The organism is Pantoea sp. BL1, assembly GCF_000963985.1.
GTDB classification, from domain to species: Bacteria; Pseudomonadota; Gammaproteobacteria; order Enterobacterales; family Enterobacteriaceae; genus Pantoea; species Pantoea rwandensis_B.
The window spans coordinates 1-169491 of record NZ_JZRH01000012.1 but is presented as its reverse complement, the minus strand read 5'-3'; the positions used below and the strand labels follow the sequence as shown (position 1 = coordinate 169491).

General features: G+C 52.1%; 167 protein-coding genes and 2 pseudogenes. 86 read left to right on the top strand and 83 right to left on the bottom strand.

What is annotated here, in order from left to right; translation table 11 throughout:
- Positions 1-39 precede the first annotated feature (39 nt).
- Positions 40-1383 (bottom strand): MFS transporter, encoded by a 1344-nt coding sequence (locus VH86_RS08310; RefSeq protein WP_045832551.1) that lies wholly within the window; start codon positions 1381-1383, stop codon positions 40-42.
- A gap of 574 nt (positions 1384-1957) precedes the next feature.
- On the opposite strand from VH86_RS08310, the gene VH86_RS08305 reads away from it, so the two are divergent.
- The 7 genes from VH86_RS08305 to VH86_RS08275 all read left to right on the top strand — a co-directional run bounded on the left by VH86_RS08305 (position 1958) and on the right by VH86_RS08275 (position 13920).
- Complete coding sequence (locus VH86_RS08305; RefSeq protein WP_045832550.1) at positions 1958-7507, top strand: autotransporter outer membrane beta-barrel domain-containing protein; 5550 nt, start codon at positions 1958-1960, stop codon at positions 7505-7507.
- A gap of 321 nt (positions 7508-7828) precedes the next feature.
- Positions 7829-9274: a sugar porter family MFS transporter gene (locus VH86_RS08300; protein ID WP_045832549.1), complete on the top strand. Its 1446-nt coding sequence runs from the start codon at positions 7829-7831 to the stop codon at positions 9272-9274.
- Between the two features lie 145 nt (positions 9275-9419).
- Positions 9420-10241 carry a TIM barrel protein gene (locus VH86_RS08295; protein WP_045832548.1) on the top strand — a complete coding sequence of 274 codons (822 nt, stop codon included), beginning with the start codon at positions 9420-9422 and terminating at the stop codon, positions 10239-10241.
- A 33-nt stretch (positions 10242-10274) separates the two neighbouring features.
- On the top strand, positions 10275-11285 hold the full coding sequence (locus VH86_RS08290; protein WP_045832547.1) for a Gfo/Idh/MocA family protein: 1011 nt from the start codon (positions 10275-10277) through the stop codon (positions 11283-11285).
- 292 nt (positions 11286-11577) lie between these two features.
- The gene (locus VH86_RS08285; RefSeq protein ID WP_045815529.1) at positions 11578-11772 is read left to right on the top strand and encodes a hypothetical protein; all 195 of its coding nucleotides are present in this window, start codon (positions 11578-11580) and stop codon (positions 11770-11772) included.
- A 9-nt stretch (positions 11773-11781) separates the two neighbouring features.
- Entirely contained in the window at positions 11782-12552 is a 771-nt protein-coding gene (locus VH86_RS08280) for a hypothetical protein (RefSeq protein WP_045832546.1), read from the top strand.
- A 129-nt stretch (positions 12553-12681) separates the two neighbouring features.
- Positions 12682-13920 (top strand): aromatic amino acid transporter, encoded by a 1239-nt coding sequence (locus VH86_RS08275; RefSeq protein WP_045832545.1) that lies wholly within the window; start codon positions 12682-12684, stop codon positions 13918-13920.
- A 97-nt stretch (positions 13921-14017) separates the two neighbouring features.
- Here VH86_RS08275 and VH86_RS25020 read toward each other — a convergent pair.
- The 3 genes and pseudogenes from VH86_RS25020 to VH86_RS08260 all read right to left on the bottom strand — a co-directional run.
- Positions 14018-14209, bottom strand: a pseudogene (locus tag VH86_RS25020) (creatininase family protein); the annotation flags it as partial.
- 286 nt (positions 14210-14495) lie between these two features.
- Positions 14496-15419 (bottom strand): substrate-binding domain-containing protein, encoded by a 924-nt coding sequence (locus VH86_RS08265; RefSeq protein ID WP_045832543.1) that lies wholly within the window; start codon positions 15417-15419, stop codon positions 14496-14498.
- A gap of 625 nt (positions 15420-16044) precedes the next feature.
- Positions 16045-17037, bottom strand: coding sequence for a sugar phosphate isomerase/epimerase (locus VH86_RS08260; RefSeq protein WP_045832542.1), 993 nt, complete (start codon positions 17035-17037; stop codon positions 16045-16047).
- Between the two features lie 293 nt (positions 17038-17330).
- On the opposite strand from VH86_RS08260, the gene VH86_RS08255 reads away from it, so the two are divergent.
- Positions 17331-18725: a Xaa-Pro peptidase family protein gene (locus VH86_RS08255; RefSeq protein ID WP_045832541.1), complete on the top strand. Its 1395-nt coding sequence runs from the start codon at positions 17331-17333 to the stop codon at positions 18723-18725.
- A gap of 17 nt (positions 18726-18742) precedes the next feature.
- On the opposite strand, the gene VH86_RS08250 is transcribed toward VH86_RS08255, so the two are convergent.
- Positions 18743-20227: a GGDEF domain-containing protein gene (locus tag VH86_RS08250; RefSeq protein WP_045832540.1), complete on the bottom strand. Its 1485-nt coding sequence runs from the start codon at positions 20225-20227 to the stop codon at positions 18743-18745.
- Between the two features lie 361 nt (positions 20228-20588).
- Here VH86_RS08250 and VH86_RS08245 point away from each other — a divergent pair.
- Positions 20589-20837: pseudogene (locus VH86_RS08245) on the top strand (helix-turn-helix domain-containing protein); the annotation flags it as partial.
- Positions 20838-20891: 54 nt separating this feature from the next.
- Here VH86_RS08245 and VH86_RS08240 read toward each other — a convergent pair.
- Together VH86_RS08240 and vapB are read right to left on the bottom strand one after the other, a co-directional pair.
- Complete coding sequence (locus VH86_RS08240; protein WP_045832538.1) at positions 20892-21308, bottom strand: type II toxin-antitoxin system VapC family toxin; 417 nt, start codon at positions 21306-21308, stop codon at positions 20892-20894.
- The gene (gene vapB / locus VH86_RS08235; RefSeq protein ID WP_045832537.1) at positions 21305-21535 is read right to left on the bottom strand and encodes a type II toxin-antitoxin system VapB family antitoxin; all 231 of its coding nucleotides are present in this window, start codon (positions 21533-21535) and stop codon (positions 21305-21307) included. The genes VH86_RS08240 and vapB overlap by 4 nt, the downstream gene beginning before the upstream one ends.
- Before the next feature lie 306 nt (positions 21536-21841).
- Between vapB and VH86_RS08230 the strand changes: the two genes are divergently transcribed.
- Positions 21842-22285, top strand: a complete 444-nt coding sequence (locus VH86_RS08230) for a DUF4174 domain-containing protein (RefSeq protein WP_045832536.1) — start codon at positions 21842-21844, stop codon at positions 22283-22285.
- Between the two features lie 14 nt (positions 22286-22299).
- On the opposite strand, the gene VH86_RS08225 is transcribed toward VH86_RS08230, so the two are convergent.
- Positions 22300-22872 carry a flavin reductase family protein gene (locus VH86_RS08225; protein ID WP_034830113.1) on the bottom strand — a complete coding sequence of 191 codons (573 nt, stop codon included), beginning with the start codon at positions 22870-22872 and terminating at the stop codon, positions 22300-22302.
- A 259-nt stretch (positions 22873-23131) separates the two neighbouring features.
- On the opposite strand from VH86_RS08225, the gene VH86_RS08220 reads away from it, so the two are divergent.
- From VH86_RS08220 to VH86_RS08175, 10 genes are all read left to right on the top strand, one after another.
- Positions 23132-24046 (top strand): LysR family transcriptional regulator, encoded by a 915-nt coding sequence (locus VH86_RS08220; protein ID WP_045832564.1) that lies wholly within the window; start codon positions 23132-23134, stop codon positions 24044-24046.
- 121 nt (positions 24047-24167) lie between these two features.
- Entirely contained in the window at positions 24168-25595 is a 1428-nt protein-coding gene (locus VH86_RS08215) for a M20 family metallopeptidase (RefSeq protein WP_045832535.1), read from the top strand.
- A gap of 17 nt (positions 25596-25612) precedes the next feature.
- Positions 25613-27205 carry an ABC transporter substrate-binding protein gene (locus VH86_RS08210; protein WP_045832534.1) on the top strand — a complete coding sequence of 531 codons (1593 nt, stop codon included), beginning with the start codon at positions 25613-25615 and terminating at the stop codon, positions 27203-27205.
- Positions 27206-27217: 12 nt separating this feature from the next.
- Positions 27218-28288 carry an ABC transporter permease gene (locus tag VH86_RS08205; RefSeq protein WP_156150572.1) on the top strand — a complete coding sequence of 357 codons (1071 nt, stop codon included), beginning with the start codon at positions 27218-27220 and terminating at the stop codon, positions 28286-28288.
- Positions 28285-29220: an ABC transporter permease gene (locus VH86_RS08200; protein ID WP_045832533.1), complete on the top strand. Its 936-nt coding sequence runs from the start codon at positions 28285-28287 to the stop codon at positions 29218-29220. The genes VH86_RS08205 and VH86_RS08200 overlap by 4 nt, the downstream gene beginning before the upstream one ends.
- Positions 29213-30076, top strand: a complete 864-nt coding sequence (locus VH86_RS08195; protein ID WP_045832532.1) for an ABC transporter ATP-binding protein — start codon at positions 29213-29215, stop codon at positions 30074-30076. The genes VH86_RS08200 and VH86_RS08195 overlap by 8 nt, the downstream gene beginning before the upstream one ends.
- Positions 30073-30837: an ABC transporter ATP-binding protein gene (locus VH86_RS08190; RefSeq protein ID WP_045832531.1), complete on the top strand. Its 765-nt coding sequence runs from the start codon at positions 30073-30075 to the stop codon at positions 30835-30837. Before VH86_RS08195 ends, VH86_RS08190 begins: the two co-directional genes overlap by 4 nt.
- A 78-nt stretch (positions 30838-30915) precedes the next feature.
- Positions 30916-32202, top strand: coding sequence for an MmgE/PrpD family protein (locus VH86_RS08185; protein WP_045832530.1), 1287 nt, complete (start codon positions 30916-30918; stop codon positions 32200-32202).
- A 219-nt stretch (positions 32203-32421) separates the two neighbouring features.
- Positions 32422-32856, top strand: a complete 435-nt coding sequence (locus tag VH86_RS08180) for a hypothetical protein (RefSeq protein WP_045832529.1) — start codon at positions 32422-32424, stop codon at positions 32854-32856.
- A gap of 5 nt (positions 32857-32861) precedes the next feature.
- A complete protein-coding gene (locus VH86_RS08175; protein WP_045832528.1) occupies positions 32862-33410 on the top strand; it encodes an RNA polymerase sigma factor in 549 nt (182 codons plus the stop codon).
- Between the two features lie 70 nt (positions 33411-33480).
- Here the strand turns inward: VH86_RS08175 and VH86_RS08170 are convergent, their stop codons facing one another.
- A complete protein-coding gene (locus VH86_RS08170) occupies positions 33481-34683 on the bottom strand; it encodes an MBL fold metallo-hydrolase (RefSeq protein ID WP_231647165.1) in 1203 nt (400 codons plus the stop codon).
- Here VH86_RS08170 and VH86_RS08165 point away from each other — a divergent pair.
- Complete coding sequence (locus VH86_RS08165; protein WP_045832561.1) at positions 34658-34990, top strand: gamma-glutamylcyclotransferase family protein; 333 nt, start codon at positions 34658-34660, stop codon at positions 34988-34990. The genes VH86_RS08170 and VH86_RS08165 overlap by 26 nt on opposite strands.
- 89 nt (positions 34991-35079) lie before the next feature.
- Here VH86_RS08165 and VH86_RS08160 read toward each other — a convergent pair whose 3' ends face one another.
- Positions 35080-36120: a DUF2157 domain-containing protein gene (locus VH86_RS08160; protein ID WP_045832527.1), complete on the bottom strand. Its 1041-nt coding sequence runs from the start codon at positions 36118-36120 to the stop codon at positions 35080-35082.
- A gap of 87 nt (positions 36121-36207) precedes the next feature.
- Here VH86_RS08160 and VH86_RS08155 point away from each other — a divergent pair, with 87 nt between their 5' ends.
- On the top strand, positions 36208-36996 hold the full coding sequence (locus tag VH86_RS08155) for an MBL fold metallo-hydrolase (RefSeq protein ID WP_045832526.1): 789 nt from the start codon (positions 36208-36210) through the stop codon (positions 36994-36996).
- A 3-nt stretch (positions 36997-36999) separates the two neighbouring features.
- Here VH86_RS08155 and VH86_RS08150 read toward each other — a convergent pair whose 3' ends face one another.
- Positions 37000-37896, bottom strand: coding sequence for an ABC transporter six-transmembrane domain-containing protein (locus VH86_RS08150; protein WP_045832525.1), 897 nt, complete (start codon positions 37894-37896; stop codon positions 37000-37002).
- Positions 37897-37985: 89 nt separating this feature from the next.
- On the opposite strand from VH86_RS08150, the gene VH86_RS08145 reads away from it, so the two are divergent.
- Entirely contained in the window at positions 37986-38558 is a 573-nt protein-coding gene (locus VH86_RS08145) for a TetR/AcrR family transcriptional regulator (RefSeq protein WP_045832524.1), read from the top strand.
- 18 nt (positions 38559-38576) lie between these two features.
- On the opposite strand, the gene VH86_RS08140 is transcribed toward VH86_RS08145, so the two are convergent.
- On the bottom strand, positions 38577-38783 hold the full coding sequence (locus tag VH86_RS08140) for a hypothetical protein (protein ID WP_156150571.1): 207 nt from the start codon (positions 38781-38783) through the stop codon (positions 38577-38579).
- Positions 38784-39186: 403 nt separating this feature from the next.
- Between VH86_RS08140 and VH86_RS08135 the strand changes: the two genes are divergently transcribed.
- Positions 39187-39987, top strand: a complete 801-nt coding sequence (locus tag VH86_RS08135; RefSeq protein WP_045832522.1) for a MetQ/NlpA family ABC transporter substrate-binding protein — start codon at positions 39187-39189, stop codon at positions 39985-39987.
- Between the two features lie 115 nt (positions 39988-40102).
- Here the strand turns inward: VH86_RS08135 and VH86_RS08130 are convergent, their stop codons facing one another.
- Positions 40103-41212, bottom strand: a complete 1110-nt coding sequence (locus VH86_RS08130; protein ID WP_045832521.1) for an SDR family oxidoreductase — start codon at positions 41210-41212, stop codon at positions 40103-40105.
- A gap of 351 nt (positions 41213-41563) precedes the next feature.
- On the opposite strand from VH86_RS08130, the gene kup reads away from it, so the two are divergent.
- Together kup and VH86_RS08120 are read left to right on the top strand one after the other, a co-directional pair.
- Positions 41564-43432 carry a low affinity potassium transporter Kup gene (gene kup, locus VH86_RS08125; protein WP_045815558.1) on the top strand — a complete coding sequence of 623 codons (1869 nt, stop codon included), beginning with the start codon at positions 41564-41566 and terminating at the stop codon, positions 43430-43432.
- A 279-nt stretch (positions 43433-43711) separates the two neighbouring features.
- The gene (locus VH86_RS08120) at positions 43712-44017 is read left to right on the top strand and encodes a DUF1471 domain-containing protein (protein WP_045815559.1); all 306 of its coding nucleotides are present in this window, start codon (positions 43712-43714) and stop codon (positions 44015-44017) included.
- Positions 44018-44043: 26 nt separating this feature from the next.
- Here VH86_RS08120 and VH86_RS08115 read toward each other — a convergent pair whose 3' ends face one another.
- The 7 genes from VH86_RS08115 to VH86_RS08085 all read right to left on the bottom strand — a co-directional run bounded on the left by VH86_RS08115 (position 44044) and on the right by VH86_RS08085 (position 51039).
- A complete protein-coding gene (locus VH86_RS08115; protein ID WP_045832520.1) occupies positions 44044-45003 on the bottom strand; it encodes a LysR family transcriptional regulator in 960 nt (319 codons plus the stop codon).
- Positions 45004-45033: 30 nt separating this feature from the next.
- Positions 45034-45948 carry an alpha/beta fold hydrolase gene (locus tag VH86_RS08110; protein WP_045832519.1) on the bottom strand — a complete coding sequence of 305 codons (915 nt, stop codon included), beginning with the start codon at positions 45946-45948 and terminating at the stop codon, positions 45034-45036.
- The gene (gene leuD, locus VH86_RS08105; protein WP_045815562.1) at positions 45941-46570 is read right to left on the bottom strand and encodes a 3-isopropylmalate dehydratase small subunit; all 630 of its coding nucleotides are present in this window, start codon (positions 46568-46570) and stop codon (positions 45941-45943) included. The genes VH86_RS08110 and leuD overlap by 8 nt, the downstream gene beginning before the upstream one ends.
- A gap of 1 nt (position 46571) precedes the next feature.
- Positions 46572-47993 carry a 3-isopropylmalate dehydratase large subunit gene (gene leuC / locus VH86_RS08100; protein ID WP_045832518.1) on the bottom strand — a complete coding sequence of 474 codons (1422 nt, stop codon included), beginning with the start codon at positions 47991-47993 and terminating at the stop codon, positions 46572-46574.
- 137 nt (positions 47994-48130) lie between these two features.
- Positions 48131-49435, bottom strand: a complete 1305-nt coding sequence (locus VH86_RS08095; RefSeq protein WP_045832517.1) for an FAD-binding oxidoreductase — start codon at positions 49433-49435, stop codon at positions 48131-48133.
- 16 nt (positions 49436-49451) lie between these two features.
- A complete protein-coding gene (locus VH86_RS08090) occupies positions 49452-49874 on the bottom strand; it encodes a RidA family protein (protein WP_045832516.1) in 423 nt (140 codons plus the stop codon).
- Positions 49875-49899: 25 nt separating this feature from the next.
- Positions 49900-51039, bottom strand: coding sequence for a tyramine oxidase subunit B (locus VH86_RS08085; protein WP_045832515.1), 1140 nt, complete (start codon positions 51037-51039; stop codon positions 49900-49902).
- Between the two features lie 230 nt (positions 51040-51269).
- Between VH86_RS08085 and VH86_RS08080 the strand changes: the two genes are divergently transcribed.
- The 5 genes from VH86_RS08080 (at position 51270) to VH86_RS08060 (ending at position 56713) form a co-directional block, all read left to right on the top strand.
- Positions 51270-52100: a helix-turn-helix domain-containing protein gene (locus VH86_RS08080; protein WP_045832514.1), complete on the top strand. Its 831-nt coding sequence runs from the start codon at positions 51270-51272 to the stop codon at positions 52098-52100.
- Positions 52101-52249: 149 nt separating this feature from the next.
- Entirely contained in the window at positions 52250-53641 is a 1392-nt protein-coding gene (locus tag VH86_RS08075; protein ID WP_045832513.1) for an APC family permease, read from the top strand.
- A gap of 303 nt (positions 53642-53944) precedes the next feature.
- Complete coding sequence (gene mqo / locus VH86_RS08070) at positions 53945-55591, top strand: malate dehydrogenase (quinone) (protein WP_045815569.1); 1647 nt, start codon at positions 53945-53947, stop codon at positions 55589-55591.
- A gap of 130 nt (positions 55592-55721) precedes the next feature.
- The gene (locus tag VH86_RS08065) at positions 55722-55985 is read left to right on the top strand and encodes a hypothetical protein (protein ID WP_045832512.1); all 264 of its coding nucleotides are present in this window, start codon (positions 55722-55724) and stop codon (positions 55983-55985) included.
- The gene (locus VH86_RS08060; RefSeq protein ID WP_045832511.1) at positions 55982-56713 is read left to right on the top strand and encodes a Fic family protein; all 732 of its coding nucleotides are present in this window, start codon (positions 55982-55984) and stop codon (positions 56711-56713) included. The genes VH86_RS08065 and VH86_RS08060 overlap by 4 nt, the downstream gene beginning before the upstream one ends.
- Before the next feature lie 11 nt (positions 56714-56724).
- Here the strand turns inward: VH86_RS08060 and VH86_RS08055 are convergent, their stop codons facing one another.
- The gene (locus tag VH86_RS08055) at positions 56725-57615 is read right to left on the bottom strand and encodes a LysR family transcriptional regulator (protein ID WP_045832510.1); all 891 of its coding nucleotides are present in this window, start codon (positions 57613-57615) and stop codon (positions 56725-56727) included.
- A 103-nt stretch (positions 57616-57718) separates the two neighbouring features.
- On the opposite strand from VH86_RS08055, the gene VH86_RS08050 reads away from it, so the two are divergent.
- The 4 genes from VH86_RS08050 to VH86_RS08035 all read left to right on the top strand — a co-directional run bounded on the left by VH86_RS08050 (position 57719) and on the right by VH86_RS08035 (position 62111).
- Positions 57719-59137, top strand: a complete 1419-nt coding sequence (locus tag VH86_RS08050; protein ID WP_045832509.1) for a coniferyl aldehyde dehydrogenase — start codon at positions 57719-57721, stop codon at positions 59135-59137.
- 13 nt (positions 59138-59150) lie between these two features.
- On the top strand, positions 59151-59840 hold the full coding sequence (locus VH86_RS08045; RefSeq protein WP_045832508.1) for a type 1 glutamine amidotransferase domain-containing protein: 690 nt from the start codon (positions 59151-59153) through the stop codon (positions 59838-59840).
- A gap of 208 nt (positions 59841-60048) precedes the next feature.
- Positions 60049-61263, top strand: a complete 1215-nt coding sequence (locus tag VH86_RS08040; RefSeq protein ID WP_045832507.1) for a multidrug effflux MFS transporter — start codon at positions 60049-60051, stop codon at positions 61261-61263.
- Between the two features lie 128 nt (positions 61264-61391).
- Entirely contained in the window at positions 61392-62111 is a 720-nt protein-coding gene (locus tag VH86_RS08035) for a dienelactone hydrolase family protein (protein WP_045832506.1), read from the top strand.
- Positions 62112-62156: 45 nt separating this feature from the next.
- Here VH86_RS08035 and VH86_RS08030 read toward each other — a convergent pair whose 3' ends face one another.
- The 5 genes from VH86_RS08030 to VH86_RS08010 all read right to left on the bottom strand — a co-directional run bounded on the left by VH86_RS08030 (position 62157) and on the right by VH86_RS08010 (position 67517).
- On the bottom strand, positions 62157-63296 hold the full coding sequence (locus VH86_RS08030) for an alpha-hydroxy acid oxidase (protein ID WP_045832505.1): 1140 nt from the start codon (positions 63294-63296) through the stop codon (positions 62157-62159).
- Between the two features lie 77 nt (positions 63297-63373).
- Positions 63374-64624, bottom strand: coding sequence for an NAD(P)/FAD-dependent oxidoreductase (locus VH86_RS08025; RefSeq protein WP_045832504.1), 1251 nt, complete (start codon positions 64622-64624; stop codon positions 63374-63376).
- Between the two features lie 122 nt (positions 64625-64746).
- A complete protein-coding gene (locus VH86_RS08020; protein WP_045815577.1) occupies positions 64747-65565 on the bottom strand; it encodes an ABC transporter permease in 819 nt (272 codons plus the stop codon).
- Between the two features lies 1 nt (position 65566).
- Positions 65567-66421 (bottom strand): ABC transporter permease, encoded by an 855-nt coding sequence (locus VH86_RS08015; RefSeq protein WP_045832503.1) that lies wholly within the window; start codon positions 66419-66421, stop codon positions 65567-65569.
- 64 nt (positions 66422-66485) lie between these two features.
- A complete protein-coding gene (locus VH86_RS08010) occupies positions 66486-67517 on the bottom strand; it encodes a polyamine ABC transporter substrate-binding protein (RefSeq protein ID WP_045832502.1) in 1032 nt (343 codons plus the stop codon).
- Between the two features lie 344 nt (positions 67518-67861).
- Here VH86_RS08010 and VH86_RS08005 point away from each other — a divergent pair, with 344 nt between their 5' ends.
- Positions 67862-68824 (top strand): LysR family transcriptional regulator, encoded by a 963-nt coding sequence (locus VH86_RS08005; protein WP_045832501.1) that lies wholly within the window; start codon positions 67862-67864, stop codon positions 68822-68824.
- 6 nt (positions 68825-68830) lie between these two features.
- Here the strand turns inward: VH86_RS08005 and VH86_RS08000 are convergent, their stop codons facing one another.
- From VH86_RS08000 to VH86_RS07955, 10 genes are all read right to left on the bottom strand, one after another.
- Positions 68831-69760 carry a glyoxylate/hydroxypyruvate reductase A gene (locus tag VH86_RS08000; RefSeq protein ID WP_045832500.1) on the bottom strand — a complete coding sequence of 310 codons (930 nt, stop codon included), beginning with the start codon at positions 69758-69760 and terminating at the stop codon, positions 68831-68833.
- Entirely contained in the window at positions 69757-70206 is a 450-nt protein-coding gene (locus tag VH86_RS07995) for a type II 3-dehydroquinate dehydratase (protein WP_045815582.1), read from the bottom strand. The genes VH86_RS08000 and VH86_RS07995 overlap by 4 nt, the downstream gene beginning before the upstream one ends.
- 12 nt (positions 70207-70218) lie before the next feature.
- The gene (locus VH86_RS07990; RefSeq protein WP_045832499.1) at positions 70219-70833 is read right to left on the bottom strand and encodes a glutathione S-transferase N-terminal domain-containing protein; all 615 of its coding nucleotides are present in this window, start codon (positions 70831-70833) and stop codon (positions 70219-70221) included.
- Entirely contained in the window at positions 70830-71825 is a 996-nt protein-coding gene (locus VH86_RS07985; protein ID WP_045832498.1) for an NAD(P)H-quinone oxidoreductase, read from the bottom strand. Before VH86_RS07985 ends, VH86_RS07990 begins: the two co-directional genes overlap by 4 nt.
- A gap of 3 nt (positions 71826-71828) precedes the next feature.
- A complete protein-coding gene (locus tag VH86_RS07980) occupies positions 71829-72977 on the bottom strand; it encodes an ABC transporter ATP-binding protein (RefSeq protein ID WP_045832497.1) in 1149 nt (382 codons plus the stop codon).
- Between the two features lie 229 nt (positions 72978-73206).
- Positions 73207-74358, bottom strand: a complete 1152-nt coding sequence (gene argE, locus VH86_RS07975) for an acetylornithine deacetylase (RefSeq protein ID WP_156150570.1) — start codon at positions 74356-74358, stop codon at positions 73207-73209.
- Between the two features lie 14 nt (positions 74359-74372).
- Complete coding sequence (locus VH86_RS07970; protein ID WP_045832495.1) at positions 74373-75047, bottom strand: DUF1028 domain-containing protein; 675 nt, start codon at positions 75045-75047, stop codon at positions 74373-74375.
- Between the two features lie 2 nt (positions 75048-75049).
- Complete coding sequence (locus VH86_RS07965) at positions 75050-75484, bottom strand: RidA family protein (protein ID WP_045815588.1); 435 nt, start codon at positions 75482-75484, stop codon at positions 75050-75052.
- A 144-nt stretch (positions 75485-75628) separates the two neighbouring features.
- Positions 75629-76687, bottom strand: a complete 1059-nt coding sequence (locus tag VH86_RS07960) for a nitronate monooxygenase family protein (protein WP_045832560.1) — start codon at positions 76685-76687, stop codon at positions 75629-75631.
- 223 nt (positions 76688-76910) lie between these two features.
- Complete coding sequence (locus tag VH86_RS07955) at positions 76911-77744, bottom strand: AraC family transcriptional regulator (protein ID WP_045832494.1); 834 nt, start codon at positions 77742-77744, stop codon at positions 76911-76913.
- A gap of 104 nt (positions 77745-77848) precedes the next feature.
- Between VH86_RS07955 and VH86_RS07950 the strand changes: the two genes are divergently transcribed.
- Entirely contained in the window at positions 77849-78589 is a 741-nt protein-coding gene (locus tag VH86_RS07950) for an AzlC family ABC transporter permease (protein ID WP_045832493.1), read from the top strand.
- A 1-nt stretch (position 78590) separates the two neighbouring features.
- Positions 78591-78914, top strand: a complete 324-nt coding sequence (locus tag VH86_RS07945) for an AzlD domain-containing protein (RefSeq protein WP_045832492.1) — start codon at positions 78591-78593, stop codon at positions 78912-78914.
- A gap of 40 nt (positions 78915-78954) precedes the next feature.
- Here VH86_RS07945 and VH86_RS07940 read toward each other — a convergent pair whose 3' ends face one another.
- The 4 genes from VH86_RS07940 to VH86_RS07925 all read right to left on the bottom strand — a co-directional run bounded on the left by VH86_RS07940 (position 78955) and on the right by VH86_RS07925 (position 84623).
- The gene (locus VH86_RS07940; RefSeq protein WP_045832491.1) at positions 78955-80013 is read right to left on the bottom strand and encodes an acyltransferase; all 1059 of its coding nucleotides are present in this window, start codon (positions 80011-80013) and stop codon (positions 78955-78957) included.
- A gap of 335 nt (positions 80014-80348) precedes the next feature.
- Positions 80349-81356: an ABC transporter substrate-binding protein gene (locus VH86_RS07935; protein WP_045832490.1), complete on the bottom strand. Its 1008-nt coding sequence runs from the start codon at positions 81354-81356 to the stop codon at positions 80349-80351.
- An 11-nt stretch (positions 81357-81367) separates the two neighbouring features.
- Positions 81368-83482, bottom strand: coding sequence for a TonB-dependent siderophore receptor (locus VH86_RS07930; RefSeq protein ID WP_045832489.1), 2115 nt, complete (start codon positions 83480-83482; stop codon positions 81368-81370).
- Positions 83483-83591: 109 nt separating this feature from the next.
- Positions 83592-84623 (bottom strand): LacI family DNA-binding transcriptional regulator, encoded by a 1032-nt coding sequence (locus VH86_RS07925; RefSeq protein WP_045832488.1) that lies wholly within the window; start codon positions 84621-84623, stop codon positions 83592-83594.
- 254 nt (positions 84624-84877) lie between these two features.
- Between VH86_RS07925 and ascF the strand changes: the two genes are divergently transcribed.
- From ascF to VH86_RS07900, 5 genes are all read left to right on the top strand, one after another.
- Positions 84878-86317 (top strand): PTS cellobiose/arbutin/salicin transporter subunit IIBC, encoded by a 1440-nt coding sequence (ascF, locus tag VH86_RS07920; protein ID WP_045832487.1) that lies wholly within the window; start codon positions 84878-84880, stop codon positions 86315-86317.
- Between the two features lie 16 nt (positions 86318-86333).
- The gene (locus tag VH86_RS07915) at positions 86334-87767 is read left to right on the top strand and encodes a 6-phospho-beta-glucosidase (protein WP_045832486.1); all 1434 of its coding nucleotides are present in this window, start codon (positions 86334-86336) and stop codon (positions 87765-87767) included.
- A gap of 195 nt (positions 87768-87962) precedes the next feature.
- Positions 87963-88547: a YfiR family protein gene (locus VH86_RS07910; RefSeq protein WP_082082835.1), complete on the top strand. Its 585-nt coding sequence runs from the start codon at positions 87963-87965 to the stop codon at positions 88545-88547.
- Position 88548: 1 nt separating this feature from the next.
- Entirely contained in the window at positions 88549-89763 is a 1215-nt protein-coding gene (locus VH86_RS07905) for a diguanylate cyclase domain-containing protein (RefSeq protein ID WP_045832485.1), read from the top strand.
- Positions 89760-90233 carry an OmpA family protein gene (locus VH86_RS07900; protein ID WP_045815598.1) on the top strand — a complete coding sequence of 158 codons (474 nt, stop codon included), beginning with the start codon at positions 89760-89762 and terminating at the stop codon, positions 90231-90233. The genes VH86_RS07905 and VH86_RS07900 overlap by 4 nt, the downstream gene beginning before the upstream one ends.
- On the opposite strand, the gene uvsE is transcribed toward VH86_RS07900, so the two are convergent.
- Both uvsE and VH86_RS07890 read right to left on the bottom strand, forming a co-directional pair.
- The gene (gene uvsE, locus VH86_RS07895; protein ID WP_045832484.1) at positions 90220-91194 is read right to left on the bottom strand and encodes a UV DNA damage repair endonuclease UvsE; all 975 of its coding nucleotides are present in this window, start codon (positions 91192-91194) and stop codon (positions 90220-90222) included. The two genes, VH86_RS07900 and uvsE, sit on opposite strands and share 14 nt — an antisense overlap.
- Positions 91195-91281: 87 nt before the next feature.
- Positions 91282-93312, bottom strand: a complete 2031-nt coding sequence (locus VH86_RS07890) for a choline transporter (protein ID WP_045832483.1) — start codon at positions 93310-93312, stop codon at positions 91282-91284.
- 253 nt (positions 93313-93565) lie between these two features.
- Between VH86_RS07890 and betI the strand changes: the two genes are divergently transcribed.
- From betI to betA, 3 genes are read left to right on the top strand one after another with little or no spacing between them, the layout of a single operon-like run.
- Positions 93566-94162, top strand: a complete 597-nt coding sequence (betI, locus tag VH86_RS07885; RefSeq protein WP_034824050.1) for a transcriptional regulator BetI — start codon at positions 93566-93568, stop codon at positions 94160-94162.
- 13 nt (positions 94163-94175) lie between these two features.
- Positions 94176-95648 carry a betaine-aldehyde dehydrogenase gene (gene betB / locus VH86_RS07880; protein WP_045832482.1) on the top strand — a complete coding sequence of 491 codons (1473 nt, stop codon included), beginning with the start codon at positions 94176-94178 and terminating at the stop codon, positions 95646-95648.
- A gap of 26 nt (positions 95649-95674) precedes the next feature.
- Positions 95675-97354 (top strand): choline dehydrogenase, encoded by a 1680-nt coding sequence (betA, locus tag VH86_RS07875; protein ID WP_045832481.1) that lies wholly within the window; start codon positions 95675-95677, stop codon positions 97352-97354.
- Positions 97355-97397: 43 nt separating this feature from the next.
- On the opposite strand, the gene VH86_RS07870 is transcribed toward betA, so the two are convergent.
- Both VH86_RS07870 and VH86_RS07865 read right to left on the bottom strand, forming a co-directional pair.
- The gene (locus VH86_RS07870) at positions 97398-97679 is read right to left on the bottom strand and encodes a hypothetical protein (protein ID WP_052696567.1); all 282 of its coding nucleotides are present in this window, start codon (positions 97677-97679) and stop codon (positions 97398-97400) included.
- Positions 97680-97877: 198 nt separating this feature from the next.
- A complete protein-coding gene (locus tag VH86_RS07865) occupies positions 97878-98777 on the bottom strand; it encodes a LysR family transcriptional regulator (RefSeq protein WP_045832480.1) in 900 nt (299 codons plus the stop codon).
- Between the two features lie 98 nt (positions 98778-98875).
- Here VH86_RS07865 and VH86_RS07860 point away from each other — a divergent pair, with 98 nt between their 5' ends.
- Positions 98876-100207, top strand: coding sequence for an aspartate aminotransferase family protein (locus VH86_RS07860; RefSeq protein WP_045832479.1), 1332 nt, complete (start codon positions 98876-98878; stop codon positions 100205-100207).
- A gap of 99 nt (positions 100208-100306) precedes the next feature.
- Positions 100307-101209: an alpha/beta hydrolase gene (locus VH86_RS07855; protein WP_045832478.1), complete on the top strand. Its 903-nt coding sequence runs from the start codon at positions 100307-100309 to the stop codon at positions 101207-101209.
- On the opposite strand, the gene VH86_RS07850 is transcribed toward VH86_RS07855, so the two are convergent.
- The 3 genes from VH86_RS07850 to VH86_RS07840 are packed head-to-tail and all read right to left on the bottom strand — an operon-like array spanning position 101198 to position 104649.
- Positions 101198-101905, bottom strand: coding sequence for a cysteine hydrolase family protein (locus tag VH86_RS07850; RefSeq protein WP_045832477.1), 708 nt, complete (start codon positions 101903-101905; stop codon positions 101198-101200). The genes VH86_RS07855 and VH86_RS07850 overlap by 12 nt on opposite strands.
- Positions 101898-103208, bottom strand: a complete 1311-nt coding sequence (locus tag VH86_RS07845; protein WP_045815607.1) for a cytosine permease — start codon at positions 103206-103208, stop codon at positions 101898-101900. The genes VH86_RS07850 and VH86_RS07845 overlap by 8 nt, the downstream gene beginning before the upstream one ends.
- Positions 103201-104649, bottom strand: coding sequence for an amidase (locus VH86_RS07840; protein WP_045832476.1), 1449 nt, complete (start codon positions 104647-104649; stop codon positions 103201-103203). Before VH86_RS07840 ends, VH86_RS07845 begins: the two co-directional genes overlap by 8 nt.
- A 438-nt stretch (positions 104650-105087) precedes the next feature.
- On the opposite strand from VH86_RS07840, the gene VH86_RS07835 reads away from it, so the two are divergent.
- Both VH86_RS07835 and VH86_RS25705 read left to right on the top strand, forming a co-directional pair.
- Positions 105088-105924, top strand: coding sequence for an undecaprenyl-diphosphate phosphatase (locus tag VH86_RS07835; RefSeq protein ID WP_045832475.1), 837 nt, complete (start codon positions 105088-105090; stop codon positions 105922-105924).
- A gap of 104 nt (positions 105925-106028) precedes the next feature.
- Positions 106029-106187, top strand: coding sequence for a hypothetical protein (locus tag VH86_RS25705; RefSeq protein WP_156150569.1), 159 nt, complete (start codon positions 106029-106031; stop codon positions 106185-106187).
- On the opposite strand, the gene VH86_RS07830 is transcribed toward VH86_RS25705, so the two are convergent.
- Entirely contained in the window at positions 106180-106764 is a 585-nt protein-coding gene (locus VH86_RS07830; protein ID WP_052696566.1) for an SDR family NAD(P)-dependent oxidoreductase, read from the bottom strand. The genes VH86_RS25705 and VH86_RS07830 overlap by 8 nt on opposite strands.
- 99 nt (positions 106765-106863) lie before the next feature.
- Entirely contained in the window at positions 106864-107502 is a 639-nt protein-coding gene (gene leuE, locus VH86_RS07825) for a leucine efflux protein LeuE (RefSeq protein WP_045832556.1), read from the bottom strand.
- Positions 107503-107721: 219 nt separating this feature from the next.
- Here leuE and VH86_RS07820 point away from each other — a divergent pair, with 219 nt between their 5' ends.
- Together VH86_RS07820 and modA are read left to right on the top strand one after the other, a co-directional pair.
- Entirely contained in the window at positions 107722-108792 is a 1071-nt protein-coding gene (locus VH86_RS07820) for an ABC transporter substrate-binding protein (RefSeq protein ID WP_045832474.1), read from the top strand.
- Positions 108761-109474: a molybdate ABC transporter substrate-binding protein gene (gene modA / locus VH86_RS07815; RefSeq protein WP_045832473.1), complete on the top strand. Its 714-nt coding sequence runs from the start codon at positions 108761-108763 to the stop codon at positions 109472-109474. Before VH86_RS07820 ends, modA begins: the two co-directional genes overlap by 32 nt.
- A 17-nt stretch (positions 109475-109491) precedes the next feature.
- Here modA and VH86_RS07810 read toward each other — a convergent pair whose 3' ends face one another.
- Together VH86_RS07810 and VH86_RS07805 are read right to left on the bottom strand one after the other, a co-directional pair.
- Positions 109492-110829: a DUF4105 domain-containing protein gene (locus tag VH86_RS07810; RefSeq protein ID WP_045832472.1), complete on the bottom strand. Its 1338-nt coding sequence runs from the start codon at positions 110827-110829 to the stop codon at positions 109492-109494.
- A gap of 316 nt (positions 110830-111145) precedes the next feature.
- Complete coding sequence (locus VH86_RS07805) at positions 111146-112033, bottom strand: LysR substrate-binding domain-containing protein (protein WP_045832471.1); 888 nt, start codon at positions 112031-112033, stop codon at positions 111146-111148.
- A 91-nt stretch (positions 112034-112124) separates the two neighbouring features.
- On the opposite strand from VH86_RS07805, the gene VH86_RS07800 reads away from it, so the two are divergent.
- The gene (locus VH86_RS07800) at positions 112125-113099 is read left to right on the top strand and encodes an AEC family transporter (RefSeq protein WP_045815615.1); all 975 of its coding nucleotides are present in this window, start codon (positions 112125-112127) and stop codon (positions 113097-113099) included.
- 4 nt (positions 113100-113103) lie between these two features.
- On the opposite strand, the gene VH86_RS07795 is transcribed toward VH86_RS07800, so the two are convergent.
- Both VH86_RS07795 and VH86_RS07790 read right to left on the bottom strand, forming a co-directional pair.
- Positions 113104-114255, bottom strand: coding sequence for a dienelactone hydrolase family protein (locus VH86_RS07795; RefSeq protein ID WP_045832470.1), 1152 nt, complete (start codon positions 114253-114255; stop codon positions 113104-113106).
- A 108-nt stretch (positions 114256-114363) separates the two neighbouring features.
- Complete coding sequence (locus VH86_RS07790; RefSeq protein ID WP_045832469.1) at positions 114364-115242, bottom strand: LysR substrate-binding domain-containing protein; 879 nt, start codon at positions 115240-115242, stop codon at positions 114364-114366.
- Between the two features lie 120 nt (positions 115243-115362).
- On the opposite strand from VH86_RS07790, the gene VH86_RS07785 reads away from it, so the two are divergent.
- Positions 115363-116214, top strand: a complete 852-nt coding sequence (locus VH86_RS07785; protein WP_045832468.1) for a Vmh family MBL fold metallo-hydrolase — start codon at positions 115363-115365, stop codon at positions 116212-116214.
- 47 nt (positions 116215-116261) lie between these two features.
- Here VH86_RS07785 and VH86_RS07780 read toward each other — a convergent pair whose 3' ends face one another.
- Positions 116262-117581, bottom strand: a complete 1320-nt coding sequence (locus tag VH86_RS07780) for an FAD-binding oxidoreductase (RefSeq protein WP_045832467.1) — start codon at positions 117579-117581, stop codon at positions 116262-116264.
- A 483-nt stretch (positions 117582-118064) separates the two neighbouring features.
- Between VH86_RS07780 and VH86_RS07770 the strand changes: the two genes are divergently transcribed.
- Complete coding sequence (locus VH86_RS07770; protein WP_045832465.1) at positions 118065-118685, top strand: TetR/AcrR family transcriptional regulator; 621 nt, start codon at positions 118065-118067, stop codon at positions 118683-118685.
- Here VH86_RS07770 and VH86_RS07765 read toward each other — a convergent pair.
- Positions 118673-118894 carry a hypothetical protein gene (locus VH86_RS07765; protein ID WP_045832464.1) on the bottom strand — a complete coding sequence of 74 codons (222 nt, stop codon included), beginning with the start codon at positions 118892-118894 and terminating at the stop codon, positions 118673-118675. The genes VH86_RS07770 and VH86_RS07765 overlap by 13 nt on opposite strands.
- Positions 118895-119066: 172 nt before the next feature.
- Here VH86_RS07765 and VH86_RS07760 point away from each other — a divergent pair, with 172 nt between their 5' ends.
- Entirely contained in the window at positions 119067-119738 is a 672-nt protein-coding gene (locus VH86_RS07760) for a DUF3313 domain-containing protein (RefSeq protein ID WP_045832463.1), read from the top strand.
- Between the two features lie 65 nt (positions 119739-119803).
- On the opposite strand, the gene yajD is transcribed toward VH86_RS07760, so the two are convergent.
- Complete coding sequence (gene yajD / locus VH86_RS07755; protein ID WP_034824111.1) at positions 119804-120151, bottom strand: HNH nuclease YajD; 348 nt, start codon at positions 120149-120151, stop codon at positions 119804-119806.
- Between the two features lie 379 nt (positions 120152-120530).
- Between yajD and VH86_RS07750 the strand changes: the two genes are divergently transcribed.
- From VH86_RS07750 to VH86_RS07735, 4 genes are all read left to right on the top strand, one after another.
- On the top strand, positions 120531-120956 hold the full coding sequence (locus VH86_RS07750; RefSeq protein ID WP_045815625.1) for an N-acetyltransferase: 426 nt from the start codon (positions 120531-120533) through the stop codon (positions 120954-120956).
- A 64-nt stretch (positions 120957-121020) separates the two neighbouring features.
- The gene (locus tag VH86_RS07745; protein WP_045832462.1) at positions 121021-121290 is read left to right on the top strand and encodes a hypothetical protein; all 270 of its coding nucleotides are present in this window, start codon (positions 121021-121023) and stop codon (positions 121288-121290) included.
- 59 nt (positions 121291-121349) lie between these two features.
- Positions 121350-121700: a DUF1304 domain-containing protein gene (locus tag VH86_RS07740; protein WP_045832461.1), complete on the top strand. Its 351-nt coding sequence runs from the start codon at positions 121350-121352 to the stop codon at positions 121698-121700.
- Between the two features lie 94 nt (positions 121701-121794).
- Positions 121795-122334, top strand: coding sequence for a DUF2058 domain-containing protein (locus VH86_RS07735; RefSeq protein WP_045832460.1), 540 nt, complete (start codon positions 121795-121797; stop codon positions 122332-122334).
- Positions 122335-122349: 15 nt separating this feature from the next.
- Here VH86_RS07735 and VH86_RS07730 read toward each other — a convergent pair whose 3' ends face one another.
- A complete protein-coding gene (locus tag VH86_RS07730) occupies positions 122350-123048 on the bottom strand; it encodes an RluA family pseudouridine synthase (RefSeq protein WP_045815629.1) in 699 nt (232 codons plus the stop codon).
- 202 nt (positions 123049-123250) lie between these two features.
- On the opposite strand from VH86_RS07730, the gene VH86_RS07725 reads away from it, so the two are divergent.
- Together VH86_RS07725 and VH86_RS07720 are read left to right on the top strand one after the other, a co-directional pair.
- Positions 123251-123733: a cold-shock protein gene (locus tag VH86_RS07725; RefSeq protein WP_045832459.1), complete on the top strand. Its 483-nt coding sequence runs from the start codon at positions 123251-123253 to the stop codon at positions 123731-123733.
- 13 nt (positions 123734-123746) lie between these two features.
- A complete protein-coding gene (locus VH86_RS07720) occupies positions 123747-123992 on the top strand; it encodes a DUF2543 family protein (protein WP_045815631.1) in 246 nt (81 codons plus the stop codon).
- A gap of 80 nt (positions 123993-124072) precedes the next feature.
- On the opposite strand, the gene VH86_RS07715 is transcribed toward VH86_RS07720, so the two are convergent.
- The 3 genes from VH86_RS07715 to VH86_RS07705 all read right to left on the bottom strand — a co-directional run bounded on the left by VH86_RS07715 (position 124073) and on the right by VH86_RS07705 (position 127403).
- Positions 124073-124774: a GntR family transcriptional regulator gene (locus tag VH86_RS07715; RefSeq protein ID WP_045815684.1), complete on the bottom strand. Its 702-nt coding sequence runs from the start codon at positions 124772-124774 to the stop codon at positions 124073-124075.
- Between the two features lie 223 nt (positions 124775-124997).
- Complete coding sequence (locus tag VH86_RS07710; RefSeq protein WP_045832458.1) at positions 124998-126494, bottom strand: aldehyde dehydrogenase; 1497 nt, start codon at positions 126492-126494, stop codon at positions 124998-125000.
- A 9-nt stretch (positions 126495-126503) separates the two neighbouring features.
- Positions 126504-127403, bottom strand: coding sequence for a dihydrodipicolinate synthase family protein (locus tag VH86_RS07705; protein WP_045832555.1), 900 nt, complete (start codon positions 127401-127403; stop codon positions 126504-126506).
- A 383-nt stretch (positions 127404-127786) separates the two neighbouring features.
- On the opposite strand from VH86_RS07705, the gene yddG reads away from it, so the two are divergent.
- The gene (yddG, locus tag VH86_RS07700) at positions 127787-128701 is read left to right on the top strand and encodes an aromatic amino acid DMT transporter YddG (protein WP_045832457.1); all 915 of its coding nucleotides are present in this window, start codon (positions 127787-127789) and stop codon (positions 128699-128701) included.
- Positions 128702-128994: 293 nt separating this feature from the next.
- Positions 128995-130371, top strand: coding sequence for an MFS transporter (locus tag VH86_RS07695; RefSeq protein WP_045832456.1), 1377 nt, complete (start codon positions 128995-128997; stop codon positions 130369-130371).
- Between the two features lie 23 nt (positions 130372-130394).
- On the opposite strand, the gene VH86_RS07690 is transcribed toward VH86_RS07695, so the two are convergent.
- A complete protein-coding gene (locus VH86_RS07690; RefSeq protein WP_045832455.1) occupies positions 130395-131423 on the bottom strand; it encodes a GlxA family transcriptional regulator in 1029 nt (342 codons plus the stop codon).
- A complete protein-coding gene (locus tag VH86_RS07685) occupies positions 131401-131889 on the bottom strand; it encodes a MarR family winged helix-turn-helix transcriptional regulator (RefSeq protein WP_045832454.1) in 489 nt (162 codons plus the stop codon). Before VH86_RS07685 ends, VH86_RS07690 begins: the two co-directional genes overlap by 23 nt.
- Positions 131890-131975: 86 nt before the next feature.
- On the opposite strand from VH86_RS07685, the gene VH86_RS07680 reads away from it, so the two are divergent.
- Positions 131976-132548, top strand: coding sequence for a non-oxidative hydroxyarylic acid decarboxylases subunit B (locus VH86_RS07680; protein WP_045832453.1), 573 nt, complete (start codon positions 131976-131978; stop codon positions 132546-132548).
- 10 nt (positions 132549-132558) lie between these two features.
- On the top strand, positions 132559-134019 hold the full coding sequence (locus VH86_RS07675; RefSeq protein ID WP_045832452.1) for a UbiD family decarboxylase: 1461 nt from the start codon (positions 132559-132561) through the stop codon (positions 134017-134019).
- 169 nt (positions 134020-134188) lie between these two features.
- Here VH86_RS07675 and VH86_RS07670 read toward each other — a convergent pair whose 3' ends face one another.
- On the bottom strand, positions 134189-135142 hold the full coding sequence (locus tag VH86_RS07670; protein WP_045832451.1) for a GlxA family transcriptional regulator: 954 nt from the start codon (positions 135140-135142) through the stop codon (positions 134189-134191).
- Between the two features lie 114 nt (positions 135143-135256).
- Here VH86_RS07670 and VH86_RS07665 point away from each other — a divergent pair, with 114 nt between their 5' ends.
- Positions 135257-135898: an HD domain-containing protein gene (locus VH86_RS07665; protein ID WP_045832450.1), complete on the top strand. Its 642-nt coding sequence runs from the start codon at positions 135257-135259 to the stop codon at positions 135896-135898.
- A 368-nt stretch (positions 135899-136266) separates the two neighbouring features.
- On the opposite strand, the gene VH86_RS07660 is transcribed toward VH86_RS07665, so the two are convergent.
- Positions 136267-136809, bottom strand: coding sequence for a DUF924 family protein (locus VH86_RS07660; RefSeq protein ID WP_045832449.1), 543 nt, complete (start codon positions 136807-136809; stop codon positions 136267-136269).
- A 116-nt stretch (positions 136810-136925) separates the two neighbouring features.
- Between VH86_RS07660 and VH86_RS07655 the strand changes: the two genes are divergently transcribed.
- Positions 136926-137387, top strand: a complete 462-nt coding sequence (locus VH86_RS07655; RefSeq protein ID WP_045832448.1) for a YlaC family protein — start codon at positions 136926-136928, stop codon at positions 137385-137387.
- Between the two features lie 39 nt (positions 137388-137426).
- On the opposite strand, the gene VH86_RS07650 is transcribed toward VH86_RS07655, so the two are convergent.
- The 3 genes from VH86_RS07650 to VH86_RS07640 all read right to left on the bottom strand — a co-directional run bounded on the left by VH86_RS07650 (position 137427) and on the right by VH86_RS07640 (position 140940).
- Positions 137427-138623 (bottom strand): cupin domain-containing protein, encoded by a 1197-nt coding sequence (locus tag VH86_RS07650; protein WP_045832554.1) that lies wholly within the window; start codon positions 138621-138623, stop codon positions 137427-137429.
- A gap of 461 nt (positions 138624-139084) precedes the next feature.
- Entirely contained in the window at positions 139085-140281 is a 1197-nt protein-coding gene (locus tag VH86_RS07645; RefSeq protein WP_045832447.1) for an FAD-dependent oxidoreductase, read from the bottom strand.
- A 152-nt stretch (positions 140282-140433) separates the two neighbouring features.
- On the bottom strand, positions 140434-140940 hold the full coding sequence (locus tag VH86_RS07640) for a GNAT family N-acetyltransferase (protein ID WP_045832553.1): 507 nt from the start codon (positions 140938-140940) through the stop codon (positions 140434-140436).
- Positions 140941-140995: 55 nt separating this feature from the next.
- Between VH86_RS07640 and VH86_RS07635 the strand changes: the two genes are divergently transcribed.
- Positions 140996-141577 carry an XRE family transcriptional regulator gene (locus VH86_RS07635; protein ID WP_045832446.1) on the top strand — a complete coding sequence of 194 codons (582 nt, stop codon included), beginning with the start codon at positions 140996-140998 and terminating at the stop codon, positions 141575-141577.
- A gap of 3 nt (positions 141578-141580) precedes the next feature.
- Here VH86_RS07635 and VH86_RS07630 read toward each other — a convergent pair whose 3' ends face one another.
- Positions 141581-142516 carry an AraC family transcriptional regulator gene (locus VH86_RS07630; protein WP_082082832.1) on the bottom strand — a complete coding sequence of 312 codons (936 nt, stop codon included), beginning with the start codon at positions 142514-142516 and terminating at the stop codon, positions 141581-141583.
- A gap of 107 nt (positions 142517-142623) precedes the next feature.
- Here VH86_RS07630 and VH86_RS07625 point away from each other — a divergent pair, with 107 nt between their 5' ends.
- Positions 142624-143460 carry an oxidoreductase gene (locus VH86_RS07625; RefSeq protein WP_045832445.1) on the top strand — a complete coding sequence of 279 codons (837 nt, stop codon included), beginning with the start codon at positions 142624-142626 and terminating at the stop codon, positions 143458-143460.
- Between the two features lie 92 nt (positions 143461-143552).
- Here VH86_RS07625 and VH86_RS07620 read toward each other — a convergent pair whose 3' ends face one another.
- The gene (locus VH86_RS07620) at positions 143553-143879 is read right to left on the bottom strand and encodes a DNA-binding transcriptional regulator (protein WP_045815646.1); all 327 of its coding nucleotides are present in this window, start codon (positions 143877-143879) and stop codon (positions 143553-143555) included.
- Positions 143872-144255: a type II toxin-antitoxin system RelE/ParE family toxin gene (locus tag VH86_RS07615; protein ID WP_045832444.1), complete on the bottom strand. Its 384-nt coding sequence runs from the start codon at positions 144253-144255 to the stop codon at positions 143872-143874. Before VH86_RS07615 ends, VH86_RS07620 begins: the two co-directional genes overlap by 8 nt.
- A 280-nt stretch (positions 144256-144535) precedes the next feature.
- Between VH86_RS07615 and ycgZ the strand changes: the two genes are divergently transcribed.
- Both ycgZ and VH86_RS07605 read left to right on the top strand, forming a co-directional pair.
- A complete protein-coding gene (ycgZ, locus tag VH86_RS07610) occupies positions 144536-144781 on the top strand; it encodes a regulatory protein YcgZ (protein ID WP_045815648.1) in 246 nt (81 codons plus the stop codon).
- A 125-nt stretch (positions 144782-144906) separates the two neighbouring features.
- Positions 144907-145197 (top strand): hypothetical protein, encoded by a 291-nt coding sequence (locus VH86_RS07605; protein ID WP_045815649.1) that lies wholly within the window; start codon positions 144907-144909, stop codon positions 145195-145197.
- 92 nt (positions 145198-145289) lie between these two features.
- Here the strand turns inward: VH86_RS07605 and VH86_RS07600 are convergent, their stop codons facing one another.
- A complete protein-coding gene (locus VH86_RS07600; protein WP_045815650.1) occupies positions 145290-145580 on the bottom strand; it encodes a chorismate mutase in 291 nt (96 codons plus the stop codon).
- 292 nt (positions 145581-145872) lie between these two features.
- Between VH86_RS07600 and VH86_RS07595 the strand changes: the two genes are divergently transcribed.
- A complete protein-coding gene (locus VH86_RS07595) occupies positions 145873-146409 on the top strand; it encodes a cysteine hydrolase family protein (protein WP_045832443.1) in 537 nt (178 codons plus the stop codon).
- A 33-nt stretch (positions 146410-146442) separates the two neighbouring features.
- Here VH86_RS07595 and VH86_RS07590 read toward each other — a convergent pair whose 3' ends face one another.
- The 3 genes from VH86_RS07590 to VH86_RS07580 all read right to left on the bottom strand — a co-directional run bounded on the left by VH86_RS07590 (position 146443) and on the right by VH86_RS07580 (position 148618).
- The gene (locus tag VH86_RS07590; RefSeq protein WP_045832442.1) at positions 146443-147870 is read right to left on the bottom strand and encodes a trehalose-6-phosphate synthase; all 1428 of its coding nucleotides are present in this window, start codon (positions 147868-147870) and stop codon (positions 146443-146445) included.
- A gap of 112 nt (positions 147871-147982) precedes the next feature.
- Positions 147983-148333: a DUF3147 family protein gene (locus VH86_RS07585; RefSeq protein ID WP_045832441.1), complete on the bottom strand. Its 351-nt coding sequence runs from the start codon at positions 148331-148333 to the stop codon at positions 147983-147985.
- Between the two features lie 9 nt (positions 148334-148342).
- Complete coding sequence (locus VH86_RS07580) at positions 148343-148618, bottom strand: metal/formaldehyde-sensitive transcriptional repressor (RefSeq protein WP_039332333.1); 276 nt, start codon at positions 148616-148618, stop codon at positions 148343-148345.
- 115 nt (positions 148619-148733) lie between these two features.
- Here VH86_RS07580 and VH86_RS07575 point away from each other — a divergent pair, with 115 nt between their 5' ends.
- Together VH86_RS07575 and VH86_RS07570 are read left to right on the top strand one after the other, a co-directional pair.
- On the top strand, positions 148734-149579 hold the full coding sequence (locus VH86_RS07575; protein ID WP_045832440.1) for a nickel/cobalt efflux protein RcnA: 846 nt from the start codon (positions 148734-148736) through the stop codon (positions 149577-149579).
- A gap of 12 nt (positions 149580-149591) precedes the next feature.
- Positions 149592-149768 carry a DUF1289 domain-containing protein gene (locus VH86_RS07570; protein WP_034829866.1) on the top strand — a complete coding sequence of 59 codons (177 nt, stop codon included), beginning with the start codon at positions 149592-149594 and terminating at the stop codon, positions 149766-149768.
- Here VH86_RS07570 and VH86_RS07565 read toward each other — a convergent pair whose 3' ends face one another.
- Positions 149769-150641 carry a LysR substrate-binding domain-containing protein gene (locus VH86_RS07565; protein WP_045832439.1) on the bottom strand — a complete coding sequence of 291 codons (873 nt, stop codon included), beginning with the start codon at positions 150639-150641 and terminating at the stop codon, positions 149769-149771.
- A 178-nt stretch (positions 150642-150819) separates the two neighbouring features.
- On the opposite strand from VH86_RS07565, the gene VH86_RS07560 reads away from it, so the two are divergent.
- The gene (locus VH86_RS07560; protein WP_045832438.1) at positions 150820-152361 is read left to right on the top strand and encodes an MFS transporter; all 1542 of its coding nucleotides are present in this window, start codon (positions 150820-150822) and stop codon (positions 152359-152361) included.
- A gap of 57 nt (positions 152362-152418) precedes the next feature.
- A complete protein-coding gene (locus tag VH86_RS07555; protein ID WP_045832437.1) occupies positions 152419-152961 on the top strand; it encodes a YbhB/YbcL family Raf kinase inhibitor-like protein in 543 nt (180 codons plus the stop codon).
- Between the two features lie 35 nt (positions 152962-152996).
- Here the strand turns inward: VH86_RS07555 and VH86_RS07550 are convergent, their stop codons facing one another.
- Together VH86_RS07550 and VH86_RS07545 are read right to left on the bottom strand one after the other, a co-directional pair.
- Positions 152997-153860, bottom strand: a complete 864-nt coding sequence (locus tag VH86_RS07550; RefSeq protein WP_045815657.1) for a substrate-binding domain-containing protein — start codon at positions 153858-153860, stop codon at positions 152997-152999.
- A gap of 118 nt (positions 153861-153978) precedes the next feature.
- Positions 153979-154620: a LysE family translocator gene (locus VH86_RS07545; protein ID WP_045815658.1), complete on the bottom strand. Its 642-nt coding sequence runs from the start codon at positions 154618-154620 to the stop codon at positions 153979-153981.
- A gap of 232 nt (positions 154621-154852) precedes the next feature.
- Here VH86_RS07545 and VH86_RS07540 point away from each other — a divergent pair, with 232 nt between their 5' ends.
- The gene (locus VH86_RS07540) at positions 154853-155242 is read left to right on the top strand and encodes a VOC family protein (RefSeq protein WP_231647159.1); all 390 of its coding nucleotides are present in this window, start codon (positions 154853-154855) and stop codon (positions 155240-155242) included.
- 56 nt (positions 155243-155298) lie between these two features.
- Here the strand turns inward: VH86_RS07540 and VH86_RS07535 are convergent, their stop codons facing one another.
- Positions 155299-155652 (bottom strand): DUF1428 domain-containing protein, encoded by a 354-nt coding sequence (locus tag VH86_RS07535; RefSeq protein ID WP_034829871.1) that lies wholly within the window; start codon positions 155650-155652, stop codon positions 155299-155301.
- Between the two features lie 178 nt (positions 155653-155830).
- On the opposite strand from VH86_RS07535, the gene VH86_RS07530 reads away from it, so the two are divergent.
- From VH86_RS07530 to VH86_RS07515, 4 genes are all read left to right on the top strand, one after another.
- Entirely contained in the window at positions 155831-156514 is a 684-nt protein-coding gene (locus VH86_RS07530) for a hypothetical protein (RefSeq protein WP_045832435.1), read from the top strand.
- A gap of 100 nt (positions 156515-156614) precedes the next feature.
- Complete coding sequence (gene blc / locus VH86_RS07525; RefSeq protein WP_045815661.1) at positions 156615-157142, top strand: outer membrane lipoprotein Blc; 528 nt, start codon at positions 156615-156617, stop codon at positions 157140-157142.
- A 443-nt stretch (positions 157143-157585) separates the two neighbouring features.
- Complete coding sequence (locus tag VH86_RS07520) at positions 157586-158134, top strand: hypothetical protein (protein WP_045832434.1); 549 nt, start codon at positions 157586-157588, stop codon at positions 158132-158134.
- Positions 158135-158549: 415 nt separating this feature from the next.
- The gene (locus VH86_RS07515; protein WP_045832433.1) at positions 158550-160265 is read left to right on the top strand and encodes an ABC-F family ATP-binding cassette domain-containing protein; all 1716 of its coding nucleotides are present in this window, start codon (positions 158550-158552) and stop codon (positions 160263-160265) included.
- 75 nt (positions 160266-160340) lie between these two features.
- On the opposite strand, the gene VH86_RS07510 is transcribed toward VH86_RS07515, so the two are convergent.
- Genes VH86_RS07510 through VH86_RS07495 form a run of 4 tightly spaced genes read right to left on the bottom strand, consistent with a single transcriptional unit; the run spans position 160341 to position 162820 of the window.
- Entirely contained in the window at positions 160341-161144 is an 804-nt protein-coding gene (locus tag VH86_RS07510) for an anti-sigma factor (RefSeq protein WP_045832432.1), read from the bottom strand.
- Positions 161141-161674, bottom strand: a complete 534-nt coding sequence (locus VH86_RS07505) for a sigma-70 family RNA polymerase sigma factor (protein ID WP_034829876.1) — start codon at positions 161672-161674, stop codon at positions 161141-161143. Before VH86_RS07505 ends, VH86_RS07510 begins: the two co-directional genes overlap by 4 nt.
- A 9-nt stretch (positions 161675-161683) precedes the next feature.
- Positions 161684-162220: a tetratricopeptide repeat protein gene (locus VH86_RS07500; protein ID WP_045815691.1), complete on the bottom strand. Its 537-nt coding sequence runs from the start codon at positions 162218-162220 to the stop codon at positions 161684-161686.
- Positions 162221-162223: 3 nt separating this feature from the next.
- Positions 162224-162820 (bottom strand): cytochrome b, encoded by a 597-nt coding sequence (locus tag VH86_RS07495; protein WP_045832431.1) that lies wholly within the window; start codon positions 162818-162820, stop codon positions 162224-162226.
- A 172-nt stretch (positions 162821-162992) separates the two neighbouring features.
- On the opposite strand from VH86_RS07495, the gene VH86_RS07490 reads away from it, so the two are divergent.
- Positions 162993-164168 carry an efflux RND transporter periplasmic adaptor subunit gene (locus VH86_RS07490; protein ID WP_045832430.1) on the top strand — a complete coding sequence of 392 codons (1176 nt, stop codon included), beginning with the start codon at positions 162993-162995 and terminating at the stop codon, positions 164166-164168.
- Positions 164165-166099 carry a MacB family efflux pump subunit gene (locus VH86_RS07485; protein ID WP_045832429.1) on the top strand — a complete coding sequence of 645 codons (1935 nt, stop codon included), beginning with the start codon at positions 164165-164167 and terminating at the stop codon, positions 166097-166099. The genes VH86_RS07490 and VH86_RS07485 overlap by 4 nt, the downstream gene beginning before the upstream one ends.
- A 77-nt stretch (positions 166100-166176) precedes the next feature.
- On the opposite strand, the gene VH86_RS07480 is transcribed toward VH86_RS07485, so the two are convergent.
- Positions 166177-167004, bottom strand: a complete 828-nt coding sequence (locus VH86_RS07480; protein WP_045832428.1) for a MurR/RpiR family transcriptional regulator — start codon at positions 167002-167004, stop codon at positions 166177-166179.
- Positions 167005-167178: 174 nt separating this feature from the next.
- Between VH86_RS07480 and VH86_RS07475 the strand changes: the two genes are divergently transcribed.
- Together VH86_RS07475 and VH86_RS07470 are read left to right on the top strand one after the other, a co-directional pair.
- Positions 167179-168735 carry a PTS transporter subunit EIIC gene (locus VH86_RS07475; RefSeq protein WP_045832427.1) on the top strand — a complete coding sequence of 519 codons (1557 nt, stop codon included), beginning with the start codon at positions 167179-167181 and terminating at the stop codon, positions 168733-168735.
- On the top strand, positions 168732-169421 hold the full coding sequence (locus tag VH86_RS07470) for an N-acetylmannosamine-6-phosphate 2-epimerase (protein WP_045832426.1): 690 nt from the start codon (positions 168732-168734) through the stop codon (positions 169419-169421). The genes VH86_RS07475 and VH86_RS07470 overlap by 4 nt, the downstream gene beginning before the upstream one ends.
- Positions 169422-169491 lie beyond the last annotated feature (70 nt).

Sequence of the window (169491 nt, the reverse complement as noted above, 5' to 3'; positions counted from 1 at the left end):
ACTTTCGGGGTTCACTTCACTTCGCGCGCCCATCAATAATTAATGTTGTTCCCAGGTGTGATATTCGCCACCACGTCGGCCTGGAGCCGTTTCAGGCAATCGCAGCAAGCCTACAACGGAAATCACCCCCAGTACCGCAACATACAGCGCCAGACCATACCAGTGCCCATCGGTGGCCTGCAGGATTTTCACCGCAACTAAGCCAAGCACGCCACTGCCAATTAACGATCCCACCTGCCAAATCACTGCAATGCCGCTGCAGCGAATATGCGTCGGGAACAGTTCCGGGAACCAGGACGCCTGTGGGGCGTAGCACATACTGTGGCCCAGCGTCAGCGCGACAATCATCGCAATTTGCGTGAGCCAGTAGCTGTTTTGGGACAGGGCATAAAAGAAGGGCACAATGGAAATAACAATGAGCAGTGCACCCATCATGTATACCGGTTTGCGTCCGATCTTATCGGATAACGCCCCCATCAGCGGAATGGCAAATATCTCCAGAATCACAGCCACAATCATGCTGTTCATCAGTATGCCGGCGTCGAGATTGTTAGCTTTGCCCCAGGCCAGGATAATCACCGTGAAGAGGGCAAAGGCGCAGGCTTCGATTAATTTAGCCGCCACACCATTGATGACTAATTTCGGATTACCGCGAATCACTTCTTTTAACGGACGCGATTCGGCGGCCTTGGTTTCGCGGATGGCGGCGAACACTGGCGATTCGTCGATGCGTAAACGAATAAACAACCCCACGATGACCAGCAGTGCACTCAGTAAGAAAGGTACGCGCCAGCCCCAATCCATCATTTGTTCCGCGCTCAGGGAGGCATTAAGAATGGCGAACAGTGCCAGCGGCAGCAGGAACCCAACCGGAGCACCTATTTGCACCCAGCTGGCAAAAAAACCACGACGTGATGCTTGCGAATATTCTGCGGTCATCAGGACCGCGCCAGCTTGTTCGCCGCCCACGCCAAAACCTTGCAACAGGCGAATGGCTATCAATAACACCGGTGCCCAGATGCCGATCTTTTCATAGGTTGGCAGCAGGCCAATACAAAAAGTACCGAGACCGACTATCAGGATGGTTGCCACCAGCGCTTTTTTACGTCCCACTTTGTCGCCAATATGGCCAAACACAATGCCGCCAATCGGCCGAGCGAGGAAGCCAACGGCATAAGTCGCAAATGCGGCGAGGGTGCTAATTAAGGGATCGTGGCTGGGGAAGAACAGGTGGCCAAAAAACAGTACTGCAGCCGTGCCATAGGCAAAGAAATCATAATATTCCGCGGCGGTGCCAATCGCCGAAGCACTGGCGACACGACGAATGAGTGAGGTGTGATTTCCCTGTGCCGTTTGGGTCTGAGTAAAAGTGGAAGATGCCATAGCCAAAATCCTGCAGGTTTATAATGTTAGACTACCATACAAGGATGTCTGTTGGTTTATTGCGCGAACGATCACAAATTTACGATGGCGCGACATCTCCGGTTCACTTCAATTCGCTTCTTCGGAAAACAACCACCAGGCAGGCTTGAACAATATATTTTTTCTGATTGCCTCGCTGCGCTTATTCATCTTTATGAGATGAAAATTCAAAATAGAATGGATCTACTTCATTGATGGTGACGTTTTATCTACATCTCAAATTATAAATAATTAAATGAATGTTTTTTAATAATAGCAGTAAATGTTGGATCTTAATTCAAATCTAATGCATTGATATAAAAGAAGAGATGTGCATTAATCAAATCCATGCTATCTGCTGATTTTAAAGGGTTAATTCTTAATTTCACTTAATCCCCTCCGTTCTCCTTAACTCCAGCTAGACGTTTCCTTTACGAAATGCTGAGATAACTCTACATAATGCGTTTTCCATTCCTGCTCTCTCGCTTATTAAACAACCGTCATGCCTGGCGCTGTTTTGCCGCGTGAAAATATTATTTTCTCTCTGGAGGAAAGGATGTCATTTAAATTAAAACCGCTGGTTATCAGTTTGCTGGCTGCACAAGGCATTATGATTCCTGCGATGCAAACGAATGCTGCCGTTATTCAACCTTTTGAGCCTGCGAAAAATGACAACAAAGTGGGGGTATTTTGCGTGTGCAACGGCAGCACACAATCGCTAACGGGGTTGCCGCAATTTACGCCGGGTAAAAGTGGCGAATTGCAGGTATCCATTGGCGAGTTACAGGATCAAGGCCGGTTGGTGACAGACAACAACTTATTAGGTAAAGAGAGGTTGAGTCTGGGGGCGCAGGATTTCACGATCTCAGTGCCTAATGAGGATCACCGCTCTTACAGCAATTTTCAGACTTACAACACAGCCGCGTTGAGCAATCTCGCCCCGGTCGATAGCAGCACCCTGGTCACCGATTTCGAAGAGGTAAAGAATCAGCAGTACATTGATTCGCGTGTTGCCTCAGTGAGTAATGGCACTATCAACGTGCAATTAGGCACGGATGGAGCCAGCACGGTGGCAAATGGTTGGGAGATGGCGGCTAAACAGAGCCGCTTATTCACTGCCAGCAATAAAGGCAACATGAACTGGGATTCGGATAACCGTATCACATTCACCGCGACGCAGATTCCTGCCGTGTCGCGCTGGGGCCTGAATGTGGACAATCTGGTGGCATATAACGGCGCATTCAGTGTGACCAGCCTGTATGGCGACACTACCGACTTCAACGTGACGTCATTGAGCGACCTGCAAAACTACAACGACTGGCTGATTGAGCAACTGCAAAATGGCCAGATCAGTTCCTCTGACTACAATAACGAATTTAATAAAGCGGTCACGCTCAGCAGCAGGCAAGTGGTGTGGGGAGTGAATACCCCGGATGAAGATGAAGCCTTCCTGCCGATAGGTGAACGCGTGGTGCTCAGTGCTGATGGTGCTAATGCATACGCCACCATTGAGGCAGGAAAAACCCTTGAGGTGGCGAATGCCAACGGCGGAGCGATGCGCGCGGACAAGGGTGCCACCGCAACCATTAACGGCAAGTTAGCCAGTACCGGTAGCGGAATCACCGATAATGATGCACTGGTATTAACCCATGGCAGCAGCGGCATCAACAACGGTGTCATTAATAGCGGTTTCTTTAATAACGCCGAGGGAAGTGGCATTGATAACAGCACGCTTGGCGTCAATGGGTTAGCTGTTAACGCCAGCGGTAGTCGCTTTATTAACAACGGCAATATCAATAGCGCGGGATCAGCCATCCAGTTAGATAACAGCGAAGGGGTGAATAACGGCACTATCAATCTTGTCGGCGACAACGGCAGTGCCACTGCGGTGACACTGAGCGGCGCTGCGAGCACCTTCACCAACAATGGCACCATCTACCTTGGTCGTACGCCGCAAAACCATCCGGGTGACGCAACGTCTGACATTATGCTGGAGAGCGCCAACGGTATCCTTCAGTTGGGTAGCAACAGCGCAGTTAACAACGGCCACATCATCATGGGTTCGGGTGTACAAAGCGGCGCGGCGATGAGCGTGACTGGCGGCGCGGATGCCGTCACCCGTAATAATGGCGTCATAGATGTCAATGGTCGCGGCACTGGGCTGGAGGTGATGGACTCTGGCAGCGGCGGTCAGGTGGGCAATGCCGGAGTGATTAACCTGAATGGCGATAACGGTACTGGCCTGTTGGTGACGGCGAATGACGGTGGTTTTGCGCACGGCTGGTCTGATGGCCCAATCAATATTGCTGGCAATGCAAATGTCACGGAAGGAACACGTAACACCGCAGTATGGGTGAACGGTATCGATAGCGGCGTCGCGTCGGCGGAGATCAGCGGACCGATCACCTTAAACGGAGCTGGCGCGATTGGGATACGCGCGGAAGGCAATGCCACGGTGAATGTATCGCAGACGGCTCTACCCACGGGTAATAGCGGTGCCGATCAAATCACCTTTCTCGCTATGGGGCCGAACGCAAAAATCTTACTGCCCGAGAATGGCCACTACGGCGTAACGGGAGATAACGCATCCATCTTTCGTGTGCAGGATGGCGCGAGCTTTGATGGCAGTGGCATGACGTTAACTTCAAATGGCAACCTTTCCACCGCCGTCCTTGGCAGTGGCGATAACACCACGGTTAGCACCGGCAATGCCATCTTTAATCTCGGCGAAAATGGCATCGGTTTGCGTATTGAGGGCGCGGCGCAGGGCACCATTGACGCTGCAACCACCGTCAATATGAATGGCATACATAGCATCGTGGCGCAGGTACAAGGCAATCGTACCGACCTCAACGGCAATATTACCAACTCCACAACGCTGCCTTTCACCAACACGCTGCTGACTAACAATGCCAATATCTATGGCTCGCAGGATCGGCAGATTGGTTTTATTGCCAGTAGCTCCGGGCAGCTGATCAATAACGGTGATATCACACTGGAAGGCAGCAACACGGTGGGGATTGGCTCGCTCGGCGGGAATGCCACCAACAATGGCACGGTGTCGATCACTAATGGCAGTAGCGGGCTTTACACAGAGGGTTACACCTATTCGGTTGGCGCTCGTGCGACCAACAACGGCACGATCAATGTCTCCGCCGGCAATGCCAGCGCGGAACAGCCTTCCGTGGGTGGCGTGGGTTTTGGGGACGCCGCTTACTTCTACCAAAATGGCACCATCAATTTGTACGGTGAACATGCGGTAGGCGCGCAGGCGGGCAATGGCGGTACGGTAGTGATTGGTGAGGGCAGTCAAATTGCATTCCATGCTGCCAATCAAATCGGTTATCAGGCGCTTGAAGGCTTTAGCAGCATCAGTAACAGCACCAATCTGACGACGGATGCTGAGAACATCTCGTTATTGAGTGCAGGCGACGGCGGCTATATCAGTAACCAGGGCACCCTCATCGTCAACGGCAACAACAGCCGCGCGGTTGCACTGACGGATGGCGGCCTGCTGATCAACAGCGGTTCGATTTCCGCGTATAAGGGCGTGGCGTTGGACGCCTCGTCAGGGGCTTCGACATATCGTCAAAGCAGCGGACAACTCTATTCCGAAGGGACCGCTGCCATTCGTGTTGGCAATGGCGGTTCGCTTAACATTATTGGTGATGGGCAAGGCGATCAGTACAACAACTACAGCAGCAACATCTGGTCCAGTGGCGACGCAGACACGGTGTTGATTGATAACGGTGCCGCAGGATTTAGCGCCGATCATGTGGAATTGAGTGGTGCCCGCAATCTTATTAATAACCGTGCAGAAACCAGCAATATTGCCCTGAACTATGTGCGACTGGACGTCAATGGCGGTAATGGCATCCGCTCGGCAACTTCGTTCGGTTATGACGACCATGTTTATCTCAATGTCAGCAGTAACAGCCAGACCAACGCGCCCGGCATCGGCTATCTGTTTGCCAATGAAGATGGTTCTGTCACCCACAACGATTTAACCCTGGGTCCCAATTACTACATTTTCCTTTCGGGTGCCAATACTACCGGCGTTCAAGCCAACACCACCGGCAAAGTGATCAACGAAGGTTTCATCGGCGTATATGACTTGAGTGGTGGCTCGGCGATTGTCACTAACACCGCCAGCGAGGTGATTAACCGGGGCAATATCGTCTCAAACAGTAAAGTCTCGCCTGTGATTGATCTGCGCGGCGGGCAAACGCTCTTTATCAACCAGGGGCAAATCAGCGCAACTTTCCCGGATATTGAGGTGGTGGCAGGCGGCGCGACGAACGACCGCATTGCACTGATATCGGGTAGCGTGGTGGGGGATGTGAATACGGGTGCGGGTAATGACATCGTGCAAGTGTCCGGCGGTACGCTTGATGGTAGCGTGACCATGGGGAGCGGTAATAACCAGGCGCTGGTGGAGAAAGTTGATCTGGCAAATACCCGGCATATCACGACACAGAATGGCGCGGGCAGCACACTCTATTTTAATGACATCAATGCGCGTGGCGGGTCATTTAGCGCCGATGATTTGAGCAAAGGCACCAACCTTGGCGGAGGCTGGAGCACCATCAACTTTAATAACACCCAATGGACGTTGACCGATAACCTGAAACTGGCGCACAGCACCATTAATATCGGTGAAGGTTCAACGTTGTATGCGGGCAATGGCGTCAATCCCCTGCTGAGTGGCGCAACTGATGGTTCGCTGGTGGTGAATAATGCCGGTACGCTCGATCTTACCAATGGTAATGGCGTGCCCGGCAACACGCTGACCATTGATGGCGACCTCAATTCGCCTGGTGGTCATGTGAAGCTGAACACTCAGATTGACAGCGGTACAAGTGACAGTGTGCACGTAAATGGCAACACCAGCGGCACCACTTTGCTGGATGTTAACTCGATGGCGAACCATCTGGCGGTGATTACGCCTGATAACGGCATTGCACTGGCGCAGGTGACAGGCAGTGCCAGTGCGAGCAGTTTCGCGCTGGCAAAGGGTTATGTGGCAGCGGGGCCTTATCAGTATGGCCTTTACAATAGCCCAAACGGGACCGGGCAGGATTTTCGTCTCGCCAGCAACTTTGTCAGTGATGCAGATGGTCATGCACTACGTCCACAACTGACGCCACAAATGCCGTCTTATATCTCTGCGCCTGTCGGACTGGCCTACTACAACATGGCGGTCATAGACGACCTGCATAAGCGGTTGGGAGAATTGCGCCAGGATCTTGATAGCAGCACGGGCAACGGCGGCGAGATGTTTATCCGTTATCTTGGTTCAAATCTCACCTACAAGACGGATCGCAGCCTGAGCCAGAACGGCTACGACTTCGACCTTGATTACAGTGCGGCGCAACTGGGCGGCAATTTGATTCATCTGCAGGGAGCCAGCGACAGTTTGCGAGCCGGCGTGGCCTACACGCGAGGTAATGCCCGTATTCGTCCCGATGCAGCGGATGGTTACAGCTCGACCAGCTTCGACAGCGATACCCTGTCGCTCTACGGCACCTGGCTGCGTGACAGTGGCTTCTATGTGGATGGGGCGCTGTCATTCGACTGGCACCGTGGTGATACTGATATTGCACGGCAAAAAGAGGTGGGCAAACTGAAGGGTAACGGCTGGGGCGCGTCACTGGAAACGGGCTACCCGTGGCAGTTGGGCAATGGAATTCGTCTGGAACCGCAGGCGCAATTAGTTTACTTGCAGCTCAACATGGATGATCTGGTGGATCGTGATAACACCCGCGTCAGCTGGGGCAATTACGATCAAACCATTGGCCGCGTGGGCGCGCGTTTGGAACGCACCTGGCAAGATACCGCTGGGCAGCAATACACGCCTTATCTGCGGACCAGCTACACACGCGGCTGGGGCGGGGCGGCCACCACGCGAGCGGGTATTAACGGCAGCGCGGATAACGTCAGTTTCGACAGCGGAAAGTTCGGTCAGATGTGGGACGTCGGCATGGGTGGCACGGCCACGCTAAAAGGGAATCTCTCATTGTATGCCGAGGCAGACTATCGTCAGGAGCTTGACGGTAACGGTACTCAAGGCTGGCGCTATAACGGTGGTGTACGCTGGCAATTCTGATTGCGTTTACCTTACGCCAATATTCCCTGGCGTAAGGTTTTTCTTATTTCACCGCTCTGACCTTTAAGGCATTAGCGCCACTATTATTCAATATTACTCTCCCTCCTCAGTTCAGGGTTATTTGAAACCTTCTTTTCCTCGCACCTTTAATTAAGTCGCGCTTTTGATGTTTAACCATCAAAATAAAATATCCAGAATGCTTGATATCACATTTCGGAAAATCAATTTCAAATAAAAATTAACATGAAACAAAAATACCGATAGCGTCATTTCTGTTTTGTTCTGCTGTATTTCCAAATGCGTTTTTTACCAGGAGAGGTTATGGAAAAAGAACTGTATATCTCGACAAATACCGCGTCAGGCCCCAATAGCGTGACGCGAACTGAGCCTTTTGTGAAGATTATTGCGCTGGTGGCAACCCTCGGCGGATTATTATTTGGCTACGATACTGGGGTGGTATCGGGTGCGCTGTTATTTATGCGCAGCGACCTGCAATTAACGCCATTCACCACGGGTCTGGTGACCAGCTCGTTACTGTTTGGAGCCGCATTCGGCGCTTTGCTGGCCGGGCATTTCGCCGATGCTATGGGCCGACGCAAAATCATCATCACTCTGGCGTTTATTTTTGCCCTTGGCGCAGTCGGTTCAGCATTTGCGCCGGATGTGGTGTCAATGATTATGTCACGACTTTTCCTCGGCATTGCCGTGGGCGGTGCTGCGGCGACCGTGCCGGTGTATATCGCTGAAATCGCGCCAGCCAATAAACGCGGCCAACTGGTGACCTTACAGGAGTTGATGATTGTATCGGGTCAACTGCTGGCGTATGTCTCGAATGCGACCTTCAATGAAATCTGGGGTGGTGAGCATACCTGGCGCTGGATGCTGGCACTCTCGACTGTTCCCGCCGTGCTGTTGTGGTTGGGTATGATTTTCATGCCAGAAAGCCCGCGCTGGCTTGTGATGCGAGGCAATGTCCGCGAAGCCAGGCAGGTGTTGGATAAGACCCGTGCAGCAGAGGATGTTGAGTGGGAGTTAGAAGAGATTGAAGAGACCATTGAAGAAAACCGGCAGAAAGGTAAAGGTCGGCTGCGCGATCTGCGCACGCCCTGGCTACGTAAGGTGTTTCTGTTAGGTATTGGTATCGCTGCCATCCAGCAGCTGACCGGCGTTAACACCATTATGTACTACGCGCCGACCATGCTGACTGCGACAGGGCTGAGCAATGATGCTGCGCTGTTTGCCACCATAGCGAATGGTGTCATTTCTGTGGTGATGACCCTGGTCGGGATCTGGATGATAGGTAAAATCGGCCGCCGTCCGCTGGTGCTGGTGGGGCAGATGGGCTGCACCGCTTGCCTGTTCTTTATTGCCGCCGTGTGCTTCTTTATGCCGGAGTATCTTGCAGGCGGAGAGGTCAATCTGTTGCGCGCCTATCTGGTATTGACTGGCATGCTGATGTTCCTGTGTTTCCAGCAAGGCGCGCTCTCCCCGGTGACCTGGCTGCTGCTTTCGGAGATCTTCCCCGCACGCATGCGGGGTATCTGCATGGGCGGCGCGGTATTCGCACTGTGGATGGCCAACTTTGCTATCTCAATGGCATTTCCAATATTGCTGGCTGCCTTTGGTCTTGCAGGCGCTTTCCTCACCTTCGCGATCATCGGTATTGGTGGATCGATGTTTGTGCTGCGCACCATTCCGGAAACGCGAGGGCGCAGTCTGGAACAGGTCGAACATTACTTCTTCGCGCTGTATGACGGCAAGCCTTAGAGATGGATGCGCGAGCTTGATGTAAATCACTCAAGGATGACGCAGTACAAATCCAGAAGATAAATTACTATCAAAACACGCTAAACACCGCAGCAAAACAGAATAACCAAAACACAATACGCTGATAATCATTTCAGGAAATAACATGACCCAGAAAATAAGCCGCGACCGTTTTTGTATTAATCGAAAAATTGCGCCGAACTTAACTGTTACTCAGTTTTTCACCTTGGTGAAAGATTTGGGGATAAATAAGGTCGAGATTCGTAATGATATGAAGAGTGGCAGTGTGACGGATGGTTTAGGGGGCGCGAAAGTTCGTGAATTGGCAAATCAACATGCGCTGACCATCGTAACAATCAATGCGGTCTATCCGTTTAACCAGTTATCCGCTGAGATATTGGAAAAAACACGGGGTTTATTAAAGGACGCACGTGAAACCGGGGCGAAAGCGCTGGTGTTGTGCCCACTCAATGACGGAACGGTGGTCTCCAGTGAACAAACGGTTGCCGCTTTAAAAACGCTCGCGCCGCTGTTCGCCGAATACGGCATTGAAGGGCTGGTGGAACCGTTGGGCTTCCCGCAGAGTTCGCTGCGTTCGGCGGCACTGGCACAACAGTTGATCAAACAGGCGGATGTGCCATTCAAGATCGTGCTCGATACCTTCCATCATCATTTGTATGAAGGCGCAGAACAGGACTTCGCCGGTGGCGTTGACGTTAACCGCATCGGATTGGTTCACCTGTCTGGCGTGACGGATACACGTCCAACTGCAGAATTGACTGATGAAGAACGCATCATGCTCAGCGCTGAGGACCTGTTGCAATCGAAACGACAAGTCCAGCGCCTGGAAGAGAGAGGTTACACCGGTACTTACGCGTTTGAACCCTTCTCGTCAGTGATGGAAGCGTGGAGCGAAGCGGATATCGCGCGTGAGATTCGTACCAGCATTGATTCTCTGAACCATTAATTTTACTCGTATAGAAGAACGAAGGAACAAACCATGACGCTGAATATTGGTGTAATTGGCACTGGCGCAATCGGGCGCGAACACATTCGTCGTTGCAGCCAGGTGCTGCAAAACGCTCGCGTGGTTGCACTGAATGACATCAACCGTGCTAACTGCGAGCAGATCCTGGCCGATCTCGCACTCAAAGCCGAGATCTATGACAATGCACATGACCTGATTAATGCTCCCGATGTACAGGCGATTCTGGTGACATCATGGGGCCCAACGCATGAAGAATTTGTGCTGGCAGCGATTAAAGCCGGGAAAGCGGTATTTTGTGAAAAGCCGCTGGCGGTAACGGCGCAGGGTTGTATGAACATTGTGGAGGCGGAGATCGCGAGTGGTAAAAAGCGCGTGCAGGTTGGCTTCATGCGCCCGTACGATAGCGGCTATCGTGCATTGAAAAGCGTTATTGATAGCGGAGACATTGGCGAACCCTTAATGTTGCACTGCGCACACCGTAACCCGGAAGTGGGTGATAACTACACCACGGACATGGCGATCACTGACACCCTGATCCATGAACTGGATGTTCTGCGTTGGTTGTTGAAAGACGATTACGTCAGTGCACAGGTGATTTATCCGCGTAAAACGCGTAAAGCCTCATCGCATCTCATAGACCCGCAGATAGTGCTGCTGGAAACGGCGAAGGGCGTACGCATTGACGTCGAAATTTTCGTCAACTGTGCCTATGGCTATGATATCCAGTGTGAAGTGGTGGGTGAGACCGGGATTGCGAGCTTGCCTGAGCCGATGTCCGTTCAGACACGAAGTGCGGCTAAACTCTCAACAGGCATTCTGACCGACTGGAAAAAACGCTTCATCGATGCCTACGATGTGGAATTGCAGGATTTCATTAACAGCGTGTTGTCTGACAACATGACGGGCCCGTCTGCATGGGATGGTTATGCTGCGGCGGTTGCCGCCGATGCCTGTGTTGCCGCGCAGAACAACGGTGAAATTGTGCCGATTATCATGCCACCACGCCCTGCGTTTTATCAATGACGGAAACACGGGCGCACCCTGGTGCGCCCGTGAATGAGTGTTTACGCCATCACGTGAGCTTGATTTATCGTTGGCGATTCACCGCTAAGTGCTGTATAAATACTCAGTTCATTGAAAGCGGGTGGGTATGTTTTGCATCCAGAGAGGGTTCCTCTTTCAGAGGTAGATTGAATGTTGCCCACTTTTAAATGTCAAAATTTCAGGAAAGGTTGAGTTTCTACGTTAAAGAGGCATCATGTTTAAGCGGTTGATGCCCGTTGACGGTTTAAACTTCGCGAAGTCAGGAGATCATATGCCAAAGATTCTGGAGCTTTTTCTCAGCATGCCAGGACGATTGATGCAATCAATCAACCAGCAGGATATTGAGCAGTCTAATGACAGTAAAATTATCACTGATGCTAATGGTAATGCGTTGTTAAACATGAATAATCCGCAGGTCCGCGATTCCATGCAGGCCCGTATGAAGGAATTGGCCGCAAAACGTTAAGGATTAACGATGGGTCCGCTGGTGATTATGGTGGTATTGGTCTGTGGCTTTTGGTTTACAGAAAATCATTATCAATCCCGCATACGCCATGCCAGAACCGATGGCTGGACATCGTATTTTTATGTTGCCATGCATGGCTGCAAGTTTGTCATTCAGGGATTTTGCCTGATTCTATTTATTTACCTGTTCCTGGTCGTTGTCAGCCTCATCTTTTCAATTCCCCATCTGTTTGTGTCCACCTATGGCATCAAAGACTACTATTCGTGGTTAACGAATAATACGGCACTCTCCTATCCACTCTTTTTCCTTCTCTCTATGTGTGCAGGGTGTTTTATTGCCTGGAGGGCGGGTGATGCCGCACAAAAATCCTTGCGTGACGAACGCGTCCGTCAGGCCGCGTATCGTGAGATGGCTGCTATGGATGCGATTGAATCTCTGCTGGTTCAGGCTATCGATGAGGATATGTTGATATTCGTGACGCTTAAATCACGTAAAGTTTACATTGGTTATGTCGCCGCACCTCGTATAGAGCACAGTCTCACCCAGCATCTGTCTATCATCCCTTATATCAGTGGTTACCGGGATAAAGATACGTTGTATTATCACGAGCAACACCGTTACTACGAACTTTACCTGAAGAAGGGCATCACCGCGGACTCTAAAGGGTTGAACCTGCAACATTTTAGACATGTAATACCGATGGATGAGGTTGAGACCCTCTCATTGTTTGATACCAGCACCTACCAATGTTTTGATGAATTCATCAACAAAAGGTCTTAGCACCTTACTCACGAGTGACGCTGTCACCCTACGCTGACACTCAGCGCGTCACGATCTGATCCCGTTGCCTCTCCCTCTTGACACTTTCCGTGTAGTATCGCCGCCTTTGATATTTCAGGGATTCTGATAATGACGGACTCAACCTTGAGCCAGCGCCAACCCTCCGTTTGGTGGGGGGCGATGATTATTTGCGGTACGGTGGTGGGCGCGGGCATGTTCACCTTGCCGATTATGATGGCCGGTGCGTGGTTTAGCTGGGCGCTGCTGCTGTTGCTGGTGACGTGGGGCGCGATGTTGCTATCAGGTTTGCTATTTATGCGCACCAGCCTGCACTATCCACAGGGTTCGGGTTATGACACCTTAACGAAGGATCTGCTGGGTCGTGGTTGGGCAACGCTTAACGGTCTCAGTATTCTCTTTGTGCTGGGCATCCTGACTTATGCCTATATCTCCGCCAGCGGTCCGGTTTATCAGCACTCGCTCAACCTGGCAGGGCTGCCGCTCTCCACCGCCGGCGCAAAAATCGCACTCACGCTCGCCGTGGCCGCCGTAGTGTGGCTGGGTACGACAGGTGTGAGTCGCTTAATGACGTTCTGCGTGATGGCGAAAATCCTGCTGCTGATCCTGCTCTTTGGTGGTTTGCTGACGCAGGTCAGCGTGCCTTCGTTATTCAGCGTCGCGCCAGCGGGAGAGCACTATTGGCCTTATGCACTGGGCGTATTACCGTTTTGCCTGGCGTCTTTTGGTTATCACGGCAATATCACTGGGCTGGTGAGTTATTACGATGGTAACAAACGGTCAATCACGCAAGCGCTGGTGCTGGGTACCTTAATGTCGCTCGCTCTTTACCTGTTCTGGTTGACCAGCACCATGGGTAATCTGCCGAGGGCCGCATTCCCCGTAATCGTACAGCAGGGCGGTGATATCGCCGCGCTGATGGCGGCGTTGAGCGACCACCTCCATGTCAGTGCACTGGCATTGATGATGTCCGTCTTTTCGCATTTTGCCGTTATCGCCTCTTTTCTTGGCGTGACGGCGGGGCTGTTTGACTTCATTGCCGATCGTCTAGGCTGGGGCAACGCTCCGCTGGCACGTCTGAAAACAGCCGGTCTGACCTTTCTGCCCCCGTTGATTGCATCACTGCTCTGGCCGCATGGTTTTGTCGCCGCAATTGGCTTCGCGGGATTGTTTGCTACCCTTTGGGCCGTCATTATCCCGGCGATGCTGGCCAGGAAGGCACAACAGTGTTTTGCCGGGATGTCGCGATCCACGCTCTCGATCGTGCTGGTCATGATTTTCGGTGTACTGAATATCGGTGCCTGGTTACTTAGTTGGTTAGGATGGCTGCCCACTTTCGGCAACGCCTGATTTAACACCATTAAAATGCCATTGAACGCCAGCCTCGTGGCATATCATTGCCGGTTCGTGCGGCCAGTGATTGGGCTGCACGTTGTGAACGCGCCAGGTTGTCGGGCATGAGTTCAACGGCGCGTTGAATAATGCCCGCATTAATGGCGGCATCCACGCGTACCGGCAGATGCGGACCATGCTGCTCAACGGCCCCAATCGGTAAGACAGCCACCATGTTTGCCATATCGAGTTCACTAAATTCCCGAGTGGAAAGATCCCACCACCAGGGCGAAGACGTTTTTACCATGTTAACCTCCATTTTTTAGCTCAACATAGCGAGATGCTACTGCAATGGAAGCAACAAAATTCGTACTGAGCGTTGCCTTTTAAGCATTGGTGGTTGAAGGTGCTCTGCAAAACCTGACTGAATGCATTACAGGATCTTGCTTTATGAAAATTAACGGCTGTCGCCTTAAATAGAACGTACTCTCTTTAGGCAAGTCCTGTTCAAGCTTCAAGACAGAGCTGACTTTTTCTGAAATGGTACCTTCAATATCCGTTATCTGCGGCGGCCCGGTGGGCCGCCTTAGACATCATTTTTGATTCTTGTCAGTGTACGCCTGGTAATTTTCACGCGTTACGGTCTGATAGGGCACCCAGTTATAGGCTTCGGTTTTGTTGCCGGCCAGCATATCGCTTGCCACATTGACTGCGCCAATAGCCTGACCCTTTGCATCCTGGAAAATAGTCACCGCCATTTTGCCATTCTTGATGAACTGCAAACCATCCGGTGTGCCATCAATGCCAGCCACTAACACATCGCTCTTCTTCAACTGATCCAGTGCCATAATCGCACCAATTGCCATCTCGTCATTATTAGCAACAATGGCGTTTATGGTGTTGCCATCCTGCAACCAGGAGAGGGTTTTATCGACGGCTTCATTGCGCTGCCAGTTGGCAGTCTGCTTCTGAATAACTTTAAGCCCCGGATGAGCACTGACATAGTCCTCAACGGCTTTAGTGCGCTGGCGCGCTTCTTCTGTGGAGAGAGCCCCCATCAGGATGGCGATATTACCTTGATTGTTCATGCGTTTTGCCAGCGCTTCAATCTCCATTTTCCCGCTTAACGCAGAGTCGGAGCCAACGTAAGCCATCTTACCGCTCAGGGCCACTTCAGGTTTACGGTTGACGAATATCAGCGGGATGTTGGCTTTCTTCGCTGCTGCAATCACAGGCATAACACCCTGCGTGTCCACCGGGTTCACGATAATCGCGTCAGCACCCTGATTAATAAAATCATCAACCTGCTGGATTTGTAGTGAAACATCTCCTTTCGCATCGGCAAACTGGCTATTTAGTCCTTTTTCTTTCAACTGTGTTTCCATTTGACTGCGAAGGATTGAAACAAAATTAAGGTCCAGATTAGCCAGAGCAACGCCCACCATATACGTTTTGGCTTGCACAGCAAACACACTCAGTAAACCCCAGGCAATTATTATTGCTTTGATTATATTCATATTTATATCTCTGTAGGGAGGATAGGACTTATATGCACCCGGGTGCAAATTAATGCAAATCAACACATAGTGCTGGGCATTTGTTCGCTGTGTCCCTGGGTGCTTCTCATTACTTTCAGATGAGGTGAGAAATTAGTCAACGCGGTAAAAATCGATTCCTTCATCCGGATCACAAAATGAGGGCAAAGGTCCTCGATAAGAGATCAGAAATGCTACCGGGTGCAAACTTATCTGCCATTGACTGCTTTGCTTATTCCATTTTAAGTTACAACATACAGTAAGGTTTTAATAAAAGCGCGTCAGTAAGCCACGGAGTCGTTTATCGCTGACCAGCGGTTCACTGAGCGCAATATGAAGAATGTAACGCCAGACAAAACACCAAATGGTGGTCAATTCTCGACAAAGATGTTGTAAATCATGATCTTGAGATAAAACATAAACACCAGGTTATCGCTTACGGCTTGGTGTCTCACTAAGAGGATACCCAACTCAACCACTTTACGTTGTTCCAGTCGCAACGCTTCAAGTTTTTCGCAGGTTTACAGATAAGTAGTGTTTATTGATTTTGAGGGTGAAGCGCAGAAGCGAAGAAGTTGGCCGGCACATTATTGCCGGGCACGGTAAGTTAGCCTTCAATACTGCTTAACAGCGCATTTTGAATGATTCTCTGGGCTTTGAGTGGATTTTGTTCACTTTGCGCCGCTTGTAATGCGGCAATATCCAACTTATCGAGAGCACGATAAATATGCTTAAGGAAACGAATCGACAGATTGGCGGCTTCAACATGGTCCTCACGGAAGGGGAACTGATCCAGCTGCCACACGCCATCCCAATTATTGATTTTGAGTACATAGAAGAACTCAAAAATTTCCGTCATGTGTACTGTGCCGACGACGAGATCGTCATCCCAGCCACGTAAGTTATCGTTGACGTCCATCCCAAACAGTCTGCCACGATCGATAATCAGCTGGGCTGAGTCCGCTGGTGATTCGCCGGCAAATAGCGCATGACCAAAGTCCAACAGTACTCCGACGTTAGCGAGTCCAATATCTTCAATGCCCAGCAAGGTGCGAGCAGCAGAATCCCAGGTCATTTTTACACGTGGTTCACGCGGTTTGTATTCGATGGCGAATTTGACATCAGGATTGGCACTGGCCAGTTCGCGCATGCCATCAACCGCCAGTTTCCAAAGATTTTTATGATCAACCTGGAAGGGGTAATCCCATCCATCTTGTCCCGGCCAGATTTTCACATAATTCGCCCCTAACTCACGGACTACTGTGGCGGCTTCATGCATCAGATCGAAGGCCTGCTGGCGCAGTGCGGGATCGGGGTTGGTAAAGGCACCGCGCGAAAAGCGGCGTAGATAGATTTCAGGCGTCACGCCAATCGCTTTAAGTCCGGCCTGGTCTAGTGCTTCTTTTACCTGCGCAACGGTAACACCTTCCGTAAAGGGATAGGGCACATCTACATACGATAAGTCTTCTACACTGCCAGCCAGTTTGATCTGGTCTAAGGTACTCAGCGCCGGACCATATCCGTCGACGGCATAACGATCAATGTAGTTAGCAAAATGCCATAAACCGGCACCAAATTTCGGGTAGGTGTAACCACTCATAAGACATTCTCCTTTGATTAGGGTAATCCGAAGCGTTCTGATGCTATGCTGAATATATATTCACATATGGTTATATATTCCATTCTGCGCCTTGTGCTTCTTGCTTAACCAGCATTGAGTGAAGAAATTGAGGGTGGCTTCACACAAAATTTGTTTGCCTGCAAGTGAGCAGCCAACCCGGCATGACATTATCAGCACACAATTAAAACCAGCAGGTGCTACCTTGCTTAAACAGGTGGCAACCCGCTTCCCATAATTTCAACATTCAATACGTTAACCTGAGGTCATTCATCATGATGTCTCCGTCAATTCAGCTTGGCCCAACGAAAGCACCGACAAAATTTACCCAGGTTGAACCCGTTTTCCTTTCAGACGAAACCATGCTGGAACGAAAAAACAAGGTTTTGCAGGGGATGGCCAATAGCGGTTTTGATGCCCTGGTGATTTATGCTGATAAGGAACATGGCGGGAATTTCGAATACTTAACAGGGTTCATCCCACGTTTCGAAGAGGGGCTGTTAATCGTTGATGCCAGTGGAGAATGTACCGTTATCCTCGGGAATGAGAATCTCAAACTGGCTCGCTTTTCACGCGTACCTGTCACGTTGCTTCACTGCCCGTTGTTTTCACTGCCTAACCAGCCAATGGATCATGAAACACCGCTTGAAAAGCTTCTGGCATCTGCCGGCTTGAGTGACAAAAGTAAAGTAGGCCTGGTGGGATGGAAGATGTTTACCCCAGCCGCAGGCAATGGCTCCGCCTATTTTGATTTGCCGTGGTTTATTGTTGATGCGGTGCAACGCACGCTGAAAAAAGAGGCTGAGCTGTTAAATGCAGCGCACTTATTTATTAGCGGCGCTGGCGGTGCAAGAGTGACCAACAACGCCAATGAAATCGCGCATTATGAGTATGGGGCCAATCTGGCATCTAACTGTATTCTTAATGCGATGGACGCGGTGGAAGTGGGTGTGCGGGAAATTGATTTGGGCGCGCTTCTGGCTGCGGAAGGCCAATACAATACGGTGGTCTCCATCGCTGCCACCGGCGTCCGTTTCGAGCATGCTAACCTTTATCCAACATACAAAAAGCTGCAGCAGGGCGATCCTTTGTCGCTGACCACAGGATTTAAGGGAGGCTTGTCCAGCAGAGCTGCTTTCGTTATCGCCAGTCCTGCAGAATTGCCTGACGCTCAGAAAGATTGGCTAGACCGAATCGCTAAACCCTACTTCTCTGCACAGGTAGCCTGGCTAGAAAATATCCGCGTGGGGATGTCTGGCGGTGAGCTTTATAACGTGATCGAAGATGCATTGCCCAAAGCCCGATATGGCTGGCATCTCAATCCCGGCCATCTGGTTGCTGATGAAGAGTGGATGTCATCGCCGGTGTACCCAAATTCCGGCGAACTGTTGAAAAGTGGCATGATATTGCAGATCGATATCATTCCCTCGGTACCGGGCTATAACGGTGTCAGCGCAGAAGAGTGTGTTGCGTTGGCCGATTCATCACTTCAGGCCAGGATCGCAGAAGCGTATCCGCAACTTTGGCAGCGAATTACGCGTCGACGTGATTACCTGCGCGATGAAATCGGTATTAAACTCAATGCCGATGTATTGCCGCTATCCAATGCTGTTGGCTATTTAAGACCGTTTTTGCTCGCTAAACACCTGTCTCTCAGCGTGAAGAAATAGAGCTTACTGTTAGCGCATCAGGGCTTAATTTGATTACGCCCGCTGCGTTTTGCCAGATAAAGGGCCTTGTCGGCGTCCTGTTTCAGCTGATCCGCTTCCCCCGTTTTACCTGTTGACGTCAGCGTGCTGTAGCCGGCGCTGATGGTCACCACGCCAGCGGGGATCTCTGAACTTTCATGCGCAATACCCGTTTCTGCAACACATCTGACCGCACGCTCCGCCACTTTTTTTGCATCAAATGCTGAGGTATTAGGCAGGATAATCGCAAACTCTTCACCACCGTAACGTGCGACGATATCGCCCTGATAATGCACGCTATCCTTTAACGCCAGGCCGACATCCTGCAAACACTCATCACCCGCAACGTGCCCGTAGGTATCGTTATAGCGTTTGAAATAATCGATATCGATCATCACCAGCGAGAGCGGCTCAACATGCTTTTCTGAACGAAGCAGGGCCTGCTCCAGCAGAGCATCGAACTGACGGCGATTCGCCAGACCGGTCAAACCATCGACCAGCGCTAAGGATTGCAGCGTATGGTTAATGGTGGTCAGTTCATCTCGAACATGGGTGAGCTCAATCTGATTGCGCACGTTGGTGCCCACCTGTCGCAATACAAAGACGCCCATGCCGGTGATGGTTAAGAGCAGCACAATGTTGAGCAAAACATTCGTTAGGTTGGCCGCCATCCACTCCATACGAAGCCGGTCGCGGTCATAGCCAGCCGTCACGATCAGTGGATATCGCTCCAGTCGAGCGTAGCCGAACACGCGTTCGACACCGTCGAGAGTAGACCGCCAGGTTGCACTGCCGCTTGAAGCGGATTTCAATTCGGTTTTAAACAGCGGGCTGGCGGATAGGGTTCGGCCAATATAAGAGTCAGGGAAAGGGCGAATATACAGAGCCGTAGCATCCGCCAGGATCAATCCTAACGCATCTTTATCGCCAAGCGTGTAGTAGCTGTAGTACTGCCGGAAATAATCTACTTTGACCGTCGCAAGGGCAACGCCAGCAAAATTCCCCGCATTATCATTGAGGCGTACCGAAACAGGGATCACCAGATCACCGGTAGAGCGACTGCGAATGACATGGCTGATATGGATATCCAGACTGGGATGTGTCCGGTGCCAGACGAAATAATCGCGGTCCGCGTTACTGGCGTTGGTCGGCGTGAAGTTGCCAGATGAAGCCACCCAATGTCCCTCGGTATCGTAAACAAACAGTCCATGAAGTTGAGGGAGCTTGCTTTGCTGGTCTTTAATTTGATGCAGAAACTGCGGCGTTGCCGCAAAGCTGTTGCCGTTTTGACGTAACTGGCGCACAGCATCCGCGAGGGTGATATCGACTTGTAAAAAGGCATCTTCAGCTTGTTTCGCTAATGAGAGCGAGAGATTGCGGGCATCCTCTTCTTTCTCTGTCAGGTGTTGCTGCCAGGAGTGCCAAAGAGACCAGGCATTAATAGCCACCACCAGTAAACTGATGGAAAGCAGAAATACGGCCATACTTCTTCCAAGAGAAGTCTTTAGCAGATGAGGGGTGCTATCTGAGAGGACACTTTTACGCATTGATACTCTTTGAGAATGCTGAAAAGGTGGGCAGAGTGAATAGGGATATTACAGGATTCATGTAACTGTCATAAGCTTAGTAAAGAAAATTTTATGCATTTGTGGAATAAATCTGATGAGCAAGAATTGGCGCCGTAGAACTGAGTATCTAAAACCCCAGTAGGGTATGGAGTGCGCATTAATCTATCGTATTTAACATAATCATGATTATGCGCACTTTTATTGAGGGTCCAATTAGATAAGGAGATGCGGCGCGTTTGCCACCTTTTCTGGGAGGTTTCTGCTAATGCTGGTGACCATGTCGAACAAAGAACTTCACCGTCTTTCCGTCATTCAGGCTGTTATTGAAAAACGTCTGCGTCGCCGCGACGCTGCCTCTCAGCTGGATCTCACCGAACGTCAGGTTCAGCGGCTGATGAACCGCTACCGCGAGTCTGGTGCAGCCGGTCTTACCGACGCACGGCGTGGAAAGCCCGGCACGCATCGCATCGAAGAGGCTCTGCGCCACCGCATACTGACGCTGCTACGTGAAAATTACGTGGGTTTTGTCCACAAATTACCGTAGAAATGCTTCAGGTACGTTCCGAGATTGATAAGCGGCTTACTTCACCCAGTCTTCCAGCACCAAACCCGGTACCCGCGCAAATTCCCTGGTATTATTTGTTACCAGTATAACGCCGGCCGCAATGGCATGACCGGCAATAGCCGTGTCATTTGGGCCTATCGGTGTTCCGGCTGCGCTTAGGGTGGCCTTAATTACAGCGGTGGCGTCTACCGCCGCCCGATCCCAGGGCACAATTGCATCAAGTCGGGCGCAGAATTCGTCAACCAGTTGACCATGACGCGGCGAGGCTTTCTTTCCAATCGCGCCAAAACGCATTTCTGCGTAAGTAATAGCCGAAACTACGATGCGATGGTTGCGCAGCACCGCTTGTTCAAGCCGTCTGATCACGTCCTCCGGTTGCTCGCGCATAATAAACGAACAGATACAAGTATCCAGCATGTAGGTTTTGTTCACAGATCAAATCTTCCCTCATCACTGACAACATCCCCGCGATCCATCATAAAATCCGGGTCCGCTTTCTCAAGCTGCATAAATGAGCCCCAGGTCGGCCGTACGGGACGCAGTATGATGCTGTCACCTTCCCGGACAATCTCCAACTCATTTACCCCTTCAAAATCCATATCGCGTGGCAAACGAATGGCGCGGTTATTGCCATTTTTAAATACAGAAACAGTTCGCATGATTAATCCTCCCGAACGGACTTCCGACACGGTGTCGTCACCGGCATTATGTTTTGAGCTTCATCACTCAGCATATGTTTAGTATATGCTCAGCTTTCACATATGTATATGCCCTGTTCTCTTCATCAGAAAAACAACAGAATGTGACATTCGAAGCCGTAAGTTCGGGGTGACATTAGCGAAACGAAAGACATTTCTTGTTTTCATTTTTCATCTGTGGGTAAAGAAACGTGAAGTAACCTACGCAGGCACTGGGTTCCGCTAACCTTGGTAGTACGCGATCTTTAACCTGTCGGGGAAACCATCATGTCGAAGACGAATTTACTGCTGAAAACGCCACTGCTGCTGTTCACCATTTGTTCAATAATGAGTCTTAACACCGTTCGTGCGGCTGAAGAGCCCCTGTTCCAGCCTCTATCGCCGAAGGTCTCAGACCTCACTCAATATCGCTGGCACAATCGCCCGTTGGTAATTTTTGCCCCATCAAAAACCGATCCTGCTTATGTCACGCAGATGGCGATGCTGGAGAAGCAGAAAGCGGAATTGGCCGATCGCGATATCATTGTGTTCAGTGATACCTCACCAACAGCCAATGGCACTCTGCGTAAACAGCTCAATCCGAAAGGATTTGAAGTGGTGCTGGTTGGAAAAGATGGTGGAATGAAACTACGTGAAACAACACCTCTGAATACTGAGGTGTTGCTCTCAACTATCGATAAAATGCCCATGCGTCAGGCCAAACTCAATTAATGAATGAGACGGGTTTACTCGACATCTAGTAGTGAGCCCGTTTTATAAAAACGTTTCCCGGCGATGTAATGCAAACTGCGCATCTCGTCTGGTGCGTCCTCGAATAACCAGCGCCCTTCTTTAAACACCCGGCTATCCGCCCAGGCACCCTTGATTTCACCGATGAACAAATCGTGGTCGATCTGATTTTGTTCGATAGGTATCAACTCGCAGTACAACCAGGCCGCACAGCCAGCCACTAAAGGGAGATGACTTTCAGGTAACTGGAAGAACTCGACGCCAGCTGTGGCCAGCTTATCTGACTGCTCAGCACGGGAATGCGTACCGAGATAATGAACCATCTGCGCCTGGCTGACGGTTGGGACATGTATAACAAATTTCAGGCTTTGCTCAATCAATTTACGCGTGAAGGTGGATTTATCCAGCACAACCGTCAATTTTGCCGGTTTGAACTCTAATCCACAGACCCAGGATGCGGACATCACATTGTCAATCCCATCATGGCGGGAGGAAACCAGTGTGGTTGGGCCATGGTTGATCAGGCGATAGGCTTTTTCCAGCTCAACAGATTCAATATGGGCATTCATAGATTCATTTCATCGCTTAAATTTCAAAGGCCTTTATTGTCGCCTGGTCAATTCGACTTTGCCAATCTCCAGCCATCACTTGTGCAAATCCTCTGCACCCCACGAGTGCAGTCATTGCTCCATCTTAAGCGTTTAATACGGCGTCATGGCTGTGTCAGCGTCTGTACCGCAGTCATTAAGCCTGGCGCGTTTCTTGCGTGTAACAAAAGGTTTCCCACCGCTGACGTTGCTTTCCCATTCATCCAAAGAGGTCTTTGCTATGGAATTGAAATGGTTTGAAGATTTTCTCAGTGTTGCACGCTGTTATAGCTTTACCCGCGCCGCCGACGAACGACATATCACGCAATCTGCGCTCAGTCGGCGCATTCGCCAACTCGAAGAGTGGCTGGGTGTGCCGTTATTCGATCGTAAAACCTATCCGGTAACGCTCACGCCAGAGGGACAAACCTTCCTCGCGACCGCCAGCGAAACGGTATTTTCCATGTCGCATCTGCGCAATGATCTGCACCAGCGCTACAGTTCGCGCACTGCGGTATTACGTTTTGCGATGCTAAACACCCTTTCACTGACGTTCTTTCCTGACTGGATCCAGCGATTAAATCTGCAACCCAATCTCAGCTTTATCCGCCTGTGCAATCAAAAACCGACTTTCGCTGAGCACATCTCCACCTTACACAGCGGTGAAACCGATTTTCTACTGACTTACGCGCATGATGCGGTGTCGCTGATACATCAGCTGGCGGCGTATCCCATGGTGCAACTGGGCCGTGAGCGTGCCATTGCCGTATGTCGCCCGGATAGCAGCGGCAAACCACTCTATCCGGTGCGCGCGGATAGCGGTCCGATTCCGTGGTTGAGTTATGGACAACATACCTTTTTTGCTCATGCGCTGGCGCAAATGCTCAGTAAACGCCCGCTTCCTCTTGAAGCGGTATATGAAAATGGTATGTCGGTGAATCTCAAAGCCATGGTCCTGGCCGGTGGCGGCGTGGCGTGGTTGCCTCTCAGTCTAGTGCATGAAGAGCTGGCCAGCGGCAGTTTAGTGCGCGCCGATGACAGCAGCTGGGATATGTCGCTGGCGATTCGGCTCTATCGTCAACCGGTTCTGCAAAATTCTCAGGCTGAAAAACTGTGGCTGCGTGCGTGTGCCAGCGAGACAGCTAATGCGGCCTGACACAAAACTATGCCGTTTTGGAATGGGGAGTGTGAATTGCTCATTGGCCTTACGCTGATGATTTACTCCATGCTGGGTCTTCAGAGAGACGAAAACCTGACCAACCAAGCTGGGGACTATCATGGAAAACAAAGCGTTAGTCTGGAAGTGGGTAGAAGAATATCAAGGGGTATTTTGTGAACTTAGCGATCGCGTCTGGGGCATGCCGGAAATTTGCTATACCGAGTATCGTTCGGTGGCTGAACACACTGCGATGCTAAAACAGCAAGGATTCCGCGTCACAGAAGACGTGGCCGACATCCCCACTGCGGTGATGGGTGAAGCCGGTGAAGGCGGTCCCATCATCGCTTTCCTCGGAGAATATGATGCCTTACCAGGATTGAGTCAGGAAGCGGGCGTGGCACGTTATTCTCCGCTGCCGGGTAACGGACATGGTCACGGCTGCGGGCATAACTTGCTAGGATCGGCTGCCATGCTGGCGGCTACTGCGTTGAAATCCTGGCTTGAAGAGACCGGCACACCGGGCCGCGTTCGCTATTATGGCTGTCCGGCAGAAGAAGGCGGTGCAGCCAAATCCTTTATGGCGCGTGCTGGCGCATTCGATGGCGTTGATGTCGCCATCACCTGGCATCCAAGTGCGCATCATGAAGTGGCAAAACCTCTTTCTCTTGCTAATACCCGTATGGATTTCGCTTTCCGTGGCCGCTCATCCCACGCTGCGGCTTCTCCACATCTTGGGCGTAGTGCGCTGGATGCCGCCGAATTGATGAACGTTGGCGTACAGTTCCTGCGCGAACACGTGCCGCAAGATTCTCGCATCCATTACGCCTTCCTCGATGCCGGTGGTGTGGCTCCCAATGTGGTACAGGCAAAATCTACCGTGCGATACGCTATTCGCTCGCGCGATGTCCATGCGATGTTTGAACTGAATGAGCGGGTCAAGCGCGTGGCACAGGGTGCCGCCATCATGACCGATACCGAAGTGGATATCAGCATCATGAGCGCGGTATCCAACCTGCTTGGCAATCGTCCGTTAGAAGAAGCGATGCAGCGGAATCTGGAAGCGCTTGGTCCGGTGCCATTTGATCAAGCCGACCTCGCCTTTGCAGCTGAAATTCAGGCCACGCTAACAGCGGAAGAAATTGATAACTGCTACCGCAAAACCGGTGTGAAACCCGCCGATCCTAAACCCCTCAGCGATTACATCATTCCGCTCGATACCCACGGAGAGGTCATGATTGGCTCCACCGATGTCGGCGATGTCAGTTGGGTTATCCCGACCGTGCAGGCGCACGTACCCACCATGGCCATTGGAACCCCTGGTCACTCATGGCAACTGACCGCGCAAGGCAAAATGCCAGCCGCACACAAAGCGTTGGGTCATGTCGCTAAAGTCATGGCCGCGACGGCGGTCGACGTGCTGACCGACAAAATACTGATGGCGCAGATGAAGAAAGCCCATTTCGAGCAGGTCAGTGAAAAACCCTATCACTGCCCTATTCCAGCTGAGGTGAAACCACCGATTCAGCCTCGCCCGGAAACTCTGTAACGCCTCAGGAGAGATAGATGAAAAACAAGATGTTAACTGCCGCATTGACGCTGGCAGCGACCTGCTGCGCTTCAGCACAGGCCGCAACACCCGCCGATTCTTTAGTGATGGCGTGGAACATTGATGCCATCAGCACCTGGGATCCGGCGCAGATTGGTGAAGTGGTCACCAGTGAAATCTATTCAAACACCTGTGACACGCTGGTTGATTTTCGTGTCAGTGATGAAACGCAGCTCGATCCTGCATTGGCCAAAAGTTGGGATGTCTCTGCCGATCGCAAGACCATCACCTTTCATCTGCAGGACAACCTGAAATTTGCGGATGGCTCAGCCGCAACGGCCAGCGACCTGGCGTGGTCGATGCAGCGCGTAGTGAAACTGGGCTACGGCAATGCGGCTGCTATCAAGGAATATGGCTTTGATAAAGATAATGTCGACTCACGCATTAGCGCGCCTGATGACAAAACGCTGGTGATGCGTTTCGATAAAGCTTACCCCACCAATCTGGTGCTCCAGGCGATTGCCGCCAATAACGTCTCTTCCCTGCTTAACCGCAAAGAAGTTGAAAAACAGGCAGTGGATGGCGATCTGGGACATAAATACCTTTCCACTCATACCGCCTGTGTTGGGCCTTATCAACTGGTGCGCTGGAATGCCGGTGAAGGTGTGGTGCTACAGGCCACCCCGAACTACTGGGGAAAAGCGCCGGTACTGAAGCGCATTCTGATTCGTCATGTGGCTGAAACCGGCACTCAGCGTCTGCTGGTGACGCAGGGCGATGTGGATATCGCTCGCGATCTCTCAGCTGACGATCTGAAAACGCTCGATCAGGGCGGCAAAGTGAAAGTGGAAAAAGTCCTGAAGCCACAGCTGTTTTTCTGGACCTTCAATAATGAAGACCCCATTTTCAAGAACGAAAAAGTACGTCTCGCCATGCGATATCTGATCGATTACGACGGGTTAGCGAAGAGCGTGATGCCTTATCTCGGCGTGCCGCGCGCCAGTTTCGTTCAACAAGGGGCGTTTGGTGCGCTGGATGCCAAACAGGGGCAGCCTTTCCACCTCGACCTGGATAAAGCCAAACAGTTGCTGACGGAAGCCGGTTATCCCAATGGTTTTAGCACCGCGGTATTGTTTGGCACCCTGCCGCATTCGGCGCCAATCGCGCAAAGCGTACAGCAGAATGCCGCCAAAATCGGCGTGAAACTCAATCTGGAACGCATGGCTAACGCCCAGTTGTTCAGTCGGGTACGCGGCCGTGAATTCCAGAGTGCCATGATGGCGTGGCAAACCTCTGTGCCCGATGCCTACGGTAATGCCTCGCGTCTGGTTTATAACCCTGACAATCGTAAAGAAGCACGTGCCACGCAATATCCAAGCTGGCGTGCCGCTTATTACGATCCGCAGATGAATCAGAAAGTGGAAACCGCGCTGTTAGAACCGGATGACACCAAACGCGCTGCACTGTATGGCGATCTGCAGAAAGAGCAGATGCAAAAAGGGCCTATGGCGATCATGTTCCAGATGTACAACACCGCAGGAATAAGCCCCACGGTGAAAAACTGGACCTGGAACGGTTTTCGCGTTTGGTACGGTGCCGCAAGTAAATAACGGAGGTGGCAGATGTCACAGGTCATGATGCCCGTTGCACACAACACCGCTTCCGCTGGCTGGCGTCTGATAAGACGCCTTGCTCGTGGGCTCATCTCGATTGTTTGCACGCTACTGGGGTTGGCGGCCCTGACCTTCTTTATTGGTCGCTTACTGCCTATCGACCCAGTGGTCGCGATCATCGGGGATAACGCCAGTCAGGAAGCCTACGACAAGATGTTTCATCAGTTGGGGCTGGATCAACCGTTGTGGCACCAATTTGCCGACTACGTCTGGCAACTGCTGCACCTCGATTTTGGTATCGCTCTGACCACCAGCCATCCGGTGGCGCAGGATATCGCGCGCGTCTTCCCTGCTACGCTGGAACTGGCAACCGTGGCGGCCATTATTGGCGTTGGTTTCGGTATTCCCGCTGGCGTGCTGGCGGCAATGTACCGCAACACCTGGTTCGATCATCTGATCCGCTTCGTGGGGCTACTCAGCTATTCCACCCCGCACTTCTGGCTTGGGCTGATGGGATTGCTGCTGTTTTACGCCACGCTCGGCTGGATTGGCGGACCAGGACGCATCGATTTTATCTACGAGTTCGATTTACATCCGGTGACGGGATTCTGGCTGATCGACAGCGCGCTGAGCGGAAACTGGGAAATGTTCCGCAACGTGTTTGGTCACATCATTTTGCCCGCATCGATTCTTGGCCTAAGCGCGCTGGCTTACATCAGCCGTATGACGCGTAGCTTCATGCTGGAACAACTGTCGCAGGAGTACATCATTACCGCTCGCGTGAAAGGTTTGTCGTGGGCGCGATGTGTTTGGGTGCATGCATTCCGTAATATCGCTGTGCCCACGCTGACGGTAGTGGCCCTTTCCTGGGCCTGGCTGCTGGAAGGCGCAGTACTCACCGAAACCGTATTTGCCTGGCCCGGCTTTGGCCGCTACCTGACCAACGCACTGCTGGCGGGCGATATGAATGCGGTCGTCGGCTGCACATTGCTAATCGGCGCCATTTTTGTCGCAATCAATCTGCTATGCGATCTGCTTTATCGTCTTTTCGATCCGCGTACGCGTCAGGAGGAAGCATGACCGATTCCGTCAACAAATCGATGCGCGTTAATCCTTCGCGTAACTTACGCTCCTGGCTGCGCGATCCTGCGCCACAGTCACCGTTTCAGGCGCACATGCAGCTGTTATGGATTCAGTGGCGACGCTTCTGCGCTAACCACTCGGCACTCTTTGGTCTGCTGGTACTGTTGATGATTGCTGGCGCGGCGGTGTTCGCGCCCTGGTTAGCCACTCACGATATCTATGCCCAAAACCTCGCCTTCCGCCTGCAACCGTTTTCTGCTGAGCACTGGCTGGGCACCGACGAATTGGGTCGAGATATTTACAGCCGTCTGCTGTATGGCGCGCGAATCACGCTGTATATCGCGGGCTTAACCGCGTTGATTATCACACCCATTGGCTTACTGGTCGGGACCAGCGCGGGTTATCTCGGCGGTTGGGTCGATACGGTGCTCATGCGTCTGGTAGACATCTTCCTGGCCTTCCCCAGTTTGATTCTGGCGCTGGCGTTTGTCGCGGCATTGGGGCCAGGCATCGAGAATGCGATCATCGCGATTTCTCTCTCCGCCTGGCCGCCGATTGCCCGCCTTGCACGCGCCGAAACTCTGGCAATCCGTAAGATGGATTACATCGCAGCGGTGCGCTTACAAGGGGCATCCGCCTGGCACATCATCGTGCGACATATCATCCCCATGTGCCTGCCTTCTGTCGTCGTGCGCGTCACCCTTAACATGGCGGCGATTATCCTTACCGCCGCTGGACTGGGTTTCCTGGGGCTTGGCGCGCAAGCTCCCAGTCCGGAATGGGGCGCAATGCTGGCTTCCGGCCGCGAGTTCATGCTGAACAATGGCTGGATCGCTGCCATCCCGGGATTAGCAATATTGTTCACCAGTCTCGCCTTTAACCTGCTGGGTGATGGCCTGCGCGACGTAATGGATATCCGCCATGAATAATCTGCTACAGGTGAAAAACCTTAATATCGTGTTTCGCAGCGCGCACGGGGAGCACCGCGCGGTACGTGACGTCTCTTTCCATGTCGGACGTGAGAAAGTCGCGATTGTCGGTGAATCCGGTTCGGGAAAATCACAGACCTGCCGTGCGTTACTACAGCTAAAGCCCAAAATCGGTCACGTCACCGCCGATCAGATGCAGTTCGGTGATATCGATCTGCTCAACAGCAGTGAAAAGCAGATGCGCCAGATTCGCGGAAATCGTATTTCGATGATCCTACAGGATCCTCGCTTCTCGCTTAATCCGCTGATGCGCATTGGCGATCAGGTGGCGGAAGCCTTCAGACTGCATCGCCGGGTCAGCAAAAATGAAGCCAATGCGCGCGCATTAGCGATGCTGGAATCGGTGCATATTCGCGAAGTGGCAAAAGTCGCGCGACTCTATCCGCATGAGATTTCTGGCGGTATGGGCCAGCGCGTGATGATCGCTATGATGCTAATCCCTGAGCCGGATTTGATCATTGCCGACGAACCGACCTCCGCACTGGACGTGACGGTGCGCCAGCAGGTGCTGAGCATCCTCAATGAACAGCTGGCACGCCGTCAGACCGGCCTGCTGTTTATCAGTCACGACCTTAATCTGGTCTCTCGTTTCTGCGATCGCGTACTGGTGATGTACGCCGGGCGCATCGTCGAAGAGATTCGTGCCGATCGTCTGGAACAGGCACAGCATCCTTACACGCAGGCATTACTTGCCAGTCAGCCACGTCTGCATCATCCCCTTGATACGCTGCGTGTGCCGACCCGAGATGCCAGTTGGCTCACCGGCCCCTGTTTTCGTGATGGAGTCGCATTATGAATCCCATTCCAACCGCACAACGCAGCATCGAAATGGTAGATGTCAGTATTGCATTCGGTCAGGGAGCACATCGGCGGCAGGTGGTTGATAACGTAAGCCTGACGCTGGCACAAGGAGAGTGTTATGGCCTGATTGGTGAATCGGGGTGTGGAAAATCCACTATTTTGCGCGCGCTGGCTGGTCTGAATCACGATTATCAGGGCCATATCCTGTTCAATAATCGTGAACAGCAACCGCAGCGTGATAAAGCCTTTTATCGCCAGGTGCAAATGGTGTTTCAGGACCCTTACGCCTCGCTCCATCCGCGAAAAATGGTGTGGGCCAGTCTGCGTGAACCGCTGAAGATGCATGCCATGGATCACCATGAAGCACGCATCAGCGATGTGCTGCACGCAGTCGGACTGTCCGATGCCTTCCGTTATCGTTATCCCCATCAACTTTCTGGTGGTCAACGTCAGCGTGTGGCCATCGCGCGGGCCCTCATCCTGGAACCTTCCGTGCTGTTACTGGATGAGCCGACCTCAGCACTGGACGTTTCAGTCCAGGCGGAAATCCTCAATTTACTCAGCAGCATGCAACGGCAGCGCAGCCTCACTTATTTAATGGTGACGCATGATTTGGCGGTCGTGACACACCTGTGCCGTCGCATCGGCATCATGCATCACGGCAAATTGCTGGAGGAACTCAGTGCGGACAGCGTGCGTCAGGGTGGAGCACGGGAAATCTATACCCGCGAGTTTCTGGCGGCGAGTGAGGCGTGAACCTGTGCTCAACTTAAAACCATGAGGCTTTGCCATGTTACGCACGCTATTTACCGCATTGGATAGGGAGACATCATCATGACGCTCATTGAATCTCTGGCACAGTGGTGTGCCAATCCACCGCCCTTTTCTCTTCGTGCTCGTGAACTGGCGATTGACGCCATCACCGATACGTTGGGTTGCATGGTGGCTGGCCGTAGCGACTTTTCTACCCAGGCGGTGCAGCAGGCATGGCCACAGTTGCCCCGCAGTCAGGCGCTTGATGCGCTATTCAACGCCACGGCCGCTCACGCTATCGACTTTGACGACAACTTTGCACCGGGTATGAGTCACGCCTCGGCCGTTCTGGTGCCGGCACTGCTGGCCGTGGCGCAAAACAGCGACGGCACATCTTTGATACGCGCTTATTTAATTGGTCTGCAGGCACAAGCCTTTATTGGCGAAGCTATCGGCTACCAGCATTACACTGCCGGCTGGCATGGCACTTCCACCGTTGGCTGCATTGGCAGCGCAGCCGGCGTTGCTGCCCTGCTCGGCCTGGATGCAGCAGGGATTGCCCGTACGCTGAGTATCGCAGTGAGTCTGGCCAGTGGCGTAAAAGGCCAGTTTGGTACGCCACTGAAACCTTTTCATGCCGGGATGGCGGCGCGCAATGCCGTTGAAGCCGCTACGCTGGCGCAAACCGGCATGCAAGGTCGTCTCGACATCATTGAGTGCGCTCAGGGTTTTGCGGAACTCTATGCCGGTCAGTTAAGCCAACCTTCGCTGCCCGGCGCTGAGCAGCATGTCATTGAGCAAATCGGTGTGATGCCGAAAAAATATCCGTGCTGCGGCTCAACCCACCGCATTCTCGATGCGATTGCCGATATCCAGCAAAAGCGTGTGTTGAAGATTGACGACATCGAAAGCGTGCACTGCCAGGTGGGGATCGCGAACTGGCGCAATCTTGCCTACCACCAGCCGCAGGATGAAATGCAAGCGCGCTTCTCGATGCAATATTGCGTTGCCATGATGCTCAGGAATGGCACGTTGAGCGTGCAGGACTTTACCGCCGCCAGCGTAAAACAACAGGCAGATGCACAACAGTTGGCGATGATTACCCTCGCGCCATGGACAGCGGAACAGGAGGCTGAAGACAGAAATCTGCCGCATATCCTCACCTTGCGTTTCAGGGATGGTCAGGAAATTGTCCACGCCAGATTGCGGGCACGAGGTGCGCTAGACGAACCATTCAGCACCGATGATCGGCAGACAAAGTTCTTAGATTGTTGTGCAGCGCTACCCCAGGCAGAATCGCTTTATCAGCGCCTAAGGGAATTAGCGCAGCAAGCTGATTTAACGTTTATACGTCAGTTGATGATTTAACCCTGACACTATGGGCAGCAGCCATCGCTGGATGGCTCCGTTTCATCGCAGGAGAAAACGATTTCGTGCAGCGGTGAATCGGATCTGCAGAGCGGCACCGAATCACCGCTAAATTTATAAGCTCGGAAAATATTTTCACTTTTTTGGCAATATTCACATCGCTCATTCGTCTACCTCAGTACGAGCCAATATCGGCTACTGTAATGAGGAATAACAACGATGAGAGATTTTGATATGCGCAGACAACATCACCGTGGTCACTCTTTTGGTGGTCATCGCATGATGAAACCGCTGTTGCTCGGCGTGGTGATTATCGCGGCACTTGGGCTGCTGGTGATGTCGCTGTGGAATGCCGTGCTGCCTGCCATCATCGGCGTGAAGGCGATTGGGTTCTGGCAGGCGCTTGGGCTGCTGATATTGTGCCGCATTCTGTTTGGTGGCTTAGGTTTCCGCCCCGGCATGTTCGGTATGGCGCGTCGTCGTATGCACGAACGCTGGATGCAGATGACCCCAGAGCAGCGCGAAGAGTTTATGCAACATCGCCGTGAACGTTCGCACCGTGGACGTCGCGATCGCTGTGACTGGCATGGCCGCCGCGATGATTCGCGCTCACCCTCCGACGAGGCTCCCGCTAAATCGCCAGACGCAGAGTAAACGCCATGGCGCAGGATTCTCTGCTGATGTCCGCGTTGAACGCCTGTCGGGCAAAATTGAGCGCATTTATCCGCGGCCGCACTTCGGTACGTGAAGATGCCGACGATATACTGCAGGAAGTGACCTACAAGCTCATGCAGGTCGAGCAACCGGTGGAAAATGTCGCGGCCTGGTTATTCCGTGCGGCACGCAATGAAATGACCGACCGGGCGCGAAAGAAGCGTGAACTGCCGCTAGCCGATCTGTTGAACGGCGATGAGGAGGCGGATTTTCCCGAAGATGAGCTAGCTGAAACGCTATTTGGCGTGCCGGAAACGCCGGAAGATGAGTATCTCAAAGCGCTGTTATGGGAAGAGCTGGAGGAAGCCTTAGCGGAACTGCCCCCTGCTCAGCGCGAGGTGTTCGAAAAAACGGAGTTGCTGGGTTACAGCTACAACGAGCTGTCTGAAGAGAGCGGCATCAGTGTCCAGGCACTGTTATCACGCAAACACAAAGCGGTGCTTTCCCTGCGTACACGATTGCGCAATCTTTATGATGAACTCACCGCTGAGTAATCATGTTTATTTCGGATGTTGAACGAGCATGGCTGCTATTTTCCAGCAAATAGCAGCCAGCCCGCTCAGATTACCACCAAACGGCCTCTTCCTGCGGCGCCAGGATATTCACCGCTTGCCCAATCACTGGCAGTGACAATTTAATTTTTTGATCACGCGCCAGTGCGGCTATTTGCCTGAAGGGATCATCCCAGTGATGGAAAGCCAGATCGAAGGCTGCGTTATGAATGGGCATTAACCATTTGCCCTTTAAATCCTGAAACGCCCGGATGGTATCCGTTGGCAACATATGAATATCCGCCCAGCGACTGTCGTAGGCTCCATTTTCCAGGCAAGCAACATCAAAAGGACCGTATTTGTTGCCGATCTCTTTGAAACCGGTGAAATAACCGGAATCCCCGCCAAAGAATAGACGAAACTCATCCGTAATAATGCTCCAGGAGCACCACAAACGTTTATTGCCATCAAATAAGCCCCGCCCAGAAAAATGCTGCGACGGCGTAGCGACAAAATGAATTTCACCCACATCGGTAGATTGCCACCAATCCAATTGCGTAATCTTTTCTTCAGCAACGCCCCACTTGGCCAGTAAATCGCCGACGCCCAGCGGTGCGAGGAAATAGCGCACATGATCTTTCAACTGCATGATCGTCTGGTAATCCAGATGGTCATAATGATCATGGGATAAAATAATGCCCTCAATAGGCGGTAAATCGCTCAGCTCGATGGGTGCAGCCTGAAAACGCTTTGGTCCGAGCCACTGAAAGGGAGACGCCCGCAAGTTAAATACCGGGTCAGTAAGCCAATATTTGCCGTTCAATTTAAGCAGCAGCGATGAATGCCCCAGACGAAACACACTGTTATCAGCTGCCGCAGCAAGTGTCTCGGCCGTGATCGGCTGCACAGGTAATGGCTGCTGCGGTACGGTCTCTTTCGGTTTATTGAACGCCAAATCCCAGAACATCTTTAAATATTCACCGAACTTCAAGGGCTGACGTGGCGCAACATTGGTGAAACGCTTGCCATCAAACTGCGCGGATTGCGGATAGCCCTTGATGGCAGCGCGGGAAATGCTTGAACAATTCAACATTGATCTTTTACCTGGCCGTGTTGGGTGCTTCAGAATAGCGGTTTTTAGTGAATCATATATGGCATAACTGGCGGTCTGGTTTTGAATATTCTCCTTGAGATGACATTTGCACTCTCGAAGGTTAAAGTTTCTCTTTTGATTGATTTTGCGAGGGAAAATGAAACCTTTATTTGTGTATGGCACCTTACAACCTGGTCACTCCAATGCCCATATTCTCGAAGATATCGGTGGTGAGTGGCTGGCCGGTACAGTGAAGGGCATCTTTTACGAACGTGGTTGGGGGGCTGCAGCAGATTTTCCCGGCATCGTATTGGACAACAACGCCGGTCGTGTCACAGGTTCACTGTTCTTCTCTGATAACCTCACGTCACATTGGCCAATGCTGGACGCGTTCGAGGACGGTTATGATCGAGTGGATGTCGAAGTCACCACCCTCGAAGGCGAGAAAGTCACGGCGTGGATTTATCAGTTGCAGCCACAGCAGCGTTGATCTGCCCTCTTCTTTTCCAACCTAACTCCACAAATTATGGCGGTGACCCTTTTAAGGAAGAAATAACCTATTCAGCATTGGTTATCTGATTATTCACTCAGCTCACGCTCTCCGAGATGCCAGATTTTCTCTGCATAACGGCCTATCAGTGCGAGTGAGGCTGCGAGCACCAGGAAGAAAACAACCTTGTGTAAACCATCCCAGAAATATTCGAAATAACGGGTATACAAATTAATCGCCAGAAATGTGATGCCGAAACGGCGCAGCATGCTGTCATCGGTTTTTAATCCAATACCGATACAAACTCCCGATGCCAATGCGAACAACAGTGCCCAAGGCAGCAGCGCCAAGCGGCTGGTGTCGTACCAATTGTCGATATCATAATTGCCAAAAATCGACATAATCCATAAAGCGATAAACAGACAGGTCAGACCCATGACTTTGCTGACGGTAAACAAATGACGTTTAATCAACATAGGTTGCAACAAGAAGCACAACAGCAGTAAACCCGCACCAAAGAAAATAAAACGAATCGGGTAATTCATGCCTAACCAATACGCGCCCCAGCCAGACATATAACCGGTTTCGGCGCCGAACGCGTTAGCGAGCGAGAGCAGAAAGAAAAGCCACACCAAACCTGAACGCCCAAAATAACCGATCATGCCATACAGCACCGATCCTGCAAGAAACAGCGGTGCAATATTGCCACTGCCGTTATCCAGCATTTCGCCAATTTGCCAAAGTGCAATGGCGGAGCTGAGCACGCCAAGAAACAATATGGCTTCAGTACTGTAATGCCACTGTTTTTCCTGCTGTTGAAGAGTGAATCCCCAACCAAAAAACACGATGGCTAAGAAAAGGGGAAGTCCGATACGTGCTACTGAGGAATAGGCAAACCATGCGAGGATTTGGGCCAGTAAATCGCTGTCAGAGAAGAGACTGCCGAAGGCAATAACGATACAGGCTAATGCGGTCCAAAACGCATATTGGCTCAGTCTGCGCCAATCGAACACCACACGCGTTAAGGTTCCGGCTAAACGCTGATGATCCTCATCAGTGATCGCCCTTTCCTGCTGCCATTGTGCCAGCGCCTGACGAATAATCTTTTCCTGCTTACGTGTGACGCGCATATCTCTTCCCTGCTGTGGTGGTTGCCGCACATTAGCACGTATCACGCCAGGCTAAAATTAATACAAACCGCATGATGGAGTATTGAGATGATTAAACTTTGCACCGCTTGTAGCACCTCCTACGAAGATGATGCAAGCATCAGGCATTGTAAGATTTGCGAAGACGATCGCCAATTTGTGCCGGTGAGTGGGCAGCATTGGCTGGCACTCTCTGATTTGTGCGCTACCCACCAAAATAAATGGCAGCAACATCAGCCAGGATTATTCAGCTTACAAACCGTACCTGCTTTTGCCATCAATCAGCGTGCATTTTTATTACAAACCGCGCATGGCAATATTCTGTGGGATTGTATTGCCAACTTAGACTCTGCAACAGAAACCTTGATTCAGGCTTTAGGCGGTATTGACGCTATCGCGATTTCACATCCTCACTATTACAGTACGATGCAGGATTGGGCAGCAACGTTTAATGCACCGGTATATTTGCATGCGGATGATCGGCAATGGATTATGCGTCAAAGCCCGTATATTCAGTGCTGGCAAGGCGACGAACTGGATATCATACCGGAGGTTAAACTGTTGCGGCTGGGTGGGCATTTCGCAGGCGGGTCGGTACTTCACTGGGCAGAGCGTGGTGGCATATTGCTGAGTGGCGATATTGTGCAGGTGGCACCAGGCGCCAATACGGTTTCCTTTATGTGGAGTTATCCCAATATGTTACCGCTCTCAGCCTCTACCCTGAGCACACTGGTTCACCGCCTCGATAAGGTGAGTTTCTCACAAATCTATGGCGCTTTTGCCGGACGAGAAATTACCCAGGATGCTCAGCAGATTGTCAGGCAGGCAGCGGCGCGTTATCTCGACTGCCTGCGATGAAGTTTATTTCGCTAATCCGGTATTGACGCGTTTGCCAATCTCTTTGAGCTGTGAATACTTTTCAAGCAATGCCGGGCCATCATCAAGACTCATGGCAAACATCCATAAATAGGTCATCACGGAATAAATGTGCCCTGCGCTCATTCCGCCTTTTAGCGCCATCACCGTAATCGTAATGCCAAACAGCAGTGCTGAGGCAACACCAATCGACAAGTAACTCATCGCTTCACGGTCGGACAGACGGATGCGCACCCGTGCCAGGAAATGATAATGCCGATGCAGTTTCTGTTCTCCAGCACTGTTAACAAAGCCCACTTCCCGTTCAAGCCGGTCGTTCATACGCGCAATTAACGCTTCGTTGGTGCGCGTGTAATGCGGCAGAAAGCTAGCGAACAGCACCAAAATTGTCAGGCAAACTAAGCCCGCCCAGGGTTCGATGGTCAACAACATCACCACTGCACCACACATGGATGCGGTAGAGGTGATCAGCATAGGCAGGTGTGTTTCGAAAAAATCAACGAATTGTCGTGACAGTGTCACCCTGGCAGCAATGGCAGAATGACTATGCGCCTCTTCGCGCTGCGCAAGGATCACAGGCACTGCAAGACCTGCGTAGATCCGCGCAAAAGTGCGCGTATCCATGGTGCGACGTGCGGCACCAATCATCCACATCACCAATACCAACCCGGCATAGAAAAGACCATGTAGTGCATGGCCGTGCATGATGGCGTTAATCGCGAACCCCGCCAGTAGTGGATAAAGCAGATAAACCACATTTTCAGCGATGACCAGCATGAGCGTCAGAAGTAGTTTTTTCTTGTTTCGTTTTGCCAACACTTTCAGGGTATTGAGGGCGCTGTGTGACGCCACGTTTTCGAGGTTTTCAGGTATGATTTGCATAAGATTAGGTTCAAATTGAGCTTTTGAGCGATTGCTCAAAAGTGGTAAAATTGTATTTGAGCGATCGCTCAAAGTCAACGGTGGTGGTGATGAAAGAGACAACAGCAGAGTTGCGTGAAAAGATCCTGGACACAGCGGTCGCACTGTTTATTGAAAAGGGATTGGAGAATGTGAAAACGCGCGAGTTAACTACGCAACTCGGCCTGTCACGCAGCCACATCTATCACTATTTTCCCGACTGGGCGACATTGTGCCTGGAAGCCTGTGGCCGATTTGCGCAGCGTGATTTGCAGTTATTTACCCGGGATATTGAACAACTGCCCTTCACTGAACGCCTGGAAGCGTTTATCAGTAGCTATTTACCGCAGGAACCGGATGCGGTGTGGCAGCTGTATAGTTCTCTTTGGCGTAAAGCGACAACTGAAGCGGCGTACGCGCAATTGGCCACGCAATTGACACAACATTGGCAAGCATTGATGGCGGGAATCGTAGAGGATGGCATCCGTGCAGGTGCATTTCGTGAAGCAAATGCCCACCAGGTGGCACGTCAACTCAGCGCGATGTTAAATGGCTATGCGGATTTACTGATTGTGGTGCAACAGACTGAAGCGCGGGAACAGGCGATAAACGATTTACGTGCCTTTATTAAACTCGCGCTTTGATTTGTCGAAAAATCTGTTTCAGGAAGTGGTTAATGAATTATCAGTGGTGGCGACAAAATAGGCATCGCGTTTTTCAATCGTGACACCGCGATCGCGCCAATAGGCTGCCATGTTGAAAAACGCATCGCTGGTGAGATTGAAGCCAATAACAACTGAAGAGTGCTTACCGCTACTGAGAAACTTGTTCAACTGCTCCATATTCAACGCTTTAACAGACTCCATCATCTTCTCCCGATCTATAACAAGATAATCTGCTTCAACAGATTATCTTGTAAGTATCAGGACGCACAATGCAGTTATATTAATATTACGTTCTGCGAAAACTCTAATGACATTCGACGTTTTCCACCCCGCCAAGCCGCAAAAATTCTGATAAATGAGATCGATCTCAAGTAGAGAACAAGCCTCAGTTCGCAACTACGAGCCTGAAATCTTCTGTTTTTCTAAATTATTTCCTGTTGGATATATCAGCAAAGCACAATGTCAGTCACGGGGATTAATGACTAAAAAGTATGATCGAGCGATTTTTTGAGCTGCATGAAATTCAAGCGAACGCGCTTCCAACGGATGTACAGACGTCCAGACGTATATTATAGTCCTTCCCCTACGTTTCTAAGGGACCTGTGTCATGAAAAAAATTGTGCTTTCCACCCTGCTCGCTGCCGCCGTTTCCCTGCTCAGCGCATGCGATAACCAAAAAGATAATGCCATCAAAGTTGCGATTAATACCGGACCTGATGAGGCGATCTGGCAGACCGTGAAGCAGGTTGCGCATGATAAGTATCATCTGGATGTCGATGTCGTTGCATTTAACGATTACGTGCAGCCAAACGAGGCGCTGCGCAATAAGGATGTTGATGTCAACGCCTTCCAGAGCCTGCCTTACCTGGAAATGCAGTCAAAAGAGCGCGGCTATAAATTTGCTGTCGTCACCAACACCTTCGTGTTCCCGATTGCAGGATACTCGCGCAAGATTAAAACTCTGGCCGAGTTGCCTGAAGGCGCCACTGTCACTATTTCTAACGAAGCGACCACGCTGGGCCGCAGTCTGCTATTGCTACAAGCACAAGGTCTGATCAAAGTGAAGCCGGAAGCGGGTCTGCTGCCGACGACACTGGATATCACAGACAATCCTAAGAAGCTGAAAATCGTTGAAGTCGATACCCCGCAGTTGGCACGTACGCTAGACGATCCGCAGGTTTATATTTCGATCATCAATAACAATTTTGCTGCGCTGGTGAATCTTTCTGCCTCGCGTGACGGCATGTTTATGGAAGGCAAAGCCTCGCCATACGTGAATGCCATCGTGGCGCGTGAAGACAATAAAGACAGCGCCAACGTGCAGAAATTGAAAGAGGCCTTCCAGTCACAGCAAGTGCTGGATAAAGCTAACGAGATTTATAAAGGCGATATTATTAAAGGCTGGTAATAGCCTATTATAGGGGCGTCCTACAGGACACCCCTATAAAGGCTCGGCTTGAAAGGTTTAGCAACAGATAGCTCAACTGACAATCATCATGTCATATCAGCATTTCGCGTTGAGGTTATTTAAAATCCACTTCCATTAATTCCGCAATGGTTGCATCTTTCGTCGAAGTGACGCAGCGATGCAGATAATCAGTGAATTTTGACGATGGCGGCATGCCCAACTCCAGCAATTTATCATTGCTGAAAACCACATTGAGCTTTGAAAAGTGGCCATAGAGATTCATCGCTCTCAGCACAATACGCTCGTTGCAGGGGCCAAACAGAGACGAGAAGCTTTTCTTACTTTCAGCTAACTCACGGTAGTTGACCTTTTGATACGTCTCTGCGACCGGAATTTGACCTGAGGCCTTTGCCATCGCTTTATCAATTTCGGCGAAGGTCACACTGCTATTGAGGCCAGCAGAAATATGAATAATACTTTTATCGACGTTCTCGGCGGTCAGCAATAATTCCAATGCATCTGCGCAGTAATCCACTGGCACCACATCAATGCGGTCCTCGAGTTCACACATGAACTTACCCAGCGTGAGGGCCATGCGGAACACCCAGAAAATACTCGGCGATGGGGTGCAGCCGTGATCGGAATGGCCAACCACGATAGAAGGCCGAGCAATGACCAGTGGCAGATTCGGCAGCGATTCGGTCATCATTTTTTCCACCGTGGCTTTACTCCAGGTGTATTCCACAATGTGCTGATCGCGCAGCGTATTCAATTCGCTTTCGGTCACCAGGGTATTGGCTTCTGGGGCGCAGGACATGGCGGTTCCTACGTGAATGAATCGCTTCAAACCACTCACCTGGCTCATACGGCTGGCAAACTGGAACGTCCCTTCTACGTTCACTTTCCAAATATAAGGGTTGGTACCAAATGAGGCGACGGCGGCGCAGTTCATCACATGTGTCACCGCATCCAGTCGCGGATCGTCCGTGAATCGTTCCGGCTCAGCCAAATCCCCGATTAAAATATTTTCTGTAGTTAACGTATTCAGCAAACTGGCATCCACACCGAACTTGGACAAATTACCTTGAAGCCGGGTCAATCCTTCGGACGGTGAATCACCGCGCACCAACAGGAGCAAACGGTTATTTTCTCTTTTCTTTAATAAATTCACGGTAACCGCGCCGCCCAGGAAGCCAGTCGCGCCAGTAACAAGAATCGTATTCATAGTGTCGATCTACAGGTCAGTTTTGATCAAAAGGATTGCGTCGAATGTAGAACAGGCAAGATAAATGGCGGATAAATGCGTTTGGGTGGTGGTGGGAAAAATACGTTCCGGTTAGTCACCGTTTAACTGTGGTGAATTTATGATCGCCAGTCGTCAGTTTGCTTCTGGTTTATCGACTATTCTGAGATCAAAAAGTAAACCGAGATATAAAAATGTCGTAAAAATTTCACTGCCTGGCGTAAAAATGCAGTGCATAAAATCGCCACCTGCTATTCACCTGGCAGGGAAAAAGGTATGTTCGCCGTCATACACAGCCATCGCTGCTCCACGCTGAAAAGAAACAGGAAATCTATGAGTCAGACCGAGAAACAATCTCTGCCTGCTGGCATGCTGGCCGCCGCAGGGATCGTGTTTGGTGATATCGGTACCAGCCCTCTGTATACCTTGAAAGAGTGTCTTTCAATCTTGCCCGATGGATCTCTATCCACCGTCGCCGTCATGGGCTTCTTATCGCTGATTTTTTGGGCGCTCACGCTCATCGTGACATTGAAATACGTCTGTTTTGTCATGCGGGCCGACCACGACGGCGAAGGCGGCATTTTGACGCTGATGTCATTGGCTCGCCGCAATGTCAGCCCGAAAATCGGCCATATTATTGTGTTAGCGGGGCTCACCGGTGGGGCATTCTTTTACGGTGACGGGATTATTACACCAGCGATATCCGTGTTATCCGCGATTGAAGGGATGGAAGTTGTTTCACCGCACCTGGACAAGTTTGTCGTTCCCCTGGCGGTCGTGATTCTGACGCTGCTTTTTATGATCCAAAAACATGGCACGGAGAAAGTCAGTAAAGTGTTTGGCCCCGTCATGTTTATCTGGTTTGTTTCGATTGGCTTATTAGGGATTCGCGGGATCGCACTCAATCCCACTGTGCTCCACGCTCTTAGCCCTTCCTACGCACTGACGTTTTTATTGACGCATAAGGCGCTTTCCTTTGCCGCGCTCGGCATGGTGGTGCTGGCAGTGACCGGTGCCGAAGCACTGTATGCTGACATGGGGCACCTCGGTAAAGCGCCCATTCGTATGGCCTGGCTGGTGATAGCGATGCCCGCGTTGGTGCTCAACTATTTTGGACAGGGCGCGCTGGTTATCGCCGACGCCAAAGCCATCAATAACCCTTTCTTTAACCTTGCACCTGGCTGGGGGCAGATCCCGCTCATCGTACTCTCAACGCTCGCCACCGTTATCGCGGCACAGTCTGTGATTTCTGGTGTTTATACCCTGACGCATCAGGCGATTCGCCAGGGTTTTCTCCCCCCGATGCGTATTGTGTTTACCTCACATACCGAATCCGGGCAGATCTATATTCCGGTGGTTAACTGGCTGCTTTTTGTTGCAGTCACCGTGATCGTGCTGGCGTTCCGCCAATCCTCAGCCCTCTCCTCGGCGTACGGTATTGTAGTGACGGGCACCATGGTGATCACCGCTTGTCTGGCTGGCGTGGTGGCGCTGCGTAACTGGAAATGGCCGCTACCGCTGGCATTGGTATTTCTCATCTGTATGCTGACCATTGATATCCCCCTGTTCGCCGCCAACTTGATGAAGTTGTTATCCGGTGGATGGGTACCTGTGGTCATGGCGCTGACCATGATGGGATTAATGCTGATCTGGAGCACCGAGCGTAATCGGTTAATTAAAAAGTTGAATAACGACCCCGAAAGCCTTCAGGCTCTGGTGAAGTCGCTGGAAACTAATCCGCCGAGTCGCGTGCCGGGAACGGCGATTTTCCTCGCTCGTAAAGAGTTTGAGATCCCACAAGCCCTGCTGCATAACCTCAAACATAACCGCGTGCTGCACAAACGCGTGGTGTTGCTGAATATTCGTACCACCGATACTCCGCGCGTGCACAACCAACAACGCATTACCATTACGCAGTTGTCACCGTCATTCTGGCAAGTTACGGCGGCGTATGGGTGGCGTGAGGTTCCTTCAATGGCTGAAGTGTTGCATTTATGTGGGTTAGAAGGCTTTGGTTGTACCGTCAATGAAGCCTCGTTCTTTACCTCACACGACACACTGGTGATGAAAAAGCGCAAAGGGTTGGCGCGAGTTAAAGGTGGCATCTTCCACTTCTGCCAACGTAATGCGTTACGGGCACATGAACAATTCAACATTCCACCGAATCGAGTGATCGAGTTAGGTGGACAACGCGAGTTTTAACAAAATGGGGCGCATAGTGCGCCCCAACTGATTAAATAGTCCGCCCTAAATGTAAGCAGATGAAAAAATATTCCCTAAAGTTTATCAGAGTTGTGGCCGAACTTTTCTTAACAACTAATTAGCAATTAAAGCTAAAACGCATAACCTCAAAAGGTGTTTATTAAGCCTACCGGCGCCGATGACCTGCCGTGCGCAACTGCCGGGTTTAATAAATCAATCATCAACAATAAAACGTGTCGCTTCGAAATCGGCTCAGTTGTTATTTTGAGGAGTAAGACCATGAAAGAACTTATTAACGACGTGATTTCTATTTTCACACCGCAAAATGTTAAACCAGTATTAGTCCGTGCTGACCTCACTCATCGCGAACTCTCATCCATTCACCCAGTCGGCTTCACTTCAGTGAGCTGGGCCACGTCGATGGAAGAGTTGACTGACGCGATAGTGAAAAAGACGCTAGCCGCTGGCGCTGTTGGTTATCACATTACGGATGTTGAATCCCATGAACCGGGCCATGATGGCCAGCATGTGATGGCAGCGACTGCCACGCTGTACCACATTAACAGCAAAGTGGCGTACGGCTGATGTTAACCTACGCATCCAAGCCTAAATTAAGCCTGCCACTCCCGTGACAGGCTTTTTTCTGCAAAGTATTGCACCAGGAAATCAATAAAGACTTTTATGCGCGACGATTCTGACGTCCGTTGCGTATACACCGCCCAGATATTCGCTTCCTGATACCACTGCGGTAATACATGCACTAATTCCTCCCGCGCCAGATAAGGTTCGACATCCCATGCAGAGCGCAGAGCAATACCGTGCGACTTCAAGGCCCAATTAAGAATAACCTTGCCACTGTTCGATGAATAATGACTATTCAGACGACACAATATCTTTTGTTCCCCGTCAGTCAGCGGCCAATTGCCAAAGGTACTGTGCTTTTCATTAATGATAAGACAGCTGTGATGAATTAAATCATCCAATGAATTGAGTGGCACTGATTGGGATAAATAGTCAGGAGATGCGCAGAGGATTCGCCGATTGGCGGCCAGTTTGCGTGCAATATAGGCGTGATTGAGGTCGTCACCAACCTGAATATCCACGTCGGTCCCCGACTGCATTAAATCAATTTCCCGGTCGCTGAGGATCAGCTTGATATTCAATGACGGGTGCTGAGAGATAAAGGCGGAGATGGCGTCAGAGAGATAATCCTGCCCAAAACCCATCGAACAGCCTACTGTCATATCGCCGGTCAGTTCCCCACGCCACTGCCGGAAATTGCTGAGGAAGGCATCCATTTCCTGAAGCACCTGCTGTGCCCCCTCCAACGCCTTCTCACCTTCGGGTGTCAGGCGCATCACCCGGTTGGTTCTGAAAAACAGTCGGGTATCCAGCTGCTTCTCCAAAATAGCAATGCGTTTACTGATATAGGAAGGAGACTGGCCAAGTTCCACTGCGGCGCGCCCAAAACCGTCGTGGCGCGCCACACTGATGAAAACATAGAGATCTTCGATAGCAGGCCAGCCCTGCAAGGGTTTCTGGACGTTTTTTCCGGCAAGCTCTTGCTTCATGGCATCACACTGTTAACGGGCATCGGAGGGTTATAGCACAGAATCGAGGAAGCCTTGTAGCTGCGCCAGAAACACCTCTGGGATCTCTTCCTGCGGGGAGTGCCCACAAGGCAGTGCGGCACCCTGCACGTCAACGGCTTTATCCTGCCAGGTCGAAACGACATCGTATAATTGACCCACTGTGCCCTTCTCGCCCCAAAGCAACTGCAATGGGCAAGCAATACGTTTCTCGCTGTCTTGCGCATCATGTTCTAAATCGATGGTCGCAGCAGCGCGATAGTCTTCACACACCGCATGAATCATCTCAGGTTGCTGATAACAGCGCAGATAATCGTTAAACACCGCTTCTGATGTGGCACCCGGTGTTTTCAACTGACCGTCGATATGTTTTCTCAGGAAAAATGCCGGATTGTGGCCGATCATGGTCTCCGGCAGCGGATAAGGTTGGATCAAAAAGAACCACCAGAAATAGCGTGTGGCAAAGGCTTTATCCGTTTTCGCATACATTGTCGCAGTGGGTGCAATATCGACAAAAGTACAACACGTGACCTTTTCAGGATGGTCGAGCGCCAGTCGGTGCCCGACCCGAGCGCCACGATCGTGCCCCACGAAAGCCACATGATCCAGTCCCAACGCATCGATCAGCAGGCTGATGTCATCCGCCATGCTGCGTTTCGCGTAGGTAAGATGCTGCTCATCGCTGGCCGGCTTGTCACTGTCGCCGTATCCGCGCAAATCCGGCAGTATGACCTGGTATTTTTTCGCCAACTGCGGTGCAACTTTACGCCATGCCAGATGGTTCTGTGGATGTCCATGCAACATCAGTAACGGTGAGCCTTCGCCGCCTGTGGCGACACGCAGTGTCACACCATTGGCGAGTTTTACATCCTTTAAAGCAAAACCGTCGATAAACGATGATGCGCCTCGATCCGTCATTTCACTCATCTTGTTGTCCTTTTACCCGCTGCAGCCACGGACGTTGGGCAAAATGCTGTTTTTCGAACTGCGCAATGTCAGGTTCGTACTGCAATGTCCAGTCAACTGCACTGCCTCCACCCAACAACATCTCGCGTTTTAACGCGCTGACCTCAAAGTGCAGTGTTTGATTATTGAAGCAGAGGGTCTGATGTTCCAGCGATATCGTGATTTCATTATGTGCGGCATCGAGAGTCGCTTCGCTCAGTTGTTGATACGCTTCTTCGCTCAGTGTCAGTGTCAGCACACCATTACGTTGGCAGTTGTCGTCGAAAATACCCGCAAAGCTCGTGCCAATAAGGGCACGAATCCCCAGTTGATTCAGTCCCCACACGGCGTGTTCACGGCTGGAGCCACAGCCAAAGTTGGCGCCTACCAGTAGAAATGCAGCCTGCTCCCAACCGGGTTGATTCAGGATGAAATCAGGATTTGGTGAGCCGTCAGCCAGGAAGCGCAGGTCGAAGAATACCCCCCGATCAAGCCCCTGGCGATCAATGCCCTTGAGGAATTGCTTGGGCATGATGACATCTGTGTCGATATTGGCGGCGGGTAAAGGTGCGATTTTGCCGGTGATACTGTGAAATGCTTCCATTTTAACCCTCTACTGTCATCAAACTGCGAACATCGACCAGATGACCGGCTAATGCAGCCGCGGCCACCATCGCTGGGCTCATCAAATGCGTGCGAGCACCCGCCCCTTGTCGGCCGGGAAAGTTGCGATTGGTGCCAGAGGCACAGCGGTCGCCGGGTGCCAGGACATCTTCATTCATTGCAAGGCACATTGAGCACCCTGACTGCCGCCACTCAAATCCGGCATCGATGAAGATGCGGGCTAACCCTTCAGCTTCCGCTTGCTGACGGACTTGAGTCGAACCCGGCACAATGATTCCGCGCACGTGGCGGGCAATTTTACGTTCACCAATCACCGCAGCGGCAGCACGGAGGTCTTCAATTCGGCCATTGGTGCAGGAGCCAATAAATGCATGGGTAATGGCGATACTTTCCAGCGGCGTGCCGGGCTCCAGATCCATATATTTCAGCGCAGTTTTCAGCGCCTGCTGTTTGATTAAATCTTTTTCCAGTGCGGGATCCGGTACTCGCCCGCTGATTGCACTGGTTTGGTCCGGGCTAATGCCCCAAGTGACTTTCGGTTCGAGATTGCTGCAATCCAGGGTCAACGCGCGGTCAAATTTCGCCTCTTCATCGCTTCGCAGCGTAAGCCACTCACTTTTTGCTTGCTGCCACAGATCGCCAGTTGGCATTTGTGGTTTGCCCTCAATATAGGCAAACACCTTTTCATCCGGCGCGATAATCGCTCCGCGTGCACCTGCTTCAACGGCCATATTGCACAGGGTCATGCGACCTTCCATGCTCAGTGCATCAATGGTTGCTCCGCAGAATTCGATGGCATACCCGGTCGCACCGGAGGCACCAATACGTTCAATCAGCGCCAGAATGATGTCCTTGGCGGAACAACCATAAGGCAGCTCGCCTTCGACCTTCACTTGCATGGTTTTTAATCGGCGATAAATCAGGGTTTGTGTCGCCAGCAAGTGTTCAATTTCGGACGTCCCGATACCGAAACCCAGTGCGCCAAATGCACCGTAGGTGGTGGTGTGGCTGTCACCGGCAGCAATCACCATGCCGGGCATCACCAATCCTTGTTCATGTGCGACCACATGTTCAATTCCCTGGCGTGGGTCCATCACATCAAGCAGTTCGATACCAAAATGGGCGGCGTTCTGACGGAAATAGTCGACTTGCAACTGGCCACCGGCATCGGTCATGGCTTCATCACGTTCCGGTCTGGTCGGATTCACATGATCCACGTTGAGCAAGATGGTGGCAGGATGGCGTACAGGGCGTTGATGTTCACGCAGGCCACTGAAAGCCTGCGGGCTGGTGTATTCATTCAGGATAGACCGATCAATATAGAGCAACACATGCCCTTCATCGTCTAACTTACGTACGACATGCTGATCGATCAGTTTTTCATACAGTGTTTTGTTAGCCATGCGATTGCCCACATAAAGTATTAACAAGTCATTAGAGACATTAGGGTAATACAGATGGGGGCGAGTTAATGAACACGATACGTGATGTAATGATTTATGGAATGTAACTTACGGGCGACTAACCAGCCGCTCCTGAGTTAATGAGAAGAAATCAGACGTTCAAAGCGATAAGGCGCGGGATCGATAAGCGGTGGATGCCCAATCACCAAATCGGCCGCTAACTGCCCTGCAGCCGGTGATGTCCCAAAACCGTGGCCTGAAAAACCAGTGGCCAGCGTCAATCCTGGCATTGACGCCACAGGACCAATTACCGGGTTCGAATCTGGCGTCACATCAATGACGCCCGCCCATGACTCAGCCATGACGACTTGCTCAAACACCGGCCAGGCGGCAATGAGATTTCGCATCGCTTCCCCGTTCAATGCCGGATTAGCTAGCGGATCCAGTGTACGGACTTTCTCAAAAGGTGTGCGTCGATCGTTGCGCCAGCGACGTGCCATCGCCAGATCCTTGAGGAAATATTTGCCCAGTGAAATTCGCAAGTTCTCGCGGGCATGGCGTAATTGAGGCATATAGCGCGTCCCAATTAATAAATGGTCAAGCGTCAAGGGAGCATCCAGCGCACCGCGTTGCGTGATGATGAAACCGCCATCCTGATGCTGACGGAATGAAAAATCTGGCGCCCCCACCGCGATGTTGGCGGGTCCTTGCAGCGGTTTGGTACGCATGACCGAGCAAATCAGTGGCAAGGTTGGCAAATTAATGCCGAGATTGCCGAGGAAGCGACGTGACCAGGCACCGGCAGCGAGTAACACCTGATCACAACGAATCTCACCGCGCTCCGTTACCACGCCACTGACCTTGCCATTGCTGGTGGCTAAACCACGCACAGCACAGTGCTCAATGATAATCGCGCCCTTTGCCATGGCTGCTTTAGCAATGGCGCTGGCTGCGAGCGTGGGTTCTGCACGTCCATCAGAGGCGGTAAAAATACCTCCCGCCCATTTTTCCGCGCCACCGGGCACGCGCATCGCAATCTCGCGATTGCTGAGCAGTCGGGTGTCCAGTCCAGCGGCGTTCACGCCCTTTAGCCAGTTTTCATGCATTGCCATCTGCTTTTCATTGCGAGCAATAAACATGATGCCTGCCTGACGGTAGCCCACATCGCTTCCCACACGCGTGGCCATCTGCGCCCATAAACGGTCAGCGGCCTGGGCCAGAGGGATATCCTCCAGCGCACGGCTGGTTTTACGGATCCAGCCCAGATTGCGTGATGACTGCTCACCCGCGATACGCCCTTTTTCCAGCACCACCACCGGAATGTTGCGCTCCGCGAGCGTCAGCGCGGCCGTTAACCCTACAATGCCACCGCCAATGATCACCACAGTGCTGGTATCCGGCATTATTGGTGAGGTGACCACGGGCGTAATAACAGGTGCCATAGCGTATCTCCCGCCCTTACAGGGCCACGGTAATTTCTTGCACCTCGGCTTTACCTGCGCCGCGGTATGCTGTGACTTCCAGTTCGACTTTGTAGACGGTCGAACCCAGCGGAGGACAGGTCACGGTTGACGCCGGGTTAATACCGCGGAACTTTTCGCCAATGATCGCCATCACGGTGGGAACATCATCCGGGTTCTGAATAAAGACGCGCGAACACACCACATCCTGTAATGAGGCATCAATTGCCGCTAAGGCCGCTTCGATATTGGCAAATACCTGCAATGTTTGCTCGCGCAGGTCTTCAGGAATTTGTTTGGTCTGCGGGTTACGACCGGTGGTATTGGAAACATAAATCCAGTTATCCACGGCCACGATGCGCGAATAGCTCGCTTGCTCTTCAAATTTCGAACCGGTTGTGACTTTAATAATGTTGGTCATGACGTTTTCTCCGTTAATCAGTGGATTAGCTTAAAACCGGTGATTCCCACAGGTTGAGTTTGACGCCAATGCCTTTTTCCAGTGCATTGCGATACAGCACCGTGCCCCAGGCCACATCTTCTACCGGCATGCCACCAACAGACATGATGATGATCTCGCTATCGTTTTGGCGGCCAGGCGCCTCGCCGGCGACAATTTTGCCAATATCCTCCAGTTGCTCCGCCTGCAGTTGCCCTTCAGCGACCATATCCATAAAGCGCACACCGATAATCGGCACGCAGCGATGCGCAGGCTTGGGAACTTCATCAAACCAGGCATGATAGAGTCCGGTGTTATCCAGCACTTTGCGCACATCCGGCTGCTCCATGCCTTCATCGATATTGCACAGCGCAGGCATGGCGAGGAACGCGCCAGCTTTCACCCATTCACGTTTCACCAGCGGATAAGTGGCGGGATCACCGACTTCACCTGAGCTGCAATAGGTGACAATGTCACTGCCGCGAACTACCGCTTCCAGCGAATCGACAACCTCTACCTGCTTAATTTGTGGATAGGTCTCCTGCACCCAGGTGATGAAGTTATCGAGGCTGCGCTGGCCGCGCCCTTTCACTTTGATGGTGTCGATGTGTGGGCAAACAGCAATAAATGCCGCTACCGCGGTTTTTCCCATCACGCCCGGTCCGAGCAAACCGATGACTCGGGAATCCTTACGTGCCAGGTGACGTGCACCGACGCCTGGCACCGCGCCTGTACGGTATGCCGACAGCAAATTGGCTGACATATGCGCCAGCGGCGCGCCGGTATCGGCATCATTGAGGGTAAACATCAGAATTGAGCGCGGCAGACCTTTCTCGCGGTTGGCGATGTTAGATCCATACCACTTCACGCCAGCCGTGCCGAAATTGCCGCCAAGATAAGCGGGCATCGCCATCATGCGGCGGTCGGCTGTGGGTTTCGGCATCGCCGGAAAGGGTGAGTTTTCCGGGAATGTCACCATCGCGCCGTGTGAGTCATTGTTGGAACCGGCCATACGATAATCACCGTGATATAACAGTCCAAACATCTCTTCCATGGTATCGACACAGGCGGCCATATCGGTCACACCGGCACGAATCATGTCTTGCTCCGACAGGTATATAAAATCAATCCGGGTTGAATCACTCATAAGTCGCCTCTTCAATCAGTCTTTTGGTCTATTTCCCTCCGTGGCGAGCATTGCCATCATTAGCGATTTCACGGGCTAAACCGTCTTAGGTGTCGATGGTCTTCGCTGCGTGAAATAGAAATAGCGCGTCAGTTGTCGAGCTGTATTGAATATTTGCGACATGGCGGCATTCTTGCGTGGCACAGCCCTTGCATCACTCAGAGGGTATTTAGCCCGCAGCGGAGCTCGCCATGACACAATTGCCTTTCTATCGCCACAGTGGATTTCAACCCGAGCAGCCGTGGTTTGTGCTGAACGCCGCGCAGCATTATTCGCTGATTGCTTCAGACAATCCGGCTATTTCCCATTTCTACAGTTTTGAAGTGGCGCAGAATGCCTGCATGACGTTGGCGATACCGGATGGTTGCGTGGATATCGTGTTTGATTGCGATGCACAGCGTCCTGCTGCTCGTGTCTGTGGCACCACGCTGGAAGCGCGCGGTGCAGATATGCAACATAATCATCACTATTTTGGTGTGCGTTTTGCGTCGGGCATCATCCCTGACTTCCTGGATGTGATGGCAGAAGAGATTCCCGATCGCGAGTTCAATTTCCTTGATGTGGTACCGGATGCACGGCTGGCCTTTGAGCAGATCGTCCAGACACGCGATTTTTCGCGGCAGATTGCTTTGTTCAACGCCTTTTTCACACCACGCTTGGTGCGCAAAGCATCTGCCGTAACATCATTGATTATCCAGACGATGCGTCAGCAGAAAGGCAATATTCGCATTGACCAACTGGAAGCACTGACCGGTTACACCTGCCGCACTATTCAGCGTCAGTTTCGCCAGGATACGGGGATGTCTCCCAAGGCTTTCAGTCGCATTTTGCGTTGCCAGTCGGCGCTGGGCAGCATTCACTTGCAGCAGGAAGTGTCCTTTAGCGATCTGGCCTTTGATCTTGGATTCAGCGATCAGTCGCACTTCCTGCGCGAATTTAAAAAGTTTGTCAGCACTACGCCCTGTGATTATCAGCGGCGTATTTCGCATGATGCTTATTTCCATCGTTTGCGTTTCCACTGAGCACTAAAAGGGTGCAGCGTTGCACTGTGAGGCTGTCCGATTTTTTCTATCCGCCACAAGCTCAGCTGAGAAATGATGCCGCTATGTTACCTGCCTCAGGCGGCACAGACTGCCTGAGAACTTTATCTTAGTGGTTGAGGGCTTTGGCGATGAATACGGATTCCGGCTTACGCAAAAATACGTTGGGTTTGTTTTCTTTGGTCTTTTTTGTCGTCGCGGCAGCCTCGCCGCTGACAGGTGTGGTGGGCGGCTTGCCGGTGGCGATTATTTCCGGCAACGGCGGTGGCATTCCGGTGTTTTATATTCTCTCGTGTATTATTTTGATGTTATTTGCCGTGGGCTTTATTGCCATGAGCCGTCATGTGAATAATGCGGGGGCCTTTTATACCTATATCTCTAAAGGGATGGGCGAAAGCACGGGCGCTTCCGCATCAGTATTAGCGTTGATGGCTTATATCTCCATCCAGATTGCCATCGTGGCGATGCTGGGATTCTTTACGCAACTGTTTATTGAAGAACACTTTTCAGCCCATATTCCCTGGTGGGCATTGAGCATGCTATTTGTGCTGGTGTGTTGGGTATTGAGCATTAAACGTGTCGAAGTGGGTGGAAAGTTACTTGGACTATTAATGCTGGCGGAAGTGGCCATTGTGTTGCTCACCGACGTAATGCTGCTGATCAAAAAAGTGGGGCCATATAATTTCCAATCTTTTGAACCCTCAGTATTTATGCAGGGCAACCTGGGTATCGCGTTTATTTTCACCATCGCGGCCTTTATCGGTTTTGAATCCACCGCCATTTATGCGGAAGAGTGCCGTGACCCACATAAAACCGTGCCGCGTGCCACGGTATGTGCCTTGTTACTGATCACGGCATTTTTCTGTTTTACCAGTTGGTCACTGGTGCAGGCATACGGTTTTGATCAAATTGTCGCAATTGCCAGCAAAGAACCGGGTAATTTCGTGTTTAACATTACACGGCAATATGTTGGAGAGTGGGCCGTAGAAACCATGTCGGTACTGCTTATCACCAGCTTATTTGCGGCAGCGCTAGCGTTTCATAACAATATTTCACGTTATTTGTTCAGTATTAGCCGCGATGGTTTGATCTGGAAAGAGTTATGTAAAACCCATCCCACCAACGGCACGCCGCACAACGCCAGCCACGTTCACAGTGTGATCATGCTGATGCTACTGGCAGGTATGGGCAGCGCGGGTCTGGACCCGATGGTGCACATCTTTGCCATTGGTTCTGCCGTCGCCACACTGTGTATTCTCATTTTACAACTCGGCGTCTCCGCTGCCGTGGTGCTGTTCTTTCGTCGGATAGACCATGATGAAAATCAATTCACTGTGTTCTGGGCACCGTTGCTATCAATGGTGTGCATGAGCGTGACGATTATTTTGGTCGTCAACAATCTGCAATCCTTAAGCGGTAGTGATTCCAGCGTGGTGAAGATGATTCCGTGGTTCATTGCTGGCTGCGCAGTGCTGGGATACGGGATGTCGCTAAAACGCGGGGTTAAAGTTCGCGCGCAGTAGTTGGCGTGGTGCGCAGAAATGCGCACCTACTTAGGAAATCATTATTTAACCCACTGTCATCGTGTTTTATTTGACCTAAGTCGCGATGCTCGTTATAAAGAATAACCGCGCAGTAGCAACGGATATATCCCCCTACCTTTCGCATTGATTGCTTAAATTCCCACCTCAATGGTTTTATGTAAGTTAAGTAATTAACACCAATACTTTATTAACTAAAAACAAGTTAATCTTTTCGTAACAATCTTTTAATTTGCAAACCGAAAATTTAACGTTCACCTGCAAAGTACAAAGATCAGGATCAGAATGACTCACTCTAAAAAAATCGTGTCTGCCCTTTCACTGGCAGCGCTGCTTGTTTCTTCAGTGGTCCACGCTGAAAACGCACCAGAAAAAACCGATGTTCTGTTGATTGGCGGCGGCGTCATGAGCGCCTCACTGGGAACCTGGCTACAGGAACTGCAACCAGGCTGGAAGCAGCTGATGGTTGAGCGTCTGGATGGCGTAGCGCTGGAATCCTCTAACGGCTGGAACAACGCAGGCACGGGCCACTCGGCTAACATGGAGCTGAACTACACGCCAGAGCGTGCAGACGGTTCAATTGACGTGAGCAAGGCGCTGGAAATCAACGAAGCCTTCATGATTTCCCGCCAGTTCTGGACCTCTCAGGTTCAGCGTGGTGTGATGCATGATCCGCGTTCATTTATCAACTCTACGCCGCATATGAGCTTTGTTTGGGGCGATCAAAACGTTGAGTATCTGACCAAACGTTACGATGCACTGCAAAAAACCACCCTGTTCCAGGGCATGAAGTTCTCAACCGATCACAAGCAGATTGAGCAGTGGGCTCCGCTGGTGATGGAAGGTCGCGATCCTAATCAGAAAGTGGCGGCTACCTGGACGCCAGTGGGTACTGACGTTAACTACGGTGAAATCACCCGCCAGTTGATTGGCAGCCTGAAGAAAGATCAGAATTTCAAATTAGAAACCTCTTCAGAAGTCACCGATTTCAAACGCAACAGCGATAACTCATGGCACGTCACCATCAAAGATGTGAAGAGCGGCGAGAACCGTTCGGTTGACGCGAAATACGTGTTTATCGGTGCAGGCGGCGCAGCCATCAAACTGCTACAGAAAACCGGTATTCCTGAGGCGGATAACTATGGCGGCTTCCCGGTAGGGGGTTCGTTCCTGATGACCGAGAATCCAGAAGTGACCAGCCGTCACCTGGAAAAAGTGTACGGCCAGGCTTCAGTCGGTGCGCCACCGATGTCTGTTCCACATATCGATGCCCGTAATCTGGACGGTAAACGCGTGGTGCTGTTCGGACCGTTCGCGACCTTCTCTACCAAGTATCTGAAAAACGGCTCATTGTTCGATCTGTTAAGTGCCACGACCACCAGCAATATCATGCCGATGACTCACGTTGGTATTGATAACTTTGACCTGGTGAAATACCTGATTGGTCAGGTGATGCTGAACGACGACGATCGTTTTGCCGCGCTGAAAGAGTACTATCCGAACGCACGCAAAGAAGACTGGAAACTGATTCAGGCGGGTCAACGCGTACAGATCATCAAGAAAGATGCGGATAAAGGCGGCGTGCTGAAGCTGGGTACCGAAATCGTGACCGATCAGCAGAAAACCGTTGCTGCCCTGTTGGGTGCATCACCAGGTGCTTCAACTGCTGCGCCAATCACCCTGGACGTGATGAAGAAGTTGTTCCCGGAGCAGTTCGCTTCTCCTGAATGGCAAGAAAAGATCCGCGGTATCATTCCAAGCTTCGGTCAGAAACTGAACGGCAATACCGCACTGACTCAGCAGGTCTGGGACAACACCGCAGCCACGTTGCAGTTGACCAAACCACCGGTCATCAACATGGGTGACCAGTCAGTTGCCCCTACGCAGGCTAAGCCGCGCGCAGAATCCGCTAAGCAGGATATGGCGCTGTAATTTTCCCTCGCACTAATGAAGAAAGCCGGACAATGTCCGGCTTTTTTATGCCTCGGAGAAGGTCAAATAGCAGAGCAGACACTCAACCTTCCGCGTGCTAAAATTGGTTATCATTGAATGAGGCAAAGACATGACTAAATCTGCATCATTAAGTGTTGCTCATCAGGTACGTGAACTGGCTAAAGTTCACCACGTAACGGCTGACCGTGACGGTATGAGTCGCATGGCTGTTGCCATTACTCGCCTCGCCGACGACATCGTAGAACTGGATGCCATCGAACAACTTCTGGTTAATCTCAAGAAAAAAGGCATTTTAACCAAGGCAGAAACGCTTGAGATGCAAGGCGACTATCTGCGTGAGAAAAGACAAATCAAACAGAATTTTTCTGTATGATTTTTGATCCTTTTGGTGATTTTGAAACAGCGGGTTATTTACAGAATGCCTTGCGTTTAAAAGATCCCGATGAGGTTAAAGCCTCTGAGCATTTCTCATTCGAACTCAGTCTGGAAGATGCGCTAATTTTTCTCTCAGCACAAAAACACTTAAATTATTTTTCCGTGCTTAAAGTTCACGAAATTCTGTTCGGCGATTTCTACCACTGGGCGGGAAAAGACCGAAACGAGTTAGTCCCTCACCTATCGATATTCAAAGGCGCGCGTGAAGACGAACACTTTACCGTGTTTGAATATCCACATCTTATTCAGCTTGCTGTGGAGTATGCGTTAAAGCTTGCCAGCGACAGGGATAAATTTCGTAAAAAGCCAGGAGAAGTGATGGGACAGTTGGCTTTTGCTCACCCTTTCCTGGATGGTAACGGTCGCACTATTTTGCTTATTTTCATGGAATTAAGCTTCCGTGCAGGTTTTTCTGTCGACTGGTCTAAAACAAATAAAGATGATTACCTTCGCACATTGAGCAGAGAGATTCGTGAACCTGGAAAAGGACATCTGGACCGTTATCTTCAACCGTTCATTATTGAGATTCATAGCAGAGACGAATGGCCATTAACCATCGGTAGTATTAAAGGTTTGGATGGGCTGGATAAAGGACAAATGAATTATAGCGACATTAACGATCCGCTAGTTACCAAACACTATAAAAGCTATCAATCACAACATTGAGATAATAAAACTTAATGGCTGTTATTCATCCCCCAAACCAGTGCCTGCCTTGCGTGGGCAATCCGCGGTTGACGCAGTGCGCTGGGGAGCCAGATAAGGTGATAGCGAATCTCCGTGTCTCCTACTGGCGCATCCAGCACCACTAAGTCTCCTTGCGCGATTTGCGTCTGACATAAAAATGCCGGCATCACTGACCAGCCAAATCCCCCGCAGAGTAAACTTCGCAAGCCACGTAAATCCTGCCCAACCACCGCAGGTAACAGCGTCTGGTATTTAATGCGGTTCTTATCCAGCCAGTGATCAATCAGTGACAGTTTTAAATCATAAGCCAGCAGCGGTTCTTTAATTAAATCCGAGGAAAAATCTGCGCTGTTATTTAAGCGAGCCGCCACGGCCGGTGCAGCCACTGCGACTACGCGGTCCTGAAAAATCACTTCACCCTTTAAACGTGGATCGGTCACCGGATGCGCCGTAATGCCGAGATCACAATGCCCCTCAATCACCATCTGTGCGACTAACGGGCCATCACCGCTGTGCATATGCACGCGAATACCGCTTTCAAGCAGAGGCAGCAATTCAGCCGATAATTTCTCCGCCATAAAATCTGCATGTCCAATGATCTGCAAGGTCCCACTCACATCCATCGATCGGGCTCGTGCCGATGACAGAGCGGACTCTGCGGTATCCAGTGAATTGCCAATATCAGCCGCCAAATCGTCGGCAGCAGCCGTTGGCATCACACCATGGGCCTGACGTTCAAACAGCGGCCGACCCACTGCGACTTCCAGACCACTAATGTGTTGCGAAACCGCTGGCTGCGTAAGATTCAATGCGCGCGCCGCGCCGGAAATCGACCGCTGTCGATACACTTCCATAAACGTTCGTAAGCGAACCAGTGACATAGTGACCCATAAAATATTTTATACCCCTACCAAAATAGCCTTGTTAGCCGTCAAACACCAGCGCGAGTAAGCTGCCTGCATCTTGAAAAGCACGGGAAAAATCATGTCACTTCAACAAGAATTACTGCATGTACTGCAAACCATGAAACAGGCTCACCTGCAAACAGCACCGGCAAACGCCGCACTTCGCCGCGACCGCTTAATGCGCAGCGTGGCGTTAATTCGCGACAATCATGCCGCACTCACTGCGGCTATCAGCGCCGATTTCGGTCATCGCAGTGCCTATCAAACCCAGGCGGCCGACCTGATGACTACCATCAACATGCTGCAGCACTCCGCTGAGCATCTGGCGCAGTGGATGCAGCCGGAGATCGCCGAAGTCCCGGTTGCGGGTATGCAGGCGCGCATCGAACCGCAACCCTTAGGCGTAGTCGGCATTATCAGCCCGTGGAATTTCCCCATTAACCTGGCATTTGGCCCACTGGCCGGTGTGTTTGCTGCAGGCAACACGGCGATGTTGAAACCCTCGGAGCTGACACCTCACACCTCCGCATTATTAGCGGAATTAGTACCGCGTTATTTCGCCGCTGATGAGCTCAGCGTGGTTCTGGGTGACGCCAGCGTGGGACAAGCCTTTAGCGCCCTGCCATTCGACCATCTGGTGTTCACCGGCAGCACCGCCGTCGGCAAGCATGTGATGCGTGCAGCGGCGGAAAATCTGGTGCCCGTCACGCTGGAGCTGGGTGGAAAATCGCCGGTGGTGATCGATGCGGATGCGGATGTGGCGATAGCCGCCGCCAGAACCCTGACCATTAAAACCTTTAACGCCGGACAAATTTGTATCTCACCGGATTACCTGTTGCTTCCGCATGGGGCTGAAGCAGCATTCATCACCGCGTCGCGGCAGTTCATGCAGCAGGCTTTCCCAGCGTTGCAGAACAACGAGGATTACACCGCGATTATCAGCGATCGTCATTACCAACGGCTGGTCGATCTGATCGAAGATGCGCGTAGCAAAGGGGCGCGCATTGTCAGCCTGGCCCCTGTCGGCGAGCCCGACTTTGATGCGCAAAGCCGCAAAATCGCGCCGCATTTGATCCTCGATGTCACCGAGGAGATGGCGGTCATGCAGGAAGAGATTTTTGGCCCGTTGCTGCCCATTAAAAGCTACAGCGGAGAGGTGAAGGAAGCGATTCGCTATATCAATGCACATCCGCGACCACTGGCCGCCTACTACTTTGGCCACAACGAACAGCGCCAACAGTTAATGGCGCAGCACACGACATCTGGCGCACTGGTGATAAATGATGTCATGACCCATGCTTCTCTCGACAGCCTGCCATTTGGCGGCGTGGGCGCTTCCGGGATTGGCGCGTATCACGGGATTCATGGATTCCGTCGCTTTAGCCATGCTAAGCCGATTGTGATCCAGGATGAGGCCGGCACCACGAATTTACGGCTGCGCGCCCCCTATCAGGACAACAGCGCAGCATTGACCGCATTACTGAATAACCAACATTAATCGAGGACAGAATATGAAAATTTTGATGGTTTTGACATCCCATGACGAACTGGGCAACACCGGCAAAAAGACCGGCTTCTGGCTGGAAGAGTTCGCCGCGCCCTACTTCGTGTTTAAAGATGCGGGCGCCGAAGTGGTGTTGGCTTCCCCGGCGGGCGGACAACCGCCGCTGGATCCAAAAAGTGATTTACCCGAATTCCAGACCGCAATGACCGCACGTTTCAAATCTGATGCCGCGGCACAACAGGCACTCGCCAATACCGTGAAGCTGGCAGGCATCGATCAGCAAGAATTTGATACCGTCTTTTATCCTGGCGGCCACGGCCCTCTGTGGGATCTCGCGGAGTCAGCAGACTCCATTCAGCTGATTGAATCCTTTGATCGTGCAGGTAAGCCGATAGGTTTTGTCTGCCATGCGCCTGGCGCGTTGCGTCATGTGAAAGCCGCCAGCGGTGCCCCGCTCATTCAGGGTAAGCAGGTCACCGGCTTTACGAATAGCGAAGAAGCAGCCGTTGAGTTGACCGATGTGGTGCCTTTCCTGATTGAGGATGAGTTCATCAAACTGGGTGCGCATTATCAAAAGGGCGCTGACTGGGCACCGTTTGTCGTAGAAGACGGTCATCTGATCACCGGGCAAAATCCGGCCAGCTCAGAAGATGTGGCGAAAGCGCTGCTGCTGCAACTGGCATCGCAGCAGCCTTAATCGCATTGAAGCACATCACTGCTCGGGCAGTGATGTGCTTTTGTCTTGTTAGCCATTCCATTAATGAAATTTTCTCATAGGTGTTAGTAGACTGACGCACCTAATCAATCCCGCTCGCCTTTGTTAAGCTAGGCTCCAACCCGTTTCCAATACTGTGTTCGAGCCCTGGCACTGCACAGCACCTTCCTTTCTCTCATAAAAAGACATTATGGATATCAAAACTGCAACGCATCCTCCGGATATGAAAACCGGTATCGCCTTTATAATTATTCTCAGTGCGCTGATGGCATTTACTTCGCTCTCTACCGATATCTATCTTCCGGCCATGCCTGCGATGTCAGCCGCGCTACACGGTGATTCGGAACTGACGGTCACTGGATTTCTGATTGGCTTTGCCATCGCGCAGTTAATCTGGGGCCCGATTAGCGATCAACTCGGACGCAAAACACCGCTATACATCGGCATGATTATCTTTGCTATCGGTTCAGCGGGATGCGCACTCTCTACCGATATGTCTCAAATCGTCTTCTGGCGCGTCATTCAGGCGGCTGGCGCCTGCACCGGCCCAATGCTGGCACGTGCAATGATTCGCGATCTGTTTACCCGTACACGTGCCGCGCAGATGCTATCAACGTTGATCATTGTCATGGCTATCGCCCCAATCGCGGGCCCCTTAATGGGTGGGCAAATCATTCGATACTCGCAATGGCCGGTGATTTTCTGGTTTCTGGCGGTGGTCGGCGCATTGATGTTCATTTCACTGCTCTGGCTTCCTGAAACACTGCCCGCGGAAAAACGGGTAAAGGCGTCACCTCGGCAAATAGTGCGTAATTATCGCACGCTGCTGCAGAATAAAACCTTTATGCGCTTTACCCTGTGTGTCACTTTTTATTACGTTGCCGCTTACGCCTTTATTGTCGGATCGCCTGCGGTGTATATCAGCTATTTCGGTATCGATCCGCAACATTATGGCTGGCTGTTCGCCATTAATATCCTGGGTCTGGTGACGGTCAGCACCCTCAATAAACGTTTAGTACAAAAGGTCAGACTGGAGACGCTGCTGAAATCCGCCTCTTTTATCGCCGCACTGATGACATTCGTGATGTGTTTTGTACTGGAAACGCATCCAGCAGCGTTGGCGGGATTGGTTATCTGTATTTTAATCTTCTTCTCGATGAACGGGATTATTGCAGCCTCAGCCACCGCGGCCGCGCTGGATGCCGTGCCGAATGCCACCGGTTCAGCATCGGCGCTGATAGGTTCTCTGCAATACGGCAGTGGCATTGTTTCCTCACTGCTGCTGGCAGGGCTTAACAATGGCACGCCCTGGATTATGGTGAGCATTATGACGGTATTCACCCTGCTCAGTTTTCTTAGCACGCTTGGCGGAGGAAAAGCCCAGCCTAAAATGGCAGAAATTTAACGCTGAAGTGAAATGTTAAATATGACATTAAACATTTGGTGCGGTGAGTCCAGCATGCAATTGCTTAATCTAAAATAGTCGGTAACGTCGGGGCTTCATCTGCTAATAAAAATAAGCGAGCTTAATTAATGAGCAATATCCAGTCTTCATTCCTTTCTTACACCGTGGACAACGATACATTTGAAGGTTACTTAGTTTATCAGGCTGATAATAACCTCGCTCAACCAGGCATTGTGATTGCGCCCAACTGGATGGGTGCCACCACGGATGCTGCTGAACAAGCCAAAGCCATTGCTGCCCACGGCTATGTGGTGCTGGTGGCTGACCTGTACGGTCAGGGTCAACGCCCCACTAACGGCGAAGAAGCGGGTGCGATGATGATGGCAGTGAAAGACACCCCAGCCGAAGTGGCGCGCATGCAGGCCGCTCTCAGCGCATTGCGCACGCAAACGACGGCTCCCGTAAATGCGGATAAGGTGGCGGCTATCGGTTTCTGCTTCGGCGGCCACTGTGCGCTGGAGTTGGCACGTAGCGGCGCGGATATCAAAGCGGCCGCCTCTTTCCACGGCACGCTGGATACCCAAGGCGCTTATGACCACCAGGTTATTCAGGCTTCACTGCTGGTACTGGACGGCGCGGCCGATCCCCTGGTGCCGCGTGAGCAGTTAGCTGCCTTCGCCAATGAGATGAACAGCAAGGGCGTTGACTGGCAGTTGGTGAGCTTTGCGGGTGCGGTGCACTCATTTACCGATCCGAAAGCCGACAATGCTGGCGTGTCGCAGTATCACCCGGAAGTGACGCAGCGTGCCTTCAAACGCCTGTATCAATTGCTGGATGAAGTGTTTTAATGACGCGGCGGGAGGCTGACTAGCCTCCCGCTATTTCCCCGTCTTTCAGCGCACGCGTAAAATCCCGCTATCAATGTCCGCTACAGCGGTTTTGCCGCAAAACGCCATCGACAGATCAAACTCGTTACGGATGATGCTGAGCGCTGTGGTCACCCCTTCTTCACCCATCGCCCCCAAACCGTACAGCATACTGCGTCCGATATAGGTGCCCCTGGCTCCCAACGCTACTGCCTTTAACACATCCTGGCCGGAGCGAATGCCGCCATCAAAATGCACTTCAATCCGATCGCCGACCGCCGCCACAATTTCCGGCAGCAATGTAATTGACGAAGACACGCCGTCCAGTTGACGCCCGCCATGGTTGGAAACAATCAACGCATCGGCCCCCGCTTCAACAGCCCGTTGCGCATCAGCCACATCCATGATGCCCTTCACAATTAGCTTGCCGCCCCAATGTCGCTTTATCCATTCGATATCTTGCCAGGAGAGCCGTGGGTCATACTGTTGTGCCGTCCACTCAACCATTGAGTCAATATTGTCCACACCGCTCACATGCCCGATGATATTGCCAAAATTACGATGCTTCGTATTCAGCATCTGCCAGCACCAGCGCGGTTTACTGGCAATATTCAGCATATTGCGCAGCGTCATTTTCGGCGGCGTGGAGAGGCCATTCTTGATGTCTTTATGGCGCTGGCCAAAGACCTGTAAATCCATGGTGACGACCAACGCGTTGCAGTTGGCCGCTTTAGCGCGATCGATCAGGTTTGCCACGAACTGCCGGTCACGCAATACATATAGCTGGAACCAAAATGGGTGTCCCTCTGTGGCCTGTGACACGGCTTCCAGCGAACAGATACTCATAGAAGAGAGCGTCAAAGGAATCCCGAATTTTTTCGCTGCGCGTGCCGCATGAATTTCGCCATCGGGATGGATCATGCCGGTCAGCCCGGTGGGGGCGATCGCCACCGGCATAGCGACCTCTTGCCCGATCATTCGGCTCATAGTACTGCGTTCAGCAATATCCACCGCGACACGTTGACGAAATTCGATGCGACGTAAATCAGATTCGTTGGCACGATAGCTATATTCCGTCCAGGAACCTGCATCGACATAGTCATAAAACATCTTCGGCACACGTTTTTTCGCCAGCTGCCGTAATTCTTCAATACAGGTAATCGTCATTTTCCACCTGATAAAAAAGCGGCCAAATAAAACAACATTTAGCCGCCTGCGATCACGCAAATACACACACAGATAACTTACGACTTCTCGTAGTCCGTATAGGCATTCTGTAGCACGATATGATCGGCAATATATTTTGCATCATGCCACACGCCGTAAATAAAGGATGAGGCGCGATTCACCAGATTTGGCAAGCCAAGGAAGTAAATGCCACGCTCTGCAGAAATACCACGTTTATGGAAAGGCACACCTTTCTCATCAAATGCGTCGGCCTGCAACCAGCTAAAATCAAATTTAAATCCTGTCGCCCAGATAATAGAGGTGATACCGGCCTCAGCCAGGTTTAATTGCGTCAAAGGATTTATCAGGCAGTCTGGATCGGACAATAACTCCCAGGCCTGTGGCTCCAGCGGTAAATCCAAACCGTTACGCTCAATATAAGCATCGGCATCACGCAGCACGTCGAAATAAGCTTTATCACCTTCAGCAATATTTTCAGCCAGACCACCCGCAAAGCTCAATACCCCGTTATTCCATTGCTGCGTAATCCCGACCAGGGTAATGCCCATATGTGCAAGACGACGGAAATCAACGGTTTTACCGCCTTCATAGCCGCTCACGGCAAAGGCAACATGCTCTTTTTTCGGTTTGATTTTCACTTCATCCCACAAGCCCAATGCGCCCAGCCACCAGCAATAATCGCGGTCACGATAAGAGCGCGGTGGCCGATAGTGCTCGCCGACCGACAGATAGACTTTACGGCCTGTTTTACCCAGCTCTTCAGCAATTTGTGAGCCTGATGCGCCGGCACCCACCACCAGCACCCCGCCTTCTGGCAGCTGTTGCGGGTTCTTATAGGATGAGGAGTGAATCTGATGCAGATGGGTACTTTCCGGTACGATCTGCGGGAATGAAGGCTTCTGGAAGGGCCCGGTTGCCGCCACCACATTATCCGCTTCAAATTCCCCCATCGAGGTCAGCACTTTAAAACCGCTGCGTCCCGTCAGACGTTCAACCTGATGCACTTCAACGCCCGTGTGAACCGGCGCATTCAGCATTTTAGCATAATCTTCGAAATATTGAGCCATGCGTTCTTTAGGCGGAAACGCTTCCTGAGAAATATTTTCGAATTTCATTGAGGGAAAGCGATCGTGCCAGGCGGGGCCATTAGCAACCAGTGAATCCCAGCGTTCTGAACGCCAGCGCTCTGCAATACGATGACGTTCAAATACAATATGCGGGACACCCATCAATGAAAGATGTTCACTCATAGCAATGCCCGCCTGACCAGCACCGACAATTACGGTATTAATTTTTTTTACTGACATGTGAAATCCCTAAATAGATTTGAACGCGATGGTTATTTATCATCGTAATCATTGTTCGTGTTAATGCTAAGCAAGCTTTTTTAATTCAGCGCTTCGGCAAAACCTAAGCGCATGGTGAATAGTTAATGACGGGCTTCAACGTTTAATATCTTTCCGAGCCCCAGGAACTTATTCGCGATGATCAGCATGGCAGCCGTTACCGCAATATAAATCACTGACAACGCAGCGAGCGTTGGGTCGGCAAATTCACGCACATAGTTGTACATGGCGACCGGCAAAGTCTGTGTGGCCTGGGTGGTAATAAATAGCGATGCAGTAAATTCATTAAAGGAGAGAATTGCAGCAAACATCCAGCCACCAAACAGGCCGGGTAAAATTAACGGCACCGTAATGGTCCACACGACCCGCAGCGGTGAGGCGCCGAGACTGGCTGCTGCCATCTCAATACGCTGTTCGAGGTTTTTCAGCGAAACGTAGACGCTGCGTAATACAAACGGCAACACCAGCACGATGTGGCAGAAAATGACCAGTGGGTATCCACGCCCGATCCCCAGCTGTGACACCAACATCAGCAGCCCTAAACCAATGGTGAAATGCGGGATGAACAGTGGCGATAACAGAATACCTTCCAGCACTCGCTTACACGGGAAGGCGTAGCGCTCAATGGCAATCGCTAGCGTCGCACCAATGATCACAGCCAGCGAGGATGCCCAGGCGGTGACAATCAGCCCGGAATAGAAACCGTGACGAAAATCATCGTAATTCACCGCACGCTCAAACCAGCGCAGCGACCAGCCTTTCGGTGGGAAGAACAATACCGCAGTGCTGCTGAATGAGGAGATAAACACCACGATGGTGGGCAGCATGACAAAAATCAGGATGGCGGCAACCAGCAAACGTCCGGCCAGCGTCACCAGTTTATCGTTCATCGAACGGGTCATATTAATGTTCTCCCATGACGTGCAGGAAGCGGGTCAACCGTTTCAATGCCATCAGTAGCAGGATGGTCAGAATCAAACCGGCAATACTGAGTGCAGCGGCAAACGGGAAGTTCATTGACGAGAAACCAAGCTGATAAACCATGGTTGCCACGGTGCTGACTCGTCCGCCGCCAATCAGCTGAGGCGTGGCGAAGGCGCTGAAGGTCCAGGCAAATGCCGTGGTCAGGCTGGCAACGATGCCCGGGATCGATAAGGGAATCGTCACCGTCAACAAAGTACGAACGGGGCCGGCACCAAGACTGGTCGCGGCTTTTTCATAGTCAGGATTGATATGTGACAGTGCCGTGGCCAGCATCAGCACCATAATCGGCATGGTGACGTGCACCAGCGCCACCACCACGCCGCTCTGGGTAAACATAAACTGAATCGGTTTTGAAATGACGCCAGTGGCCAGCAGCAGACTGTTCAGGAAGCCACTGTTTCCCAACACGATAATCCACGAGTAGGTCCGCACCACTTCACCAAGGAACAACGGCGTAATCGCAATGATCAAAATCGTCGATTTGATCCAGGTGGTGCGCGTGCGCACCAGCGCATAGGCCAGCGGATAACTCATCAACAAGCCAAAGATGGCAGTTTTGGCACTTAACATCACCGTGTTAATAAAAGCATCGGCGTAAATGCTTTTCAGCAGTCCGTTAAAGTTTGCCAGGGTAAATCCGCCCACGTCGAGCGAACCGGGAATATAAGCCCGCACGCTAAACTGCATCACCGCGAACATGGCGACAACCAGTCCGAGTGCTGTCAGTGTGGCGGGGATAATGAACCAGGGTAAAAATGTCGGTTTTCTCGTCATAGACGTTGCTGCCTGAATAAAGTGTTGCTTGTGGGCGACCCGGAGGCCGCCCGTGATGAACGAATCAATGAGACATGATGTTTTCAGAGAACCACTGGCGCCATTCGGCCGTTTTCTCGGCACGCAGTTGTGGATCGGTGTTGATGGTGGCATTCCACTGCGCAGGTGTGGTCAACATGCCAGGCAGTTTCGCCAGTTCCGGATCGATATGCGCGTTGGTCACCGTTGGGCTACCGCGATAGATCTTCGCCACCTGCTCCTGAATTTCCGGTTTCAAGGCAATATTCATAAACTTGTAAGCCAGATCGGCGTGTTTAGTCCCTTTGTTGATGCCGACGGTATCCACACCCAAAATGGCACCCTCTTTCGGGATCGCCAGTTTGATGTTCACCCCTTCGGCCATCATGCTGTAGGCGTTCATGGACAGCATGACCTGCACAGGCGTTTCGCCGGTGGAGATCAACTGCTGGCTGTTGGCGTCATCGGTATAGAAGGATTTGATGTTCGGGATCAGTGCCTTCATCTTCGCTTCGCCCTGCTGCCAATGTGCGGCATCAGCACCTGAGAGCTTGGCGGAAACGGCAATGATATGGCTTGGATCCCAATCTGGCAGGGCCAGCGTGCCTTTCAGCTCGGGTTTCCACAGGTCATTCCAGCTCGTAAAGGTTTCACCTTTCGGTACCAGATCCGGGCGATAGCCAATGGTATACACGTAGCCCCACACGCCGAGGTGATACGGGCTGACCTTCGCCTGCTCAACCAGATTGACCGCGTTAGGAATTTTGCTCATATCGAGCTTTTCAAACAGGCCGCTATTGGCATACAGGTAGCCGACGTGCGCAGTGGTGAAGGTCACATCTGTCTCCGGTTTGCCACCCGCCAGTTTGGCTTTGTTGAGACGGTCAATCGTACCGCCGGTCACAAACTGCACCTCAACGCCGGTTTCTTTGGTGAATTCTTTGGCGATGGTTTCATCAATCAGGTCTTTAAAGCTGCCGCCCCAGGTGCTGACAATCAGCTTGTCGGCGGCCATTGCATTACCTGCAGTTAATACACTCGTCGTCAGCAATGTTAAGGCACAAATCTTACGCAACATATTCTCGTCCCCAATGAATGAAATGGCTGTAACAGCAAGGTGAAACGCGATGCACCAAAACAGTGCTATCGGACTCTTCTGGTGTTGCTGGGATAATGCCGTGGCGATGTGATTCGGTAAAACAGCCTTTTCCTCGCCCTTGCATCAGGATTTCTGAGGCTAAAAACGACGCTGCTTTACAACGGATTTTCTTAACCAGTGATGAGGCAGAAGCGAATGGGCGTGATGGTACGGTCAGGCGATCATGCTGTTAACCGGCCTCTGGCATGATTAATGCAGGGTAATCGGCACTATTAGAATGACTGGCGCGACACGATCGCGTCGGCGATCCCAGGAGAATCTGCATGCTCAGTCGCATCACCCAGCGCCAGCTGGAATATTTTGTCGCATCCGGTGAGGCCGGAAGCATTATTGGTGCCTCGGAACGTATTCACGTTTCATCACCGTCGATTTCCGCAGCCATTACACATATCGAATCTGAACTGGGGGTGCAGCTGTTTGTGCGTCACCATGCGCAGGGCGTCTCCCTGACGGCGATTGGTCATCAGGTGTTAAAAGAAGCCAAGCTGATTCTGGATCAGATGAACAACCTCTATACCATCGCCTCTGAGTCACTCAACAACGTACGCGGCCCGCTTCGCGTGGGCTGTCTGGATACGCTGGCACCGATGCTGACGCCGGAACTGGTGTTTGGCTTTGGTCGCGCCTTTCCTGGCGTACGTATCACCCTGGTCGAAGGCAACCACGAGCAATTGCTGAAGCAATTACGCTCGGCAGATATCGACATCGCCCTCACTTATGATTTAGTGCCCGCCAATGACGTGGCGTTTAAATCCCTGGCGCAGTTGCCGCCGTATGTGATGGTGGGCGAACATCATCCATTGGCGACACAATCGGCGGTGACCATTCAGGATCTGGCGACGATGCCAATGGTGCTGCTGGATATGCCCTGGAGCCGCGAATATTTTCTTGGCCTGTTCAGTGAAGCGGGCGTGGCGCCGAATGTGGTCATGCGTTCGAGCAACATGGAAGTGGTGCGCGCCATGGTGGCCAACGGCGTGGGTTTTGGCATTGCCAACGTGCGCCCGAAGGCGCACCTCTCACAGGATGGTAAACGGCTGATCCGGGTGCGCCTTGCGGGGGTAAACAAGCCGATGCAGCTCGGCTACGCCACGATGGCCAACACCCAGCAATCGATGGTGGTGAACGCCTTTGCCGAACGCTGCCATATGTTCATTTCCGATCAGTACATTCCTGGCATGGCAGCACCGAGCTATTTCGACCCACAAGTGGTGCGCGTCGCCTGAAGACGCTTAGTATCCGCGCTCCGGGAACACCTGATTGGAGACCGCTTCCCCGCGCGCGGCCCGCTGGATATTTTCAGCAACCTGTAACGCTGCGCTGGCGGGGATGGCGACCGAGGCCAGATGAGGGGTAATTAACACATTCTCCATGCGCCACAGCGGATCTTCTGGCGGCAACGGTTCGCGGTCAAACACATCCAGCGTGGCTTCGGCGATATCTCCCGATTGCAGCGCGCAGGTCAGCGCAGCCTGATCAACAATCGCGCCGCGTGACACATTAATAAAGGCCGCCCCCTTTGGCAGCTGCGCCAGCCGTTGTTGGCTCAGCAAACCGGTAGTACTCGGCGTTAATGGCAACATCACGACCAAAATGTCGCTTTGACTGAGGAAATCATCCAGCGATGCCAACCCGCTGCTGCATTCAATACCGGCAATGGTTTTTTGCGAGCGTGACCAGCCGCGTACAGTAAACCCCTGTCGTGCTAATTCCTGCGCCGCAAAGGCTCCTAACTCTCCCAAACCCATCACGCCAACCCGCACGCTTGATGGCACCCGAGGGTGGAGATAGTGCCAGCGCTGCTCACGCTGCGCCCGTTCAAATGCCGGAATATCGCGTGCATAGCGCAACACCGCAAACAGCACATAGCCGGCCATCATCCTGGCCATATCAGGATCGGACAGGCGGATAATCGGAATATCCGGCAGATCATCGCGCCCCACCAGCGAATCGACACCGGCACCGAGATTCACCAACAGCTTAAGATTACCGTACGGGGCAAAGAAACCGTGTGGCGGTTTCCACGCCAGCGCGAAGTGCACGTCATTAGCGTCCTGAACCTCCTCGGCACGGCAAATTGTCACACCGGGCAGATGCGGTGCCAGTAATGCTGACCACTCGGAAAAACTGTCAAATTCGCTGTAAAACACCAAGGTTGTCATGCCACATCCGCCTTGATAAGCGTGACGACCGCATCAATCGCCAGTTCATAGCCCAGCACGCCGAGCCCCGCGATCACACCGGTTGCCGCTTTCGACACCATGGAGTGATGGCGGAACGGCTCGCGCTTCCAGATGTTACTCATGTGAGCCTCGATGATCGGGCCATCGAACATCAGCAGCGCATCCAGAATCGGCACGGAGCTGTAGGTCAAACCGGCTGCATTGATGATCAGCCCTGCGGCATTTTGTCGCGCTTCCTGAATCCAGTCGACCAGCACACCCTCATGGTTGCTCTGACGAAAGTGCAATACCACGCCATGTGACGCCGCGCGGCGCTGGCAGCGTTCACCGATGCTGACAAAACTCTCGCTTCCATAAGTGCCATTCTTATCCAGGCCGTACAAATTGGCGTTGGGTCCATTCAGAAAATAGATTTGCTGTGACATGAAAACTCCTGGTTAAACGTGCGGACGCGTTGCGAGCATCGCCGGATGAGCATCAAAATGCGCGAACCAGGCGGCAGTCAGCGGATAGCTATCACGCCAGTTAAGCGTCGCGAAACGGAAATCGAGATAGCCCAATGCACAGCCAATCGCGATCAGACCAATATCATCAGGCTGCTGGCTGAATTGCGAAACTTGTCGTTCGATTTCGCCCAGTGCAGCGGAGACTTTTTTCAACTGCGCGTCGGCCCAGTTCTGCCACTGTTTCTCTTCCGGGCGCGCGCTAAATTCATAGCGGGCCAATAAGGCGGCATCGATTAAGCCATCGCCCAATGACTGTCTTGTCAGACTTTGCCAGCGTGCATCCCCGGTTGCGGGGAACAGCGTGCCTTGTGACAGCGCGTTCAGATATTCACAAATGACGCGGCTGTCATACAGACACAGCCCATGATGGGTTCGCAAGGCCGGTACTTTCGCCAGAGGATTAAACGCGGCGATCCGTTCATCCCGTTCGACAGGATGTGCCGCCGAATCCAGCCACGCGATCGCGTCGGCCAGACCCAATACCTGCGCACAGACCATAACTTTACGCACATACGCCGAGGTGCTGGCGTAAAAGAGTTGCATCATGACGCCACCTGCAGCAGAACTTTGCCAATGTTGGCGTTAGCTTCAAGAATGCGATGGGCGTCGGCGGCCTGCGCCAGCGGGAGCGTCGTATGAATGATCGGCACAATTTTTTCGCTCGCCAGCAAAGGCAGCAGATGCTTGCTGATACGTTGCGCCAGCCGCGCTTTTTCAGCGGCACTTTTAGGACGCAAGGTGGATGACGTCAGGCTTAACCCTTTGCGCATGACCATTTGCAAGTCGATCTCAACTTTCGCCCCTTGCATAAACGACAAGCTCACGTGGCGTCCGCCGGGGGCCAGTACGCTGAGGTTGCGCGCCACGTAATCGCCGCCCACGTTATCCAGCACCACATCCACACCGCGGCCCTGGGTTTCATCCTCAATGACGGAAACAAAATCTTCGCCATGTCGGTCAATGGCACGGCAGACGCCAAGCTGTTGCAGTGCTGCGATTTTGTCGGCACCGCCTGCAGTCGCGAACACCTGAGCACCGCATGCCTGGGCGCATTGGACCGCAAAGGTGCCCACTCCGCTGGCTGCGCCATGGATCAATACCGTTTCACCCGGTTGCAGACGGCCCAGCTCAAACAAGTTATGCCAGACGGTAAATGCGGCTTCCGGCACACCTGCTGCCTGACCCAGCGGCAGGGTATGCGGGACGTTCAGGCAGAGTTCGGCACGCGCGACACAATAGTCGGCATAGCCGCCGCCACTCAGTAACGCCATAACGGCGCTCCCGACAGCCGGGTATTCGACACCCGCGCCGAGGGCGACCACGGTGCCTGAGACTTCCAGCCCGAGAATGTCAGTGGTGCCTGGCGGTAACGGCATACCGTTACGTTGCATAATATCCGGGCGATTAACGCCGGCGCAGGTGACGCGAATTAATACTTCTCCAGCAGCCGGTTGCGGCACAGGACGGCTGACACAGGCCAACACGTCAGGGCCGCCGGGCTGGCGTGCTATCACAGCGTTCATCATTTCAGGTAACATCGATTATCCTTGCTTCGCCGCGCTAAACGCACAAACACCTTCATCATCAACGCTCACGCCCACCACACTGCCCACCGGCCAGCGTGTCAGGGAATCGAGTCCCGATTGGCGCGCAAATAACGCCGCGCTGCCCAATGCCGGCGCATCAAGATGCACATCCACATGGTCGCCCTGGAAGACATGGGTAATCACCGTGGCACTGAACAGGGAGTGCGGGCTTAGCGGGGCCAGTTGCAGGTTTTCTGGGCGCATGTAGACATCAAGGCGTTCCCCCACATGGGCATTCACACGCTCAGCCGGAAGACGCAGTTTATTGCCGCCCAGCTCTATAACGGCGGTGCTATCGCGGCCAGCGTAGTGGCCTGGCAGGATATTCACATCGCCGACAAATCCCGCGACAAAAGGGTCCTGCGGACGGCGATAGATGTCATCCGGGGTACCAATCTGGCGAACGTGTCCAGCAGACATCACGACGACTCGGTCACTCATGCTCAGCGCTTCGCCCTGATCGTGGGTGACAAATACCGTGGTGACGCCGAGTTTGCGCTGAATCGCTTTTAACTCGACCTGCATCGATAGACGCAGATTTTTATCCAGCGCGGAGAACGGCTCATCCAGCAGCAGCACTTTCGGGCGAATCACCAGCGCGCGCGCCAGCGCGACACGCTGTTGCTGCCCACCAGAGAGTTCACGCGGCTTGCGCTGACCGTAGCCCGCCAGTTTAACCAGCGCTAATGCCTGTTCTACGCGTTCAGCGATTTCCGCTTTGGGCACACCGCGCATGCGCAAACCATAACCGACATTCTTATCGACAGTCATGTGCGGGAACAGTGCGTAGTTCTGGAAAACAATACCGATTTCACGCTGATAAGGTGGGATCTCGGTGACCAGATCGCCATCAATAAAAATCTCACCGCCATCTGCTTCGGCGAAGCCTGCCATCAGGTTCAGCAGCGTGGTTTTGCCGCAGCCTGATGGGCCGAGCAGCGTGATAAATTCACCTTCTTCGATGGTTAATGAAATTTTGTGTAGCGCAATGGCATCGCCAAAGCGTTTGAGTACGCCATCCAGTTGCACGGCAACGTTGGCTTTATTCGCGACAGGATGCAGCACGTCGGGCTGCGGGAACGAGGTGACTTCTGCACTGACCATGGACTCTCCAGAAACGGGCTAACTTTGCTTGCCACCAGCATACGGTGAATGCGCGCATCATGCGGTTAGTGCTTCCTGAAGCTGGTGTTTGGAAAAGTTAAAGCAGGGAAAGTATGCGCGCGCGGCTTTGGCGCCGCGCCCTTCAGTCGGGTGTGCGAATAACAAGAATCTGGACGAATTGACTGAAGGGGCGACTTAAAAGGGAATCGTGATGAGTGACAACGTCACTCTAAAGACACATCCATTCCGCTAACCGCCGCAACATGGCATCGCAAGCGCTCAGCTGTTCAAGGCTGATAAATTCATCGGGTTTATGCCCTTGCGCCATACTGCCAGGACCGCAGATCACACTCGGGATACCAGCCTGATGGAATAAGCCGCCCTCGGTGCCAAAAGCCACCGTGCTAAAGCGATCGGAGCCGGTCAGGTGCGCAACCAAACGCGCGGCGGGACTGTGCGCGTCAGTATATAAACCGGGATAACCACTAATAGGAGTGAAACGAACTGAAGTGTCGCGATTCACTGCCTGCATGCGAGGCAACAGGTCGTGCTGCGCGTAATGTTCCAGTTCATCTGCCACCTGCTGCGCATCATCTTTGGGTAAGGTGCGGACTTCAAAATCAAAACAACACTCTGCCGGCACAATATTCAGCGCCCGTCCCCCCTGAATCACGCCGGTTTGCACCGTGGTGTAAGGCGGGTTAAATCGCGCATCCTGATTTTCCGGGGCGGCCAGCCGCTCACCGATCTCGGTTAGACGATGAATCAATTTTGCCGCGTACTCGATAGCATTCACGCCTTGCGGTGCATATGCAGAGTGGCACGCCGCGCCCTGCACTTCACATCGCATGCCCAGTTTGCCTTTGTGGCCTAAAACCGGTTGTAGCTCGGTGGGTTCGCCGATCAGGCAAATATCCGGCTTTTCCGGGCGCTGCGCTAAAGCCTCCAGTAAGGTTCGGACGCCGAGACAACCCACTTCTTCGTCATAAGAGATCGCCAGATGCAGCGGCTGAGTAAGAGGTTGTGCCAGAAAATGCGGCACGGCCGCCAGCATGCAGGCGATAAAGCCCTTCATATCCGCGGTGCCGCGCCCGTAAAGCTTGCCGTCACGCTCGGTCAGCGTAAAAGGCGGAACGCTCCATGTTTGCCCATCCACGGGTACCACATCGCTGTGCCCTGAGAGCATTACACCGCCCTTGCCAGCAGGACCGAGCCTGGCATAAAGATTGGCTTTACTGCGCTCAGCGTTATGAATCAGCTCGCAGTTCACACCCAGATCGGTCAGATAGCGCCAGACAAAATCGATCAGCGCCAGATTGGACTCCCGGCTGGTGGTATCAAATGCCACCAGCTGAGCCAGTAACGTACGGCTGGTCACCATAGAAGCTCCTTGCATCACTCGTCGCCCGGCACGCCATAGCTGGGGGCTTTTGTCGGATCCAACGCGCGGATCACGTAATCCTGCATTTGTGGCTGATAGGCCTGCCACAATGTGCTGAGTTCATCGATGGGATCGGCCTCCGTCCAGTCAATGCGCAGGTCAACGATCGGCCAGACAGGTTCAGCCACAATCGACAGTGCTGCCGAATGCACCGGCCCGGCTTCGCCTCCCGCCGTCATACCGGCCTGCATGGCACACAGAAGGCGATCGGCAAGGTGCCCCTCGCTGCGCTCAAAGGCGTTAACCATCGCGACGATCACCTCGGGATTGGCCAGTAAATTCCCTGCCGCCACGCAATCCACGCCACTCAGCATATGGTTTATGCCTAGGGTTTTATCTCCGCTAAAGCAGGCACTTTGCCCATCAGCCGCCAGCACGGTGATCTGGCGGTATTGATGATAATCATCCGACGCCAACCCGGCGGCTAACGCAGCCTGAGGAGACTGTCCCTGCTGCAGCTGATCCAGAATGCGTGGGCCCAGCGCCGGCAAGGTGATGTTTTGCGTGGAAACGGCGCCAACTTGCGTGCGCAGCCAAGGGCAGCGCGCGCCGACGGCAATACTGGATGAACTAATGGCGATACCCATCTGACCGGTCTCGGCACAGCGCCCAACAATCGATAACGTCATAATCAGGCTCCTGCTTGTGGCTGCCAGTCGTCCGGGATCACGGCGATCACATCAATTTCCATCAGCCACTGCGGCTGACCCAGCCCTGAAATCACCAGCCCGGTTGAGATCGGATACACGCCCTTCAGCCATTTACCCACGACCTGATAAACCGGCTCGCGGTAACGTGGGTCAATAATATAGGTGGTGGTTTTGACGATGTGTGACAGGTCGCTGCCCGCCTCTTCCAGCAGTTGCTTCACGTTTTTCATCGCCTGATCGGCCTGTGCCGCCGGATCGCCAAGCCCAATCAGATTGCCCTCGAAGTCAGTACCGATTTGCCCGCGTACGTAAACGGTATTGCCGGCACGCACAGCTTGGCAAAGATCGTTGTCGAGGTTTTGATTAGGATACGTTTCTTTGGTGTTGAATTTGCGGATGCGTGTATGTGTGCTCATGTCTGCCTGCGAAGATGTGTGGATGTCACGCAAGGTATACCGCGCGGCGCGCGGCAGACAAAACAGCATTAACCGAGGTGTTGGTTTTGAAAATCCTAATCCGGTGAATCAGATGCTATCTGCCACGAAAGGCAGATAGACTTTTTATTCGCCCTGGCACGCATTCATCAACCATGACACCAGTTCCCCTGCAGGCATTTCTCGCGCCAGCGCCGCTCCCTGCCCAGCCCACTGCGCGCCATAGCCGTGGTGCTGTTTCGCCGCAGCGGCAGCAGCCAGCGCTTTGCCTAGCGAATAGGTCAACGGATAATCCGGCACATCACTGGCCGCGAAGTCACGGCTGAAATCGCAGAAATCATTGCGTAAACAGCGCGCCTGACGACCAGAAATCGCAGCGGTAAGTTCGGTGCCGGTTGCACTGGCCTGTTTCATTGCCGCGCGATAAGCCGCGTTCGCTGCTGATTCCGGGCATAACACGAAGGCAGTGCCCAACTGCACACCGGTTGCGCCCAGTTGCAACATGGCAGCGATACCCGAGCCATCCATGATGCCCCCCGCTGCGATGAGTGGATGCGCAGTGTGCTGGCGGATTGCCTGCACCAGCGTGAACGTCGACATTTGATGGTCGAAAGCCTGAGGATCAAAATGCCCGCGATGCCCGCCCGCCTCAATCCCCTGTGCCACGATGAAATCAATCCCGCTGCGCGCGACAGTCAAGGCTTCCGCCACACTGGTCGCCGTGGCCAGTAAGACGATCCCTCGCGCCTTGAGTCGCTGAATGACTGCCGCTGAAGGGAGACCAAAATGAAAGCTCACCGCTGCCGGTGCCGACTGCTCAATGACGCTGAGCATCGCGTCATTATTCAGGAAGGTTTGATAGATCTCGGTGAGCGCCTCAGGTATCGCGGCGTCATAGCGCGCAAACAACGGCGCAAAGCGATCTATCCACGCCTGCTCACGCGCAACATTCCGTTCTGCGGGTGCATGGCAAAACAGATTAACGTTGATAGGGCCATGGGTAAGCGCCTGCGTTTGCGCGATCATCACTGCTGCCTGCTCAGGAGTGGATGCCCCCACGCCGATTGAACCGAGCGCACCGGCATTGGAGACGGCAGCAGCCATTTCAGGCGTGGAGACGCCCGCCATCGGCGCCTGAATAAGCGGGTATTGCAACTGAAGCGCCTGACACAGAGCGTTCATCATATTGTTATTCATCGTTACTCCTTTAATGATTCAGCCTTAAGCAGCACCAAGACGGGGCATTTGCTAAACATGATTTATCTGATTGCGCAGTCAAACGCAGGCAATCAACAAAAGCCGCGAACGGCAGGAGCGTAGAGCGGTTCAGCAAGACGAAACCGACCGACAGCGGCGTCGCCTGTTCATTGGGTTTATGGCGGGAAATCATGGCAATGTCCTTAATCCATTACTGCGATGCCGCTGCAAATGCACCTGGCGTGATACCAAAATGGGCGCGGAACTTCTTGATGAAGTGGCTTTGGTCAAAGAAGCCCACTTCACTGGCGGTGTGCGCGGCATCGAAGCCTTGTGACAACAGTCGTTTTGCCCGCATCAGGCGAATCTGTGTGAGGTATTGATGTACCGATAAGCCGGTCAACTTCTGGAAGGTGCGCATAAAATGGTATTCGCTTAACCCGGCAACGCTAGCGATTTCACTGACCGCCAGCGGCTGATGGTAATCACTGTGCAGGAAATCGATCGCCTGCCGAATGTCGGCCCGTAACGCGTGCCGCTCGCCGCCCTTGAGCGTGCGTTCGCCGTGTTGACGGATCAGCGTGCTCAGCACCTGAAACAACGCACACTCTTTTTCCACAGCGTCCGGACTTTCTTGCATCACGGCGGAAGCTTGCAGCATCTGCTGCGCCAGCAGCGGATCATAACGCATCCCTTCCGCTCCAAAATTGAGTTCGCCTTTGCCCGCGATCTGTGACTCCGCAATCTCATTGACCAGAGCGGCTGAAGGATAGAATGCGCAGTAATCCCAGCCTTCCTCACGCTGCACCGCTTCTCCGGTGTGCACTTCTCCCGGCAGAATCACCATCACCGTGCCAGCGGCGGCAATGCCCTGTTGACGGCAAATGCGGGTACGTTGTGCCCCTCGGGCAAATGCCGCAATCACAAATTCATCGTGAAAATGTGGCGGATAACTGTGCTCGTAACAGCGCGCACGCAGGATTTCCATACCGCCGTGCATCGCACGGTCACGCCACAATTTGATGTCATCACGTTTTTCCTGCATCACAAATCCTTCGCTGATGTACTCCGGGAGCAGGATTTTACTATAGCCTTGAACTGAGTGGCTTAAAATGGGTGCATCTGTTGAGAAGGTTTTGGAAAATTGTTATGTCGTCGAAGAGTCAGACCCTGCCGAAACACAGCGATCCGCTGAGTTTTCGCGCGGGTTTTATCGCCTGTTTACCTACCGTGCCAGGTTATCTGAGTATCGGTTTTGCTGCGGGTGCCATTGGTACGCTGGCCGGTTTTTCCGTATTGCAAACCGCGCTGCTGGCCACGCTGCTTTACACCGGCTCGGCGCAGTTCTTATTTTATTCGCTGTGGGCCGCGGGGGCAGAAATGACCTCGGTGGTGTTGAGCGTCATGCTGGTTAACCTGCGTTATTTGTTGATGAGTTCGGCGATTAGCGTGTTTTTCCGGGGCCAAAGCAGTTGGCAAAAAGTCGTCAGCGGCCTGCTGCTCACCGATGAAACCTTCGGCGTCGCAGTACAGCACGGCAGTCAACACGGCAAAATCGCCTTCGCCTGGATGTTCGGTCTCAACCTGCCCGCCTGGCTGAACTGGATTATTGCCTGCGTGATTGGCGCTTATGCCGCTTCTGCCGTCCCCGAATCACTGATGGCTGGGTTGAGTTTCAGTCTGGTTTCGATGTTCATTGGACTAATTTTAATGACGTGGTTCGCCAGTCGCCGTAAATGGCTGGAGACGCTGGCGATTGTGGTCGCAGTGCTGATGACCTTTTTCTCTGCGGGACATCTCGATCTCAGCGTGGTCGTCATCATCGCCGCCTCGATTGCCGCAAGTTTAGCCACGCTGCTGTTACGTATGCAGCACAAGGATGGAAACTGATATGGAACGGAATGTCCTGATGACCATTGTGGTGGCCGCGCTGATTACGGCCGTGATGCGTGTCGGCCCGATTCTGCTGCTTTCCCGCTTCCGACTCGCTCCGCTGGCGCAACAGTGGCTGAGTTTTATTCCGGCGGGCATCATGGCGGCCATTGTCACGGCCGAATTAATCGAAAAACCGGCATTAACGCCTTCTGGCTTGAGTTTATCATTACTGGCGGCGCTAATTGCGGCGATCACCGGCATTGTCACGCGCGGTTTGTTTGCCACCGTCCTGGCAGGCATGGTGGCGTATACTGCGCTGCGTTATGGGTTTGGTTTATAACGTGAAACAATGGGTGCGGAATGCATTCCGCACCGTGATATCAACCCGCCTCTGGCGCAGGTGTCTGTTTTCCCATCAACATATTTCTCAACGCCGGTTCGAGATATTTGGTGATAAACCAGGCCAAATAATAGAGTCCTGCGGCGACCACAATCGGCATCAGCAGCATGACTGTTTCACTTCTGATATGCACATTCATTTTAATCAGTATGGCAATCATGAGGTTTTCATGTATCAGATAGTAAGCGTAACTGGCAAAACCTATTGCAGTGAAAAATCGAACGGATAACAAACGTTCCAGTTGTTTTGAATAAAAACTGGCAATAAAGAAAAGCATGACCAGCAATAAGGGAATGACCGTGAGGGCACCCGCATTTTTAACGTAGTAGCTGAAGTTAATGAGCATCGCGACAACCACAACCGCATAATGAAAGCCTTTGTCACAGCCATGCATTCTTTCATACACCAGACAACCGATCATAAACCACGCGTAGTGGATAAAACCAAATTTAGCGATAACATCGATAAAAATGGGATGGCCTAACGATTTTAATACCGACGAAGCAGATAACAGCAGCATGGGTACCAGCAAGCCCGGCAAGCAATATTTTCGTCCCAGAGTAAAATAGATGGCGCCAATGATCAGATAGAATACGGCTTCCACGTACAGCGACCAAAATGAGCCAGCCATCGATTTAAATTCAATACCGGTTATTTGTGTCAGCGTTTCAGGATTGGTGAAGATCAGCCCAGGCAGCAGATTCCTGACATACGGCGTCATCACTGACCACTCAGGGAAAAGCCCACCCACAGCATAAAGTAACAAACTGGCAATCAACATGGCCGGAAACAGGCGTAGCCAGCGTTTTTTTAGGAAGCTGATATAGCTGTCTGACTTATCCAGCGTCATAAAAATGACAAAGCCCGATATCATGAAAAATAACTCTACACCAAGCCAGCCGAATGAAAATAAAGGAATATGTTGTGTAAGTTTGGTATAGGGCAAGAGTTCTGGCCAGCGTGCATAGGCGTGGTAACCAATGACCATCAAGATGGCTAAACCGCGCATTCCGTCAAGATGCTTGATGCGTGCGTGCATAATTCCCTCAGGAAAGATGTCCGGATGTGTAAACTCAACTTAGCACTGACAGTTCTTTACTCACAATAAGACTTAGTCTGATTAAAATTTCACTTAATACACGATCTGTTAATGTATATATTACCAAGCATCACTTTACACTGGACTGCCTAATCCAGTTAGGATCCATCCAAAACCGGCTATTTATCAGCGCATATCATCGTGGCTCTACTTAATTAACCCTTATATTGGACAAATAACAAACCAGCTATAACCAGAGCGATAACGGGTTTGTTCATCGGTTTTCAATAATGGCGTTAATGAATTGAATATGACACCTTTTAGAGAATTGCGATTTATTCCGGTGGCAGCGCCTGTAAAATTCGCTGCGCATCATCCGCCGTCAACGAATAGTCATAAAATTGACGATAAAACGCCTGCGTAGCGCTCACCAAATCAAGCTGTGGGAACAACGCTGGATGCAACTGTTTGGCGGCCCATTGAATCTGGAGCGCGACCTCGGTGCCGTAACGATCCCACGGGAACACCCCTGCCGGGTTCTGCCACACACGATGTTGTTGAACGGCTTTTACGCTGCCAAACAATGTCTTAAACTCTGAATCCGCCAGCGATCCGGCGCCCGCACCAATGATGATGACGTCAGGATTCCAGCGAATCACTTCTTCAGGCGAAATGGGCTTCATATTACCGTTAATACCCGCAGCGACATTATGACCACCCGCAAGTTGAATCCAGGTATCAATCAGCGTATTGCGCCCATCGACTTTTAGTGGATGCAGCGACTGGATATGCAACACCCGTGGACGCTGTGCCTCACTTAAATCCGCCGTTATCCCGCTGATGTCAGCAATGTGCTGATCAAGGTAGCGGTTATAAGCTTCTGCTCGTTTCGCCGCCTCTGGCGTGCCCACCACCTGCGCTGTCGTGATCAGTGAACGCTTCATGGACGCGAAATCATCGAAATTCAATGCCAGTACCGGAATACCCGCAAGTCGATACGATTCTGCGTCAGGATCATTCGCTGGAACAAAGATGGCATCAACGTGACGCACCACCAGCGCTTCACTGGCGAAAGATTTTCCCTTCGCCTGCAATGCCTGATGAAGAGACGGCTGAACTTTAAACATCCACGGTCGGTCAGCAGGATGATTCACCGTGGCCACGATGCGATCCCCCGCCCCCAGGGTCATTAATAACGAGTGATGCGCAAACCAGGCGTCAGCAATATGCATCGCCGGTTTGCTGATTTCGACATGATTGCCAGTGTCATCAATCACCGTTTGGGCTGAAGCCAATGTACTCACCATCAACATCGGTAATAACCGACGCCACATATTGCTCATCGTTCTCTCCTTTAGAAGTTAAGTTGCATGGAGACCTGCACCATTCGCGGCGCGCCGAGGGAAGCGCTGGCATAGCCTACCCCGCTGTATCCGTTCAAACCACCGGGCACAATATTGGTCCAGTAATGACGGTTGGTCAGGTTAGTGACATCAAGTCGGAAAGTCGTGGCGGTATCGAACAGATGCGTTTTGTAAGCTGCACCGGCATCCAGCGTGGTATAGCTGCCGACCCAACCGTCATTCTGATTGTCAGTGGTGCGGCGCCCCACGTAGTGCATGCCGCCGTGAATGTCGGTACCGCTGAACATCGGCAAATCGTAAGCGGCAAACAGGCTGGCGGTGTAACGCGGCAAGCCGACAATCTGCTTGTCATCGGTTTGCGTGCTGGCGGTGTCCAGCAGACGCGGATCTAACCACGTCATGCCACCAAACAGATGCAAACGTTCGGAGAGATCACCATCCGCCATCAGTTCCAGCCCACGGTTCCGCTGTTCGCCATCAATAGCGTAATCGCCGCTGCTGTTGGTATAGGCAAACGGGCGTTTAATCTGGAACAGCGCGGCGGTTAGCAGCAGTTTATTCACCGCCAGCTTACTGCCCACTTCCACCTGGCGGCTGCGATACGGTGCCAGAATGGCACCGGCATTATTGGCTGTGGCCGGCGCAATATCCCCTTGTTGCAGGCTGTCAGCGTAGGTGACATACAACGTCAGGGGATCCACAGGCTTATACATCAGGCTGGCAGCGCCGCTGAATCCGCTGTTGGCTGAATCGCTGCTGCGGCTGCCGGTTTTACTGTAGTTAGACGAACTGAGCAGGCTCTCACTGCCCGCCAATAACAGGCTCCATTGCGGGGAGAACTGCAGATTATCACTGAGCAGAAATGCATGCTGGGTCGCTGTGGCGGAATGGTAGCGGTCGGTAAAATCAGGGTAATTCGGTTCGTCAAATGCCTGAGGATTATCCAGCGAAGCGCTGCCCAAAGTCGAAGTCGCACCGTTGCGCGGATTATCGTTTTTCCAGACAAAACCGCGCACACCGGTAGAGATTTGATGATGAATCCAGCCGGTGTCCACTTCCCCATTCAAATTGGCCATGTAACTGTTAATCGTAAAGCGGCTGGCAGTGGCAGACGAAGTGGTTGTGGTGTAATTGCCATGACTGTCGGTGAAGGTGTTGGTCACCGCCGTGGATTCGCGATCGGCAATCTGGCGTAAAACGCCGATTTCCCCCTGCCAGTTTCCGTTAAAATCATGTTTGATATGCAGGCCAGCGGTCAGCGTGTGGTTGTCATCACCCGCATAAGATTGCCCCAGGTGCGCCGTTTTCGGATCGGGTGCAGAGGGGAATGACAAACCCTTGCCAAGCGCAAATTTACCCGGCAGCCCTTTGTCGTAAAAGTGGTAATAGCTAAAGTTGGTTTCCAGTACCGTTTGGTCAGTCAAATTGGCATCGAGCGCCAGACTGAACAGCTGACGGCGAACTTTGCTGCCTTTCACATAGCCATCGCCCTCGTCATCGAGGACATTAAGGCGATAACGCAGGCGATCATGACTATCCAGCGGCCCGCTGAAATCGCCGGCCAACTGATGGGTTAATCCGGTGCCTGCGCCGACGGTAATGGCGTGCTGCGGTGCGTCACTGGCGCGTTTGCTAACGAAATTGAATAAGCCCGCAGGGTTGGCCGGACCGTATAGAGACCCAGCAAGACCATTCAATATCTCAATGTGATCAAACTGCTCGGCGGCGTAGTCGGTGGTCGACACCACATTCAGCCCATCGATCATGCTGTTCTGCACCACACTTCCCTGCATGCCTCGCGTTTGTGGGCGCGCGCCCTCTCCCTGCACCGAGGGCAGATAGCGATACAGATCACTCACACTTTTCAACTGCTGGCGCTTCATCAAATCAGGTGACACGGTTTGCACCGACCAGGGCGTATTGCGCACTTCCTGTTGACCAAGATTGCCCAGGGTGGCTTTTTTATCGGTTTCCGCAGAGGGTTGATTTGCAGAAGCAGTAACAGCAAGTGTCGGTTGCTCGGATGTGGCATACAGCGGAACGGAGGACAATAACATGGCACTGGTGAAACCTGTTTTCACCAGGGTGATACGCTTGATAAACATGACATTTCCAGGATGACTGACAAAAAGGGGGAACGCGTAAGACTATCGCTATATTTTCGATTATATATCGATAAAATTCGTCAACCTATTGTTTATCAGCGTTATATTACTAATCCGTCACTGTTTTTTGGGCGAAAGGCCCGGGGCCGATGGATTCTCGCATCACCACTTCACCAGAAAAGCGCTGGCGATTGCGCATTTCGCCCCCGTCGAGCATGGAGACCAGTCGTGAGAGCGTTTCCTGAATCATATCCGTTACCGGCATTTTCACGCTGGAGAGCGACGGAACGGTAAACGGGGCCAGTGGAATATCATCAAATCCCAGCACGGATACCTGTGCCGGAACCGCAATGTTGTTTGAGGCCAGCGCTTTTAACGCCCCTACGGCCATATCGTCATTACTGGCCACCAACGCGCTAAAGCGGCTGCCCTGTTTCAACAACGTGTCCACCGCCGCCACGCCATTTTGCGCCTGCCACTTCCCTTCAATAATTAACGCTTGCTGCACAGGAATCTGATGTTTTGCCAGCGCCGAGTGGTAACCCGCCAGGCGCTCCCGTCCGGTGGGTGAATCGAGCGAACCGGTGATAAAGGCAATGTCACGATGACCCCGTTTGATTAACGCTTCCACAGCGTCGGCACTGCTGCGCTGTTGGTCGGCGTAAATGCAGTAACTGTCGTGTTGCCGCAGACGGCGATTGATCACCAAAATCGGATGCGGGTGCTGATCAATGATGGCGTCCATTTCATCGGGAGTGAGAAAGCGCGGATAGATGATGACGCCGTCACAGCGCAAATCGAGCAGAAATTGAATCGCAGCACGCTCCTCTTCCGCACTGTGTTTGCCATCCACCAATAGCAGTTGTCGCCCCTGCTGCTCCATCAGTCGGGCGGAATGCTGCATGAGCTCAGTAAAATAGCTGCCGGAATAGAGGGTGTTGGTGATCACCAGGCCAATAGTCTGGCTCGACTTCGTTGCCAGGTTCCGCGCCAGTAAATTGGGGCGAAAGCCGGTTTCCGCGATGGCCTGAAACACCTTCTCGCGCTTCTCTTCACTGACATACCCATTGCCAGAGAGCACACGTGACACCGTGGCTTTTGAAACACCTGCGACCTTTGCCACCTCAACTATGGTTGCCATTTTTCACTCTGATTTACGCTTGTATCGCTGAAGTGTACCTAAGTCGCGAATTATGCGGAGATTTTTTTCACGGTATCGAGCGCATGTCTCTCACCACATAATCGATCAACATCACACTTTCAAATATCTAAATTTAAAATTCTTGCCTGTCAGTGATTTCATATTCATGATTTTGTGAAACCGGTTTCTCATGACTCGCTAATGATAAGCGGGCGATCGTACCCCTACTCAAAAAAATCAGAGACCTACAACTCATGGCTAAAAATTATGCTGACGTTTCACGCGCCATCGTGGCTTCGCTCGGCGGCTTAACCAATATTGAAGCTGTCACGCACTGCATGACGCGCCTGCGCTTCGTTTTGCGGGACACTGCCCTGATCGATAACGCTACGCTGAAAACGATTCCGGGCGTGATGGGCGTGGTGCATACCGACACCCAATGCCAGGTGATCATTGGCAATAACGTTAATCTCGCGTATCAGGAAGTGCTTAAACTCGGCACACCCAATAGCGACAACAGCGCCCCGCTAAAACGAAAAATCACCCTGCGCACGATTGGCGCAGGCATTCTCGATGCGCTGGTGGGCACCATGTCGCCACTGATCCCCGCGATCATCGGGGGATCGATGGTGAAACTGCTGGCAATGGTGCTGGAGATGAGCGGTGTACTGGAGAAAGGTTCGTCTACGCTGGTGATACTGAATGTCATCGGTGACGGCGCCTTTTTCTTCCTGCCGGTAATGGTGGCGGCCTCGGCAGCCCTGAAATTTAAAACCAATATGTCATTGGCCATTGCGATTGCGGGCGTGCTGGTTCATCCCAACTTCATTGATTTAATGGCCAAAGCGGCGCAAGGCCAGGCCGTTGAGTTTGCCTACATCCCGGTGACGGCGGTGAAATACACCTACACCGTCATCCCGGCGTTGGTGATGACGTGGATCCTGTCGCATATCGAATATTGGGTCGATCGCTTTACCCCTGCGGTCACCAAAAATTTCCTCAAACCGATGCTGATTGTGTTGATTGCCGCACCGATTGCCATTGTGCTGATTGGTCCACTCGGCATCTGGATTGGTAGCGGCATTTCAGCTCTGGTTTACACCATTCATGGCTATCTGGGCTGGTTGTCTGTGGCGATCATGGGTGCGCTGTGGCCGCTGCTGGTGATGACGGGCATGCACCGCGTCTTCACCCCCACCATCATTCAGACCATTGCGGAAACCGGCAAAGAAGGCATGGTGATGCCCTCAGAAATCGGTGCCAATCTGTCACTTGGCGGTTCATCGCTGGCGGTAGCCTTTAAAACTAAAAATCCGGAACTGCGTCAGACCGCTTTTGCTGCCGCTGCCTCGGCGATTGTGGCCGGAATTTCCGAACCTGCTTTGTATGGTGTGGCGGTGCGGCTTAAGCGACCGCTGATTGCCAGCCTGATCAGCGGATTTATCTGTGGCGCGGTCGCCGGTATCGGCGGGCTGGCCAGTCACTCCATGGCCTCACCCGGCTTGTTTACCAGCGTACAGTTTTTTGATCCGGCCAACCCGATGAGCATTGTGTGGGTGGGTGGCGTCATGGTGTTGTCGGTGGTGCTTTCATTTATTCTGACGCTGATTCTTGGCTTTGAAGATATTCCGGTGAGTGAAACAGCGCAGCCTAAACCGGTTGCGGATCCTGCTAAAGCCGTCAATGTGAATTGATTAACTGAGGTTTTTTATGTCTGAAGTGACATTTCCTGAGGGATTTTTATGGGGCGGCGCGTTAGCCGCCAATCAGTCAGAGGGGAGCTATCTGGCGGGCGGTAAAGGGTTAACCACGGTGGACATGATTCCTCATGGCGAACACCGCATGCCAGTCAAACTGGGGCTGGAACCGCGTTTTACCCTGCGTGACGATGAATATTATCCTAGCCACGATGCCATCGATTTTTATCGTCGCTACAAAGAAGATATCGCGTTAATGGCGGAAATGGGCTTTACCGTGTTTCGTACGTCGATTGCCTGGAGCCGTATCTACCCGAAAGGCGATGAATTAACGCCAAATCCTGAGGGTATCGCTTTTTACCGTAGCCTGTTCGAAGAGTGCCAAAAGTACGGTATCACCCCGCTGGTGACGTTATGCCACTTTGACGTGCCGATGCATTTGGTCACCGAGTACGGTTCATGGCGCAATCGTAAGATGATTGAATTCTTCGCCCGCTATGCCCGTACCTGCTTTGACGCTTTCAACGGACTGGTGAAATACTGGCTGACGTTTAACGAGATCAACATTCTGCTGCACAGCCCATTCTCTGGCGCGGGTTTGGTATTCGGACCAGAGGATAATCCAGAGCAGGTGAAATACCAGGCGGCGCATCATGAGCTGGTCGCCAGTGCGCTGGTCACGAAAATTGCCCACGAGATTAACCCTGAAAACCAGGTGGGCTGCATGCTGGCAGGCGGCAATTTCTATCCATGGTCATGCAATCCTGAAGATGTCTGGGCGGCGCTGGAGAAAGATCGCGAGAATCTGTTCTTTATCGATGTGCAGGCACGCGGTGCTTACCCCTCTTACGCCGCTCGCGTATTTCGTGAGAAAGGCATTGAGATCCAGTGGCAGGATGGTGATGCAGAACTCCTGCGACATACGGTGGATTTTGTTTCCTTCAGCTATTACGCCTCACGCTGTACCTCGGCCGATATGAACGAGAAAAACAGCAGTGCGGCCAATGTGGTGAAATCGCTAACTAACCCGCATATCTCCCGGAGTGCCTGGGGCTGGGGTATAGATCCCTTAGGCCTGCGCATCACCATGAACATGATGTACGACCGCTACCAAAAGCCGCTATTTTTGGTGGAAAACGGACTGGGTGCGCGCGACGAAATCGATGCCAACGGCGAGATTCATGACGATTACCGCATTAGTTATCTAAAGCAGCATATCCAGGCAATGGGCGAAGCGATTGCCGATGGCATTCCGGTCATTGGCTACACCACCTGGGGATGCATTGATCTGGTCGCGGCCTCAACAGGCGAGATGAGTAAACGCTACGGCTTTGTTTACGTCGATCGTGATGATCAGGGTAAAGGCTCACTGGCGCGCACCCGCAAAAAATCCTTCTGGTGGTATAAAAAAGTGATTGCCAGCAATGGCCGCGATTTAAGCGAATAATCTTTGCGATTCACTGCCGGGCGATGTCACTTCGCCCGGCATGTTTATTAAAATACTGCACTGAATTTTCTATTAATTATTGGATCTGATTATCCTGCCAGCGTTAAAAGTCCGCGTTTTCCGCCATTGAACACCTGTACTCTTTTATATATCCCGATGGTACTATTTGCGCGTTGAACCCAGCGGAATGGCGGCATGTTACGTATTGAACCTCGTCTTCACCCTCGTGAACTCTTATTTCTGCTTTTGGCTCAGCTTAAAGCCGCACTGACCTGCATTATCACACTGACACTGTTGATATTGCCGCTCTCATTTCCCGCAGCGGCGGCGCAAAACCCCGCGACCAAAGATGACAAAGCCAATCGTATTGTCAGCGGCATTATCAGCTTCACCCGCTGGCCCGCGCTGCACGATGCTCCACAGTTATGTGTGTTCAGTTCAGCGCGCCACGTCAATTTCCCTGCCAGCACCACAGCGACATCGTTGCCATTCAGTGTGGTTTATCTTAACAACGACAGCGAGTTAGCCAGCAATCGCTGTGATGCCCTCTATTTCGGTGATCAGTCACCGCAGCAGCAGACCGAACTGCTCAGCCTGGAGAAAGGCCACGCTGTTCTCTCTTTGGCTGAAAATAATACCGATTGCGCCATCGGAGCCGCTTTCTGTCTTATTTTTAATACCGATCATCCGATGTTTGCCGTAAACCTGGATTCACTGGCGCGCAGTGGCGTGCGCGTGAGCCCGGATGTGTTATTGCTGTCGCGCAAAGGAAGCCAATAAGATGAAATTTGAAAAAATTAAAAATGAAAAATCATCTATCCGCATCAGGCTGCGCAAGATTAGCATCATTAACTCTGCGGTTATTTTGTTGCTGTGCTGGCTACTGCTGACATCCACTTCGTTACTGTTCATCAAACGTTATGAAAAACGAAATCTTGAACTGATTGCCGCGACATTGAGTAATAGCCTGACCGCCGCCACGGTATTTGAAGACAGCTATGACGCGCATAAAAAAATTGCCATGTTAGGCAATGAAGGCATGTTTGCCTCGGCGAAACTGGTAACGGACGATCAAACCGTGTTGGTTAACTGGCAAGATCAACAGCAGCAGGATGGCTGGTATGAGAACTTCCTGCGCGAATGGATCTATGCCCGACCGCTGAGTGTGAATATCAATCACGCGGAGAATGTCGTCGGGACGTTGACGCTGGCGGGCACGGTCAAAGGCGCGGCGGATTTTATTCGCTACTCAGTGATGATTTTATCCAGCGGTATGCTCTGCGTGCTGATCGTTGCCTTTATGCTGAGCGCTTTTCTGCATCGGGGCATTTTGCAGACGCTGCGCAATATCACCAGCTCGATTCATTACGTCATCAGTTCGGGTGATTTTTCGTTACGTATTCCCGAAAACACGACCAAAGAGTTTCAGCTGTTTTCGGACGATCTCAACTCATTGCTCGCAGAGATGCAGTCATTACAGGCTTCGCTGCTGCGGGATAACCGTTCGTTAGCGGCGAAAGCGTTGGAAGATCCACTGACTGGACTGGCTAACCGCGCCGCCTTTGTGACCCAACTCACCCGATTACTCGACGGCCAATTTGCGCAAGAGCGCTTTGTTCTGCTGTTTCTGGATGGCGATCGCTTTAAGAGCATCAACGATAACTGGGGACATGCGGCAGGCGATGAGGTGCTGAAAGCCATTGGTTCACGCCTTATGGCGCTGGCCTACAAGCAGGATATGGTTGCGCGACTCGGCGGTGATGAGTTTGCGATGTTAATCACCAGCCGCGCGACTGAGAAACAGCTGCTGCAGCTGACAGAGGAGATCAGGGAAGCCATTGCACAGAAGATTATGATCGCGGAAGGCACGCCGATTACCACCTCGGTCACCATTGGCTATGCCTGGTCGCAGCATGGCGATACGGTGCAATCGATTCTGGAACGTGCGGATATGCACATGTACAAAAACAAAGGGATAAGTAAGGTACGCGTATGAGAATTAAACTTTTTCTGCTGATGTGTATTTTGGTTTGCGCGGGATGTCAGTCAAAAGGTCGTTTCACCGCCGCACAGATTGCCGCCATGCAAAGTGCGGGATTTACCGAAAACATGGAAGGCTGGGGATTGGGTTTATCGGACAAAATCCTGTTTGGCGTGAACGAGTCCGAGCTGACTGCTGCCAGTAAAACCAACATCGCCACTATGGCGAAGAATCTCTCAGCCACCGGAATTCAACATGTCCGCATTGACGGTCATACGGATAATTACGGCAAGGCAGATTATAACCAGCAGTTGTCACTGAAACGTGCTGATGCTGTGGCTACACAATGGGCGTTGGGGGCTGAAGTACCGCGAACCAACATCACTACCCGAGGTCTGGGCATGAGCGCCCCCATTGCCAGCAATAACAGTGCACAAGGCCGCGCCCAGAATCGCCGCGTAGCGATTGTGATTACCTCGCCTTAATCGCCCCCTGGTCGAGCGCATAACGGTATAAGCGCTCGACCGCCAGATTTTTCATTTTGACTTCACACATAATGTCGAAATCCTTAAATGACAGCGCCCAGTCATTTAAATCCTGATTAAAGTAGTAGTCAGAGTGGGCACGCAGTTTGGTTTTCGCCACCGTTAAATCGCGTTGATCCGGAAAGCCCTGTTCTGCGATTAATCCCTCCTGCGCAATCGAATAATGTAATACCGGCCGCACACCGCGCCAGGAATCAATAATCAGCGGAATACGCGCATCATCCGCCTTAATAAATTGATTCTCTTTCACCCAATGATGGTGAATATCCAATACAACCGGACAAAGATCGCGCGCCTGTAATACATCATCCAGCGAACAAGAAATTTCATCATTTTCAACCGTCAGCATATTGCGCGCTTCGGGTGAAAGACGCTGAAAAGCAGCACGGAATCCTTCGATGCCTTTTTTGCCGTTCATATGGATATTGATTTTGAAATCCTGAAACTGGCGCCCATAGCCCATGAATAGCGCACACAGCGCATGATACTCCACATCCTCAATCGCCCGATCCACTACCCCTTCGTTATCCGAAGCGAGTACGGAATATTGTCCGGGATGGAATGAGAGACGAATGTTGTGCGCACGCGCCATCTCACCACACTTCACGAACAGCGGTTGTAAGTCGGGCATTAATTCGGTGTAGATAGCGGTGGCTTCAGGCACGGTGTACAACGGCAACAAATCACTGCCAATTCGCATCATGCGCATCGCATCCGGCAGTTTTGCTAGCTGCTGCAACGTAAGGATTTGGTTTTCAAGGTTGTTGGTTGCCAATTGCGCCAGTAAACGCGCTTGTTCGGCACGATCAAGACTCAGGAAACGCGTACGCGTGGTGATTTTAAACGGAAACGGCTGCTTAGCCTGTGCATCAAAGTATTTACACGCGAAACCCAATTTCATCTCATTCCCCTTTTAGAGCAGCCTGAAAGTGTAGCCTGCCATGAGGAAAGTGCACGGACAGCGGCACGTCTGCCGCTGTCCGTGGGTTTACACGCTTGGGAAAGTGATGTTGCTGCCAGGTGCTTCACGATGCAGATGGATAAAGTTCAGGTGGCGTTCGTACTGATCGAGAATATCGATAATCACCTGCTCTTTGTTGTAATCCATCAGATCGTTGCCCTGGCTGCCTTCCAGCAGGAATGTCTCCAGACGGTAATAGGTCGATTTACCGCTGCGCGCCCGGTAGGTAAAGCCTGGGACCGAATACTGCTGCGGCCAGATCTGATACACGAAGTCCTGCTCTTCACCCAGCAGCACGCGCAAATCCAGATAACCTAACGGATGGCCCTCTTCCGGCTCCACGCGGTCCAGTGAAACCCGACCGCCGCGCAACTCCAGTTCTTTCGCCACATCCTGCATTGCCGGGAACAAGACGTTCTCCATCATTTGCTGGGTGTAGCGTGTGCCCGGATAGTTCATCAGACGCGACAGACGTTTCTTCCAGCTCAGGCGATCGTTGCTGGCCGGAATGTACGGTGCCGTTTCACGACTGGCGCTGGCGCGGCGATGATCTTCCACTTTGAGCGACTTATACAAACCGGCCATCACAAAGAAGATCACAAAGCTGAACGGCAGTCCCATGATTACCGTAGCGTTCTGCAGCGCAGAGATGCCGTTGGTCATCAGCATACCCATGGTCAGAACACCAATCGCCACGGACCAGAAGATACGCAGCCAGTTGGGTGCATCACTGTTGATGTCTTTCAGCTTCGAGGTAAAGTTACCCAGCACCAGTGAACCGGAATCCGCTGAGGTGACGTAGAACAGCATGCCAGTGATGGTGGCAACCGAGGCGCTGAATTTAAAGGCCGGATACTGCGCCAGCAGGCTGTAGAAACCGCGCTCCGCATGCGCCATCACTTCCTGTGCAAAGCCAGCATCACCGTGGATGATTTCATACAGCGCTGCGTTACCAAATACCGATAGCCACAACAGCGTGAAGGTAAAGGGGATAATCAACGTGCCGAGCACGAACTCACGGATGGTGCGACCGCGTGAAATACGCGCCAGGAACAAGCCGACAAACGGTGACCAGGCGACCCACCATGCCCAGAAGAAGAGCGTCCAGCTGTTCATCCACTCTCTTGGCTGATCAAAGGCAAAGGTGTTCAGCGTCATGCCCATAAAGCGGTTGATGTAATCACCGACATTGAGCACCAGCGCATTCAGCAGGAAGTCGGTTTTGCCCATAAACAGCACAAACAGAATCAGCCCCAATGCCAGCGCAACGTTGAGTTCCGACAGAATACGGATGCCTTTATCCACGCCGGAGGTCACGGAAATGGTGGCGATAATCACCGACAGCACAATCAACGCCGCCTGCGCGGTAAAGCCTTCCGGGATATCGAACAGCACGTTCAGGCCATAATTGAGCTGCACCACGCCAATCCCTAAGGTGGTGGCAATGCCGAAGATGGTTCCTACCACCGCCGCAATATCCACGGTATGGCCGATCGGCCCATTGATACGTTTGCCAAAGATTGGATACAGCGCAGAACGGATGGTGAGCGGCAAATTGTAGCGGTAGCTAAAGTAACCCAGCGCGATCCCCATCAGCGCATACATTGACCAGCCAGTTACGCCGTAGTGGAACAACGTCCACACCATGGCTTGCCGGGCGGCTTCCATGGTTTGTCCGGCACCCTCAGGCGGTTGCATGTATTGCGTGACCGGTTCAGCCACCGAGAAGAACATCAGATCAATACCGATGCCGGCAGCAAAAAGCATCGCTGACCAGCTTAATAAGCTGAATTCTGGTTTGGATTGCTCTGGCCCGAGCTTGATGGCGCCGTAACGTGAGCAGGCCATGTAGATAACGAACACGATATACAGCGTCGCGGCCAGCATGTAGTACCAGCCAAACGTAGCGGTAACCCAGTTAACTGCTGTCTGAATCAAACTCGCAGCCAGCTCGCTGTAAAAAATGGTGACAAGTGAAAATGTCAGAATCAGTCCGGCTGAGGTGTAAAACACCACAGGATTGATTCTGTCTCTTTCACTGGCAGGTGGATTAATCATCGATGACCTCTGGTTAATTTCCTGTAATGACTCAATGGATTAGCGTGACCTGTCTGCCAGGCCTTGTTGTTATCAGTACCCCTGTTATCCCTCCAAGCAGTGCTTTCTTCTGAAGATGAGCCGCATAGCCCGGTTCACCGCTGCGCTTTTGTAACAATCGAAGCACAGTATCCTAACAAAATTCTTTTTTATATTGAACGTTCAATCAAAAAAAGTTTAAATAGTCCTCTGACATTGTGGTGGAGCTGGAGTCATGCCAAAGGTGGGAATGCAGCCGATTCGTCGTCGGCAACTGATTGATGCAACCCTCGATACGATTAACGAGGTAGGAATTAACGACGCAACCATTGCGCAGATTGCGCGCCGTGCGGGGGTTTCGACCGGCATCATCAGCCACTACTTCAAAGACAAGAACGGTTTGCTGGAAGCCACCATGCGCGATATCACACGTCAGTTACGTGATGCCGTGGCTGCCCGCCTGAAACCGTTGGCGGGCGCGAAGACGGAAGCACGCTTACTGGCGATTGTCGAAGGTAACTTCGATGACACGCAGGTGCACAGCGCGGCGATGAAAGCCTGGCTGGATTTCTGGGCCAGCAGCATGCATCAGCCACAGTTGGGTCGTCTGGAACGGGTCAGCAGCCGTCGCCTATTTTCGACCCTCGCCGCCGAGTTTCATCGTGAATTGCCGCGTGAACAGGCACGACTGGCGGCTCACGGATTGGCATCGCTGATCGATGGCCTTTGGCTGCGAGCTGCGTTAAGCGGCCTGCCCTTCAATATCGATGTCGCGAAAACGCTCACCACCCAATTTATCCGTCAGCAACTTGCTGGCGCACTGAATCACTGAGGAAGGAGAAATCATGTCCCGATTCACCGAACAGCAGCTGTATATCGATGGTCAGTTCGTTGCAGCGAGCGCAGGTAATACATTCCAGACCATCAACCCGGCCAATGGCGAAGTGCTGGCCGAGGTACATGAGGCGGAACAGGCCGATGTTGATCGTGCTGTTGCTGCCGCGCAAAAAGGCCAGAAAGTCTGGGCCGCGATGACCGCCATGGAGCGCTCACGCATTCTGCGCCGTGCCGTCGATATTCTGCGTGAGCGCAACGACGAGTTAGCCGCGCTGGAAACCCTCGACACCGGTAAACCGCTGAGCGAAACCCAATATGTTGACATCGTGACCGGTGCCGACGTGCTGGAGTATTACGCCGGTCTGATCCCGACGCTCGAAGGCCAACAGATCCCGCTGCGCGACACGGCGTTTGTTTATACCCGTCGTGAACCGCTCGGCGTGGTCGCTGGTATTGGTGCGTGGAACTACCCGATTCAGATCGCTTTATGGAAATCGGCCCCTGCGCTGGCAGCGGGTAACGCGATGATCTTTAAGCCGAGTGAAGTGACGCCACTGACTGCCCTGAAGCTGGCAGAAATTTACACCGAAGCGGGCGTGCCGGCCGGCGTATTCAATGTGCTGAACGGCCGTGGCGCGGTCACTGGCCAACTGCTGACTGACCATCCGGGCATCGATAAAGTCTCCTTTACCGGCGGCGTGGCCAGCGGCAAAAAAGTGATGGCGAATGCCGCAGGCTCCACCCTGAAAGAAGTCACCATGGAATTGGGCGGCAAGTCACCACTGATCATTTTTGATGATGCGGATCTCGATCTGGCCGCTGACATCGCCATGATGGCCAACTTCTACAGCTCGGGTCAGGTATGCACCAACGGCACACGCGTGTTTATCCCGGCTAAATTCCAGACGACCTTTGAAGCGAAGATTGCTGAACGTGTGGCGCGTATCAAGGCAGGCGATCTGAACGATCCTGCTACCAACTTTGGCCCGCTGGTGAGCTTCCCCCACCGCGATAACGTGATGCGCTTTATCGAAACCGGTATCAAAGAAGGGGCGCGTCTGCTGTGCGGCGGCAAACGCCTGAGCGGCGCCGATTTCGACAATGGTGCCTGGGTTGAACCCACGGTGTTCACCGATTGCCGCGATGAGATGACCATCGTGCGTGAAGAGATCTTCGGGCCGGTAATGTCGATTCTCACCTACGAGAGCGAAGACGAAGTGGTGCGCCGCGCCAATGCCACCGATTTCGGTCTGGCTGCGGGCGTGGTCACGCAAGACCTGAACCGTGCGCACCGTGTGATCCATCAGATCGAAGCGGGTATCTGCTGGATCAACACCTGGGGTGAATCTGCCGCCGAAATGCCGGTGGGTGGCTACAAGCACTCCGGTATTGGCCGTGAGAATGGCCTGATGACCTTGCAAAATTACACCCAGGTGAAGTCGGTGCAGGTCGAGTTATCCCGTTTTCAGTCCGTATTTTAATTCAGCTTTAACCTGAGGAGCGACTAATGGAATTTGATTACATCATTATCGGAGCCGGATCCGCAGGGAACGTTTTGGCAACAAGACTGACCGAAGACAGCAGTGTGAATGTGCTGCTTTTAGAAGCGGGTGGCCCTGACTACCGCTTCGATTTCCGTACACAGATGCCAGCCGCGCTGGCTTATCCGTTGCAGGGCAAACGCTATAACTGGGCGTATGAAACCGAGCCAGAACCGCATATGAATAATCGCCGCATGGAGTGCGGACGCGGTAAAGGGCTGGGCGGATCATCACTGATTAATGGCATGTGCTATATCCGTGGTAACGCCATGGACCTCGATAACTGGGCGCAGCAGCCTGGCCTGGAAAGCTGGAGTTACCTGAACTGCCTGCCCTACTATCGCAAATCAGAAACCCGCGATATCGGTGCCAACGATTATCACGGCGGCGAAGGTCCGGTGAGCATCACCACCTGTAAGCCTGGTAATAATCCGCTGTTTGCCGCGATGATTGAAGCCGGTGTTGAAGCAGGCTATCCGCGCACGGAAGATTTGAACGGCTATCAGCAGGAAGGCTTTGGTCCGATGGATCGCTTCGTCACGCCAAAAGGCCGTCGATCCAGCACCGCGCGTGGCTATCTCGATACCGCCAAAGTGCGTCCGAACCTGAAGATCATCACCCATGCCACCACCGATCGCATCTTGTTTGAAGGCAAGCGCGCAGTGGGCGTGCAATACCTGCAAGGCTCAAGCAATACTTCACATCAGGTGCATGCGCGCCGTGAAGTGTTACTGTGCGCCGGTGCCATTGCCTCGCCGCAGATTCTGCAGCGTTCCGGTGTAGGCGCTGCGGCGCTGCTGAATAAATTCGATATTCCAGTGGTGCATGATTTACCCGGCGTCGGCGAAAACCTGCAGGATCACCTCGAAATGTATCTGCAGTATGAGTGTAAAGAACCCGTTTCACTTTACCCCGCACTGAAATGGTGGAACCAGCCGAAAATCGGTGCAGAGTGGCTGTTCAACGGCACTGGCGTCGGTGCCAGCAACCATTTCGAAGGCGGTGGTTTTATCCGCAGCCGCGAGGAGTTTACCTGGCCGAACATTCAGTATCACTTCCTGCCGGTGGCGATTAATTACAACGGTTCCAACGCCGTTGAAGCACACGGTTTCCAGTGTCACGTGGGGTCAATGCGTTCACCGAGTCGTGGGCATGTACAGATTAAATCGCGCGACCCGCGTCGTGATCCGGCTATTTTGTTCAACTACATGGCACACGAGCAGGACTGGCAGGAATTTCGTGATGCAATTCGTATTACGCGCCAGATCATCAATCAGCCCGCGCTGGATAAGTATCGCGGCGCAGAAATCAGCCCGGGCCTCGATTGCCAGACCGATGAACAGCTGGATGAATTTGTGCGTAACCATGCGGAAACCGCCTATCACCCTTGCGGCACCTGTAAAATGGGCAGCGATGATATGGCGGTGGTTGATGGCGAAGGCCGTGTGCATGGATTGCAGGCGTTACGCGTGGTAGATGCGTCAATTATGCCGCTGATCATCACCGGCAATCTGAATGCCACCACCATTATGATCGGTGAAAAGATCGCGGATAACATTCGTGGTCGTCAGCCGTTGCCGCGTAGCGAAGCAGATTACTTCGTCGCCGGAGATTTACCGGTGCGTGGAGAACCGAAACGGGCCTAAGCGCCTCTCAGGGTGACGCTCGCGTCACCCTGCTCTTTTCTCGCTAGCTTTGCAGATAGGCCATAATCAGCCGCTGTAATTCGACCTTGATGTCATCTGCGCCCAGTTGATCACGTCTGGCGGCATCATGCACCCCCCCCTCAACCGCAGAAGCCAAAACAATAGCGACCACCGATACACGATCTGAATCCGTATTCATTGTTTTGACGACGAACTGTCGATAAAACTCCGCGTACTGCTGCTCAAACTCTTCGTGAGCGTTGCGTTCAGAGAGCGGCACTTCATCCAGCAGCACACGATGTAAGCTGGGATTGATTAAGTGCACCAAAAATATCAGGCTTAAGGGACATTGCTCCAATTATGTCGGTATCAAGTCCAGCATTTGGCGGCTAGTTCATCCAGACGATCCCTTTTCATTCCTGTTTAACCGATGACGCTAGAGAGCCAGAATTTAGCGTATTAATGTAAATATAAAAGTATGTTGTAACTAGTAACGTGTTCGTTTTACGCCTTGTGGTAAAACTCATTCCCACTCAATTACCTGCAAAAATCGTTCAAGAATGGCATTCTGGCTGCGCCCTTTGCGCGTCACCACAGCGATCTTACTGGTGAAGTGGAAACGTTCCGGTGCGATTGCGCGCATGATCTTTTTCTCCACCCACTGTGCAGCATAGTGGTCGGGCAGAAAACCGATAAAGCGCCCGGTAAGAATCAAAAAGGCTATGCCTTCGCGGTCGGTTGCTGTGGCATTGCAATTGAGTTTCTGATGCATGGCAATGGCTTCTGCCGTCATGCGAAAAGCAGGCGCAATCGCATCGCACCCTTTTAGTTGCGCATCGTCAGGTTCGTGGGAAAACAACGCATGGGTGTCGCTACAGTAAAGCTGCGATCGCTCATCATACAACGGCATGTAATCCAGGCCAGATATCGGCGAAGTCACCGGCAGTGCACCGACGTGCAATCGGCCATCCATCAACCCTCTTTCAATTTCTGCAGCCGTCATCATGCTGATATTCAGTCTAATGTCGGGACCTATCTCATGCAGTTTTTCCAGCGCATGGGTGATTTTCATGCGCGGCTGGGTCACCAGATTATTGATAATCCCGATATTTAAATCCCCGCGCAGCTGCTTGTGCATCTGGTTGACCTGTAAGCGAAACTGCTCGATAGCCGCCATCATGCTGTCGCTATGACGCAGGATCTCACGCCCTTCTTCGGTCAAGGCAAAACCAGCGCGCCCGCGCTGACACAATCGCATGCCAAGCCGCTTTTCCAGATCGCCCATATGCAAGCTAATGGCCGATCGCGTCATGCCCAACAAACTTTCTGCTGCAGAGAAGCTGCCGCTCTCATTCACGGTTTTGAACAGGCGCAATAATTTGAGATCAAAGTCGGTGACCTGCGCGAGCGATTTGCTTTTCATATAGGTAAGTAAATCAATAACTGAAGATGAATTAATAGGGATTTAACTTAACTAACCGTTAAATGCAAACTCTTCATACACCTGTCTGGAGAAACATCATGTCTGATGCTGTCAACACTACCGATCTCAATCTGCAAGCGCACTGGATGCCGTTTACTGCCAACCGTAATTTCCAGCGCGATCCTCGTATCATTGTCGGCGCACAGGGCCGCTGGCTGACTGATGATAAAGGACGGCAGATTTTTGATAGCCTTTCCGGTTTATGGACCTGTGGCGCGGGCCACTGCCGCAGTGAAATCCAGCAGGCGGTGGCGAAACAACTGGGCACCCTCGATTATTCACCCGGCTTCCAGTACGGCCATCCGCTGTCATTTCAGCTGGCAGACCAGATTGCCCAACATATGCCGGGAGAACTGAACCATGTGTTTTTTACCGGATCGGGGTCGGAATCAGCAGACACGGCGGTGAAAATGGCGCGCGCTTACTGGCGCATAAAAGGCCAGCCGGCGAAAACCAAATTTATCGGACGCGCGCGAGGTTACCACGGCGTGAATATCGCCGGAACCAGCCTGGGCGGCATTGGTGGCAACCGCAAGATGTTCGGTCAGTTCATGGACGTTGACCATATTCCGCACACGCTACAAACCGATCTGCCCTTCACTGCTGGTCAGGCCGAAACCGGCGGCGTGGCATTGGCCAATGAGATGTTGAAACTGATTGAGCTGCATGATGCGTCCAACATCGCCGCCTTGATTGTTGAACCTCTTTCTGGCTCTGCGGGCGCCATTATTCCGCCGCTAGGCTATCTGCAACGCCTGCGCGAAATCTGCACGCAGCACGATATCTTGCTGATTTTTGACGAGGTAATCACGGGTTTTGGCCGTATGGGCCGCTGGAGCGGTGCTGAATACTTTGGCGTCACGCCTGATATCCTCAATTTCGCCAAACAAATCACTAATGGCGCGGTTCCGCTGGGTGGTGTGGTCGCCAGCAGCGAAATTTACAGCACCTTTATGGCGCAAAAGTTGCCAGAACACGCGGTGGAATTCGCCCACGGCTACACCTATTCTGCCCATCCGGTGGCTTGCGCAGCGGGCCTGGCAACGCTGGCGTTACTGGAAAATGACGCGCTGATTACGCAATCCGCCGAGCTGGCACCACACTTTGCTCACGCCCTACATGCGCTGCGTGATTGCCCAAACGTCATCGATATCCGCAACTGCGGTCTGGTGGGTGCCATCCAGCTTGCGCCACGCGACGGCGATGCCACACTTCGGCCGTTTGAAGCGGGTATGGCGATGTGGAAGGCCGGTTTTTATGTGCGCTTCGGTGCCGATACGCTGCAGTTTGGCCCGATGTTCAATACACAACCCGCCGAGTTAGATCGTTTGTTTGACGCTGTGGGTGAGACGTTGCAGCAGATCGCATAAGGAAAATGAGGTGATTGGTCATACTTAACAACATCTTCTTCATACTCTCTGCCGATTCTTCTGATTCAATACCTTTTTTGCATTCAGTCTGGATCGGCCATGCTTCGTCGCCACTTTCTTACCGGTTTACTGCTCTCCCCGTTTGCTGCGCACAGCGGCTTTAGCCTGGCCGCTTCTGCGCCAAAACCCGCGCAGGTCTTGCCCTTGTGGCCAAAACAACCGCCGGGTGGCGGTGGACCTTTAGGGGCGATGACGTTTAGTGCCAAAGGCGCACAGCGCAATATTGCCATGCCGACGCTCACCGTCTTCAAGCCGGTTCAGCCAAAGGGACGCGCCGTACTGATTGCGGCTGGCGGCGGCTATACGCGTATCGAAATGGGCAAAGAAGCCTGGCCCGCTGCAGCGTGGCTGGCGGATCAAGGCTACACAGCGTATGTGCTGAGTTATCGCCTGCCACAGGAAGGTTGGAAAGATGGCGCGTTGGTGTCACTTCAGGATGCACAGCGCGCACTGCGTATCGTGCGTCACCGTGAGAATAATGTCAGCGTATTAGGTTTTTCGGCTGGCGGGCATCTGCTGGGAATGGCGGCGAACCGCGCGGATTTTCATGCTTATCAGGCCAGTGATGCGTTGGACAATCTCCCCGCGACGGCCGATCGTGCCGCGCTGATCTATCCGATTATCACGTTAGAGCCACCTTACACGCACACCTCCACGCATAAAGTGTTGGTGGGGAAAGACGCATCACTCAGCGCGGATACCGCCTGGTCGGTGCAATCCTACGTTAATCCGCAATCACCGCCGTTTTTCCTGGTTCAGGCCGAAGACGATCCTGTTTCCGATCCGCACAATACTTTGATCATGGCTGCCGCGTGTAAGCAACAGCACGTGCCGGTTAAGATGCATCGCTATCCCAGCGGGGGGCATGGTTTTGGATTGGGTAAGCCCGGCACACAAACGACTGAGTGGCCGGGACATTATCTGCAATGGTTAAACGCTTAACGCGGCGGAAGGTTGTGCCAGGCCAGTCAGCAAGGTCTCCGAACTGGCCACCGCGCCAAAAATGCCGCCCTGCATATGAATCATACTCAGTGCCGCTTCGTGATGTTTAAGCTCAGTCGCGGCGCAGCAATCAGACAGCACCAGACATTCGAAGCCACGATCGTTGGCTTCGCGCAGCGTGGTATGCACGCAGACATCAGTGGTGATGCCCGAGATAAGCAGATTACGTATACCCCGACTACGCAGGATCAATTCAAGGTCGGTGGCATAAAAAGAGCCTTTGCCGGGCTTATCAATGATGGTTTCACCCGCCAGTGGCGCCAGCTCCGGGATAATTTCCCAACCCGGCTCACCGCGCACCAGAATGCGGCCACAGGGACCGGGGGCACCGATTTCCGCCTGCATCCGCTTTGAACGCCAGCGTTTATTGGCCGGCAAATCACTCAAGTCGGGACGATGGCCTTCACGCGTATGGATGATCGGGAAGCCCAACTCCCGCATGCGTGCCAGTACGCGCTGCAAAGGCGCTATCGGAGCGCGGGTCAGTGCGATGTCATACCCCATGCTATCGACATAACCGCCCTTGCCACAGAAATCGGTCTGCATATCGATGACGATCAGTGCGGTATCCGCAGGCGTACACCGCCCATCAAAAGGCCAGGGATAAGGTGTTGAATCAATAGTGAACTCAGGCATTTTTCTGCTCCATCAGGCTGGCGGTGTTTTCGCGCTTCAGTTTGACTATCAGGGTGTAACTGGCTGCTGCCGTCACCAGACCAATCACCGCTTCACCAAACTGCGGGAAGGCAATGTGGGCAAGCACCGCACACAAGCTACCAATCGCCCAGGCCGCGAAAGCGCTGCCGCGCAGGCGACGCGTTTTGCGCTGCTCACTGATTTTGGCCATGAAGATTAAATCGACGATCATTACCGCGCCGAAGGGTGGCACCACAATGCCCAGCAAACTCAGCCATTCGAGGAAGTAGGACCACACGCCCGCCAGCGCCAGCGCCCCGCCGATGGCGCCGAGGATCAACGTCCAGACTCGCATCTTGCTGCTGAACAGATGGCTAAAACCAACGGCACCGTTATACAAACAATGCGTGCAAACAGAGCCGAGGTTAATGAAAACAAACAAGAAAGCGATGATGGAGAGTAACGTGCCGTGGTTCATCAGCATTGGCAGGAAATTACCGCCATTATTGACCGGATCAACCGCCGCGCCCACCGCCACAATCACTACACCGAACAGATAAGAGATCACATTAGCCATAGGAAAAGCGGAAAACGCCGCGATCACCGCTGATTTGCCGTCCTTCGACCAGCGGGTGAAATCCGCGGTCATGGTGCCCGAATCGGCGAATCCCGCCACCACCATCGTCACCGCCGTTCCCATGCTCATGGCGCCGACTGCGCCAGTACTGCCTTTGAACTGAGTGATGGTGCTGAAATCGTGATCCTGCCCAATCAACCACAGTGCGACCAAACCGAGCACCACAAACAGCGGTGCAGCAATCATTCCCAGGATCGACAACGCCCGTACGCCGAGGAAGGTGACGCCGGTATACAACACCATGGCGATGGCGGTCACCGCGAGTGCGTTCCAGCCAAAGGTTTGGTTAATCACTGTACCGGTTAATCCCGTTTGAAACGCATACCAGCCAATCACGACAGTCGAGAGAAAACCGGAAACGAGGATATAGCCTTTGGTGCCAAAGGTACGCTTTGCCTGCAGGGCGAAGTTCATCCCGGTGTTACCTGCAAACCAGCTCAGTGCGCCAACATAAGCGAACAGCACCAGATTGCCGAGCAGGATGGCAATCAGCGCGGGCCAGAAACCCAAATGCCAGGTGATAATGCCGCCAAACAACGCGTTGGTGAGGATCATCGGGAAACCGAACCAGACAGCTGATACCGACCGCGTCGAGTGGCGGTGACTTAAAGGAACCGGCTCGTGTTCAAATTCCTGCTCCAGCGCAGGGGAGGATTTGTTACTCATGGGCAACTCCGATTAAGTCAGGATAAAGGTGATTCCACGGTTGGATGCGCTCAAAAGCGGCACTTGCCGCCAGCACCAGGCCATCGTCCAGATGACGACCCACGATTTGCAGTCCAATCGGCAAGCCACTGGCGGTGAAACCCGCAGGGATTGAGGCCGCCGGTTGGCCAGTGAAATTGAAGGGATAACAGAACGACAACCAGTGATCGCTGCGCACCATGCGGCCATCGATGATTTCTGGTCCCTGCATGTTGAGCGGGAACGGCGGTACTGCCAGCGTTGGCGTCAATAGCAAGTCGTAACGCTGCATAAATCGCCACAGCTGATTGCAGATCTTCTTACGAGCGGTATTGGCGTCGGTAAAGTGTTCAGCGCGCCATTCGCGTTGCAGCATGGCGCTCAGATGAGGCGACATGCGTGAACCCAAATCGTTTTGCATCTTTCGCATGCCGGTAAGATCGCTTTCAAAGGCCACCAGCGCAGCAAAAGTGGCACCCTCATCGGCAATGCCGGGATCCACCTCTTCTAATTCAGCCCCCAGTTCACTCGCAAAATGGCGCACCGCCCTAGTGACAACGTCACGAACTTCCTTATCGACGGCGATATAGCCAAAATCGGCACTGAAGGCAATGCGCAGTCCGTTTAAGGGTTTATTCAGGGTGAGCATCCAGTCAACGTCACTACAGGGAATGGAGTGACGATCGCGCATATCCGGCCCTGCCATCACTGACATCATGAGTGCGCTGTCACGCACAGTGCGCGTCATCGGTCCAATATGCTCCAGTGATTCCCAGCTCGAGACGCCGGGAAAGCGTTCATCGCGGCAGCCGGGCCATAACGGCACCCGCCCCATCGAGGCCTTGAATCCATAAACGCCGCAGTGCGCCGCTGGAATACGCACCGATCCTCCGCCGTCACTGCCCAATGCAATCGGGCAAAGGCGAGCGGCGAGCGCCGCGCCGGATCCGGCACTGGAACCGCCGGGCGTTTTGCTCAAATCCCAGGGATTGCGCGGTGAAGGAAACAGCGGATTGTGCCCAACGCCGCTATAACCAAACTCGGGCGCAGTGGTTTTCCCCAGCAGCACCGCATCAGCAGCCAATAGGCGCTCGACGGTGATATCGTCATCTTCAGGAATGAAATCAGCATAGGCTGCTGAACCGGAGGTTGTTTTCACACCCGCCGTGCAAATGAGATCCTTAACCGCCAATGGGACACCCGCAAAAGCACCCAGTGCTTCACCGCGTGCACGCTTCGCATCCACCGCTGATGCCTGCTGTAACGCCAACTCGGGTGACGCCGTACAAAAAGCCTGAATCAATGGCTCGCGTTTTTCCATGCGATCCAACGCGGCTTGCGTCAATTCACGGGCAGACACCTCGCCATTGCGGATCAGCGCTGCCAGAGCAGTAGCATCCTCATCCAGTAAAGCCTCAAACATGATTCATCTCCCGATTTGGTCACTTAACGGGATTAATGCAGTTTGCGTGCCAGAAGATGCCAACAATTGGCGATGAGAAGATAACGCCTGATGGGATACGGACTTGGATACAAGATCGAATACTTATGTTTCGTTGTCATGCATTCGGTTCGACAGAAAGCACAAAAATAGCGCAGCGATGCGCCATTTTGGTCAGCACCGATGCTGGCTATTTTCAGCGTCGTTTAACGTGCCCGGCTGGGTAAAACATCATCGAAAAATGCAGCGCCACGTCATACAGTTGTCACCTGCGTATTATTCGATTTTCAATTCAGTAAACATTTCATAAACGACAACGCGAATAGGATAATACTTATCACGGCTAAAATGAGAAATGTGTCAGGGTGTGCGAGGTTAAGTCACGTCTCAATTTCCACTATTTTATCTGAGGGCGAACGGGTGAATTATTTCGATGTATCCATTCTGGCCGTAATTCAGGGGCTGGCAGAATTACTGCCGGTTTCCAGCTCTGCACACGTCATTATGACGGAGAAACTCCTGGGGCTGGACCCTGCGGCCCCCGATATGACACTGCTGCTGGTGATGCTGCATACCGGCACGATGTTCGCGGTGATTGTTTACTTCTGGAATAACTGGCGGGAGACCTATTTCAGTTCAGGCCGTACATTTAAGAAGAATGTATTTTTAATTATTCTCGCCACCGCAGTGACCGGCGTAGTGGGTTTGACGCTAATGAAGCTGATTAAATATTTCTTCGCCGCGAATGCCGATACGTTTGAAATAGAATCTTTGTTCAGTAACAGCAAAATAATTGCCAGTGGTCTCGCTGCCGCAGGCTTATTAATTATCCTCTCTTCACGCCTGAAAGAAAAAGATCGCGGCGAACTTTCACCTTTAAGCGCCGCAGGTATTGGTTTCGTTCAGGGGTTGTGTCTGCCCTTTCGTGGTTTTTCTCGTTCTGGCGCCACCATTTCTACCGGTCTTTCCCTGGGCGTGGCCCGGCAACGTGCGGAAGAATTTAGCTTTGCGTTAGCCGTGGTGCTGACACCGGCTGTGATCGTCAAAGAGGGTCTTCGTGCTTTCAGTTCAGGATCTGCTGGCACGGTCGCCGTGAGCAGCGGCGTGCTTTTGCCCAGCCTGGTGGGCATGCTACTCAGTTTTGTCGCCGGACTTCTGGCGCTACGCTGGCTTTCCCGCTGGCTGGAGCATGATCGCTGGCATCTGTTTGGCGGTTATTGTCTGTGCGCTGCGGCACTGATTGGTTGGTTAGGCTGACTCGCGGATTGAGCTTCTCTGAACTTTAGCAGTGAAATCATTGGCATGCTGCCTTCAAGTTATCTATACAGGCACACAATCTCGAATGACAGACAGAGATAAAGATGAAGCTCAATCCAGAACAACTGCGCGCAAAAGCCAAACGCATATTGCTCAGTTTTGCTTTCGACTGTATTGATGGTGGCGCAGAGGGGAAATTGACCGCACACTGGCCTGGTGACTGCAATACCGACCTGCAGCCAGAGGTGTTGCAGGCTAAATAGACGCCAGATATCCCCCATCGATATACAGAATCTGCCCGGTAATATATCGGGCAGCATCTGAGCTGAGAAAAACCACACTGCCGACCAGATCATCGAGTTCGCCAAAACGATCCAGTGGGATTTTTTTCTGCATTGCATCGCGCCATGCGTCATCCTGATAAAAAACCTGCGTCATTTCCGTTGCGAAATAGCCGGGACCGATGTTATTCACGCGAATGTTATGCGCAGCCCATTCTGCGCTCAACGTGCGCGTCATCCCCGCCAGGCCTGACTTTGAACTGGCATACGCTGCGGCGCCGGGTACGCCCACACAGGTCGCGCCGCCGGATGCAGCGGAAACCATGTTTTTCGCCACTGCCTGAGCACAAAAAAATGCGCCCTTGAGGTTAGTCCCGACAATGGTATCCCACAACGCTTCATCCACTTCGAGCGAGGGCCGAATCTGTTCGGTGCCGGCATTGTTGATCAGAATGTCCACTCGCCCCGCAGCGGCAACCGCCTGTTGAATGCTCGCAGCCTGCGTGACATCCAGAATCAGGCCATGGGCCTCAACGCCAGCGTCGCTTAACTGCCCCACCGCCGCTTGTAGAAAAGCCAGGAATGATTTAAATGCTACCCGAAAAGGGAAACAGCAGGTTTTCCTGCTGTTTCCTGAAGAGGAGCGGTGGGAATAAAATTAACTTTGTGCACTCATTAAGCGCACAGCAAAACCAAAGAACAGCATGCCCGTCAGCATATTTCCGAGCTTGACCAGACGCGTGCGATTCTTCAGGAAGCGAACCATCACACTGCCTGCCATCAGCAAAATCAGGTAATAGCTCAGGCTGATCACTTGAATCATTGAACCCAGCACCGCAAAGGCGGGCGCAGTATGCGTGACAGCCGGATCAATAAATTGAATGAAAAAAGAGACATAGAACAGTATGGCTTTCGGATTTGTCACGCCCAGCAACAGCGCACGCAGGAAATAGTTCTCGACTTTGACGGCATCAGCGGGCTGATGACCTTCACGTTTGCGCAATGCACCCAGAATAATCTTTACACCCAGATAGAGCAGGAACATTGCGCCTAAATACTTCACCACCATAAAAATGTGCGGACTGGTGCGAATCAGCGTGGCGACACCGGCCCAGGCAAGGAAGATCAGAATCAGATCACCCATCATCACCCCTGCTATCGCCTTAGACGCCGCTTTAGCACCGCGGCTCATCCCGGTACGCAGCACGTATAAACTGTTCGGGCCGGGCAGCAGAATAATCACCAGCGCCCCCGCCAGAAACGTCCAGACATTAATAATTCCTACATCGTGCAACATAACAACCACTACTCCAACGCCATGCAGGTTGATTCGCCCGATGGCTTTTGTTTTGATTTGACAGGTGAAAATTGACAGCGGATCACGCTGCAATTGGGCCGATATAGTAGCAGATGACGCTGTGCCATGTCCTCCGACGACTGCGTGCCGCATAATCAGTCATAGGCGTCTGCAAATTAGCGCTATATAATCCTGTGTATTACGCTGCAGGAATAACTCATGAACACAACGCTTAACCGCCTGATTCTGGCGGGCTTACTCACCTTTACCTCTTTGAACACCTTCGCCAGCCGGGTGGTGACCGATCAGATTGGCCGTCAGGTGACAATCCCTGATCAGGTTGATCGCGTGGTGGTACTTCAGCACCAAACGCTGAATCTGCTGGTGCAACTCAATGCGACCGATAAGATCGTCGGCATCCTCGCGAACTGGAAGCAACAGTTAGGTGATGGCTACGCGCAACTGGTGCCAGAACTGAAGCAGAAAGCCATGCTGGGCGATCTGACCCACGTCGATTTAGAAAAATTGGTGGCGCTGCATCCGCAGGTGGTGTTTGTCACCAACTACGCGCCAAAAGAGATGATTGACCAGATTTCGGCGCTGGGCATTCCGGTATTGGCGATTTCTTTACGCCATGACGATGCGGGACAACAAGGCAAGATTAACCCCAGCATGCAGAATGAGGATCAGGCCTACGATCTGGGTATCACAGAAGGCATTACATTGATTGGCGAGGTGGTGAATAAGCAGCAACAAGCCAAAGAGCTGATTGCGGCGGCGTTTGCTGGACGCAAACAGGTGAGCGATCGTCTGCAAGGGTTAACTGAGCAACAGCGTGTTCGCGCTTATATGGCCAATCCGGATCTCACCACTTATGGTTCTGGCAAATATACCGGATTGATGATGTCGCACGCGGGCGCCTACAACGTTGCGGCATCGACCATGCAAGGTTTCAAGCAAGTGAGTATGGAACAAGTTGTGGCGTGGAACCCTCAGGTGATTTTTGTCCAGGATCGGTATCCGCAGGTGGTGGATGAAATTCAACAGGACCCACGCTGGCGCACCATTGACGCGGTGAAGCATCATCGGGTTTGGTTGATGCCAGAATATGCCAAAGCCTGGGGCTATCCGATGCCAGAAGCCATCGGCTTAGGCGAACTTTGGATGGCGAAGAAACTCTACCCGGAAAAATTCCGCGATATTGATATGCAACAGCAGGCTGATCGCTGGTATCAGCATTTCTATCGGACCGCCTATCATGACAACACTGCACATTCTGGCAGCAGGTAGTTTGCGGGGTGTCTGGCCCGATCTGATGGCAGCCTTTCATCAACAGACCGGCTTGACGACCGACACCCAATTTGGACCAGCTGGCCTGCTTCGGCAGAGGATTGAGCAAGGTGAACGCTGCGATCTATTTGCCTCCGCCAATCTTCACCATCCGGCCACCCTTTTACAGCGCGGCCTGGCAACCGACACCGATAAGTTTACCGCAAACAGCTTATGTTTGACCGCCAGGCGTGACGTTGTCACTAAAAACGACACCTGGCTGTCACTTTTACAACGTGACGATCTGCGGCTGGCGACATCAACGCCGTTAAGCGACCCTTCCGGTGATTACACCTGGCAGCTATTTGGCAAGATCGAACAGGCTTATCCGGGCTGGGGGGAACGTTTGAAGCAGCGCGCGCGTCAGCTGGTGGGTGGCATCGATAGTCTGGCTGTCCCTACGGGCGAACTGGCAGCACAATGGTTAATCGACCAACAGCACGCAGATCTCTTCATTGGCTACGCCAGCTATGCCCCTCGCTTAATTCATCATTCACATTTGCAGGTATTTCTCATCCCTAAACCGTTCAACATTCAGGCGGAATATGCCTGGGCAACACTCACACACTCAGCCGCCCCCCTCGCCACCTTTCTCAGTAGCGCAGCGGCCAAAACCATTCTGCGACAACATGGTTTTATCTGAGTGCTGCGTTCAAACAGTTAGCGTAACAAACTGCGCACGACCATTCGTGCGCCCAGCAGTTCGACTCTCAAACGGTTAAGGATTTTGCGATATCGGCTGGTTTGCTCATTGGCTGCCAGCACCCGGCGCAGCAAAATGCAGTAGTCCATCACCAGTCCTGGCGTCCAGGTCATACCCTCAGCCCGGCTGCGTACCAGACTCAACAACCAAAAATCGGGATTGAGGAGAACCCAAAGACCTTTTAAACCCTGTTCACCTAACAAGCCTTCAGTGGCAACGTCCAGTGCCTGTATTACGCTGGTCGAACAGTTGCGTGATGTGAGGTTATAACGGGTATCCGTTGCATTCGCTCGCCAGTAATTGCGCAATGCTGCCTGATTGTAGTGAGTGAGAACCAGACGTTTATCCGGACGACACCACCTTTTGATCTCACTGTCCAGTGATGGCAGCAAGCAGCCCTCAACGTCAAACTCCTCTTTTGCGCATAACGTTTGCAGGAAACCGCGCAAGCTGCGCGAGACGTCATCAACCGGGTAAAGACTGATATAGAGTTCTTCACCCATCTCTAAAGACGTATGACCGGTAGACACTTCACCGCGATGGTCTATCGCCGCTACCCAACGGTCAAACCATGGACGGCGTCCGGCGACATCGCCCGAACCCAGCGGCGTCCAGATGTAGACATTGAGCGGCACACTGGCATGCGCAGCATGCAGCGGCGGATGTACATAATTCAATCCATGCGGCGCACGCAGCCCTTTGCGGGTAAAGAGAGGCAGTGCGGTGACACTGGTGTTCTCTGGCAGCGCATGAATTTGCGCTCCCATAAACAATAGATTGATGCCCCATCCTGCCAGCAAAAGTGCAAAACACAGTGGCACAATCACATGCGGTGCCAGCGGCCAATGTGTGGCAATCAGGACACTGAACAGGATTTCCGCGCATCCCAGTCCGAACTTTCGCGTCCAGCGTCGGCAGCGCATCAGGCTGCATGAGATAACACGAAAACCGCCATCCAAAAGAAAAATCAACGCATAGCCCAGTGATAAACAGAAGCTACTGTCATGCGGTGCAATGAATACCAGGACGCCAAACAGCATCAACCCAGCAGATTTCATCAGGAGTGGCCAGGCAATACCGGCGGGTGAATAGATTGCCCCCATCGCTTCGGCTAACCCTTCTACCGCTAGCAATACCCCTAAAATATGCAAAGGTAACGATAAACTTCCATGTTGCAACAAATCCATGACGATCCCGGCGCTGGCACTCGTGCACAGCAGGCCAAGCCCGGCGAGATAAGGCCAACCCGCTCTTAATGCCGGTCCACCCATCAACAGAAATAATAGTCGCAGCAAAGCTACTCTCCAGCGGATAACACACAGCTCAGTACGCTCTGTAGACGCGGGCAAGTAACAGGAGTTCTGTCAGGCCTCGGCAATTCTGACTTCGTTTACTGATGGTTGTGACTGTGAGGGCACTTTACGTGGTGAAGATTAAAATTGGCTTAATGATAAAGTAAATATCGGCTCATTTTTTGAACAACCTGATGCCGTATTTGTGGCGATTTCAGGCTGAAACCACCACTGGTTTCTGGAAGTTTAAATTTCTAATTATTTGATTTAATTGTTGATAGTGGCTGTATCACAGAACATCATGCGGCTGGCGTCGATTTCACAACGGTGCATGTCGCTGAATGAGCAGTTTTATAAAACTGTTGAGGCAGGGATTGCGGTTATCACTGCTCCAGGCAACGGCGAGATTGACCTGTGGCGCATCCGCCAGCGGTTTGAAGACGATGCCATCCATTTTGAGTTGCTGGACAGACGAAGGCACCAATGCCACATAACTGGCGTCATTGACCAGGCTAAGCATGGTGTGTTGCAGACGAACTTGCAGACTGACCATAGGTTCAAAACCATGAGCCCGGCAATAATCCATGATCACTGCGGTTAACCGGCTCCCCGCGCTGGCGGAAGTCATCACAAAAGGATCCTCCCGCAGATCTTCGATCTGCAATTTCCGACTTCTCGCTTTAGGATGTGTGCGCGACATGGCCACACATAAAGGCTCGGTCAACACGGTTAATGTCTGCATGCCCACGCGTGCACTTCCTTCCACCAGTACCGCTAAATCGACTTCACCAGCCAGCACTTTATCCGGCAGGTCTTCAGTGACGGCCTCTTCCAACTCCAGAGCAATATTGGGGAAGTGATGGCGGATCAATCGCACATATTCCGGGATCACGCTATGTGCAGAGTACATAGTGAAACCCACGCGCAATAAACCCGATTTGCCCGCTGCGGTGTCACGCGCCCGTTGTTGCGCCTGCTGGAGTGATTCGAGGATCTTACGTGCATCCTGGTAGAAGCTCTCACCGGCGGGCGTCAGCATGAGCTGGCGCGTATTGCGTTCCACCAGCTGTGTACCCACCGCTTTTTCCAGTGCAGCGATATGGCGACTTAAGGACGGCTGTGACAGATGCAGACGTTCCGCGGCACGGTGGAAATTTTTCACTTCTGCCAGCGCGATAAAATACCGCAGCGGCTTCATATCAAGCATGATTCATTTTCCGTATCAATCCCGGCCAAATTTGCTATTGGATCTGCATCACTAAAGGCACTAGAGTCCTTCAGCTTACTGGGAGGACACAATGATAGCTACGTTTCTGATTCTTTTGCCGGTTTTCGGCTTGATTGTGGCAGGATACGCTTGCCGCATGCTGGGTGTATTAGGACCGACCTCGGCGACGGAACTGAATAAATTTGTGGTATGGCTGGCGCTGCCCGCGCTGCTGTTTGACATCATGGCACACACGCCATGGCATACCATTTATCAACCGGGATTCTTCTGGGCGTTTGCCCTTTCCTGCGCCGCGTCATTTGTTATCGTGTTTGCCTGCCAAAAATTCAAAGGCAAATCCACTGCCGATGCCAGCGTCGATGGCGTTGCCGCCGCCTATCCCAACACCGGCTATCTGGGTTTCCCGTTGTTGTTACTGATTTTTGGTAAAAGCAGCCTGATCCCGACCACCACGGCCACCATTGTGGTGGCGTGTATCCTGTTCGCAATTGCCATCGCGATGATCGAGATTGGTTTGCAGAGTGAACGTGAATTTCATCGCCTGGCGATCAAAGTACTGCGCGCCATTCTGAAAAATCCCCTGATCATCTCGCCGCTGTTGGGCGCAGCTTGTTCCAGCTTGAATTTGACCATGCCAGGCAGCGTTGAAACTTTCCTGAAATTGCTCGGCGGCGCGGCCAGTCCTTGCGCGCTAGTGTGTTTAGGGGTGTTTCTTGCCAGCCGACAAAAAGCCAGGGTGAGCGAATTGCCCACTGCGGCCAAAATGAGCCTCACCACGGTGGGCCTGGTAGTCGTTGCCAAGTTAGTGATGCAGCCACTGCTGACATGGATTTTAGCCGTTTGGCTGTTCCATCTGCCGCAGGATCTGACCAACATGGCGATACTGCTGGCAGCACTGCCCACCGGCACCGGCCCCTTTATGCTGGCAGAATATTACCGACGCGATGCACAAATCACTTCAGGCGCAATCCTGATCTCCACGGTGCTGTCGATTGTCACATTGGTGGCGATCATGCACTTTATGCAGGTGACGCCGATCGCATAGTGTTTCATTTCGCCGCTGAGCGCTGATCTCCAGCGGCGTAGACTGTGCAAGCCGCCTCTCCTTTCTCACGGTACTGCTCACAATACGCCAGCGCTTCATGGTTCGCATCCTGCTGGGTGCGAGCCCAGTGGGCGCTTCCCCACACACCTTCACCATTGCTGGCGAACGCTTTTTCATAGCCGCGATCTGACAGGTAGTGTTTGAACGCCTGTTGACCTGAAGTGGTCAATCCTGCAGGTGCAGCCAGCACGACTTTGGAAATCGACACCACTTCATGGTTCGGCAAACGTTGCTGGCTCAGAAACGACGAGACGCTGCGCCACCAGAATTCCTCGGGTGCAGATATCAGTAAATCATGTCCATCGTCACCGAAGGCAGGCAGAGTGACCAGCTTCCCCTTTGCGTCTGCGTGACGGTAAGCCTTAAACATTTCCTTGCCAAGCTGGGGTGAAAACGACTGATCATTGGCGGAGTAAAGCCAGAGCGTTGGGATGTGTGCGGTTTGACCATAAGATTTTAGCGCCGCCAGCAGTGAGGTTTTATCACAAATCTGACCTTCACCCATGGCTCCTCGTCCACCTGAAAAAGCGATAATAGCCTGTACGCCGGGCGGATTCAGGGCACTGGCGGCGAGCACGCTAAATCCACCGGATGACTGACCGACAAGCACCGCTTGATGTTGTGCTGCCCATGGCTGTTCACGAATCGCCACCAATGCCGCGAGGATATCGTCTCGTGCCATTTTCCCTGCCAGAGCATGTTGCGGCTGGGCGCAGCTGTTGCCTTGATAATCGTTGTGGCCGGTCGATTGACCATAGCCCTGACGCATCACCACCACCGCGGCATAACCGTGTCGGGCAAAGGTGATGGCGGCTGCTGAGAATCGATTTGGTGTAAGCTGTTGGCGATCGCTTTGCTCGGTGCCATCGGTGCCGTGGGTGATGAGCGCGATGGGAAACACACCGGGTGTATCGGGTCTTGTGACATACGCGTCCAACACAGCACGTTGCCCGTCAGGCAAGGTTATCGTTAAGGCGAGGGGCTCACGCAGCAATCCCTTAGGCTGCGCAGCGACGATTGTCTGTGTGGCTGCGCTGAAGTGGCTGCCCCCTATCAAACTCAGGATGAGAACAACATAAGTAGCCCAGTGCCGCATCAGTTAATACTCCCTTATTAACGTTAGATGATGTTTACAGGAGGATACTATCACCTAATCTGGAGTTAAAAACTGTACAAAGCCTTACTTGAGATCCAACCCCATATCTTATGAAACCAGCTGTTGCTGCACCGCATCAAGAAACAGTCGCAGTGCGGCGGGTTGGCGCTCGCGCGACATATACAACCCATAAATACCCAGGGTTTTCGGCGTATAGTCTGGCAGCACGCACTGCAACTGACCGTTGGCTATTCCGATACGCGCTTCCATTTCTGGCACCATGGCCAGGCCGCATCCGGCGATGGCAGCATCACACAATACTGATGAGATACCGGCACTGAAGTTGCCGCTCACAGCAGTCGTCAGCGCATCGCCATTGGCATCGTTGAACTGCCAGCTCTGCCCGGCAAAGCGACTGTAGTGCAGGCAGTTATGCTGACCCAAATCCTGCGGCGTTTCAGGGATACCATGCTTGCGCAAATATTCAGGTGCCGCGCACACCACGGAAACACACTCGCCAAGACGGCGGGCAATCGCGCCCGGTTCTGGATTGTCCGTAATCCTGACCGCCACATCAATGCGCTCACCCACCAGGCTGACCGGCTGGTTGTTGATTTCTAACTCAATGCGCAACAGTGGATAGCGAGCCAAAAATGCCGGGATCATCGGCCCCAGAATATGGGTCGCGGTCGAATGCGCACAGGCTACGCGCAATGTCCCTTGTGGTTCCCTCGGCTCACCCTGTCCGGTGATCTCATCAGCCAGGCGTGCCAGCATGCGAGTTTTCTCCAGCACTTTTTCCCCCGCTGGGGTGATGGTCAGGCGACGTGATGAACGGTGCAGCAAACGTGCACCCGCCCATTTCTCCATTTCATCCAGATAACGGCTCACCATCGGCCGGGAGATAGCCAGCGCTCGCGCCGCAGCACTTAGGCTGCCAAGTTCGCAGATGCGATTGAATACCGATGCCGCTGTCACTCTGTCCATCTGCTCTCCATCTGATCGTTTTACGAAACTGACCATCTCTATTTGCGGGAATTCTAGCAGACAGCAAAATCCTTACAATGGTGCGCTTACCGGCCATGTTGGCACTGAAAGGAAAATAAGATGAAGATGAAGTCACTGACGTTGGTGCTGACACTGGCAGCCAGCCCAGCATTTGCTACCCCGCTGCAGCTGGCGGTATACAACCCACAGGAACAAGGGGTGTTTCCGGTATCGTCAACGTTGATTACCGGACCACACGAAGCGCTGCTGATCGATGCACAATTCAGCCCGAAAGATGGCGAAAAACTGGTGGGTATGATCAAAGCGAGCGGTAAAAAACTCACGCAGATCGTGATTACCTCAGGCGACCCTGACTTCTACTTTGGCCTCGAGCCGATTGTGAAGGCCTTCCCACAGGTAAAAATTGTTGCGTCACCAACAGTGGTTGAACACATCGAGGCCACCAAAACGGCGAAATTAGCCTATTGGGGCCCGAAAATGCCGGGCGGCGCGCCAAACCAGCTATATGTCCCGCAGATTACCCATCAGACGTCGTTCAGCGTGGATGGAGAGCGTGTAGAGTTGCGCCATGCGGGTGATAAATCAGCCTATCTGTGGATCCCCGGCAACAAAGCCGTACTGGGTGGCACCGCCGTGGCGGCGGGCATCCACGTCTGGACAGCGGATACGCAAACACCCGCCAGCCGTGAGCAATGGCGCAGCGTGCTCAAAGAAATACAGCAACTCAAGCCGAAGGTGGTCATTCCAGGGCATTACATCGGCGCACGTCCGGCGGGTGATAGTGCGGTGACATTTACCCTTAACTATCTGCAAACTTTTGAACAGGCACTTCAGCAACACAAAGGTTCGGCAGAAGTGATTGAGGCGATGAAAAAAGCCTATCCGAATTTGCCGGATGAAAGCTCGCTGGAACTCAGTGCCAAAGTGAATACCGGCGAGATGAAGTGGTAAACGGTCAAAGGTGAAAGCCGCCATGATGACTGGCGGCTACTGTCTTCTTATACTTCCATGCCTGCGCGGTATTGACCCCACTTCAGCACCGAATTAACACCAATCGACAGGAAAGGCTCCGCTGGCGTGCGGTTGGGACCCGGCGATTGGGTGAGGAAATCGATCAGTTCGTTTTTCTCGCCTGCGATCATATCCGCAATTAATTTGCCGGTTGCCGTGCCGCGCGTAATGCCCAATCCGTTGCAACACAGCGCACCATAAACATTCGGAGCCAGTTTGCCAAAGAAGCCTTCGTGGTTTTCTGACAGGCAAATCGCCCCGCTCCAGGTGTATTCAAAATCCACCTGCGGCAGCATCGGGAAACGGCGTTCAAAGGATTTGCGATGGTTTTCCAGATACTGCTTGAGGTATTTCTCGCGCGGTCGTCCATCCGGATGAAAACTGAAACTGTTGCGCACCAGAATACGATTATCCACCGTACGACGAATGGTGCTGCCAAACGGATGCGCCGGAATCACTCCCCACACCGCTTTACCCCCCAATCGAGCCTGCTCCTCTTCCGTCAACTGACGCGACAGGCTGCCGTAGAGGAACGTTGGCAGCAGACGGCGTTGCAGGAAGCCGAAATGCGACGCAAAACCGTTATTCGCGAGAATCAATGTTTCCGCGGTGATGCTGCCTTTGTCATGCACCAGTGTCACTTTGTCCCCGTAATCGATCGATGTGATCGGTGTGTACTCGTACAACGTGACGTTCGCGGGCAGATTATCCGCCAGACCTTTAACCAATGCTGAGGGTTGCAACAAGATCGTGCCGGGAATAAACAGCGCCTGCTTGTAGTAAGAAGTGCCAATATGTTCGGGCAGATCTTTCCCCGCAATCATTTCGGATTCACGCCCAATCTTTGCCAATCCGCTGCGATAAGCTTCAAGAATCGCTGTGCCCTGTTCGCCGACTGAAGCCTGGTATTTACCGGATTCGGTCATCTGACATTCGATGCCGTGTTCCTGCACAATCTGACGCAGATAGTTTTGCCCTAATGTGTTCAGCTTCAGGACTTTATTCGCAATGGTGACGTCACCGATATAATCCTTCGCGCCGATATCATGCGGTACATCAATGGCAAAACCGGCATTTCGCCCTGCCGATCCATATCCCACCTCCTGTGCCTCAATCAGCACCACTTCATCGTGGGGAAAATTAAGCGCCAATTGTCGCGCTGCCGCCAGGCCAGTTAAGCCTGCACCCACAATGGCGAAGCGCACTTTTTTCTGACCAATATGCGCGGGACGTGGCGTGCGAGCGGCACTGGTATGAAACCAACCCGGCATCGAATCATCGGCAGGCAGTGAGGTGATCTTTTGCAATTCCGTTACTCCAATACACGTTTTTCATTTTTTGTACTGGCGGATTGCCCGTACAACGTAGGGTTTGTTAGCGGTGTAAAGCGTAAGTATTTAATGCATTTCACGGGTATTTATCATGTATACCTGATGTATAAAGTTTTACTGAATCTCATGAAATGTTGTCAATATGATCACGATACGATTGTGTTATGAATCGCAAAAATTCGAGGGTTCAAATGCGGGGATTGGCGATGAGGTGTTTGATGGATCCGGTGTGCTCAGCTGTCACAACAACACCGGATCTGAATTGAATTTCGATAGCCTGAATGGGGAATACCCATCGCTCTGTCACCACGCTCAAGCGTGGGAAGCCGATGATTAACGCTGGTGGGTACATGCAAGCATTTTCTCCTTCTTAAACATTCACCTTAGAATCCAGCCACCGCTCTCCTTTAATGAACCACCTGGTTTTGTTAATATTCATCGCCGACAAAGGAGAGAGTGATGCGTACGCTAACCGAACAAAAAAGAACTGACATTATCAACGCCGCTTCAGCCGTGTTTCTCGAACAAGGATATGAGCGAGCCTCAATGGATAGCGTTGCAAAGCAGGCCGGTTGTTCCAAGGCGACCCTGTATAACTACTTCTCCTCCAAAGAGAGCCTTTTTGAAGCCGTTGTCAGATGTTTTAGTACTAACTTTCTGATGCATGCGGCTGAAGAACTTAACGACCCGGAAACCCAAACCTTGTTGTTAAGTGAGAAGTTACAGCGTTTTGGCGAGGGCATGCTGGGGGCGCTGACGTCAGACTGGAAGGCCTTACAGTTGTACAGAATGGTGGTTGGAGAAGCAGGTCATTCCGACATCGGCGCGCTTTTTCATGAGTCCGGTGTGCGTGAGAGTATGAACGCTCTGACGACGGTGATGGAGCATCACATCGCCAACGGGGAATTGATCGGCGGCAACCCAGCCTTACGCGCCAAACAATTTTCATCATTGGTAAAAGCTGAAGTCGATGAATTATTCCTTGAGCGGACCTTGCCGAGCTATACGAAAAGTGAGGTGACGACCATGGTGCAAAACGCCGTTTCGTTGTTCCTCAAAGGTGCTGGTCAAAACAACTGAATCCTGACTGACAAATTGAAAATGAGCGTCAGCACGACAATGGTGTCGATCATCAGGAGTATTATCAAGGGTTTGAGGCGCGCTCCCCAAACCCTGACCGCATAAAAACCGCCTCGTTTTATGCCTAAATTCCAGAGATAAAATATCTCCCCCAGATTGCGGATGGCGCGAAAGAGCAATAACAAAATTGCCGCTAATCCGACCATCATCCTACATAGTTTCCGTTAACCATTTCACTCGACACAAACAGACGTTTTGCATTCACCTCTCTGCCCCCGCATCACGATGTCACACCCTGAAACCCCTTCTTGACAGATTTATGCTAACTGATATTAACTAAACCGTACAGTTCATTTATCAATACCATCGGAGAATTTCAAGATGAGTCGTTTGTTCACCCCGTTGTGTCGTAGCCTTGTATTCGCGGCTGCTTTTACCGCTGTCGGTTGTTCGTCTTCTGGCCCGGTGAAATATGCTGGTATCGCCTCTGCATCACGTATGTCGCCTAATACTTCGGATGACAGCGATCGCATTCCATTCCGTTATGCCGCTCCCGTGGACTGGAGTAAATACCGTAGCATCAGCATTGAACCGGTCGAGATTTACAGCGGGACTGATGCGCAATTCAATGAATTATCTGTGGATGATCGCCGTCAACTGGCTGATTATATGCATAAAAAGTTTGAGGAAGTGCTGGCGGAGAAATTTAACACCCATCCCCTAGCCGGGACGGCTCCAGCGCTCAAATTGAAACTGACGCTGACCGGCGCCGATACCACGCCGCAAGTGATTGGCACATTCACAAAATTTGATTTAGCCGGCGGGCCGTACAATATCGTTCAGTCGGTACGTGGAGGACGTGGCTTGATGAGTGGATACGTTAATTTCGCCGTAGAGGTGAAAGATGCGGGAACAAATGAACTCTTACTGGCATACGTCGCGGAACAATACCCCAACGCCATGAACGTGGGTGCGACCTTCGGTTCGCTCAGTGCGGCTGAAACCGGGATTGATAAAGGCGCGGAACAGTTGTTAGAAAAATTACGCCAGTAAATCCCTTGCAGTAGAGGCTGCCAGCCCCTATTTGGCAAGCTGGCAGCATCGGAAATCAGTGAGGCTTATTTCTTTTTATTTAACATCGACTTTAAATCCGCGAAGGGATTGTAGGTTGCTGCTTCCACATCGTTCTGCGCATCTTCACCGGCGACCACTCTGGTGCCGTACATGTCAGCTTCAGTGTACTTGGAGTGTTCGTGATCATGGCAGAACAGACACAGCAACTCCCAGTTACTGCCATCTTCCGGGTTATTGGTATGGTCATGATCAATATGATGCACGGTGAGTTCGCGCAGGTTGGAGTAAACAAATTCCCGTGAGCAGCGTCCACAAACCCATGGATAGATTTTTAATGCTTTCTCACGGTAGCCGCTTTCCAGCCGCGCATAGTTTTTAGGGATCAGAGCCATTGCCAATGTTACCTGTTTCACAAAGATATTCGGGTGTTAGTGCTGCCAATATAGCGCAAAACCATCGCCAGGCGTGTGCTGATTTCGCCGTGCTGAATCAGTGAATGCTGGCGAACCTCGAACCAGCATGGCTACACTTGCCGCTGGTGTGCAGTAATAATCCGCTGTGGGCCAGGGAAAGAGGGTTTGAGCCGCGTCAGGTATCATCATGGCAAGCGTTGTTCTGTTCCTGGGGTAAAACGGATCGGTAAGATAACTGCATTGTGCATGACTGTAGTTTATGACGAAAACGCTAATGCAATGTCCTGGCGATATTCGTTATTCTAGTCCGGACCGAATCATGAAATTAAAAGGCATTTAAACTGACCTCAGGTGATATATGGAAAATTTATCAGTTGAAGTATCCGCCGTTATCGCGCCAGAACATTTACAACCCATTGATGCTGGGCTGACGGCATTTAATACGGATATGACAGGTTACAATGACCATTTGCCGCTATCAGTGGTAATACGTTGCAATGAAACGCAAGAGGTCTTGGGAGGAATACTCGGGCGTACCTATCTTGGGATACTGTTTATCGACCTTGTTTATTTACCCTCAGAACTGAGATCGAAAGGTTTAGGAGAAAAACTTCTTACACATGCTGAAGAAGAAGGCAGAAATCGAGGCTGCATTTCAGCTTTTCTCTATACCATTAGTTTTCAGGCTCCTGAGTTTTATAAAAAACACGGCTGGGAGGAGTTTGGCCGCATTGCCTGCCTTCCGGAAGGCGCAAGTCGCATTTTCATGAAAAAAACGCTTTAGAAGCTTGGTACACATTCGCCACTGCTGATAAGTTGCTGTTACCTCTTTTGATAAGGAATATCGAATGCCTGAATACTGTTTTTATAAAAAAGGAAATCAGATCGTGGCGCTGCAAAAGTCAGACATTAAAGGAGCAACTCTGTTAACCCGTCAGGGATTCGAACAACAGTTTGAAGAAGTCAGCGCGGCTGATGAAAAGGCAGCACTTTCACGTTTTAATGACATCCGTAAAGAAAAACGCATAGATCAGCATAATTTTCGAGCGGGGGCTATCACGATGCCATTTATTGGGATATTAACCGCTATCGCTAATCTTTTTTTCCGGAAAAAATAACCGGCGCTAATCTGGCTTAAACTTTCCATACATTTAAGAACGCTCAATTAAGGAATTCCGTGTTAGCCAATATCCTTGTTGCTCTCGTCGCCGTGATTCATATCTACATTCTGGTGCTGGAGATATTTCTGTGGGAGACGAAAACCGGCCGGAAGGCCTTCAAACTCAGCGTCGACTTTGCGCGCGAAACCCGTGTGCTGGCGGCCAATCAGGGCCTTTATAACGGTTTTCTGGCGGCGGGTTTACTCTGGGGGTTATGGCTGGGAGAAAACGGTGTGCCTGTTACTCTGTTCTTTCTCATCTGCGTGCTCATTGCCGGGATTTTCGGAGCAATGACCGCCAGCCGAAAAATTCTTTATGTGCAGGCCCTGCCAGCTCTGATTGCATTGCTCGCTGTACTCCTGCGCTGATACGGCGATTCATTAGAATCTCAAACCTCGCCGTGATCAGCCTTCGCATTACAGGTATAATCCGGCCAGGTTTTAACGAATTTTAGAGACGAAGATGACAAAACTCACCTTACAAGAGCAGATGCTCAAAGCTGGACTCGTCTCCAGCAAAAAAATGGCCAAAGTACAGCGCACTGCCAAGAAGTCTCGCGTACAGGCTCGTGAAGCCCGTGAAGCGGTGGAAGAGAATAAAAAAGCGCAAATTGAGCGTGATAAGCAGTTAAGCGAGCAGCAGAAACAAGCCACTTTATCCAAAGAGTACAAGGCACAGGTTAAACAGCTGATTGAAATGAATGCCATCACCGTGGCAAAAGGGACAATTGACTTTAACTTCACCGACAACAATTTAATCAAGAAAATCAGCGTGGATAAGACCACGCAAACGCAGCTGATCAATGGTCGTCTGGCGATCGCACGCCTGGCGGCGGATAGCAGTGGCGAAAGCAAATACGCGATTATTCCCGCCAGTGTAGCCGATAAAATTGCGCAGCGTGATGCAGACAGCATTGTGTTGAACAGTGCATTAAGTCAGGAAGAGCAGGATGAGGACGATCCGTACGCGGATTTCAAAGTGCCTGATGATTTGATGTGGTAAGGAATGCAGCCCGTGTCAAAACGGGCTGGCATGACGCGCAGTGATGTTCTCCCCGCTAATGGGATGGACAAAATGTAGTTCACTGGCGTGCAGCATCAGCCGGGGTGTCTTTTCCGTACCCGGCTGCAGCAATCCTCCATACAGGTCACACCCAAGAATTGGGTGGCCCAATTGCTGGCAGTGAATACGTAATTGATGGGTGCGCCCCGTCTCTGGTATCAACTGCACCCGCGTAACAGGTATCAGCATGCCATCATCCCCTTCGCGCATTAAGCGTTCTGTCACCTGATAGCGTGAACGCGCAGGTTTACCCGTCTCGGCACAAATCGACATCAATGGAAACAGCGCCGGATCTTTTGCTATCGCGGCGTCAATCGTGCCCTGGTCGCGGTTCAGATGTCCGCACAACAGCGCCGTATAAATTTTTGTCACGCTTCGCTGGCTAAACTGCTGGCACAACATAGCGTTGATGGCTTTATTGCGTGCCACCACCATCAATCCGGATGTCCCGAAATCGAGGCGATGCACCAAAGTACAGCCGGGGAACAACTTCACCAGACGGTGATGAACGGAATCGAGATTTTGTGGATTTTTTCCTGAAAGGCTGAGCAAACCGGCGGGTTTATCGATCAATACCAAATGCTCATCCTGATAGAGAATCGCGATCTCTGCCGAACACGGCGGAGCTATAAAGGTATCGATAATCGTAGACATCAGACTGCCAGACTGTGAAGTGGGTGCGGATAATAACCAATTTTCAGCGGGCTGACGAATTTTGCCCGCTTAACCCGGCCTCCCGCTCGCACAGCAGAAATTTATCGTCCAGACTTACAGCAAAGGCGTAGTCTGCGCAGGCAATGTGCTTTACACTGCGCGCTGCAAAAAACTGATTAGATTAACGATTGAGTAGGCGGTAATGGCGATGAACGGAACGATCACAACCTGGTTTCAGGACAAAGGTTTTGGATTTATCAAAGATGAAAACGGAGACAACCGTTATTTCCATGTGATTAAGGTCGCCAACCCTGATCTGATTAAAAAAGATGCGGCAGTGACGTTCGAACCCACAACCAATAACAAAGGTTTGTCCGCTTTCGCGGTGAAAGTGATACCAGACAGCAAATATATCTTTATCGCCGGTGAGCGCCTGAAACTGACGTCGATTAAATCCTTCGTGGTTTACAGTGAAGAAGAGCCGGTTGATACCCGTATTGATAAAGAAAACACCGTACTGTCGGTGGGCATTCTGATGAACAACATCAAACCTAAGACCGACGTAAAACCTGATGAAATGCGTTCAGTGAAAAAACTGGCGGTAACCACTTTCCAGGGTACGACGCTGATCTTTACCGAAGATGAGATCGACATTGATGCCGCAGTGAAAATGCTCAAAATTTAACGGGGAGCCGATAATGAATAACAACATTCCACTGAAATATTATGACATTGCTGAAGAGTACGCTTCGGAATCCGAACACGATGTGAGCGAAGCAGAACTTGATGCACTGGCGCACTACTTCCAGTTATTGCTGACTCGTCTGAACAATAATGAAGAGATCAGCGAAGAGGCGCAGCAAGAGATGGCGCGTGAAGCGGGTATTCAAGCGGTGCGTATCGATGAGATTGCCAACTTTTTAAATGAATGGGGCAACGACTAAACCCAGTTGTTTAGCGGTACTCGACATATTTGAAGGCGGCCCTAAGGCCGCCTTATCGTCTAACATCGACAACTCGAAAATTACAGTTTATTTCCTTCCGGTGACTGCACCAGATCGTCCGCTTTTAACCCCTGCGGCGCGATAAAGATTTCCATATTTTCCCGCGACAACTCCCAGTGTTCGAACACCAGATCCACCACCTTCTGCTCATCTCGCGCTTCAATCGCGCTGATAAAGGCATCGTGATGTTCGGCGGCTAACTGCAGGCGGCGTTCCATGTCTTCATTCTGCGGGCGGAAGAAAGTGTGGCCGATGCGGCAGTGGTCGATCAGTAAGCGCCCCAGGCTGGGCTGTAAATAAGGATTGGCTGCCATCTCGCCCATGATTTCGTGGAAACGATTGTTTTCCAGCGCCAGCGCTTCGGCATCCCGTGTTTGCACCGCTTTACGGAAGCGCTTTTGTGTCTCTTTCAACGATTTCAGCTGGGAGGGCTTGAAGTTTTGTACCGCCAACCGACCGGTGGCGGCGTAAATCATCGGCGCAACGAGGAAGAAATTGCGCAGTGTGGAATGGCTCATCGGGATGACACGCACGCCGCGTTTTTCGACGATTTCTAAGTAGCCTTCCCCCGCCAGGCGCTGAAACACTTCACGCACAGGAGTGCGAGATAAACCGTATTGTCCCGTCAGGCTGGCTTCATCCAGCAACTCGTCTGGGTCCAGTTCCATGGTCAAAATTAGGCGTTTTAAATCTTCGTATAACGCTGCTTTTCCCGATCTCAATGTGACCTCCTGTGATGACATTCCGCACGTAATTCCTGCTTAACCTACAGAAAAAGTGTGTATACAGCAAAAATAAATATGGGATATTTTGTGCATTCTGCGGTCGATCACAGAATATGGAACGATGGGATTACAAGGAGTTACAGTAGATAAAATCGAGATGAAAGCAGCAGAAAATTATCCTACTGTTCAACATGCCCGCCATCCGTGGCGGGCATAATGTTTACTCGGCAGGCACATCAATCCAGATGGTTTTCAGTTCGGTATACTGATCGAGGGCATACACCGATTTATCGCGGCCACCAAAACCAGACTGCTTATAGCCACCAAAGGGTGTCGTTGCATCACCTTCACCGAAGCAGTTGACCGTCACCGTTCCCGCACGCACTGCACGTGAAACGCGAATCGCACGGCTCAACTTGCCGGTGTAAACCGAGGCCGCCAGACCGTAATCAGTGTCGTTCGCTAACGCAATGGCTTCCGCTTCGGTTTTGAAGGTGGTGACGCATAGCACCGGCCCGAAGATCTCCTCGCGGAACAGCGCGCTTTTCGGCGTTACGCCATCCACAATGGTCGGCTGCACATAGATGCCGCGGTCAGTGAACCCACCCTGAATGATGCGCAACCCTTCTTTACGCGCTGTCTTCAGATAATCACTGACTTTGCAGAAATGGTCGGTAGTGATCATGGTGCCAAGGCGATTCTCTGGATCCAATGGATTGCCCATGCGCCATTCACCGATCTGCTCCGCGATCTGCGCCAGCAATTTATCCTTAACCCCTTCCTGTACCAGCAGACGCGAGGTGGCTGAACAGTTTTCACCCATGTTCCAGAAAGCGCCGTTCAGCACATTGGCGGCAACGCTAGCCAAATCCTCGGCATCATCAAACACCAGCGCCGGGTTTTTGCCGCCGCATTCCAGCACAATCTTCTTCAGATTCGATTCCGCGGCATAGTGCAGGAATCGGCGGCCGGTTGCCGTTGAACCGGTGAAGCTCACCATATCAATATCAGGATGCAGGCCGATAGGTTCACCCACCTCTTTCCCGGTACCCGTCACGATGTTGAGCACGCCAGCAGGAACACCCGCTTCATGTGCCAGTTCTGCCACGCGCAATGCCGTCAGTGAAGTTTGCTCGGCGGGCTTCACAATCACCGAGCAGCCCGCCGCCAGCGCCGGACCGATTTTCCACGCCAGCATTAGCAGCGGGAAATTCCAGGGCAACACACAACCCACCACACCAATCGGCTCGCGAACGATCATCGCCATCGCCCCGTTACCGGTTGGCGCGGTCTGATCATACAGCTTGTCGATGGCTTCCGCGTGCCAGCGGATCACGTGAATCGTCTCTGGCACGTCCACCGCCAGACACTCACTGACCGGTTTGCCGCTGTCGAGGCTCTCCATCACCGCCAACTGCGTCACTTCGTTTTCCAGCAAATCCGCCAGTTTGAGCAATACGGCTTTACGCTCGCCGGGATGAAGCTGGCTCCAGCTGCCGGATTCAAACGCACGGCGTGCGCCCTGCACCGCCAGGTTCACATCAGCGCTCTCACAAGCGGCCAGGTGCGTCAGAATCTCGCCCGTCGCAGGATTGATGGTCTCCAGCGTTTTGCCGGAAACCGCCGCAGTAAAACGTCCGTTGATGAACGCCTGATCCGGGAACCGCAGTTCCCGCGCCACGTTCACGACATCGCTCAGCGTTTGTACCTGTTTCATGCGCACTCCTTAAAGCACTGCAACGGCTGCCACATTGCGTTTCACACCGTCGATCACGGCCTGCAACTGCGCTTTCTCTTCTTCTTCCAGTGCCTGCAGCGGTGCGCGCACCGGTCCTGCTTTCAGGCCAGCCAGCTCAGAACCGTACTTAATGGACTGCACAAACTTGCCGCCGTCGAGGAAGTTCATCAGCGGCATCATCGCGGCCATGATCTTACGGCCTTTATCGAAGTCTTTTTCCACGACACAGGCGTTGTACAATGCGACGTGTTCGCGGGGAATAAAGTTAGAACCCGCGCATACCCAGCTACGCGCGCCCCAGGCGAAGAATTCCAGTGCCTGATCGTCCCAACCGCAAGAGAGCGCGATGTTCGGGAATTGACACGCCAGCAGGTGCAGATTGTTGAAATCACCTGAACTCTCTTTAATCGCCACCACATTCTTCGAACAGCTCACTTCGCGGAAGTAAGTTTCTCCCATCGTGATACCCATACGTCCCGGATAGTTGTACAGCATGATCGGCAGCTGAGCGGCTTTGTCGACGGTCAGCGCATGATGGGCGTTTTCCAGTTCGGTCGGCAGCGCATACGGCGGTGACGTGACCAGAATGGCGTCGGCTTTGTGTTCGCGAGCGTGGGTCGCGAATGCCACCGCGTCCTCAGTACGAATAGCGCCGGTACCGACAATCAGTGGCAGACGATTGCCAATCACTTTACGCGCATGTTCAACCAGAGACAGACGCTCTTCCGCGCTTTGTGCATAATACTCACCGGTTGAACCGCCGATGATGATGCCGTGCACGCGTGCTTCAATCAGCGACTCGAGGACGTTAGCGAAAGCCGCGAAATCAATGCTGCCATCTGCTGCGTAAGGGGTAATTGCCGGGGTATAGATACCTTCAAATGTCATCACGAAATCTCCAGGTGAATTCAGGACCAAATGCAACGCCGTCTGGTTGCGTTTGTTAACAATTTGCATATCGCATGGAGAGAGGTCAATCGGGATAAGTTTTTTGTATACGTGAAAAATACAAAGGAAATACTACAGGATGGAACGTTTCTACCCACAAATGAAAAACAATACTTTATTATCAATAGATTAAATTATTTTCAATGCCGTAATAATTTTCTAAATGAATTCAGATAACGATCACATTCCACAACTATCGTTCCCTCTGACGTATTTACACTGCGCGTCAGGCGGCATAGTTTTATGCTGGTTTTAACCTGAATTTAACAGGTAAGCTTGCACCGGCATTTCAGGTGAACATTGTGTAGAAGAGGTAGCGGGTGATGCCCCAAAAGAAAGCGACGCTCATAGGTTTAATTGCCATCCTGTTATGGAGCGCGATTGTTGGATTAATCAAAAGTGTGAGCGAAGGCTTTGGTCCGATCGCTGGAGCGGCGTTGATCTATAGCTGCAGTGCGATATTGCTGCTGTTCAGCGTGGGATTTCCCAATCTGAAAAAATTCCCCCGCCGTTATGTGATTATCGGTAGCGTGCTGTTTGTCTGCTATGAACTCTGCCTTTCGCTATCACTTGGGTTTACCCACAGTGGGCGACAGGCTATTGAAGTGGGCATGGTGAATTATCTATGGCCAAGTATGACGATTGTGCTGGCGGTGATTGTCAACCGGCAAAAAGTCAGCCCGTTGATTATTCCCGGCGTGATTTTAGCCGTGGCAGGAATATGTCGCGTACTGGGTGGCGATCAAGGGTTTTCCATCAGCGAGATGACGAATAATATAATGGAAAACCCATTGAGCTATGGCCTTGCATTCAGCGGCGCCATCATTTGGGCTATTTATTGTGTGGTGACGAAAAAAATCGCCAACGGCAATAACGGCATTACGCTTTTCTTTGTTTTAACGGCATTAACACTATGGGTTAAATATTTTATTTCGCCTCAACCCGCGTTTGACGCCAATTTCCAGACGTGGATCTCACTGGCACTGGCGGCGATGGCGATGGGATTCGGTTACGCAGCCTGGAACGTTGGCATTTTGCATGGCAATGTGACGGTTCTCGCCGCCGCCTCATACTTTATTCCGATTATTTCATCGATTTTAGCCGCTTTTATTCTCAGTTCACATCTGACGCTCTCCTTCTGGCAAGGCACAGCGATGGTGAGTCTCGGGTCATTAGTTTGCTGGTGGTCAACACGTACCGCCGTCACCAAAAGTGTCAGCAGTAAAATTTCTGAATAAAACGTTGGGAGGCGTTAGCGCCTCCCTTAAAAAAGCCCCATTCAAATTATAAAGCCATGATTTTATTTATCCGACCATCCTGCACCGGAGGAAATGACCTATGAAACAATTCCGTTAGCGTCACCAACTCACTTCGTTATTAATTTCTGTTCTGAATAACATTTTAATCACCGCTACAGGTTTATATTTATCTGGCGTCCTGATGATGTTAAGCACGCATCGCAGAGTGTGCTTAATTCAGTCGCATTGGCGTAGTTACGCTCCATTACGCCGAAAAGAAACAGGAGTAAAACATGTCAAATAACATGTCTGTTGAAGATGTTCCTATCAGCCGTTTCCATCGCTTATTAACGGTGCGTTCCGGTGGCGGCTCTTTCGTCGATGGCTATGTGCTCAGTATTATTGGTATAGCCATGACGAAAGTGTCGCCGGCATTAGGTCTTAGCCCGTTATGGGAAGGTTTGATTGCGGCTTCCGCCCTGATTGGGATTTTCTTTGGCGGCTTCATGGGTGGTGTTCTGACGGACCGCCTGGGCCGCCGCATGATCTACTTCGTTGGCCCAACCCTGTTTATTATCTGTTCGCTGGCGCAGTTTTGGGTGCAAAGCGGAGAAACGCTCTTTGCCTTACGCTTTCTGACGGGCGTGGCAGTGGGCATTGAATATCCGGTTGCCACCGCATTTTTAGTCGAGTTTATGCCGAAGAAGTCGCGCGGCCCCTGCCTCGCCACGCTTACCATTCTGTGGTTTGCCGGGGCGGCCACAGCGTATTTAGTGGGTGAAGCTCTGCTGAATTTTGGCGGTGCAGAAGCATGGCGCTATACGCTGGCGAGCACAGCAGTGATTGGTGCGTTGCTCTTCCTTGTGCGCATGGGCACGCCTGAATCACCGCGATGGTTGATCAGCAAAGGCCGGCATCAGGAAGCCGAAGTGGTGATCCGTCGCGTCTATGGCGACAGCTTTAGCCTGAAGAACCTGCCCGCACAACCTGAGAATAATCACTTGTCATTCGGCAGCCTGCTGCATTCCGGTTATGGCAAACGCATGGCATTCGTGACCATTTTCTGGACCTGCTCGGTCATTCCTGTGTTCGCCGTTTACGCCTTTGCACCGAAAGTATTACAGGCGCTACATCTCAGTGGTGATTGGGCATCCTACGGTTCCATCGCGATAACGTTGTTGTTCGTGGTGGGCTGTATTATCGGCACGCGATTGGTGAACTCACTGGGACGACGCAAGCTACTGTTGCACAGTTTCCTGTGGTCTGGCCTGGCACTGCTGTTACTCGGCGCCTTGCGTGATGGGCCTTCAATGATCATCCTGTTGATGTTTGGTGCTTACGCCCTGTTTATTGGCGGCGCTCAGGTGCTGCAACTGGTGTATCCGAATGAGATCTTCCCGACTGAAATTCGCGCCGGAGCCGTCGGCATTGGCACCTCAATGTCGCGCATTGGCGCGGCGGTGGGGACATATCTGGTGCCAATCTCACTGCAAACCATCGGCATTGGTTCCACGATGTACATTGCTGCAGGCATTACGTTTATCGGCCTGATCGTCTCGTGGTTCCTGGCACCGGAAACCGCTTCGCGCAATCTGGATGACGCGGCCTCGCTGGAAGAAGAAAGCCCAGCGCCATCCGTTTCTGGCAAACTCTCTAAGCATTCGCAGTAACTAAAAAGGGGCCATTTCGGCCCCTACTCCTTAACCAATCTCTCCACCACACGCCGCCGTTTACGAAACGAACTCGGCGTTTCGCCGTACTGTTTACGGAACCAGGCAATCAGATGTGAGGCATCGGCAAATCCCGTCGCGGTGGCAATCGCATTGATGCTGTTGCTGGAGTCCGCCATCAATTTGCGCGCCTGCTCCAGCCGCATACGCCGCCAGTAGACAGCCGCCGAGTAGCCGGTGCATTTGGTGAAAATCAAATTCAGCTGGCGGAAAGTGACGCCTGCGAATTCGGCTACATCGGCCAGCGGAACCGGCGAATCGAGGTGATGTTTCATAAATTCGATCACCTTATTCACCAGCTCGTTTTCATACACATCCGGCTCGTTAAGCGTGTTTTTTTGCTGTGTTTTTTTGACCGGGGCAGCGGGTTCTTCCACCAGCAAATACTTCAAGACTTTCTGTGAACGCACCAGACCGCAATGCTGGCGGATAAGGTCGGCAGCGAGATCGATCGCCGTGCCGCCGGGGCAGGAAATAATGCCGCCATCCTTGATATAGGTCTTATCAATCACCGGAATCGCTTTCGGGAATCGTAGGCGAAATTCATCGCGCGTGGTGAAATGAATCGCGCAATGACGCCCATCCAGCAAGCCTGCGTTGCCTGCAACAAACGCGCCGCTACACAGCGTGATGATGGGAATATTACGCGCATGCAGGTCGCGAAGTGCCTTTAACAGCCACGGTGGCGACTGGCGTGTTTCTTCCAGTAATCCTCCCGCCACCACAAAGTAATCCCAGTGCCTGCTGAAATCGAGGCCAGCCGTTGGCGAAACCAGTAATCCGCAGCTGGCGGTGACGGGCTGATTATCACAAGTCATCCACTCCCAGCGGCAAAAGATTTGGCGGCTGGTAAACGATTCGTCGGCCGCAAAGCGCAACGACTCCACCAGGCCGGCCACCGAAGCCAGGGTGAAACTTTTCATCAACAGAAAGCCGATGGTGAGATCCGGCTTCGGTTCGCTGTGCTGATCAGCGAGGGGTGTTTGCGGCATCGTCTTCAGGTTCCTGCAATCCGCCCAGTTTGCTCAACAAGCGTTTGAGATCGGCAATGTCTTGCATATCGAGATTGGCGGTAATCATCTTCTCGGCACTTTTCGCCTGCTCAACCATCAGGTTCAACATGGTTTCCCCTTCCGCGGTCATGGTGACCAATTTACGCCGGCGATTAGTTGCGTCTGTTTCTACATTCAGTAGGCCGCTTTTACTCATGCGGTCAATCACATAGGTACCCGTAGCTTTATCAAATCCAGCGCGGTTACCCAACGTTTGTTGATCGCAGACTGTTTCCTCGGCCAGCACGACCAAAATGGCGTATTGCACCGCTGAAAGCCCGGTATCTACACATTGTGACCAGCAAAATGTCGAGTGTTGCCCGGCACGACGTACAAGGTGCATTAACGAACAATCGCCGTGCGGCCACAAGGGGGCCGCGAGAATTAAGTCGGGATTTTGTGACATGGATGCACTTGACTCCTCAAATCGTCAAACTTATAGTTCGAACACAAACAGTTTGAACTTAAACTATACTGCAAAATGGATCACTTATGAAGCTTGTTGTAGGGATGACCGGCGCAACGGGTGCGGCAATTGGCGTACGCGTTCTCACGGCATTACGCGAACTTGACGTCGAAACGCATTTGGTTATTTCGAAATGGGCGCGCGCCACCATCCAGATGGAAACGCCGTACAGTGTACAGGAGGTCACGGCTCTCGCGACCAGGACTTATAGCGAACACGATCAAGCGGCAGCGATCTCCAGCGGTTCATTCCGTGTCGACGGCATGATGGTGGTGCCGTGCAGCATGAAAACCCTTGCCGGCATTCGCAACGGCTACGGTGATGGACTGATCACGCGCGCCGCTGACGTCACCCTGAAAGAGCAACGCAAGCTGGTGCTGGTGCCGCGCGAAGCGCCGCTGAACGCGATTCATCTGGAGAACATGCTGGCGCTTACTCGTGCTGGTGCACTGATGCTGCCGCCGATGCCCGCCTTCTACAACAACCCGCAAAGCGTTGACGACATCATCAATCATACCGTTTCCCGCATTCTCGACCAGTTCGGCCTGGAGAACAGCCTCACCCAGCGCTGGGCCGGTCCCCGTTCCACCACGGCTTAAGGAGAGCCTGATGAAATATTACGGCGATTTACGCAGCTTTATCACTGCCCTCGACGAAATGGGCGACATCATGCATGTGCATCGTGAAGTTGATGGCGATTTCGAGCCAAGCGCCATTACCCGGCGCAGCTATGAAATCCAGTCACCCGCTCCACTGTTTCACAAGGTCGCGGGGGTAGCACCCGGTTTTCGTTTGTTCGGTGCACCAGCGGCACTCTCATCACGCAGCGACATGCCGTATGCGCGTGTGGCCATGTCACTGGGTTTAGCACCCGAGTCCACTGGCCCGGAAATTATCGAAGCCCTGTCCGCTGCCCGCTTTAAACCTGGTATTCCCCCTGTACGCGTTGAGTCCGCGCAAGCTGAATGTCAGCAAAACATTTTGCGTGGCGCTGAAGCCAACCTCGATCGCTTCCCTATTCCCTTCGCCCATGACAAAGATGGTGGGCGCTATGCCAATACCTGGGGCACGCTGATTGTTAAGACACCAGACGGCAAGTGGGTTAACTGGTCGATTGCACGCGTGATGAAGGTCGATGGTAAACGCATGGTCGGCTTGATCGTGCCGAGCCAGCATATCGGGCAGATTTGGACGCAGTGGGTGGCGCGCGGTGAACCCATGCCTTACGCGCTGGTGCAAGGTCCTGCTCCGGCGATTTCCTGCGTCTCCGGCATTCCCATTCCAGCCAATGCGGATGAAGCCGATTATATCGGCACGCTAGCAGGTGAACCGGTTCCGGTAGTGAAAGCCATTAGCCTCGATCTTGATGTGCCTGCCACAGCCGAGATCGTGATTGAAGGCCACGTTTCCATTGAGCGTGACTGCCAGGAAGGCCCTTATGGCGAATATGGCGGCTATCTTGGTGAAGGCTCATCGGCGCAACCTACGTTCCACGTCGAGACCATTACCCATCGCCACGATCCCATTTGGCCGATGTCGATCACTGGCCGTCCGACCGATGAGTCTCATACCCTGTGGGCGATGGGCCTGGCCGCCGATGCACTGACCTATTTGCGTGAAGCGGAATTGCCGATTAAAACCACCTGGATCCCAGAAGACTCCACCGTCCACTGGCTGCTGGTGGTGATGCCGGAGAACTGGCGCGAACGGTTGCCGGGGGTCAGCAGCGAAGCACTGACTCAGCGTATCGGCGAAGTGTTGTTTAAAACCGACGCCATGGTGTTTATCCCGAAAGTGTATGTTGTGGATGACGACTTTGACCCCACTAACCTGCGCGAAGTCGTCTGGGCCTTGTCAACACGCGTACACCCGGTAGGCCGTCGTGCGGTGTTTGAGGATCAACGTGTCATTCGTCTGCCACAGTGTTATGACGAGGCAGAATACGTTGCCGGGAAAGGCGCCAAAGTCGTGTTTGACACCTTACAAACTAAGCGCCATTTGCATGCTTCGTTCGCGCAAGGCTATCCGGAAGACGTGCGTCAGCGCATTCTGGATAACTGGCCGGAATAAATCATACACACCAACCGTAGCGGCCACATTTATTGCGCATCTTCCCGTGCCACCCTGGCTTTGAATACGCGTGATAAATCACGCCGCTACGGCGATCAACGCCCCGTCTAATAATGAAACGTAGCGACGCAATAGATTGCGTCTCATGCATGCGCTGATAGCCTCGCCGCTAGCGCATAAACATCTTGCGATACATCGAAGGCGTCAGGCCCGTCACCTTGACAAAGGCCCGCCTTAAAACATCGTTGCTGCGGTAACCACAGGCAGCCGGAATGGCTTTCAGCGGCATAGAACCTGCTTCCAGCAACTTACGCGCTTGATCGATACGCGCATTCTCCAGCCAATTGCCCGCCTGTACATCCATATGCTGACGGAAAAGTCTCGCTAAGTGCCGTGTGCTGATTTGCATATGTGTGGCGAGATCGTCGAGCGAATTGACCTGTGCCAGATTCGCCAAAGCCCATCGCTGCATCTCCTGAAACGCACTGCGACCACCCAGCGAAAGTGGCTGTTTGCGAACAAAATGCCCTTGATTCACTGGCCGTTGAAAGAACATCACCAAATTGGCAGCGATATCCTGTGCCAATTCGCGCCCCAAATCTTCTTCCACCAACCTCAGAGCCAGGTCGAGCCCCGACGTGACGCCAGCGGCGGTACGTAATCGCCCATCTGCGATGTAAAGCGCATCGGCCTCCACCTGCGCATCCGGTACCTGTTCCACCAGTGCGTCAGTGCAGGCCCAATGGGTCGTCACTTTTTTACCACTCAGCAACCCGGTTTGTGCCAGCAGCAGCGCTCCGGTGCAAATCGAGCCAAAGCGCTGACTTTCATGGCATAGCTCAATCAGACGTGCGGTTTGCTGCGCAGTTAACTGCATATCCCGCGCCTCGGGTGCTCCCGCGATCAGAAACGTGTCAGTTTGCTGGATATCTTGCAGTGTGACATCCGCCATCAAACGCACACCTGATGAACAACGAATGTTTTCCCCTTCCAGTGACATGACTTGCAGCTGGTAAACGGTACGATTGAGCAGTCGATTAGCTTCGGCAAACACATCCAACGGGCCAGAGACATCGAGCAATTGCGCCCCCGGCACCGCTAAAATCGCAAGATGGTGATTCATGCGCTATTCCCGTCTGTAAAAGTCTTAATGTCTTAAAAGGTCGTTAAAAGTCTATTTAAGACATTTTGCCTCGGTATTAAGCTGGTTGCAACTTAACCGAGCGGAGAACCTCCCATGAAATTTTCCATTAACGGCATCACTATTCCCGATACTGCAATGACCCGTGACGCGACGACTTTTGTCCGTGATACCGAATCCGATTTGCTGTTTCACCACTCCAGCCGCGTCTATTACTGGGCCGCACTCGCAGGACGCCGCTTAGATCTAAAGGTGGATGCTGAGCTGCTTTATGTCGGCTGTATGTTCCATGATGTTGGACTGACGCACGAACACTGCAGCTGCGACAAACGCTTTGAGGTGGATGGCGCTAATGCGGCGCGCGATTTCTTGCAACAGTATGGTGTAGAGCAGGCCGATATCGATAAAGTCTGGACCGCGATTGCGCTGCATACCACTCCGGGCATTCCGCAATTTATGGCCCCAGAAATTGCGTTAGTCACCGCTGGCGTGGAAATGGATGTCTTGGGCATCAACTATGATCACTTCAGCGATGCGGAGCGTGAAGCCGTGGTAGAGCAGCATCCTCGTCCTGCCCAATTCAAGGAAGAGATTATTCAGGCGTTCTACGATGGGATCAAAAACAAGCCTGACACCACCTTTGGCAATGTCAAAGCCGATGTCATTGCCGACAAGCAGCCTGGCTTCTCACCAATGAACTTTTGTAGCGTCATCCGTCAGTCACGCTGGGTGGGATAAGTGGTGTGGCGCAGCGAGAGCCGCACTTCTTAGTCTGCTAATTGATAAACAATGGCTAAGCCGCACGGCAGGCTATCGAGAGATAAATGTCACACCAGCCGGGAAAAAGGCGCTTCAACGCCTGTTTAACGTGCAGTTGTAAACATCAAAATAACACTCTCGTCACAAATATAACCTTTATCAAATCAGCAAAATTTAATCATCGATCATTTTCTGTACTGGTTGCTTATCGTTGCTAATATAGTGACGCAACACACAGCAATGCGTTGCCTACGAGAATTTTTTCCTTGGTTTAATTACCCCGCCCGCTTAGCGGGCTTTTTTTTGTCCATGGAGGCCCCATTCCATTACCAGAGGCAAATGTTGAGTCAATAAAATGAGCGTTTCTTCTCATTTAGAAACGCCTGCTCTTCCGGCGTTGATGGACGATTAAGGCGCTGATTACGATGTGGATAACGACCAAACGCCTCGATAATCTGCCGATGTTCTAACTCACTCTGATAGTAAGACGATCCTTTCAGCGCACCGAACAACACTTCGGCTTGTTGATGGACAATACGAGACTCGGCATGCATCCAGGGCATCAAGAGAAAGCCTTTTTCATCCAGGCTCAGTGACTCATAACCCGGAATTTTCACCGCTTCCTGCGCGAGCAATAGCGCCATGCCATCCTGCTGCCAGGCGAGAGCACTGTCCCGGTGGAGATTGCGGGAGAATTGATCCAGCACGATGATTTCGGCCAATCGCCCTCGAATGTTTTTCCGCCAGGCCGATAGCTCACCGCGACGAGCCGCTTCCCAGCAATCATAAAAACCACCTCGTATTGCTTCATCAAACCCGTCATTCTGGTTGAACCAATAGCTTTCATGGCGCGCGTTAAACCAGAATGCCAATACGCTTTCATACTCCATTCTATTCCCCACAGATAATTCCCCTAATCACCATCAAGGTTAGGCTAAAATCGTGGTGGTTATCTGTTAGACTCGCGCGGGCGAAGTAGGGATAAGGAAACCACTGAGGTGAAAGCATGAATAATCAACTGGATGAGCGACTACAAACCGAGCTGGATAGAATCAACGTAGAAGAGCAGCGTAATGACCGCCCCTACTTTGATATCTCCTTTATCAAAAATTATCCCGGTTTATTCAGCCTGATGTGGATACTGTTTGTTCTTACCATGGCGCTGCTGTTGTACTCCGACTCTTTCGGCACCATCGAATATGTGGTCTGCATCCTGATATTTGCGGTGTGTAATTTCTTCTTCTTCTTCCATGTTAATCCGTCGTACAACGCGAAGGACATTGATAAAGGTGCCTGGAAGAATTGTTACACCGGTGACTGGTATATGGAAGTCCATGTCCGGGACGCTTTTGTCGATGAACTGCTGGACAGCGCCATTCTGACCGAGAGTGAAAAAACACGGCTGAACGAGATGCGCGCCAGGAAAGGCTATCTGTACTTTGCTGATATCTATCGTTTAAGACATTAAACCCTTGCAGCGCGCCGCTCCCACGACGCGCTTTCCATGCTATTTCACCACCGGATGCTTAGCAAACTGCAGTGCCTGCATAAATTTGTCATCCAGATGCAGATGCTGCCGCACCAAATCTGCTGGCGTACTGGCCAACCATTGATTCAATGAAATATCCGCGTAGTAATCGCTTTTAAATAATTCTAAAAACCGCAGCGGCTTATCGCCGATATTTTCAATGTAATGCCCCATGGCGAAAGGAACATAGCCAACATCACCCGCGCGGAAATCGAAGGTCCGCGCCTGCCCCGATGAGGCAAACACGCCCATGCGTCCTTCACCTTCCAGATAGTATTGCCACTCATCGTTGTTTGGATGCCAATGCAATTCCCGCATAGCGCCAGGCTCAAGTTCCACCAATGCAGCGGCGACGGTTTTTGATATGGGGAAATTGCTGGTATCGGTGATGCGTACCGTGCCACCTGGAAGTGAGATCGGTTTTTGAGCCAGCATTTTATGTGAGAAATTCAGCGCAGATTTCACACCACCTTTCACAGCAGCTGAAGCCTCGCCTTCCGGCGCTTTCCCGGCAAAAATATACTCGTCGGCCGGTGATGGCAGCGTGTTGAAAACGTCCGCTGAGACGCCAAAATTCTTGGCGAGCACTTCAGGCGGAATGTGTTTAAACCAATCGCTAAGCAGGAAAGTGCTGTCCTCATCAAAGTTACCGTTATCAAAGGCCAGTAAAAACTCACAACCGTCGGGACCGAGCCCCTGGATAGAGTGCGGTACGCCAGGCGGGAAGTACCACAGGTCACCCACGCCAACATCATCCACAAACCATCCACCCTGGGTGTCCAGTGCAGTGATACGTGCATTGCCGTAGAGCATGTACGCCCACTCGCCCTCTTTATGCCAGTGCAGTTCACGAATGCCACCATTATCAAGCCGCATATCTACACCTGCGATGGTGGTGGAAATCCCTAATTCGCGTTGTGTCACCTGCCGCGTCCACCCTCCGCTACCTTTGCGTACATGCGCATCGCTGAATGAGAAGCGCAGATTCGGTAACGTACCGCTGTCTGTTGCGGGTGGATCGACAATATCGGGATTGAGCCCTTCACGAATAGGATCGTGTGGACCGGGGTCGCGGGGATGGTGGGGATCGTTTGCTGGGTGAGTGGCCACTGTTGCATCGTGGGCATGAACTTTACCCGCTGCCAACGCCACGGTGCCACCCGCTGCAAATGCCATGAAGGTTCGACGAGATAAGTTTTCTAATTTCATACCTGTTGTTTCCTCAGTTTCTTATGGTCTTAATAGAGCCCATTAACCATAGTGAAACTGTGGTATTGCGATGTAACAGTGTGCAGGTCGGTTCAAATTGAGGATTTAATCGAGGATAGAAACTAATTTCATCAACTGGTTAAAATAAGCAAACCGTTGATTAAATATTGAGGTTCTGGCACGCATCCAAATGAATATAAGGCACAAAGAGGTTATTTCAGCCCTAAAAATCATTAGAAAAAATCATCAAAAAACCATTGCAAGGTTAATGGAGTGTTACAAATGACAAGCAATTCGCTTCTGCGCACCTGCTATTTGATGAGGTTTAGCAGACAACCCACTGCTGTCTGCTGCTGTGAATCTATTGTTGCCGCTGAAAGCATCGGGATAAATGGAAGAAGGCTTTCAGGATTAGAAAGCCAAACTTTCTAATTGAGATGTTCTGGTCTTTCAGTTCTAAACCCCAAGCCAATTAAACGACCAAACAGATGGCGCAAGAACGGGAAACGGCTGATCATCTGCGGCACTTTACTCGGCGTAGTGCGCTTACGTTTATTACTGCTCATTTTAATTTGCAGGAATTGTGTGGCAACAGTGGGAAACTGTCGGCGCTGTTGCACTTTCTGCAGGTCACGTACTGTGACATGACCTTTTTTCAGTGGAAGAGTCAGGCAATTGGCCGCTGCCACCGCATCCTGAATCGCCAGATTGACGCCAACGCCGCCAATCGGCGACATCGCATGGGCGGCATCACCAATGCACAGCACGCCGGGCTTCATCCACTGATCCAGCCGGTCGATGCGAATCGACAACAGCTTCAATTGATCCCAACCGTCGAGCTCCGCCATGCGCTCAACACTGAAGGGGGCCACTTCAGCGATAGCCTGTTTTAGCGTCTCCAGACCGGCGAGCTTTAACGCGTCAAACTCTCCTTTTTGGATGGTATAGCCGCACTGCCAGTAGTCACTACGATCAATCACAATGAAATTCTGCTTTGGCCCTTTATGACCCATACCCCATTCGGGATCGGTTTCCTGTTTGTCCAGCCGGAACCACAGCACATCACGGGATGAGCCAAAGCTTTTACTCTGCAATCCGGCTTTGGCACGTACCTGCGAGTTACGCCCATCCGCGCCAATCACCAATGAGGTATGAATGATGCGCGTCTCGTTACCCTGTAACGTCTTAACACCCGACACCACACCCTCTGCATAAATCAAATCATCAAAAGCGGTGGATTGTAAGAGCGTTAAGCCGGGAAAAGCGGCCGCTTTGCTCGCGAGAAAATTGAGGAAATCCCATTGCGGCATAAAAGCAATAAAGCGGCACTGCACCGGCAAGCGCGAGAAATCAGCCATCGTGATCTCCTGACCGGCTACTTCTGCCTGTAATTTTTCGGCTCTCTGATGCGGTAAGGTCAGTAGCTCATCCAGCAACCCGAGATGGCGCATGACCTCTAAAGTCGAGGGATGGATGGTATCGCCACGAAAATCGCGCAGGAAGTCGGGATGTTTTTCAATCACCACGACGCTTAATCCTGATCTCGCTAGTAAATAACCCAGCATTAATCCTGCTGGACCGCCGCCGACGATACAGCAGTCGGCGGTGAGTTCTGTTGGTTGCATCCTGACCTCAGCACAAAGCAATTGATGATAATCGTTATCATTTATATAGCATCGTGTTGAGGTTTAAGTGGGAATAAATGCCGCAGACTCTACGCGTGCATTTATCCGATGCGCGTCGCATAAGTCATACTGCGTTTTTCAGAATGTCTAACTTAAGGCTGCGGCCTTGCATCAAGCTGAAGCTGCAAAAAGGTCAGGTCGAGCCAACGGCCAAATTTGCAGCCTACCTGATTTAATCTGCCGCCATCACTGAAACCCAGCTTATTGTGCAGCGCGATTGAAGCGCTGTTCTCTGACTCAATCCCGGCAATCATCATGTGTTTGCCCTGCTCGCGCGCCCGCTCAATCAAAGCGACCATGAGCATGCCACCCACCCCTTTGCTGCGCCCGTTTTTATGGACATAGACTGAATGCTCCACAGTATGACGATAACCGTCCCAGGGACGCCAGTCACCATAGGAGGCGTAGCCAATGACGGCTTGCTCCTCAACCGCCACCAATACCGGAAACCCAGCGGCCTGGCGTGCAGCTATCCACTGGATGCGGTTAGCAATATCCACGGTATTCTCATTCCAAATCGCGGTGGTGTTGAGCACTGCGTCGTTGTAGATCTCCGCGATCGCCCCGGCATCGCCCTCTTCTGCTGCTCGTATTTGCATGATTTGCGCCTCGTCACTATAGTGGATGATTCGTTTACTATCGTAGTTATCCATTATGTTAGATGAATTGTCCAGTAAAGAAGATGACATCAATGCGCGCATTGGTCAGAACATTAAAATCGAACGAGAAAAGCGCGGCTGGTCGTTAACCGACCTGGCAGAACAATCCGGTGTTTCACGGGCGATGATTCATAAAATAGAGCGAGGTGAAAGTAGCCCTACTGCGACTTCACTGGCGCGCCTCGCCGGTTCATTCGCGATGAGCATGTCACAGCTGATCGCGCTCACCGAGGTGCAAGCGGGTACATTGCTGCGTCATGCACAGCAACCTGTGTGGCAAGATCCAGAAACCGGCTACATTCGTCGCCATGTCTCGCCTGGCGAAATTCCGTTGGATGTCGTGAGTGTAGAACTGCCGCCGCATACTGATGTGCCCATGCCAGCAATTTCCTACCTTTCACGTCGCCAGTTAATTTGGGTGCTGGAAGGCACTTTACGTTTTCAGGAAGGCGATAATCTGTTTGAAATGAATGTGGGTGATTGCCTGGAGTTGGGCGATCCCACAGATTGCGTGTTTAGTAATGCTACCGATGACATTTGCCGCTATGCGGTATTGGTGCTGAAGCCGGCAATATGAGCCTTAATGCGAAGAGACAAACACAGCAGGTTGTTGTGCAGGCGGCACCGCGAAATTGCGCTGCATGCGTTTGATCTCCTCCGCCGGAGGCAGCCCGAACAGACGTTTAAATTCACGGTTAAATTGCGAGGCACTTTCGTAGCCCACCGCATGACTTGCCGCCGCCGCCGTCATCTCCTGACGCACCATCAGCATACGCGCCTGATGCAGGCGGACCGATTTCACGTATTGCATCGGTGACTGCTGCGTGATGGTTTTAAAATGCGCGCTGAACGTCGGCACGCTCATGCCTGCCTCTCCCGCCAACTGCGCGAGATTGAGCGTCTGCGCATAGCTGGCATGAATATGGCGCAGCGCTTTGCCCACCTTGCCAAATTGCCCCTGCAGTGTCAGAGCGGCACGCAGTGCCTGACCTTGTGCACCCGTCAACACACGATAATAGAGTTCACGCACCAGTGCAGGGCCGAGGATCTGTGCATCCAAAGGATGACTCAGGGCCGTCAGAAAACGTAGCACTGAATCACGAAGCGGCTGATCCATGGGACTCGACATCATGCTTTGCGCCGCTTTCGCCGTGAAAGGCACTTGCTGCTCTAATTCCAGCAACAATGCTGTCGCCACACTGAAATCAAGGTGCATGTAGATCGCCAGCAGCGGGTGTTCTGCGCTCGCCGCGGTTTCCATGGTAAAGGGAACCGGCACAGAAACCGCCAGATAATGTTGCTCATCGTAGAGATAAACCTGATCACCGAAAAATCCACGTTTGCTGCCCTGACAGACAATCACAATTCCGGGATCGTAAAGCACTGGCGTGCGCGCTAATGGACGATCTGAACGCAAAATGCGCACATCAGAGAGTGCCGTCAGGTTGTAACCCTCGCGCGGGGCGAGATTTTTGAGCAATTCCACCGTGCGCGTTTGCACATCTGGTTCTACCACCAGCCCTCCTCAGTCATAAGATTAGGCAATAAAAACAGAAGATACGGCCTTATAGCACTGACTTCCAGAGAATATTATGCATGCATCATTCATGTCGGGAGAAAACGATGTCACCTTCTAAAACCCTTTTGATTACCGGTGTCAGCAGCGGATTTGGCCGAGCACTGGCGCAGGAGGCCTTAGTAAACGGCTATCGTGTGATCGGTACAGTGAGAAATGCCGAAGCAAAAGCGGCGTTTGAAGAGCTTCATGGGCAAAACGCGCTGGCTTTTGAATTGGATGTCACCCATTTCACCGCTATTGATGCGCTTATTGCTGACATTGAGGACCAGCAAGGTCCGATTGATGTTCTGGTGAACAACGCGGGTTATGGACACGAAGGAATTATGGAGGAGTCTTCACTGGAGGAAATGCGCCGCCAGTTCGACGTCAATGTGTTCGGTGCCGTGGCGATAACCAAAGCGGTATTGCCTTTCATGCGCAAACGCCGTCGTGGGCATATCCTTAACATCACGTCGATGGGCGGATTTATCACCATGCCAGGCATTAGCTATTACTGTGGCAGTAAGTTTGCGCTGGAAGGTATTTCAGAAACCCTGAGTAAAGAACTTGCGCCCTTCAATATTCATGTCACCGCTGTTGCTCCGGGCTCATTCCGTACTGATTGGGCTGGCCGTTCCATGGTGCGCAGCGCACGCAGCATCAGCGATTATGACGCGCTCTTCGATCCTATTCGTCAGGCACGCGAGGAGAAAAGTGGTAAGCAGTTAGGCGACCCACAAAAAGCCGCCCGCGCGATGCTGGCTATCATTGAAAGCGATAACCCACCTGCGCATTTGCTGCTGGGTAGCGATGCATTGAAGCTAGTCCAGGATAAACTGGCGGCGATGCGTGCAGAAATTGAAGCGTGGGAGGCGCTGACACGTTCTACCGATGGGGAGTAGCGGTATTGTCAGCATAAAAGACAGCGGGTGGGCCAGAAAATAAAGTTGGCGCACGTGAAACAATGAAGCCCCATGATGAAGGGGCTTCATTATCACTGAAGAACACTTAGACCTTTACGATCCATGATGTTAAGTAAACGGATCGCAGCACCGTTAGGTTTTTTTTCTTCGCGTTCCCATTTGATCACCGTTGCTACTGACATTCCAACGCAAGCAGCCAGCATGGCTTGGCTCAGCCCCAAACGCTCACGCAGTTGCCTAATCGCTTGACCTGACATCATAGGCAGAACAGGAAGTGCCGCACGTAACTCACGCAATCTTACCCTTGAGTCGATTTTTTCTTTTAGCTCATCGGAGACCGCGCCAATTTCATTAAAATCATGCGCGATTTCTTGAAGATCCTTGAGGTGATTAACCATCACATTTTACCTCTCGCATTTTCCCCATATTGATAGCCTGCGTTGCCTGATCTGCAGTGAGATTGAACAACTCTTTAGCAAGCTGCTTATAAAGTATGAGATCAGATTCTGCCATTTCTCGCGTTGTGCTTTTCACGGTTGATTTAGCATAACCGTTAACGAAAAAGAGGTGTTTACCCATTTTGAAAGCTATGACAGCTCTTGCTCCGCTACTTTTACCTTTGCCCAAAGGAATGCGTTTCTTATATACCCCACCGCCCAGATTAGCTTCATACTGGCCCGCAATAACCTCTGACGCTGCAGTGCATAACCTGCCGTCGTCAAGACCCTCAGTTTTCGTGTTTCTATCGAATGGCTTTAACACATAAATTGCCATGACGTCTCCTTACTGTGATTCGATTAGGACGCTCCTTGTCCCCACATACAAAAACTATGATACTGAGTATCACACCTTCACTCAACACCGTGTTTTTAGCAAAAATGATTTTTCATGATGCTCAAAACTGCGACTTTTATATAAGCATCTGTAATTAATGGACTAGCACTTTTCGCAAAAACAGCCTTCCTAATGTTTGGCCATATTCCTGTACAACAGGCTTTTCTTTGTATAACTTTATTGGGCCTTGTGCTCATTAGTTAACCTGGAGGATGGAACCATGCGTCAGGATAAAAACCTCTCATCAACGTTGGATGCGATTACACGTTACTTTAATGAAGCCTCTCTGCCTTCTCAGCAGGAAACCTTGGGGAAAATAGTGGTGGAGATACTGCGATCAGGACGTTCGCTGAGCCGCAAGACATTGTGCACCAAGCTTATTTGCCGGCTGGAGCAAGCCAATAGCCCGGAAGAAGAACTGCATTTGCAACAGCTTATTGGCCTGATGTTTACCTCCGAACGATAACCCTGAGAACATGCGCACCGACCTGACATCGGACAAAGTGGCTTCCGCCTCATAGGTCATTTCACGTTAGACTGAATCCACTTTGTTACCTGTCGCAGGTCTGTTGCGGTCAACAGAGAACGTGTATGAACAGAAGTGATGATGAAAGATTAACAGATATCGTCATGGGCGATGCCGTGTTGCAACTGTTGCAAAAAGCGGGGCCCGTCACCAATAGCGCCCTGTTGGATAAGCTGCGTTTTATGGCGTCAATGGAATCTAATTCAACCCGCCAAAAAGCACTGCAGCGCGCCATGGCAGAAGTGATGAACAACATGCAATCATCCAACACCGAAGGCGTCACGCTAAAAGATACTAACAACGTCACACACATTTTTCGCAATCGCGATAATACGGGCAAAGACACACAACATTAAAAAAGGCCTCAGGGCCTCAACGTGTTAATCAATTCACGTTACTCAAGGCTGCAATGGTTATCCATTCCAGCCTTTTCTTTTGCTGCGGCGGCTCACTTTTCCTGCAAACAACGATGCTGTTGTAGCTCATAATCGATAAAGGCTGCAATCATCGCACGGTAAACCTGCTCAATAATTTCCTCGGATAACCCCTGCGCTTTTGCCTGACCTCTTACTTTATCAATCACCTGTTGGACACGGTCGGGGGCGCGCACCGCTGCACGGTCTTGTTTAAACTGTGCAGCGGCCTTAACACACTCTCCACGCCGAGCAATCAGAGCCACCAGTTGATGATCCAATTGATCAATTTCTTCACGAACTGCATCAATAGAGTCAAATTCCATCAAGATTTTTCCTTTATAAATGGGTTATCGCGAACTTTAGCGCCTTTTTCTTTCAGCAGATAAAAACCGCAGGGATTTTGTACGATGTTGTGCTAACGTCAGATTTATTCCCCAATCTGCCGCGAGCCGATGATGCCTTGGTTCATTACGTTGACCACAGTGACCACCACCACCGCATTCGTCGGCGGCGTGAGTGTATCTATAGCGAAAACGTAAGCGTACAGAATCCTCAACCCGTCAGCCAATGGACGGGGATCGTCTCCGTTCATCACCCAGTGAAAGGAGACACACCATGACATCCCCAGGTAAAAAAGCGCTATTGATTGTCGATATGCAGCACGGCTTGTTTTTTGCGCCGCAGCAGCCATTTGCCGCTGAAACTCTGCTGAACAATATCAACACGTTGATTGCCCGAGCACGCGACGCAAAAGCCCCGATCTTTGCTGCCCGCCATACCGGACCGGAGGGATCACCTCTTGCCGAGAGCAGTCCGCTCACACAGCTTATTCCACAGTTGGCGATAGATGCCGGGTCGGATGGTGTGTTTGTGAAGCGCTACCCCAACTGTTTCCGTGGCACGACGCTTTTGGCTTCGCTACAACTTGCCGGAATTGAAGAATTGGTGATTTGTGGTATGAAAACAGAATATTGCGTGGATACGACTTGTCGGGCAGCGGCGGATTTAGGCTTTCGCGTGGTATTAATCAGCGATGCACATAGCACGACAGACAACGGGCAGATTAGCGCATCCCAGATCATTGCCCATCACAACCAAACGCTATCGGGTCCGTTTGCCCAACTGGCGGCAACGGCTGACGCACTATTTTAAATGTTTGGGCGCGGTCAATACCGCGCCCTGACCTCAGTAGCGCGCCCGCACGCTGAATCCTGCACCGGGCACAATACTTTGATAAAACTGGGTGCTGGATTCTCCCTCCTCATTCATTAAGCGCGAGATAAAGCGATCTGCCCACCAATGACAATCATACAGATGGATGTTTTTCATCAGCCGCGCATGCCGGTTTTGTCGTTCTCTGAGCGGTAATTTTAGGGCGGTATGGATCGCATCGGCAATGGCATCCGGATCGTAGGGGTTAACGATCAGTGCGCCGTCCATATGCTCGGCGGCACCCGCAAATTGTGAAAGGATCAACACGCCGGGATTCGCAGGGTCTTGCAGTGCGGCGTACATTTTTGCCATTAAACTCATCCCTGCCATGAGTGGCGTCACCAACGCCACGCGCGACGCACGGTACACTCCGGCTAACTCTTCGCGGCTGTAGTGATGGTTAAGATAGCTAACGGGATACCAGTTGAGCATCCCGTGTACGCCATTGACTTCCCCGCAGATATTTTCAAGATCGTGGCTGATTTCCTGTTGACGGTGCGCATGACCGCTGGCGGATGAAGCCAACTGCAACAGCATGACGTTACCCACATAATGACTGTGTTGACGCAACAACACTTCGATAGCACTGATGCGATAAGGTAAGCCAGCGCTGTCATCAAGATGGCCGCCACTGAGAATGCTATTTTCCGGCAGTCGCTCCCGACACTGCTGCTCCATAAACTGGCAGCTGTTGCTCTCCTGCAGCGCCAGCACATCATTCAAATCGATGCCAACCGGGAAGACACCGGTCGAAATCAGACGACCATGAATACGAAACAGGCTTTTACCCATGCGTTCTGCGCGGAACTCGCTTTCAATCCACAACAGGAAGTTATTCATATCCTGCGCGGTCTGAAATCCCAGCACATCGCAGCATAACAGCGATTCCACCAGCCAGCGCCAGTCGGGGATCGCTTCAAACATCTGCCCCGACGGAAACGGTTGGTGGAAAAACAGGCCAATGCGCTGGGTTAACCCGGCATCGCGCAGCATTTTTGCCACGGGGATAAAATGGTAATCCTGAATCCAGATCGCATCATCAGGCATCGCATATTCCGCGATAGCACGTGCATACACCTCATTGAGCTGGCGATAGCTGTGCATGCTTTGTGGTGTGAAATGCGCGAGGTCGGGCCGTTGATGGAATACCGGCCATAACCCCTGATGGACATACCCCTGATACCCCTCTTCCCGTTCACTACGCGTTAATGGGAAGCTGAGTGTGTCGTAATCGTTGCCATGTCGGAATGACAGACCACGGGTGATTTCCGAAGTCGGCGGTGCTTTTTTACCGTCCCAACTGATCCACAATCCGCCACGCCGCGTCAGGATGCGATCGTAAATAGAAGCGAGCGTCGATGATTGATGCTGATTGTGTGATACGAGAATGAGGCCGCTCATACTCTCTCCTGATTATGCCCTGGCATCCGGCGATGCTCTGATTAAACCGCTCGCCATATAAAAAAGGCGTAAAGAAAACGGGAACAGGCATAAAAAATCAGGAAAAATCAGACTACATCAACTGTATGCCAAAGCGCTTTAGCAACGTTGCCCACAGGACAAAAAGCACGATAGTTAACAGGCAACTCGCCACCAGCGTGGGCCAAAATCCCCAGCGCTGATAGAGAAATGGAAAGGCGACAAACATCGGCAGGGTTGGCACCACGTACCAGAAGGTATACCAGGCGTGGCTGGCGATCTTTGCCTGGCTCTGACCTTCCAGCTTCATCCAGATCAGCACCAATACCGTCACTAATGGCAGCGCCGCAATCAACCCTCCGAGACGGTCACTGCGTTTCGCCACTTCAGAAATCAGCACCACCATGCCCGCCGTGATAGCGTATTTTACGATGAGCCACAGCATGGTTTGCTCCTACTTCAGATATGAACGAATAACGCTGACAATCTCTTCCAAATCCTGACTGCGCTCCGCTTCAGTGGCAGATTCATTCATCAGGTGCTCTTTGATATGCCCCTCCAGCAGTTCTGCCATCAGACCATTAACTGCCCCGCGTACCGCTGCTACCTGCTGCAACACTTTTAGGCACTCCTCACCTGATTCCAGTGCGGTCTCGAGCGAAGCTGCCTGCCCTTTAATACGACGTACGCGGGTTAACAGGCTTTTCTGATGCTTGAGTGTATGGCCCATTCTCGGCTCCTGTTGATCTTAATGTATACTGGGGTATAGTATATTTTCTTTGAATTTTTTGATTTTACGGCACTGCAATGCCGCTTTCAACTTATCACGACACGAGATGCACACCATGAATGATTTCGCTGCCCTGCTTAGCCAGGGCACGTCTAGCGCGTTGCTGTTTATCCCCAGCGCCATCTTGCTTGGGGCGTTGCACGGACTGGAGCCGGGCCACTCTAAGACGATGATGGCGGCATTTATCGTCGCCATCCGTGGCAGTGTTCGCCAGGCGGTGATGCTGGGTCTGGCAGCCACATTTTCCCACACTGCGGTGGTATGGCTGATTGCGATGGGCGGGATGTATATCAGTCGGCAGTTTACCGCCGAAGCTGCCGAACCCTGGCTGCAGTTGATCTCGGGTCTCATTATCATTGCAACAGCCGTCTGGATGATCTGGCGTACCTGGTCTGAAGCACAAGCGTGGCATCAGCACCACGATCATGACCAAACGCATGGGCATCATCATGAGCACGGGCATCATCATGAACATGGACATCATGGCGAATTGGCCAGGTTCGCGGAAGGTTCTCAAGAATATCAGGATGCACACGAGCGCGCGCACGCGGAAGACATCCGCCGACGCTTTGATGGCCGTGAAATAAGCAATCTGCACATTCTTCTCTTCGGTCTGACGGGGGGACTCATTCCCTGCCCCGCAGCGATCACGGTCCTCCTTCTCTGTCTGCAGGTTAAGCAGTTCAGTCTTGGTGCGGCGCTGGTGGTCTGCTTCAGCATCGGCCTGGCGCTTACGCTGGTTACCGTCGGCGTAGGTGCGGCGCTTAGTGTTCGGCATGTATCCCGTCGATGGAAAGGTTTCGCCAATATTGCACGCCGCGCGCCTTACTTCTCAGGAGCCCTCATTGCCATCGTGGGCGTCTATATGATGTTCCATGGCTACAGTGGCCTCACCCAATAAGGAATTATTTCCATGTCTGTAAAATCGCCTTGTACTGATGTCTGTATTTTTGAAGGAAAAAATGGCTGGTGTCGTGCCTGCGGCCGTACGCGTAAAGAGGCACAGGAGTGGCGGAAAATGTCACCCTATCACCGCAAGGCGATTGAGCGCGCATTGAAAGATCGCGTTGCGACGTTGCAAATAAAATAGTCAGGCGATTCGTTCAACCATGCGCACCAACTTATTCACTGCGGGAGTCCGTTCGCGTTTACGATATAAGAACCAGATGGATGAAGGAATAACGGCACCGGGTATTTCGCGATAAGTGATGCCCGTTAATTTTAATTGGGTTACAAGAATAGCCGGTATTACCGCGACACCGTTACCTAAAGCGATATTTGCCAGCACTTCATTTAAACTGCCCGCCGACCAGCTACGGCTAAGAATAAAACCACCACGCTGGGCAAAGGTAACGGTGCCAGACACTTGTTCGGGCAAAATAAAGGTTTCCCCTTTAAGTTGCGCAGGTTCGATGGGTTGTTCCTGCGCAACCAACGGGTGATTATCCGGCAGCGCCAATGCGAAATGATCTTGCTCGACTTCAATGTATCCGACATCGGCAGGCAACGGCACAGGACCGCGCACAAAGGCAACATCAATAGTACGTTCACTGACCTGAGTGGCCAGGGTATCCATGACTGATTCACGTGCATTGATTGAGATATCAGGCGCGCTGGCGCTAAAGCACGTCAATAACCGGGTTAAAATGCCTGATAATAGTGCGGATGCCACATAGCCCACGCGGATATAGCCGCGTTCGCAGCGTGCGGCACTGCGCACTCGGGCTTTGGCCTGTTCCGCATGTTGTAGCGTCTCGTGCGCCTCCTGTTGGAAAATTTCGCCAATCTGCGTCAACTCGACTTTACGTTGAGTACGGTAAAATAACGGCGCACCTAACTCTTCTTCCAATTGATTAATCTGCACCGACAGCGTCGGCGTGGATATATTAAGATTCTCTGCCGCCACGCCATAATGCAGCGTTTTTGCCAATTCCAGAAAATAGCGTAGATGGCGCAATTCCACGTTTTAACTCCTACTTATCTTGGGTGATGAGCCTGTCGATCATTACCTGAAATCAAAACTCCATCAATAAAAATGTTGTTAGGTTTTACCTAACAATAACTCCAGTGCGGTTTATTGAATGACTTCATTGATGGATTCAAGCTGTAGTGCATTCACCACCTTGCTCGCGGGAGAAAAGATGTCCACTGCTACCATCGCGCTCGACCATCGCCATCTGAATCGTGTTTTACTCGTCGCCTCAACCGGGTGCGCATTGACGGTAATCGACACCAATATCGTTGGCGTCATGTTGCCGACCATCGCTAAAGGTCTGCATGCTTCTTTTGCAGACATGGAATGGGTTATTGGCGCTTACGTGCTGAGCTTTTCTTCACTTCTTTTGCCGGCTGGGTCGCTGGCAGACAAATTTGGCCGGCGCCGTCTCTTCCTCGGCGGCATCTTACTGTTTGCGCTGGCCTCACTCGCCTGTGGCATGGCGACCAGCGTTTTAGCACTCAATATTGCCCGTGCGGTTCAAGGTATGGGCTCCGCATTTCTGCTGGCGCCAGCGCTGGCAATTATCGCGCACAGCTTTCGTGATAGTCAGGCTCGTAACCGGGCATGGGCGATTTGGGGCGGTGTGATGGGATTGACCATGGTGCTGGCACCGTTGGCTGGCGGCATGATCAGTTCGTTGCTTGGCTGGCGCTGGACATTTTTTGTCAATATTCCCATTTGTGCCCTGCTAATGCTGGCCGTCACCCGCCACATTGAGGAATCCAGGCATGAACACGCGGGTAAACTCGATTTACCCGGCATCGCGCTCTTTATTGCAGGCATGTTCTGTTTGACCTGGGCATTAATATTAGCGCCGCAACATGGTTGGGTGAGCCGTGAGGTGGTGGGCAGATTGTGTCTCAGCGCGTTGTGGTTTGGCCTGTTTATTCGCGTAGAAAGTGGCAAAAGCAGGCCGATGTTGAATCTGCAACTTTTCCGCTCGTTCCCCTTTATTGGCGCAGTATTAGCGATGTTTGCTTACGCTGCCACCGCGCAAGTGATGACCTCATTGCTGCCGCTGTTATTACAGAATGTTGAGGAAATGACGCCGTTAATGGCCGGGGTGGGTATGCTGCCTTTCGCTTTGGCAATGCTGCTGTTTCCTGTTGTGGCGCGCTGGCTCGGCAAACGCCTGCATGCCGCCACTTTACTGGCGCTTGGTCTGGTCACTGTTTCCTTTGGCAACATGGTGATTGCGACTGCCGTATTCCATCACCATTTGCTGCTGAGCCTGGCGGGTATGGCCATACTCGGCAGCGGCGGTGGGCTGCTCAATGGCGAAACCCAAAAGGCGATTATGGCAACCGTGCCTCCGCAACAAGCAGGAATGGCATCGGGTATCAGCACCACAGCCCGTTTTTCCGGCATTTTGTTAGGATTTGCCACGCTGGGCGCGATTCTGGCGGCCAGCACACAGTGGCATTTACAATCAGCCATGCTACACGCGCAGTTGCCCCTTCTACCCGGTTTTAGCGCACGGGTTATCGCCGGTGATTTCAGCCATGCACTGGCAATGTATGACGCCGTTCATCAGGTCTCGTTACACCCACTCATCATTACCAGCTACGCCGATGGATTTGCCAGCATGTTGTTGTGTGCTGCCGCATTTGCCCTGTTTTCCGCCATCGTCGTGCTCTATTCGGCGCGCAGTTCGCGTCAGCCAAAGACGCTAGCCCAGCGCTAATTTTCACGCGTGGGATCGACTGTCGCACGCATAACCCGTCCTTGTTGAGGAGCAATAATGAAGAAGTTAATCACCCTACTCTGCTTAAGCAGCCTGCCACTGTTTGCCCATGCGGCGGCGTTTTCGCTTAAGTCAGCAGACTTTGCCGATAACGGCGTGATGAAGAAAGCATTGGGTGGCAATGATAAGAACAATCTCTCCTGCAGCGGCGAAAACCTGTCGCCCGCACTGAACTGGGCCAACCCGCCCATCGGCACCCAAAGTTATGTGCTACTGCTGACCGATCCGGCTGGTGCCAAAGGCATGGGAGTGACGCATATGCTGGCATACAACATTGATGCTACGCGTAATAAATTTCAGCAGGGTGAGTTAAGCAAAGGGGGAGACTTTAGCTATGGCACTAATACGCCCGGCACCCAAAGCTATTATGGCCCCTGTCCGCCCGCGGGCGCGGGCTATCACCACTACAACTTTGTGCTGGTGGCGACCGATCTTGCGAAAGGCAGTTTACCCGCAGGGCTCAGTCACAATGAGTTAGTCGCAAAATTGAAAGGTCACGCGCTGGGTTCTGCAAGCCTGGTCGGGCGTTTAGGGAATTGATTGCAGCGGGTCGCCCGCGTGGCGACCCAATAAAATTAGTGTCGAATCGCACAACCGCACTGCGACATTTCACCCGGCACATATTTACCGTGATGGGAGTGGCGCACCTGCAACTCACCCTGCTGCCAGGCGTTGCCTGTATCAGCACGGTTTTCCAGTAAGCGATTCAGTGCTTCGTTGACCAGTAAATCACGACGCTGTGCCCAACTGGTCAGATGCCAGGTTGAGGCGCGCGCTTCATCCACATCGTCAAAGCCTACGACCGCCACATGTGCGCCCTGGCCAAAATCGCGCACTGCCTGCAATGCACCAAAGGCCAGCACATCACTTTCGCAGAACAGTGCATTAATGCGCTCCGCTGCACGGGTTTTCTTCAGGTAGGCCATCATGGCCTGATAAGCCAGTTCACGATCGTTAGCCCCGGCCACCAGCTGAATGTTCAGCGTTTTGTGTTCTGCCTCGAGACTGGACACCAGGCCTGACATTTGACGCGCGGGATCGGCGTGCTGCTGGCTGTGCATAAAACCAAAGCGCTGATGTCCTTGAGACAGTAACAATAACCCCATCTCGGCGCCCGCATCGAAACCATCAGCCATCACGACCTCAGCACCTGCTTCACGGCTCTGGCTTAAATGCACCGTCGCCACGTCAGGCAGTAGTTTTGCTGCGGTATGCAATTCATCCTCAAACAGGGATGTCAGAAACACCAACCCCGCCAGCGGCAGAGATGCGGCATTCTGCAACATACGTTGATAGTTTTCTGCTGAATCAACATTCAGCAACAGCGTCACTAAACCACGCGCATTTAACTGGCGCGTCATTTCATTCAGCATCGTGACGGTATTGGGGTTGGTGAATTCATCGCTGACGATGCCGATGATATTGCGATTAACGGCCATGAACGAGCCCTCCTGCAACTTAGCGTGCGGTCATTATTTTGTAGGTAACGTAAGACACTTCACGTTACCCGATTAAGTCGCTATCGCCAATCATCAGACTTGCTGTCTCTTCTGAATTTTAACGTCGGGTCAGGGCCAGGCGAATTCCCAGGCCTATGAATGTCATACCGACGATACGATCTAACAGCTTTTGTAGGGTAATGTTGCGCGATACTGCACTCGCAGCACCGCCCGCCAGCAGGGCAAACGTCACATCAGTGATCAGCCCAATCACCGCGTATGTCAGTCCCAACAGCAGGAAGGAACTCGCATGATAGTGACCATCTACCACCACGAATTGCGGGAAGAAAGAAATGAAAAACAATAACACTTTGGGATTAGTGATAGAGGTAATAAAACCGCGTACTAAAAGATTACGCGTATTGGAGCGTGGCACCTGATTCTGTGAGCTACATTCCTGTGGTTTGGTGATAAACGTTTCCCACACCATCTTGCTACCTAAATAAATAAGATAAGCAGCCCCAATATATTTAATCACTGTAAATAACATCGGCGAGGCGGTAATTAACGCCGTTAAGCCTATTGCACTGGCCAACGCATGAGTACAGCTGCCGAGCGCCACACCGCTCGCAGATATCACGCCGCTCCGTCGCCCATTGGCCACGCTTTGCCCGACCACATACGCGAGGTCCGGGCCCGGCGTGATACACAAAAGGAATACCGAAACGAGAAACAGGGGGAAATGAATGATATCCAGCATGCTAACTCCTTGTTGATTTGGTATTTATTGTACTGATTATAATCTTGCGATCCAAACAGAAGCCTATTTCATTTGATTATGATGTGATGAAGGTCATTTCCCAGACTTCCATCATTTAAATCGACGATTTAGCCACGTAATTACACAATGCGCACGCATTGCGCCATCACTCTTTTGTCGCCGCTACAGTATGAGTGACAGGACTAATCACAATCGTTATGGAGATCAACTTGTGGCAACACTTACCCTACGCGTAGCGCGACCGGTTTCACAACTGGAGCGCAGTCGTGAACTTTATCAATCAGGATTGGAACTGGATGTGATTGGCGCCTTTGAAGACCACCAAGGCTTCAATGGCGTGATGCTGGGAAAAGCAGATCTGCCCTGGCATCTGGAATTCACACAATGCTCTTCGCATCCGGTCATCCCTTCACCCTCATCAGAAGATCTGTTGGTGCTGTATTTACCCGAGCGTGATAGGTGGCAGCAAACATGCCAGCAAATGGTATTGGCGGGATTTGTACAGATTGAATCATTCAACCCATATTGGGATCAAAACGGAAAAACGTATCAAGATCACGATGGTTATCGGACCGTCATACAGTGTCAGCAGTGGCCGTAAACTCTCGCATGCCTGACCGTGACAGAAATGCGCAGGGCGCCAACGCGCCCTGCGCATTACTCTTCGAGTAGAATCGAGAAACCGCCGTAAATCATTCTTTTGCCATCAAAAGGCATGTTTTCGCCCATTTCTTTCATTCGCGGATCGGACATCATTTTCTGATTGGCCGCATCACGCACTTCACGTGAGGGATATTCAATCCAGCTGAACACCACTGTCTCACCCTCTTCCGCTTTCACCGACCTATAAAAATCCGTGAGCTTGCCTTCAGGTACATCATCTGCCCAGCACTCCACGATGCGTGTGGCACCAAACTCTTTAAACAGCGGCGCTGCTTTGGCCGCCATGGCGCGGTAATCCTCTTTATTGACTTCAGGCACCGCAACGACAAAACCATCTACGTACGACATAGGCTATTCCTCCGTCGTGCTGTACACGGCCGACACTGGCCGCAGAGTAAAGTGTACAAATGATGTGCAATTCATGAGCAACTGCAGCACTGAAACTGCGTGTTGCCTCGCAGATTCCTGCCTGCGGCTGAAATTGCGTTACACTGTGCACCTCGATAGTTACGCCATCAGGATAGTTATGCGCATCACCATTGATTCGGCCGATCAGCCGTTTATTCACCGTTTGCTCGGAGAAGAGATAGAGCAAGTGGATACCCAATCCAGCGACACGCGTTTGCAACAAGCCCTCGACATCGCTCGCCAGCAGAAAAATCACGAAGCGGAACTCGACTGGAAACGCAATGCGGTGTTTTTAGCGTTGTTTATTTTCCTCTATGCTGTCCTGGGCGCCTCGCTGACGCTGGATCTCACCGCACAAGCACCCAGCCACAAAAGTTTGGTGTATGCATTAGAAGCGGTCCCCGTGCTGATTGCCTTTTCCGGTCTGTTTGTCTCATTGTTATTCCTGTTCTTCACCCGCAGCAGCGCGCGACGCCTGCGCAGTTGGGATCAAGGCATTTTTGTGCTGGAGAAATACGTTGGCACCAACCTCTATAAGCAAATCAATGAGATGGGCGCTCGCACCACCAACTATTCACAGTCAGCCATTAACGTTGCGCTTGCCCTGTTTATTTGTGTGACCTGGGTGGTGATGTACAACTACTTCACCTTTACCACCAGCGGCGTGATTGGCAGCGTGATTTCTTTGTTTATCACCACCATGACCTACGTGATACTCGATATTCAGTTGCTGAAGTCAGGCACCTCTATTGCGATTGATGAGCCGCTGATTCCGGCTGACGAAGATAAAGAGAAGAAATAATCCCCTGCATCAGGTGGCCTGAGGGCCGCCTCGTTATTTATTGCCTATAATCATGCTGACATACCCTTAAATACGGATCAGGATCGATTAAGGAGCATTAATGAAAATATGGCCAATCGCCGCACTTGCCGCGTTATCGTTAACGCTGGTTGCCTGTAAATCCCCGACGCCACCAAAAGGTGTCACGCCCATCAGCCCTTTTGATGCCAACCGCTATTTGGGCAAATGGTACGAAATCGCCCGTCTGGATCACCGCTTTGAGCGCGGCAAAGATCATGTCACAGCCACTTATACTCAACGCAACGATGGCGGCATAAACGTGCTGAATCGTGGATATGATCCGGTGAAAAAAGAGTGGAGTGAGAGCGACGGCAAAGCCTACTTCACCGGCAAATCGGATACCGCAGCGCTTAAAGTCTCCTTTTTTGGCCCGTTCTATGGCGGCTATAACGTGATCGCCCTGGATGATGATTATCAATATGCGTTAGTGAGTGGACCAAATCGGGGCTATTTATGGATCTTGTCGCGAGAGCCGAAGATTCCGAATCAAGTGAAAAAACACTATCTGGCTGTCGCGCAGAGACTTGGGTTTGAAGTGGATAAGTTGATCTGGGTCGATCAAGGTTAAAACTGCACTCAGGGATGAAGTGATTTTATTTTCATCCCTGTTTAGTTCAGCATAACCGGCGTGAGATTCTGGTTATGGGGTAGAGAATCTTCAATCGGCGTATGACCAAATACTTGCAGGCTTGCAGCACATCACGGGTTCCCCCTGATGGGATGAGGGGCACCTCATTCCGTGATAACAGCTGATGAATGATTTATTTAAACGAATCCCTTATTTATTAATCATATAACCTTGCATATTAATAATGCGCATCTCTTCGCAAGATTGCCCTATCAAAAAACCTGCTAAAATACGTCATCGTCATGATTTTATCAGTATCAAATACTCTTATCTAAAAATTTCAGAGTTCTGGTCATTCTGACTTATCAATCAATATGTTGAGTCAATACATCAGACTGCTGTTAGCTTTTTTTCATTATCGCATTGCCAGTGGTGAGGAAAAAATGAATGAAATAACAGAAGAATACCCCAGAATAAATTTCAGATTAGTATGGGGCTTACTGATTGTATTAACACTCTTTTCGCTGGACTGCCCAGCGAGCGAAATTAACCTTTATTCCATTAACACGGGTTCCTACGTTTATCACCTGACCGGGAATCATGGGCAATACACTGAAAATTTTGAGAATAACTTCTTCTCGGTAGAAAGAAAATTGTCCGAAGATTCAACCTATAGCGTGCTGATCGGCACCATGAAAAACAGCTTTGACGATCGCTGTCTTGCGTTTGGGGTGAGAAAAGACTGGAAAACCTGGGATGATGGCTGGACCTTTAAAGGTATCTACGGCTACACCGGTGAGTTTTTTTTCGATGCCTTTAAGGATTGTGGCGACCACGGCTCCTATCACGACTTTAAAAAGGCCACCGGAATAGGGTTCTCACCCTATATTTATCATGGCTTTCAATATAATTTCACACCCTATTTCGGCATTGAATCGGGGATTATAATCCCCTCGGTATTTGTCATCACCATTCAATGGAGTTTTCGATAAATCTGAAACTTAACGAGCTGATCTCCCGCGTCAATCTGCAAGGACAGTCGCCAGCCTGAAGAATTTGAAATAGCGGAGGTTTAGGGGGCACTGCGCGGTTGGCAGGTCTTATCCGTTGCCTGCGACTTCACAACATCGCGAATATTCTGTGGATAATGCCAGTCCAGGTGACTATCATCACCCCACCCTATCCACTACTGATAAATAAGGAGGATTACTATGCCATCGTGTGAATTGTTTATTTACTCACACTTTTATAGTAATTGGCCGCGCTCAGCTATCTCTGCATTCGTGCTGCGATAATCCGCCTGAGCGAAGTCTACTGAAAATTTCATCCCTTCCTCCGGCTTACCGGGTTGTCGTCAGCAGTTTTTGACGTCAGGCGTTCGCACGCCTGCAACTTATGAGTAAGCACATGAGCACATTACTATTCGCACACGCTGTCGGCTTTGATAACGCCTTCGGTACGCTATTTCACGACATCAATTTCAGCCTGAAAAAAGGCGATCGTATTGGGCTGCTGGGTGATAACGGCACGGGGAAAAGTACCCTGCTAAAAATCCTCAGCGGTGAACTGGCAAGCAGTCAGGGCAGCGTTACGCTAGCCAACCACTGTCTGCTGGCGCGAATTGAACAACATCTTCCCCCTCAGCTCCAGCAAGCCACGTTGCTGGCAGGCGTGATTGCGCGTCTGCCACAGCAGCAACAGGTCAGTGAAGCCTGGCGCGCGGAGGCGCTACTCTCTTCGCTGGGGTTCGATACTGAACAGCATACCCAAACGGCAGCCACGTTGAGTGGTGGTCAACATATGCGGTTACTGCTGGCGCGTGCACTGATTCTCCAGCCCGATCTGCTATTACTGGATGAACCCAGCAACCACTTGGATCTTCCAACGCTCCTGTGGCTGGAACAGTTCCTGATAAGTTGGAAAGGCAGCTTTGTGCTGGTCTCACATGACAGCACCTTGCTGGATCAGGTCACCAATTGCAGCTGGATCCTGCGCGATCAAACCCTGCAATTCTTCCGTCTGCCCTGCTCCGCAGCCCGACAAGCGCTGGCACAGCAGGATGAAACCGATGCGCAACGTTTTCAGGCAGAACAGAACGAGATTGAGCGCGTCGAAAAAAGTGCCAAACGGCTGGCGATTTGGGGACGCACTTACGACAACGAAGGTCTGTCGCGTAAAGCGCAGCAAATGGAGAAACGCGCCAGTTGGCTGAGAGAGGCACAAACCACGCTGACCGAAGGCAGCTTATGGCGTCTTCAACTGCTGGGAGAAGCACTGGATGCCGATCGGGTGCTGGCGCTGACTGAAATGCGCATTCGCCCAGCGGAGAACGCGCCTGCGTTGTTTTCGTTACCCAGCCTGCAGGTAAAAAGTGGCGATCGCATCGCCATAGTGGGTCGTAACGGCAGCGGGAAATCTTCGCTGCTGCGCCAACTCTGGCTGGATTACCAGCGTGAGACCAGCACGCTGTTTCATCCACGTGCAAAGCTAGGTTATTACGACCAAAGCCTCACACAATTGCAGGATGAGGAGAGCCTCAACGAGGCACTGGCGCATTTTGCCCCTCTAAGTGACGACCAGCGAAAGATGGCTCTGATCGGTGCGGGATTCCCCTACCTCCGCCATCAGCAATTAGTGGGCTCACTGAGTGGCGGTGAACGCTCACGCCTGCTGTTTGTCGGGCTGACACTCGCGCGCTATTCCCTATTGCTGCTGGATGAGCCCACCAACCATCTGGATATGCTGGGCAAAGAGGAGTTGGCAGCCGCCCTTAATCAGTTTGAGGGCGCGGTGCTTCTGGTGTCGCACGATCGCAATCTGATTGCCAGCAGTTGCAATCGCTTTTGGCTAATTCAGGATCAGCAACTGAGCGAGTGGCATGACTTTGAACCGGTCATTGAGCAACTGAGTGCCAAACAACCGTCAGACAGCGAGAGCGTAAATGTTCTGCCCGTGACATCTGAATCCTACAACGATGAAGATGCGCTGCTACTGGCGTTGTGTGATCTGGAAAACAAGCTGGATGAGGATAGAGAACGTAAGCCCAAACATCAGAAACCGGCGTTGCAGGCCCAATGGCGCGATGAGATTGCGCAACTGAAACAGCAGTTGGGCATCCTCTAAGCAGACACTCCTAAATACGCCCCTGCGATATTTGTATCCTGCATCCCAGGGGCATAATGGGTGATCACTGATAAATTACACCAGAGCGGCGCTTAACACCTGTGCCGCTCGTTTTAACTGATCAGCAGGATTGCGCCCAATCAACACATACTGATATCCGCTGCGATGCCACCACACCAGATTCATGCCGTGCCGTTTTTCCTGCGCCAATGCACTCTGTTTAATAGGATCTTCCCGCGAAATACACAGTGCCATCGGACCGTAACTGCTGTGATTCCAGGCGATTTGAGTGATCAGTGAATCGTCATAGCGCAACATACGCACACTTTTCAAGCTCGCTTCAGGAAGCGTCAATTGCTCAGTCGTCAGACGCAGATCGAGGTCGCGCGCCGTGCGTTGTAATGAACGCGCTAGCACCTGTGGGGAGCTGTCGACATCCGCCAACGTTTCCGGGCTATAAAGCGACATATATTGTGCTTCCAGTTCACGTATTCGCGCGCTCTCATCCTGTTCAGCTTTCGCGACGGGTCTGGCCCAAAAACCGACGGCACTGCCGACCAGCAGAAAACTGACTGATGCCGCGATCAACGCACGACGGCTAACCTGAACAGCTTCTTTTACCGGTGCGGACGGCGTGTTGTCCAACAGATAAGCCAGTCGTGACTCCATGCGCTCCAGCGGCGCCTCATCCAGCATTGGCGCGAACGCATCCGCAAAAGGTTGATTGCTTTTCATTAGCTCAGCCGTCCGTGCTGACAACGTTTCACTACGCTTTAGTTCAATTTCAAACGCCTGCGCATCCTCCGCGCGCATTTCGCCATCCAGCCAGGCAACGATAGCTTCATCGGCATAGGGCGAGGTAAATCGTGGTGCATTCACAAACGTTTCTCCTGTACCGCAGGCCGCGCTGTCACTGCGCTGGCTAAAGTGGTGCGTGCCGCAGCGAGGCGGCTCATGATGGTTCCAATCGGCACGGCCAGCGTGTCGGCGGCTTCCTGATAGGTAAAGCCCTCGACATAAACTAAAAATACCGCGTTGCGCTGCGCCTCTGGCAACTGCCCAACCCGTTGCATCACTTTGGCGTATTGCATGCGCTGTTCATTGTGTTGCTGATGGTCGGGAGCGAGCAATTCATCACTCTCGACGAATCCCTGCCCCATGCGTACCCGCTGCGCGCGCAGTTCGTTGATCCACACGGAATGCAGCACGGTAAATAGCCAGCGATCGATGCGTGTGCCCGGTGTGTACTGGGCGCTGCGTTCCAGCGCCCGCACACAGGTGGACTGCACTAACTCTTCGGCGACATCTTTATTACGCGATAACACCATCGCGTAACGCCACATACGCGTCAGATGCGCCGCCAGATGTTGACGGACTTCAGTGCTGGTAATGTTTCTATCCTCCGTCATCAACGGTCATCAGGACTCAGGATGGCCATTAATGGCCGCGTGTAAATCCTGATACTCTTCACAATTCACACCGCACAGCGATTTGATGATAGTGAGCTGCTCTTTAGCCAAATCCGGACGGCCTTTGATCATCCAGGCTTCACCTAGATATTCACGCACTTTGGCATATTTGGGGTCCAGTGCGATCGATTTCTGATAGTAACGCATCCCTTCGTCGGTGCGGCCCAGTTTACGCGTGGCGTAACCGCGATAATTCCATGCCTCTTTAGTGTTCTGATTGTGCAACGTATCCAGTAACGTCAGCGCAGCTTGATACTCGCCTTTTTTCGCCAGGTGGTAGGCGTAATTCGTCTTATCCTCATCGCTCAGCATGCTGGTTTTTTCCGGCACGCAGGATTTGGTTTTACTGTCATACACTTGCCCTTTCGGACAATCCGGGGTTTTCTTGTCGCTGTCGTCATCACCCATGGCGAATGCAGTCGGTGCATGTAACACCATCAGCAATACCGGCACGGCAAACCAGCGAATCGGAGTCATCATCTTCATCATTCATTTATCCTCACGGAGTGGCATCGAATCGCGCAACGGCAGCATGCGGCGCAGCACGTTGTCACGCAGAACGTAGTGATGGAGTAACGCTGCCAGCGCATGCGCGCCTGCCAGGCTAATCAGCGCCCAGGCAACGTTATTGTGTAATCCTGCCAGCGTATGTCGCAGTGCGGTATCGACATGAATAAAGGTTGGAATATCGAACAGGCCAAAGAAATTAAACGGTTCCTGTTGCGACCAGCGAAACAGAAAACCCAATACAACCTGCGTGAATAACAACAGGTACAACAAGCCATGAACGGCATGCGCGATGATGCGCATCGGCGCGCTGTTTTCAGCTGGCGCCACGGCCAAATGCGTCTGACGTTGGCAATAGCAACGCCACAATGGGCGCACAATCATCACCAGGGCCAGCAAAATGCCAAAAGAGATATGCCACGCCTGTAAACCCTTACGCAGCGGTGTGCCCTTTTCCAGTTGTTCCCAAATATGCGCAGAGGCAAACAGAAAAATGACGCTAAACGCAGTGATCCAGTGCAACGTCATGCTGAAAGCGTCATAGCGTTGACGTGAGTGTTGACGGGTCGAAGCGGACATAACATTTCCCAAATAGTGTGTGGTTTAGCGGTAAACAACCCAACGACGATTTCTATTCGGAAAATTTTCATTTTTTTCTCAACACAATCCATTTAATGCAAGAATCCTGACGAATTTTCTCCTGTTTGTTGCATTTAGTGATTACTATTCTCGCTTCATTAAAGGGATGCTTATGTTGAATACCTCTAAAAAGCGGCTTGTTGTCGCGATCGCTCTTTTAGCGATCATTATTCTGGTCTGGGCCTACCGCAGCGCCCAACCCAAACCGAACCCACTGGTCACCGCCGTTGTGCGTCAAGGCAACATCGAAAACGTCATCGCCGCGACGGGCAAGATGGACGCTATCGAACGCGTCAACGTCGGTGCTCAGGTGTCTGGGCAGGTGAAAAAGCTCTATATCAAAGCGGGTGATAACGTTAGTAAGGGCGAACTGATCGCTGAAATTGACGATCAGCCACAGCGCAGTGATTTACGTAATGCGCAGGCCGCGCTTAGCGTGGCACAAGCTGATTTGGAGACACGCGAAGCGACCTTAGTCCGACAGGATGCGCAGTTCAAACGTTTGCAGCAAATGATCAAAGCCAATCTGGTGTCGCGCCAGGATTTTGACGAAGCGGCAGAAGCGTGGAGCACCGCACGAGCTGAGTTGACGGCGCAAAAGGCGCGCGTCATTCAGGCACAAATTGAGGTGGACAAGAAGCAGCTCGACCTCAGCTATACCCGCATCATGGCACCGATGGATGGCACGGTAATCGCCATCGTGACCAAACAGGGCCAGACGGTTAACGCCGCGCAGAGCGCACCGACCATCGCCAAGCTGGCGCAACTTGGCACCATGACCATTAAAGTCCAGGTTTCCGAAGCGGACATCACTAACATCCATCCCGGCCAGCAAGCCTGGTTTACCACCTTCGCCAATCCCGATAAGCGCTACAACGCGACGCTGCGTAGCATTGAACTGGCACCTGAATCGGTGATGAAAGATGATGCCTTGATGGGCAACAGTGAAAGTACGCCGACCAGCAGTACCAATGCCGCCATTTATTACAATGCCTTACTCGATGTTCCCAATCCCGACAACACCCTGCGCATCTCCATGACCGCGCAAGTTAATCTGCTGCGCGACACCGCGAAAGACGCACTGTTGATCCCGGTACAGGCAACGAAAAAAGACGCGGAAGGCAAGACCTTTGTCGAGGTGGCGAACAAGCAGAATCAGCCAGAGAAACGCATTATCACCACCGGGATTTCAGACAGCGTTGATATTCAGGTTCTCAGCGGCTTGAACGCCGGTGAGAAAGTGATTCTCGCTACTCAGGCCGTGGGTGCGGACAAGGTGGTGATGTGAGCCTGATCGAACTGAAAAACATTCAGCGCAGCTATGTTAACGGTTCAGAATCTCTGCATGTGCTGAAAGATATCAATTTGCAGATCGCCAGTGGCGAGATGGTCGCGATCATAGGCCCTTCAGGCTCGGGCAAATCCACATTGCTGAATATTCTCGGCTGCCTGGATGCCGCCGACAGCGGTCACTATTTTATCTCAGGCCAGAATACCGCTTCACTCTCTCCGGACGCACTGGCGAAAGTCCGTCGCGAACATATTGGCTTCATTTTTCAGCGCTACCACTTAATGCCGGACCTGACTGCATTAAGCAACGTCGAAATCCCGGCGATTTATGCCAATTTGCCGGGGCATGCGCGGCGGGAGCGTGCTGCTCAATTACTGGAACGACTCGGGCTCAAAGGCCGCGAACACCATAAACCGGGTGAACTCTCTGGCGGCCAGCAGCAGCGCGTCAGTATTGCGCGAGCGTTGATTAATGGGGCCGAGATCATTCTCGCCGATGAACCGACCGGCGCGCTGGATTCGCACTCTGGCGAGGAAGTGTTACGCATTCTTCATGACCTGAATCGTGACGGTCATACGGTGATTATCGTCACACACGATATGAAAGTGGCGCAGTACGCTGACCGCATCATCGAAATCCAGGACGGCGAAATTTTTGCTGACAGCGGGCCAAAAACAGAGGCGACGCGTGCGCGTTATCAGCCAATGGTGAGCAGAAGTCAGAGCAAGCTGCGCGGATTGATTGATCGCCTGCGCGAGTCAATGCGTATGGCGCTAAATGCCATGAATACGCATCGCTTGCGCACCGCACTCACCATGACCGGAATTATCTTTGGTATTGCCGCTGTCGTCACTGTCGTCGCGCTTGGACAAGGTGCGCGTGAAAAAACGCTGGAGAGTATTTCCGGTCTCGGGACGAATGTGGTGTCCGTGTATGCCGGCGGCGATTTCGCCGAAGATGATGCGCATCCGGTGTTGACGCTGGTGATGGCTGATGCCGATGTGATTGCTCGTCAGCAGTTCGTCGACAAAGTCAGTCCTGAGCTGCTCTCGACGCAGCCGATCCGCTATCTCTCCAACTCGTCGAAAGCATCCGTATCAGGCGTTGGCAAAGATTACTTTGAGATTCAGGGCATCAAACTCACCGAAGGCAGCAACTTCAGTGATGAACGCCATGCCCGGCAAGAGATCATCATTGATACCAATACGCGCAATAAGCTGTTTGCAGCCAATGAAAACCCCATCGGCAAAATGATCGTGTTAGGGTCTGTGCCGGTGAGGGTAATAGGTGTGGCACATGAAGATAACGGCATTTCGCCCAATCGTCTCAGCGTGTGGTTGCCCTGGAGCACCATGATGTACCGCATCAGTGGGCAAACAGCGCTCACGAGTATCAGCGTGAAGCTTAAAGATGATGTGGTCAGCGGTCCGGCGGTGGAATCTCTCACGCAATTATTGACTGCGCGCCATGGCACCAAAGACTTCCTGATGTTTAACCGCGATAAGTACCGCAAAGCGATTGAAGGGGCGGCCGCCACCTTGACCTTGCTGATTTTGATGGTGGCATCGATTGCGCTGATGATCGGCAGCATCGGCGTGATGAATATTATGCTGGTGTCCGTCACCGAACGAACGCATGAAATTGGCGTGCGTATGGCGGTGGGTGCGCGGCGTGGCGATATCATGCAGCAGTTTATGATTGAGGCGGTGCTGGTATGTTTGGTTGGCGGTTCACTCGGCGTGGCGCTCTCACTGGTGATCGGTCCGCTGATTAGCCTGATGGCAGGCGGTGTGCTGACAGCCATCTACTCTTGGGAATCCGCGGGGGCAGCCTTCGCCTGCTCCACCATTATCGGCATGATTTTTGGTTATCTGCCAGCCCGCAAAGCGGCTCGCATGGACCCGGTCGCCGCACTGGCAAGTGAGTAGATTTGTCTTCGCAGGGTGCGCATCACTGCGCACCGATTTTTACGTCATGTTGGAATTGAGAGCGAATTACCCAGCGATCAGATTAACATCGGCAACGTTGCACTGGCCGTTTGCTGACTGGCTGTGGCGTAATCTGCGTCATGCGTCATCAGCTCCCCCATCAACACTTCCACCAACAGCATCGCACCCACTTTACCACTCAACGTACCCGCGTTCAGCGGCCCTTCCGGACGGGCTGCCACCAGCAACATATCCGCCAGATTGCCCATGGGGCTGCGCAACGTGTTACTCAACATCAGGACTTGCGCTTTGCGTTTCTTCGCGACATTGACCACGTGCATCAAATCTTTGGTCGAACCGGAAGCCGAAATCGCAATCACCACATCACCTTCACCCAGGGTCGACGCGTTCATGGCCGCACGATGCATATCGCCAAACAGTTGCGCGGATTTACCCAGACGAAGCAGGCGATAATGCAAATATTCGCCGGTGATGGCGCTGGCTGCTACGCCGTAAATTTGGATAGAACGCGCCTGATGTAATGCCGTGGCGGCCTGCTGTAAAACCTCGCGATTGATAAATTTACCGGTGTCACGCAGCGCCTGCACCGACTCTTCCACCAGCACATCGACGGGATCGCCACTCGCCGGAACCATTGGCTGGCTCTGTTGCACATCCAGTGCCAGCGCCATCTTAAATTCGGTGTAGCCCTTGCAACTCAGGTTGCGGCACAAGCGTGTCACACTGGCTTCGCTGGTGTCCGTTTCTTTCGCCAACTCGGTAATAGTGAGATACAGCACTCTTTGCGGTTCGGTCAGGATGAAATCGCCCAGCTTTTGCAGCGCCGGACTGTAACCCGGCAGGCCCTGCTTCAGATGCAGCAAAATATTTCCATTGTCCGTCATGACATCCCTCCGTTCGCCAATATTGATGGCGTCTAGTGTGCGTAAAGGCCCTGATTTGTGCCAGCAGAATTGATTATAAGTGAAAGCTATCACACTAATGGTAGTTATTTTCATCAAATGAAGTATGTTGTGATAATAATTTTTACCACAACAATCATTCGGGGATGAAAATTTATGTCAATGTTCAGTGGAGCTTCCTCTGGAAGCTGGTTTGAAAAAGCACAGCGTTTCGGAAAATCCTTTATGTTACCGATCGCCGTATTACCCGCGGCCGGTCTGCTGTTGGGCATTGGCGGAGCGTTATCCAATCCCAACACGGTAAAAGCTTATCCCTTCCTGGACATCGCCTGGTTACAAGGTGTCTTTACCATCATGGCCAGCGCCGGTTCAGTGGTATTCGCCAATCTTGCGGTGCTGTTTGCGGTAGGCGTGGCGGTAGGACTCGCTAAAAGCGATAAGGGTACGGCTGGTCTGGCCTCTCTGCTGGCTTATTTAGTGATGAATGCCACCATCAACGCACTGCTGACGCTCAACGGTGTAATGGCGAGTGGGAATCTAAGCGCTGTAGGTCAAGGTATGGCGCTGGGCATTCAAACGCTGGAAACCGGCGTGTTTGGTGGTGTTGTGATCGGGCTGGTCACCGCGTTGCTGCACAATCGCTATAACAAAATTGCCCTACCACAATTTCTCGGCTTCTTCGGTGGCTCACGCTTCGTCCCGATTATTAGCTCATTTGTGGCGATTATCGTTGGCGCGGCAATGACCATCGTCTGGCCGCATTTTCAGAAATTGATATTCGGTATGGGTGGACTGGTCGATGCCACGGGGTATTTCGGCACCTTCATATACGGCTTTGTGTTGCGCATGCTCGGCCCGTTTGGTCTGCATCACATCTTCTATCTGCCTTTCTGGACTACCGCTTTGGGCGGCAGTGAAATGGTCAATGGTCATCTGGTTGAAGGCACTCAGCGCATCTTCTTCGCTCAGTTGGCCGATCCCAATACGCAGCAGTTTTATCTGGGAACGGCGCGCTTTATGTCGGGCCGCTTTATCACCATGATGTTTGGCCTGATCGGGGCTTGTCTGGCGATGTATCACACCGCCAAACCTGAGAACCGCAAACGTGTGGCCGGTTTGTTATTATCCGCCGCCCTCACCTCATTCCTGACTGGAATCACCGAACCGATTGAGTTCTCGTTCCTGTTTGTGGCGCCAGCATTATATGTGATTCACGCGCTGTTCGATGGTCTGGCCTTTATGATCGCCCACATCCTGCACATCACCATTGGACAGACCTTCTCCGGCGGTTTAATCGATTTCATTCTGTTCGGTGTATTGCAGGGTGAAGCGAAAACCCACTGGCTGTATGTGCCATTGGTCGGCGTGCCGTGGTTCCTGCTGTATTACTTCACCTTCCGTCTGCTGATCACACGATTCAATTTCAAAACGCCAGGCCGTGAAGATGTTAGCATCGATACCTTGCCAGTTGCCGCTGGCGAACGCCCTTTGCAGGTGATTGAAGCGCTGGGCGGTAAAGGCAATATTGCCGAACTTGACTGCTGCGCCACACGTTTGCGCATCACGCTAAACGACAGTTCTAAACTTAATGAAGCCGCATTGAAGGCCACGGGCGCTCGCGCGGTTATCCAGCGTGGCAACGGCGTACAGGTGATCTATGGCCCGCACGTCACCATTATCAAGAATGAAGTTGAGGAGTTACTCGCGCTATGAAAGCAAATATGCTGGAGCAGATTAAAGGGAAGCTGGTGGTGTCTTGTCAGGCACTGGAAAATGAACCCCTGCACAGCGCCTATATTATGTCGCGTATGGCATTAGCCGCGATGCAAGGTGGCGCGTCGGCAATCCGCGCCAACAGTCTGATCGATGTAGAGCAGATTATGCATACCGTGGATTTGCCCATTATCGCCATTATCAAACGCGATTATCCAGGCAGTGATGTGTATATCACTGCCACGCTTAAAGAGGTCGATGAATTGATGACGGCTAATCCAGCGATGATCGCGCTGGATGCGACTCAACATCAGAGACCTGGCGAACTGCAGTTGCCGCAGTTGGTGGCAGCGATTCGTCAACGCTATCCGCAGTTATTGCTGATGGCGGATATTGCGACAGTTGATGAGGCGCTGCTGGCAGATGAACTCGGCTTCGACTGCGTAGGTACTACGCTGCATGGCTACACGGCGGAAACGCGCGGCAACTTTCTGGCGGCAAATGATTTTCACTTCCTGCGTGCAGTATTAACAGCAGTGAAGGCGCCCGTGATTGCAGAAGGCAATGTGGAAACACCTGAGATGGCGGCGCAGTGTTTAAAACTGGGCGCGCATGCTGTGGTGGTCGGTGGCGCGATTACCCGTCCTCAGCAAATAACGCAGCGTTTCGTCAACGCAATCAGCTGATACGTTTTTTCAGGCCTTAAATAGCAAAGCCGCCCGGAGGCGGCCTTAACGCTGAAGCGGAAACTGAACT

What these genes read in the sequence shown, in the direction of transcription:
- VH86_RS08035 (WP_045832506.1), top strand. Translation starts at nt 61,392, where the DNA reads ATGAGCAATATCCAGTCTTCATTCCTTTCTTACACCGTGGACAACGAT.
- VH86_RS08260 (WP_045832542.1), bottom strand. Translation starts at nt 17,037, where the DNA reads ATGAGTGGTTACACCTACCCGAAATTTGGTGCCGGTTTATGGCATTTT.
- ascF (WP_045832487.1), top strand. Translation starts at nt 84,878, where the DNA reads ATGGCTAAAAATTATGCTGACGTTTCACGCGCCATCGTGGCTTCGCTC.
- VH86_RS07720 (WP_045815631.1), top strand. Translation starts at nt 123,747, where the DNA reads ATGAATAACAACATTCCACTGAAATATTATGACATTGCTGAAGAGTAC.
- VH86_RS07645 (WP_045832447.1), bottom strand. Translation starts at nt 140,281, where the DNA reads ATGCAACCAACAGAACTCACCGCCGACTGCTGTATCGTCGGCGGCGGT.
- VH86_RS08010 (WP_045832502.1), bottom strand. Translation starts at nt 67,517, where the DNA reads ATGTTGCGTAAGATTTGTGCCTTAACATTGCTGACGACGAGTGTATTA.
- VH86_RS07555 (WP_045832437.1), top strand. Translation starts at nt 152,419, where the DNA reads ATGAAGAAGTTAATCACCCTACTCTGCTTAAGCAGCCTGCCACTGTTT.
- VH86_RS08255 (WP_045832541.1), top strand. Translation starts at nt 17,331, where the DNA reads ATGATGTCTCCGTCAATTCAGCTTGGCCCAACGAAAGCACCGACAAAA.
- mqo (WP_045815569.1), top strand. Translation starts at nt 53,945, where the DNA reads ATGACTCACTCTAAAAAAATCGTGTCTGCCCTTTCACTGGCAGCGCTG.
- VH86_RS08165 (WP_045832561.1), top strand. Translation starts at nt 34,658, where the DNA reads ATGAAACCTTTATTTGTGTATGGCACCTTACAACCTGGTCACTCCAAT.
- VH86_RS08220 (WP_045832564.1), top strand. Translation starts at nt 23,132, where the DNA reads ATGGAATTGAAATGGTTTGAAGATTTTCTCAGTGTTGCACGCTGTTAT.
- argE (WP_156150570.1), bottom strand. Translation starts at nt 74,358, where the DNA reads ATGGTGACCAGCCGTACGTTACTGGCTCAGCTGGTGGCATTTGATACC.
- VH86_RS07900 (WP_045815598.1), top strand. Translation starts at nt 89,760, where the DNA reads ATGAGAATTAAACTTTTTCTGCTGATGTGTATTTTGGTTTGCGCGGGA.
- VH86_RS08055 (WP_045832510.1), bottom strand. Translation starts at nt 57,615, where the DNA reads ATGTCACTGGTTCGCTTACGAACGTTTATGGAAGTGTATCGACAGCGG.
- VH86_RS07570 (WP_034829866.1), top strand. Translation starts at nt 149,592, where the DNA reads ATGTCTGTAAAATCGCCTTGTACTGATGTCTGTATTTTTGAAGGAAAA.
- VH86_RS07475 (WP_045832427.1), top strand. Translation starts at nt 167,179, where the DNA reads ATGTCAATGTTCAGTGGAGCTTCCTCTGGAAGCTGGTTTGAAAAAGCA.
- VH86_RS07760 (WP_045832463.1), top strand. Translation starts at nt 119,067, where the DNA reads ATGAGTCGTTTGTTCACCCCGTTGTGTCGTAGCCTTGTATTCGCGGCT.
- VH86_RS07785 (WP_045832468.1), top strand. Translation starts at nt 115,363, where the DNA reads ATGAAGATGAAGTCACTGACGTTGGTGCTGACACTGGCAGCCAGCCCA.
- VH86_RS07840 (WP_045832476.1), bottom strand. Translation starts at nt 104,649, where the DNA reads ATGTTTGAGGCTTTACTGGATGAGGATGCTACTGCTCTGGCAGCGCTG.
- VH86_RS07860 (WP_045832479.1), top strand. Translation starts at nt 98,876, where the DNA reads ATGTCTGATGCTGTCAACACTACCGATCTCAATCTGCAAGCGCACTGG.
- vapB (WP_045832537.1), bottom strand. Translation starts at nt 21,535, where the DNA reads ATGCGAACTGTTTCTGTATTTAAAAATGGCAATAACCGCGCCATTCGT.
- VH86_RS07935 (WP_045832490.1), bottom strand. Translation starts at nt 81,356, where the DNA reads ATGAGCAATATGTGGCGTCGGTTATTACCGATGTTGATGGTGAGTACA.
- VH86_RS08250 (WP_045832540.1), bottom strand. Translation starts at nt 20,227, where the DNA reads ATGGCCGTATTTCTGCTTTCCATCAGTTTACTGGTGGTGGCTATTAAT.
- VH86_RS07730 (WP_045815629.1), bottom strand. Translation starts at nt 123,048, where the DNA reads ATGTCTACGATTATCGATACCTTTATAGCTCCGCCGTGTTCGGCAGAG.
- VH86_RS07955 (WP_045832494.1), bottom strand. Translation starts at nt 77,744, where the DNA reads ATGCAGGAAAAACGTGATGACATCAAATTGTGGCGTGACCGTGCGATG.
- VH86_RS08095 (WP_045832517.1), bottom strand. Translation starts at nt 49,435, where the DNA reads ATGGCACCTGTTATTACGCCCGTGGTCACCTCACCAATAATGCCGGAT.
- ycgZ (WP_045815648.1), top strand. Translation starts at nt 144,536, where the DNA reads ATGCGTCAGGATAAAAACCTCTCATCAACGTTGGATGCGATTACACGT.
- VH86_RS07745 (WP_045832462.1), top strand. Translation starts at nt 121,021, where the DNA reads ATGCCTGAATACTGTTTTTATAAAAAAGGAAATCAGATCGTGGCGCTG.
- VH86_RS08115 (WP_045832520.1), bottom strand. Translation starts at nt 45,003, where the DNA reads ATGAAGCAAGAGCTTGCCGGAAAAAACGTCCAGAAACCCTTGCAGGGC.
- VH86_RS07735 (WP_045832460.1), top strand. Translation starts at nt 121,795, where the DNA reads ATGACAAAACTCACCTTACAAGAGCAGATGCTCAAAGCTGGACTCGTC.
- VH86_RS25705 (WP_156150569.1), top strand. Translation starts at nt 106,029, where the DNA reads ATGAAGCTCAATCCAGAACAACTGCGCGCAAAAGCCAAACGCATATTG.
- VH86_RS07940 (WP_045832491.1), bottom strand. Translation starts at nt 80,013, where the DNA reads ATGCACGCACGCATCAAGCATCTTGACGGAATGCGCGGTTTAGCCATC.
- VH86_RS08295 (WP_045832548.1), top strand. Translation starts at nt 9,420, where the DNA reads ATGACCCAGAAAATAAGCCGCGACCGTTTTTGTATTAATCGAAAAATT.
- VH86_RS07655 (WP_045832448.1), top strand. Translation starts at nt 136,926, where the DNA reads ATGAATAATCAACTGGATGAGCGACTACAAACCGAGCTGGATAGAATC.
- VH86_RS07705 (WP_045832555.1), bottom strand. Translation starts at nt 127,403, where the DNA reads ATGACATTTGAAGGTATCTATACCCCGGCAATTACCCCTTACGCAGCA.
- VH86_RS08155 (WP_045832526.1), top strand. Translation starts at nt 36,208, where the DNA reads ATGATTAAACTTTGCACCGCTTGTAGCACCTCCTACGAAGATGATGCA.
- VH86_RS08280 (WP_045832546.1), top strand. Translation starts at nt 11,782, where the DNA reads ATGGGTCCGCTGGTGATTATGGTGGTATTGGTCTGTGGCTTTTGGTTT.
- VH86_RS08175 (WP_045832528.1), top strand. Translation starts at nt 32,862, where the DNA reads ATGGCGCAGGATTCTCTGCTGATGTCCGCGTTGAACGCCTGTCGGGCA.
- VH86_RS08230 (WP_045832536.1), top strand. Translation starts at nt 21,842, where the DNA reads ATGTCGAAGACGAATTTACTGCTGAAAACGCCACTGCTGCTGTTCACC.
- uvsE (WP_045832484.1), bottom strand. Translation starts at nt 91,194, where the DNA reads ATGAAATTGGGTTTCGCGTGTAAATACTTTGATGCACAGGCTAAGCAG.
- VH86_RS07495 (WP_045832431.1), bottom strand. Translation starts at nt 162,820, where the DNA reads ATGTCCGCTTCGACCCGTCAACACTCACGTCAACGCTATGACGCTTTC.
- VH86_RS07925 (WP_045832488.1), bottom strand. Translation starts at nt 84,623, where the DNA reads ATGGCAACCATAGTTGAGGTGGCAAAGGTCGCAGGTGTTTCAAAAGCC.
- VH86_RS08130 (WP_045832521.1), bottom strand. Translation starts at nt 41,212, where the DNA reads ATGAATACGATTCTTGTTACTGGCGCGACTGGCTTCCTGGGCGGCGCG.
- leuC (WP_045832518.1), bottom strand. Translation starts at nt 47,993, where the DNA reads ATGGCTAACAAAACACTGTATGAAAAACTGATCGATCAGCATGTCGTA.
- VH86_RS08135 (WP_045832522.1), top strand. Translation starts at nt 39,187, where the DNA reads ATGAAAAAAATTGTGCTTTCCACCCTGCTCGCTGCCGCCGTTTCCCTG.
- VH86_RS07850 (WP_045832477.1), bottom strand. Translation starts at nt 101,905, where the DNA reads ATGCCTGAGTTCACTATTGATTCAACACCTTATCCCTGGCCTTTTGAT.
- VH86_RS08075 (WP_045832513.1), top strand. Translation starts at nt 52,250, where the DNA reads ATGAATACGGATTCCGGCTTACGCAAAAATACGTTGGGTTTGTTTTCT.
- VH86_RS07545 (WP_045815658.1), bottom strand. Translation starts at nt 154,620, where the DNA reads ATGCTGGATATCATTCATTTCCCCCTGTTTCTCGTTTCGGTATTCCTT.
- VH86_RS07675 (WP_045832452.1), top strand. Translation starts at nt 132,559, where the DNA reads ATGAAATATTACGGCGATTTACGCAGCTTTATCACTGCCCTCGACGAA.
- VH86_RS08145 (WP_045832524.1), top strand. Translation starts at nt 37,986, where the DNA reads ATGAAAGAGACAACAGCAGAGTTGCGTGAAAAGATCCTGGACACAGCG.
- VH86_RS07550 (WP_045815657.1), bottom strand. Translation starts at nt 153,860, where the DNA reads ATGGCCGTTAATCGCAATATCATCGGCATCGTCAGCGATGAATTCACC.
- VH86_RS07685 (WP_045832454.1), bottom strand. Translation starts at nt 131,889, where the DNA reads ATGTCACAAAATCCCGACTTAATTCTCGCGGCCCCCTTGTGGCCGCAC.
- VH86_RS07865 (WP_045832480.1), bottom strand. Translation starts at nt 98,777, where the DNA reads ATGAAAAGCAAATCGCTCGCGCAGGTCACCGACTTTGATCTCAAATTA.
- VH86_RS07505 (WP_034829876.1), bottom strand. Translation starts at nt 161,674, where the DNA reads ATGACGGAGGATAGAAACATTACCAGCACTGAAGTCCGTCAACATCTG.
- VH86_RS07930 (WP_045832489.1), bottom strand. Translation starts at nt 83,482, where the DNA reads ATGTTTATCAAGCGTATCACCCTGGTGAAAACAGGTTTCACCAGTGCC.
- VH86_RS07965 (WP_045815588.1), bottom strand. Translation starts at nt 75,484, where the DNA reads ATGAGCACACATACACGCATCCGCAAATTCAACACCAAAGAAACGTAT.
- VH86_RS07690 (WP_045832455.1), bottom strand. Translation starts at nt 131,423, where the DNA reads ATGCCGCAAACACCCCTCGCTGATCAGCACAGCGAACCGAAGCCGGAT.
- VH86_RS08265 (WP_045832543.1), bottom strand. Translation starts at nt 15,419, where the DNA reads ATGAATATAATCAAAGCAATAATAATTGCCTGGGGTTTACTGAGTGTG.
- VH86_RS07915 (WP_045832486.1), top strand. Translation starts at nt 86,334, where the DNA reads ATGTCTGAAGTGACATTTCCTGAGGGATTTTTATGGGGCGGCGCGTTA.
- VH86_RS07970 (WP_045832495.1), bottom strand. Translation starts at nt 75,047, where the DNA reads ATGACGTTATCGATTGTTGGGCGCTGTGCCGAGACCGGTCAGATGGGT.
- VH86_RS08180 (WP_045832529.1), top strand. Translation starts at nt 32,422, where the DNA reads ATGAGAGATTTTGATATGCGCAGACAACATCACCGTGGTCACTCTTTT.
- VH86_RS07625 (WP_045832445.1), top strand. Translation starts at nt 142,624, where the DNA reads ATGTCACCTTCTAAAACCCTTTTGATTACCGGTGTCAGCAGCGGATTT.
- betI (WP_034824050.1), top strand. Translation starts at nt 93,566, where the DNA reads ATGCCAAAGGTGGGAATGCAGCCGATTCGTCGTCGGCAACTGATTGAT.
- VH86_RS07725 (WP_045832459.1), top strand. Translation starts at nt 123,251, where the DNA reads ATGGCGATGAACGGAACGATCACAACCTGGTTTCAGGACAAAGGTTTT.
- betB (WP_045832482.1), top strand. Translation starts at nt 94,176, where the DNA reads ATGTCCCGATTCACCGAACAGCAGCTGTATATCGATGGTCAGTTCGTT.
- VH86_RS07520 (WP_045832434.1), top strand. Translation starts at nt 157,586, where the DNA reads ATGAATGAAATAACAGAAGAATACCCCAGAATAAATTTCAGATTAGTA.
- VH86_RS07605 (WP_045815649.1), top strand. Translation starts at nt 144,907, where the DNA reads ATGAACAGAAGTGATGATGAAAGATTAACAGATATCGTCATGGGCGAT.
- leuD (WP_045815562.1), bottom strand. Translation starts at nt 46,570, where the DNA reads ATGGAAGCATTTCACAGTATCACCGGCAAAATCGCACCTTTACCCGCC.
- VH86_RS08065 (WP_045832512.1), top strand. Translation starts at nt 55,722, where the DNA reads ATGACTAAATCTGCATCATTAAGTGTTGCTCATCAGGTACGTGAACTG.
- VH86_RS08285 (WP_045815529.1), top strand. Translation starts at nt 11,578, where the DNA reads ATGCCAAAGATTCTGGAGCTTTTTCTCAGCATGCCAGGACGATTGATG.
- VH86_RS07600 (WP_045815650.1), bottom strand. Translation starts at nt 145,580, where the DNA reads ATGGAATTTGACTCTATTGATGCAGTTCGTGAAGAAATTGATCAATTG.
- leuE (WP_045832556.1), bottom strand. Translation starts at nt 107,502, where the DNA reads ATGTTGCACGATGTAGGAATTATTAATGTCTGGACGTTTCTGGCGGGG.
- VH86_RS07590 (WP_045832442.1), bottom strand. Translation starts at nt 147,870, where the DNA reads ATGAGCGGCCTCATTCTCGTATCACACAATCAGCATCAATCATCGACG.
- VH86_RS08030 (WP_045832505.1), bottom strand. Translation starts at nt 63,296, where the DNA reads ATGACGATTACCTGTATTGAAGAATTACGGCAGCTGGCGAAAAAACGT.
- VH86_RS08200 (WP_045832533.1), top strand. Translation starts at nt 28,285, where the DNA reads ATGACCGATTCCGTCAACAAATCGATGCGCGTTAATCCTTCGCGTAAC.
- VH86_RS07960 (WP_045832560.1), bottom strand. Translation starts at nt 76,687, where the DNA reads ATGATGAACGCTCTGTGTCAGGCGCTTCAGTTGCAATACCCGCTTATT.
- VH86_RS07765 (WP_045832464.1), bottom strand. Translation starts at nt 118,894, where the DNA reads ATGATGGTCGGATTAGCGGCAATTTTGTTATTGCTCTTTCGCGCCATC.
- VH86_RS07500 (WP_045815691.1), bottom strand. Translation starts at nt 162,220, where the DNA reads ATGAAGATGATGACTCCGATTCGCTGGTTTGCCGTGCCGGTATTGCTG.
- VH86_RS07820 (WP_045832474.1), top strand. Translation starts at nt 107,722, where the DNA reads ATGAACACAACGCTTAACCGCCTGATTCTGGCGGGCTTACTCACCTTT.
- VH86_RS08210 (WP_045832534.1), top strand. Translation starts at nt 25,613, where the DNA reads ATGAAAAACAAGATGTTAACTGCCGCATTGACGCTGGCAGCGACCTGC.
- VH86_RS07530 (WP_045832435.1), top strand. Translation starts at nt 155,831, where the DNA reads ATGCGCATCACCATTGATTCGGCCGATCAGCCGTTTATTCACCGTTTG.
- VH86_RS07515 (WP_045832433.1), top strand. Translation starts at nt 158,550, where the DNA reads ATGAGCACATTACTATTCGCACACGCTGTCGGCTTTGATAACGCCTTC.
- VH86_RS07640 (WP_045832553.1), bottom strand. Translation starts at nt 140,940, where the DNA reads ATGCAAATACGAGCAGCAGAAGAGGGCGATGCCGGGGCGATCGCGGAG.
- VH86_RS07580 (WP_039332333.1), bottom strand. Translation starts at nt 148,618, where the DNA reads ATGGGCCATACACTCAAGCATCAGAAAAGCCTGTTAACCCGCGTACGT.
- VH86_RS08225 (WP_034830113.1), bottom strand. Translation starts at nt 22,872, where the DNA reads ATGAATGCCCATATTGAATCTGTTGAGCTGGAAAAAGCCTATCGCCTG.
- VH86_RS07585 (WP_045832441.1), bottom strand. Translation starts at nt 148,333, where the DNA reads ATGCTGTGGCTCATCGTAAAATACGCTATCACGGCGGGCATGGTGGTG.
- VH86_RS07905 (WP_045832485.1), top strand. Translation starts at nt 88,549, where the DNA reads ATGAAATTTGAAAAAATTAAAAATGAAAAATCATCTATCCGCATCAGG.
- VH86_RS07845 (WP_045815607.1), bottom strand. Translation starts at nt 103,208, where the DNA reads ATGAGTAACAAATCCTCCCCTGCGCTGGAGCAGGAATTTGAACACGAG.
- VH86_RS08185 (WP_045832530.1), top strand. Translation starts at nt 30,916, where the DNA reads ATGACGCTCATTGAATCTCTGGCACAGTGGTGTGCCAATCCACCGCCC.
- VH86_RS08050 (WP_045832509.1), top strand. Translation starts at nt 57,719, where the DNA reads ATGTCACTTCAACAAGAATTACTGCATGTACTGCAAACCATGAAACAG.
- VH86_RS07535 (WP_034829871.1), bottom strand. Translation starts at nt 155,652, where the DNA reads ATGTCGTACGTAGATGGTTTTGTCGTTGCGGTGCCTGAAGTCAATAAA.
- VH86_RS07945 (WP_045832492.1), top strand. Translation starts at nt 78,591, where the DNA reads ATGGAACGGAATGTCCTGATGACCATTGTGGTGGCCGCGCTGATTACG.
- VH86_RS07480 (WP_045832428.1), bottom strand. Translation starts at nt 167,004, where the DNA reads ATGACGGACAATGGAAATATTTTGCTGCATCTGAAGCAGGGCCTGCCG.
- blc (WP_045815661.1), top strand. Translation starts at nt 156,615, where the DNA reads ATGAAAATATGGCCAATCGCCGCACTTGCCGCGTTATCGTTAACGCTG.
- VH86_RS08085 (WP_045832515.1), bottom strand. Translation starts at nt 51,039, where the DNA reads ATGAGTGATTCAACCCGGATTGATTTTATATACCTGTCGGAGCAAGAC.
- VH86_RS07470 (WP_045832426.1), top strand. Translation starts at nt 168,732, where the DNA reads ATGAAAGCAAATATGCTGGAGCAGATTAAAGGGAAGCTGGTGGTGTCT.
- VH86_RS07770 (WP_045832465.1), top strand. Translation starts at nt 118,065, where the DNA reads ATGCGTACGCTAACCGAACAAAAAAGAACTGACATTATCAACGCCGCT.
- VH86_RS07990 (WP_045832499.1), bottom strand. Translation starts at nt 70,833, where the DNA reads ATGATGCAACTCTTTTACGCCAGCACCTCGGCGTATGTGCGTAAAGTT.
- VH86_RS08140 (WP_156150571.1), bottom strand. Translation starts at nt 38,783, where the DNA reads ATGATGGAGTCTGTTAAAGCGTTGAATATGGAGCAGTTGAACAAGTTT.
- VH86_RS08080 (WP_045832514.1), top strand. Translation starts at nt 51,270, where the DNA reads ATGACACAATTGCCTTTCTATCGCCACAGTGGATTTCAACCCGAGCAG.
- VH86_RS07790 (WP_045832469.1), bottom strand. Translation starts at nt 115,242, where the DNA reads ATGGACAGAGTGACAGCGGCATCGGTATTCAATCGCATCTGCGAACTT.
- yajD (WP_034824111.1), bottom strand. Translation starts at nt 120,151, where the DNA reads ATGGCTCTGATCCCTAAAAACTATGCGCGGCTGGAAAGCGGCTACCGT.
- VH86_RS08015 (WP_045832503.1), bottom strand. Translation starts at nt 66,421, where the DNA reads ATGACGAGAAAACCGACATTTTTACCCTGGTTCATTATCCCCGCCACA.
- VH86_RS07670 (WP_045832451.1), bottom strand. Translation starts at nt 135,142, where the DNA reads ATGAATCACCATCTTGCGATTTTAGCGGTGCCGGGGGCGCAATTGCTC.
- VH86_RS07890 (WP_045832483.1), bottom strand. Translation starts at nt 93,312, where the DNA reads ATGATTAATCCACCTGCCAGTGAAAGAGACAGAATCAATCCTGTGGTG.
- VH86_RS07980 (WP_045832497.1), bottom strand. Translation starts at nt 72,977, where the DNA reads ATGGTCAGTGCAGAAGTCACCTCGTTCCCGCAGCCCGACGTGCTGCAT.
- VH86_RS08305 (WP_045832550.1), top strand. Translation starts at nt 1,958, where the DNA reads ATGTCATTTAAATTAAAACCGCTGGTTATCAGTTTGCTGGCTGCACAA.
- VH86_RS07800 (WP_045815615.1), top strand. Translation starts at nt 112,125, where the DNA reads ATGATAGCTACGTTTCTGATTCTTTTGCCGGTTTTCGGCTTGATTGTG.
- VH86_RS08120 (WP_045815559.1), top strand. Translation starts at nt 43,712, where the DNA reads ATGAAAGAACTTATTAACGACGTGATTTCTATTTTCACACCGCAAAAT.
- VH86_RS08040 (WP_045832507.1), top strand. Translation starts at nt 60,049, where the DNA reads ATGGATATCAAAACTGCAACGCATCCTCCGGATATGAAAACCGGTATC.
- VH86_RS07985 (WP_045832498.1), bottom strand. Translation starts at nt 71,825, where the DNA reads ATGTTACCTGAAATGATGAACGCTGTGATAGCACGCCAGCCCGGCGGC.
- VH86_RS07660 (WP_045832449.1), bottom strand. Translation starts at nt 136,809, where the DNA reads ATGGAGTATGAAAGCGTATTGGCATTCTGGTTTAACGCGCGCCATGAA.
- yddG (WP_045832457.1), top strand. Translation starts at nt 127,787, where the DNA reads ATGCCCCAAAAGAAAGCGACGCTCATAGGTTTAATTGCCATCCTGTTA.
- VH86_RS07795 (WP_045832470.1), bottom strand. Translation starts at nt 114,255, where the DNA reads ATGCGGCACTGGGCTACTTATGTTGTTCTCATCCTGAGTTTGATAGGG.
- kup (WP_045815558.1), top strand. Translation starts at nt 41,564, where the DNA reads ATGAGTCAGACCGAGAAACAATCTCTGCCTGCTGGCATGCTGGCCGCC.
- VH86_RS07950 (WP_045832493.1), top strand. Translation starts at nt 77,849, where the DNA reads ATGTCGTCGAAGAGTCAGACCCTGCCGAAACACAGCGATCCGCTGAGT.
- VH86_RS08275 (WP_045832545.1), top strand. Translation starts at nt 12,682, where the DNA reads ATGACGGACTCAACCTTGAGCCAGCGCCAACCCTCCGTTTGGTGGGGG.
- VH86_RS07910 (WP_082082835.1), top strand. Translation starts at nt 87,963, where the DNA reads ATGTTACGTATTGAACCTCGTCTTCACCCTCGTGAACTCTTATTTCTG.
- VH86_RS08205 (WP_156150572.1), top strand. Translation starts at nt 27,218, where the DNA reads ATGTCACAGGTCATGATGCCCGTTGCACACAACACCGCTTCCGCTGGC.
- VH86_RS07650 (WP_045832554.1), bottom strand. Translation starts at nt 138,623, where the DNA reads ATGGCATTTGCAGCGGGTGGCACCGTGGCGTTGGCAGCGGGTAAAGTT.
- VH86_RS08195 (WP_045832532.1), top strand. Translation starts at nt 29,213, where the DNA reads ATGAATAATCTGCTACAGGTGAAAAACCTTAATATCGTGTTTCGCAGC.
- VH86_RS08060 (WP_045832511.1), top strand. Translation starts at nt 55,982, where the DNA reads ATGATTTTTGATCCTTTTGGTGATTTTGAAACAGCGGGTTATTTACAG.
- modA (WP_045832473.1), top strand. Translation starts at nt 108,761, where the DNA reads ATGACAACACTGCACATTCTGGCAGCAGGTAGTTTGCGGGGTGTCTGG.
- VH86_RS08025 (WP_045832504.1), bottom strand. Translation starts at nt 64,624, where the DNA reads ATGTCAGTAAAAAAAATTAATACCGTAATTGTCGGTGCTGGTCAGGCG.
- VH86_RS08160 (WP_045832527.1), bottom strand. Translation starts at nt 36,120, where the DNA reads ATGCGCGTCACACGTAAGCAGGAAAAGATTATTCGTCAGGCGCTGGCA.
- VH86_RS07680 (WP_045832453.1), top strand. Translation starts at nt 131,976, where the DNA reads ATGAAGCTTGTTGTAGGGATGACCGGCGCAACGGGTGCGGCAATTGGC.
- VH86_RS07995 (WP_045815582.1), bottom strand. Translation starts at nt 70,206, where the DNA reads ATGTCACAGCAAATCTATTTTCTGAATGGACCCAACGCCAATTTGTAC.
- VH86_RS08290 (WP_045832547.1), top strand. Translation starts at nt 10,275, where the DNA reads ATGACGCTGAATATTGGTGTAATTGGCACTGGCGCAATCGGGCGCGAA.
- VH86_RS07665 (WP_045832450.1), top strand. Translation starts at nt 135,257, where the DNA reads ATGAAATTTTCCATTAACGGCATCACTATTCCCGATACTGCAATGACC.
- VH86_RS08045 (WP_045832508.1), top strand. Translation starts at nt 59,151, where the DNA reads ATGAAAATTTTGATGGTTTTGACATCCCATGACGAACTGGGCAACACC.
- VH86_RS08020 (WP_045815577.1), bottom strand. Translation starts at nt 65,565, where the DNA reads ATGACCCGTTCGATGAACGATAAACTGGTGACGCTGGCCGGACGTTTG.
- VH86_RS08000 (WP_045832500.1), bottom strand. Translation starts at nt 69,760, where the DNA reads ATGACAACCTTGGTGTTTTACAGCGAATTTGACAGTTTTTCCGAGTGG.
- VH86_RS08310 (WP_045832551.1), bottom strand. Translation starts at nt 1,383, where the DNA reads ATGGCATCTTCCACTTTTACTCAGACCCAAACGGCACAGGGAAATCAC.
- VH86_RS08090 (WP_045832516.1), bottom strand. Translation starts at nt 49,874, where the DNA reads ATGACCAACATTATTAAAGTCACAACCGGTTCGAAATTTGAAGAGCAA.
- VH86_RS08110 (WP_045832519.1), bottom strand. Translation starts at nt 45,948, where the DNA reads ATGAGTGAAATGACGGATCGAGGCGCATCATCGTTTATCGACGGTTTT.
- VH86_RS07490 (WP_045832430.1), top strand. Translation starts at nt 162,993, where the DNA reads ATGTTGAATACCTCTAAAAAGCGGCTTGTTGTCGCGATCGCTCTTTTA.
- VH86_RS07575 (WP_045832440.1), top strand. Translation starts at nt 148,734, where the DNA reads ATGAATGATTTCGCTGCCCTGCTTAGCCAGGGCACGTCTAGCGCGTTG.
- VH86_RS08215 (WP_045832535.1), top strand. Translation starts at nt 24,168, where the DNA reads ATGGAAAACAAAGCGTTAGTCTGGAAGTGGGTAGAAGAATATCAAGGG.
- VH86_RS07750 (WP_045815625.1), top strand. Translation starts at nt 120,531, where the DNA reads ATGGAAAATTTATCAGTTGAAGTATCCGCCGTTATCGCGCCAGAACAT.
- VH86_RS08150 (WP_045832525.1), bottom strand. Translation starts at nt 37,896, where the DNA reads ATGCAAATCATACCTGAAAACCTCGAAAACGTGGCGTCACACAGCGCC.
- VH86_RS08300 (WP_045832549.1), top strand. Translation starts at nt 7,829, where the DNA reads ATGGAAAAAGAACTGTATATCTCGACAAATACCGCGTCAGGCCCCAAT.
- VH86_RS08005 (WP_045832501.1), top strand. Translation starts at nt 67,862, where the DNA reads ATGCTCAGTCGCATCACCCAGCGCCAGCTGGAATATTTTGTCGCATCC.
- VH86_RS08190 (WP_045832531.1), top strand. Translation starts at nt 30,073, where the DNA reads ATGAATCCCATTCCAACCGCACAACGCAGCATCGAAATGGTAGATGTC.
- VH86_RS07620 (WP_045815646.1), bottom strand. Translation starts at nt 143,879, where the DNA reads ATGGTTAATCACCTCAAGGATCTTCAAGAAATCGCGCATGATTTTAAT.
- VH86_RS07805 (WP_045832471.1), bottom strand. Translation starts at nt 112,033, where the DNA reads ATGCTTGATATGAAGCCGCTGCGGTATTTTATCGCGCTGGCAGAAGTG.
- VH86_RS07615 (WP_045832444.1), bottom strand. Translation starts at nt 144,255, where the DNA reads ATGGCAATTTATGTGTTAAAGCCATTCGATAGAAACACGAAAACTGAG.
- VH86_RS07595 (WP_045832443.1), top strand. Translation starts at nt 145,873, where the DNA reads ATGACATCCCCAGGTAAAAAAGCGCTATTGATTGTCGATATGCAGCAC.
- VH86_RS07635 (WP_045832446.1), top strand. Translation starts at nt 140,996, where the DNA reads ATGTTAGATGAATTGTCCAGTAAAGAAGATGACATCAATGCGCGCATT.
- VH86_RS07710 (WP_045832458.1), bottom strand. Translation starts at nt 126,494, where the DNA reads ATGAAACAGGTACAAACGCTGAGCGATGTCGTGAACGTGGCGCGGGAA.
- VH86_RS07695 (WP_045832456.1), top strand. Translation starts at nt 128,995, where the DNA reads ATGTCAAATAACATGTCTGTTGAAGATGTTCCTATCAGCCGTTTCCAT.
- VH86_RS07560 (WP_045832438.1), top strand. Translation starts at nt 150,820, where the DNA reads ATGTCCACTGCTACCATCGCGCTCGACCATCGCCATCTGAATCGTGTT.
- betA (WP_045832481.1), top strand. Translation starts at nt 95,675, where the DNA reads ATGGAATTTGATTACATCATTATCGGAGCCGGATCCGCAGGGAACGTT.
- VH86_RS07855 (WP_045832478.1), top strand. Translation starts at nt 100,307, where the DNA reads ATGCTTCGTCGCCACTTTCTTACCGGTTTACTGCTCTCCCCGTTTGCT.